The organism is Reichenbachiella sp., from assembly GCF_033344935.1.
Lineage (GTDB): Bacteria > Bacteroidota > Bacteroidia > Cytophagales > Cyclobacteriaceae > Reichenbachiella.
Genome location: NZ_JAWPMM010000001.1, coordinates 4,093,528 through 4,324,213, shown reverse-complemented (window position 1 = coordinate 4,324,213; position 230,686 = coordinate 4,093,528). Strand labels below are relative to the sequence as shown.

208 protein-coding genes and 1 pseudogene (2 of these 209 running past the window's edge) are annotated in these 230,686 nt (G+C 39.7%); 114 read left to right on the top strand and 95 right to left on the bottom strand.

What is annotated here, in order from left to right:
* The 4 genes in view from R8N23_RS18635 to R8N23_RS18620 are tightly spaced (at most 50 nt apart) and all read left to right on the top strand, a layout consistent with a single transcriptional unit that may run on beyond the window.
* Positions 1-316: the 3' portion of a hypothetical protein gene (locus tag R8N23_RS18635; protein ID WP_318173117.1), read on the top strand. 194 nt of this gene lie to the left of the window's left edge; only the last 316 of its 510 coding nucleotides appear in the window; its start codon lies beyond the left edge, outside the window; it ends in the stop codon at positions 314-316.
* Between the two features lie 11 nt (positions 317-327).
* Positions 328-861, top strand: coding sequence for a GNAT family protein (locus R8N23_RS18630; protein ID WP_318173116.1), 534 nt, complete (start codon positions 328-330; stop codon positions 859-861).
* Positions 862-911: 50 nt separating this feature from the next.
* Positions 912-1,481 carry a hypothetical protein gene (locus R8N23_RS18625; protein WP_318173115.1) on the top strand — a complete coding sequence of 190 codons (570 nt, stop codon included), beginning with the start codon at positions 912-914 and terminating at the stop codon, positions 1,479-1,481.
* Between the two features lies 1 nt (position 1,482).
* Complete coding sequence (locus tag R8N23_RS18620) at positions 1,483-2,046, top strand: HutD family protein (RefSeq protein WP_318173114.1); 564 nt, start codon at positions 1,483-1,485, stop codon at positions 2,044-2,046.
* Here the strand turns inward: R8N23_RS18620 and R8N23_RS18615 are convergent.
* Positions 2,043-2,603, bottom strand: a complete 561-nt coding sequence (locus R8N23_RS18615) for a hypothetical protein (protein WP_318173113.1) — start codon at positions 2,601-2,603, stop codon at positions 2,043-2,045. The genes R8N23_RS18620 and R8N23_RS18615 overlap by 4 nt on opposite strands.
* A 221-nt stretch (positions 2,604-2,824) precedes the next feature.
* On the bottom strand, positions 2,825-3,379 hold the full coding sequence (locus R8N23_RS18610; RefSeq protein WP_318173112.1) for a hypothetical protein: 555 nt from the start codon (positions 3,377-3,379) through the stop codon (positions 2,825-2,827).
* A 74-nt stretch (positions 3,380-3,453) separates the two neighbouring features.
* Here R8N23_RS18610 and R8N23_RS18605 point away from each other — a divergent pair, with 74 nt between their 5' ends.
* Positions 3,454-4,164, top strand: coding sequence for a tRNA1(Val) (adenine(37)-N6)-methyltransferase (locus tag R8N23_RS18605; protein WP_318173111.1), 711 nt, complete (start codon positions 3,454-3,456; stop codon positions 4,162-4,164).
* Here R8N23_RS18605 and R8N23_RS18600 read toward each other — a convergent pair.
* Positions 4,161-4,943: a DUF3667 domain-containing protein gene (locus R8N23_RS18600; RefSeq protein WP_318173110.1), complete on the bottom strand. Its 783-nt coding sequence runs from the start codon at positions 4,941-4,943 to the stop codon at positions 4,161-4,163. The two genes, R8N23_RS18605 and R8N23_RS18600, sit on opposite strands and share 4 nt — an antisense overlap.
* A 130-nt stretch (positions 4,944-5,073) precedes the next feature.
* Between R8N23_RS18600 and R8N23_RS18595 the strand changes: the two genes are divergently transcribed.
* The 3 genes from R8N23_RS18595 (at position 5,074) to R8N23_RS18585 (ending at position 9,431) form a co-directional block, all read left to right on the top strand.
* Entirely contained in the window at positions 5,074-5,463 is a 390-nt protein-coding gene (locus R8N23_RS18595) for a hypothetical protein (protein WP_318173109.1), read from the top strand.
* A 125-nt stretch (positions 5,464-5,588) separates the two neighbouring features.
* Complete coding sequence (locus R8N23_RS18590; RefSeq protein WP_318173108.1) at positions 5,589-7,892, top strand: TonB-dependent receptor; 2,304 nt, start codon at positions 5,589-5,591, stop codon at positions 7,890-7,892.
* Between the two features lie 144 nt (positions 7,893-8,036).
* The gene (locus tag R8N23_RS18585; protein ID WP_318173107.1) at positions 8,037-9,431 is read left to right on the top strand and encodes a PepSY domain-containing protein; all 1,395 of its coding nucleotides are present in this window, start codon (positions 8,037-8,039) and stop codon (positions 9,429-9,431) included.
* 62 nt (positions 9,432-9,493) lie between these two features.
* Here the strand turns inward: R8N23_RS18585 and R8N23_RS18580 are convergent, their stop codons facing one another.
* Positions 9,494-11,947 (bottom strand): sodium-translocating pyrophosphatase, encoded by a 2,454-nt coding sequence (locus tag R8N23_RS18580; RefSeq protein WP_318173106.1) that lies wholly within the window; start codon positions 11,945-11,947, stop codon positions 9,494-9,496.
* A 276-nt stretch (positions 11,948-12,223) separates the two neighbouring features.
* Here R8N23_RS18580 and R8N23_RS18575 point away from each other — a divergent pair, with 276 nt between their 5' ends.
* Positions 12,224-12,844: a hypothetical protein gene (locus R8N23_RS18575; protein WP_318173105.1), complete on the top strand. Its 621-nt coding sequence runs from the start codon at positions 12,224-12,226 to the stop codon at positions 12,842-12,844.
* 57 nt (positions 12,845-12,901) lie between these two features.
* The gene (locus tag R8N23_RS18570; RefSeq protein WP_318173104.1) at positions 12,902-13,669 is read left to right on the top strand and encodes a class I SAM-dependent methyltransferase; all 768 of its coding nucleotides are present in this window, start codon (positions 12,902-12,904) and stop codon (positions 13,667-13,669) included.
* Here R8N23_RS18570 and R8N23_RS18565 read toward each other — a convergent pair.
* From R8N23_RS18565 to R8N23_RS18545, 5 genes are read right to left on the bottom strand one after another with little or no spacing between them, the layout of a single operon-like run.
* Positions 13,666-14,637: a glycosyltransferase family 2 protein gene (locus R8N23_RS18565; protein WP_318173103.1), complete on the bottom strand. Its 972-nt coding sequence runs from the start codon at positions 14,635-14,637 to the stop codon at positions 13,666-13,668. The genes R8N23_RS18570 and R8N23_RS18565 overlap by 4 nt on opposite strands.
* Positions 14,637-15,176, bottom strand: a complete 540-nt coding sequence (locus tag R8N23_RS18560) for a DUF4199 domain-containing protein (RefSeq protein WP_318173102.1) — start codon at positions 15,174-15,176, stop codon at positions 14,637-14,639. Before R8N23_RS18560 ends, R8N23_RS18565 begins: the two co-directional genes overlap by 1 nt.
* Positions 15,177-15,217: 41 nt before the next feature.
* Positions 15,218-15,751 (bottom strand): DUF4199 domain-containing protein, encoded by a 534-nt coding sequence (locus R8N23_RS18555; RefSeq protein WP_318173101.1) that lies wholly within the window; start codon positions 15,749-15,751, stop codon positions 15,218-15,220.
* 5 nt (positions 15,752-15,756) lie between these two features.
* Positions 15,757-17,019, bottom strand: a complete 1,263-nt coding sequence (locus R8N23_RS18550; RefSeq protein WP_318173100.1) for a dihydroorotase — start codon at positions 17,017-17,019, stop codon at positions 15,757-15,759.
* Positions 17,019-18,998, bottom strand: a complete 1,980-nt coding sequence (locus R8N23_RS18545) for a BatA domain-containing protein (protein WP_318173099.1) — start codon at positions 18,996-18,998, stop codon at positions 17,019-17,021. The genes R8N23_RS18550 and R8N23_RS18545 overlap by 1 nt, the downstream gene beginning before the upstream one ends.
* Before the next feature lie 538 nt (positions 18,999-19,536).
* Between R8N23_RS18545 and R8N23_RS18540 the strand changes: the two genes are divergently transcribed.
* The 5 genes from R8N23_RS18540 to bshC all read left to right on the top strand — a co-directional run bounded on the left by R8N23_RS18540 (position 19,537) and on the right by bshC (position 26,174).
* On the top strand, positions 19,537-20,787 hold the full coding sequence (locus R8N23_RS18540; protein WP_318173098.1) for an efflux RND transporter periplasmic adaptor subunit: 1,251 nt from the start codon (positions 19,537-19,539) through the stop codon (positions 20,785-20,787).
* A gap of 39 nt (positions 20,788-20,826) precedes the next feature.
* The gene (locus R8N23_RS18535) at positions 20,827-21,540 is read left to right on the top strand and encodes an ABC transporter ATP-binding protein (RefSeq protein WP_318173097.1); all 714 of its coding nucleotides are present in this window, start codon (positions 20,827-20,829) and stop codon (positions 21,538-21,540) included.
* Positions 21,541-21,686: 146 nt separating this feature from the next.
* Positions 21,687-23,066: a TolC family protein gene (locus R8N23_RS18530; protein ID WP_318173096.1), complete on the top strand. Its 1,380-nt coding sequence runs from the start codon at positions 21,687-21,689 to the stop codon at positions 23,064-23,066.
* Positions 23,067-23,191: 125 nt separating this feature from the next.
* Complete coding sequence (gene rimO / locus R8N23_RS18525) at positions 23,192-24,508, top strand: 30S ribosomal protein S12 methylthiotransferase RimO (RefSeq protein ID WP_318173095.1); 1,317 nt, start codon at positions 23,192-23,194, stop codon at positions 24,506-24,508.
* Positions 24,509-24,599: 91 nt separating this feature from the next.
* Complete coding sequence (bshC, locus tag R8N23_RS18520; protein WP_318173094.1) at positions 24,600-26,174, top strand: bacillithiol biosynthesis cysteine-adding enzyme BshC; 1,575 nt, start codon at positions 24,600-24,602, stop codon at positions 26,172-26,174.
* A 34-nt stretch (positions 26,175-26,208) separates the two neighbouring features.
* On the opposite strand, the gene R8N23_RS18515 is transcribed toward bshC, so the two are convergent.
* From R8N23_RS18515 to R8N23_RS18495, 5 genes are all read right to left on the bottom strand, one after another.
* Complete coding sequence (locus tag R8N23_RS18515; RefSeq protein ID WP_318173093.1) at positions 26,209-27,000, bottom strand: substrate-binding periplasmic protein; 792 nt, start codon at positions 26,998-27,000, stop codon at positions 26,209-26,211.
* Between the two features lie 9 nt (positions 27,001-27,009).
* The gene (locus tag R8N23_RS18510) at positions 27,010-27,684 is read right to left on the bottom strand and encodes a hypothetical protein (protein ID WP_318173092.1); all 675 of its coding nucleotides are present in this window, start codon (positions 27,682-27,684) and stop codon (positions 27,010-27,012) included.
* A 140-nt stretch (positions 27,685-27,824) separates the two neighbouring features.
* Positions 27,825-29,603 carry a translational GTPase TypA gene (gene typA / locus R8N23_RS18505; RefSeq protein ID WP_318173091.1) on the bottom strand — a complete coding sequence of 593 codons (1,779 nt, stop codon included), beginning with the start codon at positions 29,601-29,603 and terminating at the stop codon, positions 27,825-27,827.
* An 85-nt stretch (positions 29,604-29,688) separates the two neighbouring features.
* On the bottom strand, positions 29,689-30,480 hold the full coding sequence (locus tag R8N23_RS18500) for a hypothetical protein (RefSeq protein WP_318173090.1): 792 nt from the start codon (positions 30,478-30,480) through the stop codon (positions 29,689-29,691).
* 59 nt (positions 30,481-30,539) lie between these two features.
* A complete protein-coding gene (locus R8N23_RS18495; RefSeq protein WP_318173089.1) occupies positions 30,540-31,412 on the bottom strand; it encodes a diacylglycerol/lipid kinase family protein in 873 nt (290 codons plus the stop codon).
* A 136-nt stretch (positions 31,413-31,548) separates the two neighbouring features.
* Between R8N23_RS18495 and R8N23_RS18490 the strand changes: the two genes are divergently transcribed.
* Positions 31,549-32,301, top strand: coding sequence for a pirin family protein (locus R8N23_RS18490; protein WP_318173088.1), 753 nt, complete (start codon positions 31,549-31,551; stop codon positions 32,299-32,301).
* 56 nt (positions 32,302-32,357) lie between these two features.
* Here R8N23_RS18490 and R8N23_RS18485 read toward each other — a convergent pair whose 3' ends face one another.
* Positions 32,358-33,272, bottom strand: coding sequence for a DUF3078 domain-containing protein (locus R8N23_RS18485; RefSeq protein ID WP_318173087.1), 915 nt, complete (start codon positions 33,270-33,272; stop codon positions 32,358-32,360).
* A 75-nt stretch (positions 33,273-33,347) separates the two neighbouring features.
* A complete protein-coding gene (locus R8N23_RS18480) occupies positions 33,348-35,033 on the bottom strand; it encodes an AMP-binding protein (protein ID WP_318173086.1) in 1,686 nt (561 codons plus the stop codon).
* Positions 35,034-35,905: 872 nt separating this feature from the next.
* Between R8N23_RS18480 and R8N23_RS18475 the strand changes: the two genes are divergently transcribed.
* From R8N23_RS18475 to frr, 4 genes are all read left to right on the top strand, one after another.
* A complete protein-coding gene (locus R8N23_RS18475; protein WP_318173085.1) occupies positions 35,906-36,370 on the top strand; it encodes an Lrp/AsnC ligand binding domain-containing protein in 465 nt (154 codons plus the stop codon).
* Between the two features lie 62 nt (positions 36,371-36,432).
* Positions 36,433-36,927 carry a biotin/lipoyl-containing protein gene (locus R8N23_RS18470; RefSeq protein WP_318173084.1) on the top strand — a complete coding sequence of 165 codons (495 nt, stop codon included), beginning with the start codon at positions 36,433-36,435 and terminating at the stop codon, positions 36,925-36,927.
* A 68-nt stretch (positions 36,928-36,995) separates the two neighbouring features.
* Positions 36,996-37,700 carry a UMP kinase gene (pyrH, locus tag R8N23_RS18465; protein ID WP_318173083.1) on the top strand — a complete coding sequence of 235 codons (705 nt, stop codon included), beginning with the start codon at positions 36,996-36,998 and terminating at the stop codon, positions 37,698-37,700.
* A gap of 58 nt (positions 37,701-37,758) precedes the next feature.
* The gene (gene frr / locus R8N23_RS18460; RefSeq protein ID WP_318173082.1) at positions 37,759-38,319 is read left to right on the top strand and encodes a ribosome recycling factor; all 561 of its coding nucleotides are present in this window, start codon (positions 37,759-37,761) and stop codon (positions 38,317-38,319) included.
* On the opposite strand, the gene nadD is transcribed toward frr, so the two are convergent.
* From nadD to R8N23_RS18440, 4 genes are read right to left on the bottom strand one after another with little or no spacing between them, the layout of a single operon-like run.
* Positions 38,320-38,892, bottom strand: a complete 573-nt coding sequence (gene nadD / locus R8N23_RS18455) for a nicotinate (nicotinamide) nucleotide adenylyltransferase (RefSeq protein ID WP_318173081.1) — start codon at positions 38,890-38,892, stop codon at positions 38,320-38,322.
* Between the two features lie 10 nt (positions 38,893-38,902).
* Positions 38,903-39,472, bottom strand: coding sequence for a guanylate kinase (gene gmk / locus R8N23_RS18450; protein ID WP_318173080.1), 570 nt, complete (start codon positions 39,470-39,472; stop codon positions 38,903-38,905).
* Between the two features lie 3 nt (positions 39,473-39,475).
* Complete coding sequence (locus R8N23_RS18445) at positions 39,476-39,724, bottom strand: zf-HC2 domain-containing protein (RefSeq protein WP_318173079.1); 249 nt, start codon at positions 39,722-39,724, stop codon at positions 39,476-39,478.
* A 47-nt stretch (positions 39,725-39,771) separates the two neighbouring features.
* The gene (locus R8N23_RS18440) at positions 39,772-40,350 is read right to left on the bottom strand and encodes a sigma-70 family RNA polymerase sigma factor (RefSeq protein ID WP_318173078.1); all 579 of its coding nucleotides are present in this window, start codon (positions 40,348-40,350) and stop codon (positions 39,772-39,774) included.
* Positions 40,351-40,675: 325 nt separating this feature from the next.
* Between R8N23_RS18440 and R8N23_RS18435 the strand changes: the two genes are divergently transcribed.
* The 7 genes from R8N23_RS18435 to R8N23_RS18405 all read left to right on the top strand — a co-directional run bounded on the left by R8N23_RS18435 (position 40,676) and on the right by R8N23_RS18405 (position 54,825).
* Complete coding sequence (locus R8N23_RS18435) at positions 40,676-42,328, top strand: DUF6377 domain-containing protein (protein WP_318173077.1); 1,653 nt, start codon at positions 40,676-40,678, stop codon at positions 42,326-42,328.
* A gap of 270 nt (positions 42,329-42,598) precedes the next feature.
* On the top strand, positions 42,599-45,556 hold the full coding sequence (locus R8N23_RS18430) for a TonB-dependent receptor (RefSeq protein ID WP_318173076.1): 2,958 nt from the start codon (positions 42,599-42,601) through the stop codon (positions 45,554-45,556).
* A gap of 20 nt (positions 45,557-45,576) precedes the next feature.
* Entirely contained in the window at positions 45,577-47,040 is a 1,464-nt protein-coding gene (locus R8N23_RS18425; protein WP_318173075.1) for a RagB/SusD family nutrient uptake outer membrane protein, read from the top strand.
* Between the two features lie 62 nt (positions 47,041-47,102).
* Positions 47,103-48,059, top strand: coding sequence for a PKD domain-containing protein (locus tag R8N23_RS18420; protein WP_318173074.1), 957 nt, complete (start codon positions 47,103-47,105; stop codon positions 48,057-48,059).
* Positions 48,060-48,127: 68 nt separating this feature from the next.
* Positions 48,128-49,573, top strand: coding sequence for a glycoside hydrolase family 30 protein (locus tag R8N23_RS18415; RefSeq protein ID WP_318173073.1), 1,446 nt, complete (start codon positions 48,128-48,130; stop codon positions 49,571-49,573).
* Between the two features lie 7 nt (positions 49,574-49,580).
* Positions 49,581-51,041, top strand: a complete 1,461-nt coding sequence (locus tag R8N23_RS18410; protein WP_318173072.1) for a glycoside hydrolase family 30 protein — start codon at positions 49,581-49,583, stop codon at positions 51,039-51,041.
* A 199-nt stretch (positions 51,042-51,240) separates the two neighbouring features.
* A complete protein-coding gene (locus R8N23_RS18405; protein WP_318173071.1) occupies positions 51,241-54,825 on the top strand; it encodes a carbohydrate-binding protein in 3,585 nt (1,194 codons plus the stop codon).
* A 545-nt stretch (positions 54,826-55,370) separates the two neighbouring features.
* On the opposite strand, the gene ahcY is transcribed toward R8N23_RS18405, so the two are convergent.
* Positions 55,371-56,672, bottom strand: coding sequence for an adenosylhomocysteinase (gene ahcY, locus R8N23_RS18400; protein WP_318173070.1), 1,302 nt, complete (start codon positions 56,670-56,672; stop codon positions 55,371-55,373).
* Positions 56,673-56,744: 72 nt separating this feature from the next.
* Positions 56,745-57,500 carry a biotin--[acetyl-CoA-carboxylase] ligase gene (locus R8N23_RS18395; protein WP_318173069.1) on the bottom strand — a complete coding sequence of 252 codons (756 nt, stop codon included), beginning with the start codon at positions 57,498-57,500 and terminating at the stop codon, positions 56,745-56,747.
* Between the two features lie 40 nt (positions 57,501-57,540).
* Between R8N23_RS18395 and rsfS the strand changes: the two genes are divergently transcribed.
* Genes rsfS through R8N23_RS18360 form a run of 7 tightly spaced genes read left to right on the top strand, consistent with a single transcriptional unit; the run spans position 57,541 to position 63,872 of the window.
* Entirely contained in the window at positions 57,541-57,912 is a 372-nt protein-coding gene (gene rsfS / locus R8N23_RS18390; RefSeq protein WP_318173068.1) for a ribosome silencing factor, read from the top strand.
* Between the two features lie 49 nt (positions 57,913-57,961).
* Positions 57,962-60,058: an ATP-dependent zinc metalloprotease FtsH gene (gene ftsH, locus R8N23_RS18385; protein WP_318173067.1), complete on the top strand. Its 2,097-nt coding sequence runs from the start codon at positions 57,962-57,964 to the stop codon at positions 60,056-60,058.
* 45 nt (positions 60,059-60,103) lie between these two features.
* The gene (locus tag R8N23_RS18380) at positions 60,104-60,877 is read left to right on the top strand and encodes a UDP-2,3-diacylglucosamine diphosphatase (protein WP_318173066.1); all 774 of its coding nucleotides are present in this window, start codon (positions 60,104-60,106) and stop codon (positions 60,875-60,877) included.
* Positions 60,870-61,676: a hypothetical protein gene (locus tag R8N23_RS18375; RefSeq protein WP_318173065.1), complete on the top strand. Its 807-nt coding sequence runs from the start codon at positions 60,870-60,872 to the stop codon at positions 61,674-61,676. Before R8N23_RS18380 ends, R8N23_RS18375 begins: the two co-directional genes overlap by 8 nt.
* A 21-nt stretch (positions 61,677-61,697) precedes the next feature.
* On the top strand, positions 61,698-62,156 hold the full coding sequence (locus R8N23_RS18370; RefSeq protein WP_318173064.1) for a DUF6452 family protein: 459 nt from the start codon (positions 61,698-61,700) through the stop codon (positions 62,154-62,156).
* Entirely contained in the window at positions 62,131-62,844 is a 714-nt protein-coding gene (locus R8N23_RS18365) for a DUF6048 family protein (RefSeq protein ID WP_318173063.1), read from the top strand. The genes R8N23_RS18370 and R8N23_RS18365 overlap by 26 nt, the downstream gene beginning before the upstream one ends.
* 5 nt (positions 62,845-62,849) lie before the next feature.
* Entirely contained in the window at positions 62,850-63,872 is a 1,023-nt protein-coding gene (locus tag R8N23_RS18360; protein ID WP_318173062.1) for a potassium channel family protein, read from the top strand.
* Between the two features lie 59 nt (positions 63,873-63,931).
* Here the strand turns inward: R8N23_RS18360 and R8N23_RS18355 are convergent, their stop codons facing one another.
* From R8N23_RS18355 to R8N23_RS18340, 4 genes are all read right to left on the bottom strand, one after another.
* On the bottom strand, positions 63,932-65,251 hold the full coding sequence (locus tag R8N23_RS18355; protein WP_318173061.1) for an inositol-3-phosphate synthase: 1,320 nt from the start codon (positions 65,249-65,251) through the stop codon (positions 63,932-63,934).
* An 18-nt stretch (positions 65,252-65,269) separates the two neighbouring features.
* A complete protein-coding gene (locus tag R8N23_RS18350) occupies positions 65,270-66,268 on the bottom strand; it encodes an NAD(P)-dependent oxidoreductase (RefSeq protein ID WP_318173060.1) in 999 nt (332 codons plus the stop codon).
* 73 nt (positions 66,269-66,341) lie between these two features.
* Positions 66,342-67,574, bottom strand: coding sequence for a serine palmitoyltransferase (gene spt / locus R8N23_RS18345; RefSeq protein ID WP_318173059.1), 1,233 nt, complete (start codon positions 67,572-67,574; stop codon positions 66,342-66,344).
* Positions 67,575-67,710: 136 nt separating this feature from the next.
* Entirely contained in the window at positions 67,711-68,832 is a 1,122-nt protein-coding gene (locus R8N23_RS18340; RefSeq protein ID WP_318173058.1) for a hypothetical protein, read from the bottom strand.
* A 365-nt stretch (positions 68,833-69,197) separates the two neighbouring features.
* On the opposite strand from R8N23_RS18340, the gene R8N23_RS18335 reads away from it, so the two are divergent.
* A complete protein-coding gene (locus R8N23_RS18335) occupies positions 69,198-69,812 on the top strand; it encodes a DUF2306 domain-containing protein (protein WP_318173057.1) in 615 nt (204 codons plus the stop codon).
* 73 nt (positions 69,813-69,885) lie between these two features.
* On the opposite strand, the gene R8N23_RS18330 is transcribed toward R8N23_RS18335, so the two are convergent.
* A complete protein-coding gene (locus tag R8N23_RS18330; RefSeq protein ID WP_318173056.1) occupies positions 69,886-70,623 on the bottom strand; it encodes a LytR/AlgR family response regulator transcription factor in 738 nt (245 codons plus the stop codon).
* 212 nt (positions 70,624-70,835) lie between these two features.
* On the opposite strand from R8N23_RS18330, the gene R8N23_RS18325 reads away from it, so the two are divergent.
* Entirely contained in the window at positions 70,836-74,057 is a 3,222-nt protein-coding gene (locus R8N23_RS18325; RefSeq protein ID WP_318173055.1) for a caspase family protein, read from the top strand.
* On the opposite strand, the gene R8N23_RS18320 is transcribed toward R8N23_RS18325, so the two are convergent.
* From R8N23_RS18320 to lysA, 3 genes are all read right to left on the bottom strand, one after another.
* The gene (locus R8N23_RS18320; protein ID WP_318173054.1) at positions 74,058-74,990 is read right to left on the bottom strand and encodes an ABC transporter ATP-binding protein; all 933 of its coding nucleotides are present in this window, start codon (positions 74,988-74,990) and stop codon (positions 74,058-74,060) included.
* 108 nt (positions 74,991-75,098) lie between these two features.
* A complete protein-coding gene (locus R8N23_RS18315) occupies positions 75,099-76,604 on the bottom strand; it encodes a HAMP domain-containing sensor histidine kinase (protein WP_318173053.1) in 1,506 nt (501 codons plus the stop codon).
* A gap of 225 nt (positions 76,605-76,829) precedes the next feature.
* On the bottom strand, positions 76,830-78,005 hold the full coding sequence (lysA, locus tag R8N23_RS18310; RefSeq protein WP_318173052.1) for a diaminopimelate decarboxylase: 1,176 nt from the start codon (positions 78,003-78,005) through the stop codon (positions 76,830-76,832).
* Positions 78,006-78,116: 111 nt separating this feature from the next.
* Here lysA and R8N23_RS18305 point away from each other — a divergent pair, with 111 nt between their 5' ends.
* Positions 78,117-78,788, top strand: coding sequence for a hypothetical protein (locus tag R8N23_RS18305; RefSeq protein WP_318173051.1), 672 nt, complete (start codon positions 78,117-78,119; stop codon positions 78,786-78,788).
* 2 nt (positions 78,789-78,790) lie between these two features.
* Here the strand turns inward: R8N23_RS18305 and R8N23_RS18300 are convergent, their stop codons facing one another.
* The 4 genes from R8N23_RS18300 to R8N23_RS18285 all read right to left on the bottom strand — a co-directional run bounded on the left by R8N23_RS18300 (position 78,791) and on the right by R8N23_RS18285 (position 82,026).
* Complete coding sequence (locus R8N23_RS18300) at positions 78,791-80,278, bottom strand: hypothetical protein (protein ID WP_318173050.1); 1,488 nt, start codon at positions 80,276-80,278, stop codon at positions 78,791-78,793.
* 1 nt (position 80,279) lies between these two features.
* The gene (locus R8N23_RS18295; RefSeq protein WP_318173049.1) at positions 80,280-80,753 is read right to left on the bottom strand and encodes a T9SS type A sorting domain-containing protein; all 474 of its coding nucleotides are present in this window, start codon (positions 80,751-80,753) and stop codon (positions 80,280-80,282) included.
* Between the two features lie 164 nt (positions 80,754-80,917).
* On the bottom strand, positions 80,918-81,682 hold the full coding sequence (locus R8N23_RS18290) for a M23 family metallopeptidase (protein WP_318173048.1): 765 nt from the start codon (positions 81,680-81,682) through the stop codon (positions 80,918-80,920).
* Positions 81,683-81,690: 8 nt separating this feature from the next.
* Positions 81,691-82,026: a PadR family transcriptional regulator gene (locus tag R8N23_RS18285; RefSeq protein WP_318173047.1), complete on the bottom strand. Its 336-nt coding sequence runs from the start codon at positions 82,024-82,026 to the stop codon at positions 81,691-81,693.
* Positions 82,027-82,345: 319 nt separating this feature from the next.
* On the opposite strand from R8N23_RS18285, the gene R8N23_RS18280 reads away from it, so the two are divergent.
* The 19 genes from R8N23_RS18280 (at position 82,346) to R8N23_RS18190 (ending at position 106,208) form a co-directional block, all read left to right on the top strand.
* Complete coding sequence (locus tag R8N23_RS18280) at positions 82,346-83,608, top strand: c-type cytochrome (RefSeq protein ID WP_318173046.1); 1,263 nt, start codon at positions 82,346-82,348, stop codon at positions 83,606-83,608.
* Between the two features lie 72 nt (positions 83,609-83,680).
* Entirely contained in the window at positions 83,681-86,746 is a 3,066-nt protein-coding gene (locus R8N23_RS18275; RefSeq protein ID WP_318173045.1) for a TAT-variant-translocated molybdopterin oxidoreductase, read from the top strand.
* A 19-nt stretch (positions 86,747-86,765) separates the two neighbouring features.
* Positions 86,766-88,127, top strand: coding sequence for an NrfD/PsrC family molybdoenzyme membrane anchor subunit (gene nrfD / locus R8N23_RS18270; protein ID WP_084371824.1), 1,362 nt, complete (start codon positions 86,766-86,768; stop codon positions 88,125-88,127).
* A 1-nt stretch (position 88,128) separates the two neighbouring features.
* On the top strand, positions 88,129-88,659 hold the full coding sequence (locus R8N23_RS18265) for a DUF3341 domain-containing protein (RefSeq protein ID WP_318173044.1): 531 nt from the start codon (positions 88,129-88,131) through the stop codon (positions 88,657-88,659).
* 34 nt (positions 88,660-88,693) lie between these two features.
* A complete protein-coding gene (locus R8N23_RS18260; RefSeq protein ID WP_318173043.1) occupies positions 88,694-89,314 on the top strand; it encodes a cytochrome c in 621 nt (206 codons plus the stop codon).
* A 19-nt stretch (positions 89,315-89,333) separates the two neighbouring features.
* Positions 89,334-90,590, top strand: a complete 1,257-nt coding sequence (locus R8N23_RS18255; RefSeq protein ID WP_318173042.1) for a quinol:cytochrome C oxidoreductase — start codon at positions 89,334-89,336, stop codon at positions 90,588-90,590.
* A 31-nt stretch (positions 90,591-90,621) separates the two neighbouring features.
* Positions 90,622-91,677 carry a cytochrome c oxidase subunit II gene (locus R8N23_RS18250; RefSeq protein ID WP_318173041.1) on the top strand — a complete coding sequence of 352 codons (1,056 nt, stop codon included), beginning with the start codon at positions 90,622-90,624 and terminating at the stop codon, positions 91,675-91,677.
* A gap of 12 nt (positions 91,678-91,689) precedes the next feature.
* The gene (locus R8N23_RS18245) at positions 91,690-93,534 is read left to right on the top strand and encodes a cbb3-type cytochrome c oxidase subunit I (protein WP_318173040.1); all 1,845 of its coding nucleotides are present in this window, start codon (positions 91,690-91,692) and stop codon (positions 93,532-93,534) included.
* 10 nt (positions 93,535-93,544) lie between these two features.
* Entirely contained in the window at positions 93,545-94,618 is a 1,074-nt protein-coding gene (locus R8N23_RS18240; protein ID WP_318173039.1) for a COX15/CtaA family protein, read from the top strand.
* The gene (gene cyoE / locus R8N23_RS18235) at positions 94,611-95,507 is read left to right on the top strand and encodes a heme o synthase (protein ID WP_318173038.1); all 897 of its coding nucleotides are present in this window, start codon (positions 94,611-94,613) and stop codon (positions 95,505-95,507) included. The genes R8N23_RS18240 and cyoE overlap by 8 nt, the downstream gene beginning before the upstream one ends.
* A 1-nt stretch (position 95,508) precedes the next feature.
* Positions 95,509-96,090 (top strand): heme-copper oxidase subunit III, encoded by a 582-nt coding sequence (locus R8N23_RS18230; RefSeq protein WP_318173037.1) that lies wholly within the window; start codon positions 95,509-95,511, stop codon positions 96,088-96,090.
* A 17-nt stretch (positions 96,091-96,107) separates the two neighbouring features.
* Positions 96,108-96,857, top strand: coding sequence for a cytochrome c oxidase subunit 3 (locus R8N23_RS18225; RefSeq protein ID WP_318173036.1), 750 nt, complete (start codon positions 96,108-96,110; stop codon positions 96,855-96,857).
* A gap of 21 nt (positions 96,858-96,878) precedes the next feature.
* Positions 96,879-97,208, top strand: coding sequence for a cytochrome C oxidase subunit IV family protein (locus R8N23_RS18220; RefSeq protein WP_318173035.1), 330 nt, complete (start codon positions 96,879-96,881; stop codon positions 97,206-97,208).
* Positions 97,209-97,264: 56 nt separating this feature from the next.
* The gene (locus R8N23_RS18215; RefSeq protein WP_318173034.1) at positions 97,265-97,882 is read left to right on the top strand and encodes a hypothetical protein; all 618 of its coding nucleotides are present in this window, start codon (positions 97,265-97,267) and stop codon (positions 97,880-97,882) included.
* The gene (locus R8N23_RS18210) at positions 97,872-98,444 is read left to right on the top strand and encodes a DUF420 domain-containing protein (RefSeq protein ID WP_318173033.1); all 573 of its coding nucleotides are present in this window, start codon (positions 97,872-97,874) and stop codon (positions 98,442-98,444) included. The genes R8N23_RS18215 and R8N23_RS18210 overlap by 11 nt, the downstream gene beginning before the upstream one ends.
* A gap of 35 nt (positions 98,445-98,479) precedes the next feature.
* Positions 98,480-98,719 (top strand): hypothetical protein, encoded by a 240-nt coding sequence (locus tag R8N23_RS18205; RefSeq protein ID WP_318173032.1) that lies wholly within the window; start codon positions 98,480-98,482, stop codon positions 98,717-98,719.
* Positions 98,697-99,080, top strand: a complete 384-nt coding sequence (locus tag R8N23_RS18200; RefSeq protein WP_318173031.1) for a DUF983 domain-containing protein — start codon at positions 98,697-98,699, stop codon at positions 99,078-99,080. The genes R8N23_RS18205 and R8N23_RS18200 overlap by 23 nt, the downstream gene beginning before the upstream one ends.
* A 103-nt stretch (positions 99,081-99,183) precedes the next feature.
* Positions 99,184-102,732, top strand: a complete 3,549-nt coding sequence (locus tag R8N23_RS18195) for a HAMP domain-containing sensor histidine kinase (protein ID WP_318173030.1) — start codon at positions 99,184-99,186, stop codon at positions 102,730-102,732.
* 2 nt (positions 102,733-102,734) lie between these two features.
* Positions 102,735-106,208 carry a hypothetical protein gene (locus R8N23_RS18190; protein ID WP_318173029.1) on the top strand — a complete coding sequence of 1,158 codons (3,474 nt, stop codon included), beginning with the start codon at positions 102,735-102,737 and terminating at the stop codon, positions 106,206-106,208.
* Between the two features lie 249 nt (positions 106,209-106,457).
* On the opposite strand, the gene R8N23_RS18185 is transcribed toward R8N23_RS18190, so the two are convergent.
* The gene (locus R8N23_RS18185; RefSeq protein ID WP_318173028.1) at positions 106,458-107,213 is read right to left on the bottom strand and encodes an ABC transporter ATP-binding protein; all 756 of its coding nucleotides are present in this window, start codon (positions 107,211-107,213) and stop codon (positions 106,458-106,460) included.
* A 2-nt stretch (positions 107,214-107,215) separates the two neighbouring features.
* The gene (locus R8N23_RS18180) at positions 107,216-107,944 is read right to left on the bottom strand and encodes an ABC transporter permease (protein ID WP_318173027.1); all 729 of its coding nucleotides are present in this window, start codon (positions 107,942-107,944) and stop codon (positions 107,216-107,218) included.
* 121 nt (positions 107,945-108,065) lie between these two features.
* Here R8N23_RS18180 and R8N23_RS18175 point away from each other — a divergent pair, with 121 nt between their 5' ends.
* The 6 genes from R8N23_RS18175 (at position 108,066) to R8N23_RS18150 (ending at position 113,510) form a co-directional block, all read left to right on the top strand.
* Positions 108,066-108,761, top strand: coding sequence for an SDR family oxidoreductase (locus R8N23_RS18175; protein WP_318173026.1), 696 nt, complete (start codon positions 108,066-108,068; stop codon positions 108,759-108,761).
* A 264-nt stretch (positions 108,762-109,025) separates the two neighbouring features.
* On the top strand, positions 109,026-110,966 hold the full coding sequence (ispG, locus tag R8N23_RS18170; protein WP_318173025.1) for a (E)-4-hydroxy-3-methylbut-2-enyl-diphosphate synthase: 1,941 nt from the start codon (positions 109,026-109,028) through the stop codon (positions 110,964-110,966).
* Positions 110,966-111,166, top strand: a complete 201-nt coding sequence (locus R8N23_RS18165; protein ID WP_318173024.1) for a DUF6728 family protein — start codon at positions 110,966-110,968, stop codon at positions 111,164-111,166. Before ispG ends, R8N23_RS18165 begins: the two co-directional genes overlap by 1 nt.
* Positions 111,167-111,168: 2 nt before the next feature.
* Positions 111,169-111,537 carry an MmcQ/YjbR family DNA-binding protein gene (locus R8N23_RS18160; protein WP_412071669.1) on the top strand — a complete coding sequence of 123 codons (369 nt, stop codon included), beginning with the start codon at positions 111,169-111,171 and terminating at the stop codon, positions 111,535-111,537.
* A 149-nt stretch (positions 111,538-111,686) separates the two neighbouring features.
* The gene (locus R8N23_RS18155) at positions 111,687-113,006 is read left to right on the top strand and encodes a hypothetical protein (RefSeq protein ID WP_318173022.1); all 1,320 of its coding nucleotides are present in this window, start codon (positions 111,687-111,689) and stop codon (positions 113,004-113,006) included.
* A 135-nt stretch (positions 113,007-113,141) separates the two neighbouring features.
* Positions 113,142-113,510: a response regulator gene (locus R8N23_RS18150; RefSeq protein ID WP_318173021.1), complete on the top strand. Its 369-nt coding sequence runs from the start codon at positions 113,142-113,144 to the stop codon at positions 113,508-113,510.
* A gap of 13 nt (positions 113,511-113,523) precedes the next feature.
* Here R8N23_RS18150 and R8N23_RS18145 read toward each other — a convergent pair whose 3' ends face one another.
* Both R8N23_RS18145 and R8N23_RS18140 read right to left on the bottom strand, forming a co-directional pair.
* On the bottom strand, positions 113,524-114,543 hold the full coding sequence (locus R8N23_RS18145) for a hypothetical protein (RefSeq protein WP_318173020.1): 1,020 nt from the start codon (positions 114,541-114,543) through the stop codon (positions 113,524-113,526).
* 38 nt (positions 114,544-114,581) lie between these two features.
* Positions 114,582-114,911, bottom strand: a complete 330-nt coding sequence (locus R8N23_RS18140) for an SRPBCC family protein (RefSeq protein ID WP_318173019.1) — start codon at positions 114,909-114,911, stop codon at positions 114,582-114,584.
* 203 nt (positions 114,912-115,114) lie between these two features.
* Here R8N23_RS18140 and R8N23_RS18135 point away from each other — a divergent pair, with 203 nt between their 5' ends.
* From R8N23_RS18135 to R8N23_RS18125, 3 genes are all read left to right on the top strand, one after another.
* Positions 115,115-115,720, top strand: a complete 606-nt coding sequence (locus R8N23_RS18135) for an SGNH/GDSL hydrolase family protein (RefSeq protein WP_318173018.1) — start codon at positions 115,115-115,117, stop codon at positions 115,718-115,720.
* A 153-nt stretch (positions 115,721-115,873) separates the two neighbouring features.
* Positions 115,874-116,602, top strand: coding sequence for a hypothetical protein (locus R8N23_RS18130; protein WP_318173017.1), 729 nt, complete (start codon positions 115,874-115,876; stop codon positions 116,600-116,602).
* 58 nt (positions 116,603-116,660) lie between these two features.
* Positions 116,661-117,917: a replication-associated recombination protein A gene (locus R8N23_RS18125; RefSeq protein ID WP_318173016.1), complete on the top strand. Its 1,257-nt coding sequence runs from the start codon at positions 116,661-116,663 to the stop codon at positions 117,915-117,917.
* On the opposite strand, the gene R8N23_RS18120 is transcribed toward R8N23_RS18125, so the two are convergent.
* From R8N23_RS18120 to R8N23_RS18105, 4 genes are all read right to left on the bottom strand, one after another.
* Positions 117,914-118,402: a GNAT family N-acetyltransferase gene (locus R8N23_RS18120; RefSeq protein WP_318173015.1), complete on the bottom strand. Its 489-nt coding sequence runs from the start codon at positions 118,400-118,402 to the stop codon at positions 117,914-117,916. The two genes, R8N23_RS18125 and R8N23_RS18120, sit on opposite strands and share 4 nt — an antisense overlap.
* On the bottom strand, positions 118,399-118,815 hold the full coding sequence (locus tag R8N23_RS18115) for an arsenate reductase ArsC (protein WP_318173014.1): 417 nt from the start codon (positions 118,813-118,815) through the stop codon (positions 118,399-118,401). Before R8N23_RS18115 ends, R8N23_RS18120 begins: the two co-directional genes overlap by 4 nt.
* A 78-nt stretch (positions 118,816-118,893) precedes the next feature.
* A complete protein-coding gene (locus R8N23_RS18110; protein ID WP_318173013.1) occupies positions 118,894-119,334 on the bottom strand; it encodes a DUF6428 family protein in 441 nt (146 codons plus the stop codon).
* Between the two features lie 133 nt (positions 119,335-119,467).
* Entirely contained in the window at positions 119,468-119,980 is a 513-nt protein-coding gene (locus R8N23_RS18105; protein WP_318173012.1) for a DUF2911 domain-containing protein, read from the bottom strand.
* Positions 119,981-120,139: 159 nt separating this feature from the next.
* On the opposite strand from R8N23_RS18105, the gene R8N23_RS18100 reads away from it, so the two are divergent.
* Positions 120,140-120,547 carry a response regulator gene (locus R8N23_RS18100; protein WP_318173011.1) on the top strand — a complete coding sequence of 136 codons (408 nt, stop codon included), beginning with the start codon at positions 120,140-120,142 and terminating at the stop codon, positions 120,545-120,547.
* Here R8N23_RS18100 and hutF read toward each other — a convergent pair.
* Together hutF and R8N23_RS18090 are read right to left on the bottom strand one after the other, a co-directional pair.
* Positions 120,544-121,923: a formimidoylglutamate deiminase gene (gene hutF / locus R8N23_RS18095; protein WP_318173010.1), complete on the bottom strand. Its 1,380-nt coding sequence runs from the start codon at positions 121,921-121,923 to the stop codon at positions 120,544-120,546. The genes R8N23_RS18100 and hutF overlap by 4 nt on opposite strands.
* A complete protein-coding gene (locus R8N23_RS18090) occupies positions 121,920-122,723 on the bottom strand; it encodes an N-formylglutamate amidohydrolase (protein WP_318173009.1) in 804 nt (267 codons plus the stop codon). Before R8N23_RS18090 ends, hutF begins: the two co-directional genes overlap by 4 nt.
* Positions 122,724-122,828: 105 nt before the next feature.
* Here R8N23_RS18090 and R8N23_RS18085 point away from each other — a divergent pair, with 105 nt between their 5' ends.
* Entirely contained in the window at positions 122,829-123,389 is a 561-nt protein-coding gene (locus R8N23_RS18085; protein ID WP_318173008.1) for a DUF3109 family protein, read from the top strand.
* A 184-nt stretch (positions 123,390-123,573) separates the two neighbouring features.
* Here the strand turns inward: R8N23_RS18085 and R8N23_RS18080 are convergent, their stop codons facing one another.
* From R8N23_RS18080 to R8N23_RS18045, 8 genes are all read right to left on the bottom strand, one after another.
* Positions 123,574-124,479, bottom strand: a complete 906-nt coding sequence (locus R8N23_RS18080) for a hypothetical protein (protein WP_318173007.1) — start codon at positions 124,477-124,479, stop codon at positions 123,574-123,576.
* Positions 124,480-124,775: 296 nt separating this feature from the next.
* Positions 124,776-125,342: a hypothetical protein gene (locus R8N23_RS18075; RefSeq protein WP_318173006.1), complete on the bottom strand. Its 567-nt coding sequence runs from the start codon at positions 125,340-125,342 to the stop codon at positions 124,776-124,778.
* Positions 125,343-125,440: 98 nt separating this feature from the next.
* Positions 125,441-126,646, bottom strand: a complete 1,206-nt coding sequence (locus R8N23_RS18070) for an alpha/beta hydrolase family protein (protein ID WP_318173005.1) — start codon at positions 126,644-126,646, stop codon at positions 125,441-125,443.
* 28 nt (positions 126,647-126,674) lie between these two features.
* Positions 126,675-127,541, bottom strand: coding sequence for a LytTR family DNA-binding domain-containing protein (locus R8N23_RS18065; RefSeq protein ID WP_318173004.1), 867 nt, complete (start codon positions 127,539-127,541; stop codon positions 126,675-126,677).
* A 24-nt stretch (positions 127,542-127,565) separates the two neighbouring features.
* Positions 127,566-130,181 carry an ABC transporter permease gene (locus R8N23_RS18060; protein ID WP_318173003.1) on the bottom strand — a complete coding sequence of 872 codons (2,616 nt, stop codon included), beginning with the start codon at positions 130,179-130,181 and terminating at the stop codon, positions 127,566-127,568.
* Between the two features lies 1 nt (position 130,182).
* Positions 130,183-130,521 (bottom strand): PadR family transcriptional regulator, encoded by a 339-nt coding sequence (locus R8N23_RS18055; protein ID WP_318173002.1) that lies wholly within the window; start codon positions 130,519-130,521, stop codon positions 130,183-130,185.
* An 82-nt stretch (positions 130,522-130,603) separates the two neighbouring features.
* Positions 130,604-133,015 carry an ABC transporter permease gene (locus tag R8N23_RS18050; RefSeq protein ID WP_318173001.1) on the bottom strand — a complete coding sequence of 804 codons (2,412 nt, stop codon included), beginning with the start codon at positions 133,013-133,015 and terminating at the stop codon, positions 130,604-130,606.
* A 205-nt stretch (positions 133,016-133,220) separates the two neighbouring features.
* On the bottom strand, positions 133,221-133,970 hold the full coding sequence (locus tag R8N23_RS18045) for a TerC family protein (RefSeq protein WP_318173000.1): 750 nt from the start codon (positions 133,968-133,970) through the stop codon (positions 133,221-133,223).
* Between the two features lie 130 nt (positions 133,971-134,100).
* Between R8N23_RS18045 and R8N23_RS18040 the strand changes: the two genes are divergently transcribed.
* The 6 genes from R8N23_RS18040 to R8N23_RS18015 all read left to right on the top strand — a co-directional run bounded on the left by R8N23_RS18040 (position 134,101) and on the right by R8N23_RS18015 (position 139,642).
* Entirely contained in the window at positions 134,101-134,550 is a 450-nt protein-coding gene (locus R8N23_RS18040; protein ID WP_318172999.1) for a MarR family winged helix-turn-helix transcriptional regulator, read from the top strand.
* Between the two features lie 49 nt (positions 134,551-134,599).
* Entirely contained in the window at positions 134,600-135,133 is a 534-nt protein-coding gene (locus R8N23_RS18035; RefSeq protein WP_318172998.1) for an NAD(P)H-dependent oxidoreductase, read from the top strand.
* Positions 135,134-135,157: 24 nt separating this feature from the next.
* On the top strand, positions 135,158-135,589 hold the full coding sequence (locus R8N23_RS18030) for a DoxX family protein (protein WP_318172997.1): 432 nt from the start codon (positions 135,158-135,160) through the stop codon (positions 135,587-135,589).
* 451 nt (positions 135,590-136,040) lie between these two features.
* Positions 136,041-136,472: a DUF1987 domain-containing protein gene (locus tag R8N23_RS18025; protein WP_318172996.1), complete on the top strand. Its 432-nt coding sequence runs from the start codon at positions 136,041-136,043 to the stop codon at positions 136,470-136,472.
* Positions 136,473-136,965: 493 nt separating this feature from the next.
* Positions 136,966-139,272 carry a PAS domain S-box protein gene (locus R8N23_RS18020; RefSeq protein WP_318172995.1) on the top strand — a complete coding sequence of 769 codons (2,307 nt, stop codon included), beginning with the start codon at positions 136,966-136,968 and terminating at the stop codon, positions 139,270-139,272.
* On the top strand, positions 139,259-139,642 hold the full coding sequence (locus R8N23_RS18015; RefSeq protein WP_318172994.1) for a response regulator: 384 nt from the start codon (positions 139,259-139,261) through the stop codon (positions 139,640-139,642). The genes R8N23_RS18020 and R8N23_RS18015 overlap by 14 nt, the downstream gene beginning before the upstream one ends.
* A 60-nt stretch (positions 139,643-139,702) precedes the next feature.
* Here R8N23_RS18015 and R8N23_RS18010 read toward each other — a convergent pair whose 3' ends face one another.
* Positions 139,703-140,314: a DinB family protein gene (locus R8N23_RS18010; protein ID WP_318172993.1), complete on the bottom strand. Its 612-nt coding sequence runs from the start codon at positions 140,312-140,314 to the stop codon at positions 139,703-139,705.
* 176 nt (positions 140,315-140,490) lie between these two features.
* Between R8N23_RS18010 and R8N23_RS18005 the strand changes: the two genes are divergently transcribed.
* The 4 genes from R8N23_RS18005 to R8N23_RS17990 all read left to right on the top strand — a co-directional run bounded on the left by R8N23_RS18005 (position 140,491) and on the right by R8N23_RS17990 (position 148,050).
* The gene (locus R8N23_RS18005) at positions 140,491-141,711 is read left to right on the top strand and encodes a TCR/Tet family MFS transporter (protein WP_318172992.1); all 1,221 of its coding nucleotides are present in this window, start codon (positions 140,491-140,493) and stop codon (positions 141,709-141,711) included.
* Between the two features lie 79 nt (positions 141,712-141,790).
* Positions 141,791-144,412, top strand: a complete 2,622-nt coding sequence (locus tag R8N23_RS18000; RefSeq protein WP_318172991.1) for a DUF5686 and carboxypeptidase regulatory-like domain-containing protein — start codon at positions 141,791-141,793, stop codon at positions 144,410-144,412.
* Between the two features lie 77 nt (positions 144,413-144,489).
* Positions 144,490-147,594, top strand: coding sequence for an Ig-like domain-containing protein (locus R8N23_RS17995; RefSeq protein ID WP_318172990.1), 3,105 nt, complete (start codon positions 144,490-144,492; stop codon positions 147,592-147,594).
* 9 nt (positions 147,595-147,603) lie between these two features.
* Positions 147,604-148,050 (top strand): hypothetical protein, encoded by a 447-nt coding sequence (locus R8N23_RS17990; protein WP_318172989.1) that lies wholly within the window; start codon positions 147,604-147,606, stop codon positions 148,048-148,050.
* A gap of 29 nt (positions 148,051-148,079) precedes the next feature.
* On the opposite strand, the gene R8N23_RS17985 is transcribed toward R8N23_RS17990, so the two are convergent.
* A complete protein-coding gene (locus R8N23_RS17985) occupies positions 148,080-148,538 on the bottom strand; it encodes an Lrp/AsnC family transcriptional regulator (protein ID WP_318172988.1) in 459 nt (152 codons plus the stop codon).
* Positions 148,539-148,690: 152 nt separating this feature from the next.
* Between R8N23_RS17985 and R8N23_RS17980 the strand changes: the two genes are divergently transcribed.
* The 11 genes from R8N23_RS17980 to R8N23_RS17930 all read left to right on the top strand — a co-directional run bounded on the left by R8N23_RS17980 (position 148,691) and on the right by R8N23_RS17930 (position 157,333).
* On the top strand, positions 148,691-149,491 hold the full coding sequence (locus R8N23_RS17980; RefSeq protein ID WP_318172987.1) for a DUF1338 domain-containing protein: 801 nt from the start codon (positions 148,691-148,693) through the stop codon (positions 149,489-149,491).
* A 375-nt stretch (positions 149,492-149,866) separates the two neighbouring features.
* Positions 149,867-150,328: a DoxX family protein gene (locus R8N23_RS17975; protein ID WP_318172986.1), complete on the top strand. Its 462-nt coding sequence runs from the start codon at positions 149,867-149,869 to the stop codon at positions 150,326-150,328.
* A 209-nt stretch (positions 150,329-150,537) separates the two neighbouring features.
* A complete protein-coding gene (locus tag R8N23_RS17970; RefSeq protein ID WP_318172985.1) occupies positions 150,538-152,085 on the top strand; it encodes a glycine--tRNA ligase in 1,548 nt (515 codons plus the stop codon).
* A 448-nt stretch (positions 152,086-152,533) separates the two neighbouring features.
* Positions 152,534-153,202 carry a hypothetical protein gene (locus R8N23_RS17965; RefSeq protein WP_318172984.1) on the top strand — a complete coding sequence of 223 codons (669 nt, stop codon included), beginning with the start codon at positions 152,534-152,536 and terminating at the stop codon, positions 153,200-153,202.
* Positions 153,199-153,846, top strand: coding sequence for an alpha/beta hydrolase (locus tag R8N23_RS17960; RefSeq protein WP_318172983.1), 648 nt, complete (start codon positions 153,199-153,201; stop codon positions 153,844-153,846). The genes R8N23_RS17965 and R8N23_RS17960 overlap by 4 nt, the downstream gene beginning before the upstream one ends.
* Before the next feature lie 12 nt (positions 153,847-153,858).
* Positions 153,859-154,695, top strand: a complete 837-nt coding sequence (locus tag R8N23_RS17955) for a zinc-dependent peptidase (RefSeq protein ID WP_318172982.1) — start codon at positions 153,859-153,861, stop codon at positions 154,693-154,695.
* A 3-nt stretch (positions 154,696-154,698) separates the two neighbouring features.
* Positions 154,699-155,019, top strand: coding sequence for a DUF721 domain-containing protein (locus tag R8N23_RS17950; protein WP_318172981.1), 321 nt, complete (start codon positions 154,699-154,701; stop codon positions 155,017-155,019).
* 50 nt (positions 155,020-155,069) lie between these two features.
* Entirely contained in the window at positions 155,070-155,696 is a 627-nt protein-coding gene (locus tag R8N23_RS17945) for a 7-cyano-7-deazaguanine synthase (RefSeq protein ID WP_318172980.1), read from the top strand.
* Positions 155,693-156,277 carry a Crp/Fnr family transcriptional regulator gene (locus R8N23_RS17940; protein ID WP_318172979.1) on the top strand — a complete coding sequence of 195 codons (585 nt, stop codon included), beginning with the start codon at positions 155,693-155,695 and terminating at the stop codon, positions 156,275-156,277. Before R8N23_RS17945 ends, R8N23_RS17940 begins: the two co-directional genes overlap by 4 nt.
* 78 nt (positions 156,278-156,355) lie before the next feature.
* Complete coding sequence (locus R8N23_RS17935) at positions 156,356-156,814, top strand: carboxymuconolactone decarboxylase family protein (RefSeq protein WP_318172978.1); 459 nt, start codon at positions 156,356-156,358, stop codon at positions 156,812-156,814.
* A gap of 102 nt (positions 156,815-156,916) precedes the next feature.
* Complete coding sequence (locus tag R8N23_RS17930) at positions 156,917-157,333, top strand: CBS domain-containing protein (RefSeq protein WP_318172977.1); 417 nt, start codon at positions 156,917-156,919, stop codon at positions 157,331-157,333.
* Positions 157,334-157,389: 56 nt separating this feature from the next.
* On the opposite strand, the gene rocD is transcribed toward R8N23_RS17930, so the two are convergent.
* Positions 157,390-158,625, bottom strand: a complete 1,236-nt coding sequence (gene rocD, locus R8N23_RS17925) for an ornithine--oxo-acid transaminase (protein ID WP_318172976.1) — start codon at positions 158,623-158,625, stop codon at positions 157,390-157,392.
* A gap of 136 nt (positions 158,626-158,761) precedes the next feature.
* Between rocD and R8N23_RS17920 the strand changes: the two genes are divergently transcribed.
* The 6 genes from R8N23_RS17920 (at position 158,762) to R8N23_RS17895 (ending at position 168,534) form a co-directional block, all read left to right on the top strand.
* Positions 158,762-158,905, top strand: coding sequence for a DUF5522 domain-containing protein (locus R8N23_RS17920; RefSeq protein WP_412071668.1), 144 nt, complete (start codon positions 158,762-158,764; stop codon positions 158,903-158,905).
* A 109-nt stretch (positions 158,906-159,014) separates the two neighbouring features.
* Positions 159,015-160,802, top strand: a complete 1,788-nt coding sequence (locus tag R8N23_RS17915) for a tetratricopeptide repeat protein (protein ID WP_318172974.1) — start codon at positions 159,015-159,017, stop codon at positions 160,800-160,802.
* Positions 160,803-160,976: 174 nt separating this feature from the next.
* Positions 160,977-161,333, top strand: coding sequence for a T9SS type A sorting domain-containing protein (locus R8N23_RS17910; RefSeq protein WP_318172973.1), 357 nt, complete (start codon positions 160,977-160,979; stop codon positions 161,331-161,333).
* A 44-nt stretch (positions 161,334-161,377) separates the two neighbouring features.
* Positions 161,378-164,311, top strand: a complete 2,934-nt coding sequence (locus R8N23_RS17905; protein ID WP_318172972.1) for a G8 domain-containing protein — start codon at positions 161,378-161,380, stop codon at positions 164,309-164,311.
* Position 164,312: 1 nt separating this feature from the next.
* Complete coding sequence (locus R8N23_RS17900; RefSeq protein WP_318172971.1) at positions 164,313-166,904, top strand: T9SS type A sorting domain-containing protein; 2,592 nt, start codon at positions 164,313-164,315, stop codon at positions 166,902-166,904.
* Positions 166,905-167,073: 169 nt separating this feature from the next.
* Positions 167,074-168,534 (top strand): aminoacyl-histidine dipeptidase, encoded by a 1,461-nt coding sequence (locus R8N23_RS17895; protein WP_318172970.1) that lies wholly within the window; start codon positions 167,074-167,076, stop codon positions 168,532-168,534.
* 50 nt (positions 168,535-168,584) lie between these two features.
* Here R8N23_RS17895 and R8N23_RS17890 read toward each other — a convergent pair whose 3' ends face one another.
* Together R8N23_RS17890 and R8N23_RS17885 are read right to left on the bottom strand one after the other, a co-directional pair.
* Positions 168,585-169,892 carry an ABC1 kinase family protein gene (locus tag R8N23_RS17890; RefSeq protein ID WP_318172969.1) on the bottom strand — a complete coding sequence of 436 codons (1,308 nt, stop codon included), beginning with the start codon at positions 169,890-169,892 and terminating at the stop codon, positions 168,585-168,587.
* Positions 169,889-170,557 carry a TetR family transcriptional regulator C-terminal domain-containing protein gene (locus tag R8N23_RS17885; RefSeq protein WP_318172968.1) on the bottom strand — a complete coding sequence of 223 codons (669 nt, stop codon included), beginning with the start codon at positions 170,555-170,557 and terminating at the stop codon, positions 169,889-169,891. Before R8N23_RS17885 ends, R8N23_RS17890 begins: the two co-directional genes overlap by 4 nt.
* Positions 170,558-170,714: 157 nt before the next feature.
* Here R8N23_RS17885 and R8N23_RS17880 point away from each other — a divergent pair, with 157 nt between their 5' ends.
* Positions 170,715-171,284 carry a hypothetical protein gene (locus R8N23_RS17880; protein WP_318172967.1) on the top strand — a complete coding sequence of 190 codons (570 nt, stop codon included), beginning with the start codon at positions 170,715-170,717 and terminating at the stop codon, positions 171,282-171,284.
* Here the strand turns inward: R8N23_RS17880 and R8N23_RS17875 are convergent.
* Positions 171,281-173,545 (bottom strand): ATP-dependent helicase, encoded by a 2,265-nt coding sequence (locus tag R8N23_RS17875; RefSeq protein ID WP_318172966.1) that lies wholly within the window; start codon positions 173,543-173,545, stop codon positions 171,281-171,283. The genes R8N23_RS17880 and R8N23_RS17875 overlap by 4 nt on opposite strands.
* 137 nt (positions 173,546-173,682) lie before the next feature.
* Here R8N23_RS17875 and R8N23_RS17870 point away from each other — a divergent pair, with 137 nt between their 5' ends.
* The gene (locus R8N23_RS17870) at positions 173,683-174,996 is read left to right on the top strand and encodes a Na+/H+ antiporter NhaC family protein (protein ID WP_318172965.1); all 1,314 of its coding nucleotides are present in this window, start codon (positions 173,683-173,685) and stop codon (positions 174,994-174,996) included.
* An 11-nt stretch (positions 174,997-175,007) separates the two neighbouring features.
* The gene (locus tag R8N23_RS17865) at positions 175,008-175,457 is read left to right on the top strand and encodes a GNAT family N-acetyltransferase (protein WP_318172964.1); all 450 of its coding nucleotides are present in this window, start codon (positions 175,008-175,010) and stop codon (positions 175,455-175,457) included.
* Positions 175,458-175,482: 25 nt separating this feature from the next.
* On the opposite strand, the gene R8N23_RS17860 is transcribed toward R8N23_RS17865, so the two are convergent.
* The 3 genes from R8N23_RS17860 to R8N23_RS17850 are packed head-to-tail and all read right to left on the bottom strand — an operon-like array spanning position 175,483 to position 179,703.
* The gene (locus R8N23_RS17860; protein WP_318172963.1) at positions 175,483-176,661 is read right to left on the bottom strand and encodes a hypothetical protein; all 1,179 of its coding nucleotides are present in this window, start codon (positions 176,659-176,661) and stop codon (positions 175,483-175,485) included.
* Positions 176,662-176,691: 30 nt separating this feature from the next.
* A complete protein-coding gene (locus R8N23_RS17855; protein ID WP_318172962.1) occupies positions 176,692-177,036 on the bottom strand; it encodes a PadR family transcriptional regulator in 345 nt (114 codons plus the stop codon).
* 60 nt (positions 177,037-177,096) lie between these two features.
* Positions 177,097-179,703: an ABC transporter permease gene (locus tag R8N23_RS17850; RefSeq protein ID WP_318172961.1), complete on the bottom strand. Its 2,607-nt coding sequence runs from the start codon at positions 179,701-179,703 to the stop codon at positions 177,097-177,099.
* Positions 179,704-179,908: 205 nt separating this feature from the next.
* Between R8N23_RS17850 and R8N23_RS17845 the strand changes: the two genes are divergently transcribed.
* Positions 179,909-180,385, top strand: a complete 477-nt coding sequence (locus R8N23_RS17845; RefSeq protein ID WP_318172960.1) for a lipocalin family protein — start codon at positions 179,909-179,911, stop codon at positions 180,383-180,385.
* 7 nt (positions 180,386-180,392) lie between these two features.
* The gene (locus tag R8N23_RS17840; RefSeq protein WP_318172959.1) at positions 180,393-181,226 is read left to right on the top strand and encodes a hypothetical protein; all 834 of its coding nucleotides are present in this window, start codon (positions 180,393-180,395) and stop codon (positions 181,224-181,226) included.
* On the opposite strand, the gene R8N23_RS17835 is transcribed toward R8N23_RS17840, so the two are convergent.
* A complete protein-coding gene (locus tag R8N23_RS17835) occupies positions 181,210-181,989 on the bottom strand; it encodes a Rossmann-like and DUF2520 domain-containing protein (protein ID WP_318172958.1) in 780 nt (259 codons plus the stop codon). The two genes, R8N23_RS17840 and R8N23_RS17835, sit on opposite strands and share 17 nt — an antisense overlap.
* A 33-nt stretch (positions 181,990-182,022) precedes the next feature.
* Here R8N23_RS17835 and R8N23_RS17830 point away from each other — a divergent pair, with 33 nt between their 5' ends.
* The gene (locus tag R8N23_RS17830) at positions 182,023-182,889 is read left to right on the top strand and encodes an alpha/beta hydrolase (RefSeq protein WP_318172957.1); all 867 of its coding nucleotides are present in this window, start codon (positions 182,023-182,025) and stop codon (positions 182,887-182,889) included.
* A gap of 56 nt (positions 182,890-182,945) precedes the next feature.
* On the opposite strand, the gene secDF is transcribed toward R8N23_RS17830, so the two are convergent.
* Both secDF and R8N23_RS17820 read right to left on the bottom strand, forming a co-directional pair.
* The gene (gene secDF, locus R8N23_RS17825; protein ID WP_318172956.1) at positions 182,946-185,930 is read right to left on the bottom strand and encodes a protein translocase subunit SecDF; all 2,985 of its coding nucleotides are present in this window, start codon (positions 185,928-185,930) and stop codon (positions 182,946-182,948) included.
* 102 nt (positions 185,931-186,032) lie between these two features.
* Entirely contained in the window at positions 186,033-186,407 is a 375-nt protein-coding gene (locus tag R8N23_RS17820) for a hypothetical protein (RefSeq protein ID WP_318172955.1), read from the bottom strand.
* 40 nt (positions 186,408-186,447) lie between these two features.
* Between R8N23_RS17820 and R8N23_RS17815 the strand changes: the two genes are divergently transcribed.
* On the top strand, positions 186,448-187,416 hold the full coding sequence (locus tag R8N23_RS17815; RefSeq protein ID WP_318172954.1) for a glycosyltransferase: 969 nt from the start codon (positions 186,448-186,450) through the stop codon (positions 187,414-187,416).
* Here the strand turns inward: R8N23_RS17815 and R8N23_RS17810 are convergent.
* From R8N23_RS17810 to R8N23_RS17800, 3 genes are all read right to left on the bottom strand, one after another.
* Positions 187,413-188,219 (bottom strand): hypothetical protein, encoded by an 807-nt coding sequence (locus R8N23_RS17810; RefSeq protein ID WP_318172953.1) that lies wholly within the window; start codon positions 188,217-188,219, stop codon positions 187,413-187,415. The genes R8N23_RS17815 and R8N23_RS17810 overlap by 4 nt on opposite strands.
* Positions 188,219-189,142: a ribosome small subunit-dependent GTPase A gene (gene rsgA, locus R8N23_RS17805; protein WP_318172952.1), complete on the bottom strand. Its 924-nt coding sequence runs from the start codon at positions 189,140-189,142 to the stop codon at positions 188,219-188,221. Before rsgA ends, R8N23_RS17810 begins: the two co-directional genes overlap by 1 nt.
* Before the next feature lie 77 nt (positions 189,143-189,219).
* Positions 189,220-189,849 (bottom strand): peroxiredoxin, encoded by a 630-nt coding sequence (locus tag R8N23_RS17800; protein WP_318172951.1) that lies wholly within the window; start codon positions 189,847-189,849, stop codon positions 189,220-189,222.
* A 211-nt stretch (positions 189,850-190,060) separates the two neighbouring features.
* Between R8N23_RS17800 and R8N23_RS17795 the strand changes: the two genes are divergently transcribed.
* On the top strand, positions 190,061-191,164 hold the full coding sequence (locus R8N23_RS17795; RefSeq protein WP_318172950.1) for a DUF6588 family protein: 1,104 nt from the start codon (positions 190,061-190,063) through the stop codon (positions 191,162-191,164).
* A gap of 284 nt (positions 191,165-191,448) precedes the next feature.
* Here the strand turns inward: R8N23_RS17795 and R8N23_RS17790 are convergent, their stop codons facing one another.
* Complete coding sequence (locus R8N23_RS17790) at positions 191,449-191,619, bottom strand: hypothetical protein (RefSeq protein ID WP_318172949.1); 171 nt, start codon at positions 191,617-191,619, stop codon at positions 191,449-191,451.
* A gap of 140 nt (positions 191,620-191,759) precedes the next feature.
* Here R8N23_RS17790 and R8N23_RS17785 point away from each other — a divergent pair, with 140 nt between their 5' ends.
* Both R8N23_RS17785 and R8N23_RS17780 read left to right on the top strand, forming a co-directional pair.
* Positions 191,760-192,215, top strand: a complete 456-nt coding sequence (locus R8N23_RS17785; protein ID WP_318172948.1) for a low molecular weight protein-tyrosine-phosphatase — start codon at positions 191,760-191,762, stop codon at positions 192,213-192,215.
* On the top strand, positions 192,212-193,069 hold the full coding sequence (locus R8N23_RS17780; RefSeq protein ID WP_318172947.1) for a fructosamine kinase family protein: 858 nt from the start codon (positions 192,212-192,214) through the stop codon (positions 193,067-193,069). The genes R8N23_RS17785 and R8N23_RS17780 overlap by 4 nt, the downstream gene beginning before the upstream one ends.
* On the opposite strand, the gene R8N23_RS17775 is transcribed toward R8N23_RS17780, so the two are convergent.
* The gene (locus tag R8N23_RS17775; RefSeq protein ID WP_318172946.1) at positions 193,052-194,338 is read right to left on the bottom strand and encodes an aspartate kinase; all 1,287 of its coding nucleotides are present in this window, start codon (positions 194,336-194,338) and stop codon (positions 193,052-193,054) included. The genes R8N23_RS17780 and R8N23_RS17775 overlap by 18 nt on opposite strands.
* A 141-nt stretch (positions 194,339-194,479) precedes the next feature.
* Here R8N23_RS17775 and fbp point away from each other — a divergent pair, with 141 nt between their 5' ends.
* Positions 194,480-195,493 carry a class 1 fructose-bisphosphatase gene (gene fbp, locus R8N23_RS17770; RefSeq protein ID WP_318172945.1) on the top strand — a complete coding sequence of 338 codons (1,014 nt, stop codon included), beginning with the start codon at positions 194,480-194,482 and terminating at the stop codon, positions 195,491-195,493.
* Here the strand turns inward: fbp and R8N23_RS17765 are convergent.
* From R8N23_RS17765 to yihA, 3 genes are read right to left on the bottom strand one after another with little or no spacing between them, the layout of a single operon-like run.
* Complete coding sequence (locus R8N23_RS17765; RefSeq protein ID WP_318172944.1) at positions 195,490-195,801, bottom strand: hypothetical protein; 312 nt, start codon at positions 195,799-195,801, stop codon at positions 195,490-195,492. The genes fbp and R8N23_RS17765 overlap by 4 nt on opposite strands.
* Before the next feature lie 7 nt (positions 195,802-195,808).
* Positions 195,809-196,243, bottom strand: coding sequence for a DUF5606 domain-containing protein (locus tag R8N23_RS17760; protein WP_318172943.1), 435 nt, complete (start codon positions 196,241-196,243; stop codon positions 195,809-195,811).
* A 36-nt stretch (positions 196,244-196,279) separates the two neighbouring features.
* On the bottom strand, positions 196,280-196,876 hold the full coding sequence (yihA, locus tag R8N23_RS17755; protein WP_318172942.1) for a ribosome biogenesis GTP-binding protein YihA/YsxC: 597 nt from the start codon (positions 196,874-196,876) through the stop codon (positions 196,280-196,282).
* 146 nt (positions 196,877-197,022) lie between these two features.
* On the opposite strand from yihA, the gene ubiE reads away from it, so the two are divergent.
* Positions 197,023-197,745 carry a bifunctional demethylmenaquinone methyltransferase/2-methoxy-6-polyprenyl-1,4-benzoquinol methylase UbiE gene (gene ubiE / locus R8N23_RS17750; RefSeq protein WP_318172941.1) on the top strand — a complete coding sequence of 241 codons (723 nt, stop codon included), beginning with the start codon at positions 197,023-197,025 and terminating at the stop codon, positions 197,743-197,745.
* Positions 197,694-198,470, top strand: a complete 777-nt coding sequence (locus R8N23_RS17745; RefSeq protein ID WP_318172940.1) for a porin family protein — start codon at positions 197,694-197,696, stop codon at positions 198,468-198,470. The genes ubiE and R8N23_RS17745 overlap by 52 nt, the downstream gene beginning before the upstream one ends.
* On the opposite strand, the gene R8N23_RS17740 is transcribed toward R8N23_RS17745, so the two are convergent.
* Together R8N23_RS17740 and R8N23_RS17735 are read right to left on the bottom strand one after the other, a co-directional pair.
* Positions 198,467-198,763, bottom strand: a complete 297-nt coding sequence (locus R8N23_RS17740) for a hypothetical protein (RefSeq protein ID WP_318172939.1) — start codon at positions 198,761-198,763, stop codon at positions 198,467-198,469. The two genes, R8N23_RS17745 and R8N23_RS17740, sit on opposite strands and share 4 nt — an antisense overlap.
* A 105-nt stretch (positions 198,764-198,868) precedes the next feature.
* Positions 198,869-199,348, bottom strand: a complete 480-nt coding sequence (locus R8N23_RS17735) for a GNAT family N-acetyltransferase (RefSeq protein WP_318172938.1) — start codon at positions 199,346-199,348, stop codon at positions 198,869-198,871.
* A gap of 425 nt (positions 199,349-199,773) precedes the next feature.
* Between R8N23_RS17735 and R8N23_RS17730 the strand changes: the two genes are divergently transcribed.
* Positions 199,774-200,910: a tetratricopeptide repeat protein gene (locus R8N23_RS17730; RefSeq protein ID WP_318172937.1), complete on the top strand. Its 1,137-nt coding sequence runs from the start codon at positions 199,774-199,776 to the stop codon at positions 200,908-200,910.
* A 2-nt stretch (positions 200,911-200,912) separates the two neighbouring features.
* A complete protein-coding gene (locus R8N23_RS17725) occupies positions 200,913-201,512 on the top strand; it encodes a YigZ family protein (RefSeq protein WP_318172936.1) in 600 nt (199 codons plus the stop codon).
* Here R8N23_RS17725 and rlmN read toward each other — a convergent pair.
* Together rlmN and R8N23_RS17715 are read right to left on the bottom strand one after the other, a co-directional pair.
* Positions 201,509-202,555: a 23S rRNA (adenine(2503)-C(2))-methyltransferase RlmN gene (gene rlmN / locus R8N23_RS17720; RefSeq protein ID WP_318172935.1), complete on the bottom strand. Its 1,047-nt coding sequence runs from the start codon at positions 202,553-202,555 to the stop codon at positions 201,509-201,511. The two genes, R8N23_RS17725 and rlmN, sit on opposite strands and share 4 nt — an antisense overlap.
* 22 nt (positions 202,556-202,577) lie before the next feature.
* Complete coding sequence (locus tag R8N23_RS17715; protein ID WP_318172934.1) at positions 202,578-202,982, bottom strand: (4Fe-4S)-binding protein; 405 nt, start codon at positions 202,980-202,982, stop codon at positions 202,578-202,580.
* A 112-nt stretch (positions 202,983-203,094) separates the two neighbouring features.
* On the opposite strand from R8N23_RS17715, the gene R8N23_RS17710 reads away from it, so the two are divergent.
* Both R8N23_RS17710 and R8N23_RS17705 read left to right on the top strand, forming a co-directional pair.
* The gene (locus R8N23_RS17710) at positions 203,095-203,709 is read left to right on the top strand and encodes a DUF6134 family protein (protein ID WP_318172933.1); all 615 of its coding nucleotides are present in this window, start codon (positions 203,095-203,097) and stop codon (positions 203,707-203,709) included.
* A gap of 94 nt (positions 203,710-203,803) precedes the next feature.
* Positions 203,804-206,611, top strand: coding sequence for a M16 family metallopeptidase (locus R8N23_RS17705; RefSeq protein ID WP_318172932.1), 2,808 nt, complete (start codon positions 203,804-203,806; stop codon positions 206,609-206,611).
* A gap of 255 nt (positions 206,612-206,866) precedes the next feature.
* Here R8N23_RS17705 and R8N23_RS17700 read toward each other — a convergent pair whose 3' ends face one another.
* The 19 genes from R8N23_RS17700 to R8N23_RS17610 form a co-directional block, all read right to left on the bottom strand.
* Positions 206,867-207,376, bottom strand: coding sequence for a phosphoribosyltransferase family protein (locus tag R8N23_RS17700; protein WP_318172931.1), 510 nt, complete (start codon positions 207,374-207,376; stop codon positions 206,867-206,869).
* 100 nt (positions 207,377-207,476) lie between these two features.
* Positions 207,477-207,959 (bottom strand): Lrp/AsnC family transcriptional regulator, encoded by a 483-nt coding sequence (locus tag R8N23_RS17695; protein WP_318172930.1) that lies wholly within the window; start codon positions 207,957-207,959, stop codon positions 207,477-207,479.
* 269 nt (positions 207,960-208,228) lie between these two features.
* The gene (locus R8N23_RS17690; protein ID WP_318172929.1) at positions 208,229-211,789 is read right to left on the bottom strand and encodes a PKD domain-containing protein; all 3,561 of its coding nucleotides are present in this window, start codon (positions 211,787-211,789) and stop codon (positions 208,229-208,231) included.
* Complete coding sequence (locus tag R8N23_RS17685; protein WP_318172928.1) at positions 211,786-212,904, bottom strand: hypothetical protein; 1,119 nt, start codon at positions 212,902-212,904, stop codon at positions 211,786-211,788. Before R8N23_RS17685 ends, R8N23_RS17690 begins: the two co-directional genes overlap by 4 nt.
* Positions 212,891-213,616: a class I SAM-dependent methyltransferase gene (locus R8N23_RS17680; protein ID WP_318172927.1), complete on the bottom strand. Its 726-nt coding sequence runs from the start codon at positions 213,614-213,616 to the stop codon at positions 212,891-212,893. Before R8N23_RS17680 ends, R8N23_RS17685 begins: the two co-directional genes overlap by 14 nt.
* Positions 213,606-214,994 (bottom strand): oligosaccharide flippase family protein, encoded by a 1,389-nt coding sequence (locus tag R8N23_RS17675; protein WP_318172926.1) that lies wholly within the window; start codon positions 214,992-214,994, stop codon positions 213,606-213,608. Before R8N23_RS17675 ends, R8N23_RS17680 begins: the two co-directional genes overlap by 11 nt.
* A 10-nt stretch (positions 214,995-215,004) precedes the next feature.
* Positions 215,005-216,222, bottom strand: coding sequence for a hypothetical protein (locus R8N23_RS17670; protein WP_318172925.1), 1,218 nt, complete (start codon positions 216,220-216,222; stop codon positions 215,005-215,007).
* Positions 216,219-217,046, bottom strand: coding sequence for a glycosyltransferase (locus tag R8N23_RS17665; protein ID WP_318172924.1), 828 nt, complete (start codon positions 217,044-217,046; stop codon positions 216,219-216,221). Before R8N23_RS17665 ends, R8N23_RS17670 begins: the two co-directional genes overlap by 4 nt.
* Positions 217,033-218,142: a hypothetical protein gene (locus R8N23_RS17660; RefSeq protein ID WP_318172923.1), complete on the bottom strand. Its 1,110-nt coding sequence runs from the start codon at positions 218,140-218,142 to the stop codon at positions 217,033-217,035. Before R8N23_RS17660 ends, R8N23_RS17665 begins: the two co-directional genes overlap by 14 nt.
* Positions 218,139-218,900, bottom strand: a complete 762-nt coding sequence (locus tag R8N23_RS17655; RefSeq protein ID WP_318172922.1) for an FkbM family methyltransferase — start codon at positions 218,898-218,900, stop codon at positions 218,139-218,141. Before R8N23_RS17655 ends, R8N23_RS17660 begins: the two co-directional genes overlap by 4 nt.
* A gap of 46 nt (positions 218,901-218,946) precedes the next feature.
* Positions 218,947-220,128, bottom strand: a complete 1,182-nt coding sequence (locus R8N23_RS17650) for a glycosyltransferase family 61 protein (RefSeq protein WP_318172921.1) — start codon at positions 220,126-220,128, stop codon at positions 218,947-218,949.
* Complete coding sequence (locus R8N23_RS17645; RefSeq protein ID WP_318172920.1) at positions 220,121-221,359, bottom strand: glycosyltransferase; 1,239 nt, start codon at positions 221,357-221,359, stop codon at positions 220,121-220,123. The genes R8N23_RS17650 and R8N23_RS17645 overlap by 8 nt, the downstream gene beginning before the upstream one ends.
* Entirely contained in the window at positions 221,356-222,270 is a 915-nt protein-coding gene (locus R8N23_RS17640) for a glycosyltransferase family 2 protein (RefSeq protein WP_318172919.1), read from the bottom strand. Before R8N23_RS17640 ends, R8N23_RS17645 begins: the two co-directional genes overlap by 4 nt.
* Entirely contained in the window at positions 222,267-223,439 is a 1,173-nt protein-coding gene (locus R8N23_RS17635; RefSeq protein ID WP_318172918.1) for a glycosyltransferase, read from the bottom strand. Before R8N23_RS17635 ends, R8N23_RS17640 begins: the two co-directional genes overlap by 4 nt.
* Positions 223,440-223,444: 5 nt before the next feature.
* Positions 223,445-224,323 (bottom strand): hypothetical protein, encoded by an 879-nt coding sequence (locus tag R8N23_RS17630; RefSeq protein WP_318172917.1) that lies wholly within the window; start codon positions 224,321-224,323, stop codon positions 223,445-223,447.
* Positions 224,320-225,792, bottom strand: coding sequence for a hypothetical protein (locus tag R8N23_RS17625; RefSeq protein WP_318172916.1), 1,473 nt, complete (start codon positions 225,790-225,792; stop codon positions 224,320-224,322). Before R8N23_RS17625 ends, R8N23_RS17630 begins: the two co-directional genes overlap by 4 nt.
* On the bottom strand, positions 225,785-227,080 hold the full coding sequence (locus tag R8N23_RS17620) for a hypothetical protein (protein ID WP_318172915.1): 1,296 nt from the start codon (positions 227,078-227,080) through the stop codon (positions 225,785-225,787). The genes R8N23_RS17625 and R8N23_RS17620 overlap by 8 nt, the downstream gene beginning before the upstream one ends.
* Positions 227,077-228,384, bottom strand: coding sequence for a hypothetical protein (locus R8N23_RS17615; protein ID WP_318172914.1), 1,308 nt, complete (start codon positions 228,382-228,384; stop codon positions 227,077-227,079). The genes R8N23_RS17620 and R8N23_RS17615 overlap by 4 nt, the downstream gene beginning before the upstream one ends.
* Positions 228,384-229,298 (bottom strand): polysaccharide biosynthesis protein, encoded by a 915-nt coding sequence (locus R8N23_RS17610; protein ID WP_318172913.1) that lies wholly within the window; start codon positions 229,296-229,298, stop codon positions 228,384-228,386. The genes R8N23_RS17615 and R8N23_RS17610 overlap by 1 nt, the downstream gene beginning before the upstream one ends.
* Before the next feature lie 166 nt (positions 229,299-229,464).
* Between R8N23_RS17610 and R8N23_RS17605 the strand changes: the two are divergent.
* The 3 genes and pseudogenes from R8N23_RS17605 to R8N23_RS17595 form a co-directional block, all read left to right on the top strand.
* Positions 229,465-229,812 (top strand): annotated as a pseudogene (locus R8N23_RS17605) (Gfo/Idh/MocA family protein); the annotation flags it as partial.
* Positions 229,813-229,821: 9 nt separating this feature from the next.
* Positions 229,822-230,472 carry a Gfo/Idh/MocA family oxidoreductase gene (locus tag R8N23_RS17600; RefSeq protein ID WP_318173585.1) on the top strand — a complete coding sequence of 217 codons (651 nt, stop codon included), beginning with the start codon at positions 229,822-229,824 and terminating at the stop codon, positions 230,470-230,472.
* A protein-coding gene (locus R8N23_RS17595; RefSeq protein ID WP_318172912.1) for an acyltransferase crosses the window boundary here: on the top strand, positions 230,469-230,686 show its start. Its footprint extends 244 nt past the window's final position; the window shows 218 of its 462 coding nt (coding positions 1-218); its start codon is at positions 230,469-230,471; its stop codon lies off the right edge, out of view. The genes R8N23_RS17600 and R8N23_RS17595 overlap by 4 nt, the downstream gene beginning before the upstream one ends.

The window sequence follows — 230,686 nt, the reverse complement described above, 5'->3', positions numbered from 1 at the left end:
ACTTTATTGGGCTTTGAATGGCATGGGAAATTCTGTAGATCTATCAGAACTTAATGGTCGTGGTGTAAGAGGAACTGGAGCACTATTACTTGGATTAGGGTTTGTTTTTTTAGCCGGAGAAAGGGCTTTTTCGTTGATTTTGGTTAAACGGTTTATTTTGAAAGTTGAATTTTATGATCGTAATTTCGAATTACGAAGTTTGAAATCTCTTGAAAAGAATAATTCCTTACTCCGATTCATAGATTTTTTAATGAAAAAATACCCACCTCAAAAGCTTAGGATAGAAGCTAATATTTTGGAAGAACTTAAAAAGTAACTCGATCTAACATGAAATGTACCACCAGAGATATGATCCCAACAGATGCTGAGCGAGTAGTAGATTACTTCTCGAAGGCTGATGCGGCCTATCTCAAAGGCATGGGTGCAGACAAGAGTAAGTTGCCGGCTCGGGAGGAGTGGATAGGAGCTATTCAAGCGGAGCTGCACAAACCCTTTGAAGATAAACAGTTGTACTATGTGATTTGGGAAGTGAATGGAAAGGCCATTGGCCACTCTAATATCAACCACATCACTTTTGGCCGTGAGGCCTTTATGCATTTACACATTTGGGATAAGGCGAATCGAAAGTTCGGTCATGGGCTGGAGTTGGTCAAACAATCCATCCCAAAGTATTTCGAGCTTTTTCAATTACAAAAACTAAGATGTGAGCCATTCGCTGGTAATCCTGCGCCAGTTCGTTTGCTAGAGCAGGTGGGGTTTGAGTTTGTGAAATCATATGAGACAGTTCCAAGTATCGTATGCTTTTCTCAATTGGTCAATAGTTATGAAATAAAAAAGGATAGATTTGATGAACTATACTAGATTTAAAAAAAAGAATCATAGTGAGATTACATAGGGCAATTACTTAAAACATGAATTTATCACATACTTTAATCGTCGCTTTGATGTTTGTGACCATTATTAGTTTCGGTCTGGTCAACATATTGTCTTCATTTTCTAGTGTGCTAAATATTAATTCAAAAGTGAAAGCATCACTGATCCATTTGCATTGGATTGGTATATTACTCATTGTTCATTTTAATTTGGCCTGGTCTGCTGTTTTAATCACTTCGAAAGACACTTGGGGATATTTTGAGTTTTTATTTCTCGTGTCTGGTCCTATTGTTGCTTTTTTCGCTTCAAGTGTAATTACACCTGGAGTAATCGATCAGGATGATCCAGGTGCGCCTCAAAAACAATACTTTTCGATTGTAAGACAATTTTTTTCCTTGTTTATTCTGATTCAGCTTTGGGCAATTGGAACAGATTTTCTTCTACAAGATGATCTTACAGGCTCTTCTTTATTTAATGTGGTTTTGATTGTTCTATGTGTAATTCTAATCAAGATTCAAAAGCAATCACTTCACAGGTATGGATTGATATTGGCTTGGGGTATTAGCCTGGCGGCCATAATACTGAGAGGTTTCGATTTTATAAATTGAAATGACAATCCAGCACCTAAAACCAGACCCATCAAAAGTAATCTCTTGGGCCAAAGGCACCAGCCAGGAATTGTTTATCTATCCGCCAGCATCCGACTTTCAAAAAAGAGACTTTTTATTCCGAATCAGTTTGGCCACGGTAGAAGCTGAAGCCAGCGATTTCACTCCATTGCCTGGTATTCAAAGAACGCTGATGTTGCTGAAAGGTGAGCATACTTTGAGGCATAGAGGCCATCATACCAAACGACTGTTTCCTTTTGATCAGGATACCTTTCAAGGCGAATGGCAAACCTCCAGCCAAGGCCAAGCCACCAATTTCAATTTGATGTGTCGTTCTGGCGCTTCAGGAACTCTAAAGTATTTGAAAGGAAATGCCGGAGAACAGATTGCTTGCGAAATACAAGATGCAATCGTATTGATTTATGTCTATTCGGGAAGAGTATCTTGTGAAGCCGCGTCCTTACAAGTAGGGGAATGTCTTGTCATTGAAAATGGGAATAAACTTAAATTGACATATTTGGAATCGAGTGATTTGATTCTGGCGTCTGTAAGTATCATGGTCTAGAAATAGAATCCAAACCCGCCGTTTGTGATCATAGTTATTCTACCATCTAGATTTTCGCCTTGTTGATACCCTAATCCAACACTGATATTTAAATGAAATCCATTCAAATAGTTTCTTTGGAATCCCCAAACAGGCCCAACAAAAAATGAATTTTCATAGCTCTCATCGTAATACTCTTTTCCTGAGTCGTTGATGATTCTGTTCATATAGTAGCCTGCCGCCAAAGCGAAATAGTTGCCAGAGTTCGGCGCAAGTTCCTTTTTAACTTGCTTACGCTCATAATAATTCCGAATCTCTCCACTTACAAATGGAGCTATATAAAACTTATACTGTGTATCCTCTGGCTCTAAAGTATGTTCTGATACTCCTGGCTGAATTCCAGCAATCAGATTGAATGAATGCTTGTCACTAAGTTTTTGTTCTATGGAAATACCAGGGCAAAGGAAGAGCGCCCTAACTTGGGTAGGTTTGAGTTCGGTAGTGATAGAACCTTGACCGAAAGTGATTTGTACGGAAGCTAATACTATAGCTATCCAAATGGATGTTGATTTAAGCATGAGTTTAAAATTTTCAGTTTCAAAAACAGGACACCCAACCTTAATTTCCCCCCCACAGACGTGGTTAATTTTTAGGTGCTAACAAACCAACTTATGTTCATAGCCACTCACATTGAGGAATGCGAGTGGCGATTAGAGGTCAGGTCAATGATGAAAGTTGAAGGGATTAATTAGAGAACCATCAGGTAGAAAACATGATGGTTCTTTAACTGTTAGAAAATTTACCTTAGGAAAAACCCGATACCTCCGGTGCTGATCATCTTAACTGCACCATCTACATATTCTCCATCGACATATCCAAGACCAATACTTAGGTTGAGATGAAAACCTGTTTTATAATTTCTCTGAAATCCCCATACTGGTCCCACGAAGAAAGAATTTTCAAAGCTGTTTTCAAATATTACATTTTCAGCCTCTCCGAGTCTATTTCCGCTATATCCAAAAGCCAAGGCCACATAGTTGCCTGAGTTTTGCTCTAGGTCCTTTTTTACAAATTTTCGATTGTAGTAGTTACGGATTTCCCCAGTGAAGAATGGTGCGGCATAGAATTCAGTTCCACTTCCATTGCTGCTACTATAAGCATAAGCACCCAGTTGCAATCCACCTGCTAGGTTTAACGATTGCTTTTTACCCAGCTTTTGCTCTAATGATGCTCCTAGGGGAAGGATGGTAATTTTCAACTGTGTTTGTTTTAGGTCTGGTGCAATTGTGCCCTGTGCAAATCCAAAGCTTATGCTCCCAAAAGCAATAAGAATGGTTAGAATTGTTTTCAACATATTTGTTTTGATTTTCAATAAAAATTTCGGCAATATAGCTTCTTTTTTGTCGAGCAGGTTGAGATTTAAAATTAATGGCTAACACCTATTTCCAATTCAAACAATTCACCATCCATCAGGATCAGTGTGCCATGAAGGTGAGTACTGAAGCGTGTATTTTGGGTGCATGGGTATCAGCATCTAAACCCAGTCGAATATTGGATATTGGAACGGGGACAGGTCTATTGGCACTGATGCTTGCTCAGCGAATTGACGCACCAATCGATGCCATAGAGTTGGATGAGTGTGCTGCAAAGCAAGCTGGTCAGAATGTAAAGGAGTCTGATTGGGCGAATCGTATTACAGTCATCAATAAAGATGTTTTCGAATGGCTAAATACCACAGAGCGGCCATATGATTTGATTGTTTCCAATCCACCTTTTTTTACGAATAGCTTAAAGTCGGATACCAGCAGGAAAAACTTGGCTAAACATGATACTTCTAAATTCAACAAGGAAAACCTGGCATTCGCATTGAAATCTTTGCTTTCGGAAACAGGTAAGGCTTATATCCTCTATCCAGAATTGGAGAGTCAGCAGTTCAAAGAACAAGTGGAAAGAATGGGTTTGTTTTATGCTGAGGCATTGGTTATTAGAAATCAAACGAATGGGTCTGTTTTTAGAGTACTTTCTCAGGTTTCTAAATTTAAATTTTCTTGTCCAATAGAAGAATTAAACATTAGGGAAGGAAGTTCTCATTCGGAGAAGTTCAATGAACTACTTAAAGATTATTATTTAAAACTCTAGGCTATAAGGAATCGCACTATGACTATGATTGTGATTGAAATTATTGTAAACAATATGAAGGATAGATAAGACAAAATGAAAGCGGCTAAACTTCTCATTATTGACTTGAAGCTTATCTTGCTGGTATAAAACAGGCTGATGGCAGTTGTACAGTAGATCATTTCAATGAAGTTCACAACGATAAGGTTTTTGAATCCTGTAGCTGCAAACACAAAAAAACCAATCATATTAAAAATGATTGCTTGTCCAAGTACAAAAAATGCAAAAACGCTACTTTCAAGTAAATTAAACTTAGATTTTCTAAACCAAACATTGCCCCATAAACCTAAAAATGGAGCCAGAAGAAAGGATATATATTGTATATTATTATAGACCTTTTCTTTAATTTCTCTGCCTAATGCCTTGGCTGCTTCAGACTGCTTATTGCCTGTTTCTTCAATGATAGAATCTGAAATCTCTTCTGTTTTGGGAAAGTAATCTGCAACTTCAAAGCCCAAAACATTGATAATAATCAAGAGAACAGTGAACATTAAAAAATAATAGCCGACTGGGCCTACATACTTCCCGCGAACGCCTTTTATATATTCAAGTGCTACTGTTTCGGGTTTTTTGAATAGTCCAATCACTGTCCTGGGAAAAGCCCCGTCAAGTCCATAAACGCGACTAAAAAAATCACTAAAGAAAGACTTAAGGGTAAGTCTGGCTATATCCTGTTTTTGTCCACAGTTGGAGCAGAACTTCTCTTTGGTTGATGTCCCGCATTGGATACATGTTTTCATAATGTATAGTTCGGATGGTTCTTCAAGTATAAACAATGTATGGTAGCTAGGAAATAGCAGTGAATCTTTGAATAAAAAACTTCCTTTCTGCTAGGAAGAAGCAAGGTTTATCTATTTACCTTCGCAGCTCATGCATCGTTTAGTTGCCATATCGCTTTTGCTGCTCTATACATTCGTATGGATGCGTCCTTACTTTCCCTATTTGGAATATGCCTTAAATAAAGACTATGCTATTCTTAATGAGAATTCAGATAAGCTGGATGCTGGCTTTACGCGATGTGAGGACATTTGCTATTTAGAAGATCAGTTGGCGCAATACGCTGAAGAGGAGTCTTCTGATGAAGTGCCTACTCAGCGCGCCAAATTTGGCCATGAAGTGCTGACGCATACCCTGCAAGAGGCCACTCCCTCACTAGACCCACTCCAGAGCTTGTGGTTGCAAAAAGCATGGTCGACTTATACTCAATGCTACAATTCTCGAATGGGCGAAGTGGCATCTCCACCACCCAAGCACACTTAATTTTTCATTTCAAATCTGGGATGACCAGAGGTTTTCCCATTTACAGGTCGCGCTTAAAATGAGCAGGACTCAAATCTATTATTCAAATTTCTGCAGCATGGGCTGTGGAAGAAAATTTTAAATCAATGAAAAATTATTTCAGCGCAATGGCTGTGCTCTTACTTATGATGATGAGTTGGGCTGCTAGTGCCCAACAAACCGTATCTGGAACTATTGTAGACCAACAAACTAAGGAAGCGATTCCAGGAGTAAACGTAATCATAAAAGGAAGTGCCACAGGTACTGTCACAGATGTGATGGGCAAATTTCAGCTACAGGCAGCTGCAGAAGATCAGTTGATGATCTCCTATTTGGGCTATGAATCTGTAGCGTTAAAAGCTACGCCAAACATTGGGGCCGTAGAACTTAAACAGTCATCCATTGAACTCAATCAAGTGGTGGTTTCGGCCAGTAGAGAAGTACAAAAAAGATCCGAAACACCGGTGGCTATTTCGAGCTTGTCGGCCAAGCAAATAGAAGAAGCACATGCGACTAGTACGGATCAGTTGCTCAACAAAACACCTGGTGTCTACATGGTAGATCTAGGCAATGAGCAGCATAGCATGTCTATTCGACAACCTTTGAGCTATAAGAGTTTATTTCTTTATTTAGAAGATGGCGTGCCTGTGAGAACCACTGGCGTGTTCAATCACAATGCCTTGATCGAGATGAATATGGGCGCTTTCAAAAACATAGAAGTAATCAGAGGCCCGGCCTCTTCGCTTTATGGGAGCGAGGCCATCGGTGGAGCTGTCAATTTTATCACCTTGAATCCCACGGCGTCTTTGCTGGCGAAAGCCTCTCTGCAAGCTAATAATCTGGGGTACAAAAGAGGAGACCTTATTTTTTCAGACACTTATGGAAAAGTGGGTGTTTTGGCATCGGTAAACTATGCCGACCGCAAAGACGGTTATCGTGCGCATAGTGACTATGAAAAATTGGCTATGACGCTAAAGGCCACCATGCCACTGAGCGAAAAAGCCTTTTGGTCCAATAGCTTGACTTATGTCAATTATCGGTCAGACATGACGGGTAGTTTGGATAGTGCCAGTTTCTATAATCAGGAATATTCGTCCTTTCAGACCTTTACCGATCGTGCGGTAGATGCGCTACGGTTCAAAAGTGCTTTGGATTATTATTGGGATAGAGGAGCTAAGTCTTCGGCTACACTTTTCTACAGAAACAATTCTGTGAAACAGAACCCGTCTTATAGAATCAAGGACGATTATTCGCCTTGGGGCAACCCTGGTGGAGATCCAAATCTGGCCCACTCCGAGGTAAATGATAATGCTTTTAATAGCTATGGATTAATTCTTCAGCACAAGGAGTTGTTGAACTTTATGAATGCGGCCATAACCGGAGGAGCAAGTTTGGACTATAGTCCGAGTTCGTACGAGGCTAATTACATCAGTATTTACAAAAGTGATGAAGGTGTATATGAGCGTTTTACGCCAACTGATTCTGTGCTGACTAACTACGAAACAAAGTTGATTAATTACGCCGGCTATATGCAATTCGATATAAATCCATTAGATAGATTAAGGTTGACGGCAGCCGTGCGATACGACCGCTTTACTTATGTATATAACAACCACTTGCCGTCTACGGCATTTTCCGGTGCACCTGATGAAACCAATCATTTCAATGCATTCACGCCCAAGTTAGGACTGACATATGATTTCGGTGCTGGATCAGGTATATATGCCAACTACAGTCAGGGTTTTGTACCTCCACAAGTAAGTGAACTGTACAGAGGTGTGCAGGTTCCTACTCTGGAGCCTGCAGTATTCTCCAACTATGAAATTGGCGGTTGGTTTGCCTTGTTTACCAAGGCGTCTCTAGATCTGGCAGTATATCAGCTCAATGGACAAGACGAGATTATCAATGTGCGTCAACCAAGCGGAGACTATGCCAACGAAAATGCTGGCGAGACATCGCACCGTGGGGTGGAATATGGTTTGAACTACCAACCCATCCCATCCTTGCATATTCGAGTCAGTGGTACCAATGCCCAGCATACATTCAAGGATTATGTGGAATCTGGTGTTGACTTTTCTGACAACGAAATGGCTACAGCTCCCTCCTGGATTACGAATGGAGAAATCACTTATCGACCTGGCTTTATCAAAGGTTTCAGAATTGGTGTAGAGTGGCAGCATGTGGACGAGTACTATATGGATGCAGCCAATACAGCGACTTATGAAGGGTTTGATATTTTTCACCTGAGAATGGGCTATGAAATCAAAGGGGTTGAAGCTTGGTTGAACATCATGAATGTTACCGACAAGCTCTACGCTACCAATTCCTCCAAATCTGCTTGGGGTACTAATTATAACCCGGGAGATCCAAGGACATTTAACGTGGGGCTGGCTTATAAATTTCAGAAATAAGGTATCAATGAAAATTGTTTGAAATTTTGTGTCATCTCGACAGTAAGGAGAGATCTTATTACGGTTGTGTATCCATTAAGATTCCTCCTATAGTCGGAATGGCAGTTGTTTGAATTTCAGACAGTTTTCCTCATTCATAACTATATGAAAAAGAAACAACTATATATCTGGCACCGGTGGCTCAGCGTGTTGTGTCTACTGCCAGTGATGATGTGGTGCTTCAGTGGCTTGATGCACCCCATGATGGCTCATTTTTTTAAAGTGAGCCCGGCGCAAATGTTTTTGAAGCAACAGCCATTTGAAGCTGACTTAGCTATGGTATCGATCAAGGATTTGCCGTTGCCGAAAGGCAACATTCAAGATATTCGCTTTGCCAGAATTGCAAATAAGCCCTATTACCAAATTCAGGTGAATGACGAATGGAAATACTATGATTGGCATAATGGGGAAGAGTTGGAACATGGTGATGAAGTTTATGCGCGTCATTTGGCTCAATACTTTTTGGGAGACAGCACGTCCGCTATTTCCTCGATTGAAATAGTAGAAAAGTACACCGCACAATACAAAATTATCAACCGATTGTTGCCCGTTTATAAAGTGGCTTTCGATCGAGAAGACGGCATAGAGGTGTATGTTCATACGGGATCTGCACGCCTCGGCACACTCAACGATGATATGAGAAAAGGCTTCTTGTGGGTCTTTTCAATGTTTCATAATTGGGACTTTCTGGGAGATGATTCTAACTTGAAGCGTGTAGTGGTGTTGCTATTCTCTACTTTGGTATTTATCACTGGGGTGATGGGTTTGGTGATTTTTTTTACGACTAAAAGGCTGTCTGAATCCAATGCGCGTATGAAACCCAGAAGACGCCACCGCAAACTGGCGGTAGCCGTATCGATCGTGTTGCTGATGTTTTCATTTAGTGGTGCTTATCATGCCTTGCAAAAAATTGAGCCTTACAACCTGAATGGACATGGGCCTTCACCTTTAAAGGTGAATCTGGACGATCTGGTCAACGAGCCTTTGGACGCCATGCTAAAAGTTGTAGCACCATTCAAACAGATTTCACTCAAAGAATTGCAAGATGAATTGTACTATAGATTTGAACCAGCTCAATTCGGAAGTGAGGCTATATATACAAGCGTTGAGGGATTGGAATTATTGGATAATGGAGATTTTGCCTATGCCAGAGAAAGGGCTGAGGCTATTGCAGGGCAAAGTTTTGAATTAATTGAAGAACCAGTGGCAATTTCTAAATTCACCAGGGCTTATGGTTTTATCAATAAACGATTGCCAGTAGTGCAGATTGCTTTTGATACACCAGATCACTTAACCTGTTTTATAGAGCCTAGTTCAGGGATTCCTGGAGCCATCGTTCGGGACAAGAACAGAGCGGAGATAGTAAGCTTTTTATTTTTACACAAGTATCATTTTCTGGACTTTCTTGGCAAAGGTCTTCGAGATACGATCATGTCTCTGGCTGCTTTGTCGTTGGTAGTCATCGCCTTGTCTGGGCTATGGATCTTGATTAAGAAGTAATCGGGCAAAAAAATAGCGCAGGGTTTAAACCCTGCGCTATTTTTTTTAAGATTTCTAGTTCGTTACTTCAATTCTTCCAGTTGAGCTTCTACTTCAGCTTTAGTACCTGTCAAAGTATCTACTTTTACAATTTCCTTGCCGTCAACTACTGATTTAGTTTCAACTATTGCCGTAGTGCTGGCTTCTTCACCAGATAGCATTACTTTCACTTCTTTCTTAGCTTCTTTTGCTGCACAACAAGCTTTAGTGCAACCAGGCTTGCATTCCTTCTTATCCATTTTGGAATGACATTTAGCCGTACAAGCACCTTCGTGCTTACAACCCATCATTTGCTCGGTCTGTGGGGCGCTAGCATGTCCGCCAGTACCGTATACTTCACCTAAGATTGGAGCGATTACAAGTCCTACTAAACAAGTCAATTTGATCAAGATGTTCATAGAAGGTCCTGAAGTATCTTTGAATGGATCACCTACTGTATCACCAGTTACTGCCGCTTTATGTGCTTCTGATCCTTTGTAAGTCATTTCACCATTAATTTCAACGCCTGCTTCGAATGACTTCTTAGCGTTGTCCCATGCACCACCGGCGTTGTTTTGGAAAATGGCCCACATTACACCAGATACAGCTACACCGGCCATGTATGCACCCAAAGCTTCAGGTCCCATTGCAAATCCGATGATGATCGGAGTGATGATAGTCAAAGCACCAGGCAACATCATTTCTTTCAATGCAGCTTGCGTTGAGATCTCTACACATCTGGCATAGTCAGGTTTGCCTGTTCCTTCTAGGATGCCAGGTATTTCTTTGAACTGACGTCTAACTTCCATTACCATTTCCATGGCAGCTTTACCTACAGATTTCATAGCCAAAGCAGAGAATACAACTGGAATCATACCTCCAATAAACAAGGCCGCCAATACGTCAGCTTTGAAAATGTTGATACCATCGATACCTGTGAAAGTTACGTAAGCAGCGAAAAGTGCTAATGCAGTCAAGGCCGCAGAAGCAATCGCAAATCCTTTACCTACTGCAGCAGTAGTGTTTCCTACTGAATCTAAAATATCAGTTCTTTCTCTTACTTCTTCTGGAAGTTCACTCATTTCAGCTACACCGCCTGCGTTATCCGCGATAGGGCCGAAGGCGTCGATGGCCAGCTGCATCGCAGTAGTAGCCATCATCGCAGAAGCTGCGATTGCTACTCCGTAGAATCCAGCCAATTCATAAGATCCCCAAATCGCGATAGCGAAAAGAATCACTGAAGAGAAGGTAGAAATCATACCTGTAGCCAAACCAGCAATGATGTTGGTTGCAGCTCCGGTAGATGAATTCTGAACGATGTCCATGACCGGCTTTTTGCCAAGCGCTGTATAGTATTCAGTGAACATTGAGATTAAATAGCCAACACCTAATCCTACCAATGTAGCATAGAATACGTGACGGCTAGGAATGTCCATAGTGCCTTCACCGAAGAACTTCATTCCAATAATGGTATCAGGAAGCATGTAGTCAATTAAGAACCAACCTGCAACTGCAGTCAATAAAATAGAAACAATGTTTCCTGTGTTTAATGCTTTTTGTACTTCTGCTTCTTTAGCAGAATTGTCTTTGATGCTGATCAAGAATGTACCTATAATAGAAGCTATGATACCCACACCTGCGATCATGATTGGCAATAGGATTGGTCCCATACCTCCAAAAGTGTCAAGCACCACACCTGCGTCAGCCATATCTTTGATGATATAGTTACCCAATACCATAGAGGCAAGGACAGTCGCTACGTATGAACCGAAAAGGTCGGCTCCCATTCCCGCTACATCACCTACGTTATCACCTACGTTGTCAGCAATAGTCGCAGGGTTTCTTGGATCATCTTCTGGGATACCTGCTTCTACTTTACCTACTAAATCAGCGCCTACATCGGCTGCTTTCGTGTAGATACCACCACCTACTCTAGCGAATAGTGCAATAGATTCAGCACCTAATGAGAAACCAGCTAAGGCTTCCAAAACCATGGTCATGTCGTTGTAGAAAGAGCCTGCGCCCATAAACATCTTGGTGAATACCAAGAAGAATAAACTAAGTCCTAAAACTGCTAAGCCTGCAACACCAAGTCCCATTACTGTACCGCCACCGAAAGATACTTTCAATGCATTTGGTAAACTAGTTCTAGCAGCTTCAGTGGTTCTGGCGTTGGCTTCGGTAGCAATTCGCATTCCAATGTTTCCTGCGGCTGCGGAAAATATCGCTCCAACAACGAATGCAGGAACAATCATCCAACTCGTAGTTTCAACCATAGTTGAAATACCAAATAGCGCAGCAGAAGCAGCTACTACAAAGATGGCTAACAGTCTATACTCAGCACTCAAGAAGGCAAGTGCACCTTCTTTAATGTTTTTTGAGATTTCTTGCATCTTCTCATTTCCGGCACTTTGTTTCTTTACCCATGCCATTTTAATAAGCATGAAAACAAGTCCCAGACAGGCCAATACGATTGGCACGTAAATCAAATTACTCATATCTTTTCCTAGAATTTTTTAAACTCAAATTTAAAAATCAAAAAAGGGCATAAAGCCCTCTCATTTAAACCAGCGCAAATATAAGAGATCAGTCAAGAATAAAAAATATAGTCGCCGAGGGAATCGGTAGCGACTCTGGTTGGCTCTATTTTACATTTTAATGGACTATTTCAATAGATAAGAATCAAACACTTTGAAATTGGAATGGAACGAAAGCATTTTGGGGATAATTGCGTACTTTGCTTTCCAGTTCGATTTATTAAGAAATTTCAAAACATGTCTTCCGAAAAGAAAACAACAGCCGTATCCAGTATTTTACTTATTGTGGCATCCATTAGTATACTGCATTTAGTGAATTTGGCGCATAATGAACTCACCATTGATCTAGCGATGGCGCCAGTAAAGAATCTTTCTGATGCGCGGCATCTGATCGTAAATGGAAATTATAATCGTGCGATTCAAGAGTTGGATGATGCCATGATGAAAATGCGAGTGATAGAACAGTATACAGACAGTTCATCAATTGCTCATTTAGAAAGAGCGGTGGAAGATTTAGAGCTTGTGGAAAAAGAGATGCGTATCGATGATCTAAAGGAAGATGATCTAAACAAAGCCTTTTTTAATGCTTTGAACTCAATTGCTTATGCATGTATGACCATATCTCAAAACAACTTAGATAAAGGGGAGAAGTTTAAGGCCATGCAGTTTATGAATGCGACTTTCGCTGAAATGATTGCTTCGTTAAAATTCGTACAAGATGAGCAGTTGAGACATAAGGAAGAGAAAGTAATCGCTCATGTGAGAGAGATTCTAGATAAAATGGAAGCTACGAAATATACCTTCAGGTTTGACTATGATATGGTTAATCACGAATTAGAGGAGTTGATAGAAAATTAAACGATTCCTTCCCATCTTCAAGGCTAGCGTTATATTTGCGGCTTAATCCGGAATGCTTTGAAGAAAATCATCAGTTTTGTTGTTCGCCATATCCCGCGAAAATATTTGCAGCTTTTTAGTCATGTAGCACTTAAGGTGGTGGCTCTTTTTTATAGAGGCAACAAAGTAGAGTGCCCAGTATGTGATAGTCAATTTTCTAAGTTTGTGCCTTATGGCAGAGTGGCTAGAGCGAATGCACTTTGCCCCAATTGCCTGGCATTGGAGCGTCACAGGCTGATGTGGCTGTACCTCAAACAAAAGACTACCTTTTTTCAACCCAATCAAGAAGTCCTACACATTGCACCGGAAATCTGTTTTATCAAGCGATTCGAAGAGATCCATGGTGATCAATATATCACAGCAGACTTGGAGTCTCCTTTAGCCAAAGTCAAAATGGATATCCACGAGATGCCATTCGAAGACAATCGATTCGATGTGGCCTTTTGTAACCACGTGATGGAGCATGTCGCAGATGACATCCAATCCATGAAGGAAATCCACAGAGTATTAAAACCTGGTGGCTGGGCTATCATCCAGATTCCAATTTTTCATCCAGTTCCAGAGGTTACTTTTGAAGATGATACTGTTACCGATCCAAAGGAAAGAGAGAAGCTATTCGGACAAGATGATCACGTGAGACTTTACGGCAAGGACTATCCAGACCGATTACGAAAAGCAGGATTTACAGTAGTTGAAGATAATTTTGTTAATTCTTTATCAGCCGAGGAGCAAGCTCGATATGCGTTACCAAAAGATGAAGTGATTCATTTATGTAAAAAAGATTAGTCCTTTAACCCAATCTTTTGACTCACCAGATAATCATTCTTTCGTGTAGAAGATTGAGTCATCATTTCGCCGATAAAGCCGGCCAAGAAGAGCTGGACACCAATAATTACTGCCACAAGCGCTAAGAAGAATAGCGGCTGATCGACTACATCCCGCGCTGGTAATCCCATTTGTATTTCGAATATTTTTCGACCAATAATCCAGAAAGTGATTAAGGTTCCAAAGAAAAAGGAGAGCGTCCCGAACGATCCGAAAAAGTGCATCGGTCGTTTTTTGAATTTCGATACAAAAGAGATGGAAAGCAGATCTAAAAATCCAAAAATAAATCGCTCCAAGCCAAACTTAGTTTCTCCGTATTTTCGAGCTTGATGTTGTACTACGCGCTCACCTATTTTCGCAAAGCCTTGCCCTTTAGCCAAGAAGGGAATATATCGGTGCATTTCACCATAAACGTCAATTGACTTGACTACCTCTTTTTTGTAGGCTTTTAATCCACAGTTGAAGTCATGTAGTTTGATTCCTGAAAACTTCCTGGCCACGAAGTTGAAAAACTTCGAAGGGATAGTTTTCATAATCGGATCATAGCGCTTCTTTTTCCAACCTGAGACCAAATCGTATCCGTCCTTGGTGATTTGGTCATAGAGGCTGGGTATTTCATCCGGACTATCTTGTAGGTCAGCATCCATCGTGATTACAACTTGGCCACTTACATTTTTAAATCCAGTATTGAGTGCTGCTGACTTTCCGTAGTTTCTGTTGAATTTTATGCCTTTGACGTGCGCATCTTTTTCTGCGAGTTCGCTGATAATTTCCCAGGACCTGTCCGTACTTCCATCATCCACAAAAAGGATTTCATACTGAAATCCTTTTTCTTCCATCACTCGGCCAATCCAAGCATGGAGTTCAGGCAAAGATTCTTCTTCGTTGAGTAGTGGAATAACTACGGATATGTCCAGAGATTCAGTCATTATTCAAATTCGGGTCTTTTCTTTTTAATGATTGCACCGCAAATTAATCCAATAATTGCAGCTCCCAATGCCCAGGCCCAACTACCTTTCAGTATGCCGCCTACAGAAAATTGACCTGCCATATCTTTCTCTACTTTTTCAAGCGCCTCATCCATATCTTCTGAAGGTACTCCAAAACTTTCTAATCGAGACTCGGTGTCTTGTATTACTTGTTCTGTCAGTATTTCTGGTAATTCTGGATCAATAAAATTGAATAGTGCAATTGAAAAAACACCATTTAAGATTGCGCCTATCAAGCCTGCAATGAAAATGAATTTAAATGCATCTCCAAAGGATATAAATCCTTCCAGATGTTCATTTCTATATTTTTTTCCTAAATATGAATATAAAAAAATCGAGAGAGCAAAGGAGAGAAATGCAAAAGTTAAGCTTACCATAATAGCTACATCCACAACATAAATAATCATCGATATTATGATGCTGATAAGCCCTACAATAAGTCCGCCTTTGATGGCTTCGGTGCTAGCGTTAGATTCCATTTGGTAATAGTTTAAGGTTAAATAAAATAAAGCCGAGCTAATTATCGGCCAAGTCTAATTTTTTTTGGTTGCTTTTTTAAAACAGTCGAAAGCACGCTGGTTAGCAAAAATCCAATACCTGCTTTTTTGACTAAACTGTCAGTGGCTAAGTCAAGTGCTGTAGTTTTACTTACTTCATCGTACGACGACTGATAGCTTTCTGCTCCCATTTCTTCGGTTAGTAGATCTTTGTTTTCTTTTATTACATTCAAGCTTTCAGTAATGTAAGATTGTAACATATCAGGGTCTGCAAATTGTAAGGCTATCCACAAAAAGATCGAGTATAAAACAGCTATACTTCCATAAATAAAAAATCCCACTGTCATCCCCTGCCAGAATTCCATCAACCCTTGATTGAAGGTGTCTCTGTATTCTTTGATGCCAAAAAAGATGAATACTGGTATGATGAAAAAGTCGAATACTCTCATCTCCATGAGCGGATTAGATCCAGTCCAATGTTGTACAAAAAACATGGCAATATTAATGACCGCGCCAATAAGTCCGAATTTCAGCGGAACTTTAAATAATGGTTTCATGTGGATTATTCGAAAGTTTGAAATTGATTGCCGTTGATTACTGCCATTACTTTTCCTGTCAGTTCTTGATTGTAGAATGGGGTGTTTCTTGATTTTGATTTGTTGGTCTCATCATTGAGTATCCATTTGACTTTTGGGTCAATAAGCGTGAGGTTGGCTTCCTGCTTTTCATCAATAGTCGCTGGATCCAACTTGAGAATGGTTCTGGGGTTTGCAGTCACTTTTTCTATCCAGACTGTTGGGTCCAATTCTTTACCTAAGGCTAACAAGGATGGAAGCATGGTTTGCAATCCAGAGATGCCAAACCCCGCCAGATCAAATTCTAATTTCTTATTTTCCTCATCCTGTGGAGTGTGTGCAGAAACGATGGCGTCTATCACACCTTCCTGAAGCCCTTTGATCAATGCTTTTCTATCTTTTTCGGTTCGAAGAGGTGGGTTGATTTTAAAGTTGGAATCATAGCTCATCAGATCTTCATCGGTATGTACCAGGTGATGAATACTCACATCGCAGGTGATCTGATATCCTTTCTTTTTTGCTTTTTTGATCAGCTTGATACTCTCTTTTGAAGAGATGTTAGAGAAATGGATTTTTCCTCCTGCATATTCTAGCAGATCAAGATCCCTTTTGATCATTAGGTGCTCTGCCAAGGTCGGCATGCCTTTTAGGCCCAGTACAGTACTGACCGTTCCTTCATTCATAGAGCCGAATCTCGTCAGCAACTGATCTTCTGGTTGGCTAATAAGTAAACCATCGATTTTTTTCAGGTAGATCAATGACTTCAGCATCATATCTGTGTGCCAGATTGGTTTTTCACCATCTGTAAAGGCAATGGCTCCGGCTGCATGGAGGTCCAACATTTCTGTTAGGTCTTCTCCTTTAGTTTCTAGCGTAACTGCGGCGGTGGGGTAAATGTCAGTTAAATAGGCCTTAGACTTTGATAAGACATATTCTACATGCCCTTTTGTTTGTACCACAGGGTCAGTATTTGGCAGGGTAGCAACTCCGGTGAACCCACCTTGAGCAGCGGCTGCGGCTCCGCTGGCCAAATCTTCTTTGTGTTCATTGCCCGGGTCATTGAAATTGACTTTCATGTCGAACCACCCAGGTGTCAGTAGCTTGCCTTTGGCTTCTATGACTGTATCCGCACGATGCTCTTTATTGTCAATGGAAACAATCTTTCCATCCTTGATATGAATATTGACTACTTTATTGTGATGAGGAGAGTGGGGGTCGAGGATTTTGGCTTCTCTGAGGAGTATATTCATTATAAAAATCTTAGTAGCACACTTTCAGCAAAAAGAAATATCAAGGACAAAATTAAGGTATATTTCCATAATTCACGTTGGTGATATTTTTCTTTCAAGATTTTGGAAAATGAGGCTGCGTCTTGAGGTTGATAGAGGTTTAAATGCTTAATTCCAGAAAGCCTCGCTTCGATTTCTTCTATAGGAAGCGTGGAGAGATTCGATTCTTTTTTAGAATGGTTAAACGCAATAGTCGTAAACAGCTGATCGCCTAAAGTCAGATCATAAAACCCTGGTGTCAATAAATATTTAGGCATATCCAAAACCAATTCATTGGCACTCACTCGCTGAGAAGGTATGAGCTCAGCGCCTTCTTTTTGAAGTTTGTACAGTTGGCCATTTGGAATACTATCAACGGGTAGAGTAAGGTTAATGCGATCTACATTGAACGCCAGCGCCTGATGGTTTGTACTGCTTTGTTCTGCTATTCTGTGCATGACAGGTACAAACAGGGCATGTTGATGGAAGTTGGTATAAGGAGCGGCTAGTGGACCAGCAAATACATAAAGATTTCCTTTTTGGAACAGATGACTTAGGAAGGGTTGCCCCGTTTTAGTTTTTAGTAATTGGACATTGTTTGCACTCCATTTGAATGATGCTGATACGTTAGGCATTTGGGTGTCATTACTTATGGATTCAAAAATATTTTCAAAGAAGGGATTTTTTATGTCCGGAATCGAAAGAGGTGACTTAGAAACTGAGGAGTCTCTTTCTAAAGCGAATGAAGCAAATTGGTAAGACGCAGCGTTTTCATTTGGAATAAAAATAACCGTGCTGCCTTTGGTGAGATGTTTTTCAATCTGAGCTTTTAGGCCATTTTCTAATTTGCTAAGTCCATTGATTACTATCAGATCTGCACGCTCTAGCGCCGGATAAGAAATGCTTTCGGATTGATAGGATTCAACACTGAATAAATCATTGTTTTTGTAAACCTTACTTACTGGGCTATCGGCCTGGTTGGACACCTCGACGATATTAATTTGAGCGGCTTGATTGAGAGAGAAATAGTAGTCATTATCAAACGTAATGGGAAAGTCTTCAAAGCTAATTCGGCACCTATTGGTTTTGTTCAATTGACCTGACAATTCAAAAATGACAGTATGACTGGAATTTGCTTCTATGTCAATACTGGTCGTGGCACTTTGTTGATCGTTGATGAAAAACTTTACCTGTAAGTCATTGACCAAAGGTCCTTGGTTTTTGAGTCTTACCTGTACACTGTTTTTTTGATTAGGTACTAAAAATGGATTGGTCAAAAAAACAGTATCGACAGAGATGTTTCGTTGTTCAGGAGTAGCAACAGCGACGATATGGTATTGATTTATTGAATCCACGATAGCGTCAAAGGTGCCTGTGGTAGGTTGCTGGAAGTCCGAAAGGATAAATACATCCTTGCTTTCATTAGGGTCACTTGATTGCAGTTTGGTGAAAATTTCTTTTCCACTTCTCGTCAAATTTGAATATTCAACTTCTGTTAGCCTTTCCAGTGTTTTTGTTTTGGACTGGCTAATACTACTCCCAGGTAAAAAATCATTGGTAAATAAGTTGAACTGAGTTTCCTGAGGGTATAAATTAACCACTTCCTGTGCTACGCCAATAAGCTCATTGAATCCACTGATATCATTTTTTGTGAGGTTCGACAAACTATTAGAATTGTCGAGATAAAGTTGTACAGATCGGTTTTGAAGTCCATTTTCAGAGCCATGGATAAAGGGCTGTGTAAACGTGAGAACAAGAAAGAAGACAAATAGCAGCCGGCAGAATAATATGAGTAAATGTCTCAATCGTAGATTGGAAGAACTTTGCTTCTTGATACTTTCTAGAAACCGAACATTTGAAAAACTTACCTTTTTGGCTTTTCTAAAATTGAATAGGTGAACGATAATCGGAATGGCGAGTGCGGAAAGTCCCCACAAAAAGATCGGGTAAGTAAAGTTCATTGGAGACAAATCTATATTAAAAATTGTTGGTCTTTCGAATTAATAAGAGCCAAATTTTAAATCTGTGGGATACACGTTTTTCACTTGAGAAGGTTAGTATAATCTGAACAGATCTTAACTAAAAATGATTGATTTGGTAGATTGAAGACTATTTATTGGTGTATAACGGTAAAATAGGGAATTACTTAACTGAGTATTTTTATTTGAACAATAGAGTATTTATATTCGTGTTGTTGTTGTGGATTAAGATTTGATTAGTCCTTTTTATTTTGAGTTTTTGACCTTGGGGTTCAGGAGGAGTCTTGAACCCTTTTTTTATGTCCTTTTTTGTAGAAGACATCTCCCACCCATCTTGTCTACGGAGAATTCCAATCTAATTCAAAAAGTGGTCAAAAACGAACACCTATTGTTTCATACCTGAACAAGTTTGGTCAATTGCACGACAGTGTTAAATCCGTAACTCACTGATAGGCAGAGAGATAATATTATGGCACTCTTCTTGGCATACCCTGATCGAACTTGAAATTATAATGAACTAATGGATAAGAAGATTAAAAAGAAAAAATGGACAGTAGGGAAGATATCATCCATTTCCTTCGGAGCACTATTTGTCTCTTTTGTATTATACAACTTCATCTTTGCGGATAAAGGATCTAAACTCAATGTATCAGCGGAGAAAATCAATGTTTCGGATGTGGTAAAGGGTCAATTCAGAGAATTTATACCTGTAGATGGGAATGTGATGCCTATCAAAACCATTAGACTGGATGCTATTGAAGGTGGAAATGTGGAGAGAAAATATCTCGAAGGTGGAGAAATGGTAACTAAAGGAGATACAATTCTTAAGTTAGCTAATAACAATCTGGTTCAGAATTTTGTGAGAGAAGAAACTCAGACCTATAGACTAGTAAATGAGTTGGCCAATACGAAATTGAATCTTCAGCGAAACAAATTTGAGCTCAAAAGAAGATTAACTGCACTCGATTATGATATTGATGCTGCTAAAGATGCTTATGAAAGAGGAGCTAAACTTCGTGATGAAAAAGTGATTTCAGAGCAAGAGTTCTTAAACCTCAAAAGAGCGTACGACCGATTAGTAACGAATAGAAAGATTGAAATTGAGTCACAGGCATTTGATCAAAAAGCTACTGAAGCTCAAATTAGACAGACCACTCAAACTTTAGAGCGGACTAGAAGAAACTTGGAGATGATCAAAGGCAATTTGGATAATCTATATATCAAGGCACCAATCTCTGGGAGTTTATCTTCTGTAAACGTGGAGATCGGAGAATCTATCATGCCAGGTCAAAATATTGGTCAGATTGATGACTTGGATGCTTTTAAAGTAAGAGCCACAATTGACGAACATTACATCGCCAGAATATACGAAGGGTTACAAGGAACTTTCGACTTCGCTGGACAAACCCATCAACTCAAAATTTATAAAATATACCCTGAGGTCATTAACGGTTTGTTTTCTGTGGATTTGAAATTTGAAAACGCATTGCCTGAGGATATTAGAAGAGGACAAACGCTTCAAATTAAACTCCAGCTGAGTGAGAACATCGAGGCGGTACAAATCCCAAGAGGAAGCTTCTATCAAACTACTGGAGGTAACTGGATTTTCGTAGTGGACGAGTCAGGTTCGTTTGCAACCAGAAGAAACATCAGATTGGGTCGTCAAAACCCGAGATTCTACGAAGTGATAGAAGGTTTGCAACCTGGAGAAAAAGTGGTTGTCTCTTCTTACGACGGATATGAAGATAAAGACCGACTGGTATTTAAATAATCAATTAAAAAGAACTAAAACATACTAAACAATATTCAAATGGAAAACGCGAATACGCTACTCAGAACCGACGGATTAAAGAAATTCTATTACACTGACGAAATTGAAACAACTGCATTGGCAGGAGTGAACCTCAATGTAAATGAAGGAGAATTTGTTGCCATCATGGGCCCATCAGGTTGTGGTAAATCTACCTTACTCAATATTGTCGGCTTGCTCGACAATCCTTCTGAAGGAGAATTTTATTTCAGAGACGAAGAGATTTCTGACTACAGCGAAAGACAAAGAGCTGATCTAAGAAAGGCGAATATCGGATTTGTATTCCAGAGCTTTAACTTGATTGATGAATTGACAGTATTCGAAAACATCGAATTGCCATTGATCTACTTGAAATACTCTGCTTCTGAGCGTAAGAAAAGAGTAGAAGAAGTGATGGAGCATATGAAAATCATGCACAGAAGAAATCATTTCCCACAGCAGTTATCTGGTGGTCAGCAGCAAAGAGTGGCAATCTCAAGAGCCGTAGTAGCCAAGCCAAAATTGATCCTTGCCGATGAGCCTACAGGTAACTTGGATTCGGCAAACGGCCAAGAAGTAATGACACTTCTGAGCGACCTAAACGAACAAGGTACTACTGTAGTGATGGTAACTCACTCACCGGTAGATGCTGAATATGCGGATAGAGTAATTCACTTGTTTGATGGACAGATCGTATCAGAGAATGTGAATGCTAAGGACAAGGCATTAGTTTAAAATAATTACCAATTCAACTGCTCTATAAGGTAGTCGGTGTTCTGTAAAATGGAACATCGGCTGGCTTATTGCGGCCGAACCCCAGGGACAAGACTCAAACTCAACTCACCCCAAGGTTTACTCAAAGACTTGAAAACTTGAATGAAATGAAGATAGCAATAGTGAAAAGGATGGTTCTATTGATGGTAGTGGTGGCGACTGGTTTGGAGTCTATTGGACAAAATCAGGATTCTACTACGGTTAATAAACCAGCAGAGAAAAAGATATTGACATTGGACGATTGTATTGCCATAGCGATGAAAAATAATATTCAGCTTAAGCAAACGAGAAACAATGCACATATAGCCAAGGCAAATAATTTTCAGTCCATTATGAATTTTTTACCGAATGTTAATGGTTTTGGTAATTTCAGCTTAAATAATGGAACAAGCTTTAATAGTAATATTGGTCAATTTGCTACGGGCTCTAATGAAAGTAGTTTCCTAAGTGTTTCAGCCAACATGGTTCTCTTTAATGGAATGAATAATTTTTATAACAAGAAAGCCACTTCTCTAGCTTTGGAATCAAATGTAAACTTGATTAAGGCACAAGAGCAAACGGTACAAGCTTCGGTTTTGGGCTCTTACCTCGCTGTGGTTTTGGATAAAGAGAATATCAAAATATCAGAGGCGCGAATTGATTTGCTTTCACAGCAATTGGAAAGGGAAAAGAAAAGACATTCTGTCGGTGTAGGGAACCTCGAGCAAGTTTATAATTTTCAATCGCAGTTGGCCAATGAAAATTTAAGGTTGGTGAATTTGCAAAATCAATTATTAACAGATCAATTGACTTTGTTGCAGATATTGCAAATCGAAGTTTCAAGGGATTATGAAGTCGCTCCATATCCATTTGATGAAGAAGTAGAAAGTGTCCTGGAGAAAGAAAAGTATGCGGAAGTTTTAGAAGAGAGTCGTGCTTATTCTCCATCATTAAAAAGTGCGATGGCTAATGCGAATGCTGCACATTATAACTTCAAAAGAACGCAAACTTCAATGGTTCCAACTGTCAGTTTGATTGGTGACTATTCAACGCAGTATTCTTCACTTCTAAGAGATAATGCAGACCAGGTTATTCCAATAGGTGAGCAGTATGAAAACCTGACAAATAAGGGACTTGAATTGAGACTAACTGTTCCAATTTTCAATAATTATAGAAACAAAACAAATACGCAGGTATCAAAACTGAATAAAGAGAACGCTGAGTTACAGCTGGACCAAGCGGAATTGGATGTGACCAATACTGTCCAAAGAGTTTATTTAGATTTGATCAACGCCCAAGAAACTTATAAAGCCGCTGAAGACAACATGGTGGCTTTGAATCAGTCATTTGAATTTGTGAAGACTAGGTATGAACATGGAAACACTGATTTCTATACTTATCTCGAAAGCTTAAATAATAAAAATAGGGCAGAAATAGAACTCGTGAATGCCAAATACAGCATCATATTCAGAAAGAAAATCCTCGATGTTTATAGAGGTTTATTATAAAGGTTAAAACTCAAAACTCCAACTCGAAACCGTCTCTGCAAAGGGGCGGTTTTTTTGTTGTCTATTCCTAATAGGGTTTCTAATGCACATAGAGTAATTTTGCACTTCAATAAAATCCAAAGGCATTGAAGACTAAAGGCAGAAAAAAGGAGAAAGTGAATGTGGTAACATTAGGGTGTGCTAAAAATCTGGTAGACTCTGAAGTAATCCTCACGCAGCTGAAGGGGAATAATATCGATGCCGTGCATGAGTCGCAAAAAAATGATGTGACTACCGTCATCGTGAATACCTGCGGATTTATCGAAAATGCCAAGCAAGAATCGATTGATACCATTCTCAAGTTTGTAGATGCCAAGCAAGAAGGCCATATAGAAAAACTGTATGTCACGGGATGTTTGTCTCATAGATACAAGGATGATTTGGCTAAAGAAATACCAGATGTAGATGAGTACTTTGGTACTACTGACTTAAAGTCGATTCTGGCCAAGTTCAAAGCTGACTACAAGCACGAATTGATTGGTGAACGCCAAATCACCACAGACAATCATTACGCTTATTTGAAAATAGCAGAAGGCTGTGACAGGCCTTGTTCGTTTTGTGCTATCCCATTGATGCGCGGCAAGCATGTTTCGCGTCCGATTGAAGAATTGGTGACAGAGGCAAAGAACCTGGTGAAAAATGGAGTCAAAGAGATTTTACTGATTGCGCAGGATTCTACCTACTATGGGTTGGATTTATATAAGAAAAGGAATCTGGCAGAACTTCTTGAAAAACTGTCTGAAGTGGAAGGTTTGGACTGGATCAGGTTGCATTACGCTTTTCCGACAGGATTCCCTGAGGATATACTACAAGTGATGGCTGAGAAAGAGAATATCTGTAGCTATTTGGATATTCCATTGCAGCATGGTTCGTCAAAAGTATTGAAGTTAATGAGAAGGGGAACTGACAGAGAAAAGACAACCAAACTGCTTAAGAAGGTCCGAGAACAAATTCCAGGCATTGCCATTCGAACTACTATGATCGTGGGGCATCCAGGAGAAACAGAAGAAGACTTCCAAGAACTTATGGATTTTGTGGAAGAGAGTCGATTCGATCGTTTGGGAGTGTTTGCCTATTCGCACGAAGAAGATACGCATGCAGGCACCATGAATGATGATGTGCCAGAAGAGGTGAAAAACGAGCGAGTGGATGCTTTGATGGAATTGCAGGAGGGCATCTCTTTAGAGATCAACGAAGGAAAAGTTGGCAACACATACAAAACTTTGATTGACCGAAAAGACGGCGATTACTTCGTAGGTCGGACAGAGTTCGATTCACCCGAGGTGGACAATGAAGTATTGATCAGTGCCAAGGATCATTACCTTAGAGTGGGTGACTTTGCCAATATCAAAATTACTGCAGCAGAACCGTTCGACCTATATGGCGAGCCGGTTGTTGAATAATTGAATGGTTTTAAACCATTTCAGCATCTTATTTACAGTCTGTGCGTAAACCCATGCATCTTTTTTATATTTAGAAAAACCTTGACAAAGCATGCAGGTAGAAAAAATTGATCTACGCGATACCCAATCCTTCTCAAACTTCTTTTTAGACTATTTGGATGACAAATCAGTACTGAAAAAATTTTACGGCCTTCGACCAAAAGTGGAGTGTTTTGAGGAGCAAATCAGTAGAAAACAGTTTGCTGATGAAAATAGACAAGTGCTTTGTCAGGTGCTGGAAGAGCAATACGCCAAGATAAGCCAATCAGCTAGCGTAAGTTCAAACCTCGACAGCTTAAAAGAATCAAAAACCTACACCATCACCACCGGCCATCAGCTCAATATTTTTACCGGCCCACTCTATTTCATATACAAGATTGCTACAGTAGTCAATGCTTGTAAAACGCTCAAAGAAAAGTACCCTGCTTACAATTTTGTTCCGGTCTATTGGATGGCTTCTGAGGACCATGATTTTGATGAAATATCGCATTTCAACTTGTTTGGGAAGAAATATCAATGGCAAACTGAGCAAAAAGGGGCTGTGGGTAGGTTCAAGAATGATGGATTAAAAGAAGTTTTAGAATCACTCCCAGAGAAAACGGAGCTGTTCGAGAAGGCATATTTGGAAAATGATAACCTCGCTGATGCTGTTCGATTTTACATAAATGAGCTGTTCGCTGATGAGGGCGTGGTGGTAGTAGATGCCGACCACCCCAAACTCAAAAGACTTTTTGCGCCGGTCATTAAGGATGAATTGCTTCGCAGTCGCTCCAATGATTTGGTAGAAGCCACTAATCGTGAAATAGAGGAAGCTGGTTACTCACCTCAGATTTATTCTCGCGAAATCAATTTTTTCTATTTGCAGGAGGGAAGCAGAGAACGAATTCTTAAAGAGGACAATGCCTACCAAGTAAATAATACATCACTAAAGTTCACTGAAGCTGAAATCCTTTCAGAATTGGATAATCACCCAGAACGATTCAGCCCAAATGTAGTGATGCGGCCATTGTATCAAGAGCTTATTCTGCCCAATCTAGCCTATGTCGGAGGTCCAGCGGAAATGATTTATTGGCTGCAATTGCCAAAAGTGTTTGAGCATTATGAAACGGCCTTTCCTATACTGCTACCTAGAAACTTTGCGCTGTACATAAACGCTGCCTCCATTAAAAAAATGGAAAAGTTTGAACTGTCTACTACTGATATTTTTAGAGATGTTGAGGATCTGAGGGCAGCTTACCTTGCTAAACATGGTGAAAATGAAATGAATCTAAACGGCGAAGTGGACGATTTGAAAGAAGTGTATGATATGCTCATTGCAAAAGCAGAAACGGTTGATGCTTCTTTGAAAGGGTTTATAGCAGCTGAGCATGCCAAAGCAGCAAAGGGACTAGATAACATTGCCAAAAGACTTAAAAAATCTGAGGAGCAAAAGCATGAAACTGCCTTGAATCAGATCGGCGCATTGAAGGAGAAATTATTCCCTGGAGGAGGGTTGCAAGAGCGACACGACAACGTCCTCAATTTCTACCTAAACAACCCCAATTTCATAAAAGAGATTTTACAATCACTCGATGCATTTGATTTGAGCATGCATGTGCTGAAACAGCAATATAAAGCAACTCGTTAGGGAGTTGCTTTATATTTTAGCTTGACGAACTGACTTATTTTAATTCAAGTAGCCAATAAGGATTTTCAAACCACTTTTCTTCCATCAGAACCAAGACACCAGTAGCTTCCAAAGATTCTATGAAGTTGTCCATCATATTGACAAACAGGGCATCGTCGTAAGGCAGCGCAATACCAATAGGCTCGATCGTTAAAGGTCTGTCTAGCATAACCATGCCTTTGTCTGGATATCTCAGCATGGCATAGGCGCAGGTTGGATAATCGGCAACCATGACATCAGATTCGTCTTTAATGATTTTTTGAATGGCATTTTCATAGTTTTGAACCAATTCCACCTTTACATGCTGCATATAGTTTTCAACAAATTTCTCACTGGTAGATCCATCCAATGTCACAACACGTAAGTCAGCATCAATGTCTTGTGGGTTGGTAGCATTAGCCAATGTTTTTTCATTGGTTAATATGGACTTACCAGAGATCATATATGGACCTACAAAGGCTACCTCTACATTTCTTCTTGGAGTAATTGTCATGCCTGATATTACCAAGTCAATTTTTCCCTCTTTTAGATTTGGGAGCAATTCGGCAAAAGACATCTCAACAAATTTCAATTCAAGCTCCATAGAAGTGGCGATGAGGTTGGCCAGGTCCACGTCAAACCCGATCAACTGATCATTTTTGTCTTTCATGGAAAAAGGGGGCTGGTTGCCCGTTAGTCCAACGCGTAGGGTACCACTTTCTATAATTTTAGTGAGTCTTTTTTGAGCAACTAGATCGCTCGAGAGGAGGACTACGATTGCTATAAGTAAGATTTTGATGGTCTTCATAGGTGTGTTCTAGTTAATTATATTTCTTTTTTTAAAGTCTATTATAAGTTGTTTGGCATAGATCCGAGCTGCTTTGCGCATATCGGTAGTTTCTGTGATTTTTGATTGGCCAACCCAAATATTGGCTTCTTCTGGTTTGGTTTTGCCTGAAATATCAAATGCTTTGGTTTCTACTAAATCTACCACGCTGGTAGAATAATACCCGGGATCTGACCAGCCATATCCATAGCCACCGTAGTACATGTTATAACCATAGCCATAGTTGTAATAGTTGTACATTCCATATCCTCTATATCCGCCATAGTAGGTGCTGCCTTGATGATATTGAGTTTCTTTAGACCTGTCAGCTACACTTGCCATAAGTACCAGGTCAAAATCTTCCTGTTTCAGAATTCTTTCAAGATCTTCACTAGAAGAAGGTTGATAGCTAGGAGGAAGGACTGACATGCCATGTACAGCGACATAACCCTCTGCTTCAAAGGCCTTGACGATTTCCTCTTCAAAGCTGGTTCGCGTATTCAGTCGCTTAAACATGCCAATAACCACGATCTTTTTGAATTCGTGTTCTTTAAAGTTAGGGCTCTGCCAGGATGTAAAGCTGGGAGCACAGCCTTGGACAGAAATAATGAAAGGTATGACGATGAGTAATACTCTTTTTGAAAGTGAGCTTAGTTTAGATGGCATGTAGTGACTTTATATCTAATGTATTATTCAACTAAAATAACCATTTGATTGACAATTAGCTACTAAACAATGTGAAGCATTTGTAAACAAAAACGGCAACTCTTAGGAGTTGCCGTTTTCAATGTTTTAGTATTTTAAACTTAAGGCTTGAAATCTATCTTTCTCATTCTTAATGATACAGGAGTGATTTCAGCATATTCATCTTTTCCTATGTACTCCAACGCTTCCTCCAGCGAGAATTTTTTAGCAGGAATAATTTTGGCATTGTTGTCCGTTCCAGAAGTTCTCATGTTGGTCAACTTTTTACCTTTTTGGATATTGATAGCCAAATCATTTGCTCTTGAATGCTCTCCGATTACTTGACCAATGTAAAGGTCTTCTCCCGGATCTACGAAGAATATTCCTCGGTCTTGAAGTTTATCAATTGAATAAGCTGTACCCGGTCCAGTTTCCATGGAAACTAAAGAACCATTCAACCTGCCTGGAATATCTCCTTTGTAAGGCTCATATCCGTTGAAACGGTGAGTCATTACAGCTTCACCAGCAGTAGCCGTCAATACTTGGTTTCTCAAGCCAATCAAACCTCTTGCTGGGATGTTGAATTCTAAGTGCTGCACATCACCTTTAGGCTCCATGATGGTTAGTTCGCCTTTTCTTTTGGTCACTAACTCGATCGCCTTTCCAGAGGTTTCCTCTGGTACGTCGATAACTAAATGCTCTACAGGTTCACATTTTACACCATCAATTTCTTTATAGATTACCTGAGGCTGGCCTACTTGCAATTCGTAGCCTTCTCTTCTCATCGTTTCGATCAAAACTGACAAGTGAAGTACTCCACGTCCATAGACTAAGAATTTATCCTCAGTATCAGTTTCTTCTACACGGAGTGCCAGGTTTTTCTCTGTTTCTTTCATCAAACGATCTCTCAGGTGACGAGAAGTAACAAATTTTCCTTCTTTACCGAAGAAAGGAGAGTTGTTGATCGTAAAAAGCATGTTCATAGTAGGTTCATCTACACCTACTCTTTCTAATGGCTCTGGATTTTCAAAGTCAGTAATCGTGTCACCAATTTCGAAATCATCAATTCCGGTTACGGCACAAATATCTCCGCATTCCACTTTTTCAACACTTCTTTTGCCAAGCCCTTCGAAAACGTGAAGTTCTTTTATTCTTACACGCTTGACGGTGCCATCTTTCTTAGTTAGACCAAGGCTTTCACCTACAGAAATAGATCCTTGGTGGATTCTACCAATAGCGATTCTACCTGTAAATGAAGAGAAGTCCAATGAAGTAATTTTCATTCTTAGTACACCTTCTTTTTTCTCAGGAGCAGGAATAGCTTCTAGAATAGTGTCCAATAGTGGATCAATAGTACCAGTCTCGTTTTTCCAGTCATGACTCATCCAGCCATTTTTAGAAGAACCATAGAGCGTTTGAAAATCCAATTGCTCTTCTGTGGCCTCAAGGTTGAACATCAAGTCGAAAACCTCTTCATGTACTTCGTCAGGACGACAGTTTTCTTTATCCACCTTGTTGACCACTACGATAGGAGTCAGGCCAAGGGATAGGGCTTTGCCCAATACAAATCTTGTTTGAGGCATAGCGCCTTCAAATGCATCGACTAAAAGAATTACACCATCAGCCATACTTAATACTCGCTCAACCTCACCGCCGAAATCGGCGTGACCAGGAGTATCGATAATGTTGATTTTTGTGCCTTTGTAGTTTACAGATACATTTTTTGAAAGAATCGTGATCCCACGTTCTCTTTCAAGATCATTTGAATCCAAGATCAATTCGTTATTGTCTTGTGCTCTTTTTGCATCATTGGCTTGCGCAGCGTAAATGATCTTGTCGACCAAGGTAGTTTTGCCGTGGTCAACGTGTGCTATGATAGCAACGTTTCTGATTTCTGTCATCCTTCTAAAAATTAAAGCGCAAAATTACGTCTAATTAATGAGAAGAACAGGGCTTAGAAGATTAATTCACGATTAATTAAGTAGGTTAAAGTTCCTCCAGCTCGCTATCTATGGAATCCGCAGTAATAGGAGCAGTTACCTTGTTTTTGGGAAATGGAGTATCGAGCGTTTCCGAAGGTGCTTCTGTGGGACTTAAATTTGAGGGTTCAATGGTTTTTTCTATTTGCTCTTCTGTTGCTGTTTTTGCTATAAAATTTTGTGGGTTCCCAACGCTGACATTCCAAAATGGATCTCGTAGGTCATAGTATTTGTTGTTGTACTGAGTCAGCATGATCTTGACTGCATAGTTGAGTCTGTTTAGTGCGTCAATTTGATAATCCTTCCGATTCATCGGGTGAAAGATGAAGAATTTAATGACAGGAAAAGCTTTCTTGCGAAGATCTCCTAAAATGGAGGATATTCGAATCTCACCTGCATCATTTTCAGTTTGCATGCGGTCTAGAGCCTCTTTGCAGAATTGTGCCAGACCATTTAAAAGATCAAAGTATGGCCAAATATCTCCATTTTGCTCCTTTTTCATTTCAGCTACATAGTCTTCACAGAATACCTTGAGGATATTTAACTGAGGAATACATAAGGCAGGTTGGGTATAAACATTGGGTTGCCAGAGTATTTCACGAAAAGTGAAAATAGAAGGAAGCAATTCCGTGTCGTAGTTTTCTTCTTTTTTCAGGTTGAGGATATCTTTTGACTTGAGCTTTGAAATTGTGATGTTGCCTGCGACGAGTTCATAGATCCATTGTTCACCGGCTTTGGCAGTTTTTGGCTCTGGCGCCAATTCCATAAATTCCCAAATCTCGTTCAGATCAATTTTCATACACTTACTTTCAATGATAAAGCGCTCAAACAAATATATCCCAAAGGAGTTTAAATAACCTAATATACGATTTTGATGGAATTTGGTAGAATTGAAATTTTCGTAGAACCAGCTAACTGGACCGGTTCGCCGTCAATATGCGCGATATCGGTAGTAGAATGTATGTGAAGTTTCTTAATGCTGTGAGCCTCACAATATTTTGACCTATGTATACTTCGGTTAAATAATCTTAATAAGATTTCCGGAGTGGCCCAAAGAGGAAATGGTTTTATGATGATCAGATCTATTAGGCCGTCATTGGTTTGGGCATTGGGGGCAATGTAGGCGTTGTTGCCGAATTGTGAAGCGTTCGCAAAACTTATTAAAAAGGCTTCAGTGTTTATTTCCTTTTCATTCGTGATCAATTTGTATCTCTTGGGTTGGTAATTGAAAAATTCTTTGAACGAAAGCCAAGCATAGGAGATGAGGCCGCGTTTACCATACTCATCGAATACTTTGGCAATATGCGCATCAAAACCGATACCGGCCACACACAGAAAAAGCTTACTATTGAGATAGCATGTATCCATTGAATAAATGGATGAATGATTAAGGTTCTTTATCGCATCAATAGTGTTCATGGGGATGGAAAGATGGCGAGCCAGACCATTGCCTGAGCCGCGAGGGATAATGGCCAAGGCGGTGTTGGAGTTGACTATTCCTTGAGCCACTTCATTGATCGTACCATCCCCGCCAACGGCACATACGATTTCAATATTATTCTCTACAGCATATTTTGAATATTTGGTGGCATCATCCTGCTTTTGCGTGTATTCGATTTGATAATTAAATTTTGAACCATCCAGGTATGTATGAATTAAGGAGCCCCAGTCCAACGGTTTCCCGCCACCTGCAATTGGATTGATGATAAAAAGAATATGCTGTTTGTTCATTGTATGAGAAAACCTTCTCAGCGTTGAGATTAATGCAATTATAGATATGGGTGCTAAAACAACCTGATATTAACAAAAAAATAATTTGTAATTACAATATATGTAACAACATATAAATTATTACGTTTATAGAATCATGAGTGTAGAGATAATAAGCAAACATCATCAAGCTCAAGGAGCATTTGATTTTGGTAGGATTAGAGAGAACAAGCCCATAGGATTTCCTCATGAGCCAGGTGGAGCCAATTCTATGTCCAATTTGTTTTATTGGGCTCATGCATGGTCGGATGCTGGAGGATTAATTGATACTCATCCGCACCAGGGCTTTGAAATAATGTCATATGTAATCAGTGGGAAAATCTCACACTATGACACCAAATATGACAGATGGCTAGATTTGAACGCAGGTGATGCGCAGGTGATCAGAGCGGGAAATGGAATTTCTCATGCAGAAAAAGTGCTTCCAGGTGGAGAGTTCTTTCAAATTTGGTTTGATCCTGATCTAACGAAGTCACTTAAAAAAGAGGCTTCTTACTCAGATATTACGGCTTCAGATTTTCCAGTGACTGAAACTGGTAACGGAAGTATTAAAACCATAATAGGAGAGGGTTCTCCTATGAAAATTGATACTGAAGGAGTAGAGATTAGGGAAGTTTCTAATATATCCGGAAGCTGGAAAATGGATTTGGATAGCGACTCTATTTATACGGTATATGTGCTAGAAGGTGAAGGACAAACTGGTTATGGCTCTGTTGTTCCTAATGACTTTTTGGTACTTAGAGAAGAGTCACAACTGACTATAGATTTTTCGACGTCTGCTAAGTTGTTTGTCATACAATCGCCTGCTAAAGTTTCTTATCGGACGTATGCTGAAGGACAGACATTTTAATAAAAAAAGGGATTTGACTATTAGTCAAATCCCTTTTTTTGATGAGAGCTAATTAACTAGCCCCTCTTTCCACCAAATTGAACTGCAAGGCCTAGACTAATGATATTTTTGAATTGCCATTTATCTGTTGCGGTCGATAGGATGTCATTTCCATTGGAATCAACCTCATAAAACTTAATATCATAATCATAGATGATTTGATTATATATATTAGCCGATAGCCAGCTATTGACTTTTAAGTTGAGTATGTTTTCCCAGTTCACATCTATTTTGCCTGGATTGTCCATGTAGTCTGAAAACAGAAGAAGATTGGAAGTAAATTGAACATTTTCAAAAATCTCTTTATTGTAACTGGCCTTCAAACTGGCACCAAACTCAGCACGAAATTTTTCCCCTGGATCTACACCAAAAGCCCCCGCAGCAGAGAGTGAATCGTCTTGTACAAATGTAAATTTTCCAGTGACTGGGCTTAGCGTTAGATTGAAGTTGTCATTTGGTCTCCAATCGATACCAATAGAGGTCATGAGATAACCTGGGGCCATAAATTTGGAAATTGGTTTATTTTGGTTCGGATCCTTTTCTGGGTCATATCCTTCAAGGAATTGAGTTCTAAAATCTACAGTAGCATTATAAAACCATTTCTTATTGTTTGGGATTAACCTTTTGCCAAAACTTGATGTAAGTACTAATCTATCGTCAGCTTTTTGCTGCTCAGATCTGGCTTCTTTAATCCACCCTAAACCCATGTCAATAGTATTCTGCCAGAGTATACTACCTTTTTGATAATCGACTATATAGTTGAAATACACAGATCCCGCTACAGTATTTCCACCGCCAGCTGCCCAGTTGGTGAGTGTAGCTTGAGAAAAATTGATTCCGAACTTACCACCTTTGTTCCAGTAGGTGGTGTCTGTTTGTGCCAATAAAGTTATGGGCAAGGATAGTAGGATAATAAAAATATATGGCTTCATAAAGTTGAGATTAATTATTTTAGATATATCAAAAGGCAAAACTAAAAGAAAGTGTTAATTCTGCTGTATCTGGGGTTAATCATAATTGTTAATCTTTGCATCTTGTTCTTTCAGTATTCTTCGCAATATTTTACCCACGTTGGATTTAGGTAACTCCGATGTGAACTCGACGTGTTTAGGACATTTGTAGCCAGTCAATATTTCATGAGCATGGGCTTTGACCTCCTCCACGGTTAGTGATGAGTCCTTTTTGACAATAAATACTTTAACTGCTTCGGTAGATTTTTTATCAGGAACACCAATGGCACCCACTTCCAATACCTTTTCATGTCTGGCAATTGCATCCTCAATTTCATTTGGATAAACATTAAATCCTGACACCAAAATCATTTCCTTTTTTCTGTCCACTATTCGGATAAAACCATCACCGTCTATGGTTGCGATGTCTCCCGTTTTGAACCATTCGCCATGCATCACTTGGGCAGTATCTTCAGGTCTTTGCCAATATCCCTTCATCACTTGTGGACCTTTGGCACAAAGCTCTCCTGGCTCTCCTTGTTTTACTTCATTGCCATCGTCATCAAGCATGATGATTTCAGTGCTTGGGATGGGGAGACCAATAGTGCCCACACGATCTGTTCCATCTAGTGGATTTGTAGTCAATACTGGAGAAGTTTCTGTTAGCCCGTAACCTTCAGCTAATGGTGCTCCTGTAGTATTCAACCATTTCTCAGCAACTACTTTTTGAACAGCCATTCCTCCACCAAATGCTACTTTCAGTTTTGAAAAATCCAATGCTGAGAACTTTGGTTGGTTAAGTAACCCATTAAACAATGTATTTACTCCTGTAATAACAGAGAACTGATGTTTACCTAGTTCCTTCACAAAGCCAGGCATATCTCTAGGGTTAGTGATTAACACATTTTTAGCACCTAATTTGAACATGACCAGACAGTTGCAGGTCAAGGCAAAAACATGATATAGAGGTAGGGCTGTGATGACCGTTTCTTTTCCTTCTTCAAGCATAATACTCATCCATGCGCAGACCTGTTCGAGATTGGCTACTAAATTTCTGTGGGACAACATGGCGCCTTTAGAAACACCAGTGGTACCTCCGGTGTACTGAAGAAATGCGAGGTCATCACCCGTAACTTCAACACGTTGAAACGAACTAGATTGACCAAGTTTCAATGCATCGTTGAATTTGACTGCATTGGGCAATGAAAATGGAGGAACCATTTTTTTGATTCTTTTTACTACAAAATTGGTGATGGTCTTTTTAAGCCCTCCAAGTAAATCTCCGATTTCGGTAGTAATGACTGTTTCTATTGAAGTATCAGATAGAATCTCTTCAAGATTGCATGCAAAATTCTCAAGGATTACAATGGCTTTGGCTCCAGAGTCATTGAACTGATGCTTCATTTCATCAGGTGTATAAAGAGGATTTGTATTGACCACAACCAGACCGCATTTTAGTGCAGCGAACATGGCAATGGGATATTGCAAGAGGTTTGGCATTTGCAAGGCAATTCGATCTCCTTTTTCTAGGTTCGTGTGGTTCTGTAAAAAAGCAGCAAATTGATCTACCTTTTCATTTAGTTCACTATAGGCAAAACATTTGCCCATGTTTTCCATGGCTGGTAAGTCCTGATATTTACTAAAACCTGTTTCGAATAGATCCGGGAGAGATTTGTATTCATCAGGGTTGATAGTATGAGGTACTCCCTTAGGGTAATGTTGAAACCAATTATGCGTAGCCATTTTGTTTTGTTAATGCGTGAAGATAGTTTTCATCTCTAATCTGGATGAAAACATAAAAATCTTCTAAAGATGCTTAATGACAGTGGAATTATCAAAAAAGTGAATGGTACTTTTAATTACAAATAGGTAGAAATGAAAAAAGTCTGGTAAACCAGACTCTTTCATTAAACAACATTAACCCAAAAATGATAGCTGTAGGAGAAGGATTCGAACCTTCACGGAGAGGTTAGTCTCAAGTTGAGATTTGTCCCAGATCCCCACCCCCGAGAGAGGAGGGCATGGCTGCCTGTTTCATCACCCTACAGTATTAAACAAAAGAACGTCTTTTCGTTTGTTTTGATAATTCAAAGGTAGTAAAACCACTTGAATGTTGAAAATATTTCATAAAAATGAGCGAATAAATAGATATCATTTATTTTGTTGCTACATTTATTGATAATATCGTAATTGAGTGTTGGTTTAGGGTGTTCAAATTGCGAATTATACATCGTTAACGATAAGGAGCGTTGTAATGAGGGTTTTTAGGACCAAAAGGTCATAAATGAAAAAAGTCTGGAAAAACCAGACTCTTTCATTAAACAACATTAACCCAAAAATGATAGCTGTAGGAGAAGGATTCGAACCTCCACGGAGCAGTTAGTCGCAAGGAGCGATTTATCCCGAATCTCCACCCCCGAGATAGGAGGGCATGGCTGCCTGTTTCATCACCCTACAGTATTAAACAAAAGAACGTCTTTTCGTTTGTTTTGATAATGTAAAATTAAGAAAAGCCCTGATATATTAAAAATATCATATAAAAATGGCAAAATATTTACATATCATTTAATATATTATTAATATTGTTGAATAATTAATAAAATCAGTATTGAATCATGCCGAAAAATTATGAAATTGATGATGTGGATTTGAAGATTCTTTCCCACCTCATGTTGGATGCAAAGACACCTTATACTGAAATTGCAAAGAAGGTTTACGTATCTGGCGGTACAGTCCATGTACGCATGAAAAAAATGGAAGAGCTCGGTGTAGTAAAAGGAACAACCTTACAGTTGGATTACTCTAAACTAGGCTTTGATGTAACTTGCTTCTTAGGGATTTATTTGCAGAAGAGTTCACTCTATGATACAGTGGTAGATAAATTAAGGGAGATACCTGAAATAGTGAAGATTCATTATACCACAGGTAATTATAACATTTTCATCAAAATTCATTGTAGAGACACTAATCATTTGAGAGAAGTGTTGCATGACAAGATTCAGAAGGTGGATGGCATCGATCGAACTGAGACATTTATTTCTTTGGATGAGAGTATGAGTCGCCCGATTCAACTTGGATAAATTTCTCCTGAGTTATTGTGGTTTGAGTCAAGGCAGTTATTTTTGGCTCAAACAGCACAATAATGAAAAAAGCCCAAATAGGAGAACACACATTTGAAATTGATCAGCAGAAAGAGGAATATTTACTCAATGGCCAGTCATTCAAGTTTGATGTAGCCGAGTCAGGAAACGGAGACCTTCATTTTCTGGTGAACAATAAATCTTATCAAACAAAGGTCATATCAATTGATAAGGAAGAAAAAACCGTACAGGTTAAAGTAAACAATACGCCCTATACAGTAAGTGTTAAGGACAACCTGGATTTGTTATTGGCAAAACTAGGTATGGAATCAGTTGGTCAGGCTGGAGCTAAAGATGTAAAAGCGCCTATGCCAGGACTGATAATTGACGTATTAGTTTCTGAAGGCCAAGAAGTGAAAAAGGGAGATCACCTTTTGATCTTGGAAGCAATGAAAATGGAAAACGTGATTAAATGCCCTGCAGATGGTGTGGTTTCTGGATTGCATGCAACAAAAGGTGATAGTGTAGAAAAAGGTAAAATTTTACTTTCCTTATAAATACCAAGTGTCGAATTCCCTCCTATCTTTGTGAAATTTTTGTTTAACACGATAATCACAAATCACCGATGAAGTATAAAAGAATATTGTTGAAGTTAAGTGGCGAAGCCCTAATGGGGGATAAGCAATATGGTATAGATGCTACTAGACTAGAACAATATGTGAACGAAATTAAGGAGGTCAAGGACCTGGGAGTGGAGATCGCAATTGTCATTGGTGGAGGCAATATTTTTAGAGGTGTGCAAGCCGAAGAATCTGGAATTGATAGAGTTCAGGGAGACTACATGGGTATGTTGGCAACCGTGATCAACGCCATGGCCTTACAATCGGCTTTGGAAAAAACTGGGCTTTACACCCGATTGATGTCTGGGATTAAAATCGAAGAAGTATGTGAGCCATTTATCAAAAGGCGTGCTGTTCGTCACCTGGAGAAAGGTAGAATAGTAATTTTTGGTGCCGGTATTGGCAATCCATATTTTACAACGGACTCAACAGCCAGTTTAAGAGCCATTGAAATGGAAGCTGATGTAGTGTTGAAGGGAACCAGAGTCGATGGTGTTTATACTGCCGATCCAGAGAAAGACGCTTCAGCAACTAAATTTCCAAGTATCAGCTTTCAGGATGTTTATGAAAAGGGATTGAATGTGATGGATATGACTGCATTTACACTTTGTCAAGAAAACAACTTGCCAATTATCGTGTTTGACATGAATAAAAAAGGAAATTTGAAAGCTATCATAGCTGGTGAAGAAGTTGGAACTTTGATCTCATAAAACAAAGTTGCTGAAATTATTATCTTTGGAGCAATCACTGAAATAATCGAATATAGTCATGGAAGAAATAGAAATGTTTTTGGCTGAAGCCAAAGAATTAATGGATAAATCTGTTAGTCACTGTAATCATGAACTTGGAAAAATAAGAGCTGGAAAAGCCATGCCCAATATGTTGGATGGTTTGATGGTTGAGTACTATGGTGCCATGACTCCAATCAACCAGGTGGCAGTAGTGAGTACGCCAGATGCAAGGACATTGTCAGTTAAGCCATTCGAGAAAAGCATTATTGCTGACGTAGAAAAGGCAATTATCAACAGTGACCTTGGTCTTAATCCTCAAAATGATGGTGAACAGATCAGAATAAATATCCCTCCTCTGACGGAAGAAAGAAGGTTGAATTTGATGAAACAAGTGAGGGCTGAGGCCGAAAATGGGAAAATCAGTATTCGAAATGTGAGAAAAGATACTAACGATTCATTGAAGGCTTTGGTAAAGGAAGGTGTATCAGAAGATGCCGTGAAAGGAGCCGAAGGTGACGTTCAGAAATTGACGGACAGTCATGTAGCTAAAATTGATGAGCTCGTAGTAGCTAAGGAAAAAGATATTATGACGATTTAATTATTGATAGAACTTTTTTCTAGCAATAAAGTCTTCAACTTCAGTGGGTACTAGATATTTGATCGAGTGCCCATTTTTTATGTTCGAACGAATGAAGGTAGCTGATATATCCAATAAGGGTGCTTCCACAAAATGGATACGATCAGTGATCTCAATTTGAGGCTTCTGATCTGCTGGCCTAGGGTATACCAATAATTCATGATGCTCTAAAATGGTTTGATAGTTCTTCCATTTGTGAAAGGAAGCTAGATTGTCTCCTCCGATGATTAGTGAAAATTCTTTGTCTGGATTCTTTTCAGAGAGGACTGCTAGAGTGTGTGCAGTATAGCTAGGCTTGGGTAGGTTAAATTCTATATCAGAGGTTCGAAATTTAGAGTTTTCGGATATGGCAGCATCCACCATGTCCAACCTATCGAATTCATGAAGAAGGTTTTTGTTCTTTTTGAATGGGTTTTGGGGGCTAATCACGAACCAAAGTTCATCAATATGCCCACTGTCCAGCATGGTTTGAGCAATGATCATATGTCCCATGTGAATGGGGTTGAATGAACCAAAAAACAATCCGACTCTCATAAGTCCAAATTTACTTCAAAAAGTCGCTGATCATTTTTTCAGCGTTCTCAAATGAGTCTTCCAGTTTGTCATTCACTAGAGTTACGTCGAACTTATTCTCAAATGACATCTCAAATTTAGCTTTGTAAAGTCTTCTGGATAAGCTGGCTTCGTCTTCTGTACCTCTATCTTTAAGACGTTCGGCTAGTACGGATTCATCCAAGACTTTTACGAAAATGGAAAGGGCGTCATCACCAAAGTATTCTTTCAGGCTAATTCCTCCTTTTACATCTACATCAAAAATGACATGATGACCCTTTTTCCAAATTCTATCAATTTCAGATTTAAGTGTCCCGTAAAAATTGCCTTCATAGACTTCTTCCCATTCTACAAATTCATTATTGTCTATTTTATTCTTGAATTCGTCTGGGGTTAAAAAATGATAGTCTTTACCATTGGTTTCTGTTCGTCCTCTTCTGTCTCTTGTCGATGCAGAAATTGAAAATTCAATGTTGGGAAATTGAGAAAGGATGTGTTTTACTATGGTCGTTTTCCCTGACCCCGATGGAGCAGAAAAAATTATGGCTTTGCCTTTATGCATGTATTAAGCAGATTTTGCGATTTTGGTTCTAATGGTATCAGCTAGTCCTTCAGGTACTTCTTTGCTAGCTAACTTCAACTGTACAAGCTTCCTTATTTCTTGATCAAGTTTGTAATGCTCTAGACACTTCAAACACATTTTAAGATGCCTTTTGAGATATACTTCCTGAGAACGACTGGCTTCACCATCTAAAACCAATTGAACTAAGTCAACATACTCAGTGCATTTGGCCATTCCTGTTCGGAATTTCATCTCATGTATTAATCTTTTTAAGCTCACAATTGCGGCAAATCTAATTATTAATATCCCATGCTCTGCGCATAAGACTGCAATTTTTCTTTCAACAAATTCCTTGCCCTATGAAGTCTGGACCGTACAGTGCCAATTGGAATGTCCAATATTTTAGCCATTTCTTCATAGGTAAAACCTTCCAAGTCACAAAGAATAATAACAGTTCTAAAGTCTACATCCAAGGCAGCAAGAGCGTTGGTTATCTCATCCCCTATGAGGTTTTTTACTGTATCTACTCTCAAATCCGTTGTAACTGATTTTTGAGTGCCTTCAGAATTGTAATAACCTTCCACCTCCTGATAATCAACCTTCGTAGGTTGTTTGCTTTTCTTTCGAAAGTCGTTGATGAAACTGTTTTTCATGATTCTGAACAGCCATGCTTTTGCATTAGTTCCCTGATGAAAGGAATTAATAAACCGGTATGATTTCATGAAGGTGTCTTGTACGAGGTCTTTGGCATCGTCTTCATCATAGGTAAGGCGGTGGGCAAAGTTGTACATAGCACGGATGTTAGGCATAAATTCTTCATTGAAGATTTTATCCTTGGCTTGAGTGGAATAGTTGTTTTTGGTCGGTGACTCTTCCATTAGTTTTGATTGACGTTCAAATATATGTATGAACACACAATCCTACGTTCTTAAATTTAAACGGTTTTGCTGAGTTAATAAATTCTATCAATGGTTTAACTCATTTTGACTATTAAAAAAGGCCACATTGTCTCAGTAGATACGGAGACAAGTGGCCTTTTGGATTTGAATTAAGTGATGAATATTTATTTTCAAGCTGGATTTATATTTTCAATCTCATGCTCTTGATCAGACTTTCAATCATTTGATGAGAAAAATGAATTTAGATTTTTCAGATTAAAATGACACATTTGTACTTCTTGGATCACATTTAAGCAGCCATTCATTGAGAAAAGTAGTAACTGTCATTTTATGCTTTGTTTGCTTTACGCAAATATATGGATCGGATAATTTGGATTCGTTGTATCAGCTACTCGAGTCTAAAATGGCCAATCGAGCAGAATACGAAGCTGCGAAGCTATCCAGAATTAATAATCTCAAAACCATTTTGGCCTCCGAAGAAATCAGCATTTCCGAAAGGCATCACGTCATCAATCGGCTGATCTCCGAATATTCTATATTTAGTTTTGACTCTACTTTGCACTACATCGATGTGAACTTGAGCGACCAGAGTATATTAGATAACCCCGAGGCCTTCAACGAAACTATATTGATCCAGGCCACCCTCTTCGTGAAGTCTGGGGCGTACAAGGAGAGTATAGACATCATCAGCCAGGTGAACGAAAGGGCGCTGGACAAAACCGGCAAAATTCGCTACTACAATGTGTATCGTAAAATCTACGAGGATTTGTCATTTTATACTTCGCTGGAGAAGAACCGAACGACATACGATGCGCTTTATAGAGCCTATTCGGATTCGTTGACAGATATTCTAAGCAAAGACTCTCCGGAGTTTTTGGCGATTCAAGAGAAGGAGTTTCGCGACTCTCGTCAATTGGGTTTGTGTGAGGACATCAATCGTAGAAGGTTTGAAAATCTTGAAATGGGCACCTCACAATATGCTATGGTGGCGTTCGAGCGGTCGTTGATTTATGAGCTGAAAGGCCAGGTGGAAAATCAGATCAAATATCTCATTCTTTCGGCGTGTTCAGACATACAGGCCTCGATCAAAGATCACGCCTCGCTCACGAAGCTCTCTTTGCTCCTATATGAAAACGGTCAAATTGAAAAAGCCTATAAGTACATTCAATTTTCTTCACAAGATGCCGAGTATTTCAATTCGCGCCTGCGATTTGTTGAGATCTCTAATATTTTACCTCTGATCACCAATGCCTATCAAAATATCATCAATGAGCAAAACCATGATTTGAAGCGCTATTTGCTTGTGATCAGTATTTTATTCATTGTACTTGCTTTCTTATTGTACAGTACTTTTCGTCAGGTGAAGAAGGTTCGCTCTACGCGAAATGCCTTGCATATGGCCAATGATTCTTTGAAAGTGCTGAATGAGGAGTTGAGCAACTCTAATCAAAACCTAACAAGCCTTAATGCTAAATTGGTAGAATCGGATAAGGTCAAAGAACAGTACATTGCCAATTTCCTTAATATCTGCTCTGAGTTTATTGATAAACTGGAAAATTACCAGCGCATGGTGAAAAGGTTGGTGTCTACCAGAAAGTTTGATAAACTGATGGCTCGGGCCAGTTCTCAAGAATTTATTGACGCGGAGGTTGAGGAATTTTACAAGACCTTCGATACTACTTTTCTCCATATCTATCCAGATTTCGTCGACCGGGTGAACGATCTGTTAGAAGAAGATCAAAAAATCATATTGAAAAAAGGAGAAGAGCTCAATACCGAATTGAGAATATTCGCCTTGATCCGTCTGGGCATTGATGACAGTTCTCAAATTTCGAAGCTACTTCGCTACTCAGTAAATACCATCTATAATTATAGAGCCAAAGTCAAAAATAAAGCTGTCAGCCCGAGAGAAGAATTCGAAAATCGAATTATGAAAATCGACGCCTTCACAGGCTGATATACTTAACAGTCGGTACCTTCAGTTTAGCTGATATTATTCCCTTTTTAGATTTATCTCACATATTTCCTGATTATTTAGTCCACTTTTTCCGAAAAGCATATTTCATGTATGTTATTGAAAATCAGTTGGTAAGGATTTTTTTAGATCCACTATCATCCACTTTTTAGCCACCGACGCTGGTATTCAGCTTTTTACTCAGCCTTATTTGTGAAGGTCAATGGATCGCCGTTGATCAATTGGCCAGAACTGAGATACAAAACTAAAAGCATGGATAAAAGACGATTACTAAAGACGATTATTGGAGCCACGATGATCGTGGTTTTGCAAGTGTCTGCTGCATGGGCGCAGACTCTCATCAAAGGAGAAATTCTAGACCCTACTGGAGAAGGAATCCCAGGGGTGACAATTCAAATTCTAGGTGGTACTTCAGGTACTATTACTCAATTCGATGGCACCTTCGAACTCAATTACGAATTCGAAGAAACGGATCAAATCGTGATAAGTGCTATAGGCTACGTGAGCCAAACGCTGACTGTTGGTACGCAGAGTTACTTCAAAGTTAGTTTGGAAGAAGACGTAATAGCGCTAGACGAAATCATTGTGGTGGGCTATGGCTCGCAGGAGCAAAAGGATGTGACTGGATCTATTGCCGTAGTTGGTGACGAGGATTTGACCCTCAGACCCAATACACAAATTGGTTCACTCATACAGGGAAAGGCAGCAGGTGTGCAAGTGATGTCTAGTAGTGGAAAGCCATCACAAGGATTGAATTTGAGGATTAGAGGTACCAATTCTATCAATGCCAGTAGTGAGCCGCTCTATGTAGTTGACGGTGTGCCTACTACGGATACAAGATCAATAAATCCGGCAGATGTAGCCTCTATTTCAATATTGAAAGACGCCTCATCGGCAGCCATCTATGGAGCGCAAGGCGCCAATGGGGTAGTGCTTATTACCACCAAAAGTGGTACATCGGAGCAAACCCAAATCGCTTTCAATGCCTATGGAGGGTTTTCTGAAGTATGGAAAAAACAAGATGTACTAGGCAGTAGAGACTATATCGAGCTGATGCAGGAGATGGGGCAGAATACTGATTGGGCCAACTACACTGCCAATACTGACTGGCAAGATGAAATATTCCAAAGAGGGGTGTCTCAAAATTATCAACTGTCTATTTCTGGCAAAGACGATAAAACCAATTACTACATATCAGGAGGCTGGACAGATCAAAAAGGTGCGGTAAGAAGTTCAGAAATGAACAGGGCTAATTTTAAAGTAAACCTAGATCATCAAGTCAATGACTGGCTAAAAGTGGGAACACGTACTGCCTATACGAGCTATTCAGATGTAGACGTTACGGACAACCTTAGTGTAAACCAAGGAGGAGTGCTGCTTGGAGCATTGTCTACCCCCTCAATTATTGATATTTATAATTCAGATGGGTCATTTACTAGCAACCCTTTTCAAAATTGGGAGAACCCACTGGCAAGTACCGACGGATCGGACAGGCAGTATAAAAATAATAGACTTTTAGCCAATGCCTACGCAGAAATTTCATTTCTGGAGAGCTTCACTTTTAAATCAAATATAGGAATTGACCATGGGGATGGGATTTACGATTACTTCCTGGATCCTTATCTGACTAGTTATGGAAAAGCGCTCAACGGGCGTGCAGAAAATAATACAAACAAGTCCAGATACTATATCATAGATAATACGCTGAGCTATAAAAAATCTCTAGGGAAGAGTAATTTGGAAGTCTTGGTTGGAGCTGTGCAGCAAAAGTTTCTTTGGGAAGACAATAGAGTTGTTACGCAAAATTTCTCGAGTAATGGTATACATACACCGAACGCTGGGTCTGAATTAATTGAAGCCACGGCTAGTAAATCCGAAAAAGCAAATCAGTCTTATATCAGTAGACTGACTTATGATTTCGATGACAAATATTTACTGACAGCCAACTTTAGAGCAGATGGATCTAGTGTTTTTGGCCCGGAGAATAGATGGGGTTTTTTTCCTTCGGTATCTGCCGGATGGAGACTGTCTGAAGAGACTTTCTTGAAAAGTTCTAGTTTGATTAGCGATTTGAAGTTAAGAGCTGGATGGGGGATCGTGGGAAATGACCAACTAGACGATGCCAATCGATACTCCTATCTCGGACTCGTAGGCAGTGGCGCTAATTACCCTATTGGGGGTAGTCCGCAGCCCGGTACTTTCCCTGCTTCTATTAGTAATTCTACCTTGAAGTGGGAAGAGTCTAACCAAATCAATTTTGGAGTTGACGTAGCCGTATGGAACAATAGAGTGGGGCTGACCATCGATGCCTATCGCAAGCGGACAAGTGACTTGTTGCTCAATGCTCCACTACCACGTACTACAGGTTTCGATAATGCGATTCAAAATATTGGGTCACTAGAAAACAGAGGTTTAGAGTTTGTCTTGAGCGCTGTCAACGTGGATACTGAGTTTAGGTGGAATACTGATATCAACTTGTCTTTCAACAGAAATGAAGTATTGGATATCGTTGGACAAGAGATCTTTGATGGCAATGTCGCAGGCAGAGGTGAGGCTAGTTTAGTCAGAGAAGGCGAGCCGTTGGGAACTTTGTATGGGTACGTTTATGGTGGAGTAGATCCGGCGACTGGAGATGCTTTTTACATCGGACAAGACGAAGGCAGCACATTCGCGCCTACTGCCGACGATCGACGGATCATTGGCAATGCCAACCCTGACTTTATTTATGGTATGACCAATACTTTTTCCTACAAAGGCATTTCATTATTGGTTTTCCTACAAGGCTCATATGGCAATGACATTTTGAATGCTTCGAGAATGGATATCGAGGGCATGACCGATCCTAAAAATCAGTCGGCCGCAGTGTTAGATAGATGGAAGCAGCCCGGTGATATTACTGACATTCCAAGATCGAGCTGGGGCAATACAGACAACTCCAGAATATCCACAAGATTTATCGAGGATGCATCCTATTTGCGGATCAAGACGGTGACTATAGGTTATGACTTACCACGCACCTTATTATCCAAAATCAAACTCACCGGACTCAAAGTGTATTTGACTGGCGAAAACCTGTTCACCTTCACTAAATACAGTGGCTTCGATCCTGAAGTAAATGCCTTTGGTTATAGCAATACCGCTCAGGGAATTGACTTCGGTACCTATCCTCAGACGAGAAATATTATCGCCGGTCTAAGTCTTACTTTTTAATAATACAAATCGAAAAAGTGATGAAAAAATATATAAACACAATCATAGTCTGTGGACTAATGACAATGACAAGTTGTAACGATTTCTTGGATCTTGAACCCATTTCGGAAGAGACCACGGAAGTAGGTTATGACAATGCTGGACAAATTGAAGCAGCACTCACTGGTGCCTATGAATCGTTTCAATCTTCTCAGTATTATGCTTGGGACAAGGTAATGTTTCAAGATATCAGATCGGACAATCACTATGCAGGTGGTGATAATCCTGAAATATTTCAATTTGATTGGTTGACTGTTACGCCTACCAATTCTCGATTGTTTGAAGATTGGTCTAATATATACAACGCCATTGCCAAAGCGAATATGGTATTGGAGCGGGCGCCATTGGTATCAGACCCTGTTTTGAGTGAGACTCGTAGAGATCAAATCATGGGAGAGGCTTATTTCCTGCGTGCTTACCACCACTATACCTTGGTGACCAGCTGGGGCGACGTGCCGATTATGGACAAGTTCACCTCTTCGACAGACCCGAGTGAAATTAGACCCGTAAAGAACACACAAGAAGAAGTTTATGACCAAATCATTACTGACTTGGATCTGGCCATTTCGCTCTTACCTGACACGTATGGCAGTGATGCCAGCGTCAACAAAGCGAGAGCTACAGCGGGTGCAGCACATGCCTTGGCTGCCAAGGCTTATCTACAGCGTCCGGTCAAGGACTATGCGAGTGCTTTGAGCCATGCAGAAGCAGTGGAGGCCAGTGCAGCGGGCTATCGATTGATCAACTATGAGCACTTGTTCGATGGCAATCATTACAACAATGACGAGTCGATCATGGAAGTACAATTCCTCGGAGGTGCAGAAGGCACCTGGGGTCCACAGATGCATTTGCCACCCTCTATTTCAGGAGATACTTGGAGAAAATTTACGACCCCATCGCACAACTTGATCGACGCATATAATGCAGAAGGCGACGCCACGCGACTCAATGCGGCTGTCATCTTCGAAACAGTTTCATGGGTGGACGAATTCTGGGGAAATGCCACAGGCAGCTCTATTCCATTCGCCTACAAATGGAAAAATGCTGATGGCTGGGCCAGTGCAGATAGATTCTACTTATTTAGACTCGGTGATATTATTTTACTCAAAGCGGAAGCCTTAGCTGGGTTGGACAGGCTGAGCGAAGCAGCACAAGAAGTAAACAAAATAAGAAATCGAGTGGGATTGGCAAACCTAACTGCGGCCGACCAGGCTAGTCAAAGTGTCATGATGAGTGCTATTCTCAAAGAAAGAAGATTGGAATTGGCACAGGAAGGTCAGCGCTGGGATGATCTCGTTCGGTTTGGTGAAGTAGTGAATACAATGTCTTCACTAGTAGAAATCGATTTGAGGACTGGCCAACCTTTCGATTATGCTATGGATGACAGCAAAATCTACTTACCCATCCCTCAAGAAGAACTTGATAGAAACCCTAACCTGAAATAAGAAACGATCACCAGTCTTGGTGATTCTTACAATACGAAAACTAAATATTAAAACTTATGATTATGAAAAATTTACTAAAAAACAGCGTGTACTTAATGGCATTTTTGATGTGCTCATTATTGATCTCTTGTGGCGACGATGAGGGCGAGAATACACCAATAGTAGACGAGCCAATTGCAGGATTTTCTATGGAAAAAAATGAGGATAACAACCTCATTGTTACGTTTACCAGCACTTCTGTAGGCGGAGAAACATTCAGCTGGGATTTTGGTGATGATTCAGAATTGGTAACTACAGAAAATGCCACACACACCTATACTGCTAGTGGTACTTATACCGTCACGCTTACCGTTTCTAATGAAGGAGGATCAGATGCTTTGGAACAAAACATTACAGTGTCTGGTTTTGGTCCCAATTTGGTTACAGCAGGAGATATGAGTGACGCCTCAGCTTGGACGTTGGCCAGCCTTTGGGGTGGTGATGACAATGTGATGAACCATGCATTCAACGATACATCGATGGTGTTTTTGAGCAGTTCTACGCCGCCCGAGATAGAAGGAGAAGACCCTACGCCAAATGAGTACTCTAATTATATGCTTTACCAGGAAGTAGCTCTTGAAGGAGGTAAAACTTACAAATTCAGTGCAGATGTCAGCAGTACTTCTGGTACTACAGCCACTTGGTTTGAAGTATACATGCTCAAAGCAGAACCAGTTGTAGAAGATGATATCAAATATACTCAGGTAGCACTTAAGGGATATGGAGAAGGAGAGGATTGTATTGCAAGTCCTTTTGCAGGCGACATCATGGAAATAGCAGGAGGATGCACTTCCGCCAATGCCTATGATCAAATGCTAGATGCTGAGGGTATGTTTACTCCTCCTACAGACTCATTGTCTACAAATAATTCGATATTCTTGGTATTTAAGGTAGGATCAGGATGGGCACCAGAAGGCGAAACTGCAGGATTTGGTGATGGGTTATTTCTTGACAATGTTGAGATCAAAGAAGCACTTTAATATAACCTCAAATAGTAAAATTGTTTGAATACTGGCGGGCATCTTGTCCGCCAGTTTAATAGAAAAATATGAAAATTAGATTGCTTGTTTTCTTGCTGCTTATTGGGTTTTCCAATCAGAAATGTAAAGATAAAGTTGAAGAGGAATTTGAACCGCCTGTGGTTGAGCCACCAGTCGGCGAAATCCCAGAGGTACAGATGTATCTCACCACTTCCAACGCAACACAAAAATTTGCACTGCAGGAAGCGGGCATAGATTTTCCTTTAGAGACTGCCAATTATACAATCACCATTGATCACTCTGAAGTGTATCAAGAAATTGACGGATTTGGTTTTGCCGTTACTGGAGGAAGTGCCTTGCATCTCAACAGTATGTCAGATGCCGCTCGGGCGCAGCTACTCAACAGGCTCTTTGCCACTACAGGCGAATCTATTGGTATTTCATATATCCGAATCAGCATCGGAGCTTCTGACCTAGACGAATCAGTATTTTCATACAATGATTTACCTGATGGCGAGACGGACGAAATGCAAGAACAATTTTCCATAGAACCAGATCGAACCCACTTGATACCCATATTGAAAGAAATTTTAGCGATCAATCCTGACCTCAAAATCATGGCGACGCCTTGGTCACCACCCACTTGGATGAAGACCAATGGATCTAGCAAGGGTGGCCAATTACTGGAGAAATATTATGATTCTTACGCGCTCTACCTGGCCAAGTACATAGAAGCGATGGCAACTGAAAATATCACTATTGAAAGTATGTCTGTGCAAAATGAGCCGTTGCATCCTGGCAACAACCCTAGCATGAGCATGTCAGCTGAAGAACAGTTGGCTTTTATAAAAACAGCCTTGGGGCCCACTTTTGAAGAAAGAAATATCGACACCAAAATCATCCTATATGATCACAATGCAGATAGACCGGATTACCCAATGACGATCTTGGCCGATGAGGAGGCCTATCAATACGTGGATGGATCTGGATTTCACTTATATGGTGGTGATATCAGTGCGCTAACTCAAGTGAGAAACGCCTATCCGGAAAAGAATATCTATTTCACAGAGCAGTGGTTCGGTGCGCCGGGCAATTTTTCGGGCGATTTGAAGTGGCACGTTCGAGAATTGATCATCGGAGCTACCAGAAACTGGAGTAAAAATGTGATCGAATGGAACCTCTCATCAGACCCCAACCTCGAACCTTACACCGATGGAGGATGTGATCAGTGCCTGGGGGGCATCACGATAGATGGCGACAATGTCACTTACAATGCAGGATACTATGTGGTGGCGCATGCGTCTAGATACGTGCGGCCTGGCAGTATTCGAATTCTCTCGAATAGCGACGGAGATATCTCCAATGTGGCTTTCAAAACCGAAGATAGTCAAGTGGTTCTCATCGTGCTAAACAATGGTGAGTCCACCAAAACAATCAACGTAGACCAGGGTGATGTCCAATTCTCAACCGTCTTGGATGCCGGATCTGTTGCTACTTATGTATGGAATGAATAATAAAAACATGAAAAATACAATTTACTTTCTACTTGCCTTTATTTTCTTTAATGCTTGCGCATCCAAGTCCATAGATTCCAGAAAAGAAAATCAATATCTGTCAATAACTTTAAAAGAAGCTAAGGTTTTTCTCACTGCTAAGGATACAGATTTACGATTGGCCGATATGGGAAATCAAATATTTGAGCCAGGAAAACAACCACTCGAAACAGAGCTTTCTATTTTTATAAATCCTAACAAACGTTTTCAAAAGTTTGTAGGCATAGGAGGCGCAATCACAGATGCTTCCGCAGAAACCTTTGCCAAACTGCCAAAGGACAAACAAGATGAGCTGATCAAGGCCTATTACTCCGTAGACGGCATTAATTATTCATTATTGAGGACGCATATTCACAGCTGCGATTTTAGTCCGAATTCTTATACCTATGTAGCAGACGGAGACAAGGAGTTGCAGACTTTCAATATTTCCCACGACTTAGAGTATCGAATACCGATGATGAAGCGTGCGATCGCAGAAGCCGGTGGGGAGTTGATGACCTATGTTTCGCCCTGGTCGCCACCTGCCTTTATGAAGTCCAATGGAGACATGCTCAAAGGCGGTAGTTTGCTGCCAGACTATTATGATTCTTGGGCGCTGTATTACGCCAAATTTATTCAAGAATATGAAGCCTTGGACATCCCGATTTGGGGGCTGACGATACAAAATGAACCCATGGCTACTCAGCGCTGGGAGTCATGCATTTACACGGCCAGTCAGGAAAGAGATTTTGTTAAAAATCATTTGGGTCCTACCCTTCAAAAAGAGGGGCTTGGTGATAAAAATATCATCGTATGGGATCACAATCGGGACCTGATTACCAATAGGGCCAATACGATATTGGAAGACCCTGAAGCAGCCAAGTATGTCTGGGGAACGGGCTTTCATTGGTACGAAACCTGGACTGGATCAGACCCCAAGTTTGAAAATGTGGGCAAAGTGAAAGAATCTTTTCCTGACAAGCAGTTGATGTTTACTGAAGGATGCAATGAAAACTTTGACGCTGCCAAATACCAATATTGGCCAAATGCCGAGAGATATGGTAAGTCCATGATCAATGATTTTAACAATGGTACGGCTGGCTGGACCGATTGGAATATTCTATTGGATCAGACAGGCGGGCCTAATCATGTGGAGAATTTTTGTTTTGCGCCTATACATGGTGATACGCGCACAGGGGAGTTGATATACACACCGTCCTACTACTACATAGGGCATTTTTCGAAGTTTATCAGACCAGGAGCACAGCGCGTGAGTACTGTGGCCAGCAGAAGTACGCTGATGGCGACTACCTGGTGCAACGAGGACCAGTCTATGGCGACCATCGTGATGAATGAAAGTGACGAAGAGATTACATATAAACTTTATGTAGGCGACCAAGTGACCAATCTGAAGATACCGGCCAGGGCTATTCAGACGGTTCTCTATTAGAAAGTTAGCCTTCGCGGTAGTTATATAAGGCAGCACAAAGTTCGATACTCCCCCCTTTTATTTTTTTGACTTGAAAAGTCAAATGCTCCATTGGGGGCGATACAAATTGTAACTAAACTACTATTATATGACGAACATGTATCATTTATTATCGCGAAAAGGTGGAGTGCTGCTACTGCTGCTCTTATCTTTTCTTTGCATGCGTAGTCCCGTATCCGCACAATTCGTGCACACGGACGGAACGCAAATTTTAGACGAAAATGGCAATGACATTTACTTCAGCGGCATGAATCTGGGGAATTGGTTGCTATGGGAAGGTTACCTGATGATGGGTGACTTCAACTACAGAACGCATTCGCAGTTTCTGCAAAGCGTGAGTGAAGCTTTTGGTAACGACATGGCCAAGGCCAAAGAGTTTGAGCATCAGTGGAGAATGAATTACCTGACTCAGCAAGGGATTTCAGATTTGAAGGCATTGGGCTACAATTCGGTTAGAGTGCCTTTTCATTTCAATATGTTTTGGGAGAACGATGCGCTGAAAAATGATGGTTTTCAGTACTTCGATCGAGTGATTGAGTTTTGTCGCAATGAAGGTATGTATGTGCTATTGGACATGCACGCCGCTCCAGGTTATCAAAATCCGGGCGATCATAGCGACAATGTAAATTCGCAAGCGGCACCTAATCAAGTGCGTAGTTCTGTCAAATTTTGGGACGGAAACAATGTGCAAATCGCAAGTACGGTCTGGAAGCATATTGCCAACTACTACAAAAACGAACCCGTAGTCTGGGGCTATGATCTGATCAATGAGCCTGTGCCGCAGCCTAACCGCGAGTATGAACTGTTGGGTTCGCTCATAGAGATGAGAAATGCCATCAGAGAAGTGGACAACAATCACATCATCGTAGCAGAAGGCTCTTGGTGGTCTTCCGACCTGACCAAAATAGATTGGATGGATCCAGTGACACAGGACTCTACCGGTATCAACAGTCGCTGGGACAACAATCTGGTCTATCAGCTGCACCACTATTCAGGAAACTATGCCGGCGACGGCCCAGTCCTGGACGAAAGAGCAGCCATTGCGACGAAGCTCGATGTGCCTTTGATCATGGGAGAATACGGAGAAGCGGACGAATACAATATCAGAGCGATGACCGATTGGTGTATTGCCAACAATGTCGATTATTTCCCATGGTCATTCAAGAAGATGTCCCACGACAGAACGCTGTGGACTATTCCGCCCAATTCGGCCTATGAAAGTCTAAAGTCATTTATAAATAGCGGCGGCACCGCACCAGCCTCTCTCTATGAGGATATGATCGATTTTGCACAAAACAATATTGCCAATGGATCTGCAGATATCATCTGGCACGAAGGGTATTATGACGCCACCAAGCCCCCTTGTGATCTTGGAGCACCAGCTAATTTGGATGGAGGTACACCCACACCAAACCAAATCACCCTGACCTGGGGAGATACTGCCAATGGTGAAGATCACTATACCGTAGCTAGAAACGGCGCTACCATCGCCACCTTACCGGCAAATAGCACGTCTTACGTTGACAGCGGACTCTCTGACGAAACGTGCTATTCTTACATCGTTACAGCTGTAGGTTCTTGCCCTCGTGGGGTCAACCTCCAGGTATGTACACCTTGTGGTGGCACACAAAGTCCTTATTTGGGCACAGCGGCCAATTTGCCTGGAACGGTCGAAGCCGAAAATTTTGACGCAGGATGTTCCGGTCAAGCTTATTTTGATACTGGAGATGGCAACAATGGCGGTGATTACCGAGAGGGTAATGTAGATATTTCTGCAACTGTAGATGGAGACTCGGATTACAATGTGGGATGGGTGGATGAAGGCGAGTGGCTGGAATACACCGTGGATGTGTCCAGTTCAGGAACTTACTATCTGTCCTATCGAGTAGCTACCCCAGAAAACACAGGTCAAATCCAACTTAAGGTAGCTGGCACTACCTTGGCGACTACCGATATTCCTGCTACAGGCGATTGGAATGCGTGGGAAACCGTGGAGGCGGAAGCCGTTGAATTAAGTGCGGGCGAGCAGGTTATGCAGATTTACTTTAGTGGAGGTAGTGTCAATTTAAATTCGTTCACCTTGACTTCGGGTGCACCTAATGCCGCTCCAGTAGCTGATGCGGGAGTTGATCAGTCCTTGTCCAGCAGTGCTACATCGACCACGCTCGATGGAAGCGGCAGCTACGACTCGGACAACGGGCCTTCAGCTTTGACTTATGCATGGACACAGACTTCAGGTAATACGGTGAGCCTTTCTGATGCTACGGCTGAGTCGCCAATCGTATCTGGCCTAAGTGCTGGCAATTCTTATGAATTTCAGTTGGTCGTGAATGATGGTTCCAAAAGCAGTGCGCCATCCTCGGTGTCGGTATCAGTAGATCAGGCACCTGTTTCATTCCCGTTGAGATTGGAGGCGGAGAATTATTCTTCGCAAAATGGCATCCAAACCGAAGACTGCCAAGAAGGCGGACAAAATGTAGGTTGGATCGATGGGGGAGATTGGATTCAGTTTGATAATATCAATATTCCTGTGTCAGGCACCTACACGATCACCTATCGTGTGGCTAGCCAAAACAATCAAGGTACATTCGATCTCACCACCAACAATGGGAGCACGAATCATGGCAGCGTAGATGTGAGCGAGTCAGGTTCTAATGGTTGGCAGGATTGGAAGCCCATCACTCAGACGGTCACTTTGCCTGCAGGCAGCAACGACTATCGAATTTCGATCACTGGCGGAGGGTTCAATATCAACTGGTTGGAGATAGCCTCAGGTGGTGTCGTAATTCCAAACCAAGCACCCGTGGCAGATGCAGGTAGTAACCAAACGTTGGCTAGCGGAACGTCTTCTACAAGTTTAGATGGAAGTGGAAGTAGTGACCCGGACGCTGGTCCTTCATCGCTGAACTATAGCTGGACACAAGTGGCTGGAGACAATGTTTCGATCTCTAACTCATCCGCTGTTTCACCAACGGTCAGTGGATTGTCGGACGGCAATTCTTATACTTTCCAGTTGATAGTGAATGATGGAGAAGATGATAGTAGTGCCTCTGCTGTGACCATCTCAGTGAATAATGGTTCGTCTGGTACCGCACTTAGAATTGAAGCAGAAGACTATTTCGAAATGTATGGATTGCAAACAGAGAATACCTCAGATACTGGCGGTGGTCAAAACATCGGCTGGATCGACGGTGGCGACTGGGCTGGCTATGAAGTAGACATTCCTGCTACAGGTGCTTATACAGTCAGTTATCGTGTGGCCAGTCAAAATGGCGGTGGTCAGATTCAGCTGGAGCAATTTGGTGGAGGAACAGTTTTCGGATCAGTAAATGTCTCATCCACTGGCGGTTGGCAGAATTGGACTACGATTTCACATACTGTGAACTTACAAGCTGGCGTGCAAGATTTGGCACTTGCTTTCCCATCTGGTGGATTGAATCTCAACTGGATAGAAATCAACAACACTTCTGGCGCGAGAATTCGAACGACCCAGCAAGACTTTGATAAAGTGAAACTCAGTTTGTTTCCAAATCCCGCGAACACGGAGGTTACTCTTACAGGCTTAGGGAGTCAATACGACCAGCTAATGATTTACGGTCTGATGGGCGAAATGAAGGCCTCCATTCAAGTGAAGGGTCTTTTAGAAACTACAATAGATGTTTCGGCCTTTAGTCCAGGATTGTACTTTGCTGTATTGTCCCAAAATGGAAATGCCAAAAGTAGAATAAAATTCAAAGTGCAGTAATAAACACGCGAAAGGGCCACTGGGGGGTGGCCTTGTGCTAAATAGGCAAAGCAAATAGTGCGACTTTATGTGGTGCTATTGCTTTGTCGTTTGGTGTATAATATGTTTCAAATAATCAATCTGTGGAGTAGTGGTATTTTTATGATTCCGGCATCCATTCATTTTAGCATTTTTTAGTTCAAAATCAGATAAGAAATAAAAGCTGTTTGAGTCCTTGATAGGAATGTGTTTGGTTATTGTAAATCAAGACGGACGAGTTTCTTTTATTTCCTGATTTTGAGCTGAAAAAAGCGTTAAGAAATGAATGCACGCCTAGATTTTTGACGGTTCGCCGCTGCGAAAACTTTTCATCAATGGAAAAGTTTGGCCCGCCGGCGAGGCGAAAGAATCGGAGAGCAGAAAATGATGATCGTATCTTGAAATTCCCAATCCTCCAATTTTTCGCTTGATCCTATAGTAAGCAAACCCTGTTTTGGAATTCAGTTATAAAAAAAGGTCATGATACAATGTATCATGACCTTTTACTTTTCGTAATTCAAACTTTCTTAGTATCTGTAGTATTCAGGCTTATATGGCCCTTCTGGTGTTACTCCGATATATTCTGCTTGTTCTTGGCTCAATACATCTAGATCCACACCTATTTTCGCCAAATGTAGTCTAGCTACTTTCTCGTCTAAGTGCTTAGGAAGCATATAAACTTTATTTTCGTAGGCGTCAGTATTTGTCCATAATTCGATTTGTGCCAATGTTTGGTTCGTAAATGAATTCGACATTACGAAAGATGGGTGGCCAGTAGCACATCCCAAGTTTACTAATCTACCTTCAGCTAATAGAATGATCTCTTTCCCATTCAGATCATAAAGGTCTACCTGAGGTTTGATTTCATTTTTCTTGGCGTTAGCATTCAACCAAGCTACATCTATTTCATTATCGAAATGGCCAATGTTACAAACGATAGCCTTGTCTTTCATTTTTTCGAAATGACGACCAACGATAATGTCTTTGTTTCCAGTTGTGGTTACGATAATGTCTCCTTCACCTACTACATCATCCATTTTCTTTACAGCAAAACCGTCCATGGCAGCTTGTAGCGCACATATTGGATCAATTTCAGTTACAATTACTCTCGCACCTGCACCTCTTAGTGAAGCTGCAGATCCTTTTCCAACGTCGCCATATCCAGCAACTACGGCTACTTTGCCAGCCATCATCACGTCAGTTGCTCGTCTGATTGCATCTACTAATGATTCTTTACATCCGTATTTGTTGTCAAACTTTGACTTAGTTACAGAGTCATTTACATTAATAGCTGGCATAACTAGGGTGCCATTAGCTTCTCTTTCTTGCAATCTGTGTACACCAGTAGTCGTCTCTTCAGACAATCCTTTGATGTCTTTTACCAATTCTGGGAATTTGTCGAAAACCATGTTGGTCAAGTCACCTCCATCATCCAAAATCATGTTCAAAGGCTTATCTCCTTCGAAAGCTGTCAATGTTTGCTCGATACACCAATCGAATTCTTCGTCGGTCAAACCTTTCCAAGCATAAACTGGAATACCAGCTGCTGCGATAGCCGCTGCTGCATGATCTTGTGTAGAGAAAATATTACATGAAGACCAGGTTACTTCTGCGCCAAGTTCAACCAAAGTTTCGATCAAAACTGCAGTCTGGATAGTCATGTGAAGACATCCTGCGATTCTTGCGCCTGCCAGCGGCTTGCTTTTTCCGTACTCTTCTCGTAGTGACATCAAGCCGGGCATTTCCGCCTCCGCCAGTTTGATTTCTTTTCGGCCCCAATCAGCCAGGCTAATGTCCTTTACCTTGAATTTTGATGCTGTATCTATCATTTCTTTATATTTTTCAATTTTGCGACTGCAAAGTTAAGTGTTTATTTGATGACGCAAAAACTTACTTTTAGTTCACTTGTAAACGACTTCTTTAAAAGCAAACTCATGTACCATCTCATTTTCTTGAATTTGCAATAATCCATGAGTGTTGACGCCGATTATTTTGCCGTTGAATATTCTTCCGGCTGCCTCGAACCTTTTCTCTTCATTGAAAAGATATAATCGCCTTAGGTATTGGGCTTGCAGTATCTTGAGTTTTCCGCTTTTGAGTTCGAGGTATTTTTTTTCCAATTCAATTAGAATCTGTTCAATAATGTCATTTATTTCATATTCATTTTCGGTAATATCTAATAAAGAGGTGGCTCGTAAATCACGGAAAAGTGACTGGTTGATATTTATGCCAATACCCACAATTGAAGATTCAATCTGAGAACCTTTTAAGGTGTTCTCTATAAGAATACCTCCGAGTTTCCTGTCTCTATAGTATATGTCATTGGGCCATTTGATTTTTAGTTCCTTGCCGAGAATTGGGAAAAGAGTTTGGTGTATGGCTAATGTTGTAATCAAATGAAGTTGAAATTGGCTTTGTGTTAGGATAGTGGTCGGTTTTAGGATCACAGTAAAGGTTGCATTCTTGCCGGGTTCACTTTCCCAAGTGTTGCCTCTTTGACCACGACCCTGAGTTTGATTTTGGGTGATGATGGTTGTGCCCTCTATTTGTGGTTTCTCTTTCAATAGCTCGGCGGCCTTGTCATTAGTCGAGTGACATTGTGACAGAAAAAGAACCTTTTTTCCAAGGAATTGAGTTTTGGCAAAGAATTTATGCAATATATATTGGTTAATTTTGTGGTAAAGTTAGAGACAAAGCATGACAGAAATAAAGGAAGCTCAAAATTCTAAAATCTTGAGTAATGCAGTGATACAAGGAATGAAGGAATTGAAAGCTTCTGATATTGTGTTGATAGATTTGAGAGATATTGGTAACGCTGTCGCTGATTTTTTTGTAATTTGCTCGGGTAATTCGGATACACAAATCGATGCCATTTCTGACTCTGTAGAAAAAGAAGTCTACAAAACCATTTCGGATAATCCTTGGAGAAAGGAAGGGAAGGAAAATAGAGAATGGATTTTGATGGATTATGCCAATGTAGTGGTGCATATCTTTAGAAAAGACCGAAGAGAATTTTACTCCCTGGAGAAACTTTGGGGGGATGCAATCATCACTTCTATCGAAGATTAAAACTAAATCAGCAGTAAGGCGTTAAGAACAATTTTATAAATAATTAATAATGGCGGATAAACCGAGAAAGAATAGTACCAATCAGCCCAACAAACCCAACTATCAAATTTGGGTCATTTTAGGTCTTATGGCCTTCATATTTGGCATCTCGTACTTTTCAAATAATAATTCTGCAGTTGAAATTTCCTTCAAGAGGTTTGAGCAAATGGTGCTTAGCAATGATGTGGAAAAAGTAACATTGATAGGAAATCAAAAAATTGTAGAAGTTACGCTGAAGCCTGAGGCTTTGCAGAATAGCAAATACAAAATTCAGTTAGAACAACAAAACAGATTTGGTGTTCAAAACACCGGGCCTCAATACTTTTTCAAAATAGAAAGCATTGACATTTTCGCGAGTAAGAAAAAAGAGTTGGATGCACAGTTGAAGTCAGGCAACGACTATGAGTATTTAGTTGATGATCGTTCGGATTACACTCATATATTTTTAAACTCAGGATTCTTTATTATCATCATTTTAGGCTTTTGGCTGCTGATGAGAAGAATGACCGGAGGCGGAGGTCCTGGTGGGCAGATATTTAATATTGGTAAATCTAGAGCGGCGTTGTTTGATGCGGAAAACAAAGTCAAAATCACATTTGATAATGTGGCTGGTCTGGACGAAGCTAAAGAGGAGGTAAAAGAAATTGTTGATTTCTTGAAGAATCCTTCAAAATTCACCAAGCTAGGTGGTAAGATTCCTAAAGGAGCATTATTGGTAGGCCCTCCAGGTACAGGTAAAACCTTATTAGCGAAAGCTGTAGCCGGTGAGGCTGCGGTGCCATTTTTTACTTTATCAGGTTCTGATTTTGTGGAGATGTTTGTAGGTGTAGGAGCTGCGAGAGTAAGAGACTTATTTAAACAAGCAAAAGAAAAGGCTCCTTGTATTGTGTTTATTGATGAGATAGATGCTATCGGGCGATCTAGAGGTAAAGGCCAGATGCCGGGTTCTAATGACGAAAGAGAAAATACTTTGAACTCTCTGCTTGTAGAGATGGATGGATTCTCTACTGATTCAGGTGTAATCATATTAGCTGCTACCAACCGTCCTGATGTGCTAGATTCGGCGCTTTTGAGACCTGGACGATTTGATAGACAAATTAGCATCGACAAGCCAGATATAGTAGGACGAGATGCTATTTTCAAAGTGCATTTGGGACCTATCAAATCGGATAAAGATGTGGATTCAAGGAAATTGGCAGCTCAGACACCAGGCTTTGCCGGCGCAGAAATTGCCAATGTTTGTAATGAGGCTGCACTGATTGCTGCAAGAAAAGATAAAAAAGCAGTGGATCTTAAAGATTTCCAAGACGCTATAGACAGAGTGATTGGGGGACTGGAGAAAAAGAGTAAAATCATATCTCCTGAAGAAAAGAAAATTGTTGCCTACCATGAGGCTGGTCATGCAGTCGCTGGTTGGTTTTTAGAACATGCAGATCCATTGGTGAAAGTGAGTATTGTACCAAGAGGCTATGCCGCGCTTGGATATGCTCAATACCTGCCAAGAGAACAGCACCTACACCAGACTGAACAATTGATGGACGAAATGTGCATGGCGCTAGGTGGTAGAGCTGCAGAGGAGATTGTTTTTGGTAAAATATCTACTGGCGCTTTGAGTGATTTGGAAAGGATTACCAAAATGGCTTACAGCATTGTGACTGTCTATGGTATGAACGAAGCTATTGGGAATATTTCATTCTATGATAGCAAACAATCTGAGTACAACTTCAATAAGCCTTATTCTGATGCAACCGCAGAGTTGATAGATAAGGAAGTGAAGAAAATCGTAGATGAGGCGTATGCTAGAACCAAGAAGCTATTGAGCGATAAGCGTGAGCAGCTTGAGAAAATTGCTTCTGAACTTCTAGAGAAAGAAATAATATTTCAGGCAGATTTGGAAGAGTTAATTGGGAAACGACCTTTTGAAAAAGACACCAATTATGCCGCCTTTACTAATGGTGCTTTAGGTCCAAAAGGTGAAGAAGAGGCGAAGAATGAAAAGGCGATCGAAGAACTCAAATCTGAGATAAAATCAGAAGTGGAGAGCGAAGAGGAAGATCCTTCATCCGCTCCTGAGAATCTCGAAGAAACAACGGAAGATTCTAAATAATACAATAAATTGGGGCTATGATTCATAGCCCCAATTTTTTTTCAGATGAACATATCTCTATCTGAATTAGGAAAAAACAAGAAGGTCTATTTTGCTAGTGACTTTCATCTTGGTATTCCCAATCATCGGGAGTCTCTGAAAAGAGAAAAACTAATTGTGCGATGGTTGGATGAAATCTCCAAAGATGCTCAAGCCATCTTTCTCGTAGGAGATGTCTTTGACTTTTGGTTTGAATATAAACAAGTCATTCCAAAGGGATTTGTAAGACTTCTGGGTAAGCTTGCCGAAATCGCAGATCAGGGTATAGAAATAATAGTTTTTTCAGGTAATCATGATTTATGGTTGAAAAATTACCTTGTTGATGAAATTGGTGTCCAGATCTATCATGAATCTCAATCCTATCAAATTGGTTCACATTCCTTCTACATCGCACATGGTGATGGCCTAGGCCCAGGCGACAGAAAGTTCAAGTTTTTCAAGAAAATTTTCAAGAACCCAGTATGCCAATGGTTGTTTCGATGGCTGCACCCGGATATCGGCGTGGCTATGGCTAAGCGCTGGTCAAATGGCAGTCGCTTGGCTCAACTAGATGAACCATTAACCTTTCATGGAGAAAGCGAATGGTTAGTGGTTCATAGTAAACAAGTCGAATCATCCTCTCACCACGATTACTATGTATATGGTCATAGACATATAGCCGGTGTTCATGATATGGAAGGTCATGCGGTTTATGTCAATTTGGGAGAATGGGTAACAGGAAGCACTTATGGCGTTTATGATGGAAGCGAATTCCTATTAAAGACATTCATGAATGACTAGAAGGTTAACCATATGGTTATTGATCCTTTTGCCATACAACTCCTTTGGTCAGCATTGGCAGTTGGTCAAGCAAGTAGAGTCTGGTGAGGTGGATAAGTTCGCCTTAGATCAGGTAGGAAATATTTATGTTACCAATTTACAAGGCGAGGTGGCTAAATATTCTTCAGAGGGAAAGCTTATGGTCGAATACGCACCAACTCAGGTTGCTGGTATCCACGAGATCACGGCATCGACTCAATTCAAAGTGTCACTATTTTATAAGGACTTGCAGGAGATTGTGGTTCTCAATAGATATTTATCCAGCCCCATAAGATATCGGTTACCTGACTTTAGATTGGGGTATGTAGAAGAGGTAGCGCCAAACTTTCAACAAGCCCTTTGGGCCTTAGATATTTCTGATTTTGCATTGAAATTGGTGGATTTTCGAGAGAACCGATTGCTAGAACAAAAGTCATTGGCTCAAGTGCTTGACCGAAATCTTGCGGATATTGTATCCTTTCATTCGCATCAAAACAGGATGTATGTTATTGATAAATCTTCCGGCATCCATGTATTTGATAATATTGGCAATTATATGTTCAAATTGATGGAGAATGCACCATCAAGTACAGGCTTCAATAAAGACTATTTATACTATCGGAAAGATGGATATTTGAATCTTATTCATCTCTATGAAGGTGAAGATCTTAAGCTAAGTATTCAAGAATTGGACTTTACCAGATTGGCCTATGGAAATGATCGTTTGGTAGCTATTACTTCAAAAGGATTCAATATATATAAGTATCTTAGCGGCCAGTAATTCAGCAATAATTTAATTCAGTTGCGAGTAATATATATGCGAGAGATTGTTATTCTTAGTCTGGTAATTTTGATGTTATGGGCTTGTGGTAAGGAGCCAGATTGTGATTTAGGCACACCTCAAAGTAGTATTACAGTGAATTTTTATAATAGTGAAGACTCTACAGCGCTTTTTAAGAAGTTTGTAAGAGTTACTGAAAGAAATTCGGATAGTGTGTTTTATAATTCCTCAGATTCATTGTCAAGTTTTAGACTGAATCTTGATCCTACAGCTGATCGTCTTACTTATGTATTTGTATCTAGTACTTCTGTTGATACCTTGAGTTTGAGTTATACGACTGAGCTGGAGTGGCTATCCGAGGAATGTGGGCCATCATTTTTTTATGATCAATTGGATGTGGTTGGTTCATCATATACTTACGATTTGGTTTCAACTTTTATTGATAATGCTATAGATGAAAATATTAAAATATATAACTAGCCTTATCATTCTACTTAGCGGTGAATATTTAATAGCTCAGGAGGCCAAAAAGGACTTTGTTCCTTCTGAAGTAATTTTTGCCACTGATGTGGTTGGATTGGGTAAAACTCTTTTTACAGACGAGATAAAACTTGAGTTTCATTCGAAAGTGGATTTCGGTCAATATTATCTAGCAGGTGAATTTGGAGTTGACAAAATCAATCCAACGGGAGAAGGATTCGATTATAGCTCAGAAGGCACTTTTTTTCGGGTGGGTCCTCACATCAATATGATGCCTTACAATAAGCACAGAAGTAGTATTTTCTTCGGGCTGATGTATGCTAGAAGTAATTTTAAAGATAAGATAAGTTACGATCAGGTGGATCAGGGATGGGGAGCAAGTACCTTGAATTATGCTAATGATAATCTAACTGCTCGCTGGTTTGAGGCCAATCTGGGTATTAATGTCAAAATCGCTGGTCCAATTTACTTGGGATATACCTTGAGGTTTAAGTTTTCAAAATCTCTTTCTGGAAACGAAGAACTTTTTCCTTTCGAAATACCTGGCTATGGTAAGGCGGATAAAGGGGGACAATTCGGTTTCAATTATTATGTAATCTATAAGCTGAGATTTAGGGATAAGCCGATACCAAAACGGCCTATTAAGATTCCCGAGAAAAAAGTAGAAGAGCCAAAACCTGGGCGTTAATAAAAATGGAACTTTTCGATCGCTATAGGGATTTCAAAAAACTAATTATTAGTGCATTTCTGTTAATAGGCTCGCTGTGCACAGGTATGTTTGGTTTTGTCCTGATTGAAGGGTTTAGTTGGGTTGAGTCCTTTTATATGGCTGTTATTACCTTTTCTACAGTTGGCTTCAATGAAGTTTATCCGCTTTCTGAGAAAGGGAGATTGTTTACGAGCATTTACATCATTTTCAACTTGATGATTTTTGCCTATGTAGTGTCAGTTTTTTCTACTTACCTTTTTGAAGGGGAATTAAATAGACTGTACAGAAAGTATGTTTTTGGAAAAGAAGTTAAAAAAATGAAGGATCATATCATTGTTTGCGGATTTGGCAGGAATGGCAACCGAGCCTGCGAAGAACTAAGAAGTCAGAAGGTAGATTTTGTAGTAGTAGACCGAGATGAGCAGCTAATTGATTTAATCCAAAATCAGAAGAAGTATAAATTTATTCTGGGTGACCCCACGCACGAAGAAGTGTTGGAAGAAGCTGGTATTAAAAAAGCAAAAGCATTGATTACAACTCTGCCTAGCGATGCAGAAAATGTGTTTTTAACATTGACAGTGAAGGATTTGAACCCTGAAGTGAAAATCATTTCACGTGCTTCTGAAGAAAATTCAATTAAGAAATTAAAGCAAGCTGGTGCCCAACATGTAATCATGCCGGATGCTATCGGTGGTCTGCATATGGCACAGCACATCACCAAACCATTTGTTATAGAATATTTGGATCAATTATCCGGACATCAAGAAGATGGATTGACACTAGAAGAAATTCGATATGAAGATTTGAAATCAGGTTTTCAGGGTCAGACCATCGAAGCGATGGATATTAGAAATAGAACGGATGTGACTGTTGTAGGTCTCAACGACAAGTATGGGAAGTTTGTATTCAACCCCTCATCTAAAGTGCTGATGGAGCCAGATGTTGTATTGGTAATTGTGGGTACATACCCAAAAGTTAAGGACTTCAAGTCGGAGTACTTGAAATAAAAAATCCCTACTATATTTTTACAGTAGGGATTGTATCTATACTTAAGATTGATGCTTTATCAATCGTAATAATCTAATCCTAGGTTAGTAATCAAATCCTCACCTGCCAAGTATCTCAAAGTGTTTTTCAACTTCATCAACTGTACAAAGATGTCATGCTGAGGCTTCAAACCTTTAGCCGCTTGTGGTGACTTCAAGTAGAATGACAACCACTCCTGGATACCGCCTTTCATGCCTGCTCTAGACGCTAGGTCAAGGAACAAGGCCAAGTCAAGTACTAATGGTGCAGCCAAGATCGAATCTTTACATAAGAAATCCACTTTGATCTGCATTTTGTAACCCAACCATCCTTTGATGTCGATGTTGTCCCATCCTTCTTTGTCATCACCTCTTGGAGGGTAGTAGTTGATTCTTACTTTGTGGTAAAGATTACCATAAAGTTTTGGGTGTAATTCTGGCTCTAATACTTGCTCTAATACACCTAGTTTAGAAACCTCTTTAGTTTTGAAGTTGTCCGGGTCGTCTAGTACTTCTCCATCTCTGTTTCCTAAGATGTTGGTAGAGAACCAGCCATCGATACCCAAAGATCTTGCCTTCAAACCTGGCGCTAAGATGGTTTTCATCAAAGTCTGGCCAGTTTTGAAATCTTTACCAGCGATAGGAGCGCCAGTTTGCTTAGCCAATTCAACGATAGCATCCACGTCGCAAGAAAGGTTCGGAGCACCGTTTGCGTAAGGCACGCCCATTTTTGCTGCAGCATAAGCATAGATCATACTTGGTGCAATGTCCGGGTGGTTGTTTCTCATCCCTTCTTCCAACTTCTCAATAGTAGAGTGAACTTCGCCCTCTTCGATGTAAATTTCAGTAGAACCACACCATACCATTACCAATCTATCACAGCCGTTTTCTTCTTTGAACTTCTTCATGTCGTCCATCAAAGCTTCAGCCAATTCCATTTTGTTGGCATATCCGGTTTTGATATAGGTACCTTCAAGTCGCTTAACGTAGTTCTTGTCAAACACAGCTTTCATTGGCTTGATTTGCTCCAGCTCGTCTTTCAACTCATTGAGCAAGTCTTTGTCCAGCACCTTAGCGTGCATGGCTGCTTCGTATGCATTGTCTTCAAAAACATCCCATCCGCCTAATACTACATTTTCTAATGGAGCCAACGGAATGAAATCTTTGATTAAAGGATTTCTATTCTCTGTTCTTTTACCCAATCTGATCGTCCCCATCTGAGTCAATGAACCGATTGGGTCAGATAATCCTTTTCTGATACTCAATACACCAGCCATGAATGTAGTAGATACTGCACCCATACCTGGAGTTAGAATGCCTAGCTTTCCTTTAGGCTCCTGAATTGTAATTTTGTCTGACATCTATATTCTATTTTAACGCTATTTTAACCAATGCTCGCTTCTGTACCAGTCGATAGTTTCCTGGATTCCCTCATACAAAGTATACTTTGGCTCTATGGCCAAATCCTTATAGAAATCCCTGGAATCGCACATCCAGTTCGAACATTTGAGTTCCTTTATTTTTTCAATATTCAATTGTGACAAATTTCCTGTGATCCGAGTATAGATCTCAGAGAAAAAGGCCACGACGTATACCACAGCAAGTGGTAGTTTTATTTTTAAAGTCTTTTTTGCTAAATATTTTTTGATCAGCAAATTGAACTTTTCATTGTCATATTCCCCATTATCGGACAGAAAATACTTCTTGTTTTTTATATCCGAAGTAGTTGCAACTATTATTCCTCGTGCCAAATCCTTCACATATATAAAGGACAACAATTGTAGTTTTCCCCCCACATATAATTCCAAATTTTTATTCACCAAATCGAATACCGGAAACATATCTTTATCCCCAGGCCCGAATACTGGAGGTGGGCGCAAAATTACATAAGGTAAAGAACAATTCTGCTCTATATACTCTTCTGCTTTTTTCTTGCTCCATCCATACGCAGAAACAGGATCACCTTCTTGATCAATTCTAATCATTTGATCATCCATTCCTGGAGAGGAGGCTGCCAAGCTGCTAATTAGTGTAAATTTCTTAATTGACTGCCCTGTACCTTCTAGTGCCTTGATTAAGTTGATGGTATAAGTATAGTTGACTAATTCGTATTCTGAATTATCTGTTGTCTTTGTAATCCCTGCATTGTGAATCACATAGTCTATAGAGCCATGGGACTCTATAAATTTATTTAGCGATGATAGTAAGTTTTCTTCAGAGGTTAAGTCGAGTTCAATAAAGCCTACTTTTTTGTTGGCCAAACTGGAGCGGTTACTTGATTTTCTTACAGCCGCAAAGACATTCAAATTTTCCGCTAGGGCATAGTCTACCAGGAACTTACCAATAAATCCAGTCGCGCCTGTGATTAGTATATTCATTTGGAGAAAAGTGGGGGAGTCTAGCGTACAGTTTGAGGTAAAAATAAAGCCTGAATTCTCAGGCTTTTATATTTTAGGCTTCTTTGGAGATTAACGATGGCTCTGCCAGCATTTCTTCCGGCTCACCAAAACCTATCATCTTTCTTGCTTTAATAAACTTATCTATAGCCACATCAATCTGCTCGTGAGAATGTGTTGCCATTAGCGAAAATCTTAACAACGATGAATTACTAGGCACTGCAGGAGAGATTACTGGATTAACAAAAACACCTTCGTTGAAAAGCATTTGCGTAACCTGGAAAGTCTTTGTATTGTCCCTTACGTATATAGGGACTATTGGAGATTCTGCATCACCTATGTCAAATTCGTTTTCTTTCAAACATTTGATGGTGTAGTTGGTGTTGTCCCAAAGTTTTTCAATTCTTTCTGGTTCGTCTTTGATGATTTCAAGTGCTGCTAATGCACTTGCTGCAGATGCCGGAGGAATACTTGCGCTAAACATCAACGCTCTTGCATGATGCTTCATATAGTCTATCGACGTGTGGTCAGCTGCAACAAATCCTCCCAAAGAGGCAAGTGACTTACTGAAAGTACCAACAATGAAGTCAACTTCATTTTCCAATCCGAAATGCGAAGCAGTTCCGGAACCTTGCTTTCCGATTACACCGACAGAGTGCGCATCATCAACAATGATAGTCCCTCCATATTTTTTAGACAGCTCAACAATCTGGGGTAATTTTACAATGTCACCTTCCATACTGAATATACCATCAACCACAATCATTTTGACGGCGTCATCTGGCAGCCTGCTTAATTGCTTCTCCAAAGACTCCATGTCATTGTGCTTGAATTTAAGCACTTTAGAAAAGGAGAGTCTTGTACCGTCAATGATAGAAGCATGGTCTAGTTCATCGATCAGAATATAATCATTTCGCCCGGTTAGGCAAGAAATGGTTCCAAGATTTGATTGAAAACCAGTACTGAAAACTAGCGCAGCATCCTTTTTGAAGTATTCTGCCAAATTGTTCTCGAGTTGTACATGAAGATCTAAAGTTCCATTAAGGAATCTTGATCCAGCACATCCAGTACCATATTTGTCTACGGCTAGTTTGGCAGCCTCTTTCACCTTTGGGTGATTGGTAAGTCCCAGATAGCTGTTCGAGCCAAACATCATAACCCTTTTGCCATTGATAATGACTTCCGTGTCCTGATTTGAGCCTATTTCCCTGAAATAAGGATATAAGCCTGCGTCTCTCGCATCTTTAGCTACTGTGTACCTCGCCAAACGTTGTTGTAAAATACTCATCAATTATCGGTTTTGTAAAGAATACTTTGGTGCTTTATACCGTCCCTTTAGCTGATGTTTGAGGAATAATATTCCTCAAACTAGCAAATTACCAATTTATATTCTTTAGAATTCAATTAGTCCCTTTTTTATTTCGTCAGATTGCTTTTTTAAACAATCTGTGCTTTTTATAAACTTTACCATTAATATTTTCAATGGCTTTGTTCATCATGTCATTATTTTCTAATATCCATGAAGCCTCTCCAAAAGACATTCCTTTTTTCTTGGCTTCTTCGAATGCCTTCATATAGAAGTAGGCATCTATCCCCATCTTTCTATAACCTTCGACTAATCCTAAGGTTACAATACGTACTCTATCAATATTTTTTTTATGATAAAGCAATTTGAATATCCCGAAAGGAAGCAATCTCCCTCTTTTTAATTTCTTAAGTGGAATATTCATATCTGGAATACTCAAGGTAAAACCAATTGGTTTTCCTTCATGTTCTGCAATCAATACAAAATCCGGATCTACGATTTGTTTCATGTCTTTGGCGGCATGCTTAAATTCCGCATCTGTCATGGGTACAAATCCCCAGTTTTTCTCCCAGGCCGAATTGTATATTTCTATAATCTTATCTATCTCTTCAGTAAACTTTTTGAGATTGATCTTTCTAATAGTGATTCCTTTACTATTCAGACGTTCTAAAATTTTGTCAGACATGCGTATTAACTTGTCTGGAACATCTTCAGTTTTAATCTTGTAGGACAACAAATCCATGTCCTTTTCAAACCCATACCTTTCTAGAAATTCTTTGTAGTAAGGCTTGTTGTATGGCATCATCACTGTAGGAGGTGTGTCAAACCCTTCAATCAGTGTGCCGCAAGTTTCGTTGGTAGAATAGTTTTCGGGACCAGATAGTTTTGAGAGGCCTCTTTCTTTTTGCCAGGCCGCCACCTTATTCAATAGTGCCTCAGCTACCTCGTAATCTTCGATGGTATCGAAAAATCCAAATTTGCCCGACTGATCGCCGGTGAATTCTAGGTAATTATTGTTTTTTATGGCTGCGATACGTCCGACAATGGTATTGTCTTTGTAGGCTAAGAAAAAATCAGCCTCTGAATGTTGGAAGAAAGGATGATTTTTTTTGTCCAGCAGATCTTTTTGAGCAAGGTAAAGTTCAGGCACGTAGTTTCCGTCATGAGCATATAGCTCATGCGGGAAATCAATAAACTTTTTAAGATCCTTTTTTTCCTGAACTTGTATTACTTCGATCATTCAATCAATTATGGTTGCTGCACACCATTAAAAAATAATGCGCAAAGATATATTTATTGGCTATGTATTCATATTTAATTTCAAATATTGTAGCCGATTTTGGAGGCGAAAAGCATAAAATACTTACTTCTAAAGAGAGCAATATTTTTAAGCTTCTGTTGGTTTAATTGTACTCTTTTTATTTTTAATTGAAATATTAAGAGAGTAGATTCAATAACAGCCACCTACATTTATATTACGACAAGCAAAAGTGATAGGTCACCCAAGCACCGTACGATTTTTTTTGCATTTTTTTATAAATAAATTTTCTAGTGTACTGATATCATATACAACGTAACCTCAGTTCAAAAAAACATAAAACTAAAATGAAGAAAATTGGTTGGGTAATATTTGGTGTTTTTTCCGTGCTCATAGGTGTTTATCCTGTGTTGTATGGATTGGTGGATATGAGTCAGGGCTTTTTAGGAGGAAAAACCGATGAGTTATTGAATAGTTCAGTTTGGAACTGGCTTTTCTATCAGCACATCAGTATGGGAGCCATTAGTATGCTTACAGGATGGACCCAATTCAGTAAAAAACTGAGAGCGAAAAATATTAACCTTCATAGGACTTTGGGTAAAATCTATGTTTTCTCTGTTTTACTCAGTGGATCAGCAGGTCTTTATTTATCATTTTTCGCAACAGGAGGAATTATTGCTGGTTTTGGGTTCGGGACTATGGCCGTTTTATGGTTGGGCACTACCGTAATGGCTTTTTTGACCATCAAGCAAGGTCAGGTGAGTGCGCATCAAAACTGGATGATTCGAAGCTATGCGCTTTGCTGGGCTGCAGTTACTTTGAGGTTATGGCTACCTGGTTTGCAGGCTTTTGGAGGGATGGAATTTATTTCTGCCTATTTATTAGTTTCTTGGTTGTGTTGGGTGCCAAATTTGGCTGTGGCTGAGATGTTTTTTATTCGTAGTTCGGTAAATAAGTCATAGATTAATACATAGGATTTGTTCTTCCAACCGTTTCAAGTAGACTAAAAAGACCCGGAGACGCCGGGTCTTTTTTTTAGTTATAAATACTTAAAAAATCTCTGAGGTCGTCTTCAGGTTCGATATGTAGTTTTATTTTGATGTCGGCAATGTTTGATTCAACAGCCTCTAAAGATTGATCCATGTTGATCGACATATTCTTTAGCTTGATGCCAATTTTGGCATAGGCACAGATACGAAGTTGAGTAGGGGTCAGATTATCGAAATCCCCCTTAAGGTTTTCGAAAAAGCTAGGGAACTTATTATCGAACTTTACAATAAAGTCTGCCCATGATTCTGTTTGTTCAAAATGCTCTTCCGTTGCTTTTTCTCTGTAAAGCTCTGGCAGCACCTCTTGATTAGAATCCAGTTTTATAGTCTTTTTTGTACTTCTATTGTTTGAGGCATTAAAAGCGAGTGCTTTTTCCACTGCAGCATCTATTTGGTCAGGTCCCTTCAGCGGTTTGGATAGAAAACAAGAAGCACCAGCAGCGATTAAGTCACCCTCGGATTCCCAATGTGAGGATACAATAATAATAATAGGATTGTGCTCTAAGGCTGCTATGGTAGCAAAAGCATCCGCTTCCTTCATCTGCACATCCAAAAATAGAATTTCTGGTTTTAGCTCATCAATGGCCTGTATACCTTCTATTGGATTCAGGTAACATCCTATCAGGTCTACATACTTGGTGTGCTGTGCATAGGCCGTCATCACAGTAAGCAATATTTTATCGTCATCGATATATATTGCTTTATACTTCTTCTCTTCACTCATTTCGCCGCAAAATACAAATTAGATTTTTTTTTAGACAAATTTTTCGATGAGTGAGCTCGAAAAAAAATGACTTTTTAATTTATCGCTTTTTTTGTCTATTTCAATTTGCATTTAGCCAATTTCTAATGGGATAGAACTAATTTTGACCAATTTTAAACTATTATCAATTGCGAATTCCTTCGCATGCAATTTTGACCTTAACAAAAGTTTCCTTGAAAAATTTTCTTATCGTTTTAGCTTTTCTTGTTTCTGTTAACTCTGGCTTTGCTCAGGAATACCCGCTCGAGACGGTGATCCAACGAGGGCATCGAGCAGCGGTCCGCACGGTAGTTTACAGTCCTGATGGCAAGTTCATTGCCACTGGTAGTCGAGACAATAGCATCAAACTATGGGAGGTTTCTACTGGTCGAGAAATTAGAACGTTTTTGGGTCATATCAATCCGGTTAATATTGTGGCATTCGATCCAAGTGGCCGGTGGTTGGCGAGTGGCTCTTCCGACAATAGCATCATCATTTGGGAGGTAGCTACAGGCAAAATCAAACAAAAAATAGAAGGACATGACAGGCGTGTTTCGTCTTTGAACTTTAATTCCGACGGCAGTCAATTGGCTTCCGGAGGTTGGGATCGATTGGCTTACGTTTGGCGTGTAAGTACTGGCGAAAAACTAGGAGAGTATAAGGGTAATCCTGCCACTGGTATCGGCGTAGGAGTGCAGGTGTTATTCTCAAAAGATGATAAAAAACTCATCACCGGAAATGACGATGGAAAAATTATTATCTACAATCTGGATTCAGGCATTCCTCAGGACACTTTAAGAAATATCAGTCCGAGCTCATGTGGGGGGTGTCCAAGTTTTATCCAATTGGATGAAAAAGGCTCCAAGCTTTTATCAGCGAGCCGACGTGGCCCCGTTACATGGTGGGATTGGAAGTCAGGCAAAATCATTAAGGAATTTAGCGGAGACGGCGAGGAATATAATGCTGTCGGAATGAAAGGTAGTACGGTATTCGTGTCGGATGAAGATACTTTGAAGCTTTGGAACACCTCTGGCCAATTGATTAGAAAGATTCTTGTTGATAGCACAGAGATCAATTCGGCAACACTAAGTCCGGATGGTAGATATATCGCAGCTGCCACTAATGATCGGGTGACAAGAATTTGGAATGTACAAAGTGGGAAGCTTGTGAAGCAGTTGAAAGGTTTTCTAAATGACGCGGCGGATAATGGATTGGGATTGGACCCTGAGTCTTATTGGCAATACAATATCAGCAGATATGTCAATTTCAAAGAAGGAATAAGAGTTTCACCAGATGAACAATTTGTAGTGAAAGCGGTTGGTAAATCCGCGCAGCTCTGGGATTTGAGTAAGGGCAGGGTGGTTCGCTCTTTTGATGGACATGAAAATGGAGTGATATGCTTTGAGTTTTCTCAGGATGGTGAATATCTATTCACAGGAAGTGGAGATAAAACAATCAAAATGTGGGAAGTAGCTACTGGCCAATTGGTAAGAACTTTTAAAGGACATCGTGAGTTGATTTTCGAATTGGCTTTGAGCCAGAATGGAAAATATTTGGTAAGTGGAAGTTGGGATGGCACGGCCCGACTTTGGGATATAGCCTCTGGTGATGAAATTCAGACCTATCGAATGGAGCAAAACTCCCCGTATGCCTTGTCATTTGCCCTCAACGATCTTTACCTGGCCGTTGGCAGTTTAGGGAAAGAATTAAGGCTGATCGAGATAGACAGTGGCGAGCCGGCCAGGACCTTTATTGGCCATACAGAGATAGTATCTGACATTCAGGTTAAAAACAGTCAGATGCTCACCACCAGCTGGGACGGTAAAGCCAAACTTTGGGATATCGCCTCTGGACTTAGTATACAAAAGTTTGTAGGTCATGAGGGACAAATTTTTTCCGTTGCATTTCATGAAAATGGTCAGCAAATCATAACCGCTGGCTCTGATCGTATCGCCAGACTTTGGGATGTGAAGACCGGTGAAATGGTTCGAACATTTCAGGGACATACTGACGCCATTACTTCAGTATATTTTATTCATGCGAATAAGCATTTAATCACTCATAGTTTGGATGGTACCACTAGAATCTGGGACGTTAAAACTGGGGAGGAAATGATTTCACATATTCTGTTGAACAATGGTGATTGGTTAGTTACCAATCGAAATGGATATTTTGATGCCACGGAAAAGGCCAAAGAAAATATCTTTTTTGTGCGTGGATTGAAAAGTTACTCGTTAGATCAATTCTTCGAAGATTTTTATCAACCGGGTATCCTTGGTGAGTCTTTAAAGGCAGGAGGGTTGCTTAATGAAAAGATCAACATTAAATCTAAACTTAAGAATTCCCCACCTCCGACGGTTGAAATCATTTCTCCTAGTTCGGGTGAACATTTAACAAAAAATGAAATTGATGTGATGGTCAAAATCACCGATGAAGGAGGAGGGATGGATGAAGTAAAACTTCTGCACAATGGAAAACGATTGCCTGGTCATGATCGAATGGCGAGGGTGAAGCCGAAGCCTGGGAAGTCCGTTTTTCATCATTATCCTGTTCAGTTGGTACCTGGAAAAAACATCATTGCAATTTCGGCCTTTAGCGATGAGCGAATTGAATCGGAATTGACGCAGCGCGAAATTTATGCGGATGGCATTCATGAAGACATTACCTGTCATGTGATGGCCATTGGCATCAACAAATACAAGAACCCACAATTAGATTTGAATTATGCTTTGGAGGATGCTGAGGCCTTTTTGAAACTAGTGAAAACGAAGGGCAAGAAGCTGTTCAATAAAACTCAAGTGTACTCGCTATTCAATGAAGAAGCAACCAAAGCGAACATGCTTGCTATGCTGGATGAGATAGCGGTCAATGCAAGACCTCAGGATGTTTTCTTTTTCTATTATGCTGGACACGGCAGTATGGTCGAAGGCAATTTCTATTTTATTCCTACAGAAAATATCAGATTGTACGACTTTGATTTGTTGACTAATGAGGCTGTGAATGCGGCTACATTACAGCAGAAGTTTGCCAATATCAGCGCCCTAAAGCAGCTCGTTGTTTTGGATGCTTGTCAGTCTGGTGGGTCTACGGAGTTGCTAGCTGTTCGTGGTGCCAGTGAAGAAAAAGCGATGGCACAGTTGTCACGTAGTTCTGGCGTGCATGTATTGGCTGCATCAGGTAGCGAACAGTTTGCTACAGAGTTTGCTGAGCTAGGGCACGGACTTTTTACCTATGTACTGCTAGAGGCCTTAAGTGGTAAAGCCGATGGTGCACCCAAGGATGGGAAAGTCACCATTTATGAACTCAAAGCCTATATAGACTCGCAAGTTCCAGAGTACTCTACACAATATAAAGGCAAACCTCAATATCCAGTGACCTATTCCAGAGGTCAGGATTTTCCTGTGGTGATCGAGTAATTAGTTGAGGATATCATATTTAATTATTGTATCTGACTTAAGGGGTTCATTAAAGTAGCTGAGAATTGGTGATGTATGTTGGTCAATGACCAGATAAACATGATAGTGCATACCCATAAAAATACAGTCCTGAACCAGAGCAGAATATTCACCCTCTGAGTGAATAATTATGGATTCGGGCCTGACTAACTGTTTACTCTTTCCGATTTGTATTTCATTAATAGGCCCCAAAAATTTGGCGGCGTATTGTGACTTTGGATTTTGATAGACTTCTACGGGATGTCCTACCTGTTCTATATTGCCTTGATTAAGTATGATAATGTGATCTGCTACAGCCAGCGCTTCGGCAGGGTCATGGCTCACTAATAGGACAGTAATGTCCAACTTGCGAAGCATATCAATGATTTCTTTTCTTACCTCAGTTTTCATCGGCAAATCCAAATTGCTGAAAGGTTCGTCGAGCAGCACTATTTCTGGTTCGTCGGCTACTGCTGCAGCCATTGCTATGCGCTGTTGTTGTCCTCCTGAGAGCTCTCTTGGAAATCGATCAGCGTAAGATTCAAGCTTACATACTTCTAATAATTCTTCAATGCGTGCTTCTTTTTCTTCCGCCGGGTAGTGTGATATTTTTTTGCCTATGTTATCTCTAACCGTCCAAAACTGTTGAAGTTTGAAGTCTTGGGGAACGTAAGCCAAATGATCGTAGCCCGGCACCAAATTTTGCGAAGGACCTGTGATTTCTTCCTCATCAACTAAAATTTGCCCACTATCTAAATCTTCTAATCCTGCTATAATTTTAAGTAGGGTGCTTTTTCCAGATCCGCTTTCTCCTAGTATATAGGTAACCTTCCCAGTTTCTATTATTGTAGAAATATTGGTAAGTGCATCGACTTGATTATCGTAGGATTTGTAAACTTGATTAAGCTTGATCACAGATGTGATAGAGTTTTATGAATCGCAAAAAGAATATAAATACATGACATGCCAGCTAGAAAATGAGGAAATGACCGTGATTTTCTCAATCAGACAGAAAAGGTGAGTTTAGTTTAGATAAATCGTAAAAATCGTGCCTTTTTCGGGTTTGCTTTTTACTTCTATATGACCATGATGATGGTCTATGATGGTTTTGATTAGATAAAGGCCTAAACCACTTCCTTCTTTGGAGGTGTCTAGTTGTTTGAATGGCTCCAATATCTCAGTCCCACTTACGTTAGAATCGAACCCCATACCATTGTCTCGTACTTCTAATACGATATGATCATTGTCTTTGTAGGATTCAATTTCGATTTCTAAGAGTCGGTTGGGGCTGCTGTATTTTATAGCATTGGTGATCAAATTCAAGAAGATGCTTTTCAATTGGCTTGCTGGATACCTGACGGTGGGACACTTCGCAAACCACCTGGTTACTATTACTTTAGAAGTCTCCAATTGAACCGAAATACTTTTTTCAACTTCGGATAAAATGTCTTCAAAGTTTAGCAGTTCAGACTTAGAGTCTAGATTTTCCCTCAGCTTATGCACCTCGTTAAGTGCGTTGACTACAGTCTGAATTTGTTTGGCAGAAGTCTGTGCGTGCTCAAGTATTTTGTCATGATCATCTGCGGATTTATCCAGCCGTTCGAGCAGCCCTATTAGGTTGATAATTGGAGCTTTTAGGTCATGGGCGGTGCTATAAGAAAAATGAATGTGTCGTTCTATTTCTTCTTGTGCATCGTGTAGTTTGACTACCATTTCATTAAATGTTGTGGTCAACTCGGCGGTAAGTCCGGTTGGTGGGGCAGCTACTTGAACTGACGTTTCTCCTTTTCCTAAGCGCTTCACTCCCTCAGTGAGCTGATCAATTGGAATGGTGGTTTTATTACTGGAAATGAAAGAAATAATAATGGCGATCATGACGAAAAAACAGGTGAAAAGCACAATGAGTCTAAGTGTATTCCTTTCATCCGATTCAATACCATTTACCACTGTCGCGGTATAACCCTCAATCTGCAATAGGATCACGGCTACCTGCTTGTTAAACTTTTCTTCCTCGGCTTCTACATCAGCTACCCGATCTATGGCTTCAGCCACATTGCCGGCTTTGAACAGTTCAATAACTGCCAAGGCATCTCTTTCATAGCTCAAATGTTCTTTTTCCATGCGCTTAAGTGAATTGAGGAGATCCTTCATAATGATACGCTGATTGTCAGATATGGCTTCCGCTATACCTACTTTCACTTGTTCCTCAGCTTCTTTCAGCTCCTCATCAACCAACACTGCCAGATATCTAAATATGCTGTCGGCTCTGTTAAAATTTTCCTGAGCGTTTTCGTATTTACCGATTTCTTCTGCGAAGCGAACGGCACGTTCAAAATTGATGGATTGTTCTAGCTGATGAGTTTCGATGTTGGTCATAGCCTCGATGAGAGGTACATCTATCCGCGCCACTTCATCAATGGAGTTGTGGCTATTGTATATCCGCATCATGCTGAATATACCGATGGCAATTAACAAAACGATAAGAAATAGACTAGCTCCTGATATATGCTTAGCTAATGTTTTTCTCACTTGTCAATCAACTTTAGTTTATTATAATTTTTAAAAAGAACGACCGAATCAGTCGCACAGTTTAGTATCGTCAGGTGTGAATTTTAAATGTACAATTTTTTAATGACTTAAAGATGTGAAAATCACTAAATTATAAATTGCTTTCTGAGAAAATGACAAAGAAAAAGGTGGGTAAATACCCACCTTAAACCTTATTATTAACTAATTATTATTTTAAAGAACAAGTTAAACGACCTGTAGCTCTTCTATTTTTTCGTTATTAGAAATGTATTCTTCAAGTAAGATCTCATCTGAGTAAACGGCAGCTGCTCGATCTCTTAAGTTGTAATTCGAGCTTAAAACCTGCCCGTAGGCGCCTGCAGACCGGATCTTTAGAAAATCTCCGCGATGAGTTTTAGGTAATTCTGTTTTGCCAAAAGTGTCAGAGCTTTCACAGATCGGCCCTACTACATGATAAGGCTCCAATTCACCTTCTTTAGAAATATTCTCTACTTTGTGAAAAGCATTGTATAAAGCTGGTCTCATCAAATCGGTCATGCCTGCATCCAGAATTGCAAAGTTTGAACTCACTCCTTTTTTCACATACAATACTTTGGATATCAGAGAACCACACTGGCCTACGATTGATCTGCCTAATTCAAAATGAACGGTTTGACCTTCTTCGAGATTCAAGAATTTTTCAAATACTCTAAAGTATTCAATAAAATTTGGAATCAGTTGAGATTCTGGATCGGTATAGTTAATACCTAATCCTCCACCAACGTTGATATGTTCTAGAACAATACCTCGCGCCTTGAGGCTAGCAATCACGTTATTGGCCTGCTGACATAGGTTGGCAAAGGGGTTTAGATTCAAAATCTGTGAGCCAATATGAAAATGTATGCCCTTTAACGCGAGGTTTTTGTGTTTCAATATTTCATCTACCGCCGCGTCCAACTCCGTAATAGGAATGCCGAATTTGTTTTCATTCAGTCCCGTAGTAATTTTATGATGGGTCTGTGCATCAACATTAGGGTTGATTCTAAATGCAATACTTGCCACCGCTCCATGTCTTTCTGCTATTTCATTGATCACTTCGAGTTCTTCTATCGATTCACAGTTGATACTATGAATACCTTGTGAAATGGCTAAATCTAGCTCTTCGTCGGATTTACCGATTCCTGCTAAGACAATATCATTTGGTTCGAAACCAATTTCGATCGCTTTTTTAATTTCATTGCCACTGACACAATCCGCTCCAAGTCCATGTTTTTTAATGGTTTGAAGGATACGATCTTCGGCATTAGCTTTAATCGCATAGTGTACTTTAAAATTGGGATTGTTGATTGCTGCTTGCATAGCAGCTAACGTGTTTTCCAGCAGCGTCAAATCGTAGTAATAAAATGGTGTTCTTACCGACATCTTTGGTTTCAATTTTAAATTCAGAATTCAAAAGTATTTTTTAAGTGAGGTCATGTGAAATAAATGTTAGAATTATTCATAATATTTGCACTTTGTTAAATATTTAACGACATGAAGAAGATATCGGATATTGTAGAAGAGGGAATCAGAAAGATGCCATTTATTGAGGAGGCCATGATGGCCAATTTGATTAATTATTCGTCGCTTGCGAGGCTGCTGCAGCCCTATGTGTCTAAGGTATTGATGAAAGATGCTACGGAAGCTTCGATTCTAATGGCACTCAAACGTCGCTCTACTATGGGAGCCAATGCACTCAATTTAAATCCAAAGAACTTCCGTGAGCATATTGGGGATATTTTCGTGAGATCTGGTCTGTCTACATTTACCTATGCGAATTCGCCAACGTTGACAGAAAACCAGACCCGTCTACTTCATGAAGTTCAAAACCTACCGGATACTTATTGCTCCTTTACTCAGGGGATGTACGAACGAACGTTAATCGTGAGTGAGAATATTGTAGATCGGGTGAAAAGGATATTTGAAAAGGAGACTTATGTCACCGGTAATAGCCAGCTCAGTTCAGCTACAGTGATGCTCAAGGCTTCAAATATTAGAGCATACGGTCTTTATTACTACATATTTAAAATGATTGCCTGGTACGGTATTACGGTAATAGAGGTGATTTCTACCTCCAACGAGTTTTCCATAGTAGTGGAGCAAAAGAACATTAATGACGCCTTTTCTGTATTGATGAAAATTAAGATGGATGAGGGGGGACTGTGATTTTATTGCTCCCACCCGCCGGTAGCCGTTTCAAGGTCATCAACAAACTCTAATCCAGCAGGTAGATCTAATGTGTCGTTTATAAAACCTAACCTTGTGTTTCGTATTCCCGGCGTTCCAGCAGGTTGACTTGAGCTGGAAACAATGATGAAAGTACTTGTTCTTCCACCTGGAATGCTTAAACCTGATATTATTCTACTTCCAGAAGTTGTTTCATCCATCACTGACTCTCCATTGAGTGCGGCACTTGCTTTTTCTCCCCAGGGCCCATAGCAAGAGTAATATACATGTGGAGACCAAATAATAGGTTCTGATGTATTGTTCTTAATCCTAAATATTGCAGCTGTGATACGACCATTGGTGGAGGAATAGCTAGCAAATTCATCATTTACGATCATAGCATTTTTGGTTGCATGACCTTTTCTTTGAAATAATGTTCTTAAGACTTCTTTATCAGAAGACATCATTGCTGCCGTACCATTCGCATCAGACCAAATGCTAGGTTGTACGCCTCCAAAAAAGCTGGCATTGTTGTCAAATGCCCATTGAGAAAGCGCATTTGAATAGGTGTTAAAGCTTGCCCATCGATAGGTTGCATTTGAACTTCCTGAGCCATCTGCCCCTTGTGGGCCTGCAGGGCCCTGAGCTCCAATTAAGGAAGTCCCGGCTCCCCATGAGTCATCAGCTTTAGGGCCAAATATTGAATTTGTTGTCGTGTTGATATAAAAATCTCCATTTGAACCTTCTGACGTTGGATCGACAGACCCGTGGTGTATAGTTTTACCGTCTATTCCAGCTATTCCTGCTTCTCCTGAATCACCTTTTTCTCCTTGCTCTCCCTGAATGCCTTGTTCTCCTTGTGGTCCGACTTCTCCTTGAATTCCCTGCTCTCCCTGTGGGCCTATCTCACCTTGAATACCCTGTTCTCCCTGTGGGCCAATAATTCCTGGAATACCTTGTTCGCCTGCAGGTCCTGCTGGTCCTTGTGCTCCATCTTCACCATCAGATCCAGCGAAACCTTGGGGTCCGATCGGGCCAGCCTCGCCTTTTGGCCCTGCGGGACCAACTGGACCTGGTATTGAGCTGCCTGAATTTTCTGCGTAGAGTGCGTATGGGGTACTAAGCAATTGCGATGTGCCTAAAGAAATAAAATTTACTCCGCCATCTAAATCAATTCCTATTTCTACAAAATGATTGAAATCACCCCAGGATATTTCATCGAAGGAACCAGATAGAATTTTTCCATTTCCTATTTCGAACTGAACCAAGCCATTTCCGCTTGTCGTAACTAGATGGGTTTCGCTGTAAGAAATATTTCCCGAAACACTTGATTCTCGAATGCTAATTTTGAAATTGACAGTTCGATTGTTTAAAGCATTACCTGCATTATCTCTTGCAACTGCTTGGTATTTGAATGCTTGGGGAGATTGCGCCAACAATTTTGGACTTACAAGTAGTCCCAGCAGTATTAGATGAAGGAATAATTTCATTTTACTCAGATTTTATAATTTTTGAAATTTTAGCAGGAGAGGAAGGATCATATTTCAGAAAAAGGGTGTAAATGCCTGAACTTAAATGTGTGACATTTATTTGAGTTTTTATAAAATTGAAATGACTTGATTGAAGTACTAATTTCCCATCTACATTGTACATCTCTACTATTAATTCTTCAATTCTTATCTGACTTTGAATTTGAAGCGATCTCTGGGTTGGGTTTGGGTAAATGCTGAAAGATTGAAGTGCATCAACCGATGTAGTAAGAGCTTCTTGGGCAGATTGATGAAAACCTTGACTTAATATTAAATTACTTTCGCTATATGTTTCATTGAGAGGCTCGCCAATTGTCCAAGCCAAATGAATTTGATTATTTTGAAAGATTTCTCCGCCGTTTGATATAACTGATTGGGCGAAACTTGAATAAGAAAAGTAAAGAAGAAGAGCTAAAAGGTTAATCAAATGTCTCATATACGTTGAATACGATAGGAATTGTATTTCAATGTTAGACGAGAATGAAATTATATCAAATACCTAAAAATGAGTATTTTTTGAGGGTTTAGTTCGAAGAAAGCTTAGAATCTGCGGACTGTCTTACCTTTACAAGGATATAGTCATTGATTGGTAAACAGGACTTAGTTCTTGTTGTCCTTAGATAAAACTTTGTCACCGATTTGTTGATTCTGTATGGTGAAATAATCTAATGGATCAACATATTCTCCTTCTTTAAGTACTTCGTAATGCAGGTGTGGTGCGGTGGAAGCGCCTGTATTTCCAGATAGTCCAATGACCTGTCCAAGCGTGACTAATTCTCCTTCTTTTACTTTGATTTCCGAGAGATGGGCATATTTGGTAATAAATCCTTCATTGTGTTCGATTTCTATTTTTTTACCATACCCACCGTGGTTGGAGCTCACTGAAATCACAGTGCCCGCAGCGGTCGACTGTACAGGTGTTCCGACCTCGGCTGCAAAATCGATTCCCTTGTGAAAATCCTTTTGCTTCTTCAATGGATTGTAGCGCTCACCAAAATTGGAAGTGATTCGTTTGTAATGATCCAAAGGAGAAATAGTTGGAGGCTCTTGCGCATCCACGGCGAATACCATCATAAAAACGGAAGCAGCTATTCCAGATGCTAATAGCTGGCTGATGGTATTTCGTCTTTGTTTCTTTATAACTGGTGAAGTTTGTTTGAGTTCCTCAAACCCTTCTTGACCGAATGTATTGAGCACTTCTTTATAGGCCGCAGAAAAATCTTTGCCATCAGTGAGTTGTATTTCTACCATACAGCAAACATGATCCAGAAGTTCTGTTCTAAAACCTTTGGATAAACCTTTAGCCTTTAGGTCATTCTTGATATACAAGTATTGTGTTTTTGTAAGTGTCTTCATGGTTTTCATATCAAAACTTATTTATTCAACTGTGGATTTAAAAGCAACAACATGGTCTGTACAAACTCTGTAAATTCATTCGAACGTTCAGTGGCTTCTTCGCTACCTGCTGTGGTGATATTGTAGTATTTCCTTTTTCGTCCGTTGATGTTTTCTACTGTTGTGGTCACTAATCCATCTGCTTCCAATTTGTGCAGTGTAGGGTATAACGCACCTTCGGTCAGTTGAATCTTTTCATGGGTTAGTACTTTCACTTTTTGGGTGATTTCATAGCCATACATGCGACCATTAGCTGAAAGTAACTTCAGCACAATGGTTTTTAGGGTACCTTTCAATAATTCCTTTGAATACATAAGGCAAATATACATAAGAATATTATGTATACAATTTTGGCCTTAGAAAAATGAACGGCATGATAAGAATCATAAAAATGATACTAAATAAATAAATGTAAGGCTCAGAATTTAGCTATGATTTTAGTTATTTAAATTAATTCTAAATAGCGAATATTTTGGTTAGAAATAATCTTGTAAAGTTCTGATTATCAATTGGATGTTGCTGTGATGTTGGGGGTGTATGGTCTTCACTACGTAGATGCTATTATTATGTTTTTGAAATACAGCAACCCGATGTTACATTTGCACCACTTTACAAAAAGGAAAGCTAAAACTGATGTCAAAAAAATATAGTTTACACTCCAGAGCGGGATTTTTAAGCACTAAAACCGTTCTATTCCTCTCCTTGATTTTTTCAGTTTTGTTCACGCAAAATGCCGCTGTAGCGCAGGATGATGGCATCCCTACAGACGAGGCGACCATATCAGCTGGAGAAAAATTATTTAAGGCTAATTGTACGGTTTGTCATGCAGTGAATGATAAGGTAATCGGACCTGCACTGAGAGATATACATAAAAGAAGAAACCTTGATTGGATTAAAGCATTTGTTAAAAACTCTCAGAAAGTAATTCAGAGTGGCGACGAATATGCGGTAAACCTTTACAACGAATACAACAAAACAGAAATGACCGCCTTCGATTTCGAAGATGCGGAAATTGCTTCTATTGTAGGTTACCTGAAAGCTGAGTCTGCTAAAGAAATAGTAGTAGCTGCCGAAGAGACCACTACAACGGGTGGAGGCGAAGCTGCTTCAGAAGAGCCTTCTCAATTTGTAAATACAGTAATGATCGTTTTACTCGTAGTGCTGGTATTGATACTGGCAGTATTGGGAATGATCATCACCATGTTGAAGAAGTACTTGTCTCAGAAAGATGACCTATCTGAAGAAGACAGAGAAATTGCTGACCAAACATTTGATGTAGGTGCTTTAGTAAAGAGCAATGCTTTCTTAGGTTTGATGGCATTCATCTTTACGGCTATTCTAATGAAGTCTGCCATTGATGGTATATTCACCATTGGCGTTCAACAGGGCTATCAGCCAGATCAGCCAATTGCTTTCTCGCACAAGATTCACGCGGGAGATTACAAAATTGACTGTAACTACTGTCACACAGGTGTTAGAAAGAGTAAGAATGCGAACATTCCTTCTCCAAACATTTGTATGAACTGTCACTCATCGATCAAAACAGAGTCTCCTGAGATCCAGAAGATTTATGCAGCGATTGAAAACAACGAGCCAATCGAATGGGTGAGAATACACAACTTGCCTGATTTGGCATATTTCAATCACTCGCAACACGTGCAAGTGGGTGGAGTTGAATGCCAAACTTGTCACGGTCCTATTGAAGAGATGGAAAAAGTATCGCAGTATGCACCACTGACTATGGGTTGGTGTATCAACTGTCACAGAGAGACAGATGTGAATACGAAAGGAAATGACTATTATAATAAGTTGGTGGCCAAGCATGCAGAGCATAGCAAGGAATCAATGAAAGTAGAAGACATTGGAGGACTTGAGTGTTCTAAATGTCACTACTAATTATATAAAAATATTAAGACACTTTTATTGAGGTGGAAATCACTTCAAACGACTAAGAAAGTCAATTAACACATGAAAGAGACCAAAAAGCAATATTGGAAAGGGTTAGAGGAATTGACCAAAAACCCAGAATTCGAAAAGCATGCTGACAAAGAGTTTCCAGAGTACTTGCCAATCAGTGGTGAGTCAGAAGGAACCGGCGCCAGCAGAAGGGACTTCTTGAAATTGATGGGATTTGGTGTAGCAGCAGCTTCATTGGCTGCTTGTGAAACGCCTGTCAGAAAAGCAATTCCTTATTTGAACAAACCAGTGGATGTAGATCCAGGTGTTCCAAATTATTATGCTTCGTCTTATGTGAATGGTAACGAATACTGTTCTGTAGTAGTAAAGACAAGGGAAGGCCGTCCGATCAAAATTGATGGCAATAAGCTTTCTACCGTTTCTGGTGGTGGTACTTCTTCTCAAGCTCAGGCTTCTGTTCTTTCTCTATATGATAAAGAAAGATTGCAAGGACCTGAATTAGGAGGTCAATCTGTTTCATGGGATGACTTAGACAAGGAAGTAGCGAAGCAATTGGCTGGAGCCAATAGAATTGCTTTGGTTAGTGCTTCTGTTTTTAGTCCTTCAACATTAGCTACAATAGATGCATTGAAAGCTAAGTATGCAGGTCTTGAGCACATCCAATACGATCAGGTATCTTTCAGCGGTGCATTGGCTGCCAATGAAAAGTCTTTTGGAAAAAGAGCTATTCCTTCATACGACTTCAGCAAAGCGGACACTATCGTGTCTTTCGATGCTGACTTTTTAGGCAACTGGTTGAACCATACGCTTCATAGCAAGCAGTTCGCGCAGACTAGAAGATTGAATGATAAAAAGAAAACCATGTCGAGGTTATACTCTTTCGAGTCTAATCTTTCATTGACAGGTTCTAACGCAGATTATAGAAACGCAATTAAACCTTCTCAGCAAGGTGCTTACGTGGCTAACTTATATAACATGCTAGCTGCTAAAGCTGGCGCTCCTTCTGTATCGGCTCCTAAAGTGGGAGATACAGCGGTATTGACAAAAGCAGCTAACGACCTTTGGTCGAGCAAGTCCAAGTCAGTAGTGGTTTCAGGATCGAATGACGAAAATGTTCAAGTACTTGTCAATGCGATCAACAACTTATTAGGTTGTTACGGAACTACAATCGATTTGGCATCTGCAGTCAACACCAGAAAAGGAGACGATAAAGCAATGGTAAACTTCATCAAAGACCTGAATGCAGGTAACATTGATGGAGTTTTGTTTTTTAATAGCAACCCTGTTTATGATCACGCCCTAGGCGCCCAGATCGCAGCAGGTTTGAAAAAAGCTAAATTCTCTCTTTCTACTTCAGATAGAAAAGATGAGACGGCTAGTTTGACTAGCGCCATCGCTCCAGATAATCACTTCTTGGAGTCTTGGAATGATTTTGAGCCAGTAACTGGTAAATTCAGTTTATCTCAGCCTACTATTTCTAACTTGTTCAATACGCGTCAAGCGGGACAGTCATTCTTGGTGTGGTCTGGAAGCAGTGAGTCGTACTTCGATTTCGTAAAAGCAAGATGGACAGCCAATGCTACTGGTGACAAGCAAACGTATTGGGATACTACAGTTCAATCAGGTGTTTTAGAAACTGCTGTAGAAGCTGAGGCAGTAACATTTGCTGGTGATGTAGCTGCTGCTGCATCTGGGTTAAAATCTACTGCATCAGGTGTAGAACTAGTAATGTATGAGAAATCAGCCATTGGAAACGGTTCTCAGGCGAACAACCCATGGTTGCAAGAAATGCCAGACCCGATCACTAAAGCAGTTTGGGATAACTACTTGACGATTTCACCAAAAATGGCTGAAGAGCTAGGGCTGAAATTGGGAGATATGACTACGCAGTTAGTTTCATTGAAAGTTGGCAACAATGAGCCAATTAAAGTTCCTGCCATGGTTCAACCTGGACAAGCGAACGGAACAGTAGGATTGGCTGTAGGATACGGAAGAACTAGTGCTGGTAAAGTAGCCAACGGAGTGGGCGTAAATGCTTACCCATTGATGGATTACAAAACAGGCGCTCAGAGCAAAGCAGTGACTTCAGGAGTTTCTGTTTCTCTAAGTGGTGAAGAATACAAAGTAGCTCAGACACAAACTCACCATACTTATATGGGTAGAGAAAATGTGATCCAAGAGTCTATTCTTTCAAAATATCAAAAAGATCCAAGTGCAGGTAGAGATTTCCCAATGATCACTACTTACAGCGGAAAAACTAAACCAGGTAACGTATCTCTTTGGTCTGGACATGAATATCCAAACCACCACTGGGGTATGACGATCGACTTGAATTCTTGTACAGGATGTGGTGCATGTACCGTTTCTTGTCAGGCAGAAAACAACGTACCTGTAGTAGGAAAAGAAGAAGTACTCAACCGAAGAGAAATGACTTGGTTGAGAATCGATAGATATTATAGCAGTGACGCACCAGAAGGTGACTTGAGAGAGATGGAAATTCCTTCAGCGGAAAATCCAGAAGTTACTTTCCAACCAATGATGTGTCAGCAGTGTAACAATGCGCCATGTGAGACAGTTTGTCCTGTGGCTGCTACCAACCACTCTACGGAAGGGTTGAACCAAATGGCTTACAACAGATGTATTGGTACAAGATATTGTGCAAACAACTGTCCATATAAAGTAAGAAGATTCAACTGGTTCAAGTATCACGACAACGATCAGTTCCCTGAAAATACTTCTATGAACAACGACTTGGGTAAAATGGTATTGAACCCAGACGTAACCGTTCGTTCTAGAGGGGTAATGGAAAAATGTTCATTCTGTGTTCAGAGAATCCAGTATGGCAAACTAGAAGCTAAGAAGGAAGGAAGAAGACCTGTAGATGGTGAGATTACTTCGGCTTGTGCTTCGGCTTGTCCATCAGAGGCCATCGTATTCGGTGACTTGAAAGATCCTAAGTCTAGAATTTCACAAATGTTGAAATTGGAGAACGGAGAAAATGGACCAGAAGTCAAAGAAGAAAGGGCTTACCATGTGTTGGAAGAGCTTTCTGTGAAACCAAATGTTTGGTATTTCACGAAGATTAGAAATAAAGAAGAAAAAGAAGCTAACGCTTAATTTATAAATTAAAATCAATATGCACGCAGAAGCAGTAGTTCGTAAACCTCTCGTCACAGGGGGCAAAACGGTACACGACGTCACTGAGGACATTTGTATAAGAGTAGAGCAGGCACCTGCCAAGTCTTGGTATGCCGCTATGGCGGTATCATTGGCGCTCTTAGGCTATGGCGCTTTTTGTGTCTTCACTTTAGTTTGGGAAGGCATTGGAAGCTGGGGTCTAAACAAAACCGTAGGTTGGGCTTGGGATATCACCAACTTCGTATGGTGGGTAGGTATCGGTCACGCTGGTACTTTGATTTCGGCGATCTTGTTGTTGTTTAGACAGCGGTGGAGAATGTCGATTAACCGTGCAGCAGAAGCGATGACCATTTTTGCCGTTATCTGTGCTTTGCAGTTCCCACTCCTTCACATGGGTCGTCCATGGATTGGAGCGATTTGGGCGCTACCTCTACCGAACACTTACGGTTCGCTTTGGGTAAACTTCAACTCGCCGCTTCTTTGGGACGTATTTGCGATTTCTACATACTTCTCAGTTTCTCTTGTTTTCTGGTACATCGGACTAGTTCCTGACTTCGCTACCATTAGAGATAGAGCTACTGGCATCAGCAAAAAAATATACGGTGCACTTTCTCTAGGATGGGATGGTGCAGCAAAAACCTGGTCTCGCTATGAGACAGTAGCCTTAGTGTTGGCTGGATTGGCTACTCCACTGGTACTTTCAGTACACACCATTGTATCTTTTGACTTTGCTACTTCAGTAATCCCTGGATGGCATACGACGATCTTCCCTCCATACTTCGTGGCAGGTGCGATCTTCTCAGGATTTGCCATGGTATTGACATTGATGATTGTAACCAGACACGTTTACAAACTGCAAGATTACATTACTATCGAGCACATCTCATTGATGAACATCATTATCATGGTGACCGGATCAATCGTAGGTGTAGCTTATATCACTGAGCTTTTCATCGCTTGGTACTCAGGTGTTGAAGGTGAGCAATATGCTTTCTTCAACAGAGCACTTGGACCATACTGGTGGGCATACGCTTCGATGATGACCTGTAACGTGATCTCTCCCCAGTTATTCTGGTTTAAGAAAATTAGAACTAGTATCGCTGCCACTTTCGTGATTTCAATTATTGTAAACATCGGAATGTGGTTCGAGCGATTTGTAATTATTGTAACTTCCCTACACAGAGACTTCTTGCCTTCTTCATGGGCGATGTTTTATCCAACATGGGTTGACATAGGGGTTTACATCTTTACATTCGGATTGTTCTTCACTTGTTTCTTCGCTTTCGCGAAATTCTTCCCAGTGATCAACATGGCCGAGGTGAAAAGTATTATTAAAGCAACCGGAGAAAAAAAGAAATAAGATGAGCGACGGTAATAAAAACTTTGTATTAGGCGTATTCGACGATGAGGATGTATTGCTTAAAGCAATCGCTCAAGTTCGTCAGGGCGGAGTAAAGATTCACGAAGTGTTCTCTCCATTTCCAGTACACGGCATTGACGATGTATTAGGATATAAAGGCTCTCGATTGTCAATCGCTGCTTTCTTGTTCGGTTTGTTAGGAACAACCTTAGCATTGACCATGCAGATTGGTATGATGACAGTAGATTGGCCGATGATTGTAGGTGGTAAGGACTTTTTGCCTTTCCCAACTTTCATTCCGGTAACTTTCGAATTGACAGTGCTCTTGGGTGCATTTGGTATGGTAGGAACTTTCTTTGTGGTAAGTGATCTCAAGCCATGGGCTAAACCAAGAATATTCGACTTAAGAATTACAGACGACAAGCACGTAGTGGCTGTTGACTTAGATAAAAACAAAATGAGCGAAGCGGACATCAAAAAAGCTTTGAGTGATGCTGGTGCTCAGGAAGTGAATAACAAGCAGTTCGACTAAAATCTTAGGATTCTAATTAGGAAAAAATATTAAAATGAATTTTAATAAATACATCAACGGGATCGTCATAGTTGCAACAGGATTTGTTGTAGCATCTTGCGCTTCCAGAGGCAATGATACCGGAGTGGAGTACGCTCCTCAAATGTATCACTCAGTACCTTACGAAGGACTTTCTCAAATTAAAGATAAAGAAGCTGGTCGTTGGTTGACTTCACAGGAAGGCGGCGATGCAGAATTCTACACTTCGAATCCTAACAACCCGAATGAAATGAACATGAGGGAGGCTGTGCCAAACACAGTGAGAAGAGGAGAGGCTTTGCCATACAGAATACCTAAAGATTCTTTGGAACTAGCAGCTAGAACTTTGAAAAACCCATTGGATTCTTCGGCTGCGGTAGTAGCTGAAGGAAAGGTGCTTTTCGGAAGATATTGTTTGCACTGCCACGGTGATTCAGGTTTAGGTGATGGCTTAGTAGGGCAAGTATTTAAAGGAGTAACTCCTTACAATTCTAGAGCAGTAAAAGACAAGCCAGAAGGCCACATCTTCCATGTGATTACCGCAGGTAAAGGAAGAATGGGATCGCACGCTTCACAAGTAAGTGTGGATGATCGTTGGAAAATAGTTCGATTTGTTCAAACCCTTCAAAACCAATAATTCTTAAGGAGATCTTATTATGAGCGACGAAAAATATATATTCTCAGCAGGAGCCAAAAGAAACATCTTGATCACTTTGGTGGCAGGTCTTGTATTGGCTGCTATTGGCGTAGTGATGATGAATATGGGTGGACATGACGCACATGGTGCTGAAGCTGCTGCAGATGCTGGTCATCACGGTTTCCATTGGACAAAGCGTCTATATGCCAACCTTTGGATCAATAACTTATTCTTTACTGGACTTTCGGCGATAGGTATTTTCTTTATTGCGATTCAGTATGTAGCGCAGGCTGGTTGGTCTGTTGGATTGAAAAGAATCCCTATGGCCATGGCGAGTTGGTTGCCAATTGGTGCTGCATTAATGATTATCGTTTTCTTGGTAGCCAATCATGATTTATTCCACTGGACTCACGAATACCTTTATGACAAAGCCGATGAGAGATACGATTCGATTTTAGATGGAAAGAAAGGTTATTTAAACTTCACCTTCTACATGATTAGAATGGTGGTATTCTTCGGTGTTTGGTATCTACTGTTTACTCAGATCAGAAAGCAAATGCTAAAAGAGGATATCGAAGGTGGTGTAACTAGCTGGAAAAAGAATGTAACTTTATCTGCGATCTTCTTAGTATTCTTCGGATACTCTTCAAGTATTGCAGCATGGGACTGGGTGATGTCTATCGATCCACACTGGTTCTCAACTATGTTTGGTTGGTATGTGTTTGCCAGCTGGTGGGTATCAGGTTTGGCGTTGATCGCATTCATTGCTGTATTGTTGAAAGACAAAGGCTACTTGAAAATTGTAAATGCTAATCACCTACACGATATTGGTAAATTCATCTGGGGCTTCAGTATTTTCTGGACGTACATCTGGTTTTCTCAGTTCCTTTTGATCTATTACGCGAACATTCCTGAGGAAACAATTTACTTCGTAGAAAGGTGGAAGAGTGATCAGTATTCAGTTTACTTCTTCTTGAATTTGATTTTGAACTTCTTCTTGCCATTCCTATTGTTGTTGCCAAGGGAGGCGAAAAGACACACAAGATTCTTGAAGGTTGTTCCTCCAATCATTTTATTCGGACACTGGATAGATTTCTATTTGATGGTAACTCCAGGAACACTGAAAGAAAACGGTGGGTTTGGATTGTTAGAAATAGGATTGATCATGGTATATGCATCGGCTTTCGTTTACACGGTATTACATTCTTTGGCTAAGCATCCGCTAGTGGCTAAGAATCACCCAATGATGGAAGAAACATTGCATCATCATATTTAAGAAATTAATTACAAAATAGACATTTAAAGACATGATGAATATTGTAATCTTGTTAGCCGCGGTATTGATAGTAGCCATTTTGGTTACCATCTTTAGAGCACATACCTTGGTGCAAGTCGTAAGAGGAAAAGAAGGTGACCCAATGGGAACCAGTAATAAAGTGAATGGTGCTTTATTTATGGTATTTCTTATTCTGGGTACTGTAGCATTCTTCGTGTATTCTTATACTGAATTTGACAGATATACCGTACCAGTAGCTTCTGAACACGGAGAAGTGACATTCAAATTGTTCTGGATCACTACAGCAATTACTACAGCTGTATTCATTATTACCAATGCAGTATTGTTCTACTTCGCTTGGAGATATAGATACAAAGAAGGACAGAAGGCACATTTCTATTCTCACAACAATACATTAGAAATGATCTGGACATTTATTCCTGCAGTCGTATTGACTGGGTTGGTATTGTCTGGTTTGTTTGCCTGGCAGGATATCACAAGCAAAGCACCTGCAAATGCTGAAGTAATAGAAATATTCGGATATCAGTATGCCTGGGCATCGAGATACCCAGGACCTGACGGAAAATTAGGACCATCAGATTACAAGCTAATCGATTCAGACAACAGATTGGGTGTTGATTTTAGCAATCCTAATGCTAAGGATGATTTTATTCCAAGAGAAATTCATATCCCTAAAGGAGAGCCTGTATTGTTGAAAATTAGAGCTAGAGATGTGATACACTCTGTGTATATGCCACATTTCAGACTTCAAATGAACGCAGTACCTGGTTTGCCAACTCAATTCTGGTTCATACCTACTAAATCAACTGCTGATATGGCAGCTGAAACAGGAAACCCTGATTTCCAATATGAATTGGTATGTAACAAGATTTGTGGAAAGGCTCACTTCTCTATGAGAGCGATCGTTGTGGTAGATGAAAAAGAAGACTACGAAAAGTGGAAAGCAGAGCAGAAATCATGGTTGTCTAAAAACCCTGATTATCTAGCGAACATTGAAGCAACCAGCCCGGTACAAGTGGCTGTAGAAGAAAAAGTAAGTGGTGAGGAAGTAAATACTTCATTATAATTATAAGAAATCATGGCAGTTACTGAAGTACAAATAGACGAACAACATGCAGGTCACGATGATCACGATCACGAACATCATGGCAATTTTGTAACAAATTATATTTTCTCACAAGACCACAAAGTGATTGGAAAGCAATTCCTTATCACAGGTATCTTTTGGGCAATCATTGGTGGTGGACTTTCGATCATCTTTAGATTACAATTGGGTTTTCCAGGCATCGAACTAGAGTGGTTGAGACCATTGCTAGGCAACTGGATTACTGAAACTGGACAATTAGACACAGAATTTTATCTGGCGCTGGTGACCATGCACGGTACGATCATGGTATTCTTTGTATTGACAGCTGGATTGAGTGGGACGTTTAGTAATTTCTTGATTCCGCTGCAGATTGGAGCTAGGGATATGGCATCAGGTTTTATGAACATGTTGTCTTACTGGTTCTTCTTCTTGTCAAGTGTGATCATGTTCATCTCTTTGTTTATAGAAACAGGACCTGCCGGTGGTGGGTGGACGATCTATCCTCCATTGAGTGCATTACCACAAGCGATCGCAGGGTCAGGATTAGGAATGACACTTTGGTTGGTATCAATGGTATTCTTTATCGCTTCTACTTTGTTAGGCGGTATCAACTATATCACTACGATCATTAACTTGAGAACTGAAGGAATGTCTTTTACAAGATTGCCTTTGACGATTTGGGCGTTCTTCTTGACTGCTATCTTGGGATTATTGTCTTTCCCAGTTTTGGTAGCAGCAGCTTTATTATTAGTATTTGATAGATCATTCGGTACAAGTTTCTACTTGTCTGATATTTATATTGGAGGTGAGGCATTGCCTAACACAGGCGGTAGCCCAGTATTGTTCCAGCACTTGTTCTGGTTCTTAGGTCACCCAGAGGTATATATTATTATTCTACCTGCTTTAGGTATCACTTCAGAAATTATTTCAACCAACTCTCGTAAGCCAATTTTTGGTTACAAAGCGATGATTGGTTCTATGATGGGAATTGGCGTATTGTCTTTCGTAGTATGGGCACACCACATGTTCGTAACAGGTATGAGCCCGTTCTTAGGATCTATCTTTATGATCTTGACTTTGGTTATTGCCGTACCATCAGCAATTAAAGCATTTAACTACATCACCACATTGTGGAAAGGTAACATCCGGTTCACTACAGCGATGATGTTCTCAATTGGATTGGTATCCTTATTTATTTCGGGTGGTGTGACAGGAATATTCCTAGGAAACTCGGCACTAGATATATTCTTACATGATACTTACTTCGTAGTTGCTCACTTCCACTTGGTAATGGGTAGTTCGGCATTCTTCGGAATGGTGGCAGGTATCTACCACTGGTATCCAAAGATGTTTGGTAGAATGTTGGACGAGAAATTGGGATATGTTCATTTCTGGCTGACGTTTGTTGGGGTTTACATGGTATTCTTCCCAATGCACTATATCGGTATCGCAGGATTTCCAAGAAGATATTATTCATTTACCAACTTTGATGCATTCAGCTCATTTGGTGACTTGAACATGTTTGTGACCGTTGCGGCGATCATTACTTTTGGAGCGCAGTTCATCTTTGTTTTCAACTTCTTCTACTCTATGTGGAGAGGTAAGAAAGCGCCTTTGAACCCATGGGAATCAAACACTCTGGAATGGACTACACCTAGAGAGCCTGGACATGGCAACTGGCCTGGTAAAATTCCATCAGTGTACAGATGGCCTTACGATTACAGTAAGCCTGGAGCTGAAGGAGATTTTATTCCACAAACTGTTCCATTGTCACAAACACCTGAATCTAACCTGCCTCATGAAGCTGAAGAAGCGAAAGAGGAGAAAGTAGATTGAGGAGAAGGAAATGACAAAAGAGCCTAAATCAGGTTTATTTATAAAATTTAATGCCCTAACGATCATTGCCGTTTACTTTTTAATATTAGTAGGCGGCATTGTTCGTAGTACGGGGTCAGGTATGGGATGTCCAGACTGGCCTAAATGCTTTGGTTCATACATTCCACCTACTACGGAAAGTGAATTGCCAGAGGATTACAAAGAGCGTTACGCTGAAAAGCGAATGCAAAAGAATGAAAGACTGGCAGGATTGGTAAAAAGCTTAGGTTTTCCCGGATTAGCCAGAGATATTCAGAAAGGCAAAAATGTAGAAGAAACGCATGGTTTCAATTTTGCTAGAACCTGGATAGAATACGTGAACCGCTTGGTGGGCGTAGCAGTAGGGATTTTAATTATAATTTGTACAGTATTGTCATACAGCTATTTACATACTAAAAAGAGAGTTTTCTTCCTTTCGGTAGCTGCATTGCTGTTGGTGATATTTCAAGGATGGATTGGGTCTTTGGTCGTTTCCACTAATCTATTGCCTGGCATGATCACGTTTCACATGATACTGGCTATTGGATTAATCGCCTTATTGCTCAAAGTACGTGTGATCACTACTAAAGAAAGTTTAGAAGGGCTGATGTCTTATAAACCATATAAAGTGAGAAGGTTGTTAGTAGTCTGCATGTTGTTGTTTTTTGCGCAAATTTTAATGGGCACACAAGTTCGAGAAGCCATTGATTCATTGGCTATGAGTTTGGGCGAAGATCAACGTTTCAATTGGATTGAAAATTTAGGAATTATATTCTATATGCATCGGTCTTATTCTTTGATCCTATTGGTATTACATGCGTATTTGATCTATCGATTGACTAAGAGTATCAAGGATTTTAAAACTTCCAAATATTTGGTATGGGGGCTATTAGTGCTTGTTGTTGCGGAAATTTTTACTGGAGCCATTTTAGCTAATTTTGCATTGCCATATGTATTACAGCCAATTCACTTGCTATTGGCTTTAATGATATTTGGAATACAATACTTCTTGTATTTGATTATAAAGGAAAAGGAAACTTCAACCAATGAGTTGGTAAATGGGTAAGGTAGAAAATCATATCACAAGCACTTTGACAGTAGGAGCGAAAATAGGCGCTTATGTAGAGCTGTTGAAACCGAGGCTTTCATTTTTAGTAGCCTTTTCGTCTGGTTTTGGGTACATTCTAGCATCCAACGGACAATTGAATTGGGGCAACCTGATGTTGCTTTCTTTAGGTGGAATGCTGGTGTCAGGTGCGTCTGTCACGATCAATCAGATCATAGAAGTAGAATACGATGCGCTGATGAAGCGTACAAAGAATAGACCTTTACCAACAGGTAAGATCTCGAAACAAGAAGCTGGAATTTTTAGCATTCTGGTAGCGATAATAGGTTTGTACATTTTGTATCTATCTACCAATTTACTAACGGTATTATTGTCATTCGTTTCTTTGCTGCTATACAGTTTTGTATACACACCAATGAAGAGAGTAGGCCCAATTGCTGTATTTATAGGAGCGATTCCTGGTGCATTGCCTCCATTGTTGGGATGGGTGGCAGCAACTGGAGTAATTTCATTTGAAGCATTAATTATTTTCGGCATACAGTTTATCTGGCAGTTCCCCCATTTCTGGGCGATTGCTTGGGTAGGAGACGAAGACTATAAAAAGGCAGGTTTTAAATTGTTGCCAAATAATGGACGAAAGGATTTGAACACCGCGATCAATATTATGATCTACACGCTGTTTTTACTTCCACTTGGATTATTACCTACTTATTTTGGTGTAACAGGATTGAATTCCGCAGTTATAGTCACAATCTGTGGTTGTGGGTTCTTGGCGCAGACTTTTAGCTTGATGAGAGATAATTCGGATAAGGCCGCCTTGAAAATAATGTTTGGTTCTTTTCTGTATCTCCCAATCGTACAGATCGCATATATGTTAGACAAAATTTGATATGAACGCAGCAATGTCACTCAAAAAAGATAAAGGTACTCAGTTCAAAATGCACCCAAAGAAGTTTGCACTTTGGCTATTTATGGTATCTGTGGTAATGCTTTTCGCAGCATTGACCAGTGCGTATGTAGTGAAGCAATCGGATGGCGTGTGGCTGGATTTCGAATTGCCCTTTGTATTCGACATGACCAGTATCATTATTGTAATCAGTAGTGTGGTGATGCAACTGGCCTATTACTTTGCAAAAAAAGACGAAATAGTAAAAATGAGAATCATGCTATTGCTGACAGCAGCAACAGGTATTGGATTCTTGGTAGGACAATATATGGGCTGGCAAGCCTTGGTGGAGCAGGGAGTTTATTTTGTAGGAAACCCTGCAGGATCTTTCTTGTATGTACTCACGGGAGTACATGGATTTCACCTCATTAGTGCGTTGATATTTATTGCAGTAGTGGCTGTGGCCGCTTTCAAGTATAAAGTACATTCTAAAAGTTTAGATCAGCTCGAAATGTGTGCCACATATTGGCATTTTTTGGGTGGACTTTGGTTGTATTTATACTTATTTTTGACACTTAATCATTAAAATTAAAATTTCAGATCATGGCTGGTTCAGCAGTTGTAGTAGAAGAAAATAACGAGAAATTGTGGCAGGGCGGAACAGAGCCCATGAAAGCCAGTTACGGAAAACTCATGATGTGGTTTTTCCTCCTTTCAGATGCATTTACGTTCTCCTCTCTTTTGGTGGCGTATGGATTGATTAGATATAGTCACCCAGCATTCGAAGGAGACTTGGCGAACTTCACTTTCTCACAAGAATATTGGCCGGTGCCAGACATGGTGTTTAATGGTTTTCCATTGATGCATGGTGTACATTGGCCTTTGGTGTTTGTTGGATTGATGACGTTTATTCTCATCATGAGTTCAGTGACTATGGTTTTGGCTGTAGAAGCGGGACAGAGAAACGACAGACAAGCGGTTGAAAAATGGATGCTGTGGACGATCGTAGGTGGATTAACTTTCTTGGGCTGTCAGGCTTGGGAATGGACTCACTTTATAGTAGGTACAGATGAAGGAGGTAAATTGTTAGACGGGTCTATATTTTATGGTGCCAACCTTTCAATGAACCAATATGGACCGCCGAACTTTGCGGCATTGTTCTTCTTTATCACTGGGTTTCATGGATTCCATGTATTCAGTGGTGTAGTGATCAACTTTATCATCTTCTACCAAACAGTAGTAGGTAAATTGGAAAAAAGAGGACACTACGAAATGGTAGAAAAAGTTGGACTGTACTGGCACTTTGTAGATTTAGTTTGGGTATTCGTATTTACCTTCTTCTACTTGATTTAAGAATTAAAAACATTTCATACAATGGAAATAGAAAATAAAGAGCAGGTGGTAATACCTGTAGATAAAGCGAAGATCAAGCACATATGGATGGTGACTTTGTATCTCTTTTTGATAACAGCCGGAGAATTTGCAATAGCTTTTACTCTAGATGCAAGTCCTATCAAAACAGTGATATTTATCTTTATGACAATCGTGAAGGCTTACTATATCATGTCCGAGTTTATGCACTTAGGTCATGAAACTAAAGGCTTGAAGTGGAGTATTATTGCGCCATTAGCCTTCGTAGTTTGGCTGATTGGAGCGTTGTTGATCCAAGGAGACGCCATATTTACCGCTATCTACGGCGGATAATTCGAAAAGAACTAGATGAAAATGCCGTTGTGAGACGGCATTTTTTTTTGCTAAAAATGAATAAGACAAAATCTATTTTACTTTTCCTGACGCTGATTTTTCCGGTGTTGATTTATTTGTTTTTACAAGGATTTGGAAAGAATGAGTTTGACATACCTGTTTACTATGAAGGAGGTATTACCGCGCCTCTAGGCGATTGTCCTCAGCTAACATCAAATCAACCATATCAACTGAATGGAGCAGATTTACAAGAAATTTTAAAAGGAAGTGAAAGTGCATCTCAAGTGGCTGTGTATGAATTGGGGAATAAGGATAATGAGCAATTGAGAAACAATCTTTATACTTTTCTGGAGAAGTATAAAGATAGAAGTGACATCAATTTGATATCTGTAAAACAACTGGATGATACCATTTTTTCATCCTCACGTTACCCATCCTGGAAAAGATTTAATCTCCCAGATAGCGATTTGATGCGCTTAGGAAAGTGTATATTACAACTGAATTTGAATGCTCAAATGAAAGCGGATAGTGGGCTGGTTCTGGTAGATGAAAATCGACGCATTAGGGGTTATTACGACCCATACGAACTAAAGGAAATCGACCGACTAAACACAGAATTATATATTCTTTTGAGCAAGCAAAACTCAAAACAACTTAATAAAGATGAAAGATAGTAAACTAGCATTGTTGGTAATTGTCCTGCTCTCGATTGCAGTGCCAGGATTAATTGGTGTATTTCTTTTTTCACCGTACAAAATTTCAGCAGATTATGTCTGGCTGAAGGATATTCCTGCGTTTAATGCCTTTGTCAATTCCATGACTGCGATCTTCCTATTAATGGGGAAAAGATATGCGAGACAAGGCGAAATCCTTTGGCACAAATTCTTCATGTCTTTTGCCTTAACATTGGGTATTATTTTCGTACTCGCTTATTCTATATATCATTCGACGAGTCCATCGGCGATTTTTGGTGATGCCAATTTGAATGGCATTCTTGAGCATGGAGAAGAAGTGAGAATCGGTAATTTGAGATACTTCTATTTGACAGTTTTGTTTTCTCATATTGGCATGTCATTCATTGTGATTCCATTTGTTCTATTTGCTTTTTATTATGCCATCGCTGGTGAAATCGAAAAGCATAAAAAGACAGTGAAATACACCTGGCCGATTTGGATGTTTGTATCAGTCACGGGAGTTTTAGTTTATTTTCTCGCAAGTCCATACTATCCTCTTTAATATTCGTAAAACCATTTGAATAGTAACCCAATCAAATGAAAAAGGCGGTCATTATCATCGGAATATTGTTTAGCACCGTAGCTGAATCTTTGGCACAATGCGCCATGTGTAAGACAACCATTGTGAACAATGTGAGTCATGGAGAGTTGAGTCTGGCAGAAGGATTGAATTTTGGAATCATGTACTTATTTGTCACCCCTTATTTAGCTATCATGGTCATTGGGTTTTTGTGGTATAGAAAAAGTAGAAGTCATGCAAAAAATAAGCTCAAGTGAAGCACTCCTGTCTTGTAAATGCCCTCGATGCAGAGAAGGCAATATGTTTAAGCACTCCTTGACGGAGAAATGGTTTAGTCTGGAAATGCATGATAAGTGCCCCAAATGTCAACAGACCTATGAGCCCGAACCAGGTTTTTATTTTGGAGCGATGTTCGTCAATTATGCATTCTCAGCGGCGATTACCTTGTCGACTGCTTTTGTTCTTTATCACTTCTTTAACAATCCAGATACTTGGGTGTATATGACCGTGGTGATGGGCTTTGTGGCTTTGCTTTGGCCTGTCATGTTTAAGTATTCCAGGTCAATATTTTTGCATCTTTTTGGCGGTATTAGATTCAATCCTAAATACGCTGATTAGGATTATTTTGTGTATTTTGATTGGCTGATTTAAAGTCAAAGATATTAATACAAAAAAGTACATATTTTCCGGAATTGTCTTATCTGCAGTTGCTTTTGCAGTCTTGGCTTATCTGATTGCCTTTTCTCGAATAAATGTAGAAGATGAGGCTGATAACATTGAACAGGCCATTGAAGGTATCTATTCGAAGTTTGATCAAGCTTATGCTGTGGCAGAAAATCAGATACCTTTTTTCAAGCCTATTCTTGGGGTAGACTTTTTGGTTTATAATCAGAAAGGAAAATTGGTGAGTTGGACGAATAATTTACTTATTCCGCCACTGGAAGAGTTTATTTTGGCTCGTTCGGAGCCATTGCTTTCTACCAGTCAAGGAGAATACTTGTTTAAGACTTTCGATCGTATCACAAATGAAGGAGCTTATAAGATAGTAGCTTTTGTGCCTATTAGAAGAGTTTTTGACTCGACGCTGAGGTCATTTCCTGATGAGTACAATCGAGAGGTAATCCCGAACAATATTGAAATTGGATATGGTCCAAATGCTATCCCGATTACCTATGGAGGCAAAGAGCTTTTTAGTGTACAATGGACGGGCAGATCTAATTACTCACCTCAGGCCAACTATCTGATTTTACTTACGATTCTTTTATTTTTCGCTGGTCTATTTGTATCGGCCTATTATCTGGCATTAAGGATTAAAGAAAGAAGAGGATTCGTATCTGGAGCGATTTTCTTGATGACCGCATTTATCGTCATCAGAGGTACAATGATCCTTACAGAGTTTCCGAGCGCCTATTTTAGATTAGGTGTTTTTGGCAGATCTACTTTTAGGTTTGAGTGGTTTTATTCTAGTCTCGGTGATGCGCTTCTTAATGTTGTGGCACTCAATCTTATTTTGGTTTATGTGCTTGCTCAAAAGGATAACTTTCGATCCTGGATCAGTGAAAAGTGGTCATACTCCATTTCTTATTTTACCATACTTCTAGGTTACTTCGCCTTTTATCTTTTCGCTGATACGGTTCAAATTGTCCTTGCTCATTCTCAAATTTCACTGGACATCACCGAGTCGCTACAGTTCTCAGTAGAAAGAGTCTTTGCCTATCTGCTGATTTCGCTATTCGCTATTCTGTATTTTTTGATCACTTATTTTGGCTTTGAGACCTTTCGGCATATAGACGGCAATCGTCGTCAGTTTTTGCTCCTTCATTTGGTGTGTCTAGTGGTTTCAGGTATTATACTTTTCAAATACGACAATATCGCCTTGGTGTTAATAGGCAATTTGGTCTATCAGGTAGTGGTTTTTCAATTTAAACTACCGGCCAACCTGAAGCGACTACGGTTTGATAGTTTGAATTATTTGATGCTTTCAGCGATTCTTTTGGCATTAGCTGGATCCATTCTGATTTATAGATCATTCGAAAAGAAAGAAACAGATAAGATCCGAAAATTTGCCACTTACTTACAGTTGGACCGGGATATTGATGGAGAATATCTACTCTCTAACTTAATGACTCAAATAAAGAATGATCTGGTCATCAACAGTAAAATGATTAATCCTCAAGCGCAAAGAGAGAGCATTGTCCAGCGAATTCGCCGAACCTATTTCAATACCTATTTTAATAATTATGAAATCGGCATTTCGTTGTTTGATGAAAAAGGCAATGCCATTTCAAGCAGACATGAAGGCAAAACCATTACGGATCTGAAGCGCAGGTATCAATCGCCGGCTTTTGCTACTAGCTATGAAGGCATCTACTATGATGGACGAATGGATTTACAAAAAAGAAAGAAGTTTGTCTGTTTTGTGGATTTGGAAAGATATGGTAATGTAACTGGCTATTTAGAAATCGAACTTCGATTGAAAAAATTCTCAGGCAAAAGAGTCCTTCCCCAATTGCTGGTAGATAGATCTCAGCGATCCTCAAGTGAATACGATTATGCTATTTATCAAGAAGGAAAAATGATTTACAAGTCTGGGGAGTTGGATTATGAATCAATTGTAGACAATGAAATACTGGAAGAACCACAGCTTTATCTTTCTGGTTTAGAGCAGGAAGGTTACTATCACTTAGGTTCAAAATCTGGTGCGAAGACCATTTTGATATCAAGTCCGGTTTATTCTAGTGTCAATATTGTTTCGAACTTCTCTTTTCTGTTTGCCCTGTTTCTTGGCGTGGCCAGTTTGATATTTCTTTTGAACTATTTGATCCTGCCTGGAAAAGTGGTTCAATTGAGTTTTTCTACAAAAATATTACTCTATTCCGGAGCTTCCTTTATCATTCCTTTGGTATTGGTAGGCGTGGCCGTGATGACCAGTACAGATGTTTCAAATAGAAAAGAAATAGACAAGTCCAATCTGAAGAAGGCTTTAGTGATGACCGAAGATGTGAATGATCACTTAAGTGCGTTCTATAAAAGACAGATTAACAAAGAACAGTTGGAAAACAATCTATCTGAGCTTGCCCATCATTCTGGCATGGATCTCAATTTGTATAGTCAAGATGGTCGCTTGCTTACCTCTAGTACACCGATGATTTTTGAATCCAATATAGTTTCAAAATATTTGGTGGCGGATGCTATGGATCGACTGATCTTAAGGGGAAAGGAAAGTTTGATTTTGGATGAATCGATTGGGAACTTTTTATACAAGACTTCTTATGCCTCTGTAATATCTCCAGAAACAGGAGAGCTGTTGGGTGTGCTCGCCGCTCCATATTTCGCTTCAAAAAATCACTTGACAAGGCAGCAATTGCAAGTCTTTGGTAATATCATAAATATATTCACCTTCGTTTTTATCCTGTCTATTTTAATCGCCTACTTTATTATATCAAAGCTTACCAAACCTATTGTCGCTATTGCGGATCGTTTGCATGATACTGGTTTCGTACAGGTGAACCAACCGATTGAATGGGAGACAGATGATGAGATTGGCACTTTGGTAAATGAATACAATAACATGCTGAGTAAATTGGAGAGCACCAAAGTAGAATTGGCAAGAAATGAAAAAGAAGCAGCCTGGCGGGAAATGGCTAAGCAAGTCGCTCATGAGATCAAAAACCCACTGACTCCAATGAAACTGACTATTCAGCATCTACATCGGATAATGGGGGGAAAGAAAGGAGACAAAAAATCCTTGGAGATTTTATTAAGTCAAATTGATACACTGGACGAAATTGTAACTTCCTTTAGCCATTTTGCCAAAATGCCGACTCCCGAAAGTGAGCCGTTTGACATTCGCCAAATACTAGAAAAATCAATTGACCTGCACGTCGATAAATCTATTGATAAGGAATTGGGCGAAGGAACGTTCATTATCATGGGGGACAAAAAACTATTCGGTCGAATATTTAACAATTTGATTCTGAATGCATTTCAATCCATGAAGAATGTAGATAAGCCTACTTTATCCGTTGCTTTGCATCAACAAAATGGCAAGGTAAAACTTGAGTTTAAAGATCGAGGAGAGGGTATTCCTTTGGACATTCAAGACAAGGTTTTTATTCCAAACTTTAGTACCAAAGAATCGGGTTCTGGTATTGGTTTGGCTGTGGCCAAAAGAGGAATAGAGCACGCTGGAGGAGATATTTGGTTCGAAACTGAAGAAGGCGTAGGCACCACCTTTTTTATTGAACTTCCACTATATCAAGCCTCATAGCCATGAATTTGGCATTATTTCATCATGCCATAGTTGGTACACGAAACATCGTTTTTTTGTTCGGGCTTTTATTATATACTCAAGTTGTGAGTGCTCAGTCCTCCCTGAGATGTACAACGATACCCGCAGGACAATCCTCCATTTCTCTTGTCGATAGTTTGGTGATTGATCCCTCATCTATTTCATTGAATCCTAATATTCCTTTTACCTATGATAGTGAGAACCATCAATTCACTACGGCTAGAGCTGTAGAATCTTTAGAAGTATGCTATCGTGTATTCCCGCTAAACAGAAAGAAGATATATGCGCATAAGTCGAAAGACCTCTACGATTCTACCGCTTCGTTTAAGGAACGGCCAACAATTAATAATTATGCTTATCGTAAGGAAGAGTTATTTGAAACGCCCGAAATTTATAAGACTGGTAGCCTGTCGCGCGGTGTTACATTTGGCAATTCACAAAGCTTAAATGTTAATTCTGTTTTTAATTTCCAGATGGACGGAAAACTATCTGATAATCTGAACATCCGTGCAGATATCACAGATCAGAACGTTCCTTTTCAGCCAGAAGGTAATACTCAGCAATTACGAGAATTCGACAATATCACTTTTGAAATATACAATGAGGACCTTTCTCTCAAGGCAGGTGATGTGGTCATTACCAATGGGAGTTCCAACTTCATGAGGCATTATAAAAATGTGCAAGGAGGGCAGTTTGATATAGCCTATGACTTAAATGAAAAGGTTAGTGCAAAGTCTAGTTTGACAGTCGCTGCTGCGAAGGGTCAATTTGCAGATGTTACTGTTCAGGCGATTGAAGGGCTTCAGGGACCTTATCAATTACCTGGCCCGGATGGGCAGCGGTTTGTGGTAGTACTGGCCAATTCTGAACAAGTGTATCTGGATGGTAAGCTGCTGACCAGAGGGTACAATCATGACTACATAATTGATTACAATTTGGGCGAAGTTACATTCAACCCGACCGTTCAAATTACGCAGTTTTCGCGAATACGGGTTACTTATGAATATTCGGATCAGAACTATAGCCGGTCAATTATCAATGCAAGACAAGAGATAAATACCGAGAAAAGTAACTTTCATGTGGAGTACTATAGAGAAAAGGATAATAAGAATAAGCCATTAGCCTTTTTGTTGTCTGATAGCGATAAAATGCAAATGAGCCAAGCGGGAGATAATCAATTGCCTGTTCCGATAGAAGGAGGGGATGAGGCTGAATTCAACCCAAATTTGGTTTTGTACGAAAGGCGAGATACGCTAGACCTTGATGGAAATGTCACGTCGGTATATGTGTATTCCAGAGATTCAACACAGCAGCTATATCGAGTGTCTTTTTCAAGTGTTGGGATAGGTAATGGAAATTACCAGCTATTAATCAATGACGTCAATGGAAGAGTATATGAATGGGTGTCTCCAATCTCAGGAGTAAGGCAAGGAGATTATGAAGCGGTTCGATTCGTGCCGGCGCCTAATTCCAGACAGCTCATTGTGATGGGTGCGGAGACTAAACTCACTAAGCATTTAACAACCTTTGGAGAGCTAGCATTTTCGGATCAAGACCTGAATCTTTATTCTTCTATAGGAAATGAGAACAACAAAGATGTGGCCTATAAACTTGGCTTAAGAGCCGTAGATGTGCCGCTATCTTCAATGCCAAAATCAACATTGTCAGCTGCTGTAGATTTTGAACATGATGGGGCTGATTTTCGACCGATTGATCGTTATCGGCCCATTGAATATGATAGGGATTGGAGCTATTCGCCACAATCGGATACTTTCAGAACAGCTGACAATATTTTAAATAGTTCGGTCATTTTGCATAGAGATTTTCAAAACCTTATTTCCGCTAGGTTTTCCATGCGCCAAAAGGAGTTTGCCATTGACGGATTTCAACATGAAATAGAAGCCAAGAAAAGCCTGAGTTCTTTAAAATGGTCAGCTGGCCACTTTTATCTGAAAAATGAAAACTTGCGAGAAAAATCTACTTGGCGAAGGTGGTACAGCGAGATTTTTATGGATAAGTTTTTCGTGGTTCCTGGGTATAAGATCGAACAAGATGAAAATGAAGTACGACTGGCTTCCAACGATTCCTTGTATCGAACAGCCATGAATTTTACCGCTCATCATTTCTACTTGCGAAGCAATGACTCATTAAAGATTAAATATCGACTGGATTATACGCTCAGAGAAGATCGAAGCGTTCAGAATGGGTTTTTATTACCATTTACTCGTTCAAAGACAGCTTCCGCGAATGCAGCCGCCAATGTGAATTCTTCCAATCATTTGGACTTAACCTTTACTTATCGTCAGGTAAACTACCAGGAAGCATTTAGTTGCCTCGAAGACGAAAATTCAATACTTGGACGACTCAATTGGCAAGGAGGGCTCTTGGATGGACATGTCCGAACTGACTTGTCCTATGCCACCTCGAGCAGCCGTGAAATTCTACGAGAATACATTTATGTAGAAGTAGCCGCAGGCGAGGGTACCCATACCTGGCGCGATCTGAACGGAGATGGCGTACAGGACTTGACAGAATTCTTTGAGGCGATCAATTTTGACGAACGAACTTATATCCGAGTATTTGTTCCTACTACTGATTTTGTGAATGCCTTCAATACGGTTTTCATTTTTTCTGTTAATACACAACTGCCGAGAAACTGGAAGAATAATGGTGGATTGGCAGAGGTACTAAGTAAGGTTTCCAATCGGTCAAGTGTGAACATCAATAAGAAAAACACCAATGACGACTTTGGGTCAAGATTTAACCCTTTCGATCTGGATATAGCCAATGCAGATCTCATATATGTACGTGATGCTTTACGAACCGTGTTTTTTTACAATCGTTCTGGACGAGGTTTTGGAGGAGATATTGGCTATCAGGTCAATCATTCAAAACAATTGATTTCTCGGGGCATTGAATCCAGGGCTAACAGAGAGTATACCCTAAACTTGAGATTCCATCTGAGTCAGGAAATGACGCTCACAGGAGGATACAAACAAGCGGAGAAGGAAAATGCCTCACAATTTCAGTCCAATCGAAATTACTTAATCAAAACAGAAGAATATTTACCAGGACTGATTTGGCAGCCTGCCAATAATCTTCGCTTTAGCACCTCCTATAGATTAGCTGTAAAAAACAATGTGCAGGTAGCAGATAACAAAGAGAATTCAACAATTCATGAAATTTTGTTTGAATCGAGATGGTCGAATGGAATTAAGAATGCCTTGAATGCCAGTTTTAGATTGTCTGATATTTCTTTCGAAGGAGATTTGAACAATGCCGCTTCATACGAATTGCTTGAAGCACTTCAGCCGGGTACGAACTATTCTTGGCAATTCAACTACAGTCAAAAGTTGATTTCAGGCTTGCAGATGAACTTGGGCTATGAAGGTAGAAAATCAGAAGATAGACCCACCATACACATGGGTAGAATGCAGGTAACTGCCCTGTTTTAAGCTAGAATTCAATTACGGTTAAACGCCAAATCAGCTATGTCTATCGAATTTATTCAGCACTTGGTATAATTAATTTTTATCTACTGAGTTAATTATAGTACTTCGAATAGTAAATAATTCAAACCTGTTATGATGTTACTTAGTTATCTCGTTAAAAAAGGGGACCAATTTTACTGGAAAGCGTTTAAGCTTATTGCAGCGTTGATAAGTTATTCTTCATTCTTGATGTTGCTTTGGTTCAACACCTGATCAACCCCGCTGTCTTTTTATATTTCGCATAAGGTTATTGGCAAAGATGAAATCCTGGAGTTCTTTAACTTCACAGTCGAATATAGATTCATTGTTGCCCTCCCATAGTTTCTGGCCTTGGTAGATAAAACTTACTTTGTCACCAATCTCCATGACTGAATTCATATCATGGGTGACAACAACTGTCGTGATGTTGAGTTCCTCAGTGATTTCTTTAATTAGATTATCAATCGTAATCGAGGTCTGTGGATCTAAGCCAGAGTTGGGCTCATCACAAAACAAGTATTTGGAGTGGTTGACGATGGCTCTTGCAATACCTACTCGCTTCTTCATACCACCACTTATTTCAGATGGCATTTTAGTATTTACGTTGACCAGTTCCACTCTTTCCAGACAGTGATTCACTCGGTCTAGTTTTTCTTCTTTCCCCAGGTCAGTCAATACATTGAGTGGAAACATTACGTTTTCTTCAACGGTCATGGAGTCGAAAAGTGCGCCGCCTTGAAAAAGCATCCCAATCTCTCTTCTAATTTCTGTCTTTAGATTTTTACCTGCATTCGTAAAATCTCGTCCATCAAAAAGCACTTGCCCTTGATCTGGTTGAATCAACCCAACAATATTCTTTAGTAGGACACTTTTTCCAGTACCACTCGCACCAATAATGAGATTAGTTTTTCCTTGATCAAATTTGATGCTGATATCTTTGATGACCTCTTTGCCATTGAATGACTTGCTAATGTTTTGTGCTTCTATCATCCTTATAGCAAAAGTTTAGTAAGCAAAAAGTCAGCGGTAAGAATTCCAATACAGCTGTTGGTTACGGCGGCTGTACTGGCTTGTCCGACTTCCAAAGCGCCACCACTGGTGAAGTATCCTTTGTAGGCTGAAATAGCAGCCACCACTAGGGCAAAAGTGAATGATTTGGTCAAGGCAAAAGTTACATTGTAGGGTACAAACTCATAACGAATACCATAGATGTATTCATAGCCGGTGAGTGTGCCTGTTAAGGTACCAGCCAAATAGCCTCCCAGAATACAAAGGAAAGCAGAGAGAATCACTAGCATGGGATACATCAAAAAAGACGCAATGATTTTTGGTAGTACCAGGTAGGAAGCAGAATTGATTCCCATGACCTCTAAAGCATCGATCTGCTCTGATATTCTCATGGTGCCAAGTTCTCCGGCAATGTTGGACCCCACTTTGCCCGCATAGACAATCGCCATTACTGTTGGAGCAAGCTCTAGTATGGTCATGTCTCTTACGACAAGGGAAATCACATAACTAGGTATAAAAGGACTCACGAGGTTATAAGCTGTTTGCAGCGTTGTAACAGCTCCAATGAAAATTGAAACGATGGAAACAATGAAAATAGAATTGATCCCAATTTTCATACATTCATCTATGGTCAACCGTACGTAAGTGAGAAAACTCTCCCGTCTTACAAACATGGATCCGATAAATAATATAAAGCGTCCTAGGCTAGCCATTCAGTTTTTCAATTTCGCCACCAAAATAACAATTTTCGACTACCTCTCAGAATTTAAAATCACTTTACCGACAATTATTTTTGTAAACCTTTAATTTGCCCCTGACATAAAAAGAAATGCTATGAACAAGACGATTGTCGTATCTGGAGGAACCAAAGGAATAGGACGTGCTATAATAGAAAAATTCGGATCTGAAGGTTTTGATGTAGTGACCTGTGCTCGAAACCAAGAAGATCTGAATGAGTTAGTCGAGGCCATGAGTCACGTAAAGGTTTTTGCCATGAAAGCAGACCTTTCCAATGCGGATGATGTTAAGAGGTTTGTTGCTTTTGTTAAGGAGTCAGTAAAGAAGGTAGATGTATTAGTCAATAACACGGGCACTTTTATTCCCGGTGAGATTCACAACGAAGCAGAGGGTTCGCTCGAACTGATGATCAATACCAACTTGTATAGTGCTTATCATTTGTCACGTGGAATAATTCCTCAGATGATGGAGAATAAAAGCGGAGATATTTTCAACATCTGTTCTGTCGCTGGATTAAAAGCCTATCCAAATGGTGGTTCATATAGCATTTCAAAATTTGCTATGCACGGCATGTCTTTAGGGTTAAGAGAAGAATTAAAACCACGTGGCATACGTGTAACAGCGGTGCACCCTGGAGCTACGCTGACCGCTAGTTGGGAGGGAGTGGACTTGCCTGAAGATCGATTTATCAAGTCTTCTGATGTGGCAGATGCTATATGGTCCGCTCATCAGCTGTCTAAGAATTCTGTAGTGGAAGAATTAGTCATTCGCCCACAGCTGGGAGACATTTAATAATTTTGGGCCTAAAATCAATTTCGGAACAAAAATTCAGTTTTTGAAAATTTCGATGAAATCCGTTGTCTGATCCCGATGGATATCGGGTGAGTTTGGATTTCAATACCAGGGCTACTGAATTTTAGAAATTAATTTTAAGTCTTGATTTTTTTGATTCGTTTTTTCATCAAGGAAAAAATGAATGAAATTGAACCAGAATATGAAAGATTGATAATTAGTTATTTATAACCATTTCATCCATCTCCTCACTATTTTTGCACTATGTCTGATTCACATAAATACTGTCCTTCGCTAACTCAATATGAGCGAAGAAAAACCATAGAAGTTAATATTGGAGGTGTGCCATTAGGTGCAGAAAATCCGATCCGTGTACAATCTATGACCACAGTGGATACGATGGATACAGAAGGATCTATCGAGCAGTCCATTCGCATGGTAGAGTCTGGATGTGAATATGTAAGAATCACAGCCCCTAGTATCAAAGAAGCGCAAAACCTCGAAGAAATTAGAAAAGGCCTAAGAGCGAAAGGCTATGAAGTACCTTTAGTGGCAGATATTCATTTCACCCCTAATGCTGCAGAGTTGGCAGCCAAAATTGTCGAAAAAGTCCGAGTGAATCCGGGCAACTATGCAGACAAAAAGAAATTTGAAGAACTGGCCTATACCGACGAAACCTATGGGCTAGAACTGAAGAGAATAAGAGAGAAGTTCGAACCTCTAGTCAAACTTTGCAAGGAGCATGGTACAGCTATACGGATAGGTACCAATCATGGCTCGCTATCGGATCGAATTATGGGTCGGTTTGGGGATACGCCATTAGGTATGGTAGAGTCAGCTTTGGAGTTTCTTCGCATCTGCGAAGACCTGGAGTATTACGATATTGTCATTTCTATGAAGGCGAGTAATACGCGTGTCATGGTTCAAGCCTATCGCTTATTAGTACACAAGTTGGAGGAAGAAGGTTTAAGGCCTTATCCGCTGCATTTAGGTGTGACTGAAGCCGGAGACGGAGAAGATGGTAGGATAAAGTCTGCAGTAGGTATTGGTGCCTTGTTGGAAGACGGACTGGGAGATACCGTTCGGGTGTCACTGACGGAAGAACCAGAGTTTGAAGCTCCAGTGGCTCAGAAGCTGGTAAGCCGATATGCCAACAGACCTGGGCATTCAGCGATTGCTTCTTTGGATGAAAGTCCCGTAAATCCTTTTGTTTATGAAAGGCGAGTGACCCAAGAAGTATTAAACATTGGTGATCACAACGTGCCGCGTGTGATAGCTGATTTTAGTAAAAAAGGAAGCATTGAAGTCAAAGACCTGAAAGAAATAGGGCACTTCTACCTGCCAGAGCCAGACAAATGGAGAATGAACGATACAGGTGCAGATTATCTGTATTCGGGCAGTCATCCGGTCGATTTTATGCTGCCGAACGGGTTGCAGGAAATTATCGATTTTTCTGTATGGAAGAACTTAGAAGATCAGGATAAGAAGTATCCATTAGTTCAGCTCAAAGAACTCAGTGAAGTCGAGAAAAGTCAATTAACATTTGTAGCAGTGGAGTCCGATGAGCTGGAAAGTATTGATCAACTCAAGGGTATTGATAATGCCATCATTCTATTGCACACCAACAATACCCATGCGATGGCTTCGCTTCGTCGATTCATATTTGAATTAATTACTAAAGAAATAAACTTGCCCGTAATCATCAATTGGCATCAGGAGATTTCCGACAAGGAAGATTTTCAGTTGGCTTCGGCCACCGATATAGGTGGGTTGTTGATCGATGGGCTGGGAGATGGGGTGATACTGGCTGGCAATGGCAACAAAAAAGTGGAGAATGATACAGCTTTTGGAATCCTACAGGCAGCCAGAACTCGTATGACTAAGACGGAGTATATTTCTTGTCCGTCGTGTGGTAGAACGCTATTCGACTTGCAGGAAACCACAGCTATGATCAGAAAAAGAACAGATCACCTCAAAGGTGTGAAAATTGGAATTATGGGCTGTATTGTGAATGGCCCAGGTGAAATGGCTGATGCCGATTATGGATATGTTGGGTCGGGCAAAGACAAGATCACTTTGTACCGTGGACAAGAAGTAGTAAAGCGAGCTGTGCATTCTGACTATGCCGTAGATGAGTTGATTCAAATTATTAAAGACGATGGCAACTGGGTAGAACCTGAGGCTATGGAAGCAATCCTAAACTGATGGAAGAAAAGAAAGAAAAAGGCGGTTTGAAGGAATTTTTCTCCTTGGGAGAAGTGTTTGGTTACTTCTTCAGAAAAGAAGACCCTAATCAGAAAAAAGACCTCAACCTCCGTATGATGCATGGCATCAACAAATTTGCCATTATTGCGTTTCTCTTGGGTATGATTTATTTCATCATCAAGAAAACCTTATTGCAATAATGATCAATGTAGAATCCTACAGAGAATACTGTCTATCCAAACCTGGCGTAACGGAAAGTTGCCCTTTTGGTCCGGATACTTTGGTTTTCAAAGTGATGGACAAAATGTTTGCGCTCACTTCACTGGTTACCTTCGAATTTATCAATCTCAAATGTGATCCTGAGCGAGCACAAGAACTTCGTGATCAGTATGAGGCCATTCGTCCGGGTTATCACATGAATAAGCAACACTGGAATTCAGTTTATGTAGATGGTACTTTGTCAGATCAGCTCATCTACGAATTGATTGATCATTCTTACGAACTTATCGTGGATAGCTTGCCTAAGAAGTTGAAGATAGAGCTGGAGGAGATACGTAACGCTCAAGAGTAGCTATTTTTTGTTGAGGCACTTTTTCTTCCCTAACTCACTGCACTACTTCACTTTCAGATACCCACCTCTCCCTAAATCCGGCTTTTATAAATTTATGGAAGTGTCGTATTTGGCTTTATCAATATCGATAAAATCAAATACTCACACTTATGAAAACCAAGATAAAAACATTGACCTTAGGATTGGCTGGGTGCCTGCTCTTGTCTCTTACTCCAGGATTTAGATCCTCTAATAAAAACCCGATGGATCACAATCACATCAAAGTATGTGGTGCCAAAGGGTGTACATTCAAGACCATATTTGGAGAGGAGTCTTCCGAGGGGCATAGCCATTTCAAAGACGTGGCGAAAGTCAAACATTCCGTCAATACTGGATTGAACTATTTGGCCTCAGCCCAACAGAGAAATGGTGGGTGGGGTGCCGGGAGCCACAGCTATCAGCACGTTCGGGATGCTCATGCAGTCAGCACGGATCCGGCAACTACCGCTATGGTAGGTATGGCTATGCTAAGAACAAACAGTACACTGCAGAAAGGAGAATACGCTGTTGCATTGGCGAAAGCCACGGAATATCTACTAAATGCAGTAGAGCATACACCTAAAGATAGATTGAAGATTACTGAATTGACCGGTACGCAGATTCAGGTAAAACTAGGAGAGAACATTGATGCAGTGTTGGCTGCTCAGTTCTTTAATAACTTATTGGAGTTAGAAGATCTGCCTGCTAAAACCGAAGATCGAGTAAGAGCTGCATTGGCAAATTGTGTGTCTCGAATACAAACGAATCAAAACGAAGATGGAAGTCTGAAAGGAGACGGTTGGGCCGGTGTGTTGCAATCCTCTTATGCCAATCAGGCTGTAGAGGCTGCTCAGGCCAATGATATTAAAATCGACGAGATGGCACTCGAAAGATCCAGAGAATTTCAAAAAGGAAACTATGACGCTGGTTCTGGTAAAGTCAATACGGAAAAAGGAGCGGGTATCATGCTCTATGCTGTATCAGGCTCTTTGCGAGCCAGTGCTAAAGAAGCCAAGAAAGCCAAAGACATGATCGAAGAGGCTAAGCGTAAAGGAGAAATCGATGAGGATGCGGAGTTGTCGGAAGAGCTATTGGAGCAGATTGGGCTGAGCGAAGAAGAGTCTTCAAGACTGACTACGAGTTTCAATGTTTACAATTCAGCCAAAGACAAGGCGCAAGAGGATGAGGTATTGAATGGATTTGGGAATAATGGTGGGGAGGAGTTTTTGAGCTTCTTGCAAACTGGGGAATCTATGGTGATCGCTGGAGGCGATGAATGGACGCAATGGTTTGATAATACCGCCGGACGCATTGTCCGCATTCAAAATGCGGATGGAAGCTGGAGTGGGCACCATTGTATCACCAGTCCGGTATTTTGCACAGCGACTTGCTTGTTGATATTGTCGATAGACCAAGACATCGCTAGACTTCAGAAACTGGGAGATTCGTAAAGAAAACATTGAGGTGGTGGTGCTAAAACTTCAGAATGGCCTTGGCTCATTCTGGAGTTTCAGTATTTTTAAAGTTCGGTAATTCGTAAAAAATTATTGATTAACTTAGACTCAAACCAGTAGAATGATATGAAGATGACAGTACTTTACGTAGATGATGAATCTATTCCTAGAATCATATTCGATAAAATATTTGGCTCGAAATACACCACATTAATGGCCGAATCCGGGCCGGATGCCCTGGAGAAATTAGCAGCACTTGAGGATGACCTGACGGTAGTGATTACAGACATGAGGATGCCTGGTATGGATGGTGTGGATTTCTTGACTGAAGCACATAAAAAATACAATAACCTAGCTTGCTTCATTCTGACCTCTATGAGCGAAGACGATAAGGTTAATCAAGGGGTTGCTGACAACTTGATAGAAAAGGTTTTCCAAAAGCCGCTCAACGCTTCTGAAGTGGAGGCCGCTATTGAAGAGGTGGTGAGTAGAGTTGTTTAAGAATTTCACAATTCTAATTGAGTATTTTCAGTAATGCATCTAATATGGCAGGAATTAAAGTGACAAATAATGCGAATATTGCTGTTTGATAAGATTTAGCACTTGCTATTGGCGGGAAAACCTTTATTCGGTGAACATCCTTATAGGTTTTACTTAATTCCTTGAGCGCATCTCCTACATCGTCAAATTTTTCATTCCTACTTATTTTTAGTAGCAATTCCTCATATTTCTCTTCTATCATTTTACTCAATCTCTGCAAATTCTTTGTTTTAATTTCTCTGACCTTCCGCGAAATTCCTGTTAATGGGATAACAAAGACGCTTATTACAACTAGAGCAATCCAGCCTATAAAGGAGTAAAGGACGGAGTTAACTTGGTATACGCTGTTGGTAAGACTTAGAAGAGCTATAGTACAAGTAAGAGATGCTGCTAGCGTTAAGAACTTATTTAAGCGAATTAAAAACAAGGCTAGAGGGCAGGAGCGATCATACAACCCGATAGTGACGTTAGCACTAAGTTTAAAACTAAGTTTCAAATAGATTACATAGCAGTATATCGCGATACCTGTCATTAAATTAGATGCGAACAAAAAAGTGCAATGTGAAAATTTGATTGCGCTATGCTCCATCCAAATATCAGCCCATAGATATGTGCAGAAAAAAAATATTAAGGCTATTCCAATTCCCGTCAGAATTGATGGGAACAAATGGAAAATATCCTTTCTTGAATTTTTCAAAAGAGTTTTATGATCTTTTAAATTTCCATTTTCAATTTCAACATCAAAAAACTTGATTGTATAATTTAGAAATTGGCCAATTATCAGAGTATTAGCCATTATCATTCCAACGAAAAAAGGGTCCTTGATTGAACCTAGTTGTAGCCATTGATGAATACTATATACCGTTCCCGTCAATACCGACATTATGGTGCAAACATGCCCTAAAATTCTGAATTGGTTAGAAGCCATTGATTTAGAGATAATCACACCTAAATTTAGGTCTTTAGACAGTAGAGTCCAAAAGAGCTGTTTCAAAGCAGTTGTTAATATTTATGGATTCCAAGTATGGGGAATCACTGCCCTTCCACAAACTTCTTAAAATTTTCTAACCACCGCTTGACAGGCTTTTTGTAGACGCCAGGTAAAAGTATGGCCATAAGCCGAGGCATCACCCAATTGATGCGCGTATATTCAATGAAACTCGTGTACTGTGTTTGATTATCGCCGAGCGGAGTAAATGTGCACTTCATGGTATTGTCCATATGCTCATGGTGATAGTGAGCTTCAAAAATGTCAGGAAGATTGTTCGCTGTGATCGTCTCGATCAACTCCATCTTTTGCCCATTATGCTCATAAAGCATGTTGGAGATAGCCCCATTTTCGCCGGTTACTCCACTTACCAATTCTTTACTTACAAATCCTTCTTGATACCCTTAAAGGTAAGCAGGATCTGCAAAATATTTGACAACCGTATCCAATGGTTTGTCTATCACGACAGTGGTTTCAATCTTCATCATCAATAGGAATTGTTTGATTAAATTTAGCATTTATTGCAGCGGTTACTTCGAGTAACCTCTATAATTTTAGACTAAACAACAGCCCTAAAATGACATACAAATATTTAGCGCTTGGTGACTCTTATACCATAGGAGAAGCAGTAGCACCAGACGAAAGGTGGCCACATATCTTGCAAGGAAGATTGGTAGGAGAGGGTTTCAAAGTCGAATTACCAAAAATCATTGCGACCACAGGTTGGACTACGGATGAATTGCAAGCCGCTATCGATAAAGAAAAGCCTTCCTCAGATTATGACTTGGTTTCGTTATTGATCGGTGTAAACAATCAGTACAGAGGCTATCCGATCGATCAGTATAAAAAGGAATTTGAATCTTTACTCCAGCAAGCCATTGTCTTTGCAAAGGGAAAATCTGAAAGAGCCTTCGTACTGTCTATTCCTGACTATGGAGTTACACCGTTTGCGGCCTCTAAAGATCCAGCCAAAATTGCCAAAGAGCTGAATGAATATAATGCCATCGCCAAGCGTATTTGCGAGCAATATCAAGTAGCCTTTGTGGACATTACACCGGGTAGTAGAAGAGCGGCTAAAGAGCCAGCTTTAGTGGCAGAAGACGGGCTCCATCCTTCAGGTAAAATGTACAAAGAATGGGTAGATGCAGCATACCCTATAGTGAAAACGATGCTGGCCGACTAGGTTAGTATTATTCCAAGATTATATATTGATATTTGACTTGGGAGGGGAGTTGCCTTTTAAGATTTGAAGAGATTAATTATATAAATCAGGAAATATTATCCATTTTTGAGGGTTAGTGATTGTATCCACCTAATCCCTAATTGAATAAAATTTGTGAGGAGAACTAGTTTTCCTATATTGTTTGTGTTGTGCCTTGTTTTTTACGCTTGTAAAGACAATGTGGTATGCCCTGCCTTTCAGAGTACCTATATTCTGGATGATTCTATGCGTATGGCTAAATATTCCTATTTTGCCAATGACAGTACCCCAAAATTCGCCTCCGCTTCTCGAAGAACTAAATATGGCGTAAACAAGCAAACGAGCTTATTTCGAAAGAATTATGAGCTGATGACGGCTCCAAAGAAGAATGTTTTGGCCCCAGTTCCTGAGGATACTTCAGAGTTGATCATCGATCAGGGAGAATTCTTAGCGGAGGATTTCGTTGATACTGATACACTCGGAACAGATTCTGTGTCTACTGCTCCACTTTTGGCACAAGTTGAAAAGGACACCATACCGAAAGGGCCTAGATATAAGTATCGATACGAAGAAACCGCTGCACACAATCAAGAGCAGGTGTACTACAACAAATATTACGGAGAGTTATTCATAGACAATCGCCCACCACCATCAGAGGAGAAATTGGCAGAAGAAGCCTTGCAGGAGTCTGACACTACTCAGATGAAAAAGAAAGGCCTGGGCGGTTTGTTTAAAAAGAAAGACAAGAATCAGGCTGAACCAGAAAGTGTAGAGGAGGAAGCCGTTGTAGAAGAACCGGCTCCAGAGGAGGCACAAGAAGTGCAAGAAGAAACACCTGAGGAGTCCGAAGAGGGTGGACAGTAATCCGTCTGATTTTCATTAATTTTCCATTCTTTTATTACTTTTTTTCGTAGCGTAACTTATGCTAGACAATCCGATGCCCTTAGCGGAAAAATTGAGACCCCAGACGCTGGACGAACTGGTGGGTCAAGATCATTTAAAGAACATCCTAAAACGTGCTATAAACTCTGGGGCTGTGCCTTCCATGATCCTTTGGGGACCTCCAGGTGTGGGCAAAACTACTATAGCGAATATTATTGCTAATTCAGCCAAGATGCCGTTTTTTACCTTGAGTGCGATCAGTGCAGGAGTAAAGGATATACGAGAAGTAATTCAAAAGTCGAGACTAGGATCGAAGGCCATTCTATTTATAGATGAGATTCACCGATTCAATAAAGGACAACAGGATGCACTCCTTGGAGCCGTAGAGAAAGGTCAGGTATCTTTGATCGGTGCTACCACTGAGAATCCAAGCTTTGAAGTTAATGCGGCTTTGTTGTCCAGATGTCAGGTGTATACTCTCAATGCATTGGCCAAAGAGAATTTGACGGAACTCATTGAAAAGGCCATCAACCACCCGAATGTTTTCAAAGACAAAAAAGTACAGATCAAAGAGGATCAGGCCTTGATGAGATTGTCAGGTGGTGATGGTAGAAAGCTGCTCAACTTACTAGAATTGGTAGTTGATTCTTTAGGAAAGAAAGCAGTGGTGACCAATGAGGTCGTGACTGAAATCGCTCAAAAGAAAGCCGCTATATATGACAAAAGCGGAGAGATGCACTACGACATCATTTCGGCTTTTATCAAGTCGATTCGAGGGAGTGATCCTAATGCTGCGGTCTATTATCTGGCACGAATGATCGAAGGGGGAGAAGATGTGAAGTTTATTGCCAGACGATTATTGATATTGGCGTCAGAAGATATTGGCAATGCCAATCCTACCGCTTTGGTGATCGCTAACAATGCCTTTCAGGCCGTGAATGTGATCGGTTACCCAGAGTCTAGAATCATACTCAGTCAGTGTGTGACGTATCTGGCTTGCTCAGCCAAGAGCAATGCGTCCTATATGGCGATCAACAAAGCCCAACAGTTGGTCAGAGAAACTGGCGATTTGTCCATTCCATTAGGAATTCGCAATGCACCGACAAAATTGATGAAAGAGATCGGCTATGGCGAAGGCTACAAATATGCCCATGATCATGCAGGTAATTTTGTTGATTTTGAATTTATGCCGGAGGAGCTGAAAGGACGAACTTTGTTCGAGCCAGGTCGAAACCCCCGAGAAGAAGAAATGCGCAAAAAACTCAAAGCGCAGTGGAAGAGTAAGTACGGGTATTAAGGAAGGTTGTTGGACCGCCTCTCCAGCAAAACCGTATCTCGCCAAACGCCGTGCTGCTGAGCGATTTTTTCTCTTCGGCCGACAAGTCTGAAACCTAGCTTTTCATGCAGCCTAACGCTTGCTGTGTTTTCTGGAAAGGTAACTGCTTGAAGCATCCAAATTCCAGAAGCTTCAGCTAGCTGGATCAGTTCGGCGAGTAGTTTCTTACCAATGCCTTTACCCATTTGGTTCACGTCTATATATATACTGACCTCGGCTACACCTCGATATACTTGTCTTTTTGATACTGGCGACAGAGCTGCCCAACCTAGAATTGAGCCGGTAGTGCTTTTGGCTACCAGTCTGGTTGAGGCCAAATGTCCGGCATCCCATGCTTCCCAATTTGGCGTTTGGGTTTCAAACGTGGCCTGAAGAGTGTCGATGCCATCTTGATAGATTTTTTCGACTTCAGGCCAGTCATTCGGCAGCATGGGCGCGATGATCATAGTCCTCGGTCCGTCACAAATCTTTGTGCAAAATCTTTGATCAATTGCTGAGTAGATCTGAAACTATCTAGAATTTCATCTTCTGTTCCAGTGGCTTTGGCAGGATCTGGAAAGTTGTAATGCACACGTTCGCCAGTTCCAGGTATATAGGGACAGTTTTCCTGCGCATGATCGCATACCGTGATGATATAATCGAAGTCCACTTCCAAATACTCAGTGATATTATTGGACGTATTGTTAGAGATATCGATGCCATCTTCTGCCATTACTTTTATGGCCCGTGGGTTTACGCCATGGGTTTCTATACCAGCACTGTATACTTTGAGATTGTCTCCTGCAAAATGTTTGAAATAGCCATCTGCGATTTGACTTCTACAGCTATTTCCGGTACAAAGAATGATAAGGTTTTTCATTTGATTATTTGATTGAATGATAGGGTTGTTGTCAAATGAGAATTGTGGCTCAATCGTTTGAACCACAATTTTAGACAATTAGCAGCATTGTTTTGCTCCTGGAGTCAAACTTGGTTTGCAAACAGTTGGTTTGGCAAACAATTCTAATCTGATATTTCCATTGGCAAAAAGAACATCCTCTACACTAAAATTCGATGTTCTAATTTCCTGATCTCCATATTCGAAGAATATTTCTGTATCTCCGTTGATGGGCTTGAGCTTTTCTACCTTGCTGAAAATGTCTAATGCCTTTTTTGCAGTCCAGGGCCTTCTCATTTCTTCGAGTGGGTTTACCATCAGTTGGACGATAGTTTGTTTGTAGCTGTCAGGGTTTCCACCACAATCGACAGATTCAATGGTCACATTTTTCACTTCTGTAATATGAAAGGTAGGCTTAATGAATTGGCCGCTTTCGATTTCGAACTCTAATCCTAACTCGGGATTTTCTTCAAGGATGTTTAAAAATTCTGATGTTTTCATATTGATTGTAAAATTACGATTAAAATTAATTCTATTATCGTAAAATTACGATTAAAGTTGCGTTTGATTGAAAATAAAATAAAAAAGGGCTCTGATAATCAAATCACAGCCCTTTTTGAGAAAGTTAAATTTGTTATTTAATCATGAAATCCACTTGCGTTTGATCCCAAGTGATAGAAACAGTTCCATCATCGGACAAATTAATGGCAAACCCTTCAACGACATCATCTAGATCTGTAGTAGAGGCTTTGAATCGCCCAATGTCTTTCGATTTATCGTAGTCGTATGCGCCCCATTGTTTGGCGTTGGAATTGATAATGATAGTCCATTCAGATTTCCCAGGAATGGTGAATAAGGCATATTTACCAGCTTTCACATCTACGCCTCCAATTTTTGCATCTTTTGAAAGTTCGATGGTGGTGGCTTCGTTGGCTCCTGTTCTCCACACTTTGTCAAAAGGCACTAGACCACCATAAATCTCCCGACCTTTTTTGGATGGGCTGCTATAGTTGATCGTGATTTCATTGCCATTTACAGTCGCTTTAGATACTTTGGGTGGGCTGGCTTTTTGCTGGGCATACAAATTCATGCTGCTCAGAAGACAGGCAACTATAAAACTTGTAGCAATTGTTAAATTCTTTTTCATAAGTTCAAGATTTTTGTTTGGTTTGAAAACGGATTTAAGAAGACTTAAGTTCGTATTATTTTTTTAATCAGAATCGGTCCATTGCTTGATTAATTTCCAAATTCTCAGAATTTTAAATTAAATTGACGGTCTGATTATCCACCACCTCTAATAAGTAGAATGACGAAACAAATTAAGGTTCTAATAATTGATGATGACGAGATCAACAATCTGATTTGTACGAAAGTGATCAAAGATTATAACCCTGAAATGCTGGTAGAATCTTTGACAAGCTCGACTAAGGGGCTGACTCATTTGGAGGATTTGGTGAAAAACAATCCAGAAAATTTACCGGATGTCATTCTGCTGGATATCAACATGCCGACCATTAGTGGCTGGGACTTTATTCGTGAGTATCGAAAGATGATGACTGCTGTGGAAAGCGAAAAAATCAAACTCTTTGTGCTCACCTCATCGCAATACTACCAAGATGCTGAATTGGCAGATCAATACAGAGAGGTACAGAAACTCTTTACCAAGCCGTTGACTTCAGATATCCTTAAGGAAATAGATACCTACTTGAATTAGCGAATTTTTAGTTCCTCGAGAGATTTTTTGAAGTTGGAAACGATCTTCTCGTGCTGAATATGTCGACCTTCCTGGACTTTCCATTCTCCATTGACAAGAGTTCCTTTGAAATGTGAGCGATCGCCGCTGTAAACTAACGTGGACAAAATATGTTCAGGACGACTTGTGGCGATAAGCGGAGCGTCTGCATCTATCACAACCGCATCCAGAGGTTGACCTACTTCAAAATACTTGTCGCAAGTATTGCTCATGGCTTTCCTACCCGATTTCAATGCCATGTCAACTCCGAATAAACCCGTATCTCCGTTGGTCTTCGAAATAAACTGATTTCTGCGATGTGTCGTCAACCTTTGTCCGTAGTCTAGTATCCGCAGTTCTTCCAAAGGGTTGAGGCCGATATGACTATCCGTGCCAATAGACCATTTTCCACCTTGCTGTTGAAAGTTTTGCAATGGAAAAATGCCATCCCCCAAATTGCCTTCCGTACTTGGACAAAGTACTACATGAGCTCCAGATCGAGCAATTCCTGAAACTTCTGAATCGTTTAAATGAGTGGCGTGTACCAAATGAAAATTTTCATTTACCTCAAAGGTGTTCAACAGCCATTCAACGGGTCTTTGATTATAATAGTCCAGACAATCAGATACTTCCTTGAGCTGTTCTGCAATGTGAATGTGCACGGGTAGGTCCTTAGCTTCGGCGAAGGCGGCCTTGATAGAATTTTCGTCGACTGCACGTAGTGAATGGATACCTAGTCCTACATTCGCTTTAGCGTATGACTGAGTAGCTTTTTCAGAGGAAGCCAAAAGATCAAGATAGTCTTGCGTAGAGTCGGAGATAAAACGTCTTTGTTTTTCTACCGGATCTTTACCAAATCCTCCTTTTTGATAGAAGATGGGTACAAGGGTAATCCCAATGCCTGCGGTTTTAGCCGCACTGACCAATCGTTCACCCATTTCAGCCAAATTGCTGTAGGGTTTTCCATTTTTGTCATGATGAACATAGTGAAATTCAGCCACATGGGTATAGCCATGTGATAGCATTTCGGCATATAGTATGGTGGCGATATGCTCAAACTGGTCAGGGTCCATCGACAAGGCAATGTTGTACATGGTTTCTCTCCAACTCCAAAAGTCATCTTGAGAAGTAGGGTCTGGGTGAATTTCCGCCAAACCCGACATGGCATACTGAAAAGAGTGGGAGTGAGCATTCTGAAACCCAGAAATGGCGTATCCATTGACTGATTCTATAGAGCCTTCACTTGGTTTGCTTTCTGATACGCTAACTATGTTTCCGTGAGTGTCTATCTCGACATAAGCTGGACACAGCCAACCATCGTTGGTTAATAGGCCTTCGAATTTCAGAACCTTTTTCATTGATTCATTTGGTTTAATGTGGCTAGGAGAGACTCAAATAGTTGGTTTAAATCTTTTCGAACCAAATTGGCGCGAGCTTCATCATATTTCGTTTCACTATTGTCCATGTAGACCGTTTTGGCCATTTCTAATTGCAGGGCATGGATGTTTTTTTCGGGTTGCCCAAAAGTGCGAGTCAGGTTACCTCCTTTAAATGGATGGTTGTGTTGAAATGAGTAGTTAGTGCTGGACAACACCTGGGTGGCTGTTTCGATTATATTTTTGTTGGCGGACGCTTGGTCAACATCTCCCAAAATAAGGTCTGGAAATTTTTCCGCTCTGATACCAGGTACCTGTTGTCTGATCGAGTGCGCGTCAAAAAACAATACATGTTTGAATTGTTTTTGAAGTTTGGTGAGTTCTAAACGAATCTGATCATAGTACGGATAGTAATAACTGCTGATTCGTTGATTGATTTCTTCTTGAGTCGGCCCTTCGTTTAGATAGATATTTTTATCGTTAAAATTTGTAGTAGGGCATAGGGCTGTAATTACTCTGCCATCGTTGTAAAGTGGTTTACTCTCAGCATTTCTATTCAAATCAATCACCCAGCGACTGTATTTGGCTTTGATCATTTTAATTCCGAGATCACCTACAAAGTCATAGAGCTGATCTACAAACCAGTCCGTATCGTCTATGGAAGCAATCATTTCTGGGTCGTATTGATGGCGAAGCGCATCGGGTATCTCAGTACCGCAATGGGGTACACTTACCAAAATGGGTACTTGATTTTTATTGGGGTCAATGATTTCAAAAGCCATATGCGAATTTAATTTTTTTGAGGCGGTTATTATAGCTCTCAATTCCAGTTTACTTATCGCTTAATACTTTTTGATCTTATAACTTTGTGGCACAATAAGAATGCTATGATCATATTAGATAACGCTGTACTCTCAGATGATATTAAAGAAAGGCACTTCGTGTGCGATTTGAATAAATGTCATGGCGCTTGCTGTGTGGAGGGTGATTTGGGTGCTCCATTGGAAGAAGACGAATTGCCAAAACTAGAGAAGGTGCTCGAGGAGGTAAAGCCTTATATGTCTAAGGAAGGGCTGGCTGTTTTGGAAAAGGAGGGCAGTTATATTCTGGACGAGGAAGGGGACTTTTCTACCACCACCATTGGAGGGAAAGAGTGTGCTTTTGCTATATATGATGAAAAGAATATCCTAAAGTGCGCGATCGAGCAAGCTTATCTGGATGGCAAAACCAAATGGAAGAAACCAATTTCTTGTCATTTGTATCCAATCAGAATTACCAAATATGATCATTACGACGCGTTGAATTACGACCAATGGGATATCTGTGATCCGGCGTGCAAACTAGGAGATGAATTGAAAGTGCCTATTTACAAATTTCTAAAAGAACCGCTGATCCGAAAATATGGTGAGAAGTGGTATGACCAATTGGTCAAAGAAATTGAAGGTTAGAGTGCTGAAGCTATTTTCGTTTTTAATTCATTACTGGCTAAAATGATTGTTCACTCTCTGTTAAGCAAGTCCCCTCTGATCAATGCAAAAAACATTAACTATGAATCTGAATTGATGTTGAAAATACTCCCCAAATTTTTGCTTATTCATTTAGTAATAATATAGAAATTGGAGGAATTCCTCGTTACTTGACCTTTTTGCCTTTAATCAACTCGGATTCGAGTATCTGGCTCATTTCGATGATGATGGCATCAAGTTCTTCTGAGGAAAGTTTGAGTTTTTCTATCAACTCCATTTTACTTTGGATATCCTGTTCTTGAATAATGATGGACATCAATCCTTGCATTCTACTCAATGGAGCTCTGACTTCATGAGAGTTTAAGTAAGCATATTTCAACATTTGCTCATACTGATCTTGTACCTTTTGAGTTCGTTCTTTTACCAGACTATCAAGATTCTCATTCATGCTTTTCAACTCGTCATTGGCATCGGCCAGTGCTTTGGTTTTTTTATTCACCATGATGACCAGATTCTTTTTATGGTCCTCCAAAGATCGCCTCATTTCAAGCTGAATTAAGAAAATGCTACTAACCAGAGCGGTACTGGTGAGTTCAAATAGCATGGTTGAGGTAATTGATTTATAACTGTTAATTATACCAATTTCCTGATTCCTGCCGAGTAATTCATTGACCACAACGAACATTGGTATCAGGAATAGATAATAATATACAATGGTAAAAACCACCCAAACGGTACCAAGTACAAAATGATTGAAGTGGTAGGTCTTAATTTTTTTGTATGCGTAGAATCCTATAAGCAAGGCAACCAGATGCATGACAAAAGTATTAATCATGGCATTTGGAGGAGTAACCAGAGATGTAATGAGCGAAATTAGAACGATGTAAATGGGGTGTTGAAGATAGAAGAGACTCACCAGCAGTGGAATTTCCCGAAAATCGCTCCCTGCTCCTTCAATACCTGGCAACAACATTCGCACAGATCCAAAAAGAGCGGAAAGGACACCAAAAAGAAGGGTGTATCCTAGCTGTTTAGCTATTGGGTTTTTGATTTCAATGAAAGAGAGCTGCATATCTTGTATGTAGACTTTACACAGTAAACAATATACAAAAAAAGAGACTCTTTTACCAACGGCAATTGTCAGAATCAATCAGACCTTTAAGCGTTATTTGCAATCAATCATTCATTTAGCTATTTTCGGAGATATTCAGATTGGGAAAATTAATTATGATGAAGCGAACCAAAATGTGCAATGCCCATCTGAAAAGCACAGGATCTTGGTTCAACCTGCTTATTTCACCTGTAGAATGATGGGCTGAGGAGTAATTGACCCTAGGGATCAATCACTCTTTCAGCTTATTTTTTTAATTATCGCTTGCATTCGATTTTCCAGAAAGGAAAAACAATGGTGTTCCCTTCATCTATCCATTCACCTTTCCATTTATACCCTTTGTCACTAAAATCATAGAAGGTAAGCCGTGAATACCCGTCATATCCTTGAGGTGATTGTTGAGGACGGTAAAGTATAATTTTATCGCCTTCAAGATTGCCAGTCCAATGTGAAAGAGGCGCTACACCTGGGGCAGGAGAGCTGTAGTAATGTACATTCCATCTGGCGCTGTCCGCATCGTATTGACGAATGCTTCCAGAATGGGCTCCATCTTCCTTGAGTGTATAGTCTTGAACTCCCATTCCATTCAAAATGTATTGAAAGGTCCAAGTCATATCAACAGGTTCGGCCCATTCGCCATCTGAACCTTTTCTATACGATTTGCAATTGCATGTACCTATCATGGGTTCATAATCCGTGATCTGTTCTGGAGCTTCTGGATTGGGTCTTCCAAAAGGGTATTTCTTGCTTGGTGCATATTCATATTGACCAAAGCATGAAAAGGAAATAAGTGCGAAGAGCACAAAAGTCATTTGAGTTTTCATAATAATTTGTTTTTTAGATCAATATCTACAGAACCTATGAATACCCCTAGACTTGTGCAGGGAGCTCTAATAGAATTGCAGTAAGCATACCTTAGAATCTACTTGAGTTCTGAGAAGACAGAGAGAAAGTCGACGACAAAAGGAGCTACCCCGCTGCTATGTGTCGCACCATCCATAGTGGTGAATGTAATTTTATCAGCACCAGCATCGATTAGAAGATCATAGGTGTCCACTGAATTTTGATAGGGGACGGTAATATCAGCGGAGCCATGATACATATAGACAGGGTGTGTTGGTTGCCAGGCTATCGGGCTGTTGGAAGCAAGTTCTTTATTTAGTAAGTCGTATTTTGAATCATTTGAGTTTGTTCTAAAGTCTTCGGTAAGAAATTGTTCAATATCAGTGGTCAGGGCTGCATTGATCTGACTTCCACTTTTACTTCCGTCGAAAAGGCTTGGAATGGAAGAAGCATACAGCTCGTTGAATAGATTGGATAGTAAGGTTGGCCATTCATATACTTTGGAGTAAGAAAGAGATAAATAGGCCAAATAAAAAGGCTGATTGTAGAACTTCAGGCCTACAAAGTAATTTTTCATTCCTATTAGATCGTACCCTCCAGAAGCTGGAGCCGAGGCAATCAAATTAAATTCGTCCTCATACTTTTCTTCGATTCTTTGATGGGTAACCATCGTGGCATATCCGCCTTCAGAATAACCAGCCAGAAACAGCTTGCCGTTGCTGTCAAGGTTTTTTTCAATGATAAACTCCTCAGACGCTCTAATCATATCTATAATGCATTCTGCTGTTGATTCTGCATGATAGTATGGATGCAGGAAATCTGATGAACTACCAAACCCGATAAAATCAGGAATCAAAGAAATGTAACCCAGTGAAGCGAAGGAAGCATAAAAAATGCCTTCATCACTTTCTGTTGGTGCGTCTGCATGTGCAGCGATTGTTCCATGTTGAAAGCTCAAAGTTGGAACTTCTTCGTCTGTGTTAGGTACTCCGATTAATCCGGAAGCTGTAATGTTAGCACCCAAATAGGTAGTGAGGTATTCAATTTTATATATCGTGATATCGTACTGAAGTTGCTCGCTGATAGCAGCAAACCCTTGTTGATTGGCACCGAATTGCAATAATTGCACAGGGTAACTGGCCACCTCAGTGGCGGAGATTAGGGTTTTATTTTCAACTGGATCTGGCTCGTTGTCTGAGCCGCACGAGTACAAAAAGAAAACAACAATTAAGAAAGTTGCTTGTTGCAATACGAAAGAGAAAAGAAGTGATGGTTTGAATTTCATATTGCTATATAGTTCTATCTTGTAAGGGTTAACCATAGAAGGTTTTAACATCTCGCACTCTGCTTTGTGAAACATCAATTTTAGTGTGATTCTCGAGTGTGAGAAATGAAGAAGAGTTGAAACTCACTTCAGAAACCTTCTTCATATTAACAATTGCCTTGCGATGAACCCTAAGAAACTGTTGGTCCTGGAGCTTTTTCTCCAAAGCCTTGAGCGAATTGCGCATGGCATAGGTGTGTTGACTAACGGTGTGAATTTTCACACAGTAGTCATAGGCTTCTATCCAAAGAATGTCTGAAAGGGGAATGATTTTATTCTTATTTCCAATTTTGATTGATAAGGCTTGCGTATCCTCTTTCTTTATTTTGTTTTTGAGATCCAATATTTCAATCGCCAAATTTTGATTGACATTCACCAAATGAAATAATCCCAGGATGGCGACATGTGCTAAGGTGTAAATAGGTGTTTTCTGATAGAAGAAAAATACACAATTGTCCCAGATGTTTTCAAGAGTTAGTGCTCTGTTATTCAGTACTAATTGAATTAATGAAATAGCAAGCACATTGATTACGATGAGTATGATCAAGTGCGAAACAGCAGGCCAGGCTTTAGTCAAATTAAAAACTTTATTGGACTTCCCAGTATAAATAATGGCTCCGCAATAGATCAACGTGATTGAAAGCCAAATCATCCATCGGTAAGCATGTGCTATGGCTAGGTCGAAGACAGAAAATTCATCTGTTGGAGCTAGATCAAATTGAAGTATGAAGTAGTACTGCTGCGCAGACTCAAAAAGCACCAGGAAAAGTACCATGGCAAAAGCATACAACACAAACCCCTGATACTTCAGGTGCATAAATTGTATGAAATTGATCAATTGGCTTTGCCCTTTCATATGATCAATTTAATGGATTAATTTTTATTCATCCTTAATAACATCTACAGGATTTCGACGGGCAGTGGCAACTATCTGCCACCCGATGGTAGAAATGGCAATGACAGCTATGCATAAAGTTGGAAGAATGAATGAACCTAGAGAGAGCGTCATTCTATGAGCGAAGCTCATAAGCCAATTGCTCATACCAAACCACGAAATAGGAATGGCAATAACTGCCGCAATTAAAACCAATACCAGAAATTCCTGACTTATCAATTTCATGATGCTTGGGATCGTAGCGCCAAGCACTTTTCTTATTCCAATTTCTTTCGCTCGTTGCTCGGTAGCATAAACGGTAAGGCCAAAAAGACCCAGACAGGCAATGATTATGGCAATCAACGCAAAGGCACTAAAAAGTCGGCCGAAGCGGATATCTGATTGATAATGCTGGTTGAAAGATTGATCCAGAAAGACAAAATTGAACGGTCTTTCTGGAATCAGGTTATTCCAAATGCTTTCGAGCTCAGCTATAGTTTCTTGCATTCGCATCGATCTAACCTTGATGGCAACCCTTCTGAGTTCTCTGTTTTGTCCGAATCTCAATGTAAGCGGTTCGATTTTGGCATGAAGCGACTTGTAATTGAAATCCTTTACGACTCCTATGATTTTGCCTTTTCTACCCCACTGTGAAAATTTCTTACCTATTATTTCTTCGGCACTACTATAACCATATAGGGATAAGGAAGCCTCGTTGATCATCAGAGCTTCTATTGAGTCATTAACAAACTCTTTGGAAAATGATCTGCCGGCGGCCATCTCAATTTCAAAATTAGGTACGAAGTCTTCATCTATTTCGTAAATCCCGGGCGCATGATATTGAATTTCTCCAAAAGGGTTTTCAATGCCTGTTCCAGCATTAGGAAAAAAATCCCCAGGCACTGCTCGTGAGGCTGAAATGGAAATGACATCGGGGTGGGCAGAATATTTGTCCTTGAGTAAGCGAATTCTACTTTGCACGGCATTATCCCAACCAAAATCGACTACAATCATTTGGTCCTGGGTAAATCCTTTGTCTTTATTCTGCATATACTGTAGCTGATTGTAAACCACTGTTGTAGCAATTACGAGCATTATTGCAAGGCAAAATTGGAATACGACCAAGCCGCGTCTGAGCTGTGATCCATTGCGACTGGACTTAAACTTTCCTTTTAGTACTTGTGTAGGTTTGAATTTTGATAGTACCCAGGCAGGGTACAAGCCTGCCAAAAGGCCGATGAATATGCTTAATCCAGCATATAAAAGAAAATATTTAGTGGTAAGCAAACCTTCAAATGCTACAGGTTTGCCCACTAAGTAGTGAAAATAGGGTATCACAAGTGACACTACACCAATGGCTAGTATGGATGAAAATAGGGCAATTAGAATAGACTCGGCAAGAAATTGGAAGGTCAGGTCGATTTTTAAGGCACCCAGGGTTTTTCTTACACCAACCTCCTTAGCCCGTTCAACAGATCGTGCGGTGGCTAGGTTGATGAAATTCACACATGCAATCAGTAGAATAAAAACTCCAATGCAGCTTAACATGTAGACATTCGTCAAACTTCCAACAGGACCGGGTTGTCTGGCAGCTACGGAGTTGAGATAAGCTCCTTTCATAGGTTCGTAATCAAGAGAATGCCTATCAGACTCATCCATTTCGTCATAGATCACCTTAGTTTTCTCTCGTAAGTTTTCCAGAGAAGCATGTTCATCGAGTAGCAAATAGGTGTAAAAATCGACGTAACCCCAGCTGATAAAAATTTTCGGACGCATATTGTAAAATGAAGTCATGGAGATGAGTGCATCAAACGAAAATTGCGATTGGGAAGGAACGTCCTCCATCACTCCTGTTACTTTCAATTGCTCGGTATGATCCGCAACAAGTGTTTTCCCTAAGGCATTCTCAGTTCCAAAATATTTAATGGCCATAGATTCGGTTAGTACAATGCTGTTAGGGGCGGTCAGCATGGTTTGAGGGTCGCCAGCTAATATGCGCCAGCTAAACATTTCAAAAGTCGAAGAGTCCGCAAACATAATATTGTCTTCTTGGAATTTCTTAGTGTCATTTTCCAATAGAAAAATGGAGGGACTCGTGAAGCGGCAAAAATTCTCTACTTCTGGAAATTTGTTAGTGATGGTGGGTCCTGCGGGAGCAGACCCCCATACCTGGTATTCTTCTGCTGTGGGAGATTCTGATTCGCCATAGGCATGGAGAACTCGATACATTCTGTCGAGTTTCGAATGGTACTTATCGTAAGACACTTCATTATATACATAGCAAAGAATCAATAGGCAGGCAGAAATACCGATGGTCAGCCCAATAATATTGATTCCTGAAAATTGCTTTTGATTCATGACGTTTCGCCATCCTATCTTTATATAATTTTTGATCATGCCCATTTGATTTAGTCTTTGATTTCCTGTAAATGATTTGATAATGCCAGGTCTGAATAGTTTGATTACTTCCCAAAGGAATTGCCACTTAGCTCTTTTTACTCCTTTCGATGTCGTTTGCTCTTCGAATAACTCGAGTAGGTCACCTTCTATAGAGGGGTGTAGTTTTGGGTCGCAAAACCAACGGAGCAAGCGCTGCGAAAACCTGAACGGAGAGGATTTCATTTTAAGCGAATTTTACGTCCAGCGCAATGTTGGGAATCGCATTGTACAGTTGATTCCTCATTTCTTTAGTGTCTTCAATGGCTCTTTTACCTTGAGCTGTAATTTTGAAAAACCGTTTTGGCCTCCCTCCACGTTCACTTGTCGATCCACCTTCTTCAGATTGAAGATAACCTTTAGTCTCTAGTCTGTTCAAGGCAGACTGTAAGGCCCCCACACTTACGTTTCTTTGCAGTCTGGATTCTATTTCTTTTTTTATCGATACACCATAGGCTTCTCCATAGAGTACGCCTACAGTTAGCATGACGATTTCTTCAAATTCGCCTAATTGAAATTTACCCATAGTTATTTCCTAATTGTAGTATTGCAAGATTAAGCAATGCATGAGTAAATTCCTAATTGTAGTATTGAATCTAATTGATTTTCTATTCGTCTTTAATTGCGTCTACAGGATTTGAGAACCCAGCTTTTACGGAGTGAAAACCTGATATGGCAAGGGTTAAAATTAGAATGGCTAATCCAGATACAAGGAACACGAAGGGTGAAATATCTATTCTGTATTCGAAATCTTCCAACCATTGCTGCATCATAAACCAAGTGAGAGGTACACTGAGTACAATAGACGCTAAGATTAATTTTGCATGTTGCTTAGATAGTAGTACTGCTATTTGCCAAACGTTTGCTCCAACAATCTTCCGGATACCTATTTCTTTGGTTCGTTGTTCGATCGCATAAATAATAATACCTAATAGCCCTAAACTGGCAATAAGAATGGCCAGTGAAGAGAAAATGGAAAGCACCTCCAGAAAGTTTTGCTCAGCCTGAAAGTTGGCAGCAAATGCTTCATCGACAAATAAATATTCAAAGGGTCGGTCACTGACGAACTCCTGCCATTTCAACTCGATAGTATTTAATATTTGTGTGAGCTGCGTACTAGAGGCAGCATCTATAGAAAAGACTCCATTGAACCTACCACTATCATGCATACCAGAATCATGAGTGAACAGAGCGAAAGCATCTACGGTTCCTCTAAGCCCTCTGTAGTTAAAATCAGAAATAACCCCAATCACTTTGAATACTTGGTTGCCATGATCATAAGAAAGCTTCTTTCCAAGAACCGACTCGTCAAGGTCCCAGCCAATATCGCGAACTGCCTCCTCACTAATGATCACATTGTTTTTGTCATCACTGAAATCATCGGAGAAATTTCTTCCGTAAAGAAGTTTAATACCTAATGTTCCAAGGTACTGATCATCGATCAAGGTATAATCAATTGGAGTAGTTTGTATGGTCGCATCAATTGGTTCGAATTGATCACCAGACCAATGGTCGGGTGGTACAGAGGTGCAAATGGAAGCTGAATTGATTCCAGGAATCTGAGTCAGTTCATTGATAAAGCTTTCACGTTTGGTTTCATCCATCCACTCGAGATTTTTTAACGCTCCTAAATTATCCTTGGTGAAGCCAACATCTTTAGTATAGGAATAGCTCAACTGATCAAAGGCAATTAGCGTGGAGGAAATCAAAATGACTGAAACTGTAAATTGAACAATGACCAGGCCATTTCTGAGTGGAGCACTTCCTTTGCCAGTTTTCACCTTTCCTTTCATGGCATCTATTGGTTTGAATGCACTTAGGAACAACGCAGGATACCCACCGGCAATAATGCTCATGAACGCAATGAGGCCAAATAGTAATCCAACAACTTTGATATTCATCAGATGTCCAAAAGTCAACTCAGATTCAGTCAACTGACTGAAATAGGGTATGGAGTACCAAAGCAAGACCATGCCAACTAAAGCCGACCCTAAACAATAGATGAACGACTCAGTCATATAACCTAAACTGAGTTGCCATCTTGATGAACCTAAGAGCTTTTTGATACCAGCAAATTTGGCTCTTTTGATATGTTGTGTAGTGGTGAGATTGGTAAAATTGATACAGGATAAGAGTATGATAAATCCTGCCGCTAAGCCATAGGCATATATTGAATTCATATTAACAGGAGTCGATATCCGATTCAATACATTGGTATTCAAATGAATGTCCGACAATGGCTGAAGAAAAATATCCCACTTTTTGCCTTCATCTAGATAATCCTGGTAAGACATGTTCATCAAACTTTGTAGCGTTTGTTCTGCATGTCTTCTTGGTATATCCTTGAGTTTTTCTCGTACCTCCGAAATATTAGCATTTGGATTCAGCTCCACAAAAGTCACGAATCCGGTCCACAGCCAAGACCAGTTTTGTCTTTTTACATGTGGAATGCTATTCATTGGAGTCAACATATCGAAGACTATAGAGGAATTTGAAGGAACATCCTTTAGGACACCAGCTACTCGGTGTGAATAGTTCTTGCCAGCATATTCAAATTGAAGTACTTGTCCCAGAGGATCATGATCGCCAAAGTATTTTTTACTAATAGACTCAGTAATGATAATATTGGATGGGTTAGAAAGTAGGCCTTTTGGATTTCCATGTAACAATTCAAAAGAAAAAATGTCCAGGAAGTTGGAATCGGCAGCCAGAACGCCAGATTCCATATGAGAGATTTTTTGCCCTAGTTTATTTTCATAGGTAACTAAATTGGCATTGAGCTTAAGCAATCTGGTGCCTCTGGTCACTTCCGGAAGATCCTCTGCCACTGAGAATACGACCCCTGGTCCGGTTGAACCAAACTGTTCATCTACCTGATCACTCCATATAAAGGTTTGATTGACTCGATAGATATTTTCTCGATTTTCATGGAAATCATCAAAACTGGTTTGATAATCCACATAAAGATAGATGAGCATTGAAGTGCATATACCTGCAGATAAACCAAGTATATTGATCAATGAGAATAATTTGTTGCGCTTTAGATTTCTAAAGAATTGGGCAAAGCAGTGTTTTAGCATAATTTCAAGTATAAGTCGAAAGGAGATTGACTAAATCTGTGCCACTTGTTTAAATGCTTAAAAATCAGTGTGTTGCGAAATTAATGAAGATTGATGAATGTACAAATACGGACATCATTGATCAATTTCGCAACAAGGAGCTGTTTTAGTTCACTTCAGCCTTCACTCTTTTGTTCAACTTAATCTTCTGTCTCCCCTTTCGAATTCTAATGTTTAGTACCTCAACGATCAGAGAAAAGAAAACGGCGAAATAGATATAGCCTTTAGGTACATGGTGGCCCATGGCTTCCACAGTAAGCATAAATCCAATGAGTATCAGGAAGGATAGGGCAAGCACTTCCAAGGAAGGATGTTTCGATATAAATGCACTAATTCGTCCTGCAAAAGCCATCATGATAAACATCGCAATAATCACGGCTATGATCATAATGGTGAGTTGGCTGGTCAATCCTACTGCAGTCAAGATAGAGTCAAACGAAAAGATAATATCGAGCATAATGATCTGAGCGATTGTTCCAGCCAACGTAGCAGTAGTTTTGGAAACTACCTCATGATCTTCCATGACCTCCATTTTATGGCCAATCTCCAAGGTACTTTTTCCTATTAAAAACAATCCACCCCCTGCAAGAATCAAATCCCTACCACTAAAAGCATGATCAAATAAGGAAAATAGTGGTTCAGAAAAACTGATAATCCAGGTGATGCCGAATAAAAGCCCAATTCTGAAAACCAGCGCACACATTAATCCTATGTTCCTTGCCTTTGCCTGCTGCTCTTTAGGGAGTTTGTTTGAAACTATTGAAATGAAAATGATATTGTCTACACCAAGTACAATCTCAAGAAAGGTAAGAGTCAATAGTGCAATGAGCGATTCGGGAGTCAGAAGGGATTCCATAGTGATAAGTGGTTGAATAGAATTCAATAATAATCATCTCATCCAAATAATTTCTAATTGAAAGAAAAATAATCAAAAAGTATTTAATATTTGTAACAACAAATAATGTAACTCCGTTAATAGTCGCAATATGAGATTCGAAGAAGAAATAAAGCAGTCATCATTTAAGAATTCAAGAGAAAAGGCCATAATCAACGTGGTGTTTACCGGTAACTGGTTGAGAGACAGAACGGACGTGGTCTTGAAACCTTACAAGATAAACGAACAGCATTATAACCTTCTTAGGATATTGAGAGGTAGGCATCCACTCACCATATGTCCCAGTGAGATAAAGGAGGTTTTGATTAATAAGCGTGGAGACCTGACCAGGTTATTGGATAAACTGGTCGCTATGGGGCTAGTGGAGAGAGATGTCAATCCGGACAATAGGAGAATGATAAACTTGAAAATCAGCGAAAAAGGAATTGACTTTCTAGCGCAGCTTGATCCTGAGATGGAAAAATTGAGTCGAACAAATAATGCTTTAACTGTCGAAGAGTCAGAGCAATTGAGCAACCTTCTCGACAAAATGCGAGGATAATTTTTTTGCTCCAAAACATGTAATTACAACAAACGTAAAAACGAATAAAATGAAAAAGATCATAGCATTTGCAGGAAGTAATAGTTCAACCTCTATCAATAAACAGTTGGTTCAGTATGCCGGATCATTGATAGAAGATAACGAAGTAGAGTATCTGGATCTTAGGGAATATGATGCACCTATATATAGTGCGGATATAGAGAAGGTGGGTGTTCCGCAGTCGATTAAGAATCTGGTCGCTAAACTAGCAGAAGCTGATGCTTATATCATAGGTACACCAGAGCATAACGGCAGTTTGACTGCATTTCTGAAAAATACTATTGACTGGGCTTCGAGAGTGGAGGCCAAGTTTCTGGGAGGAAAACCAGTTTTGCTTTTAAGTACATCGAATGGCAAACGAGGAGCTGTCGGCAGTTTGGAAGATCTAAATAATAAAATGAAATACTTTGCGGGTGAAGTTGCAGCAACGTTTAGCTTGGGATCTTTCTCTGAAAATTTTGATATAGACCAGGGAATCATTTCCAATGCCGATGAAAAGAGTAAGCTGCAAGAAGCAGTTGGCCAATTTGAAAAAGAATTATAATTATCAAATCTTATTAAACAATAAATGAAAAAAGCAGCACAAATTTTTAACGGTCCCAATTCTGAAGATTTGGGCAAATTTCTTATCCGATTCATATTGGCATTTGGAATGATCTTTCATGGCTGGGGTAAACTCATGGGCGGAGCCAATCATATCGCTGGTATGCTAGGTGATATGGGGATACCTTCTTTTATAGGTTATGGAGTGATCATAGGGGAGTTTGTAGCGCCGTTACTCCTTATTGTAGGATTCAAGTCTAGATTGGCTGGATTAGTGATGTCTTTTACCATGCTGGTGGCATTACTCATGGTGCACACTGGAGATATTTTTAGTGTGAGTGATCACGGTACCTGGGCAATCGAATTGCTGGCCATTTACCTAGTCGGTGGTTTGGCGATAGCATTCTTGGGATCAGGAAAATACAGCCTCTCCAAAGGCCAAGGAGATTGGGATTGATTTAAAATATTTAGTTCAAGTAGTTGAGGTTGGTTTTAATCCTGACAGGCAACTTCGGTTGGCTTGTCAGGATTTTTGCCTTTATGGGTTTTAGGTTTTTTCAATTTTATCTCTAATAATGAACTGATTTATTAGCCTATCCGGTAAACTATAAAGCAAAAAGAAAGGCCTAAAAACCCTTCTATTTAACTCGTTTTGAAAGATTTGCTTACAAGATAGGTAATTTGCCTATGAAATTTTGATCTTTTAAAATTGAAAAAGTCCGTTTAAAGCCAGTGTTGGCACATTCGCTTATTTTCCTTTTCAGTGCATTGATTTTGTTTCCTGTTTGCGTAAAAAACTATTTACGGATATCCTGTATTTTATTATAGCAGATAGCTTCTCATCTTTGAACCATAGAAATTTATTATTCACAACGAATAAGTTGAATTTGGATTAAAAATTTAGAGCTATGCAAGGGTATTTTATCAGATCATCAAGAGTAACACCATCAGTTTACTTCAATCCAAAAAAGGAATTGTTAGATCTAAGAGGGAAGTCGAGTCCTGAAAACCCATTGAATTTTTACGGTTCATTGTTGTTAAACATGGACAAGTACGTAGAAAATCATAATGGAAATATTACTGTAAACCTTGCGTTTGAATATTTCAACACGAGCTCTTCTAAGTGCATATTCAACTTGCTAAGAAAATTGGATAATATTAGCCAGCTAGGAAAAAGAGTAATTGTAAACTGGTATTATGAGAATGACGATGACGATATGTTGGAAGCGGGAGAAGATTTTAGCTCATTCTTTGGATATGAATTCAACTTCGTATCAGTACCAGTGATCAATTCTCTTGGCGAAGAAACAGAAGAAGAACCGCAACTAACTGCGGCATAAAATATTAATTGGACAGAAAACAAGAAAGTTATGAAACCGAAATTCAAGTCAGCAGAAAAAACAGTGAAGCAAGTAGTAGTTGGAACAATATTGACCTTCGGGTTCGTGCTAGCATGCACGATGCTTAGCGTAATAATATAATTACTAAGGAGCCAGCAGTAGAAGAGAAGAAAAGCAGCCTTTATCAATTACCTGAAAACAGGCTGTGGAGATCGGGTTCGTTGTATTACCAGCTATGGGAATAAAAGGTATTAAGCGAAGGCTCTGAAGTAATTTATTAAGGTGGTTAAGGTTACGCGAAAGCGTAACCTTTTTTTGTTCATTCTTTTCCCTCATTAGGCCTGAATAGGACAGATTCATGCCTCTGTCAACCAGCGCTATCCATTCCTCCATTTTTTTTGTTAAATTTAATAGAGAGAGAAGGTTGTCTTATTAGTTCATTTTTAAGGGTAAACTGCGCTTCCTCGAATGAAAAATAAGTAAATCCACCGGCATGTCCAATACGCAAATTCGGGAAGAAAGGTACCTGGATATTATTAATCAATTTGCTGTAGGTCTACTCAATCAGAGTACGATCAAGGAAACCTTGTGGAGTGTAATTGATAATGTGGTATCAAAACTGGATTTTTATGACTGTGCCATTTACTTACTGGATGAAAACAAAGAACATCTTATTCAAGTAGCTTCTCAGGCTTATAAGAACAAAGAACCGCGAAACACCAATGCCACCTTAATCAAAATGGGAACTGGCATCGTGGGTAAAACAGCCATTGAGAAAAAAGCTAGAATCACCAATGATACCAGCCAGAGTGAGGACTACATTAGCGATGATGAATGGAGGTTTTCGGAAATTACCGTTCCCATCATCCATGAGAATGAACTCATCGGTATTATTGATTCCGAACATCCGGATAAGGATTTTTTTCAGCCCATTCATCTTAACATTCTGACGACCATTGCCTCAATGGTGGCTATTAAAGTGGTGCAAGCACGGCATTTGGAAAACCTGGAAGCTAGGGAAAAAAGCTTTAACCTGATTTACAGTAGCACCAACGACCTTATCTTTTTAATGGAGGTAGAACCTGATCATATATACAGATGTGTTTCGGTGAATCGGGCCTATTTGGAGTTAACGGGTAAGAAGAGGAGTCAAGTAATAGGAAAGACTGTTGATGACATATGGGATCCCAAACGGGCCAAAATTATTTTGGCTCGTTACCTGGAAGCAATAGAAACCAAAAAACCAGTTACTTATCAAATCGAATTTGGTACTGGTGAGGAATCGATTATAGTTGAAACCAAAATCACACCGGTTTTTGACTATAAAGGTCGTTGCACCAATCTCTCTGGAATTTCGAGAGACATTACTGCGGCTAAACAGGCGAGAGATGAGTTGAGGCAGGAAAGAGAAAAGTACCAAACACTTTTTTCTAAGGCCAATGATGCTATTTTCATTTTGAAAGATGATGTGATCATAGAATGTAATGATATTACCACTCAGGTATTTGGTAGAGAGAGAAAAGACCTTGTCGGACGCAAGCCTCATGAACTTTCACCTGAATTTCAACCTGATGGCCAGAGGTCTGACCGTGAGGTGCCAGTAGGCAATTTTGAGTGGTTGCATACCAAAGGGGATGGGTCTTTATTTACTGTTGACGTAGCGTTAACAGAGCTGAGCTTTGGTAATGGCCAATATGTTCAGGCTATTATGAGAGATATCACAGAGAGGATTGAGGCAGAAGAAATTCTGCGTGCAAGTGAGAAAAGATGCCGTACCATTTTTGAAAATTCGCTCGATGGTATTTATAAAAGTACACCTGAAGGCAAATTTGTCGAAGTTAGTCCTGCTTTGGTCGCTATGTTGGGCTATGATTCCGAAGAAGAATTGTTGGCGATCAATATTAAAGACGATTTGTATTTCAAACATGAAGACCGGTACAAGCATTCCAATCAGTATAGGCTGAAGAAAAAAGATGGATCTGAGATTTGGGTAGAAGACCACGGCTTTTATCATTACGACGATTCTGGTAAGGTGCTCTATCATCATGGTATATTAAGAGACGTCACAGCTAAGAACCAGAAACAAAAAGAGATGCAAAAGCTCTTGGATGTCACAAGTGATCAGAACAAACGCTTACAAAATTTTGCCAATATCGTCTCACACAATATTCGTTCACATAGTGCCAACCTTACCTCACTGGTATCCTTTATGGAAATAACCACGGACCCAGATGAGAAAGAAAAAATGTTTCAAATGTTGAAGAGCAGCACGAGTCAACTGGAAGAAACCATTATGAATCTCAATGAGATCATTACAGTGAATCAGAATTTGAATAAGCCGATTGAGCAAAGAAACTTATTGGAAGAAGTGGAGAAGACACTTCAAGTATTGAATCTGGAAATTCTTGAAGGCGGTGTGACAATTAAAGCCAACATTGAGCCGGAATTGACCATTCAAATTATACCCGCCTATTTGGATAGCATTTTATTGAATCTAATTGGTAATGCGGTTAAGTATAGAAAACGAAGTGGTAAAGCAGTCATAAAGATCACGGCTAAAGCACTGAAGCGAGGAGAAGTCAGAGTGAGAATTGCTGACAATGGTCTGGGAATAGACATGGCCGCTTATGGAGATAAAGTGTTTGGCATGTATAAGACTTTTCATGACAATGAAGATGCTCGTGGGTTTGGTTTGTATATAACCAAAAATCAAATCGAAGCTATGAAGGGACGGATTGAAGTGGATAGTGAAGTAGGAAAGGGAACAACATTTACATTACATTTTAATGAAAAATATTGAGCTGGTACTAGTCGTGGAAGACGATCCCATATCTTCCTATGTGATCAATTTGGCCCTTCGTCAACATGAGGCCTTTTTGGAATGCTTAGAACTCTCGAATGGACAAGTAGCTATAGATCATCTGGTCGGAAATGGTCAGCGTTTGCCGGATTTAATCCTTCTGGATATCAACATGCCAGTAATGGATGGATGGGAGTTTTTAGAGAAATTTTCAGAAATGTCCGTAAGCCAGGATATCCCCGTTGTTATGCTTACTTCATCTATTAATCCTGATGATATAGAAAAAGCTAGAGCACATCAATTAGTCAAGGGCTTTTTGTCAAAGCCCCTCAACAAAGCTAAACTAGATGAGGTGTTGACTTTTATTTAAGTAATAAGCTGCTCTAGCGTTAATCCTTGAATCAAATAACTAAAGCAGCTTGTCATATTTTTAAGAACTTGGGAAGCCGTCGCTTTTGATTACTTCAATAATTTGCTTCATATGGCGCTGTGTATGGCCACTCATAAAAAGAATCACTTGATACGCATCAACCTTTCCAAAAGGAAAATCGAAGTATCTGTTTCTCAAATCCTCCTTAGTCTTTTTCATGAAAACTATATTGGATTTACGTTGTGCATTAAAAGCATCCAATGAACCCTGAAAGGACCCGAAACTATTGGTAGGTTCAAACTCAGGACGAGTTTTTACCTTTTGGTCACGGCTGGTAATCATCGCCAATAGTTGCTCATCCGACATCATCACTTCACTTCTTTTAGAAGGGTCAGGGTCTGTTTTTAGAGTCATTTCTACAATTCCAAAAATATTCTTCTCAGATATAGCGATATGTTCCATCGTCTCCGCAATCGACCAAACGCCTTCATCTGGTATGTAATTAAGCTGGTCTTCTGATAAGTCTTTGACAGCAATCAGCAATTCACTTTGAGATTGTTTAAGGTGATTGATCGCCGTGCTTTTTTCAGCCTTAGTTAAGGATTGAGCAAACGTGGTGAATCCAGTAAGTAGCAAAATCTGGATGAGTAATATTGATTTAAAATTTTTCATAGTTTTTTATTGTTTGGTTTAATGACGATTGGTTTTAAACATTTAGGACAATACGTTAAAAAATCTTTATTAAGATAATCAGAACTTGGTGATTAGATTCAATTTTCTGCTCAGTCTTTTGTTGGGTGCCTAACAATGCTTGCAATATCTCGTATCTTCGATCAAAACTTTCCAATATGAGCCAATCGAAAGCCTCGCTTACTTTTATTTTCATTACACTTTTAGTAGACGTAATTGGATTGGGAATTATTATTCCAGTCATACCAGATTTAATCAAGGAATTGATAAATGGCTCATTGGCGGATGCAGCCGTGTATGGAGGCTGGTTAATGTTCTCCTATGCTTTTATGCAATTCATTTTCTCACCCATTATGGGTGGATTAGGAGATCAGTTTGGGCGTAGACCTGTGCTGCTGGCTTCACTTTTCGGTTTTGGAGTGGATTATTTATTACTGGCATGGGCTCCAACAATTGGATGGCTATTTGTAGGAAGAATATTAGCGGGGGTAACAGGTGCAAGTATGACTACAGCTTCCGCCTACATTGCTGATATCAGTAAACCGGAAGATCGAGCTAAAAACTTCGGAATGATCGGGGCGGCCTTTGGTCTCGGGTTCATTATAGGACCTGTTATTGGTGGATTGCTTGGCGCTTATGGATCCAGGGTGCCATTCATTGCAGCAGCTGTTTTAACCTTGCTCAATTGGCTGTATGGATATTTTATTTTGCCAGAATCCTTAGCAAAAGAGAAAAGGAGAAAGTTTAGTTGGAAGCGTGCCAATCCTATAGGCTCGCTCATTCAGTTGAAAAAGTTTCCCGTCACAGTGAGTTTAATGGTCGCTATGTTTTTTGTGTATTTGGCCTCTCACGCTACACAAAGTACCTGGGCTTATTATACCATGGAAAAATTCGGATGGGATGTGAAAATGGTAGGCTATTCCCTGGGTTTTGTTGGTTTAATGGTGGCCATTGTGCAAGGTGGATTGATTCGTGTAGTGATTCCTAAAATAGGCGACCGAAATGGAGTTTACTTAGGGCTCATATTATATTTTATTGGTTTCGTGCTTTTTGCTTTTGCTTCAGAAGGTTGGATGATGTTTGTTTTTATGATTCCTTACGCCTTGAGTGGTTTTGCCGGTCCTTCGCTTCAAAGTATTATGACTGGGCAGATTCCCGAAGATCAGCAGGGAGAGTTGCAAGGAGCCATTACCAGTATGATTAGTCTCACGGCTATCGTGGGGCCACCTTTGATGACGGATTTATTTGCTCGGTTTACAAATGATTCCCTTGGTATTTATTTTCCCGGTGCACCGTACTTGATGGGAGCCATTTTTACCTTTATGAGTATAGGTTTTGCCTTCCGAACACTTCGAAAGTATGCCAGCGTCTTTGGATAATTTTTGAGACGAAGCAACCGAAACTGTAACTTTTGCATCCTATAGGAGACTAATACAAAAACTCATACGAAACCTACTCATGCTTAGCTTATCCAGCACAAACAAAAGTGCACTGCTTTTATTAATACTTACACTTGTTTTTTTTAAGATCAACGCTCAGGGAATCCAAGGCACTATCAAGTCTTCCGATGGCGAACCTTTGCCATATGCCACTATTTATGTGAGAAATATTGAAACCGGAACGACTTCCAATGCAGAAGGCTATTTTGAATATCCTTTGCCTTCAGGTAAATACGATCTGGTTTTTCAATATATGGGTTACAAATCTGTGGTGAAGTTTATCGAGGTCGGTAATGGTTTTTCTGAGGTTCATGTGAAACTAGCGCCTCAAACTATAGTACTCAGGGATGTGGAAATACGCGCTGGCAAAGAGGATCCTGCTTATACGATCATGCGAAAGGCGATCGCCAAAGCAAAGTTTCATCAGCAGCAGTTAGATAGTTATGAAGCCGAAGTGTATATCAAAGGGTCTGGCAGGTTGATTGACTCTCCATTTTTCCTGCGAAAGCAAATAGCTAAAGAGGGGGTAGATTCGACCACGGCCTTTGTGACGGAGTCTATTTCAAAAGTTAAATATACTCGTCCGAATATCTATGAAGAGGAAGTATTGTCAATCCGGAGCAGTGGAGAGGACAATAACACCAGTCCGATGGAGTATCTGAAAGGTAGTTTTTATGAACCTAAATTAGGCGAAGCAGTTTCGCCACTTTCGCCGAAAGCATTTGCCTACTACCGATTTGAGTATTTAGGAACTTACAAGGATCAGGAATATGAATTTAGTAAGATACGGGTCATCCCGCGTTCCAAAGGCGACGATGTATTTGAAGGGGAGATCTCAATAGTTGAGGACTATTGGAGCATCCACAGTCTCAATTTGAAAACGAGTTATCTGGGTATAGAATTTCTGATCAACCAAATTTATAATCCAATCGACAACAAAGCCTGGTTGCCCATTAGTCATCAGTTTGATGTAGAGGGTACTTTTTTCGGTTTTGAGTTTGAATACAATTATTTGGCAACAGTAAAAAACTATCAGATTGAAATAAACAAGGACTTGGATGTTGAGCTGGTAGTGATCGATGAAAAAGTGGATAAAGAATTGGCTGCGAAGTTAGAATCTCAGAACAAAAATGTGAATACTGAGGTCCTGGAAAAAATGCAGTCTGGCAAAGAAATGACTCGCAAGGAAATGCGCAAGTTGATGCGAGATTATGAGAAAATGGAGTCTGAACGTGATACAGCACGTGATATCCAGTATGTCACAAATGTCAAGATTGATTCACTAGCGTTTAAAAAGGACTCGAGTTTCTGGCAGTCCGTACGACCGATTCCGCTTTCCGAATATGAGATCAAAGGCTATCACAAAATGGATAGCATGGCACTGGTGAATAAGCAGGAAGCTGAGGGGGATACCATAAAGACTAAAAAGGGAAAAGAAGGGTTTAAAATCTACGATTTGCTGCTTGGTAATACTTATAAAATTGGTGATAAAACACATTTAGAATTAGAGTCGCCTTTGCTTTCACTTAACTTCAACTCCGTAGAAGGTTACAATTTCTCTTACCAATTGGCCTATACTAAAACTTTTGAAAACAAAACCTGGTTGGAGGTAACTCCAGAGGTCCGGTATGGATTCTCTATCAATCAACTACAGAGCAAGCTCAAAACCACTTATAAATTTGGTGAGCAAAATGTGATTGTAGAAGGAGGTAGATATGTGTATCAAATCAATCCAGAAGAACCAATTATTCCCATTATCAATTCCTTGACTACACTCATGTTAGAAAGTAATTACATGAAACTTTATCAAAAGGAGTTCGCTGCATTAAAGGTTCAGAAAAAGATCACGGACAAATATCGAGTGAATGTTTCTGCCGAATATGCCAATCGTTTGCCTTTAGAAAATCAGACTAATCATACCTGGTTCAATAAAAAGGACAGAGTATACACGCCTAATACCCCTGCCAATGTTGAGCTAGGCAATACCACCTTTTTGGAACATCAGATATTTATGACAGGTTTGAGCTTGACGATGAAGCCCTGGTTGAAATATTATATCAAGAACAACCAAAGAGAGACCATCAATCGATCTTCTCCAGAGTTGACGTTGGCCTATGACAATGCGATACCAGTGAGTGCGGCCGAAATTTCCTATCACAAATGGTCTGCTGATCTAACTCACTCGCTGGATGTAGGTATCAGAGGGAGGCTTAGTTTTAGAGTTGGCGGCGGAGGGTTTCTGGCCAAGGATAGTATTACCTTCCTTGATTACAACCATTTTATGGGTAATAGAACGCCTATCCAGGATATTGATGTAGTGAAAAGCTATCGACTCTTGCCATACTATAATTACAGTACAGAAGGGCCATATTTCAACTTGTTGACACACTATCAGTTTAGGAAATTCTTTTTCTCACGATTTAAATTCGCTCGGAAACGAGGAGTAAAGGAGAGTGTATTTGTGAATTACTTAGGCACCGAATCTTCGCTCAACTATACAGAAGCGGGCTATAGTATCGATAATATTTTTCGATTGTTCCGATTGGAAGCGGTCGCGGCTTTTCAAGATGGAGAGTATGTAGATTGGGGTATTCGATTTGGAGTTGCGGCATTCCTCGAAGAAATGTTTAATTTTGAATAGACTCCAGCGCATTTTTACATTGATTTAGCAATACAGCTAAATTAAAACTTATTTTTCCTCAACTACTGAACATTGACATGAGAACAAGCTGTAAACTATTCCTCATAGTGATGATTTTCACTATGGTGAATACCTCCATTGCTCAAGAAATACCTAGAATCAAAGAGAACCGACAGGCCAGGTTAGAGTACGAGTATGAAATGTACAAGAACCCATCTACCAACCAAGTGCCACAGGGCATACGCCAAAGGGAATTGCAGTTTGTAAAGTCGCCATCCGCAGGCCTGGATGCACGATTCCGACCTGAAAAATCGGGTCGAATAACTTCAGATCAATCTTGGGATCAACGAGGGCCATTCAACCAAGCAGGAAGGACCAAGGCGATTGGTATCGATCCGAGGAATGAAGATATCATTTTAGCTGGAGGCACCTCTGGCGGCATGTACAGAACTACAGATGGTGGTGCTTCATGGACTTTAGTTTCTAACCCCCAGTCTAACCCATCCATCACTGGCGTAGCACAAGACCCAACCGCTCAGGACACTTGGTATTATATTACTGGAGAGGGAAAAGAATCTGTAAATACTAATCAAGCCTCTCAGCAGTATACCGGAGATGGGGTTTATAAATCCACAGACAATGGAGTGACTTGGTCACAGCTGACTAATACCAAGCCTGAATCGACACTTTTTGGTGAAGGGCTACGATCCAATTGGCAGTTATGCAGCGACATTGCTATTGATCCAATTGATGGGGCTGTACTGATTGCAAACATTGGAGGTATTTATAGATCAGTTGATGGCGGTACTAGTTGGACGCTGGTTTTGGATGCAGAGGGTCAAGCCAATTTTGGAGACGTAGTACACATTGATGTGTCCAAAGTAGATGCAAGTAGTAGAGTGTACTACGCTGGAACTCACAGTTCTGGTACGAACAAAGGATTTTTTAGGTCAACAGATGGCCAGGCTTGGTCAGATATCGGAAAACCGGTCACCGGATTTGGAGGTTCTTGGGAAAGAATTCGAGTATCTATTGCTCCTAGCAATACTGATGTGGTCTGGTTTGTCGTGCGAGGTGATGCTTTGGTTGCAGATGGTGATTTTGCAAGGGACATGCTTGTGAAATACGAGTATGACGAGAGTACTCCTACGTGGACAGATTTTTCTGACAAGCTGCCAGCTATCGGAGGAGATGTAGGAGACTACAATACACAAGGCTCATACAATATGGTCATTCGCGTGCATCCGGATGATGAAAATAAAGTTTTTCTAGGAGACATCAACCTTTGGCGATCGACTGATGGGTTCGCAACAGCATTAGATGGAGCCGACTGGATTGGCGGGTATTCCCCCAATAATAATGTAAGTCAATATCCGAATCATCACCCCGATGTGCATGAGTTAGTATTTTTTCCAAGTGATCCTGACAAAGCGTTGTGTGGACATGATGGAGGACTAAGTTTAACTACAAACATTTTGGCAACAAATAGTACTCATCCAGTGACTTGGAGTGATTTGAACAATGGTATGTACACTACCCAGGCTTATGCGATTTCTATCGACCCTACAACCGAAAACAGCGCGGTAATTGTAGCAGGGTTTCAGGACAATGGAAACTATGCAACAGATGAATTGTCTGGTACCACGGATTGGATTGAGCAGCCGCATGGAGGGGATGGTGCTTGGAATGCGGTGTCTTCAGGTACTGAGAATTGGTATATTTCGCAGCAATTTGGTAACGTTCAAAGAATGCCTGCAGGAAGTCAAGGAGGACATGGTGTTAATCCTCATACGCGGGGCTCTAGTAGTTTCAATAGCTTTATCTCACCATTTATTTTGGATCGAAATGATGATGACATTATGTACTATACTGCAGATAAAGAACTTTGGAGAAATAATTCTATCTCGACGATAAATGAAAACGGTCATCCTTTTAATGGTACGAGCGAAGGTTGGACCAATTTGAATTTGAGTGGAGCGACGCTTTCTGGAAATATCACAGCATTGGAGACTTCTGTTTCACCGGCGAATATGGTGTACATCGGTACCTCAGCTGGGGAATTATACAGAATTGATAACGCCAATACAGGGTCGACCGTCACACTAAATGATATATACACCGGTAAGGGACTTCCAAATGGCTTTGTAAGCTCCATAGATGTCGATCCAGACAATGCCGATCACGTGTATATCACATTTTCAAATTATGAGATATTTTCGATTTTCAAAAGCACTGATGCTGGAGTTACCTGGACCAACATTAGTGGAAATCTGGAAGAAGAAGTGTCTGAAGGCGTGCCAAGTGTAGATGGTTCTGGTTCTGGGCCAGCCATTCGATGGATTCACGTGTTTAAGAAGACAGATAATACCAATGTCTATTTAGTTGGTGCTACCACAGGTTTGTACTCTACAGAAACTTTGAGTGGTATGACTACGGTATGGACACAAGAGGGCACTTCCAGTATTGGCAATGTGCCTGTCTCTATGATTCGATCTAGAAAAGTAGATGGTTATGTGGCCGTAGGCACCCATGGCAAGGGCATGTTCAGTACTAATATTTTGACCATAGATGACGACATCTTGCCTACGATTACCGCTAAGTCCCCAGCAGATGATGAAACAGGAGTAGAATGGGATAGTGATCTGACCATTACTTTCAGCGAAAACATAAAAGATGCAGGAGGTATGGTTATTCTTAAGTATGCAGAAGATGATACTGATGTTGAAACAATCGCAGTATCTTCTGATCAAGTCACTATAGAAGACGCTGTAGTTACTATCAACCCAACACAAGATTTGGAAGATGGAATAGGTTATTACGTAATTATTGAAAACGATGCATTTAAAGATATCGCAGGAAATAAATTTGCTGGGATAGAGGATAAAACCACCTGGAATTTCACTGCAAAGGCAATTACCAACGTTGAGAAACCTCTACTAGAAAATAAACTCAATGTCGCCGTTATAGATCATGGAATTAATCTGCATTTTTTAGGTCAAACAATTAAACAGGCAGAAATCAACGTGTATACGATTACTGGTAAACAGGCCACCTTTACAGCAAGAAGTTCGTTTAAAAACAACAACGTCAATGTTAAGGCTGAGCTAGCGCCAGGGGTATATGTGGTGAAGGCATCAACAGCGAAAGGCTTATATACCAAGAAATTTTTAGTCTCAGAATAATCTCAAATTATGAATACTGTATTAACAACCCTTGTGATAACTGCTGTATGCTTTGGAACAAAGCTGAAAATAGAAGAATCGACATTTAAGGAAATAGCACCCGGAGTGGCCAGCGGATATGTAGTCACCAAATATGATATTCAGATTAAAAGCACTGGTAACAAAAAAGCAACAATAGAAGAAGTGTGGCTTAAAAATCGAAAAGCCAGTTGGAGGTTATTTGACAGCGAAGGAAAAGTGGTTGAAACCATGAGTGGCAAGGGCCTATATCAGTTGGTAGGGGAAATAAGAAATAGGTCGGCAGGAGCTAAATTTAAGAGCAAGTTGGGAGCTGAGGAAATTACGGGATCCTACGAGGAGGATTTCATAGTGAAATATAAAGTGGAAGGATCGGATGAGGACAAATGCTTGGCCATTGAAAAAATAGGGAAAATCGAGCAAGTAAGGATGCAATAGTTTTAGGGTCGACCGAACTGGGTTGATCACTAATCAATCGCGATGTTCTTCTGAAAAGCAGTCTCAAAAGAAATCGTAGTATCGGTGCCTTCCACGCCTGTCAAAGGGTGAATACGTCCGTAAAGCACATCTCTCAAGTGACTGTTGTCCTTGGCGAAAATCTTGATAATCAAGGCATACTTGCCTGTAATATTCGAACACTCTACAATCTCAGGGATCTCTTTCAATGAAGCAATCAGACTATTCACATATTTGGCATTGGTCACTTGTATGCGCGTCATAGCCTCAGTAGTGTAGCCCAATACCTTAGGTTCGAAGACATAGGTGGCATTTTTGATCACCCCAGATTGGCGAAGTTTATTCACTCGCTGATGCACCATCGTGTTAGAAATACCAAGTTCTGTGGCTAACGTTGAATACGGGACACGGGCATTTTCGCCCAATCGTCTTAGGATTTTTTTGTCTGTTTCGTCAAATTGACCAATCATGAGATGAAAGAATAATGAATGGTGTCAAAATTAACTATAATATTAATTTATAAGTTAATTTGACTTAAAAAGTATTAATAATTGATTAACTGGTTTAATAATTAATTGATATAGTAAAATATGACTTTGTTTTGTATTCAAATATTTATGCTATGCAATACGAAGAAATCATTAACATCTTTTGGAAGGAATATGTGAAAACAACACCTTCTGCCGGTAAAATTCATGAGCTATTAGAAGCTAAAGGGGAGAAGATCAGCAATGATCACATCGCGTTTCGTACCTTCAATCACCCAAGTATCAATGTAGAGCAATTAGCCAAACCATTTTTAGCTTGTGGCTATGTAGAAAAAGACGATTATGTCTTTGAAGAGAAAAAATTGAGAGCAAAGCATTATGAGCACCCTGATGCCAAAGCACCAAAGATTTTCATTAGTGAGTTGTTGTTAGAAGAGTTTTCTGAAGAGCTGCAGTACATTGTTTTGAAGAAAATCAATGAAATCCCGATGGGATTGATCGAAACCAATTCAACGATTTTTTCGGGTAGACCTTGGGGCACGATATCTCACGAGACTTATTTGAAATTGAGAGAAGAGTCAGAATATGCGGCTTGGATGTACGTGTATGGTTTCTGCGCCAATCACTTCACTATCAATGTGAACCAGTTGACAGCTATTGAGTCCTTGGAAGAAATGAACAATTTCTTAAAAAACAACGGCTTCCCTATGAATGTATCTGGAGGTGAAATCAAAGGCTCGCCAGAAGCTTTGCTAGAGCAGTCCAGTATTTTGGCGGACAAGAAAGCGGTTGATTTTGCAGAAGGCTCGTTTGAAGTACCATCTTGCTACTACGAGTTCGCCAGAAGATACGAAGATGCCAGTGGAAATCTATTCAATGGATTTATTGCCAAGTCGGCAGACAAAATATTCGAAAGTACGAATGCGGCTTCATAAGCCGAGACTCCTAAATCAACCCGAATTAAGTATTAGAACTTCGTAATGAGAGTCTAAATCTAATGCATAAATCGGGTTAAAAATTTAACCCAAAATGATAAGTCAGCTCAAGCGTTTCGGCGAGGGCTGACTTTTTTGTTTGTATCCGTCAAAAAAAGAAAACCAAAGGACAACAATCCACCTTAAAATGCCAATTAAAACAGTCAGGCTGAGGTACTCGAAGCCTCGCTGCTCGACGTAGGTAGACATTTTGAGAGCCTCAATGTGACATTTATTGAAATGGAGATTATTTAGTTAGACTGTTTCAATTTCGTTTTTTTATTGCCTTTCTCCTTGATTTTGAGTAACTTATATACTCCCAAAAATCGTACTGTTATGAATCTCATCACAAAAATTGACCAATGGATGGATGCACGATTCGCTCCCGCCTGGTTAGACCTTCTTAGAGTTGTTCTAGGAGTTTTTTTATTTATCAAAGGCCTCATTTTTACAGCCAATTTTCAAGTACTCGCAGATAATGTTCAATCCATGGGCATGGTTTACATGGCCGTAATAGCTGCTCATTATATTTATTTGGTGCATGCAGCTGGAGGTTTGATGATTGCGCTAGGTGCTTACACCCGTGTCATGTGTGCTTTGAACATCCCTATTCTAATGGGTGCAGTGATCTTCAACGCCACTCATTTCCTTACCATGGATAGCCTCATGGAGCTCGAAATGTCTGCTTTGGTTCTAGTTGGTCTGATTGTCTACTTTCTTTTCGGAGGAGGTCGCTTTTCTGTGGACGAACTTCGCCGCCGAGATGCCAAACGCAAAGCAGAGTTGGCTGGGTTTTAAGGAGCTATACTCCATGACTGCTGTCATTTCGTAAGGAAATCGATGAGAGTCGATTGACTAGAGAAATCTCCTTATTCAATTGCAGTCTGCTTGAAGCTAAGAAGATCCCTTCGCAAGCTACGGGATGACTTAAATGTTTATAAGCCTATGAAGAAACTTTGCACCCCCCATAACTTCCCCAAATCGCTGATTCGTATATCTTTGCGGCTATGGCAAAAAATGACGATCAGAATCTATTGAAAAAGATCATAGCACACTCCAAAGAGTACGGCTATGTATTCCCTTCTAGTGAAATATACGATGGCCTCAGCGCCACTTACGATTATGGCCAATACGGGGCGGAATTGAAGAAAAATATCCGTGACTACTGGTGGAAGGCTATGGTGCAGATGAATGAAAACATTGTAGGCATCGACGCCTCAATTTTCATGCACCCGACTACCTGGAAAGCTTCTGGTCATGTAGATGCATTCAATGATCCTATGATCGACAATAAGGATTCAAAGAAGCGATACAGAGCAGATGTGCTGATCGAGGAGCATGTAGCCAAGATCGAAGCCAAAATCGATAAAGAAGTAGCCAAGGCTGAAAAGCGATTTGGTGATGCTTTTAACAAGGAAGAATTTTTGTCTACTAATGGCCGTGTATTGGATAATCAAAAGAAGATTGACGATATCAATGCACGATTCAAAAAGGACATCGAAGAAGAGAACTTCGAAGACTTAAAATTATTGATTGAGGAGTTGGGTATTGCTGACCCGGTGAGTGGATCTAAGAATTGGACGGACGTAAAGCAGTTCAATCTCATGTTCTCCACAGAACTCGGTGCAGTGACGGATGGTGCCAGCAAAATCTACCTCCGACCAGAAACAGCACAAGGTATTTTTGTGAACTACCTCAATGTCCAAAAAACTGGTCGTATGAAGCTGCCATTTGGTATTGCGCAGACAGGTAAGGCCTTTAGAAATGAAATTATCGCTCGTCAGTTCATCTTCAGAATGCGCGAATTTGAGCAGATGGAAATGCAGTTTTTCATCAAGCCAGGTACAGAGATGGAGTGGTACGAAAGCTGGAAAGAAAAAAGAATTAAGTGGCACAAGTCTCTTGGGCTTGGAGAAGAAAATTACAGATTCCATGATCACTTGAATCTCGCACACTACGCAAATGCCGCTTGTGATATCGAGTTCAATTTCCCAATGGGCTTCAAAGAATTGGAAGGTATTCACTCACGAACTGACTTTGATCTGAAAGCTCATGAAGAATATAGTGGAAAGAAACTTCAGTTCTTTGATTCTGAAGAAGAGAAATCGTATGTACCTTACGTAGTAGAAACGTCTATCGGGTTGGATAGAATGTTCTTGGCAATCTTGTCAAGTTCATACACAGAAGAAACATTGGAAGATGGAAGTAGTCGAACTGTACTTCGTATTCCTCCAGTATTGGCACCTGTGAAGGCTGCGGTACTGCCATTGGTCAACAAAGACGGATTGCCAGAAAAAGCCCGTGAGATCATGGATGAGTTGAAGTATTCAGTAAATGTCCAAATGGATGTGAAAGACGCTATTGGCAGAAGATATAGAAGACAAGATGCTATTGGCACACCGTACTGTATCACGGTAGATCATCAGACTTTAGAAGACGGCATGGTTACCATTCGAGAGCGCGACAGCATGGAGCAGAGAAGAGTCTCAGTAGACGAAGTAGTTGCTGAAATCGAAAAAGCGGTTGACTTGAAGAAGTTATTGAAGCAGCTCTAAGGATTGCTAATTAGAATATTGAAAGGCTTGCATTTGCGAGCCTTTTTTGTTTGAAGCCGGTTCAATCTCCCCAGCCCTCTTCTCCAAGAGGGAGTAATTGCCCTTTAGAAAAATGTGGTTAGGGGGATTTGAGCAGTTCTAAAATTATATTGGTCTGCTTCGTCTCAGGAGCAAGTGCTCACCAGCTCAGAGTCACCTGTAAGGGACTCTGAGATTTGTTATACTCCCTCAGAGTTCTCGTTGAGTAACTCTGAGGGAAGTGAAGGCTGTCTCAAAAGTTTAAAACCTCTAAGAATTGTCACATTGAGGCTCTCGAAATGTCTGCCTACGTCGAGCAGCGAGGCTTCGAGTACTCAGCCTGACAGATCACAGGGCTTTTGAGATAGCCTTTTTTTGTTTACGCGAACGTTTCCTTTGCCACCACACGATTCTTACTTATCTTTTCTTTATGGATATTTTGTACTTGGTTATGGCTGCGGCAGCGTTGTTTGGGTTAGCACTTTTATTGGCTAATCTATGGTCGATAAGTGTGGCTTGGCGCAAAGCGAAGAGTAGGGGATTGTCCGTTTCATTTGGAGAAGCTAGAGCTTTGACAAAGTTCTTCGACCTAGAGGATGAGTTTCTGGATAGATGTGGGGAATTCAAAAAGATTGACTCTGATATTTCTGTCAAAGATATTGTCCATCATCATATGGCAGATGGAAATACAGCTGCACTATTGACTCACTGGAAACAACTCAGGGAGGCTGAAGTCAATATCACCTTCAAGTCGCTAGTATTATATGACCTGGCTGGAAAAGACATGGATCAGTTGATTGCTAATTTGAATCGAGAATATGAATTGATCATTCCTGAAATAGAAGAGAGTGGATTATTGGCCTATTACTATTGCAAGTTTAAGGTTGCTGGTGACAGTTCTGGATGGATCACACCTGATTTGAATGCATTCAAAAAAAACATTGAAGAGAAAATAAATTTGGCCCTCTTATCCGGTGACCTTTCGGATTTTGAAGCTTTAGCCAACTTCATCAAGGAAGAATATCTAAACGAGAAATTCTGGAAGAGTCTGTGCCATGGTCAGGTCATCGATCAACAAATTAGGATTACCAAAGGATGACTGTTTATTGTTTGACCGGATTAGGAGCAGATTCTAGCGTATTTGAATTGCTTCAAATCAATTACCCTAAAGTTTGCATAGAATGGATTCCATCATACAAATGGGAGAATATGGCTTCTTATGCATGGAGACTCTGTGCCCAAATTGATACATCAAAACCGTTTGTATTGCTCGGTGTCTCATTTGGTGGGATGCTTGCTGTAGAAATGAACAAGTATATTCAGCCTAAACAAACTATTCTAGTTACCTCATTAGCCAGACGAAGTGAACTGTCATTATGGATTCGATTGATTGCTAAAACTAAATTGAATCGAATACTTCCAAGCTTTTTATTCGGTTCCAACCCTAAGTGGTTGATCTTGTTTTTTGGCATCAAATCAGAAAGAGGAAAGAAACTGGTCACAAAAATCGCCAAGAAGTCTGATCGAGTTTTAACTCAATTATCTATAGATAAAGTGCTCACTTGGGACAATGAATGGTTGCCGGAGAATTTGGTGAGGATAGTGGCTGCAAATGATAGACTACTACCTAATCCTCAAAAAATAGAAGCTTATAAAATCAAGAATGCAGGACATTTTGCTATTGTTGAAAATTCGGAAGAAATTTCTGCTCAGGTAGATAAGATTTTGTCTGAAGTGAATTGATATATTTACCCAATGACTATAACTAGCTTGGCAGTCCTACTACAGACTTCAACCCATACTCAAGATACTTCAGATGTTGTTTTTTTAGCGATTCTTAGTGTTTTGGTGATTTTATTGACAGGTGTATCTGGTAGAATCAATATGGGTTTTCAGGTGCCAGGCTTTCCCAGGCCACTTTCATCAAAAAGAAAAGAAATTCTGAAAAAGCATTTCCCCTATTACAGCCAATTAAGTCCTAACCGAAGAAAACGTTTTGAACAAAAAATTCAATACTTCATCCATGTCAAAGAGTTTATACCCAGACAAATTCCTGTGGTCACAGACGAGATGAAAGTGCTAATTTCAGCCTGTGCCGTACAACTGACTTTTGGGTATCCGAAAGTTTTTTTGAGTCATTTCAAACGAATATTAGTATATCCAGACAATTACTATTCTACAATCAACAAAACCTATCACAAAGGGGAGGTAAACCCCAGACTCAGAGCCATTGTGTTGTCGTGGAAAGCCTTTGTCGAAGGCTATTTCAATCCGAAGGATGGGAGGAATTTAGGATTGCATGAGATGGCGCATGCGCTTAGGTTAGAAAATTTAATATTGAATGCTGAGTATAAATTTTTTGATGGTGCAGTATTACAGCAATGGCAACAGCAGGCTGACATGGAAATGAAAAACATTGCTGCAGGTAAAAGCCGAATGTTTAGAGACTATGCAGGCACAGACCCCGATGAGTTTTTTTCCGTCGCTGTAGAGAATTTTTTCGAACGCCCGAAAAAATTTAAAAGCCTAATGCCGAATCTCTATGCGATCTTAGTGCTACTTTTGAAGCAAGATCCTTTAAACCCGATTTAGAGTATGGCCAAAAGAAAGCCACATGCTGCAAGTATCAGAAATCAAGACACCGCAACGGTCAAAGATGTAATTGATGCCATGCTCAAATCTTACAACCTGAGTAAAAAGTTTGATCAGACTACCTTGGTGGCGACCTGGAATAAGATCATGGGCAAAGCCATAGCTAATCGAACCTCCAAGTTAGAAGTCAGAAACAATATCCTTATCGTCACACTCAATTCCGCACCACTCAAACATGAGCTCAATCAATCTAGATACAAGGTTTTGGAGCTTTTAGAAAAAGAGTTTGGAAAAACAGTAGTTAAGGATGTGCTGTTTGTTTGATCAATTTTAAATTTGATTAAATTGAATTTGAAAATTGAATTCAGTAATTCGTGACGAAACCTAAGATTCTTTGCATGTTTTCTGGAGGAGTAGATTCCTCCGGCGTATTACATGAGCTAGTGACAAACGAAAAATACAAGTCACATTCACTGATCATTCATCATATCCATATTTGGAACCGAGAAAACAGAGCCATGGCCGAATTGGGTGCTGTGAAGAGTATTCTCAATTATTATAAAAAAGAAGCGTCTTTTATCTTTTCTCAAAGCACTTTTGATACCAGGGGGTTTGCTGTATTGAAATCGAATCGATTTCCAATGGATATGGATGTATGTGCTTTTACAGCTTCGCAAATTTGCGCGGCCAGACCAGATGTGCAGTATGTGGCAATGGGTCGGACAAAAACGGACGTAGCAAGCGGGGGTGAAAATTTCAATAGAAGAATGCAAAGAGCGCAAGCCATTTTTAAGTCTTCGCTGAGTTTAGAACAGCACAAGCCCGCAGAGTATATCTTTCCAGTTGTCAACTTCACAAAAAGGGAGATTTGGGATTTTTTACCCGAAGATGTTAGAGTGGCCACATGGTGGTGTAGAAGACCGATTTATGAGGAGGAGTTGGCCAAACCCTGTGGAAAATGCAGCACTTGTCAAGAGATGCAAGAATTTAAAAAGATATGATTAATCGTTTGTTTGATCATATCCATAAATTTAGTCAGGCGGTTGATTCGGATCTACGGTTGATTGAGGCTGCTTTGTCAAAAAAGGAATTCAAAAAGAAGGATCATTTATTGACTGCTGGACATACTTGTCATTATAAATATTTTATCCTCTCAGGTTGTATGCGCTCTTATTTTGTAAACAACAAAGGTGCCGAGCAGATTGTAAATTTTGCCCTTGAGGATTGGTGGATGACGGACTATGACAGTTTTATTAATCAAAATATTTCGCAGCTCAATATTCAGGCCATTGAGGATTGTACAGTTCTAAGATTGAGCAAATCCGATTTTGACCGAATAACTACTCAATCTCCAGCTTTAAGTACCTATTTCAGAACTATTCTTGAAAAAAGACATATCGCAGATCAACGACGTATTCAGTACATGTTCAACCTTTCTGGTGAAGAAATGTACGATACTTTCTTTGAGCATAACCCAAGTTTTACTCAGCGCGTCCCTCAATACATGTTGGCCTCATACTTAGGCTTTACACCAGAATTTCTGAGTAAAATCAGAAAGAAAAAGGCTAAAAGTCGTTCTTAAACTACATTAAGAAATTGGACCAATTCTATTCGGAGATTTGAATAAATAAATCAATTATTACTTTTAAATCGAATAGAAATGGAAAGAATAAGTTTTCAAAACACCCCCGATGGATTGTACAATGGTCTATACCAAATGGGTGGATATCTAGATACCGCAGGCTTGGAAAAGGATCTACTTATGTTAGTTGATTATCGTGTTTCACAAATCAATGGTTGTGCTTTTTGTTTGGATATGCACTTCAAAGAAGCAGTAGCAGCCGGCGAATCTACCGTAAGGTTGAGCATGATATCAGCCTGGAATGAAACAGAGCTGTTTTCGAAAAAAGAAAAAGCTGTGTTGGCCTATGCCGAAGCTGTTACGCTACTTTCAGAACATGACATCGAAGAGAGCGTCTATGAACCACTAGAAAAGTTTTTCAGCCAGGATCAAATTGCTGCCTTGACATTAGCCATTGTAAGAATCAACTGTTGGAATCGATTCATGAAGGCTTTTAAAACTAGAGCTGGTGAATATGTGGTTGGACAGTTTGCTTAATGGGGCGAAATTGTTGACATAAATCACTTTCAGAACTGACCTAGGCCGTCAAAAGGTGAGGGTACTTTCTCTAATTTCATAATGAAATAAAAAGTCAAGATCATGAAAAAGAGAGAGCACATTTCAACAATAATGACCAAGGACGTTTCTACCATTGATATCAACAGCACCTTGCACGAGGTGAATGAAATATTTGCTAAGAATCATTTTCGTCATTTGCCGGTATTATCCAACAATGAGCTGGTTGGGATTATTAGCCAAACAGACATATTAAGAATAAGTTTTGGAAATACTTTTGGAGAAGAACAAGGAGATGCAGATCAAGCCATATTTGATATGTTATCGATCAATCAGGTGATGAAACATGATCCTGTGATCATCGGTCATGACCAGACCATTCGCGAAGCTGCTCAGATATTTACTGAGCATGAGTTTCATGCTTTGCCGGTTTTGGCAGAAGGTAAAACGGTGGGGATAGTCACGACCACAGACATTATCAAATACTTTTTGAATGCCTAACAAAAAAAGGCTGTGTATAATCCATACAAAGCCTTTTTCATGCATTCAGCTAGAGATTACTTTTTAAACTCCCTAATAGTTTTTTCGATGATATCACAACAATCATGTAATTGCTCTTCTGTCATCACTAAAGGAGGAGCGAAACGGATGATATTGCCATGCGTCGGCTTGGCCAACAAGCCATTTTCTTTCAGGGCCACACAAATATCCCAAGCCGTAGAGCTATCAGGGGTATCATTGATGATGATGGCATTCAACAGGCCTTTTCCTCTTACCAATTTTACCAAGTCAGTAGTTTCGATGAATTTGTTCATTCGCTCTCTAAAAAGTTCTCCAAGTTTCTGAGAATTTTCCGCCAATTTTTCTTCTTTCACTACTTCAAGGGCAGCCATTGCGACTTTCGCAGCAATTGGGTTTCCACCAAAGGTAGAGCCGTGCTGGCCTGGCTTGATGACATCCATGATGCGGTTGTCTGCCATTACAGCGGATACAGGATAAACACCACCTGAAAGCGCTTTACCCAATATGAGCATGTCAGGCTTCAAGTTTTCGTGATCAACAGCTAGTAGTTTCCCCGTTCTGGCAATACCAGTTTGTACTTCATCTGCAATAAACAAAGCGTTAGCGGCAGTACATGCTTCTTGAGCGGCTGTTAAATAACCTTCATCCGGCACGAATACACCTGCCTCACCTTGAATAGGCTCTACCAAGAAGCCAGCGACATTGGGATCCTTCAAGGCTTCTTTCAAGGCATCAATGTCGTTGTGAGGGACTTTGATAAATCCACCTGTATAGGGTCCAAAATTCTTTTGTGCTACTTCATCATTTGAGAATGAAATGATGGTAGTCGTACGACCGTGGAAGTTATCTTCAGCTACGATGATTTTGGCCTCATTTTCTGGTGTGCCTTTTACCTCATAAGCCCATTTTCTACAAAGCTTAATGGCAGTTTCTACTGCCTCAGCACCTGTATTCATAGGTAATATCTTATCGAATCCGAAGAAGTCAGACATGAACTTTTCGTATTCTCCCAAGGCATCATTGTAAAACGCTCTTGAGGTCAAGGTCAAAGTTTTGGCTTGCTCGGTTAAGGCACCTACTATTTTTGGATGACAGTGTCCTTGGTTGACAGCTGAATAGGCGGAAAGAAAATCATAGTATTTCTTGCCTTCCAAATCCCACACATGTACGCCTTCTCCACGAGACAATACCACTGGTAGTGGATGATAGTTGTGTGCGCCGTACTTATCTTCTAAGGCGATAGCCTGTTCGCTAGTTAATTCTCTGACCATGATTGTATATTTTGGGTTGTTCAAACAAAAATGAGTTCTTTGTTTAGAACTCATTAATTTCGCTCAAAATTACGAAAAGCATTTCGAATAACACAACAGAAACTCTTTTGCTTTGAGCGATAAAAACAACGGTCAGCTGTCAGAATCGAACGATTCACCAGATTATTACTTCAATGAGCAAGGCCTGATGGTCTTTACCGCTGCCTATCATCTTAAAAGGGGATATTGTTGTAAAAATGGATGCAAACATTGTCCCTACGGATTTAAAAAGAAAGTATAGAGATTAGTAGCTAGTAGACCAACCTGCAGGCACGAAGAAATAATTTCACTAACTTCGAACCGCGCATTCTTTAATTAAGTAATCCACACACTACTTTTCGCCTGTAATTATGAATAAGAATGCTTATTTACTACTTTTTTTATTATCTATCCCATTATATCCCATTGCTCAATCATTGCAATTTGAAGAAGCACTCACAAAAGCACACTTAGGAAGACTCAACAGAGATAGTGCCTTGTGGTGGTCAAACCGAGCTTACTCCATCGCAAAACAGAAAAACTCACCAGTATCTATAAATAGATCATTGGTATATGTTGGTGCTGCCTACTGCAATTTGGGTGAAAGAGATACAGCAAAACAAATTCTAAATAAGGCTGTTTCTGAATTGGATGACCGTTCTTTTGAAAAAGGTTTTGGAACTTGGTATTTGGGCAAAGTACATCTTAGAGAGGCAGAATATATTAAAGCCAAATCTTATTATTTATTAGCTATTCCAATTTTAAAGTCATGTGATTCTGTTAAATACGAAAGTAACTGCCTGACTGAAATTGGGCTGAGTTTTGGTATGCAAGGGGATTATTCCACAGCCTTGAAATGGTATACCAAGGCGTATGAAAATAAACTGCAAAATGGTCTGGGCCATAAAGTAGATATTGAGCTCCATAATATAGCCAATGTGTATATGCGGCAAGGTAGCTACGATAAGGCTATTAGTTTCTATCGTAAAGCTATGGAACATAAAGATGGAAGAAATGATCACAGTCCTTATATTGGCGTAGGAGGCGTATATAATTTACAGCTCATGGTTGATAGTGCCTTGTATTATTACAAAAAGGCATACGAGATTGCAGTAAATGAAAATTCAGAAAAAGGACAGGCTACTTCTGCAATTAACTTGAGTAATATTTATTATCAAAAGAAGGAGCATCGGCTGGCCATTGAATATTTACAAAAAGCTCGTGCTACCAAGGGGTTACGAAATCGCTCTATACCTCCAGTCTATACCGAACTAGGAAAAAATTATTTTGGACTGAATATGCTCGATAGCGCTAGGTACTTTAGTGAAATTGGGCTAAGAGAGGCAAAGAGGGTTAAGTATCGACAGTATATAGCTGAGTCTAGCGAATTTTTGAGTTTGGTGCTAGCAAAGCAACGAAACTTCGAAAAAGCCTATGAATATGCCTCTATGTCTATGACATATACCGATTCGATCACGCGAGAAAGAAGAGACGATGCCATAACTGATCAGAGGATCAAATTTGAGACCCTTAAAAAGCAGCATGAAATAGACGCACTGAATGCAGAAAATCAAGTACATCAGTATAAGTTAATATCACTCATGGTGGGTATTGTTTCGTTGGCATTGATAGCGTTTCTGGCCTTTGTGAATTTTAGATCCAGAGCGCATCTCAAACAAGCCAAATTGGAGGAAGAAAAATCAGCACTTCAATTAGAACTTGAAAAAAAACATGCGCAGTTGTCTGCTCATACGCTCCAAATGATTCATCATAAAAATGGAATAGAGGAAATAGAGCAACAACTCAAAGAACTGGATGGTGCTGGCAAGCAAAAAATTAAGAACATCATTTCTATCAACAAGGCTCAGGAAAAAGACTGGGACAACTTCAATAACTATTTTAGCGATGTCCATGCTCAATTTTTTGATGTTTTAAAATCTTATCACAATGATTTGACACAAAGTGAAATTAGACTTTGCGCATTGTTGAGAATGAAGTTGGCCAACAGTGAAATTGCCACTCTGTTGAATATTGAGTCAAAAAGTGTGAAGATGGCGAGATATCGATTGAAGAAAAAGCTGCAACTAGAAGAAGAGCAGGATTTGAATTCTTATATCTCAAAGCTGGAAATGAATGATTCTAGTATGTCAAAAAGTTAAATTAGCTCGAACCATCTTTATCCTGTGATTTTTATGTCCATCAGATCACAGCATTCATGGACTTGATAAGCCTATTTATCGAAGCAATTACAGTTGTAGACCCTTTGTATACCACATAAATTAGCAATTCAGTTGGCTTTCGTCTCATATTTGATTCGTTAAAATAACGCGAATATGAAGACGCATATTACTACTTTATTCATGCTTATCAGTAGCTATTGCTTTAGCCAAACAGTTCATTCGGTTACCGTATCTGTAGGTCAAGCTGCTGGTTGCCCGGTCGTAGCTAGCATAGAGCACTCTCCCTACTTCCAAGTATTCCCTAATCCAACTTCAGCCACATTCACCATTCAAACCGACCTGGAAAGGGCACATTTCAGATTGATCGACATGCATGGACGCACGCTTCGAAATGATCAACTACTGGGCAGGAAGCAAGAAGTAGATATTGAAGGGTTACCTAAGGGGATGTACATCCTCCATTTGAACAATGAAAAAACCTCTGACATGGTTAAGATCAGGATCAAGTGAGTGCATTGGACAAACAAACTTCCAGCTTTCTAAAAGACATAGCCATGAAAAATATAGTAATAATTTTGTGGGCGTTTTGTGCGACAATGATCACTACCTCCTTATGGGGCCAACAGGCCATCCTGGTTGAATCCGGCGATCAGGTAGATCTACAGGCTGATACTTATAGAGGAACCATCCAATGGCAACAATCAACAGAGCTGAACACATGGTCTGATATTACTGGAGCCATCGGTGGTAGCTACAAAGCCACAATTAATGAGTTGCCGGTTTATTTCAGAGCAGAAATAATTGAGGCCGGTTGTGAAAGCCCCCACTATAGCGAAACTATTCAGGTACTAGGGATAGATGATGTCATGTTGTGGTCGGATGCTGCCACCTGGGAAGGTACCAAACCTCAGGCCGGCGATGAAGTTGTGATACCAGCTGGCCATTATGTATTGCTGGATGAAGACACACCCAACCTAGGCGGACTGACAATAAAAGGAGCGCTACAATTTGATACCCAAGATCTTGAATTGACCAGCGAATGGATTGTCGTAGAAGGAACTTTTAAAATCGGTTCGCCAAACCAACCTTTCCAGCAAAAAGCTACCATCACACTTAATGATACTGATACAGAGGCCAGTCGAATGGGGATGGGAACACGAGGCATCATGGTAATGGGCGGATATCTTGAGCTTCATGGAGTTGCTCCTGATGTCATCTGGACAAAAATTAATGCGCACGCTGCATCAGGATCTACTTCACTATCATTGATAGAGAGTGTGGACTGGACAACAGGAGATGAAATTGTGGTTGCCCCGACGGATTATTACGAAGCAGGATTTGGAGCTTCGGTCACTCAGCGAATCAGCCTCACCAGCGTGAGTGGGGGGCAATTGGGTCTGGCCGACCCATTGAATGCCCAAAGGTGGGGACTATTGCAATATCCTGTAGCAGATGGACTCAGCCTTTCTCCTTCAGGTACGGTTTCTCCACCAGTGGCCGATACTGAATCCACGACTACACCTTTGATCCTTGACGAGCGTGCGGAGGTAGGAAATTTGACTCGAAATATTGTTATCCAGGCACCGGATGATAACTTATGGAAGAACGAAGGGTTTGGTGTGCACACGATGATTATGCCAAGTGGCAAGGCATTCATCGAAGGGGTTGAATTTAAACGAGCCGGACAGGCAGGTAGATTCAGAAGATATCCCTTTCATTGGCACATGCTGAGTTATGAAGGTACTGCTACGCTTTCAGATGCCACTGGACAATACTTTAATAAAAATACTATCAACTCTTCGGCCAATCGAGGCATTGTGATACATGGCACCAACGGCGTCGAGGTCAGAGATAATATTGTCTATGATACTCGAGGTCATGGAGTTTTTACCGAAGACGCAGTAGAACGAAGAAACACGATCGATGGCAATCTGGTGCTGCATGTCAGAAATCCTGAATATGGTTCTCAGCTGATGGAGCATGAAGTGGGTAGCTTCGGTTCGTCAGGCTTTTGGATAGCCAATCCAGACAATACAGTAACAAACAATGCTGCAGCAGATTGTCAAACCTTTGGGTATTGGCTGGCTTTTCCTGACCGACCTTTTGGTCCTAGTGCTGAGGTGCTGGCTAGTGATGGCCAATTGATTAGGCCCAATAGAATACTATTCGGCACCTTTGATGGCAATACCGCCCATTCCAATAAAAACGATGGTCTCCATTTGGATGATCCTCAAAACGACGAAGATGGTAACACTTTTCCTCTTCAATATTGGTCTAGTACGGATGGCCGGGCAGACAATGGAAATACCGAAAGCCTGAGACGATTTACCTTGGCTAGATTCCATACCTGGAAGAATATGGATAATGGCTCCTGGGATCGAGGTGTTTGGACGGATATGATTGAATTTGTGTCTGCTGACAACTGCGGACGTTTTTTTGCCGGCTCGGGAGCCGAAGGTGTGATTGAAAGAGGTTTGATTGTAGGTACCAGTCTCAACTATATGATGAATGGCACTGGCCGGCCTGACATTGCTGATTTTCAGTTCAATGCTTCTTCAGCACCTACGGCTTTTGCTACTTATCATAGTGCGTTCAGCATGAAAAATAATATTTTAGTCAATTTCGAAGTTACAGAACATGACCGAGCGGGGGTATTTGCCTCCGACGACTACTATCTCCGCGCAGTAGACATGGGCATGATGCGAAACACCAATAACACTTTTATCAATTCTCACCCCGGAGTGAAACTTCAATCCACAGATAGTTATTTCACGTTGGCGAGTGCTTTGTATGACCCTTATGGTTTTTGGGGGCCAGAGGGCAATTATTTTGTGTATGATGATCCTTTTCTTACGCATGGCAAAACGGTTCATACTGTAGAACTGGGTACAGAAATAGCAGGAGGTGTGAGTGTAGCAGGCCCATTTTATGGCTTTGCTGCTTTTGTGCTCCATGGAGTTGGATATACTCCACCGCTTACGTCTCCGGATCAGGACATCATGGCGATCCATGTGGATAGGTATGAACCAGATGATTTGGATCTGAATTCGGTGGTGGCTACCTGGGATGTCGATGCTGCACAACCCAATTGGACACTTCAGCATATGAGGGATTTTGCCACTACACCAGATGGTTTGTACGTGCTCACCTTCCCGGGCGAAACCAACCCAACGGACTTTCTAATGGAAGTAGAGCAGATGAAAGAAACATCGGATACCCAAGTCATTGGTGTTCAGTTCGATGGAAGCATAGATCCGGTCGTTCGTTGGCAACAAGAAAGGAATGCTAATAACTATACCTACTATTCCGAACTAAATTCTTTGACTGATGTAGTTAATTCTTCAGGAGAATCCTGGTGGCAAGACAAAGCCAACCATCGGGTATGGATAAAACTTAGAGGAGGTAAATGGGAAGAAAATCAATACGACACCGGCTGGGAGCGTACAACTAATGAAACCATGCAATTGTTAATTAGACCTGAAAATTAAAATGAAGCATTTATCTAAAATTCTATTAACAGCGCTTTTATTATCATCGTCTGTCGTTTGGGCGGATAAGGTTTTGATGTTTGTTTCACACGAACAGACCTATTATTCGGAGTATATTGTGATGAAGGCTGCACTAGAAGCTGCCGGTCATGAGGTAGATGTACGTAGTGCTTCAACGATGGATTTCTCCATTTACATGACTGAACACTATGCAGATATTCCGGCCGCCGCCAATGCGCATGAAACGAGTAATTATTCTGATTTTCAATCCCAATTCAACGGTATGTTCGGGCAGGCTTGGAATGAAACATACAATACCGTTCCGGCTTCGGACAATACCACAGGGAGTCTATTAGACGTAGAATCCATCGACGGGTATATCGGAATCGTAGTGGTTGGTGGAACCGGGTCGCTCGACTATAGAGTGGATGGAGCCTATGCATCACAAGGAACAGACGCACGCGAACTCTCTGCAACGGTTATAGAAAACACAGCAACACATTTGAATGATTTGGCCATCGAAGCTTTGCTCCAAGGCAAGCCGGTGATGGCTCAATGTCACGGGGCCAGCATCCCTGCATTTTGGAGAATTCCGGACACTAGTGGTTCCGGGCATGAAGTTTTAGGTTTTAGCCTGCTGAAAGGACAAATTTCAGCAGGCTTCCCTGAAGGCCCAGGAGAGCCAACAGGCGAAACCCTCGAAAATTTGGGTGTAACCTACAATCCGGATGACCGAGTGACAATAGCTAGTCCTCATAGTTCACTTAATGACGATGGGACAGGAGATTATCGCATCATTACGACCAGAGACTGGTTTCCACAGACCGTAGCGCATGCGGCCCGTACTTTTTTGAACATCATTGATACTTATCCAAGTCAAACCAGAAAAGAAACGGCAGTAAAAACCTTGATTCTACATGGAGGAGCCATTGATGCTGGCAATTGTGGCCCGGGTAACAAAGAGAATGACGTGCCTTGCAATCATGGAGGAGGAGACAATCTGCCAGCAGACTATACACACCTATTGGCACTACTCAATGCCAACGGAACTGAGGATGACTTGAATATTACTACTGACCACCTGGATGTGACTGGGACTTTAGTATTCAATGCAAGCAATGAAGCGGAAGTACTCGCTTATTTAAAAGACTATGATGTGGTGGTATTCTTTAAGCATTGGTCGAACTATATCACGGATGAAATGCTTCAAGCTATTGTGACCTTTGCAGACGACGGAGGTGGCGTGGTCGGTTTGCATCATGCGCTATATAATGATCAAGATAATGGTCAGAACAAAGATGTGCTCGTTTCCAACCTATTTGGTGCAGAGTCCTCTAATTCTGGCTGGGCAGCTAATCTGGCTACTTTTGATATGTATGCCACAGATCATGGGCATTTTGTATCTACTTATGGGGTGACTTTTGATGATGTTGCCTTGTACCCTGATATGACCTCATGGAATGATGATCCTTTGCCTGCCGCAGCGAATGGTTCATTTTCTACCCTTCCTCACTTCGAAGTGTACGACGAGCTGTACATTAATTTTGATTATAGCGGAGACATTCCTATTGGAAGAGGAGTTAATCATTTGACACCATTATTTTCCAATAATGCGCCTCCCCCGATTGGAAGTGCCTCACAAACTCGACAGGCTGGGTTTACCCAATATTTTGATGGTGATGAAGATGGTATGGTAGGCAAAGTCGCTTATATCGCATTGGGTGAAAGGAGAGAGAATATGGAGGCTACCAGCACTTATGGACAAATTGTTAGAAATCTGGTGGTTTGGGCTGCTCCCAGTCTGGCAGACAAACTTTCACAATATATTTCCATGGAGTCATTTGAGGATAAAATGATCGGAGATCCTTCCTTCAATTTGAGTGCTTCGGTGAGTAGTGGACTTCCATTGACTTACTCGGTAACTTCTGGGCCGGCGAGCGTAGATCAAACCGGACAAGTGACACTTACTGGAGTTTCTGGAATTGTCTTTATAAAAATATCCCAGGCTGGTAACGACGTGTATGAAGCTGCCGAAAAGACAGTTTCTTTTAAAGTGCTTGACCCAGCTAAACAATCGCAGGAAATTACCTTCAACGAACTTTCTGACCGTGAGGTAGGGGATGAGCCATTCGATTTGGAGGCTACTTCATCTTCAAGTTTATTGGTGAGTTTTTCCATTATTGATGGGCCGGCTACCCTTTCCGGAATGACGGTAACTCTTACAGGAACGGGTACCGTAACCATCGAAGCGAGTCAGCCAGGAAATGACACTTATAATCCGGCTACATCGATTCAGCGCTCCTTCGTGGTGAGCGAACCGGATACGCCTGTAAATACCTTATTATCAGTAGATGATTCGGTAGATGGGATCCGGGTTTTCCCCAATCCCACAAAACATTGGGTGCATGTTCAAAATGGAAATCCCTCTCAAGCGAGACTTAGCATCTATTCGATCAATGGAATAAAAATGTTGGATTATAATTTGGATAGACAGGCAAGTATAGATGTAAGTACCTGGAAGCCAGGTGTCTATTTGATGAAGGTCATTGAGCAAGAAAATATCACAACAACCAAAATCCTTATCGAGAGGTAATCGCACAATTGATTGAACAAAGTGCAATGGGAGCTATGAGAGTAGCTCCTTTTTTGTTTTCACGACACCGTGCGATTGAACCAGATTCATGTGCCAATTGATAGATGAATGTTTTGACTAATGTCTAATTTAGCGGTCGAATTTCATTGAACCATTAATCAATAGCTACATGAGCAACGACGTTAGAAACCTCGAACCCAAAGAAATGTGGAACTGCTTTGCCGATTTGAATGCGGTACCCAGACCCTCGAAAAAAGAAGAAAGAGTAATCGCCTTTGTCAAGAATTTCGGCGAAAGTCTCAATCTCGATACTTATGTAGATGAAGTAGGCAATATCATTATCAAAAAGCCAGCGACGCCTGGCATGGAGAATCGTAAAACGGTATGTATCCAGAGCCACATAGATATGGTTCATCAGAAGAATGCCGATACGGTATTTGATTTCGATACACAGGGCATAGATATGTTTGTAGAAGGAGATTGGGTAAAGGCAAAAGGAACAACGCTAGGTGCTGACAATGGCATTGGCGCTGCTTCTATCATGGCTTTGCTGGCTTCAAAAGACATTGCACATCCTGCGATTGAAGGATTGTTTACTATTGACGAAGAAACTGGAATGACTGGTGCGATGGGCTTGAAGGGTGGTTTGCTAGATGCCGAAATCATGCTCAACCTCGATACCGAAGACGATCACGAATTAACTATTGGCTGTGCTGGTGGTGTGGATGTGACTGGAGAAGGGACTTACAAAGAAGAGCCAGTTTCAGGAGAAAGAGTTGGACTTGAAATCAAAATGAGAGGACTATCAGGCGGCCATTCTGGTATGCAAATCCATGAAGGTTTGGGTAATGCCAACAAACTGATGAATCGTCTGTTGTATGCCTTGGATTCTGAATTTGATATGAGCATCGCCAGCATAGATGGGGGAGGATTGAGAAATGCGATCCCAAGAGAATCTGTGGCTATAATCTCAGTTTTGAAAGCTGAAAAAGAAGAACTGGAAAATGAGATCATTGGACTAGCCGAAATGATGATCGAAGAACATGATACTACTGATCCTGAAATGGAAGTGGATATCAGTGAAGTGGCAACACCAGCTAAGGCGTTGACCAAAGACTTTCAGCAGAAGTTACTCAGAGCAGTTTATGCGTTGCCCAATGGCATTTATCGCATGAGCCCCGATATGGAAGGTTTGGTGCAAACGTCAAATAATGTTGCACGCGTAGCTGTTGGAGATGGTAAATACAGCATTCAATGTTTGACGAGAAGTTCCGTAGATACGGAAAAAATAGATTTAGCATTGAACATTCAAGCGATATTCGAATTGCTTGGAGCGGAAACAACAATGGATGGAGACTATCCAGGCTGGACACCAAAACCAGAAGCAGACATCGTGAAGCTAATGGATGATTTGTATCAAAAGACATTCGGTCACAAGGCGGATGTAAGTGCTTGTCATGCCGGGTTGGAATGTGGGATTCTCGGTACTAACTACCCAGAAATGGAAATGATCAGTTTTGGACCTAACATTCGAGGGGCACACTCACCGGATGAAAGAGTGCAAATCAGTTCGGTGCAGAAATATTGGCCGTTCCTATTGGAGACTGTGAAAAATATTCCTTTAAAATAAAAAACGCCCTCCGAACTTCAATTTTGAGCTCGGAGGGCTATAGAACTAAATCAAACGTATTTCTTGAATTGATTGATTTCTACTTTTGCCTTTAGGCTGTATAGTAGATTGTACAAACCAAAAAATGTCCTATTCATATAGAGAAAATGCTTCGAACCTCTGTTTTGATTCATTTTTTTAAACTCCGAATTCTTTGAAAGTTGCTGACCTTTCTCTGCTATGGCATTAAAGAATTCATCGTTGTTAAAGTCAAAGTTCTTGAGATTGAAAGGCAGCGTAAACAGACTCAAAAGCTCCTTGAAAAATGTCTTGAAAAATACTCTTTCCGCTTCACTATCGTCGTCTCTCAATATTTCCAATTCATATAATTTTTGTTCGAAAATGGTCGAGTTTTCCATGATGGCCTGATTCGACAATTCGAAGTAGGGTACATAAAAATCTTCGGGAATCTCCTTGATGCATCCAAAATCGATGGCTATTAGTTGATTCGATTCATCGATTAGAAAATTACCAGGGTGAGGGTCTGCATGCACTTCTCTTAGACCATGTATTTGGAACATATAAAAGTCCCAAAGTGTTTGACCAATTTGATTCGCCGCTTTCTGATCGTTGTTGTTCTTTGTGAATTCTGACATGTGAACCCCTGTCATCCAATCCATTGTAATCACACGCTCATTGGAAAACTCCTTGTAGTATTTCGGGAATCTGATATTAGGTATTTTACTGCAAGCTTCAGTTATCGATAGACTACGATTTACTTCCAGTTTATAGTCAGTTTCTTCTAACAACTTTCCTTCAACTTCTTTGAAATATTTTTCAAGCTCTTTGCCTTTCAAGTTGAGCAGCTGCATCGCAAATGGCTTAACGATGGCTAAGTCTGATGAAATACTCTGTGCAACTCCAGGGTACTGAATCTTCACAGCTAGTTGTTTACCATCTTTTTCTGCTTTATGTACCTGTCCAATGCTAGCAGCATGTGTAGATTTTGATTCGAATTTGTCAAAGAGTTCTTCTGCACTTTTGCCGAAATACCTTTTAAAAGTTTTCTGCACTAAAGGTCCGGATAAAGGAGGAACAGAAAATTGAGAAAGTGAAAACTTGTCGACATACGCTTCAGGCAAAATGTTTTTATCCATGCTAAGCATTTGAGCAACTTTTAGCGAACTGCCTTTGAGCTGACTTAGCCCATTGTAGATATCCTCTGCATTGTTTTCATCCAGATTTTTTCGAGCGTTTTTCGGATTTGTTATCTTCTCTCCGTAATATTTCAGCTGGTTCGAACCGACTTTGATTCCGGTGGTGAGCAACTTTCCAGCGCGACTGATTTTTCCTACAGGAATGCTATCTATGGTTTTCATTTGTTTACAGTTTCCTTGAAAAGAAATTTGGCATAGTCAATCACACTATTGATAGGTGTCGTGTCCACCACATCGAAAGTTGTATTAATAGTCTTTTCAATCATCACATCAGTTTTTTCGAATCTTGCAGAATCATCCTTGATCCAAAATCTTAGAATCACTAAAAATTGAGCCCATGCAAGTTCTTCCACAGCTTTAGAAGAGTAGTGTTTGATTGGTTCTTCTTCCTCCGTTTTCAATTCACTGAGCGCAGAAATATATTCTTGAAATGAATTTCTAAGTAATGCAAGCTGAGGGATATCCAATGGACTTTTTAAGGTGAGGAGTATATAACTACGATTCAAGGTTAATATTTCAAAGAAGGTAAAATAGAAGGTTAATAGCTTCTCTCTTTTGTTAAAAGATTGATACTCCTTGGATTTAGAAATAACTGTAAGGGCCTGATGAATGAATTCGTCCCATATGCCTTTTTGAAGATTTTCGAAACTACCGAAATGTTCGTAAAACTGACTTTCTGGTATTTTGAGGTCTTTACAAAACTTATAAATTGATTCCGGAGTCTTTTCAGATTCTAGTATCAATTGCATGTACGCATTGATCAAATCTCCTTTAGAAAAGGATGCATAAGAAGATGCCTTGCGTTTGGTTTTTTCTTTTATAGCCATAACATATATCGTTTGCATCAATAACGATTGTCTAATAAATTAGTTTAAAAATTAGACAAAAAAATGATGCAAGTGTTTTATGGAACAAATAGAGAACTATTTAATAAGTGTGTCTGTTACAGACTTTTACTATTTTAGAGAGAACAAAAACTAAACTATGGAACCATTTGAATACGTAGTTGTATTAATATCATTGATTTTGGGTTTAGGCGTTGCGCAGTTGCTGAATGGGGTAGCGGATATGGTTGCTCAGTTCAAGAAGACCAAATTCAGTGCAGCACATTGTATTTTTATTGTGGTCATCTTTCTGGTTTTCTTCCAAGACTGGTGGTATACTTTTCAATATTCGAATCAAATAACAGAGTGGACCCAATACATTATCCTGGCCTTGCTCAGTTTTCCTATTGCTTTATTTCTATTGGCGCGTTTTATGTTTCCCACGGGCTCGAGAAGTCAGGAAACTGATATGCATGCTTATTTTTATGAAAACTGGCGCTGGTTGTATGGACTTTTTGCTTCTACGATTGGTATCAGTATAGTTCAGAATATTTTCATTTCAGGATATACGTTGACTGAGCAAATTCCTCTAATAATATACTTCACATGGTATGTGGTAGTTATCTCACTCAACATCAAAAGCAGTAAATTCCACAATGTATTTCAGGTGGTTCAACTGTTAATCTGGTTGTCAGTCTTTGGTCTGGTTGACAACGGAATGCTCAATTAATCCATTATCCTCAACTTCGCAAAACTGAGTAACAAAGTCTTATCACCTGCTTTTTCAAAGCTGATGTGAGCCTTTTTGTTAGCACCTTGTTCGTCTATCGCTGTGACTTGCCCGAAACCAAATTTGGGATGTTCTACTTTGTTGCCTACAGCTAACTTGGAAGTGTCGCTAGGTCTAAAGTCCGCCGATGGTTTGTGAAACAATTGATTTGGCGGAGGCTTTGGAGTTGATCTTTGCACATTACTAATAAAAGTCTTGGCATACTGATCTCCTGGAGAAGGTGTGCTGCTCATTTTGGCATTGAACTTCAAGAAGTCTTTGTCTATCTCTTCTAGAAAACGACTCGGTTCACATGTTTTTAATCTTCCAAATCGGTATCTGGTCAAGGCATAACTCAAATACAGTTTGGTTTCAGCTCTCGTGATAGCTACATAGAATAAACGCCGTTCTTCCTCCAAATCCTGACGCGAACTGATCATCATCTGAGAAGGGAAGAGGTCTTCCTCCATCCCTACGATAAACACATTCTTGAACTCCAGTCCTTTGGCCATGTGTATTGTCATCATCGTGACTACATCCTTGTCCTCGTCTTTGTCCTTATTATCGGCATCTGTCAGCAGCGCAATTTCCTGTAAAAAGGCCGACATAGATTTGTCTTCGTTTTCAGGGTTGTCTACAAACTCTTTGATCCCGTTAAGGAGTTCCTGAACATTTTCGTAGCGATTACGACCTTCGATGGTTTTGTCATCGTAGAGCTCTTTCATCAAGCCAGAGTTCTTGGCAATCTGTGAAGCAGCTTCGAAAGCATCTTTCTTTTCCACCGCCAGCTTGAAGCTCTTGATGGTAGTTACAAATCCATCTATTGCAGTGGCCGTACGCCCGCCTATAATATTTTTAGCGTCTTCTAATACGGTCCACAGATCTAGGTTTTGTTCCGCCGCCGCTACAAAAAGTTTATCTACCGACGTACCACCAATACCTCGTTTGGGCAAGTTGATTATTCTACGTAATGCCTGTTCGTCGTTCTGATTGACAGAGTATCGAATATAGCCAAGCAGATCTTTGATCTCTTTTCTTTGATAGAAAGACAAACCGCCTACAATCTGATATTTGATGTTGTTTCTTCGCAACGCTTCTTCCATCGCTCGTGACTGGCTGTTGGTACGATAGAGGATCGCGAAGTCCGCGTTTTTGTATTGGTTATTGTTTTTAGATTCAAAGATGGCAGATGCTACTAGTTTGCCTTCTTCGTTATCCGTGGTGGCTTTGATCAATTCGATCAGGTCGCCTTCGTTATTGTCCGTCCAGACGCTTTTGCGTAATTGGTTTTTATTCTTAGTTATGACGGAGTTGGCTGCATTTACAATCGTTTTGGACGATCGGTAATTTTGCTCCAGTTTAATTACTTTCAGTTCCGGATAATCCTTTTCAAAGTTCAGAATATTCTGAATGTCAGCTCCACGAAAGGCGTAAATACTCTGTGCATCATCACCTACAATACAGATGTTTCGTCGTACAGCCGCTAGTTTTTTGGTAATCACATACTGTGAAATGTTCGTATCTTGAAACTCGTCCACCATCACATAGTGAAAGCGCTGTTGGTATTTGTTGAGAACGTCGATGTGGTCTCTGAAGAGTACGTTGGTGTTGAACAGCAAGTCGTCGAAATCCATGGCATCTGCTTTGAAGCATCGCTGGGCGTATTCGCGATAGATTTTACCCATTTCGGGTTTGCCATTTTCAGTGTCGTCGGCTAAGTAGACAGGGTTGTTGTTGTATTCCTGCCAGGATACGAGGCGATTTTTGGCACTGGATATTCGGTTGAAAACCACATTGGGTTTATACACTTTGTCATCCAAACCAAATGATTTGACGATCTGCTTAATCAGAGACTTAGAATCATCCGCATCATAGATGGTGAAATGACTCGGATAGCCTAATCGATCCGCTTCTGCTCTCAATATCCTGGAAAAAACGGAGTGAAAGGTTCCCATCCAAAGGTTTCGGGCATCGTTGCCCACCACGCCTTCGATACGCTGTCTCATTTCTTTGGCGGCCTTGTTGGTAAAGGTCAAAGACAGAATGTTGAAAGGGTCGACTTTATGTTTTTTGATCAAATGGGCGATACGATAAGTAAGCACACGAGTCTTTCCAGATCCCGCACCTGCGATGATCATCGATGGCCCATCCACATTTTCGACTGCCTCTCGCTGTGGAGGGTTCAGTCCGTTTAAATAGTCTAAATCCGCATTTTCCAACATGGCTGCAATTTAGGTACTGGAAAATTATTTTGAGACATCAAAGGATAGAAATGGTAGCCAGAATCTATCCAAACTTGATTTCCTTTTTCATTTGAATCTCAATAGCTTAGCGACTGCCGAATCAAAACAATCAATTCATGGAAAAACAAGGAAGTTTTAAATCTCTGATACCGTTGATGGTATTCATTTTCTCCTTTTTGGGTATAGGCATATTGTTGGACGACTTTTATGCATTGCCAGCACCAATCGCCGTTATTCTTGGAATCATGGTGGCCTTCGTACTATTTAGTGATAGCCTGGAAGAAAAGACCAAACAATTGGTGGAGGGATGTGGAGATTCCAAGGTGATGACCATGGGAATTATTTATTTGCTGGCTGGGGCTTTTGCCACCGTATCGAAGCAAATGGGTGCCGTGGATTCAGTTGTCAATTTTGGATTGGATTTCATTTCTGTACAATACCTACCTGTTGGTGTATTCTTGATTGCTAGCTTTTTATCGATAGCTACAGGGACTTCTGTGGGGTCGATTGTAGCGCTCGGGCCCATCGTCGTCGGCTTGGCTGATCGGTCTGGTACTTCTCTGGCATTGATGTCGGCTACGCTGCTGGGTGGTGCCATGTTTGGCGACAATCTTTCTATTATTTCAGATACGACGATTGCTGCTACGCAGTCACTGGGAGTGAAAATGAAGGATAAGTTTAGAGCAAATATCTACATCGCCTTACCTGCGGCTTTAGTAACGGTTGTGTTATTGTTGGTTTTTGGTTTGACCAAAGACTTATCAGGAATCGATGCCTTGACCGATACTGGTGACTATGAATTGATGAAAATCATTCCTTATGTTTTGGTGATTGTATTGGCTGTGATGGGTGTACCAGTGTTTCATGTGTTGATCATTGGAATTATCGTGAGTGGGTTAATGGGTATTTCTTTTGATAGTTTTACTATGATGGGGTTTGCCAAGACCACATACAAAGGATTCGAAGGCATGACGGAAGTCTTTTTGCTCGCCATTTTTAGTGGGGGGTTAGCAGCATTAACGGCGCATGATGGTGGCATCAACTACACGCTGAGGAAAGTAAAAGAATGGGTGAAAGGGAAGAAATCAGCCCAGTTTGGATTGGGCGCATTGATTGGCATTACCAATTTGGCGATAGCGAATAACACGGTGACGCTGTTGATCACAGGAGACATTTCGAAAGAAATTAGCGAAAGCTATGGAGTGGACAAAAGAAAAGCGGCGGCACTGATTGATACGTTTTCATGTATTGTTCAGGGCTTACTTCCCTACGGTGCTCAAGTGTTGATACTCTTGAAGTTTACAGATGGAAGATTGAACTTCTTCGATCTAGCTGGAAATGTTTGGTATTTGTATATGTTATTGATTTTTGTGGTATTGGCGATAATGATTAAGCCTTGGGATAAAAAAATATCGGCTATGGCCGAGTAATGATTTAGGATATGAATGTAAGAAGAGCAAAGGCCGAAGAGGCAAAAGATATTATAGATTTTCAAATCGACATGGCTCGGGAGACGGAGAATGTGGCTTTGGATAGAAATATTATTACACCAGGTGTTCAGGCTGTTTTTGACGATGAATCTAAAGGTTGGTATTTTGTGGCAGAAGTAGACGGAAAGATCGCTGGTAGTTTGCTGATCACCTTCGAATGGAGCGATTGGAGAAATGGAATGATCCTTTGGATTCAATCTGTATTTGTTGACAAAGACTTTCGTGGAAAAGGAGTGTATCGAGCACTTTATGAACACATACAAACCATGGTAAAAGACTCAGGTGAATATTGTGGGATTCGTCTATATGTAGATAAGACTAACACTAATGCACTCCAGGTTTACGAAAAACTCGGAATGGACAGCCAGCACTACGGAATGTGTGAGTGGATTAAATCCTGAATCATTCCTGTTGTTCCTTTTTTTGCTATTTTTTTCTTAATCCCGAATTAAACAGGGACCACTTTGGTAGTGAGTGAGTGGCCAGATAGCTACCTGCTAGTAGTGTTATCAATGGATAGATAGGCATTAAGAACCTACCATCCCAAGAGGCAGTGTACAACCCTATAAATAAACAATGTGCAATCAAATAGGTGAAAACCCATATCTTCCATAGCGGGTGGCGGATGTTCTTTTTGTAGGCCATACAAGAAAAATAGTATAGCGGGTATAGAGTACATATTACAAATGCATTATGCCAAAGGGACCAGTATGGCCTTAAATGAAGTACGAAATAAATTAATTTACCAAAGAAAAGCTTAAGGCTAAAAAGTGGATTACTTACCGAAAAGATCAATATCTCAAAGAAAGGAGAATATGATTTTTCAGGGATAAATAGGTTATTTGGAATAGTAACCATCATCCAGTCAAAGCCTGGCAAATGAGGATATGAAGCCACTGAATAAACGAGTTCTCCTGTTAAGAAATTTTGAACCATTGTAAAAGATGTAACCATTTGATTCCCAAGTGCGAGAAAGCTCAAGAAGAAAAAAACAAGTAATACCCATCTTAGGGAGCCAAGTTTTTGGAGTTTAACAAAGCAGATAACGAATAGTGCTAAAATAAGTGCTATCCCGGTTGGCTTAATTAGTGATGTGTAACCGATGATCAGAATTGAAAGAATAACCCCAAAATGAGATTGGTTGGGCTTAACTAAACGAAAAATGGAGAAAATAGTAAAACTGGAATAAATGGCTTCTGGAAGAATATAATTGTTCCACATCAAAATTTCGCCGTAAAAAATATAGATCAAAGAACTTATCAATGCACCCTTTTGGGAATTGAAAACCAAAATAGAGGTCTGAAAAAGACAGATGACTGAAACAAAAGAAATCAAATGTTGAACGAGTACAAGTGCTGCCGAAGAATCGGAAATCCAGCTGGTAACGTAAATCACAGCTACATAGCCTATGTACCAAAAGTTGCGCGAATCAAAATAAAAACCATTCTTTAAATCAGCTGCGTAGGAAAAATATCTACCGGAGTCACGAACTATCTTAATTCCGAACTTGTAATGTAAAATACTGGCAACAAAAGTAAATGTTATAAAAATGAGAAGGCGAGGGTAGTTAGAAATCAAGGAACCCACGTTGATGTTTTTAAGCATAGCTTTGACTGTGAATCAATAGTTGATGTTTTAAAATTGCAAAAAATACTCTTTGAATACCACATCGGGAATTGTATTCCAAAGTTGGTCTCTTTGCTCTTTTGCTTTTATTAATGCAGCTTTTCCGGCCTTTGAAACTTCAAAAAAACGTTTGCGTCGACCGCCGCGGGCTTTAGTAGCTTCTCCTAGTCTTGAGTTGATAAGGTCCTTTTCTTCCAGGCGATTGAGAACGGAATGAACTACTCCTAGTTTTACTTTCCTACCAGTTACTCGTTCAATTTCATCGCAGATCATTACACTATATGCTTGATCTATTTGCGATGCAATGGTGAGAAGTACCAACTCTTCAAATTCTCCTATATTAGTTCCCTTCATAATCTTAAGTATAAAGTTAAAAAAATTGGCCAGCGACCTAGAATCGCTGGTATTATAATCCTACTCATTTCTCAATGTTTCTGCCGGATTGGTTTGCGCCGCTCTGTAAGTTTGAAAACCGATCATGACCAGTCCAATCATAAATACTAGAATCAAGCCACTAAGTACATCCCCAACTGTCATAGGAGCCAAATAGGCAAATTCTGAAATTATCATTTCATTGATGATAAAATAAGTTAAGGGTGCAGAAATTATGGTGGCTACCACAAGCAGCCATATATAACCCTTGGATAGTAAATAGACCAATTTGATTACCGAGGCACCCATTACTTTTCTAATGCTTATTTCTTTTATTCTGGTCTCTACTGCATACACACTCATTCCTAACAATCCCATGGCCGCAATCGATATAGCCAGTATAGCCAGGAAGCCAACCACTTTGATAAGCATGCTAAACATCATATAAGCCCTGTCTATTTCATCATCATAGAAAGTGGCCGAGAAAGGATGCAACTCGTCAAAATTTCTCCAAACTGCTTCAAGCCGATCTATAGTGGCTATGTAATCGTCAGCATTGATGGCCAAATTCAAGTACCTATATTTGGTTGGGTCATATCTGAATGCAAATGGCTCTATTGGCGCATCAAGGGTTGAGTGATTGAAGTCTTTGACTACTCCTAAAATGGCCAGTTTTTTGTCTTCCAATTCTATTTTTTCTCCTAGCGCATTTAAAGGATCAATGTCGAAACGTTCTAGAAGTTTTTCATTGACTATGACGTGCTGTTCTTCTGCACTGTCGGGGCGATACCTGAAATTCTCACCTGCGATCAGACTAAATTGGTGATTAGATAAATAGAATTCATCTATGAAATTGATATGCACTTGTGCCGAGTCAAGCGGATCCTTGTATTTCCCATCTTTAAGATGTGTCATACTAGAATGAAGAATATGTTCGCTTCGAGAAATAGACTTTACATCTGGTACAGTAGCAAATGCATCTCTCATTAAATTGTGGTTATTTCCTTGTAACTCTATATTTAATATTTGATCAGTAGAAAAACCTAAATCGTAACTGGTTGCATGTATATATTGTTTGTTGAGTATAAGGGTACCTAATATGAGAATGGTAGAAATAGAAAATTGAGTGATCAAGAGAATTTTTCTAAGTGTAAGACCTGCAAACAGCTTCACATTTGATACCCCTCGCAGTACCGCTACTGCCTGAAATTTAGATAAAGTGGTTGCAGGTATTATGCTAGCCAGAATTCCCGCAAAGATCGCGAATAGGACAAATGACCCAATTACAGACCAGGTAATAGGTAAGCTCAGACCATCTCCATCCAATAATATGAGAAACTGTTCTCTCAATGGAATATAAATAATACCAGATACGAGCAACGCTAGCAAAGCAATGATTATGGATTCTATTACAAATTGAGCGAAAATATTCCAACGAGATGCACCAATTACCTTTCGAACACCTACTTCTGTAGTGCGACGCAATGACCTGGCAATTGAAAGATTCGTGTAGTTGAAACAAGCAGTAAGTAAAATGATAAATGGGAGTATGGCAAAAACAAGTGCGGCAGAAGAGGGCAGCGTAGGGCCAAGCTGATTACCTAGTGCTGCGCCATTGAATATCTCGTCGAGCGGTTGCAACTTGGAAGTAATATGGAGAGGAGCAATGATTTCATTTTCTGTATCACATATTTGGCGCAACGCATGATTGATCTGATTTACATCTTCTTTATGTGGTATTGTCATGTAGATGTAGGTGATCCACATGCTAGTGGAGGCCGACCAGTCTGGGTCTGATTGATTTTCATTCACTTTGGTGACATATGAACCTAATGCCTCAAAGGTAAAGTGAGAGTTTTTAGGAGGGTTTTGTGCTACACCGCGTATCAAAAACTCCCGCTCTCCTACGGTTATCAATTTACCCATTGGATCTTCTGCTCCGAACAATTTGTACGAGGTGTCTTCTGTTATTACCAGACTGTTAGGTTCGGCAAGTGCAGTGGCGGGATCTCCCTTTATCAAAGGGAAGGAGAATACCTTAAAAAAATCTTTAGATGCCCATAAGCCTGTAATGATTAATTTCTTATTTCCAGTATCCGCATCTCCTCCAAAACCACCATATAGAGTTGTTTTGTACTCATACCCTGCCACATCTTCTAGTTTTTGGCTTAGAAAATATGACGTTGTAGCCATTTTGAATTCATCACCGCGAGCATCGGTTCGAGTATTTATCACCCGATAAATATGATCTCCCTTCTCATGGAAGGTATCAAACCCTCTACTTTCCACAATCATAGTGATGACCAGTAGCCCTACAGACATAGCAACGGCTAGCCCAATAATATTGATAAATGAAAACAATTTGTTTCTTGCGAGACTTCTTACCGATGTCTTAAAGTAATTTTTGAATAGCATGTAACTGTTCATCTTGTATTTGTTTTTGAGTTTTCTGAAAGTGTATGACCTAAAAAATTTGAATACATCTATAATGAAAATAAGATTGGCTATTCTTCTTCCTTTTTTGAGATTGCGATCATAATACTCATGCAAATCACCTTGAAGATCCTCTAGAAGATCTTCTCGACAATACCATTCGAGTAATCTGTTGGCCCATTTGGGAGGCTGATTATGATCTTGATTTGATGCCAAAATTTATTTATTCATTAAATGTATGAAAAATTAGACGCAAGAATAAAACATGCAGTTACATTTATTCATTATTTGTATGTAAAATTAAGTAATGCAAGATATCTAGATGCAGTGTGGAACATAATAAGGTAAATTGATGTTCAATTTATACTCTTGTGATAGTTCTGTGATTTTTGATTGCTACTATTGAAAAAAAATAATGAAAATGAATCATCTGATTAGACTCTTTCTTTTGGCCTTCGCCATTTCCGCTTGTAGTGTGGTAGAGGTGGAGGATATTGATAATGAAAATACTGAAATCAACTTTGATAGCACATTTCCTAATAGTGCCATAGATGTCGATGCTTATTTGCTGGGCGGAGAAAGCCGGACTTGGAGAACCTTAGAATTTACTATAGACGGCGTAAACGGTTTTCAAAACTGTAGGTTGGATGATCAAATTCAGCTCAACAGTGATAAAACCTATAACTATGACGGAGGTGACATGCTCTGTGGGGCAGAGGATGATCAAAAACTGAAGTCAGGCACATGGGAAGTGGATATAGACAATAGAACATTGACTTTTGATGCAGGTACAGATCAGGAGTCTATTTTCCATATAGAGAGTTTAGATGCTGAGGAAATTGTGGTTCGATCGCAATATTACAGCTGGGAGGTACTGGGTAAATTCACTCACGAATAAACGTTTCATGAAGAAGATATTTTTAGTATGCCTGCTTACGCTGGTGGTTGAGTCTCTTTTTGCTCAAAGCAGTCTACAGCAATACACCCCATCTGTTCTGCTCAGTCAGGGACAAATGGAATTTAAACTGTTCAACAACCTGTATACTCAAACTAAGGTTAGAGACGCAAACGGTACTGATGTTGAGTTAGGACAGCGACAATCATTCCTGAATCACCAATTCAGATTTCTTTATGGTGTATCGAATAATCAGCGACTGAATGTTGGGTTTGAAACCAATTTGACTACCGCTTGGTACGGAGGTGAATCCAGCGATTTGATGTTTACCTCCATTGGTCCAACATTAAAGTTTGTACCCATAGAGAGTAAAGGTAATTTTAGTATTCAAAGCACCTTCTTATTTCCATTAAATAGTGATGATTTAGAAAACCCTTTATTTGTCAATCACAACAGATACACTTGGTGGACACAATTTTTTTATGATTACTCCATCAACTCAAAGTTCAATTTATTTTTTGAAGCGGACCTGATCTATCGGTTTGCGGTTGAGGATTTTCAAAATGATTTTTTCAGAGTGCCACTGAACCTAATAGCCAGTTATTTTCCTACTTCCAAATTGACATTGTATTCCAATGTGCAATATGCACCAGCTTATGGCAAACTCCCAGGAGTAGAAGATATTGAGTTTGGCCGAATGAGATGGTTCACTCAGTTGGGACTTGGAGCAAAGTACCTCATACTCAATAACCTTGAATTAGAACTGTCTTATTCCAATTTTATCCTTTCGAAGCGCGATGGCGCAGGAAGTGTATACAATTTTGGTATTAGATTTTTGAGGTAATCATTTTAGTGATCATTTCATAGAGAGTTTGGAGTTCTTGATTTTCTTGGAGTGATTCCAGATGTTTTTTGATGGTTTTGGCATCACCCCGCTTGGCGGGGCCTGTCAATGCTTGGTCTGGAGTTGAGTCAAACGCATTTTGAATGGATTCGAGAACCAACGGCTTTAAGGTTTTTAAATCAACAGACGTACCTTTTAGAATATCCTCCGCAGCTGCCAGCATGCGATTGGTAAAATTACTGGCAAAGACAGCTGCTACATGAAGTTTTTGTCGTTCTGATTCGGTAGTGACCTGTACGTCATTGCTTAGCAGCTTGCCTAGTTTCAATAATTCGTTTGTCATCAAATCATCTTTCCCATCGATCAAAATAGGGACATGCCTAAAGTCTACTTTTTTGTTCTCAGTAAAGGTTTGGAGAGGGTAAAAAATACCAGAGCGAGCATGTCGTAAAATGCCTAATGATACAGTACCTGAGGTGTGAGCCATTATTATGTCCTCTGGGAAAGTGATGTTTTCTGAAACTTGACCTATGGCATCATCACTAATAGCGATGATCAGTATTTGAGATTTGCTACTAGAAAAATCGAGAGAATCTGTAGCTATTGTTCCTGAAATCGAATCTGCAAGTTTTTTAGCTTGAGCTAAAGATCGGCTATAAATCTCATTGACCTTGACTCCATTGGCCGAAAGAGCGTGTGCTAAGCTCGTAGCTACACGGCCAGCTCCGATGAGGCTTACACTTTGGTCAAAATTATCACTCATGCTAATTTGCGTATATTTAGTCAAAGCGAATCTATGGAAAATTGTTCACTCGATCAGTGGTATGGTACGGCCAGCTCATTTATATGGCATGGAAATCAGATTGTGTATAAAGAACAGCTTTCGGATAACGAGACACTCTTGATGATCCATGGATTTCCTACAGCCTCTTACGACTGGTGGAAAATTTGGAGTCCATTAGCAGAAAGGTATTCATTGATTGTTCCCGATATGATTGGGTTTGGTTATTCAGATAAACCCAAAGATTTTCCTTATTCCATCATGAGGCAAGCAGATTTAATCTTGGATCTGTTGAGAGAGAAGGGAGCAACTGAATTTCATATTTTGGCGCATGACTATGGGGATACGGTGGCGCAAGAGATTTTGGCCCGAGCCAATGAAAGTCAAGCGTTTACCGTCAAGACCGTTTGTCTGCTTAATGGTGGCATTTTTCCCGAAGCGCATCATCCAATTTTAATTCAAAAACTACTCATGAGCCCCATTGGGTTTATTTTCAGTAGGATGCTTAATCAGCAAAAGTTTGAAAAGTCCTTCTCCAAGGTATTTGGTGCTGATACCAAGTTGGATGAACAAGAATTGGAATTGTATTGGCAATTAGTATCTAAAGCGGATGGTCACCGAATCGCCCACAAAATCATTCGATATATGAGAGAGCGAGTAGAGAATCGAGAACGGTGGCTGAGTGCATTACAGAATTATCCTAACAAACTTGGGCTCATCAATGGGCCGGAAGATCCAATTTCTGGAAAGGTGATGGTGGAACGATTCAAAGAGGTAATTTCAGAAGAAAACATCTGGTTGCTTGAAGGTATAGGCCATTACCATCAAGTAGAAGCTCCTGTAGGTGTACTGGAAGCATATTTTGAGTTTATTAACCAATAAAAAACCCTTCCAAAGTTCAAGACCTTGGAAGGGTTTATCAATACGTTAAAGAAAATTTAGTTCTTCTCTTTATTGAAGTCGATTACTACAGGAGTAGCGATAAACAATGAAGAGTAAGTACCGATCAAAATACCTACGATCAAGGCGAAAGAGAACCCTTTCAATACTGCTCCACCAAACAAGAACAATACCACTACCACGATCAAAGTCGTAACTGAAGTAATCATCGTCCTGTTGATCGTGCTGTTCAATGACTCATTGAAGATGGCTTTCATATCGCCGCCAGCTTTGATGTCTAGGTTTTCTCTTACTCTATCGAATACTACCACGGTATCGTTGATAGAGTAACCAATAATAGTCAACATCGCAGCGATGAATACTTGATCCACCTCGAAAGAGATACCTAACATATTCGCAATAGCGAATGCAGATAATACGAATAATGTATCATGGAAAAGCGCGATGATTGCACCCAATCCAAACTGCCATTTTCTAAATCTTACCAAGATGTAAAGGAAGATCACTACTAGAGCGAAAATCACTGATTGCGTAGAAGCATTCTTGATGTCGTCGGCGATAGTAGCACCTACTTTAGAAGAGCTAGCAATGGTGAAATTACCTTCACCTGCTTTAGAATCATCTTGTACATAGGTCAGACTAGTGAAGTCAGATACTCCACTTACCAAGGCCGCTTTCACGTTGGCATCTGCTTCGTCAGACTCATCATTGATCAAGTAACTGGTTGTTACTTTCAATACGTTATTAGCACCGTAAGTTTTGACTTCTACCCCTTGATTATCAAAAGAAGAACCTAAGGCTACTTTCAAAGCAGAAGACTCTACAGGTTTGTCAAAAGATACCACATAAGATCTACCACCAGTAAAATCAACACCGAATGTCAACCCTTTGATCATCATAGCGACCATACCGATGGTGATAAATACAGTTGAAAATAAATAAGCAAACTTTCTCTTTGAGATAAAGTCGAAGTTCAATCCAGAAAGTGCATTTTTAGAAAGCCCCGTAGTGAACGAAATTTTGCTTTGATCTCCTTTTTTGCTGAACCATTCTACAAATACTCTGGTAATAAATACTGCAGAGAAGAAAGAACAAGCAATACCTACCATTAGAGTGATAGCAAATCCTTTTACAGGACCTTGTCCCAAAGAATAAAGAATAATACCTACCAAGAAAGTAGTCACGTTAGCATCTACAATTGAAGAGTATGCTTTTCTGTAACCTGAAGTAATAGCTTGCTTCAATCCAGCGCCATTCTTCAATTCTTCTTTGATTCTTTCAAAGATCAGTACGTTCGCATCGATTGACATACCGATAGTCAATACAATACCTGCAATACCAGGAAGTGTCAATGCCGCGCTCAACTGAGCCAAGATTCCTAAAATGAAGAATACATTGAAGAATAAGGCCAAGTTGGCAATCATACCACCACCTGAGTAGTAAGCGATCATAAATACGATCACGATGGCCAAACCAGCGAATATCGAAAGCATACCTTGATCCTGAGCTACTTTACCCAAAGTTGGTCCAATCACTACGTCTTCTACGATAGTAGTAGGAGCAGGTAGCGAACCAGCTTTCAAGATGTTAGCCAAATCTTTGGCCTCTTCTAGTGTGAAGTTACCAGTGATTTGAGAGCTTCCGTTAGGAATCTCGCCTTGCACGTTTGGTGCAGAGTATACATAGTTATCTAGTACGATGGCGATACGTCTGTTCACGTTGTCGCCAGTCAATTTTTTCCATTTCTTAGCACCTGTTGCATTCATGTTCATGCTAATCGCTGGAGCAGTTCTTTGATCCAAGTCCTGACGAGCGTCTACAATCACTTCACCACTTAATGGCGCTTTGCCACCTCTGCTTGATTTGATCGCATACAATTCCAAGAATTCATCCTGGCTCAATTCATCTTGATTTTTGATTGGCTTCACCAACCACATGAATTTGATCGTAGCAGGAATGACTTGTTGAACCTTAGGGTTCTTCAACATTCTATTTACTTGAGCAGTGTCTTTCAAATCGTACACTAAGCCGTATTGAGCTTTCAATAAGCTGAACAATGGCGACACTTGAGAGTTGAAAGTAGAATCGACTGCTGTACTATCGCTAGCCAATTGTGCTTCTAGGTCATCTGCATCTAGAGAATCAGCTTCAGAATCATCAGAAAGCAAGTCACCCAGGTCTTCAGATTCAGTAGTTTCAGCTCCTTCTTCCGCAGAAATTTCTGGCAATTCAGCCTGCATTTCTTTTACCATCACATCGTTCATAGCCTGAAGTGTTGGGAAAATTTCTTGCATTTCGTGCACTTCCCAAAATTCCAATTTAGCTACACCTTGCAAAAGTTTTCTAACTCTTTCAGGGTTGTCTACACCTGGCAATTCGATTTGGATTCTGCCAGTACCCTGCAAACGCTGGATGTTTGGTTGAGAAGTACCAAATCTGTCAATTCTTGTTCTCAAGATGTTGAATGACCTTTCGATTGCACCATCTACTTCCGTGTTGATCAAGTCCATCACTTCTTCATCCGTTGTGCTTAGACTGATTCTACCTCTGTTAGCCGCTGTAGCGAATACACTAGCTAAAGATTGATCTGGAGCGATTTCTTTGTATGAGTTGTAGAATTCAGTTACGAAATCTAGCTGAGTCCCTTTTACATTTTTCTTGGCCATATCAAGGGCCTTCAAAAAGTTAGGGTCAGTGCTGTTTCCACTGATTCCTTTTACGATTTCTACGGGAGAAACTTCCAAAGTCACGTGCATACCACCCTGAAGGTCAAGCCCAAGGTTCAATTCAGTTTCTTTGATTTCTTTATAAGTGAAATCCACACCGAAAAGATTGTATACAGGCTCATTCCATACAGAATCGAGGTATTGTTGTTTCTTTTGGTAATCTGTAGTGTTGTCTACAGTTGCTGCATCAATTGCTTGCTGGTTTACTCGCTGTGCCACGAAAGTGAACGACAGGTAATAAACACAAAGTAAGGAGACTACAATCGTGAGTAGTACTACTCCGCCTTTATTTTTCATTTGTATAAATGTTTAAAAAAGTAATTACGAATTAAAAATCTTTATTGAGTGTATGGTCGTGAGTGACCAGGTGTTTTGTTGCCGAAAGGCAAAAGAAATTGCTTAGGGAGCGTTAGGGGCTATGATAATATTGAAAAGCACCTTGAGGAGCTTTTCGGGCAGACGAACCGCCAGTTTCTCCACTATTTCTGATTTTGAATCTGCTACTGTTGGCAGCTCAGACAAAACAAAATCTAGCGGAGCGAATTGAATCTGAGCAGTAGGAGCTACTGCTTCCAAGGTAGAAATCTGAGCTTCGGCAGGATTTTCCTTTTCAGCGTCCTGCTTTTCGTCAGCCACATCTTTTTCTACTTCGCAAATGAATTCACAATCAGCATATGCTTTCATTATAGGTTGCCCAATAATGCCCAACGCAGCGATCATTCCAATAGCCAGAATGAGCGTTTTGTACTTCGATATGTTATTAATGATATTCATTCAGCCCACAAATGTATATAAATAATAAATAGATGGAAGAATGGAACAAATAATTAGTTTTGATCCTGTGAAAAATCCTTTGGTATCGGTCATCTGTCTTTGTTATAATCAAGCAAGGTTTGTTAAAGAAGCTCTTGACTCAGTGGTGAATCAAACCTACGAAGTGATTGAACTTATTGTAGTAGATGATGGTAGCAGCGATGATAGTAAAGGGGTTATCAAGGAGTGGAGGGAGGATCATGAAGAAGTGCCGTTTGTGAATTTAAAGGATAATGTGGGCAATACTACGGCCTTCAATCAGGGACTGAAATTGGCTAGCGGTAAATATGTGATTGATTTGGCTGCGGATGATGTGCTTTTGAAGAATCGAGTCGAAAAGCAAGTAGAGTTTTTTGAAAGCCTGCATTCGGCAGTAGGTGTTATTTACTCGGATGCTTTATACATAGATGAAAACGGAAAAGCGCTGCATCAACATTTTGCTAGCCCAAGGTTCAAGCCTTATGAGGGAAAAATATATGAGAAGTTGATTGATACTTATTTTATACCACCTCCAACGATGATGGTTAAAAAGGAGGTGTTTGATGAGCTGAAAGGATACGATGGGTCTCTCGCTTACGAGGATTTTGACTTTTGGGTAAGGTCTTCTCGGAATTGGCGTTATGGTTATCAAAGGGAGTCGTTGACCCATATTCGCAAATGGAGTAATTCTCATTCCAAAGGTTGGTATAAGAAAAATGACAAACAGCTTCATTCGACTTTTAAGGTTTGTGAAAAGATTCGACGGCTAAATCAAACAAATGGAGAGTGCGAAGCCTTGATTCGACGCATTCGATTTGAACTAAGACAGTCTTTTTTCTCCGGGAATCATGCCGAATTTAAATTATTTTATGAGTTGCTAGAAGATCTATCTAAGGTCCCCACTAAGTATGTGCTCATGAATCAACTCAACCGACTTCATTTAGACCTTTCTTGGATGAGAAACTTGTATCATAAGTTGAGATTTAGTTAGTTTTTTCGCCAAAACCTCATTTCTAGTGAAATTCTGGTTTGATCAGTATTTAGATTGATTGATCCACCATGAATGAGGTAGGGAGAAAAAACTAATATCTGATTGGGATTGGGATTAGGTCTTACAAATTCTAAAGGTAGCTTCGAAGAAATTAGTCCGGGTACATTGAATTGCACGTTATTCATTCGAGCACCTTCTGTGGTTCGTGTGAAAGTGTCTTCTGTATGCAAATGTGATCCTTTTGCCAGTATCAGCGAAGATTTTTCATTGCTTCCGCAAATAGGAATATATAAGTTGATACAACCACAATTTTCTTCCTGCCAGGCATCTTTGTGAAGTGGATTGAAATCAGCTTGATTTGGGCGAATTACTCTAAAATGAAAAACTCGCTCTCCATTCATTGGTTTTTTACTGACAACAGGTATATGGCAGATTTCTGAAACCTGCTTTTCAAGTATTTCAAAATATTTACCCAGTTCAACAGATTCGATGAGTTTTGTTTTTTCTACTACATTGAGGTGATCTTGATAATCCTTTATTAGCGTGTGATACTGATCAATGGATTTTTGTCCGATAGATACGCCACCCACTGTTATTTTTTTCCTAAGTAGAGACTCGATATGTGATAGAAATTCACTGGAAGCGGTTTCATCAAACAAATCTTTAACTATATAACCTGGCTCGTGCCAATCGGCTTGGTTGGAAAGGTCATCATCTTTGTCTATTAATCGATAACAGGAGTCTACAAATTGTCTTCCTTCTACCGAATACTCAAGCCTATCAACTCCAACTTTTATTTTCATCACCTTCTGTTATCATCGCCCAATAACATGCTTAAATAGCTGTCGTATCTACTTTGGGATATTTCTCCTCGCTCATAAGCTGCAGCTATGGCGCATCCAGGTTCATGGGTGTGCGTGCAGTTGTTGAATTTGCATTGCCCGAGTAATTCTCGCAGTTCGGGAAAATAGTGACTCAACTCATCTTTTTCAATTTCAGCCAGACCGAGCTCTTTGATGCCAGGGGTGTCAATAATGTAAGAATTGGCTGCTACTTTGAACCTTTCGGCAAAAGTGGTGGTATGGATGCCCTTTTCGGAGAACTCTGAAATCTCAGAAGTTTTTTGATCAGCTTCTGGTATCAATTGATTGACGATCGTAGACTTTCCTACTCCGGAATGCCCAGAGATGAGAGTGGTTTGATTTGATAATGTTGCCTTGAATGCCTTGATGTCATCAGGGTTGAGTGCAGAGATAAATCCGGTTTTGTAACCTAGCACTTCGTATTCTTTCATTTTCTCCTTTAACCCTGTAAGTTCCTCTTCACTCAGCAAATCTATTTTGTTGCACAAGATCATGGCGGGGATACGAAATGCTTCAGCGGTCACCAAAAATCGATCTATAAAACCCAATGAAGTTTTTGGAGTAGAAACCGTAGCAACGATTACTGCGAGGTCGATATTGCTGGCAATAATATGTCCATGACCTTTTTTCTTGGGGGAAGTACGAATAATGTAATTTTCTCTTGGGAGAATTTTTGAAATAATCCAGGCCTCTGCATTGCCCTCATCTTCAATCAATTCTACTTTATCGCCAACAGCAACAGGGTTGGAAATTTTTTTGTTTTCCAATTTGAATTTGCCCTTGAGTCTGCACTGGTAGTTTGCGTCATCGGTACCTTCTACCAAATACCACAACCCCATTGATTTAGTTACTGTTCCCTGCATGAATAAACTTTGGAGTGGCTAAAATAAAAAAGTCCTCCATGAAGGAGGACTTTTAATCACTATATAATGATTATTTCTTAGTGCTTAGAAAGATAGTCAGCTACACCTTCTCTAGTGGCTTGCATAGCGTCTTTTCCTTCTTCCCAGTTTGCAGGACAAACTTCTCCGTGCTTCTCTACATACTGAAGTGCATCCACCAATCTGATCATTTCGTCGATATTTCTTCCTAATGGAAGGTCGTTGATCGTTTCGTGTCTTACAGTACCTTCTTTGTCAATCAAGAATGTGCCTCTGAATGCGATTGGCAAACCTTTGAATGACAATTGTCCTTCTTCGTCATAATCCCAATCTCCAGCTAGTACGCCATAGTTGTTAGCAATCGTTTTGCTAGTGTCAGCAACTAATGGATAAGTTACTCCTTCGATTCCACCTTTGTTTTTGTCGGTCATCAACCAAGCGAGGTGAGTTTCCTCTGTGTCTGTTGATGCTCCTACTACAGCAACTCCTCTTTTTTCGAATTCAGCCAATTTTTCCTGAAAAGCCAAGATTTCAGTTGGGCATACGAAAGTGAAATCTTTTGGGTAGAAAAAGAATACAACTTCTTTTTCACCTAAGTATTGATCTAATGAGAATGATTCAACTATTTCATCGCCGTTTACTACTGCTGGTGCAGTGAATAAGGGTGCTTTTTTTCCTACTAAAGACATATTTGTATAAATGTTTGTGATGTAATTTTTACACCTCAAAATTAGTACTTGACTTATGGTTGGAAGAAGGATTAAATCAATTTTATTTATCGGTCGATAGAATTCTTTTTTTACTAGATAAAATCAGTTCATTGAACTAAGAAAAGGGCTTTCTTTGTGTAATTGTTGTAATTAACCTTATTTTTAAACTACGAAATAAAAAATAATGATCATGAAATTGAACTTTACTAAACCAATCATCATACTGGGGGCATTCTTTTTCCTTTCACCTATAACTAAATCCGTGGCGCAGGATTTTGTTAATATTTTTAGAGCTTCTGAAGAGGATGTTACACAATACATGGATAGTTATATTGAGCCGGCTATGTTTTCGTTCGCCAATGGTATGGCAGGAGGCTGGTACAACACGGCTAAAACTCACAAACCACTAGGTTTTGATCTTACATTCACGGTCAATGTCGCCAACATTCCTAGTAGTGAGCGGTTATTCTTGTTTAACCCAAACGATTATGGTAACCTTCGATTGGCTGGAGATCTAACTTCCTCCCAGACTGCTGATTTACCTACGTTAGTGGGGGGTGATACTAATGAGCGGTTAGAACTATACGGCCAGTATACGGCTCCTGATGGAAGCACATACGAGTACACATCAGGTGAAACTTTTCAGGCTCCGGATGGAATAGACGTATCAGATCTGCCACTAGCTGGAGTGCCAGCACCTACATTGCAATTAGGGATTGGCCTCATAAAAAACACTGATTTGAAGATTCGATATGGCAGAGCCAAGGATATGGAATTAGATGACAATACTAATAACAAATATGGTGTTGATATTTTTGGAATAGCCTTGATGCATGATTTCAAGCAATGGATTCCGGGTATCAAACATTTGCCTTTGGATATGGCTTTGCTTGTTGGATACTCACGATTTAAGACTACTATAGATTTTGATGAAAATGAGCCGGGAGTCTTTTCTGCAGAAGGCACAGCCTCCTTGACTGCTAATAATACAACTATTCAAGCATTAGTATCCAAGAAGCTTTCTATCTTAACCTTATATGGTGGTATTGGGTACAACATTGTATCAAGTGGTATTAAAGTAGATGGTGAAATTGTCAATTATGATTTGACAGACGTCATCACAGGAGAGCCTTATACAGTTGAAGACCCAGTGGATTTTACCTATGATGGAGGAAGTACTTTTAGAGGTACTGCAGGTATGCGTTTAAAATTGGCATTCATTACCCTTCATGCAGACTATACTTTCCAGAAGTATAATATGCTTTCTGCTGGTCTTGGATTTACATTTAGATAGAAGAGGAATTTGAATGTCGTTTATTGACAGGACAAGCCTTGAAAAATATTTAAGCCTGTGGATTCTATTCGCAGGTTTTTTTAGTGACTAACCCTAACGATGAACTGTATAAAAACGAAAAGCCCCGATTGTGATCTCGGGGCTTTTCATTTTTGATAAAAATGTTAAACAGGTGTATGAATAAAATTTGTGTTATGTACCTCTTTATACTAGATACATAAACAAAGTAACCACCTGTTGATATTTTTTTTAAATTATTTTTTAAAATGCTTATAAAGAGGGTGTCAGTCGCGAATAGATGCTGTTATGACTGAGATGCTGTCTTGTGGGGAAAGTGCTTCTTTAGTTGCTGTGAGGATATCAGATGATCTATTCACCTTACTCGCAACTAAAATGAGAAACAAGAGCGATAGCTTGAGTATAAAGGTTAGTTCTGATTTTGCTTTTCTCGACATGCTTGGTAGTTTAGATTTCTCTACAGTAAAATTATACAATTATAATAGCGGCCTAATTTCATTTCGATGAATTTGCGGAATTAATAGATAAATGAGAGTTAAGAGGAAGCTTTATCTATTTTTATGATAGAAATTAAAATATGAAGAAAGTTCTATTTGTTTGTTTGGGGAACATTTGCAGATCACCGCTCGGTGAGGCGGTTTTCAATTACAAGGCCTCTGCTTTAGATATGGATGCGGATTCTGCAGGTACGGCCGCTTATCATGTAGGAGAAAATCCTGATCACAGAAGTATAGAAGTGGCTCGAAAACACGGTGTGCCTATTAGTCATAAGGCTCGAAAATTTGTAGCGGAAGATTTTGATCGGTTCGATTATGTAATAGCCATGGATGAACAAAACTATGATGACATGAAAGCTTTGGCTAATGGAAGTACTGAGCATTTGTATTTGTTGAGAGAATTCGACCCAGATTCGAATGGCAATCTGAATGTGCCAGATCCTTACTATGGAGGAATAGATGGATTTGAAAAAGTTTTTCAGATGGTCTCACGGTCGGTGGATGGATTAATTGATCATATACAATCTAAAAAGTGAAACTTCTAAAAGAAGTTGTTCTCCAGTTATTCAATAAAGAGGTATCAATTGATACCATTCAATCTATTGGCGGAGGGTGTATTCATCATGCCGGCGTTTTTCAGTTTGAAGAGAATAAATATTTTTTGAAGTGGAATAAGCGCAGTAGTCAAATGTTTGAAACGGAAGCCATTGGATTGGGGCTGCTTGACCAAACTAATTCAGTGAGCATACCTAAAGTCATTGGCTTTGGAACCTTAGGAGAAATAGATTACCTATGTTTGGAATATATATCGTCAGCTGCTCCAAAGGCTTCTTTTTGGGAAGAATTTGGATCTTCCCTGGCACAATTGCATAAGCATTCCGCTTCCACCTTTGGTTTGAACCACCATAATTTCATTGGCAGTTTGCCTCAGTCCAATAATCCGCATAACAGTTGGAGTGAATTTTTTATTAGGGAAAGACTTGAGCCGTTAATTGAAAGGGCTAGTGACAATGGTTTGATTGATACAAGTACAAACTCAAAATTTGAACGACTATTTGCAGAATTACCGAATCTGATTCCTGTTGAAAAACCCGCTTTGCTCCACGGTGATTTGTGGTCTGGAAATTTTTTGGTAGGCAGCGAAGGTCAACCAGTTATTTTCGATCCTGCAGTATATTATGGTCATCGCGAGGCCGAACTGGCATTCACCAGAATGTTTGGCGGATTTGACCCAATATTCTATCATTCATATAATGAGGCTTTTCCTGTTCAAGATGGAATTGAAGAAAGAGTTGATATTTTTAATCTATATCCGCTCTTGGTTCATGTCAACCTTTTCGGAGCTTCTTACTTGTCAGGAATCAATCGAACTTTAAGCCGATTCACTTAATTCTTTGTGCTCTTTCTCTGGCACGTATAGCAAGTGATATACATCTTTTGATTTTTGCTCTAACAGCACTTCTTTTCTATCGTAAATTTTATCTAGCGCTTTTTGGTCATAGCCTTTTACAGTCAGCATCTCTAGATTATCTCTCATCTCTATATTGAAAGTGTCACTTAGGCGTTCTACTAGTTTTTCCACTTTATCGAACTTCTTGTCAATACAAATGGAAAAGCTAACTGCTGAGTTTTGCATCAAATTGATCTTGATGTTTAGCTGATCTAGCGCATTGAAGATTAAACTCAGTTTGCGCTCATCGATAAACGTAAAATCGGTAACCTTGAAATCAATAAATACCTGTTTGGTTTTTAAAATGAATGAAGCTGGATGTTTACCGGCTCCCTCGGCTCCTATAACTGTACCTAATTCTTTTGGAGAATTGAAAGGTCTAACATACAATTTGATGCCATTTTGAGCCAGTGGCTTGATCGTTCTTGGGTGAATAATAGACGCACCATAATAAGTCATTTCTGAAGCATCCGTGTAGCTCAGCTGAGGAATGATCACAGCATCTGGCATTTTACTTGGATCAGCTGTCATTACACCTGGCACGTCTTTCCATACCGTCACCGACTCAGCGTTCAATCCCGTGGCAAAGATGGCCGCACTAAAATCTGAACCCTCTCTTCCTAACGTGGTTGTTTTTCCTTCACCATTAGAACCGATAAAACCTTGTGTGATGACAATGGCATCTTTGGTGAACACCGGAATTTTTTCACTGATGTTGCGTGTAGTCATATCCCATTCTACGCGAGCATCAATGTAGTTGTAATCTGTTCTTACATAATTTCTGGCATCAACCCAGATTGTTTTGTGAATGTTTTGGTTGAGGTAGTTTCTGATGATTCTGGTAGATAAGAGCTCTCCTTGACTCACCATTTCACTATAAACCTCCATATAAGGTTTACCTTCTGCAAAACTTAAATACTTGGCAATGCCTTCAAAGATTGATTCAAGTCTTTCGAACACTTGATGATTCGGCTCGAATAACCCGTTGGAGATTTCAAGATGAAAATTTTTAATTGTTTGTAGTTGCGATTGCCAATCACCCTTTTCAAAAAACAATTTCACTAATTCTTCTAGTGCATTGGTTGTTTTGCCCATGGCAGATACAATAACGACCAATTCGTCATCACAAAATTGCTTGATTACTTCAGCTACGTTTTTTACAGATGGTGCATCCTTTACTGAAGCACCACCAAATTTGAATACTTTCATCTTAAATAAATTAGGGTGGCAAAAATACCGATGGAGGTAGAATAAAAAAATAAAAGACCATCTATTGAGGGTAGAATCTCTCAAGGGTGACTCTACATTAAGCGGATTATTTCTATTTTTGCAGGACCCAAAACACATTTAATGGACAAGCAATCACTCGGATCTACTATTGGAACTACTTTAGATAGATTCATCAATGACAAACAAGGCGAATTTGCATTTGCCACGGGAGAATTGTCTCAACTGCTCAGAGACATAGCCCTTGCAGGAAAAATCATCAATAGAGAAGTAAATAAATCAGGTCTGCTTGATATAGCGGGTGCCTACGGTGCAACTAATGTGCAAGGTGAAGAACAGCAAAAATTAGATGTCATTGCTGATATTCGATTTACTCGTGCTTTGAAAAATGGAGGGGAAGTTTGTGCTATTATCTCTGAAGAGGAGGATGACCTGATTCGGTTGAACTCAAATAGTCGGTATGTAGTAGCTATGGACCCATTAGACGGTTCTTCCAATATCGATGTCAATGTTTCAATTGGAACCATTTTTTCGATTTACAGAAGGGTTTCTCCAATAGGCACTCCAGTTCAAATGGAAGATGTGTTGCAAAAAGGGGATAATCAGGTAGCTGCCGGCTATATATTATATGGGTCATCTACTATGTTGGTGTATACGACTGGTCATGGAGTTAATGGTTTTACTTTCGAACCTACATTGGGTGAGTTTTTACTTTCTCATCAAAATATGAAATGTCCAAAGGATGGAAAGATCTATTCCATCAATGAAGGATCTTACAATAGTTTCGAGCCTGAAGTGAAGGCATACATCGAGCATTGTAAAAAAGAGCAGTATAGTGCGCGTTACATAGGATCGCTTGTCGCGGATTTTCATAGAAACCTTCTTAAAGGTGGGATATACATTTATCCAAGTACAGAAAAGGCTCCTAATGGTAAACTTCGTTTAATGTATGAATGTAATTGTTTGGCATTCATTGCGGAGCAAGCTGGAGGTATGGCTACAGATGGACATCGCCGAGTGATGGAAATAGAACCTACCGAATTGCATCAGAGAGTCCCGTTGTTTATCGGTTCACCAGATATGGTGAAAAAAGCGCACGCCATGAAAGGAGATGAAGTGGTTGCTCAGAAAAGTTAAAAGTCCTTATACTTTTCTCTAGTTTTTATTTTTTGCATTTCGCGTTTCACCACCTCGCGAGCTAGTGTGATAGCTATTTGATCCGGGGCTGCAGTAGTGAGGATATCTTTAAATCTCACTTCATCCAAGTCAATTTTATAGAAGGCATTCATCAACCTTGTCATGTCTTGATTGAGCAAATTGTTGATGATCGAGGCCAGGGCTTCTTCTAGTTCTTGTTGGGAGGACTGGTAAGCAGCCAGCTCCTCTTCTGGGAGCTGGAAATGTTTTGTGATCAGCGCACTACAAGATGAGATGGATGTACTCACCTGGTTCTTATTTTTTCTCTGTCTCTTCTTTGCTTTCTTCTTTTTTCTCTTCGAAAAGCTCTGGATAACCTGCGCTCAATAAGTGGTACCACTTTACCAATTTCTTAATATCAGAAGCATACACACGATCTTCATCGTATTCAGGAAGAATGTGCTTTAGAAATGCTTTTAATTCGTCGTTATCAGCATTGCTCTCTAAACCGGTATCACCTTTGAACTCTTGATGAATTTTTTTCATCACTTGCTCCAATGGACAAGACCCTTCTTTGTCTGTAGTGTATATAGATATTTCACCCAAAACAGAAACTTTAGAATTGACGTTGACCACCAATTTCTTTTTCTGTTCGTCCATTGATTCAAGGATCATTCCTCCACGTGTAGGAGCTACTACGCTGAATAATCCACCTTTCCCTGATACTGTTGCTATTTCGTTAAAATCCATAGTTAGTTATTAATCGGTCGCAAAATTAATATTTTCTTATACACTCTCATTAATTTGACCGATGTATTCCAATATTTCCTTCTGTCCTATTTTGTTGGCAGAAGAAGTAACAAAAGTAGGAGGTATCTCCTCCCAGTATTTCTTCAATTCATTTTTGAATGTAGCTATGTTAGCCTGGATTTTTGAATTATTGGGTTTGTCAGCTTTTGTAAAAATGATCGAGAATGGAATTTGAAATTCACCTAACCAATTCAGAAATTCAATATCAATTTTTTGCGGAGGAATTCTAGAGTCTATCAATACAAATACATTGTAGAGATTTTCCCTTTGACCCAAATAATTCTTGGTCATAACATCCCATTTCTGCTTCATTTCTTTGCTGACCTGCGCCCAACCATAACCAGGTAAATCAACCAAGAACCAGGACTTATTGATAAGAAAGTGATTGATGAGCTGTGTCTTACCAGGCTTTCCAGAGGTTTTGGCCAATTTGTTTTTGTCAGTCAGCATATTGATCAAGGAAGACTTGCCGACATTTGACCTCCCAATGAAGGCATATTCCGGTTTGTCTGGAGCTGGGCATAGTTTGTAGTCAGTATTGCTGATTACGAATTCGGAACTTGTAATTTTCATTGGATATAATTTCTGCAAAAATGCTCAAATCAAAATTGTATCTCTAGCCATATCAAGTTTATTTCTAATCTTGATATGGCCAGTGTGATTGGTAATTAATTCAGGGAATCCATGTAATATTGCACCAAAATAAAAATACGAAGCAATTGGCGGTACTACCTTACAAAAATCAAGAGCAATCTAAAAAGCAACAAGTAGCTGATATGTTCAATAATATCAGTAAACGCTATGATTTTCTTAATCATTTTCTAAGCTTGGGAATAGATATCCTGTGGAGAAAAAAGGCGATTAAACAACTAAAGGCTCATCAGCCTAAGTTGATCCTTGATATTGCTACTGGAACCGGAGATTTGGCTATAGAGGCACTTAAGCTCAATCCTGAAAAAATCATTGGAGTTGATATATCTGAAGGGATGTTGGAAGTAGGTAGAAAGAAAATGATCGAATTGGGTGTGGAGGATCAGGTAGAAATGCGTTTGGGAGATTCGGAGCAGCTTTTGTTTGAAGACAATAAGTTTGATGCTGTAATCGTTGCCTTTGGCGTAAGGAATTTTGAAAATCTGGAAAAGGGACTTGCCGATATGAGACGAGTGCTCAAGGACGGAGGGAAGCTAGTCGTTTTGGAGTTTTCAAAGCCAACCAAATTTCCAATGAAACAACTTTATGGTTTTTATTTTAAGGCTATATTGCCATTAATTGGAAAATTGGTATCTAGCGATAATGCCGCTTATACCTACTTGCCTGAATCAGTGGCAGAATTTCCTTACGGTCAGCAATTTTTAGACGTATTAGAAAAAACAGGATATAAAAACACTCAATGCAAACCCTTAACATTTGGCATAAGTTCTATTTACACGGCCTTAAAGTAGTATTTGGTTTTGTTGTTGGGTTTTGTCTAGTTGCTTCTGAAGCTAGAGCACAACTGCCAGGGAGCATCAATCTACCCAATTTTGATGAGCAAAAAGTTCATTATGGTTTTTTGATCGGAGGACACTCTTCGAGATTTAGACTGAAATATTCCGATGAATTCATTTCGCCGGCGTTAGACTCGGTGCATTCTATTCTTCCTACTCAAAAATTTGGTTTTAAAATTGGTTTTATTGTCAATTTCCACCTGTTTCAATATTTGGATGTTCGACTGGCACCAACGTTCAGCTTTTATCAGTTGGGGTTGGATTATAGATATGATAATGGTACCGTGCTTGAGGAACTTCGTGACCCTACGTATTTTGAATTGCCGTTGTTATTGAAATATAAATCTGTAAGAGTGGATAATAGAGCCATCTATTTATTGGCAGGTATTACGCCCGCTGTAAAGGTATCTGGCAATAAAAAGCAAGAAGATTCTTCAGAGCGGTTGTTGATCGAGAAATTTAACTTATCAATTGATGTGGGAGTAGGGCTCGATTTGTTTCAGCCACTCTTCAAATTTTCACCTGAAGTAAGGTATTCGTTTGGCTTGTTTAATGTACTAGATGATGAAGAAAATGACTTTAGTGCTGGCATTGAAAGTTTGAACATTCATAGCTTCACTATCTATGTAACCTTCGAAGGAGGCCCATCAACATTTAGAAGAAAAGCGAGAAGATATTAGTCGTCAGAGGTTTCAACTTCAGTTTCTTCATCCATATATTTCATTTTATAGACGAAGTAAAAAAGAAAATTGAATTTATTCACAGAGTAGTAGCTAGAATCTGGTTCTGTTCCTGACTCTTCACTTTGTTCGGTTGATTCAGCTTCATTGTTAGCATTCAACTCTTTGGCTTCTGTCGAAGCTTCTGCTTTATACACACCTCCATCACCGATTTTATTGGTATTGTTCTCTGTGTTGGCCAAAGCTGACAAACTGAATAACGTGCAGAATAATATAGAAAAGTATTTCTTCAACAATTTTTGGATTGTGTTAATGAAAGCAACGAATTTATAGAGAATATTGTTACAATAAATGCTCTTAACAAATTTTCTATTGATTTTGAGTGAAAATTAGGTGAATTACTTAAGCTTAATTTCGTATACAAAACGATCAGACTTATTGGCTCCCATTCTGTTTTTATAATTGTAAAGTCCTTCTTGAACTCCGCCATTAATGGAAGAGATGCCTAAATCAAATATTTTGTAGTTCCTGTCTCTTAGAATCTTGTATAGCTGAAACAATAAAAAGGACAAAGGACTTAAGGACTTATAGGATCTGTCAAAACCAGGTAAATAATTGTAAACAATCTGATCATTGACCAGGACCAGAACTGTTGCAGCTAGGATATCTCCTTCATTATTTCTGATTGTATAACACTCATAATTGAGTGGAAGTTTAAGGAATAATTGTTCAAGCGATTGCTTGTTAATGTTAATTTCTAGCCCTTGTTGTTTTCTGCAAGACTCAAGGAATGAATGAACATCCAGAATATTGCTAACGCTTTCCTGATTGAAGCTTAATTGTTCAGATTGACATTTTTTGATTTTCCTCAGCTGCATGGCATGCAGTTTTTGCTCAAGGACGCTTTCAAGAAATACATGTTGATTTATCTCGCCGACATAGCTGAACTGATTTTGAAGAAGCTCTTCGTGAAGTAATTGAAACGCTGGCGTTGGATTGAATTCAGGTCTTTGGCGTATAATCGCCCTTTGAATGTTTCGTTCCGATAGTTCTTCTTTCAGATCATCAATTATTTTGCTAATGGCTGATTGAGAAGGAGTACCAATGATGTTAAACCCGGCATACGGAGCTTTTGGTAAAGAAATTGCTAGATGGTCTTCTACGGAAAAGGTTATATTTATCTTGCATCCGCTTTCCTTCCAATCAAGGGCAAAAGGTTTTTGGATATCGTTGGCATCCAGATAAGGTTTTTGATCAAATAATATGTGTTCTGAAGGATTGATAACTTAGACTAAATTTTAGATTGAACAATATTAAGTCATTTTTTCTAGTCGTGTTCGTTTTGATTTCACTTGTGCTGAATGCTCAAAACACACCTTTATTTTCGAATTCTAATTTGCTAGAGATGGTGGATCGCGGGGGCGATTTTATCTATAACCAAGAATTTAATAAAGCAGAATTAGTCATTGATTCTCTGGAACAAAAACTTCCAGGACATCCAATTGTTCCAATGATGAAAGCCATGAGTTTGGCTTGGCGAGATCAGCCACTTCGAACGTCTAGTCCAGTTTATCCAGGACATGAGAAATATTTGATGGAGACCATTGCCAAATCTGAAAAGATTAGTGCTAAAGACTCTAACAACCTGGAAGCCATGTTTTTCGAAATGTCTGCCCATGGCCTATTGGCGGAATATTATGCGCAAGAAGGGAGTAGCTTCAAGGCGATGTCTCAGGCTAAACAGACTTATAATCTGATCAAAAAGACAATGGAGCACACTGCTGAAAGCCCTGAATTGCTATTTCTGTCAGGGTTGTACAATTATTTTAGAGAAAAGTATCCAGAGCGACATCCTATCTATAAACCGTTTGTTTGGGTTTTCAAATCTGGGGATGTGCAACGTGGATTGGTACAATTGGATAGTGCCGTACACCATAGTAAAATAGTTAAGATTGAGGCGAGTTTGTATGTCGCATATATCTGGCTGCGATATGAAAACAACGCAGACAAAGCAAGGTATTATTTGGAAAGAATTCATAAAATGTATCCCGCTAATGATTACTTCAAGGCTAAATATTTGGAATGTTTGATGAGACAAAAGGATTATAAAAGTGCCTTGCCATTAATTAGCCAACTGCAGGTTCATGAAAAGCCATATTTTAAGATGTGCGGTGAGATTTTCAGGGGTGTTTATGCAGAAAAAGTTGAGCGGTCTTTAGATGCTGCTGAGCGTTTTTACAAAAGAGGTTTAGAAACAGGCGAATTGTCCCCAGATCGTGGAGAGTATTATAGAAGTATTGCCTATTTGGGGCTTGGACGAATTGCTGAAGCAAATAACAATGTAAAACTTGCCGCCGTCTATTACGAGAAAACGATTGATATGGACGAGACAGATTGGTTGACTGAAGAAAGTGAAGCTCGATTGGATCAAATTGATTGATAATGGCAGAATCGTATCGAATCATTGAATCCCCTACGGAAGGCTTTTATAAAGAAAAGGGAAGCAAATTTTTAGGATTTGCTTATCAAGTCAATTCATTGGAGGAAGTGAAAGAGCGATTGGAAATTCTGAAGAAAGAGTATTACGATGCCAGACACTGGTGCTATGCACACATTATTGAAGATGGTCATCATCAGCTCATTCGAGCCAATGATGATGGCGAACCCAATCATTCCGCAGGCGATCCGATATTAGGTCAAATTCGTTCGTTTGAACTGACTAACACATTAGTGGTAGTAGTTCGATACTTTGGTGGAACCAAGCTGGGAGTGAGTGGATTGATTCATGCCTATAAAACAGCAGCTGAGGATGCTTTGCAAAAGGCGAAAATTCAGGTGGTTGAAATTAAACAGGACTTCAAAGTAGAATATGGGTATGAAAAGACCAGCGATGCTATGCGAATTATCAATGACTTTGGAGTCGAAATTAAGAATCAAGAATTTTTAGAATATTGTACGCTATTTGGTCGCATTGAGCCCGAAAAATTCGATGCGTTGAAAGATAAGTTGAGCTTGATTCAAGTGATTGCCTGGAAGCTCTAGTTCTTGTTGGCCAATTGCCCACAGGCGGCATCAATATCTTTGCCTCTACTTCTTCTGACATGCACGTTGACGCCTTTATTGGTTAGGAATTTTGTGAAGTTGTCCAAGGTATCTGCATCAGCATTTTTGTAATTGGCCTCAGCGATAGGGTTGTATTCTATGATGTTAATTCTAGCAGGAACTCTTTTCCAAAATTCATATAACTCTTTAGCATCCTGAAGCGAATCATTGAAATCGTAGAAAAGGATATATTCAAATGTAATTTTGTTCCCTGTTTTTTGATAAAAATAATTGAGCGCCTCTCGTAATGCTTCTAAGGTATTCGACTCATTGATTGGCATTATTTTGTTTCGCTTCACATCGTTGGCTGCATGAAGAGAAAGGGCAAGGTTAAACTTGACCTGATCATCCGCCAATTTCTTAATCATCTTTGCAATGCCTGCGGTAGATACTGTTATTCTCTTTGGAGACATGTTGAGACCGTCAGGTGATGTGATTCGGTCTATGGAATCCAAAACATTTTTGTAATTCAGAAGTGGTTCGCCCATCCCCATATAGACAATATTAGATAAAGGCTTGTCAAAGTTTTCCTGAGCTTGTCGTGAAACGGTTACCACCTGATCATAAATCTCTGCCGCATCCAGATTTCGCGCTCTATCCATATAACCTGTAGCACAGAATTTACAACTCAACGAACAGCCGACCTGTGAAGAAACACAAGCAGTCATTCTCTCATCTTGAGGAATCAATACACTTTCTATCAAATGATTGTCGTGAAGCTTGAGTGCTGATTTGATGGTGCCGTCGTTACTTTTTTGTTCTTTATCAACCTTTGCGGGACGAATGACAAAATGAGACTTCAATTTTTCTCTTGTAGCCAGAGACAAGTTAGTCATTTCATCAATTGATGAGGCAGACTTTTTCCATATCCATTCGTGGATTTGTTTGGCGCGAAATGGTTTTTCTCCTATCCCTACCAAATACTCAGAGATTTCCTCTTTAGAAGATTTTCTTAAATCTATAAGTGCTGCTACCTCATTCATGGCGCAAAGATACGGCTAAAACTCAGCCTGCGAAATCAATTTTCTTATGAGTGCCGTCACAATAAGGTTTATTCTCTGATGCACCGCATCGACAAAATGCCGTCGCCTTGCTACTTTTTGTTTCTTCATTGCCGCCATGTCTTACCTTCATGTTGCCATAGACCATAAGGGGGCCATTGGGCATGGTTTCTACAATGATTTCTTGAGTGGCTGTGCTTGTATCTTCTGAAATAGATAGCGCTCCTGAAGGACATTTGTTGACCTGAGCGATGATTTCCTCCGAAGAGGCACCGTCCATGTTTATCCATGGTCTTTCTTTAGGGTTAAATACTTTAGATAACCCGTGAAAGCACTTCTCTGAATGAATGCAGAGGTCGGATTGCCATTTTACAGTAACATTATCTTTGGTGTAGTGTTTGATCGCCATGATTTTAGTTTTTTGGTTCTTATAAATTTAATGAATTTCGATTCCTGTTTAGCAATTCTGATTTAACTTCCACCTCAATTTGATCAGAAAACAAAGCCTATTATTTTCTCACATGAAGCAACCTAAATCTTCGTGGTTTTACCCACTTTTTTTAAGTGTTATGCTATCCTTACTTGGCTGCACTAAACAGTCAGCTTTTTCTCAGCGACTGGAATATGATGTCATAAAAGGGGACAAGAAAGTGGGTTTTATGATGGCTGAAAAGGTGGTGAAAGGAGATTCTATCTTCTACTTCATAGAAAGCGAAACTTCTATTAAAATGCTCCTTACTTTCAAGGTAAACTATGTGCTAGAGGAACTATATGTGGGAGGGGTTTTAGTAAGTGGTGAAGCAGAGAGTAAGTTAAATGGAAGCTCAAGAACCAAATCCAAAGTCTGGAAAGAGGGGAATGAATACGTGGTAGAAGTGAATGGTTATGAGGAAATGAGGACTTCTGATCCGATTACCTATTCTGTGCCAGAGCTTTATTTTTCAGAACCAGGGAACAAGGAAACTACCTTTTCTCAACAGTTTGCGGAAGACTTAATTATAAAAAAGGATGAGGATCATATGTTTACGCTATATTCTGAAGATGGCCGAAATACTCACACCTATGAAGATGGTCTTTGCACCCACGTGAAACTAAACAGAACGTATGCATCATTTTATTTCCAGTTGAAGCAATAAATGACGGTTGGTGGTACGTTGGAACCTTCAGTCAAACTAAGCTAGTATCTAAGCACATATCCATCTATTTTTATTAAAGATCAAAATTCACTTTATGAATCATTTAATCAAGTATATCCTTTCTGTCTTATTTCTAATCCATGCATCACAAATCATAGGGCAAGAGTTATCTCTGGAAGATAAGATTCCATTTGATGCTTCTATTAGAAAAGGCACATTGAAAAATGGTCTGAAATATTTTATAAAGAAAAATGAGAAGCCAGAAGATCGGGTTGAATTAAGGCTTGTAGTGAATGCAGGCTCCGTTTTAGAAGATGATGATCAAAGAGGACTGGCTCATTTCACCGAACACATGGCTTTCAATGGCTCAGAACACTTCGCTAAAAATGAGCTTGTTGATTATTTGCAGTCTGTAGGCGTGAAATTTGGGGCACATTTGAATGCTTATACCTCGTTTGATGAGACGGTTTACATTTTGCCTATCCCTTCAGACGATGAAGCCATCATTGATAAGGGATTGACTATTCTTCAGGACTGGGGAGGTAATTTGCTTTTTAATTCGGAAGAAATAGAAAAGGAACGAGGAGTGGTGATTGAAGAGTGGAGACTAGGGCAGGGTGCGCAAATGCGAATGGTACAAGAGTATTTGCCAGTTATTTTCAAAGGGTCAAAATATGCGGACCGTTTGCCTATAGGAACCAAAGAGACATTAGAAACCTTTGAGCCAGAAACAATAAAAAGATTCTATAAAGATTGGTATCGTCCAAATTTAATGGCAGTGATCGCTGTTGGAGATATCGATGTGGATCAAATGGAGGTGAAGATAAAGAAGCAATTTTCGGCTTTTAAAAATCCTAAAAATGAGCGCCCAAGAGAAGAAATATCAGTCCCTGATAATTTGGAACCATTAGTAGCAGTAGCATCTGATAAAGAAGCTACTAATATTATTTTCAACTTGATGTATAAATCTGATTCAGAGGAACTAGTAACTGGGAATGATTATCGGAAGGGGCTGATCCAAAGTTTGTTTACTTCAATGATCAATCAGCGTCTAAGAGATCTGCTGCAAGAGGCAAAACCTCCATATCTATACGCTTCGACTTCGATCGGGTCTTTTATTACCAGAAGTAAAAGCGCATTTTCTTGCTTTGCAGTGCCTAAACCAGATGACGTAGAAGGCGGGGTGCGAGCCTTGATGAACGAAGTCAAAAGAGTGCAGCTACATGGATTTACAGCTTCTGAATTGAAAACTGAAAAGTTGAATTTGATGGAGGCTTATGAAAGAGCGTATAACGAAAGAGATAAGACCGAATCAGCCGGACTTGTTGACGAACTAGTGAACCATTTCTTAGAGAAAGAGCCAGTGCCTGGTATTGACTATGAATATGCTTTCACAAAAAAATATTTAGAGGGTATCAAGCTGGATGAAGTGAATGCAATAATTGGAGCACAGATTAATGAAGAAAATAGAGTGATTTATTTGACCGCGCCAGAAAAGGAAGACGTAATGCTTCCAACTACAGAAGATTTATTGGCTTGGGTGAAGGCATCGGATGAAAGCGAGCCAGAAGCGCTACAGGACTTAGTTTTGAGTGATCAATTAATTCAGAACGAACCTACTCCAGGAAAGGTAGTCGAAAAATCTATTATTGAAGGATTGGAGGTAACTACTATTAAACTTTCCAATGGGGCTCAAGTTTTTATTAAATCTACTGATTATAAGAATGACGAGATTCAGTTTATGGCACATCGCTCAGGCGGTATTTCTCTGGCGGAAGATAGTGTCTATTGGTCGGCTTCGTTTGCTACCAATATTGTAGGGTTAAGCGGTATTGGAGCTTATTCGTATACCGACCTTCAGAAAGTATTGGCAGGTAAATCTGTTGGGCTGCAGCCATATATCAGTGACCTCGAAGAGGGTTTCAGAGGTAGCTCTTCACCGAAAGACTTGGAGGCCCTGCTGCAATTGACCTATTTGTATTTCACAGAGGTTAGACGTGATGAGACGGCCTATCAGTCTTTAATGCAGCGTAATGAGGCCTTCCTTTCAAATGTTATGTCAGATCCTAATTACTTTTATCAGGATAGAATGGCAAAAATACTGTCTCAGGATAATATGAGGGGAGGAGGTATCCCGACTACTGAAGATTTGCAAAAAGTCGATTTGGATCAGGCCTTGTCCTTTTACAAAGACAGATTTTCCAGCCCAGGGGATTTCTCTTTCTGGTTTGTTGGCAATGTGGAAGAAGAGACTCTAATCCCAATGATTGAAAAATACTTGGGCGGCATCCCGAGTACAAAAGAAGAGGAATGGGTCGATCGTGGTGTGCGTGCTCCAAGCGGAATGGTTGATGAAAAAGTGTATAAAGGATCTGAGCCAAAGAGCATGGTGAACATGGTGTTTACGGGTGAAATGAAATATTCACGAGAAGATTCCTATTACCTGAAATGCTTGTCAGAAATTCTAGATATTCGTTTGGTAGAAATACTTCGTGAAGAGAAAAGTGGGGTCTACGGTGTGGGAGCTTCTGGTTATAGCAGCAAATCCCCTTATGAAAGCTTCGAATTCAATATTAGTTTTCCTTGTGGACCGGAGAATGTCGATGACTTGGTTTCTTCTGCATTGGAGACTATTCAAGAAATTCAAGAAAAGGGAGTTTCTGATGAGAATCTCAATAAGATCAAGGAAGCTCAGCGTAGAGATCAGGAATTGCACTGGAAAACTAATGGCTACTGGATGAATGTGCTAAAAACGTATCATGTAAATGGCTATGATTACCAAGAGGTAAAATGGTTAGATCAGCGAATTGAGGATTTGACAGCCAAGGACATTCAGGAGGTAGCTAAAAAGTATTTGAATACTGAAGCTTACATTCAAGTGGTATTGTATCCGGAGGAGTAGGGTTTAGCGCATAGTGTGCGGACTAATCCCCCTAGCCCCCTTTTCAAAAAGGGGGAAATTACCTGCAGCATCTGTTTCTTTGACAGCTGTTGCTCGATCAGATAGATTCCACAACAAGTGCGAGAAAACTCCCTCTTGGAGAAGAGGGTTGGGGAGATTGATTGTGATACTATGTTGCAGTAAGTAGAGCGATTGCCCTTCTAGAAAGAACAGCAGTTCTGTCGAACGGATCGCGTAATAGAGCCACGTATATGGCTAGAACAAATAGACGCCCTTTTCTTTTCCTTTAAGGATTACCTCTACATGCTCGTTGATGGTAGTGGCTAATTCGTATCCTTTGTATTTTGGGTAAATAGGAAATGATTTGTGGCTGCGATTGACCATCACAACCACTTCTATTTTTTTTATGTTCGTATTTAAGAAGGCTTTTAGAGCAAAGGCGGCTGTTTTTCCTGAGTTGAGTACATCATCGAAGAGTACAATTGATTTTTTGGTCAACTCCTTTTCTTCCATTTTATCTAGATGTACTTCTTCCAAAAAAGGAGCTTCTTTGTTGATGTCGACCCGAACAACTGATGTTTTGAGTGGAGAGATTTTCTCAAGCTCCTTACTCATCAATGAGGCAAATACGAACCCGTTATCCGAGACACCCGCCAAGATGAGATGCTTTTCGTCTAGATTGTTTTCGTAGATTTCGTATGCCATTCTCACGATACGCTGATCGATCTGAATGGCATTCAAAATCAGATTTTTTTCTTTGGTCATAAAGGACTTATCAACTAGAGTTGAAATAATTATGGAAACATTGCTAAATCAATTGTAAATCAGTAGTAAACCCCTGATTTCTATCCATTGAAGGCAGTGTTTAGTTATCCGCTGGTACTGGTACCTCCTTACTGTTTTTAAAGGTAGAAAGTATCACCATAGACTGCAAGCTATCGACAATATCTATGTCGCTCACCTTCTCCAACATCAGCTGTTGGTAGGAGGCGATGTCCTTGGCTACAATCCTCAAGATAAAATCACCTGAACCTGTGATATGATGACATTCGATGATTTCTTCGATGTCAGAAATTTTACTTAGAAAAGTTTCAATATTGGGTTTATTATGACCTTTCAAGGAAACTTGTACAAAAGTATTGACTCCGAGTCCAAGCATGGCAGAGTCTAGTTCTGCATGATAGCTTTTAATAATACCTGAGTTTTCGAGTTTTTTCACCCTTTCAAGTGTAGGTGCCGGAGATAAACCTATCTCTTCGGATAGCTTAGCATTGGTAATTTTACCATTTGCTTGCAAAATCTTTAAGATTTTCCTGTCTGTTTTGTCGATTTTCGTGTTGCCAATCATTAGCATTTGCAAAATATTCTTCGGTTCAAAATTAGTAAGATTAGTAATTATTCTATCTCAATAATGAAATTTTATTATTTCAATAGAATGTTTCATTTTGAGTTAAACGGGTGATTGTTCGATAATCTGAAAACAAGCAGAAAAACAGGCCACCCTATGAAAAATCAACCCTTAATGCATAAATGCCACCTTCGGACATTTTATGTTTTTAGAAGAAATAATTGTTAGAATTGTCGTCGAACGGTCAAACTAATTTTAGATGCAAAGCATCACATCTTGACGAATCGCTGGGTCGATTCGTTTTGGTCATAGACAGTTTTGATGAAATACATGCCTTGTTCAAAAGAATAGATGTCCAGAAAGAAACTATTCAGCCCTGCTTTGGCCTCCATATATGTGTCCTGATACAAAATTGCTCCGGTAGCATCTAAGAGGAATATTTGAACCGGCCCGTCTGCTGGCAAGATCATATTGAATCGAATTTTTGTATCAGTACTTCTAACTGGGTTAGGATAAGAGTTCTCTATGATCAGTTGTTGATTGAAATCAATGCAACTTTCGTTGTTGACAATATTGATGTCTTCAAATTCTTCCACTCGATCTAAAAGGGTGATACATGTATAGCCTATGTTGTTCCCTACACTGGAAAAAGTGAAATTTAAAGGGTAGGTAATACTTTTACCTCGGGTGATCGTACCAGCGTAACTTTCGAAAATGGAAGAATTGTTATCCAGGTCAATACGGATATCAAAGCCGTGTAAGATTACGTTGCCACTATTTCTCACGGTTAATGAAACACTGGTTTTTTCTTCGGATTCTTCAGTACTGATTTGTACCAACTCCAAATCTAAAATCGGATCAGCTACCGTAATGGCTAAAGAGGTAGTATCGCTACATCCTAAGTCATTGGTGCTGATTAATTGTGCAGTATAGTCGCCTTCATCAGTATAAGTAAATTGTGGATTGTTCTGCGAGCTTGTAGATTCATCTTCATCTCCAAACAACCAAAAAGATGATTGGGTGCTGTGAGATTCATCTGTGAAATCAATCATTAAAGGGGCAGGGCCAATATCTGAACTGGCATTAATTATCGCTGTGGGAGAAGGGTGAATAGTTACAGTTTTTTGAATAGATCCTTCACATCCTGTTTCATCTACTATGTTAAGTCCAACGGTATAACTTCCAGCACTTGTAAATTGGTAAGTAGCTGGATTGGATGTGCTCGACCCTTGATTATCGAACTGCCAACTGTATGATTCAATGGCTGCAGATGAAGAGTTAGTAGCATCTTGAAAAACTGTCGACTCATTGTCGCAAGCTTTTTCAACCGTAAAATCTACCACAGGCAATTCGCTTATTGTAAAATTATCATTGTGCACAGATTGGCAGCTATTCGCTGACCTAACCAATAATGATATTGTATGGTCACCAGCATCATTATATACTTCTCCAAAACTGGAGCTATAGGATGCCAAACTGCCGTCTATGGTCCAAATCCATTGGGTGATTGGGTTGCTAAAATCTCCTTCGGATTTATCCAAGAAAATAGTTTCTGTGTTGATACAACCTAAATCCACCTCAAAATTAGCCGCAGGAGCCAATAGTACGTTGACTGTGGAAGTTACGGTATCTCGACAACCAGCTGAGGTTTCAACAATAAGTTCTACATCATAAGAACCTTGGCTATCAAATGTAAAGTTTGGATTTTGATTTGTTGAAGTACCTAATCCTTCAAAATCCCATTCGTGGCTGGTGATATTTGCTAATCCGTCAACACTTGATTCATCCAAGAAAGATATATCAACACCTTCACAGGCCGGGCCATGGTTGAAAGAAGCTACTGGTTTATCATCAATCGTAATGGGTAAGGTCAACTCATTGCTGCAGCCTTGATTGTTGTTCACCGTTAAAGACACATCATAATTACCATGAGCAGCATAGCTATAAGTGGGTGAAGAAGCTGAAGAAGTACCACTACCATCACCGAAATTCCAGGTTTGACCAGTTATACCTGTGCCAGTAGTGGAATTGTGGAATTGTGTTTCGTCTTCCAGACATAAGTCTTCAAAACTAAATCCGACATCTGGTCCGGCAATCACATTGATATCGGTCCCAGCACTTGGAGTAGAGCACCCTGGAATTGTGGCAGTGAGTGTGATGGTTTTAGTCCCTTCTGAATCAAATGCAAATGTTCCATCCCGCTCATTTGTATTTCCTTCACTATTATAGTTCCAATCATAGGTGAGCGTGGCTCCGTTGTAGTTGGATTCATCAAAGAGGTTTTCAAAAGCCAAATCCGCTCCGGTACAATAGGGGGCTCCTGGAGTGGAAAAGGTAGGGATTGTGGGCACTGGATAAATGGAGATGGTATCTTTCACGAAGTTGGAACAAGTCCCGTCACTGACGGTAAGAAACACTATGCTGTCACCTACTTGGCTGAAAGTATGTGTGGTATCAGCTGTACTGCTGAATCCACTTGTGACACCTCCATCAAAGGACCACTCGTAAGATGCCAATCCCATATCGCTGGGGGTGAAAGTATTGGCTTGGCCTAGGCATTCATTATTGTTATCTGTAAAGGAAATGGGAGGGGCGGTGTTTGTAGTAACGGTCACTTCATCATAACTTTCAGAAAAGGTACTATCGTTATAGGCAGTTATAGTAAATGGATAGGTTCCGGCAGCGGCTAATGAAACTCTAGGATTACTCTCATAATAAACATCATTTTCCAATCCACAATCTTTTTTAAAGTTTACAACATTAATTCGATGTGTAGTGAACTCTGTATTTAAAACAAGGAACTCTGAAGAATCGCGTACTGCAAATAGTCCAGAGCAATTGGTACCAAAAAGTCCAAAATTGCCAAGTTGAGCTACATTAGGTGAAGTGTTTGAAAGGCTCGTTCCAAAGCTGTACTTATAAACTTGGCCGTTTCTCGCCTGAAAAACGCCATAGTAGTTTTCATGGTCTTTAATAATACGAATATCAGCAGGAGAACCAAAACTGTATCCCCCGTTGGGTAATTCTGAGATGGTTGGAGTTGTAGATATATTAGCTCCAAAATTGAGATGAAATACCCTTCCATTACTAAAAGAAGAAATTAGACCATACCAATTGCCAGCGTCTTTATATAGATCAATTCCCCAGAGTCGGCTTGCATTGGGCACAACAAATGATGAAATCGTACCTGACGAAGTCGGTTGATCACCAAAGTCAATGATTGCTACGGTAGAGCCATAGGTCACTAAAAGCTTATAGGAATCCAGCTCATCATTGATGATTTTGATCCCATCTGGATTTACTATTTGACCGAAATTTCCTAAATTTTGATAGGTTGGAGTATTTGTTAAAGAATTGCCAAAATCTAGTCGTATAATGCTCTCGTTGTCAAGATTAGTGGTATAGGCATAATAATTCTTCGAGCTATCTAGGAAAGAAATACCACTTGGTCCTGATAAATTGTTGTCGAATGAACCAAGTGAACTTAGAGTAGGAGGGTTTTTAAGACCTTGGCTGAATTCGGCTAAATAAATAGCGTCATTATTCCTTGAAGGTATAAATCCATACCATTGTCCACTCTCCTTGAGCAGTTCAATACTATATGGACCATTTAGAGAAGTGCTTGTTATGAGATGTGTAGCAGACGGAGTACTTTCCATATCTTGAACACAAAAATCCCATTCCATCCTTTGCTGGTTAGTGCTTTGGTTAAGGATACCAAGACCTTCTTCTTTGCAAACATTGTCTTTGAAGGTAAAAGATATCGAAGGTGCCTGGCCAAAGGTTAATGTAGCAATGAACAGATTCATAAGTATAATGAATTGTTTCACAGATCGTATTTTAATTGTAAATGTTGATAATAATCATCACACCATTTTTTTTGGTATAGTAACCATGAATCCGGCCAATTATTGTCGATTTTTTCGTAATTCGCAACATTTGATTTGGCAATTATATACTCAAATTTAGGGGTTCCGATAAAGTTACTAAGTTCATTTACATTTTTATTTAATGTATACAGGTCAAATACTCGATACCGGTTTTGGGGAAGAACCTTCACATGAGTTTCGATTGTTTTATTCCAGAAGTACCAGTACCAGCAATTTTTTTCGAATGGGTGCATTTTCATCCAAACTTTTTCGGTAAACTCATTACACTTAGATCCGTCTATGCGGAAACTACTGTAAATGGAACTAGAGTAAGTTTCTGGGGTGTTGGGGTTTTCTGAAAAACCAAATTCTTTGTCAGAAAACCAACCTCTAGAATAGCTTGATTTAATAAAGTCTCTTGGACATCTGATGATCCATAAAAACTTAATGTTGACAAATAACTCATTGAGGATTGGTATAAGGTTGGCAAATTTTTGATCAGAAATGATTACATTTTTATTTTGGTGGTCAAAATTTTTAAACACATGGTACAAAATGTTTTTAGCCTGATCCCTACTAATTTTTTTATGTAACAGACAAGTTGACAAAGCAATTAGTTCGTCAAAGGGTTCGTGATATCCTAAATTGTCATCACTTTGGTTTAGGGTTTTAATAATACTTTCTGTACCTGACCGGCCAGTTCCTAGAACAATTATTATTGGATAGTTTAGTTGTTCAAAACGCTTTTTAGTCTTTGTATTAGGAATAATTAGAGGTAATGACTGTTTGTATGAACTGGTTAGTTTCGAATTTGCAGGAATGGTGGCTTCATCTTCCAAAATAAGAAGTCTGTTGTTTTCGATTGTAGTGTTTTTGTTAATAGTTGTTTTATCTCCCCAAATAATGTTCTTAAAATTTATCCCTTTTGGTAAAGCACTTATGTTAACAGTATTTTTTATAAAAAAGACATTCCCTTTCCTTTTGCACAAAAATTCTAGAAAATAATGCTTTAACCTTTTTGGTAAAAAGGGGAATAATATTCTTATTGCTTTTTCTAGGGTTTTATTTACTTGCACTAATAAAAATTTTAGACTTGAGTTTTTGTCCGTAAACGGGCTTTAATAATTGTGCCAACAGACCTTTTGGATAACCGCCAAAATAGCAAGATTGAAATTGTCCAAAGCCATTATGTGTCAGCATCAGCTCAATTTCATTTTTTTCATACAGACGAATGTGTCCCATGTGACCGATTTTTTCGAGCTTAGAAAACTCTTCTACCGGATTCCCCTGATAGCCCAATCCTCTTATAAAATTGATTTTATTTAGTATTGATATATTGGGTGTCGATAAAATTATCTTTCCATTTGGTTTAAGAACTCTATAAATTTCTTTTAGACAGAATAAGGGGTTAATGCGCAAGTGCTCAAGTACTTCTGCAAACAGAATCAAATCAAAAGAGTTGTCCTGGAAAGGCAATTGTTCTTGCTCAATATCAACTTTCTTAACATCTAATCCATTTTTTTCAATAAATTCAGATAACCTCTCGGGTGCTAGGTCCACAGCCTTAACTTGATGTCCAAGTTGTTTTAGCATGTATAACAAATGACAAGGAATACTCCCAATCTCTAAGATTGCACTTTGAGAATCAGAAATAAAGTTTTGAATTGTGAATTCATACCTTGCTTTATGATTTGTTAAATAGTTCTTCCACCATGACCTTAGACGTTCTGGAATAAGAAATTCTTGTGACTCTAAGTCCTTAAACATGAAATTGTTATTATCTGACATTTTCAAAAATAATTTGGTAGCTATTTAGGCCAATAATTATAAAACTCAAGAGGATCAATAGAATGGTTATAGTCCAAATTTTGCTGGCTCGCCTCCTAGGTAAGACAGAATACATAAGATCTGTAAGGTTTATAAGTGGAGCAATAGATGATACTATGGAGTAAATGTAAAGGAATCTGAAGAAACCTATATCTAAAAAAAGCAAAAGCAATGGGCCATTTCTGAAAATAAACGAGGCTGTAGTAAGTGCAAAAAGCCTTTTTTCCCTTTTCATAATTCTCCAAAAGCTTGTATAGGGAGCAAGCACTGTAGTAATAATATACTTTGTGGAGAGTAAACTAGCAACATAGCCAGCGTCCTTCCATTCTGTTCCAAAGGCAAATTCAAAGACACTAGGTGCAATCAGTGATATTACCGTCAAAGGAACTAAACTGATAAATACCGTGTGCTTAAATGACTTAACGAAAAAATCCTCAAACGCTGTCCTGGAAGTAAGGTATAATTCATTTGCTTTTTGAAAAACTACTGGGGAAATGGAATTTTCAAACAATTGAATAGGCATATTAATAAATGTCAGAGCAAAGGTGTAATGCCCTAACTGTTGGACGCCCATTAGTGCACCAATCGCAATAATGGGCAGGTCTGAGGAGAATTTGGTGATTAATCTTGCGGGAAAAATGTACTTTATCACATTTACATTTTCTTTTAAGGTGGCGATCAACTCCTTCCAATTACTACTAGTGTAGTATCTGAATAAAACAATGAGTTGTTGTCTTTTGAGTGTGAGGAAAAGGGCCAAAAATCCTGAAATGAAATTACCTGATAATAGTCCAAATCCGTTTGGGGCTAAATACTTCCCAATTCCTGCAGTTCCTGACTTGCCAATAAAACTACAAGCAGCTCTCATTTTTGTGTTCTTAAGAAATCTTTTTTTCCTTATGTTCCAATGCGATTGAGTGGTATTGATAATAGTTATCAGTAATACTCCAAAGATCCCTACAATTTCTTTTATAGAAACTTCGAAATCAAATAACGGTTTGAATAAGAAATAGGTGAAAAAACTTAATATGGAAATTGCAATAGCGTTTAAAAAAACAACTTTTGATAAAGCAAGAAATTTGTATTCCTCTTTTGGGAGAACATAAACTGAAGGAAGTGATAAAGCAGAGAAAAAAGTAATGTTGCTTATAATAAGGTTGTATAATGCATATTCACCATATGCTTGAGGGCTAAAAATACGGCTTAATATTGGTGCAAAAGTTAGTTGTAATAGAATGGAAAACACGTTTCCAGAAAATACAATGCTAATATTTTGTACTAGAGAATTTTTCCTTTTGAGGCCTTTAAAAATATTTGATATGGATTCAATCAGATTCAACCTTGCTTAATTATTTTGTGAATATCTCAAAAAGCAAATCATCAATTTTTTTTTTTGATCTGTATTCTAAACCAACTGAACGGTGCTTTGCAACTAATTTCTCTTTTTCAGTTGATGCAATTGCCAATAATTCGGACTTTTTAAAACGAATTTCAGTTCTGGAAAATTTTTCTACTACGATACCAACACCTTCTTGTTCAGCCACTTCGTCATCTTCTGATACGCCTTTGCAAGTGATATAGGGAAGCCCACATAGCAAATATTCAGCTACCTTGGTAGGTGACCTGTATTTTTGAGATAATGAAGGTGGAACGGCACTAATGCCTATATCTGCCGCAGATATATATTCTTTTACCTCTTCATTCGCAATATCCTGATTAAGGCTATATGATTCAGGCGGGATTTTTCTTGAAGAAAGCCAAGTTTTTACCTTATCATGATTAAATCTTGTCACTATCATCAAGTGTGACTTAGGAATGATATCAAGTATGCCTTGAAACAAATGGATGACTTCTTGTTCATAGTACAGATCACCAAATTTGCCAATGTATAGAACCACAAACTTTTGATCTAAATTAAACTTTTGTCTGAGCGTTTTTCGGGCTGTAGCTCTGAAATAAAATTCATTCGGGTCTACAGCCGTTGGTGCTCGGAATATGGTAGCTTTTGATCGAAAAGACTTGAGCAGCTCTACACCATGTTTGGTTCCTGTCATAACATGTGACGCGTCTATGCCAGCACGTTTTTCTAAGTAACTAAGTAATCTGTATTTCAAACTTGACCGTTTCCAATGTCCCAGCTCTGCCAAAAATTCACTGTGTGGCTCATAACTATAAATAACTAGTTTCATCTTCAGTATTCTGCTGGCCATCCAAGACAACGCAGCGGCCACATTGGCAAAAGCAAAAATATGCGTCGAGCGGTATTTCAGTTTGATCTTGGTTAATACCCATAGTGTTGTGAGTAGATCTATAAACTTTTGAAATAATAAAAAACGACCCGTATGAAAAACCTGTGGGTGCCAATGAATATTCCATTTCTTGAGCTTCTTACTTTCAATGATCATTTCACTTTTGCTCATTGCATATGCCGTCTGCTCGAATGTGATCAGGTCAAATCGGAAATCTTTTTTTTCACTAAGCGACTTGATATAGTTTAAAAGCAAGTTCTGAAATAGTGGATCTTTATAGCTATTATATATTAAAACAAGTATGCTGTTTTTTTTCAAGCCTTTAGTATTCTGATTGGAGATTTGATTGCTGCTACAAAATTACGATCATGAAACAAGAAGGACAAGCACATTATTTTGGCGATTTTCAATTTGAGTAAAAACAAGGTTTTAAAGGGGGTATTAAGTCGAATTTTTATTTTTTTGATGAGTTTGATGTATCCATTTTCTAGCCCTCGAATATCACTCATGGCCGAACCCTCCCTCTGCCTATAGAGCAGCACGGTGTCCGAGGTAAAGCTATATTGTTTGCCTCGACTAATACTGAGATAGAAAAATAAATCTTCTGCATGGGTCATATCCGTTTGGAAGGTGTAATTTTCAGTAGGATCTTTTTTGATCATCCAGGTATTGCCAAAGAGACAACTCGAATCCAATTTCAACAAACGATCGAAGGGCATGCCAATAAAAGATGGAGTATATTTCTTATTAATAGGGACTAGTACTTCATCTACATATTGAACTCGACCATCTACAAAGTCGAGATTTGGATTTGATTCGAAAATTTGTAATCTAGACGAAAGTGCAGTCGGAGGCATCACATCGTCTGCATCGAGAAAACAAAAAAAACTTCCTTTCATTATTTTGAGTCCTGCGTTTCTGGCATGTCCCACTCCTTGCTTGTATTCAGAGATTCCAATAATCCTTTTGTCTGCAAATGATTTGACAATTTGGAGCGTATTATCATTACTGTTATTGTCTACTACAATCAGTTCCCAGTTGGTGTATTCTTGGCGAAGTACTGATTCAATGGTTTCAGATACATACTTACTTGCGTTGAATGCTGCAGTAATAATGGAGACCATTTGATTATTTTTTGACATGTGAGGCTATTAAATGGTCGATTAACTCTATTTTTTTCTCGTAAGAGTTTTCTTGAGCTAGTTTTTTTCTTTTTGCCATTCGTCCATCAGAGTTGAATTGATCGAGGCTTGTTAGTACCTTATTAAACAATGACACATATTCGTGATTGTGTTCAGACATTACCATCAATTCGTCGTTTCCGTCAAAGTCTTCTGTATATGTTGCCACTGTAACTCGACCAGATTGCATGTACTCTAATATTTTGTGAGAATTGGTTTGTTCTTTATGAAACGATGTTTTAAAGGCAATAAGCTGAATGTTACTTAATAGAAGGGTCTGAGGAATTTGATTAGCAACAATTCTACCCGGAAAATGAGTATTGGTGAGTTGATAACATTCCCATAGGTAATGAAAGTCCTTGTTTTCGTTTAATTTTTTAATTTCACGTTCATCAGAACCAAAGTAAATGAAATCTACCTCTTGGTATTTTTTTGCAGTTTGATAAAGTACCTCCCAATCAACGGCATCCCTAATCAAATTCCCAATATAAATTGCTTTGACCTTATTTACTCCAGGTAGTTTTTTTGGGTCGGGTGAGGATGAAGTCGATATATGTTGAGCACAGGCGTGGCCTATGTTATGCACAATAAGTTTGTTCGTAGATAGTTTTTTGCTGATAGAATTCGTAACGGTGAGTCCCAGGTCGGCAGTTTTCAGTAGTATGTTTCTTTCATAAGTTTGGTTAAGGTCAACTAGATGAGCGATTCTTAGCTTTTGTTTTAGCCGTTTGAGGTTGAACAATCTTGAAGGATCAAATGACCAAATGATGTGAAATTTTGTGCTTAGTTTTTTTTCCAACTGACTAATCTCCCAAGCAGTAATATATTGAGATAGAAAAGGAGGCAAATAGTGCACGCCGCGAAGAGAACTATTATCTATCACATACAAGCCTTTTTCCTCAGAAGATGTGATTTTAAAACGGTCAGAAGGAGGATTTAAAAAGTAAACGGTGTTGTGTGAGGTCAGATGTTTCGCATAGTGGTGTTTAGAGACATGCAGCTGGCTCCAGGCTTCAGGGGAGATTATCAAGATTGTTTTGTTCCTTAAGTATTTCATGGACGAAGCGAAATTTTTTTAATGTTCAGTTGTTTTTGAATCGCCATTGTGTCCAACCCAAGCCGATACATTTTGTAATTGTTTTTCTTCAGTTTTTTAAGGCTCTCCCTGTAATTTGAATTACTCATATTAACATGTTCAAATATGATAACCTCGGGAGTAAGACAATTAAAATCGATCATTTTCAATATTTCATGATCAAACCCCTCAGTGTCGATAAGAAGAAGATTCAAAAATGAAATGTTGTACTTTTTTTTTAAGGAGGCAAACGAAATACAATCTACGGTTTGCTCTAAGATCATATCAGGTTCATTAATTTTTTTTGCAATGGCTTCCAAAATCTCACGATTAAGTGTACCCATCCTTTCAAAGTTAGGAATACGATCTTTCATTTTTGGGTTTATACTGTAAAAGGAAATGGTTCCATCTGCATGCGATACAGCCGCGTTTTCAAATTGAAGGTTGTTGTGATTTGAATAATTATTTTTGAGTTGCTTGAAAATATAGGGTACTGGTTCCACTAAAATACCTTGCCAATTACCACGTCTGATCCATTGGTTCAAGCGATCATTTGTGATTCCATCATTGGCGCCAATTTGGATAAATTGTATTGTTTCTTTGTTTTCGAGATACCTTTCCAACATTTGGTCAATTTGGGCATATGTAGGTTTCCAATAAGACCGAATATGATATACCCGGGACAGGCTTTTGTAAGCGTAGGTTTCTTGACGAAAGATTTTTTTTATAATAGACTTCATCGTTTCAATAATTGAATCTTATAGTTCGAATTTTTTGTAATTACATCTATCTAACATGCTTTTTTATGATGTCTTTCATGTCCTCAATAGCTATTTTCATATCGAGCTGTTTGTTGACCGGATCGAGCAGGATGAACTTGTACCTGTGATCAAGGTGATTGGATAGCTGAAAAATATTGCTTCGGTTTAATGTCCATTTAGCAGGAAAAAATTCTATAATGTTGGCATTGGACGAAAATATTAAATTGATAAGTCCAGCTCCATGTGTGGCTATTACATTATTGGCAGAGGCAAAAAGCCTCACTTGCTCAGAAAATGAGAGGTCTTCTAAAAAGACCCTTTCAAAATCTGCGCTTTTTAGATAAGGAAGTAGTTTGTCCTCATTGATCAACTGACGACCGTAGGACTGGGCACGTGAAATGTAGATGTTTTTTAGTGGCTCCTTCTTGTTTACTATAAAAGCACTTCTCAGCCAATGAATCATCCTAGGAGATAATAATTGGATTAGCTGATATTGGTCGTAGGGTATGTGAGCATTCAACACCGAAGGTACGATAAGGTGTTCGACATGTGCATGAGTCTTATCCCATTGAAATAAGTTTTTTTCTAAACCAAGGTGGTGCAAGGTCTCGATTTGAAAACGTTTAGGTTTTTTTGCTACAATGATTTTAAAATTGGTGTCTTTTAAGAGTTCAGGTAAATGAGGTTCAAGTTGTGGGAGGAAATTAGTTAACCAAAAAAAGTAACTGGAATCTAATATGTTGACGAGCGAAATGGCCTTTTTGAAGTGATGGTCATTCTTTTTTGCCAAACGAAGGTTCATCAAATATTTAGCATCTCCAGTTTTACGTAGGTAGAAAAGTGTATTGTAAGTGGATTCCAATAAAATTTTACCATCTTGAACTACTACTGCGTAATGCCCAACGAGATGGCTATTGGATAAGCGGACATAGAATGGTTTGGGAATGGTTAATGCATTTTCGGTAAGAATTCGACTGAAAAATTCGCATTGAGTAGATTCAGAACGATTAATAAATTGGAAACTTTCTTTATTGAATTCGATGACTTCATCTTTGCCAAAGTAATGGATATTGTTTTTATGTAATTCTAATAACCCAGGTCTGTCCAGAATATCCTTTTTCTGAGCTAATCTATTATTCCACCGATGGTATTTGATGGAAAGTAATAGTGAACGAATTGCTTTAGACCATTTAGTTATACTATTCATTTTTAGCGATTGTATGTTTCAAAAGGTCATTTGCGAAAGCAGTATAATTTCTGTCTGCGTTAAAATTATCTAAATAATGTTGACGTGCTTCATCCTTGTTGAAGGGAATTTTTCTAGAGAGAATGTCATCCAAAATTTTTGCTACTTCTTCTGTTGTTGCACGATCACCGATTAAGATGCCAGTCTTATGGTTTACTATTTCAGGTATGCCATTTACGTGAGGAGCGACTATAGGTATGCCATAAGATTGGGCTTCCATCATAGATACAGGCAACCCTTCACTTCTGCTCATGGATATAAATATGTCGATGGAGTTTTTTTTATAATAACCTAATAGGTGCGAATTGGGAACATGACCCTTAAGGTCAACAGAAATATGTGGTGGAAATTCTGCAACTAATTTAGCCACCTTTTTCATGTTGATTCCATCTCCAAAATGTATCCATTGACAACCAGTTTTCATTTTGGAGATACTTTTTGCAATGAGGTCTACAGATTTGTTGTCGGTCATACTCGAACAGGACACTATTTGAGGAAGTTTGTTTTGATTTGTTCCAAGTATTTCATTTGGGTCAGGAACTCCTAAATAGCTTTTAAGTACTTTGTTTTTCGCGTGCTTTGGGGTGATTACCGATTTGAGATAATTTTGACCGTGCTCCGAAATGCAGTATATTTTTTGAAAGTATTTTACTTTGTACTCCCTAAAAGGAATGACTCCCTCTACATGTACATCGTCATATAAGTCAAACCCATGCGCTCTGCACACTAGATTTCGAATTTTATTTTGTCGTTTTAAGATCGCTAGTGAAATTCCATCATTTAGCATCCAGTAGTCGTAGAACAGGGCATCTTTGAGGTGCTTCTTCTCCACTAGGTTTTCCAATGTTTCCAGCTTAGATATATCATTATATAGGTGGTGAAGTAAGCTGCCGATATATTTTATATATTTTACCCGATGGGCAGAAAAAAGAAGTGTATAGATATATACAACTAAGGCTTGATTCCAAAATTTCAAAAACTTTTTAAAGGAAAAAGTTTCATTTGGTAGTTTACTCAAATCGTTCAGTAATTGACAATTTTTTGGCAATTGTCGGGTAGGGTTGTTGTTGTTTCTAGAGGGAATGACGAAGACGGCGTCAAATTTTTCACTCAAGTATTTGATCTCGGTTTCAAGAAAATTTTCTCCCTTTCCATATGGAAATTCGATTGTCAAAAGAACTAGTTGGTTCATTTGGAATTAGGTTTGAGTAGTGCACTGATCAGGTACTTTATATTGATCAGATAATAAGGTCTAATCCTAAAAGCATTCCATGCAGACAGGCGCTGCTTGTTAATGTTTCTGTTGTATGCATGAAGATCACAATTCCGTCGATGCATCAGTGATGGGTCCTGCCTGAAAGGCAGAAGCAGCTGTTCTTTTTTCTTTTCGATTAATTTTTTCGAGCTTACGCCTTCGAAGAGCATGTATTGAGCCAATTCAAAGCTGATGAAATTTTCGGCTGCCGTAATGTTTTTTGTAATTGAATTTTCCGAATATTGATAGTAATAGACGGCGTCAGGAAGGTTTATTGCTTTATTTTCTAAAATTATTCGTCCTGCCCATTCATAGTCTTCATAACCTATGCGATCAAATGCCTCATGGTAGCCCCCATACTTTTCATACATTTCACGTTTGATCATTATAGTAGCTCCACAGAACGGAAAGCTGTGAGGTAATTCTTTTTTCAATTCCGTGTCCTTCATAGGATATCTCCTTTCGGATCTAGATTTGTTATCAAACAAATAAATCTGTGTACCGCATAGCGCAAGGTCATTATCTTTAGAAAATTCAGCCAGTTGTAAGGCAATCCTTTTTGGATCAGAATAATCATCAGCGTCTTGAAACGTAATATAGTCACCTGTACATTTTTCAAAAAGTAGATTGCAACTTTTTAAATAACCTAGATTTTTTGGATTCGAATAGAACTTTACTCTTGAGTCATTTACAGATTGAATAAGACGCATCGTCTGATCTGTGGAGCAATCGTCTAACACGAGTAGTTCCCAATTTTGATGGGTCTGTAAAAGTATGCTATCAATTGCCCTTATGATCGAGGCTTCCGCATTATAGGCTGGCATCAATATGGAAATCCTCGAGGTCATGAGGTTGAGGTTAGTTTTTTTAATGAATTCAAATTCTGTTGATAATAGCTCTGATTGAAATTTGCAATTCCTGCCCTCAATCTATCTCTTGTCGAGACAGATGAAAGTAGTTCAATAATTGCCTGACTCATCTCTTTGCTATTTGAGGCTAGGCTGACAGCTTGCTCTACCTGCTCAACACCCAAAAAGGCATGTCGGTGAGCCACAACCAATTTATTGTATTTGAGTGCCTCAATAGATTTTATTTTCAAGCCTGTGCCAAACGATGTTGGATTGATTATCAAATCTGCACGATCATATAGCTCTTGGATGTTTTCTACATAAGGAATGTATTCTATTTCCTCTTTTGGTATAATATGTTTTGTGATACTTCCAGCTACGATAGTATGAAACTCTATATTTTGCTCTTTCAGCTTTGGAAGTATTTCTGTTAAGATTGTATTATAGGCACTGATATTCCACGAGGTAGCTGTTGCGAAAAATAGAAGTGTGTTATTGAATTGCAATTCATTTAAATTGACTTGTCTATGCTCATATAGATAACCAACCGTAGCTACTGGTACTTTACCTTGAGTAAGTTTCTTAAAATAGTCTTTGTCATTATTTTGAATTGCAATTACTGCATTAGCTCTGAGCAAAGCTTTGCGTTCGTCCGTTGATGAACAGCTTTCAAGAGGCAGTGCTATATTTTGCTGACTGAATATTTTGAACCGATTTGAGAAAACGTCATGAGTGTCTATGAGCTTATGGCTTTCTGGAAAACATTTGAGATATCCAGACATAAATATGTATTCACTAATGATAATATCGAATGAATAAGTGGCTTGGATTTTTTCAATGGCAGGTACAAGACGTTGATCATACAATGTATCGACATCTATGTTTTGATAATATTTTCTCAAAATCCATTTTTTTAGCCGTGCCACTATTTTGTCAAATAGACTATGTTTTTTCCAGCTAATTTTTTTTGGAGTGAATAAGGAGAATAATCGGTCTCCCCAATAATTTTTTGTTTCATCAGACATCTTCTCTTTATCGGAGATTACAAGAAGATGGCATTCAATATTGCAATGATCATTTAGATGATCAACAAGGTTGGTTAGGCGTGTAGTTCTGCCGGAATTGACCGGATGCGATTCGAAATTGCTAATTAATAGAGCTTTAACCATATTCTTCAATTTGAATAATGTTGTCTAAGCCAATCAACTTCTTTTTTAAGTTGTGTGACTTTTTGATTGAAAATATGCTTAATGCTCAATTGATAAGAGGTTGTTTTTGAAGAAGAACGTTGAATAGCCCTTATCAACAATTTGGTATTGATATATCGCTGAATAAACAATGGAAAATATCTGACAGTAAAAGATAAGTGATGCGGAATTTGGATTGAGAATGTCTTATTTTTCAAAGTCATAGATAATAGCCAATCCGACCATTTGAATTCAGAGGTGGCCTCTTGTTCAAAGTGATGTGCTTTAAGTTTTAACCTAAGCCAAGGGACACGAAGGATGTCTGCAATTATTGCACCATGCATGGCTTCTGCAATTACAAGTTTGGATTGGCTGACTTCGGTAATAAATGTAGTGCAGTCTAGCGTACTCGGTATGATGTGGACACCGGTTTGGCGGGTAAACATTTTCCAGTCAAAATATTTCATGCTCCTAAAATAGGGAACAAGTGATATTTCATATTTTTTTTGTTGTGTCACTAGTGCGCTGTACTGTGGCAGCAGAGCAATGGCATAAGCACTGTCTGTAATAAAGTTGTTGTTTTGTTTGGTAATAGTTGCAGATGATAGAGGACCTCTTAAAAATCTAATCTCCCAGTCCAAACCAAATTTAAAATCTAATTTTTCACTTCTTGCTCCAGACCCAAAGACAATTTTTTTAACCCGACTATCATCTAGTTCAGGTTTTGTCTTTAAAAAAGAATATGATAATATAGAACCAATGCCAACTAAATGGAAATCCTCTAATTCTTCAAATAACTGTGGCCATAACCATGCATTGAGTGCATCACCTACATTGTAACTATCGGAATAATAACAGAGTCTCATACGAGTATTTCTTTTATTTCATCTATAGATAGCTGATTAAGGTTCGCATTGAAGAAATTTTGATTGGCTTTGATTTTTTTTGGTGACCAGTTCCACCACTTCAATTCCAACATTAAAGTGATGATTTCTTCTGAATATCGACCTTTGATATGCATGGCAGGATTGCCTCCTACAATACTATAATTAGCTATGTTTTTTGTCACTATACTGCCAGTGCCGATGATCGACCCATGACCAATACTCACGCCTGAAAGTATTGTTACATTGTCTCCTATCCATACATCATGACCAACCATGATTGGGCCTTTGGTTCTGGCACTAGAATAGGGAGGTAGTTCTCCAGGATGCTTTTGGTTAAAATTTATTTTGTAGAATGTGCCTTGCAAGGAGGGGAAGTTATAGTCGTGATTTGACGTGATGAATTTAACGTTGTTGCCGAACGAGCAATAATTACCTATTTCGATATACTGATCTCCCAAAATTTTCATATCACCCCGATGATACGACAAATAGCCCGCGCTTAGGATTCTATTGCTTTCAATCAGATTGGACCCATTGTTTATTTTAGAGTGACTGATACTCTCAATTCCTTTTAGTAATTGAAATGCATAGTAGTTTGATGACCAAATAGGACTGGTTAGTAACTCAGTAAGTTTGCTATTTTTTTGTAATAATTTCACGTTTGTTCCACTTGATCTTGCTTCAAGCACTGCTCGTTCACCACCACCTCTAATTCCTGCAGATATGCAAAGAGTATGTGACTTATTAAGGAGTCTATTAAGGTCAGCCTGACTAGAAAAGTCAAAGACGTCAACTTTATTTTTCTTTAGCGTATTTATAATTTCTTTTGAATTTTCAAATGACATATCACCTATTGCTGCTTTCTTTCCTCTTAGTTGCATAAAAAGGTCATGTCTTTTGTGCGGAACAAATCCGCCGACTGTTACAAAGTCGTAGTCCTTTGTTTGGGATTGGTTAGTAAATGTTTCTGTGTCAATTCCGAAACCATGAAAGGTATTTGGATGCATACTTATTTGATTCTTGTACCAAAATGTTTCGTACCAAAGAATTTGATAGAAACATTGCTTGCGGATGGTCGGTGCAGGGTTTACACCTGAAATTAAAAGTCCTCGAGGCGTGCGACTTCCGCGAAGTGTTTTTCGGCAGTACATATCCGGGATCCAATTCCAATTGCTTTTGACTAACACCAGATCAAATGACTCTAACTCTTTCTTTGTCGGTTTTTCTTGAGCTAGATTGATCCAGTTAAAATCATAAAAGTCACCCTTTAAAAAGTCAATAGCACTAGTAAACCCGTCAGACCAAAGTTGATTTTTTTTGGATTCGAGAGCAACGAAGTAGAGAATTACGACCTTATTGATTTTAGTTACAGGTCTATTTTTTCTCCAAAAAATCTCATTGACTAAATTGGCGATCCATTTTTTTAGTATCGACTTGATTCTACTCATAACTAGCTTGGAAAAAATTCTTTTTGAGATGAAAGGCTAAGACCGAAGCTTGTTTTTCACGGCTATAAGTTATGATTTTTTCCTGCTTCCCATAGTATAGCGGTTTTTTTAGTTTCCATAAGTCGAATGCTTGCTGTAGTTGTTCTAAAATATCATCTGCCGTGTTAGCACTGATGCCTGCTCCTGTTTCATGGATGAGCTCATCAACGACACCATCATCATTGGGAGCTGCAAGAATGAATTTTTTTAACCCAAGAAATTCAAATATCTTCCCAGAATACGTGCCCGGGGCCAAAGGAAATGTAGGAAATAACAAAACATCTGATTTTTTTAATCTGTTAAGGAGATCTATGCGGCTGATTCTATCAATGAATTCAAAATTTTCTGCGGGTAGTTCTTTTGTTAGATAGTTTTTGATTCGGAATCGCTTGCCAATCACAGAGGTGTCTTTTTCATGCCCAACATTACCACCAATAAATTCAACTTTGACATCCTCTGAGTTTTTGGATAAGAACATTTTCAATCCATCAACAATTAGTTCTAATTTTTGATTATTATAAAGTGAACCAGCATGACTGATGGTGAACTTTTGATTGGATTTTTCAGGTAAAGAGTCAAAAAGTTCTTTTTCGTATCCATTTTGTATTACAATAGACTTTTGTATGTCAAATTTTAAAAATTTGTCTGTTAGGTCTTTCCAAGGTGCACTGGTGTGAATGGTTAAGTTTGATTTTGAAACCCATTTCCTAAGGTAAAAACGTGTAATGAAATTGTAGATTTTATCTTTAATGGTAGGGGCAAAATTTAAGTTGCAGTATCTATTGTCCCAAAGATCCTTGAAATCAACGGCGTATGGGATTCCACTTTTATCATAGATGTCATGAGCTAATCGGATCAAGCAAAATGGGGAAAATATGGATAAGGTCAAATCAATTTTTTGTCTTTTCAATAGACCTTCGAGGTAATGTGAAAATGTATCATATGTGGCAATATTTTCGGGTGAGCGATCGATATAGCCGAACAGCGATTGGATAAATGCATGTCTATTGTAAATCCATCTATCTCGGTTTGTTGTTCCTGAGTTTTGTTTAGTTGGAAGCCTATGAACTTCGTACAATTCATGTTTTTCAATAATGTATTCGGCCTCCCGCCGCTCTATTATGTTTCTTGTAACCACAATTGGGTACAAACCATGTTTTTTGAAGTTAAGGGCATATCCTTTTGCTCTAAAGCTGGCAATAACATCCGAAGGGATAAAGTGGTTGGTAAGAATCAGAACATTTTTCATTTTTTATTACCTAATAGAAAAATTAGTGAAGTGAGAAAAAATGGCATGACAGGAATTTTATATCGCATCAATGTTCCAAAATTAGAAGTACTTACCCCCACCGCAAAAGCAAAAATCAAAGTGAAGGTAAGGCAAAAAATGCCAATTGGTGTTTGAATGAAATCAAATATTTTTCGAATCTTGATTGTGAAAATTACATTGAGAGTGAGTAGAGTAACCATCAAACTTTCTAATGCAGCCAAAAGCATTAAAGGGTTTTGTGCTTCCCAAAGAAATGGTCTAAACAAGGTGACAACTATGCCTTTCGGTGCAAGGGAGATAAAACTAGTGAGGCTTCCATCTAAAGTTCCTAGATTGTAACTTGAAGTATCACCTAGGCGAGCTCCCCAGCCTGCACGGATGTCATAAGCAGTTACAGCAGCTGTTTGAGCAATGTTGTTCAATGCGTATCTTGAGTCTTCTTGGCTTACTTTCTGCAAAGCAAAAAAACCCGCACCTCCAAAAACAACTCCTATCAGTGGCATTGCCATTATTTTAATCACTGGTTTTTTTATGAAACTAGTGTATTGAAAAATCATAAAGGCCGACGCCGCTATCAGGAAACATAACAATATGTATATTTTGATAGACAGGATTATCCAGGAAAAGAAAACAAGGCTGACTATGTGGATGAAAGTTGACTTTTTATGAATGGTTAATTCAAAAAGCAAATAAGTAATTAGACCTAAGGCCCCAAATGTAATTGTGTCTTTTAAAATACCAGACCCCCAAAAAATAACTGAAGGTATGAAGAGTACAGCTAATGCAATATGTTTTTTTAGGTTTGGCCTTAATTTGTAAAATGCGAGATACAACGCCCAACTACCTAAAAAAGAAAATGACGAAAAAAAAAGAGCAGTTGCTCCATAGGTCCCAAAGGTGATAAGGTCAAAGAAAGCTGTTAGTTTTATAACAAACCAAGAGGAAGAGTCTCTAAATTGCCAAATTCGAGAAATGTATTTGTACGATTGACCATTATAGTCACCCGCTTCTGTAAAGAATAGTTTTAATCCAATACCTGGGTTATCCATAAAAGCTTGCCATATCCATCGACTTCCATGTGTATGAAAGGTAAAGGTATCGCCACCTCCATAGTAAAATTGATAAATTAGGCCAAGAGCAATAGCCCCAATAAATTTCACGAACAGCCCGGGAATAAAATAAGGCTTAGTATCCTGATTAGTTACATAGGGGCGGATCATATATGCTGCGATAAGCAGAATAAAGAAGTAAAAGGGAGTAATAATAAGATCCTGAACTCCCATTAGTTCAATTTATAATTTAGGAACGAACTGCTATCTAATGACTGAAAGTCTTGTGCCGTTGAGTTTGTTGGTAAAAATTTAGATATTACCCAATATTCATCAAACTTATGAAGATGATCCAACTCAATATCTGATACCAACTTCTCCCCAACTTTCTCAAACCCCCTCAGTCCAATAATTCGATGTTCACAATCGGGTGCTATTTCATGGGCAATATCCACAATTTTCCGAGCCTCCATTTTTGGGATGATAATTTTACCTCCTTGCATATTTTGTATTGTGTAAAATATACTTTCAGCAGATTGCTCTTCAGTACAAAAAAACCTGGTCATGTCTGGGTGTGTAATCGGAATTATTCCAGTTTTGGCCAATTCTTTAAATAGAGGCACCACTGAGCCCCTAGAACCCCAAATGTTACCTAGTCTAATAATGGCAAATTTACTGACCTCATTACTTGCATTCAGAAATAGTTTCTCCGCTGCTTGTTTAGAATTGCCGTAGATTGAAATAGGGTCTACGGCTTTGTCCGTTGAAGAAAGTATTGTTTTCTTGACACCATTTTCTAAAGCCGCCTGAATTACATTTTTTGTGCCTTCCACATTGGTTTTAAGGCATTCTTCAGGATTTTCCTCACAGATTGGTATATGCTTCATGGCGGCCGTGTGAATCACAATATCAGCCCCTCTCATTTTGTCACTGAGTCTTTCCGCATCTCTAATATCACCAATGACCCACTTTATCTTTGGAAAGCATGAACTCGGATAGTCGCGGCGCAATTCGTACTGTTTCATCTCATCGCGAGAATAAATCGTAATCTCTTTGATATCTGGGTATTCAGCAAGAGCTTTTTTGATAAAAGCGCGACCTAGCGTTCCTGTTCCTCCAGTAATGAATATGGACTGATTGTTCAGCATGGTTCGAAGTTAAGGGATTTCAGTAAATGAAGATTCTAATATTTCGATGAATGGTGATATATCTATGATAAATTAAGGTTTGAATAGAATATCTCTGCAAATTCATTAAAATTCGAAACCATTTCTCAATCAACTTCCATGTTGGTATTTTTGGCGAAAATTTGAACGAATGAGCAAAATTAAATTTGGAATCGTAGGTTGTGGGAGAATAGCTCAACGACATGCCAAACATATGATTGATAATGGTGAACTGATAGCTGTTTGTGATACGGATTATGAAAAGGCAAAAAAACTGGCTGAAGAATACAATTGTAAAGCTTATTCTTCGCTAGAAGACCTTTTGTCAAATGAATCTCAGATAGATGTAATGTCCATTTGTTCGCCGAATGGTCTACATGCCAAGCACAGTATAGCTTGTTTGAAAGCAGGCCATCATGTGTTGTGCGAAAAGCCACTCGCTATCAATGCGCATGATTGCGGTGAAATGATCAAATGTGCGGAGAGTAACAATAAAAGGCTTTTTGTGATCAAACAAAATCGCTTTAATCCACCGGTTGAGGCGGTCAAAAAAGCCATTGAAGAGGGGAGATTAGGAAAAATACAATCCGTCCAACTGAGTTGCTTTTGGAACAGAAATGAGGATTATTATGCTAGTTCGTGGAAGGGCACTATGGATTTAGATGGAGGAACCTTGTATACGCAGTTTAGTCATTTTATTGATTTGCTCTATTGGATTGTGGGGGATGTGAAAACAGTGAAAGGATTTAGTAGGAATTTTGCTCATAACGAAATCATTGAATTTGAGGATGCAGGAGTTGTGGCTTTAGAATTTCAATCTGGAGCGATCGGAAGCATTAACTACACAGTGAATTCGCACCAAAAAAATATGGAAGGCTCCCTAACCATTTTTGGAGATAAGGGTACCGTGAAAATTGGCGGTCAATATCTCAATGAATTGGAATATCAGAGCATTGAAAATTTTGAGATCAAAAATCTGAAAGGGGGCAACACGGCCAATAATTATGGAAGTTATAGTGGTTCTATGTCCAATCATGATCAGGTTTATCAAAACCTCGTTGAGGTCCTACAAGGAAACTCCTCTATAAGTGCCTCTGCTTTTGATGGCCTAAAAAGTGTTGAAATCATTGATAAAATTTATCAAGAGATAAGATGACCAAGCCCAAAATTATAGAAGCTTCTATTCGTGATGTAACCTGTGGTAGCAGTGTGACTATAATACAGCCTGTGAATATCTATGAATGCACTTTAGAGGATGGCACTTTTGTGGGTCCGTTTGTAGAAATACAAAAGAGAGTGAAAATTGGCAAGCGCACAAAAATACAATCTCATTCATTTATTTGTGAGTTAGTGACCATAGGTATGGATTG

What these genes read in the sequence shown, in the direction of transcription:
- R8N23_RS18630 (WP_318173116.1), top strand. Translation starts at nt 328, where the DNA reads ATGAAATGTACCACCAGAGATATGATCCCAACAGATGCTGAGCGAGTA.
- R8N23_RS18625 (WP_318173115.1), top strand. Translation starts at nt 912, where the DNA reads ATGAATTTATCACATACTTTAATCGTCGCTTTGATGTTTGTGACCATT.
- R8N23_RS18620 (WP_318173114.1), top strand. Translation starts at nt 1,483, where the DNA reads ATGACAATCCAGCACCTAAAACCAGACCCATCAAAAGTAATCTCTTGG.
- R8N23_RS18615 (WP_318173113.1), bottom strand. Translation starts at nt 2,603, where the DNA reads ATGCTTAAATCAACATCCATTTGGATAGCTATAGTATTAGCTTCCGTA.
- R8N23_RS18610 (WP_318173112.1), bottom strand. Translation starts at nt 3,379, where the DNA reads ATGTTGAAAACAATTCTAACCATTCTTATTGCTTTTGGGAGCATAAGC.
- R8N23_RS18605 (WP_318173111.1), top strand. Translation starts at nt 3,454, where the DNA reads ATGGCTAACACCTATTTCCAATTCAAACAATTCACCATCCATCAGGAT.
- R8N23_RS18600 (WP_318173110.1), bottom strand. Translation starts at nt 4,943, where the DNA reads ATGAAAACATGTATCCAATGCGGGACATCAACCAAAGAGAAGTTCTGC.
- R8N23_RS18595 (WP_318173109.1), top strand. Translation starts at nt 5,074, where the DNA reads ATGCATCGTTTAGTTGCCATATCGCTTTTGCTGCTCTATACATTCGTA.
- R8N23_RS18590 (WP_318173108.1), top strand. Translation starts at nt 5,589, where the DNA reads ATGAAAAATTATTTCAGCGCAATGGCTGTGCTCTTACTTATGATGATG.
- R8N23_RS18585 (WP_318173107.1), top strand. Translation starts at nt 8,037, where the DNA reads ATGAAAAAGAAACAACTATATATCTGGCACCGGTGGCTCAGCGTGTTG.
- R8N23_RS18580 (WP_318173106.1), bottom strand. Translation starts at nt 11,947, where the DNA reads ATGAGTAATTTGATTTACGTGCCAATCGTATTGGCCTGTCTGGGACTT.
- R8N23_RS18575 (WP_318173105.1), top strand. Translation starts at nt 12,224, where the DNA reads ATGTCTTCCGAAAAGAAAACAACAGCCGTATCCAGTATTTTACTTATT.
- R8N23_RS18565 (WP_318173103.1), bottom strand. Translation starts at nt 14,637, where the DNA reads ATGACTGAATCTCTGGACATATCCGTAGTTATTCCACTACTCAACGAA.
- R8N23_RS18560 (WP_318173102.1), bottom strand. Translation starts at nt 15,176, where the DNA reads ATGGAATCTAACGCTAGCACCGAAGCCATCAAAGGCGGACTTATTGTA.
- R8N23_RS18555 (WP_318173101.1), bottom strand. Translation starts at nt 15,751, where the DNA reads ATGAAACCATTATTTAAAGTTCCGCTGAAATTCGGACTTATTGGCGCG.
- R8N23_RS18550 (WP_318173100.1), bottom strand. Translation starts at nt 17,019, where the DNA reads ATGAATATACTCCTCAGAGAAGCCAAAATCCTCGACCCCCACTCTCCT.
- R8N23_RS18545 (WP_318173099.1), bottom strand. Translation starts at nt 18,998, where the DNA reads ATGAACTTTACTTACCCGATCTTTTTGTGGGGACTTTCCGCACTCGCC.
- R8N23_RS18540 (WP_318173098.1), top strand. Translation starts at nt 19,537, where the DNA reads ATGGATAAGAAGATTAAAAAGAAAAAATGGACAGTAGGGAAGATATCA.
- R8N23_RS18535 (WP_318173097.1), top strand. Translation starts at nt 20,827, where the DNA reads ATGGAAAACGCGAATACGCTACTCAGAACCGACGGATTAAAGAAATTC.
- R8N23_RS18530 (WP_318173096.1), top strand. Translation starts at nt 21,687, where the DNA reads ATGAAGATAGCAATAGTGAAAAGGATGGTTCTATTGATGGTAGTGGTG.
- bshC (WP_318173094.1), top strand. Translation starts at nt 24,600, where the DNA reads ATGCAGGTAGAAAAAATTGATCTACGCGATACCCAATCCTTCTCAAAC.
- R8N23_RS18515 (WP_318173093.1), bottom strand. Translation starts at nt 27,000, where the DNA reads ATGAAGACCATCAAAATCTTACTTATAGCAATCGTAGTCCTCCTCTCG.
- R8N23_RS18510 (WP_318173092.1), bottom strand. Translation starts at nt 27,684, where the DNA reads ATGCCATCTAAACTAAGCTCACTTTCAAAAAGAGTATTACTCATCGTC.
- typA (WP_318173091.1), bottom strand. Translation starts at nt 29,603, where the DNA reads ATGACAGAAATCAGAAACGTTGCTATCATAGCACACGTTGACCACGGC.
- R8N23_RS18500 (WP_318173090.1), bottom strand. Translation starts at nt 30,480, where the DNA reads ATGAAAATTGATCTGAACGAGATTTGGGAATTTATGGAATTGGCGCCA.
- R8N23_RS18495 (WP_318173089.1), bottom strand. Translation starts at nt 31,412, where the DNA reads ATGAACAAACAGCATATTCTTTTTATCATCAATCCAATTGCAGGTGGC.
- R8N23_RS18490 (WP_318173088.1), top strand. Translation starts at nt 31,549, where the DNA reads ATGAGTGTAGAGATAATAAGCAAACATCATCAAGCTCAAGGAGCATTT.
- R8N23_RS18485 (WP_318173087.1), bottom strand. Translation starts at nt 33,272, where the DNA reads ATGAAGCCATATATTTTTATTATCCTACTATCCTTGCCCATAACTTTA.
- R8N23_RS18480 (WP_318173086.1), bottom strand. Translation starts at nt 35,033, where the DNA reads ATGGCTACGCATAATTGGTTTCAACATTACCCTAAGGGAGTACCTCAT.
- R8N23_RS18475 (WP_318173085.1), top strand. Translation starts at nt 35,906, where the DNA reads ATGCCGAAAAATTATGAAATTGATGATGTGGATTTGAAGATTCTTTCC.
- R8N23_RS18470 (WP_318173084.1), top strand. Translation starts at nt 36,433, where the DNA reads ATGAAAAAAGCCCAAATAGGAGAACACACATTTGAAATTGATCAGCAG.
- pyrH (WP_318173083.1), top strand. Translation starts at nt 36,996, where the DNA reads ATGAAGTATAAAAGAATATTGTTGAAGTTAAGTGGCGAAGCCCTAATG.
- frr (WP_318173082.1), top strand. Translation starts at nt 37,759, where the DNA reads ATGGAAGAAATAGAAATGTTTTTGGCTGAAGCCAAAGAATTAATGGAT.
- nadD (WP_318173081.1), bottom strand. Translation starts at nt 38,892, where the DNA reads ATGAGAGTCGGATTGTTTTTTGGTTCATTCAACCCCATTCACATGGGA.
- gmk (WP_318173080.1), bottom strand. Translation starts at nt 39,472, where the DNA reads ATGCATAAAGGCAAAGCCATAATTTTTTCTGCTCCATCGGGGTCAGGG.
- R8N23_RS18445 (WP_318173079.1), bottom strand. Translation starts at nt 39,724, where the DNA reads ATGAAATTCCGAACAGGAATGGCCAAATGCACTGAGTATGTTGACTTA.
- R8N23_RS18440 (WP_318173078.1), bottom strand. Translation starts at nt 40,350, where the DNA reads ATGGAAGAGTCACCGACCAAAAACAACTATTCCACTCAAGCCAAGGAT.
- R8N23_RS18430 (WP_318173076.1), top strand. Translation starts at nt 42,599, where the DNA reads ATGGATAAAAGACGATTACTAAAGACGATTATTGGAGCCACGATGATC.
- R8N23_RS18425 (WP_318173075.1), top strand. Translation starts at nt 45,577, where the DNA reads ATGAAAAAATATATAAACACAATCATAGTCTGTGGACTAATGACAATG.
- R8N23_RS18420 (WP_318173074.1), top strand. Translation starts at nt 47,103, where the DNA reads ATGAAAAATTTACTAAAAAACAGCGTGTACTTAATGGCATTTTTGATG.
- R8N23_RS18415 (WP_318173073.1), top strand. Translation starts at nt 48,128, where the DNA reads ATGAAAATTAGATTGCTTGTTTTCTTGCTGCTTATTGGGTTTTCCAAT.
- R8N23_RS18410 (WP_318173072.1), top strand. Translation starts at nt 49,581, where the DNA reads ATGAAAAATACAATTTACTTTCTACTTGCCTTTATTTTCTTTAATGCT.
- R8N23_RS18405 (WP_318173071.1), top strand. Translation starts at nt 51,241, where the DNA reads ATGCGTAGTCCCGTATCCGCACAATTCGTGCACACGGACGGAACGCAA.
- ahcY (WP_318173070.1), bottom strand. Translation starts at nt 56,672, where the DNA reads ATGATAGATACAGCATCAAAATTCAAGGTAAAGGACATTAGCCTGGCT.
- rsfS (WP_318173068.1), top strand. Translation starts at nt 57,541, where the DNA reads ATGACAGAAATAAAGGAAGCTCAAAATTCTAAAATCTTGAGTAATGCA.
- ftsH (WP_318173067.1), top strand. Translation starts at nt 57,962, where the DNA reads ATGGCGGATAAACCGAGAAAGAATAGTACCAATCAGCCCAACAAACCC.
- R8N23_RS18380 (WP_318173066.1), top strand. Translation starts at nt 60,104, where the DNA reads ATGAACATATCTCTATCTGAATTAGGAAAAAACAAGAAGGTCTATTTT.
- R8N23_RS18375 (WP_318173065.1), top strand. Translation starts at nt 60,870, where the DNA reads ATGACTAGAAGGTTAACCATATGGTTATTGATCCTTTTGCCATACAAC.
- R8N23_RS18365 (WP_318173063.1), top strand. Translation starts at nt 62,131, where the DNA reads ATGAAAATATTAAAATATATAACTAGCCTTATCATTCTACTTAGCGGT.
- R8N23_RS18360 (WP_318173062.1), top strand. Translation starts at nt 62,850, where the DNA reads ATGGAACTTTTCGATCGCTATAGGGATTTCAAAAAACTAATTATTAGT.
- R8N23_RS18355 (WP_318173061.1), bottom strand. Translation starts at nt 65,251, where the DNA reads ATGTCAGACAAAATTACAATTCAGGAGCCTAAAGGAAAGCTAGGCATT.
- R8N23_RS18350 (WP_318173060.1), bottom strand. Translation starts at nt 66,268, where the DNA reads ATGAATATACTAATCACAGGCGCGACTGGATTTATTGGTAAGTTCCTG.
- spt (WP_318173059.1), bottom strand. Translation starts at nt 67,574, where the DNA reads ATGAGTATTTTACAACAACGTTTGGCGAGGTACACAGTAGCTAAAGAT.
- R8N23_RS18340 (WP_318173058.1), bottom strand. Translation starts at nt 68,832, where the DNA reads ATGATCGAAGTAATACAAGTTCAGGAAAAAAAGGATCTTAAAAAGTTT.
- R8N23_RS18335 (WP_318173057.1), top strand. Translation starts at nt 69,198, where the DNA reads ATGAAGAAAATTGGTTGGGTAATATTTGGTGTTTTTTCCGTGCTCATA.
- R8N23_RS18330 (WP_318173056.1), bottom strand. Translation starts at nt 70,623, where the DNA reads ATGAGTGAAGAGAAGAAGTATAAAGCAATATATATCGATGACGATAAA.
- lysA (WP_318173052.1), bottom strand. Translation starts at nt 78,005, where the DNA reads ATGTCGGTAAGAACACCATTTTATTACTACGATTTGACGCTGCTGGAA.
- R8N23_RS18305 (WP_318173051.1), top strand. Translation starts at nt 78,117, where the DNA reads ATGAAGAAGATATCGGATATTGTAGAAGAGGGAATCAGAAAGATGCCA.
- R8N23_RS18300 (WP_318173050.1), bottom strand. Translation starts at nt 80,278, where the DNA reads ATGAAATTATTCCTTCATCTAATACTGCTGGGACTACTTGTAAGTCCA.
- R8N23_RS18295 (WP_318173049.1), bottom strand. Translation starts at nt 80,753, where the DNA reads ATGAGACATTTGATTAACCTTTTAGCTCTTCTTCTTTACTTTTCTTAT.
- R8N23_RS18290 (WP_318173048.1), bottom strand. Translation starts at nt 81,682, where the DNA reads ATGAAAACCATGAAGACACTTACAAAAACACAATACTTGTATATCAAG.
- R8N23_RS18285 (WP_318173047.1), bottom strand. Translation starts at nt 82,026, where the DNA reads ATGTATTCAAAGGAATTATTGAAAGGTACCCTAAAAACCATTGTGCTG.
- R8N23_RS18280 (WP_318173046.1), top strand. Translation starts at nt 82,346, where the DNA reads ATGTCAAAAAAATATAGTTTACACTCCAGAGCGGGATTTTTAAGCACT.
- R8N23_RS18275 (WP_318173045.1), top strand. Translation starts at nt 83,681, where the DNA reads ATGAAAGAGACCAAAAAGCAATATTGGAAAGGGTTAGAGGAATTGACC.
- nrfD (WP_084371824.1), top strand. Translation starts at nt 86,766, where the DNA reads ATGCACGCAGAAGCAGTAGTTCGTAAACCTCTCGTCACAGGGGGCAAA.
- R8N23_RS18265 (WP_318173044.1), top strand. Translation starts at nt 88,129, where the DNA reads ATGAGCGACGGTAATAAAAACTTTGTATTAGGCGTATTCGACGATGAG.
- R8N23_RS18260 (WP_318173043.1), top strand. Translation starts at nt 88,694, where the DNA reads ATGAATTTTAATAAATACATCAACGGGATCGTCATAGTTGCAACAGGA.
- R8N23_RS18255 (WP_318173042.1), top strand. Translation starts at nt 89,334, where the DNA reads ATGAGCGACGAAAAATATATATTCTCAGCAGGAGCCAAAAGAAACATC.
- R8N23_RS18250 (WP_318173041.1), top strand. Translation starts at nt 90,622, where the DNA reads ATGATGAATATTGTAATCTTGTTAGCCGCGGTATTGATAGTAGCCATT.
- R8N23_RS18245 (WP_318173040.1), top strand. Translation starts at nt 91,690, where the DNA reads ATGGCAGTTACTGAAGTACAAATAGACGAACAACATGCAGGTCACGAT.
- R8N23_RS18240 (WP_318173039.1), top strand. Translation starts at nt 93,545, where the DNA reads ATGACAAAAGAGCCTAAATCAGGTTTATTTATAAAATTTAATGCCCTA.
- cyoE (WP_318173038.1), top strand. Translation starts at nt 94,611, where the DNA reads ATGGGTAAGGTAGAAAATCATATCACAAGCACTTTGACAGTAGGAGCG.
- R8N23_RS18230 (WP_318173037.1), top strand. Translation starts at nt 95,509, where the DNA reads ATGAACGCAGCAATGTCACTCAAAAAAGATAAAGGTACTCAGTTCAAA.
- R8N23_RS18225 (WP_318173036.1), top strand. Translation starts at nt 96,108, where the DNA reads ATGGCTGGTTCAGCAGTTGTAGTAGAAGAAAATAACGAGAAATTGTGG.
- R8N23_RS18220 (WP_318173035.1), top strand. Translation starts at nt 96,879, where the DNA reads ATGGAAATAGAAAATAAAGAGCAGGTGGTAATACCTGTAGATAAAGCG.
- R8N23_RS18215 (WP_318173034.1), top strand. Translation starts at nt 97,265, where the DNA reads ATGAATAAGACAAAATCTATTTTACTTTTCCTGACGCTGATTTTTCCG.
- R8N23_RS18210 (WP_318173033.1), top strand. Translation starts at nt 97,872, where the DNA reads ATGAAAGATAGTAAACTAGCATTGTTGGTAATTGTCCTGCTCTCGATT.
- R8N23_RS18205 (WP_318173032.1), top strand. Translation starts at nt 98,480, where the DNA reads ATGAAAAAGGCGGTCATTATCATCGGAATATTGTTTAGCACCGTAGCT.
- R8N23_RS18200 (WP_318173031.1), top strand. Translation starts at nt 98,697, where the DNA reads ATGCAAAAAATAAGCTCAAGTGAAGCACTCCTGTCTTGTAAATGCCCT.
- R8N23_RS18190 (WP_318173029.1), top strand. Translation starts at nt 102,735, where the DNA reads ATGAATTTGGCATTATTTCATCATGCCATAGTTGGTACACGAAACATC.
- R8N23_RS18185 (WP_318173028.1), bottom strand. Translation starts at nt 107,213, where the DNA reads ATGATAGAAGCACAAAACATTAGCAAGTCATTCAATGGCAAAGAGGTC.
- R8N23_RS18180 (WP_318173027.1), bottom strand. Translation starts at nt 107,944, where the DNA reads ATGGCTAGCCTAGGACGCTTTATATTATTTATCGGATCCATGTTTGTA.
- R8N23_RS18175 (WP_318173026.1), top strand. Translation starts at nt 108,066, where the DNA reads ATGAACAAGACGATTGTCGTATCTGGAGGAACCAAAGGAATAGGACGT.
- ispG (WP_318173025.1), top strand. Translation starts at nt 109,026, where the DNA reads ATGTCTGATTCACATAAATACTGTCCTTCGCTAACTCAATATGAGCGA.
- R8N23_RS18165 (WP_318173024.1), top strand. Translation starts at nt 110,966, where the DNA reads ATGGAAGAAAAGAAAGAAAAAGGCGGTTTGAAGGAATTTTTCTCCTTG.
- R8N23_RS18155 (WP_318173022.1), top strand. Translation starts at nt 111,687, where the DNA reads ATGAAAACCAAGATAAAAACATTGACCTTAGGATTGGCTGGGTGCCTG.
- R8N23_RS18150 (WP_318173021.1), top strand. Translation starts at nt 113,142, where the DNA reads ATGACAGTACTTTACGTAGATGATGAATCTATTCCTAGAATCATATTC.
- R8N23_RS18135 (WP_318173018.1), top strand. Translation starts at nt 115,115, where the DNA reads ATGACATACAAATATTTAGCGCTTGGTGACTCTTATACCATAGGAGAA.
- R8N23_RS18125 (WP_318173016.1), top strand. Translation starts at nt 116,661, where the DNA reads ATGCTAGACAATCCGATGCCCTTAGCGGAAAAATTGAGACCCCAGACG.
- R8N23_RS18120 (WP_318173015.1), bottom strand. Translation starts at nt 118,402, where the DNA reads ATGATCATCGCGCCCATGCTGCCGAATGACTGGCCTGAAGTCGAAAAA.
- R8N23_RS18115 (WP_318173014.1), bottom strand. Translation starts at nt 118,815, where the DNA reads ATGAAAAACCTTATCATTCTTTGTACCGGAAATAGCTGTAGAAGTCAA.
- R8N23_RS18110 (WP_318173013.1), bottom strand. Translation starts at nt 119,334, where the DNA reads ATGAAAACATCAGAATTTTTAAACATCCTTGAAGAAAATCCCGAGTTA.
- R8N23_RS18105 (WP_318173012.1), bottom strand. Translation starts at nt 119,980, where the DNA reads ATGAAAAAGAATTTAACAATTGCTACAAGTTTTATAGTTGCCTGTCTT.
- R8N23_RS18100 (WP_318173011.1), top strand. Translation starts at nt 120,140, where the DNA reads ATGACGAAACAAATTAAGGTTCTAATAATTGATGATGACGAGATCAAC.
- hutF (WP_318173010.1), bottom strand. Translation starts at nt 121,923, where the DNA reads ATGAAAAAGGTTCTGAAATTCGAAGGCCTATTAACCAACGATGGTTGG.
- R8N23_RS18090 (WP_318173009.1), bottom strand. Translation starts at nt 122,723, where the DNA reads ATGGCTTTTGAAATCATTGACCCCAATAAAAATCAAGTACCCATTTTG.
- R8N23_RS18085 (WP_318173008.1), top strand. Translation starts at nt 122,829, where the DNA reads ATGATCATATTAGATAACGCTGTACTCTCAGATGATATTAAAGAAAGG.
- R8N23_RS18080 (WP_318173007.1), bottom strand. Translation starts at nt 124,479, where the DNA reads ATGCAGCTCTCTTTCATTGAAATCAAAAACCCAATAGCTAAACAGCTA.
- R8N23_RS18075 (WP_318173006.1), bottom strand. Translation starts at nt 125,342, where the DNA reads ATGAAAACTCAAATGACTTTTGTGCTCTTCGCACTTATTTCCTTTTCA.
- R8N23_RS18070 (WP_318173005.1), bottom strand. Translation starts at nt 126,646, where the DNA reads ATGAAATTCAAACCATCACTTCTTTTCTCTTTCGTATTGCAACAAGCA.
- R8N23_RS18065 (WP_318173004.1), bottom strand. Translation starts at nt 127,541, where the DNA reads ATGAAAGGGCAAAGCCAATTGATCAATTTCATACAATTTATGCACCTG.
- R8N23_RS18060 (WP_318173003.1), bottom strand. Translation starts at nt 130,181, where the DNA reads ATGAAATCCTCTCCGTTCAGGTTTTCGCAGCGCTTGCTCCGTTGGTTT.
- R8N23_RS18055 (WP_318173002.1), bottom strand. Translation starts at nt 130,521, where the DNA reads ATGGGTAAATTTCAATTAGGCGAATTTGAAGAAATCGTCATGCTAACT.
- R8N23_RS18045 (WP_318173000.1), bottom strand. Translation starts at nt 133,970, where the DNA reads ATGGAATCCCTTCTGACTCCCGAATCGCTCATTGCACTATTGACTCTT.
- R8N23_RS18040 (WP_318172999.1), top strand. Translation starts at nt 134,101, where the DNA reads ATGAGATTCGAAGAAGAAATAAAGCAGTCATCATTTAAGAATTCAAGA.
- R8N23_RS18035 (WP_318172998.1), top strand. Translation starts at nt 134,600, where the DNA reads ATGAAAAAGATCATAGCATTTGCAGGAAGTAATAGTTCAACCTCTATC.
- R8N23_RS18030 (WP_318172997.1), top strand. Translation starts at nt 135,158, where the DNA reads ATGAAAAAAGCAGCACAAATTTTTAACGGTCCCAATTCTGAAGATTTG.
- R8N23_RS18025 (WP_318172996.1), top strand. Translation starts at nt 136,041, where the DNA reads ATGCAAGGGTATTTTATCAGATCATCAAGAGTAACACCATCAGTTTAC.
- R8N23_RS18020 (WP_318172995.1), top strand. Translation starts at nt 136,966, where the DNA reads ATGTCCAATACGCAAATTCGGGAAGAAAGGTACCTGGATATTATTAAT.
- R8N23_RS18015 (WP_318172994.1), top strand. Translation starts at nt 139,259, where the DNA reads ATGAAAAATATTGAGCTGGTACTAGTCGTGGAAGACGATCCCATATCT.
- R8N23_RS18010 (WP_318172993.1), bottom strand. Translation starts at nt 140,314, where the DNA reads ATGAAAAATTTTAAATCAATATTACTCATCCAGATTTTGCTACTTACT.
- R8N23_RS18005 (WP_318172992.1), top strand. Translation starts at nt 140,491, where the DNA reads ATGAGCCAATCGAAAGCCTCGCTTACTTTTATTTTCATTACACTTTTA.
- R8N23_RS18000 (WP_318172991.1), top strand. Translation starts at nt 141,791, where the DNA reads ATGCTTAGCTTATCCAGCACAAACAAAAGTGCACTGCTTTTATTAATA.
- R8N23_RS17995 (WP_318172990.1), top strand. Translation starts at nt 144,490, where the DNA reads ATGAGAACAAGCTGTAAACTATTCCTCATAGTGATGATTTTCACTATG.
- R8N23_RS17990 (WP_318172989.1), top strand. Translation starts at nt 147,604, where the DNA reads ATGAATACTGTATTAACAACCCTTGTGATAACTGCTGTATGCTTTGGA.
- R8N23_RS17985 (WP_318172988.1), bottom strand. Translation starts at nt 148,538, where the DNA reads ATGATTGGTCAATTTGACGAAACAGACAAAAAAATCCTAAGACGATTG.
- R8N23_RS17980 (WP_318172987.1), top strand. Translation starts at nt 148,691, where the DNA reads ATGCAATACGAAGAAATCATTAACATCTTTTGGAAGGAATATGTGAAA.
- R8N23_RS17975 (WP_318172986.1), top strand. Translation starts at nt 149,867, where the DNA reads ATGAATCTCATCACAAAAATTGACCAATGGATGGATGCACGATTCGCT.
- R8N23_RS17970 (WP_318172985.1), top strand. Translation starts at nt 150,538, where the DNA reads ATGGCAAAAAATGACGATCAGAATCTATTGAAAAAGATCATAGCACAC.
- R8N23_RS17965 (WP_318172984.1), top strand. Translation starts at nt 152,534, where the DNA reads ATGGATATTTTGTACTTGGTTATGGCTGCGGCAGCGTTGTTTGGGTTA.
- R8N23_RS17960 (WP_318172983.1), top strand. Translation starts at nt 153,199, where the DNA reads ATGACTGTTTATTGTTTGACCGGATTAGGAGCAGATTCTAGCGTATTT.
- R8N23_RS17955 (WP_318172982.1), top strand. Translation starts at nt 153,859, where the DNA reads ATGACTATAACTAGCTTGGCAGTCCTACTACAGACTTCAACCCATACT.
- R8N23_RS17950 (WP_318172981.1), top strand. Translation starts at nt 154,699, where the DNA reads ATGGCCAAAAGAAAGCCACATGCTGCAAGTATCAGAAATCAAGACACC.
- R8N23_RS17940 (WP_318172979.1), top strand. Translation starts at nt 155,693, where the DNA reads ATGATTAATCGTTTGTTTGATCATATCCATAAATTTAGTCAGGCGGTT.
- R8N23_RS17935 (WP_318172978.1), top strand. Translation starts at nt 156,356, where the DNA reads ATGGAAAGAATAAGTTTTCAAAACACCCCCGATGGATTGTACAATGGT.
- R8N23_RS17930 (WP_318172977.1), top strand. Translation starts at nt 156,917, where the DNA reads ATGAAAAAGAGAGAGCACATTTCAACAATAATGACCAAGGACGTTTCT.
- rocD (WP_318172976.1), bottom strand. Translation starts at nt 158,625, where the DNA reads ATGGTCAGAGAATTAACTAGCGAACAGGCTATCGCCTTAGAAGATAAG.
- R8N23_RS17915 (WP_318172974.1), top strand. Translation starts at nt 159,015, where the DNA reads ATGAATAAGAATGCTTATTTACTACTTTTTTTATTATCTATCCCATTA.
- R8N23_RS17910 (WP_318172973.1), top strand. Translation starts at nt 160,977, where the DNA reads ATGAAGACGCATATTACTACTTTATTCATGCTTATCAGTAGCTATTGC.
- R8N23_RS17905 (WP_318172972.1), top strand. Translation starts at nt 161,378, where the DNA reads ATGAAAAATATAGTAATAATTTTGTGGGCGTTTTGTGCGACAATGATC.
- R8N23_RS17900 (WP_318172971.1), top strand. Translation starts at nt 164,313, where the DNA reads ATGAAGCATTTATCTAAAATTCTATTAACAGCGCTTTTATTATCATCG.
- R8N23_RS17895 (WP_318172970.1), top strand. Translation starts at nt 167,074, where the DNA reads ATGAGCAACGACGTTAGAAACCTCGAACCCAAAGAAATGTGGAACTGC.
- R8N23_RS17890 (WP_318172969.1), bottom strand. Translation starts at nt 169,892, where the DNA reads ATGAAAACCATAGATAGCATTCCTGTAGGAAAAATCAGTCGCGCTGGA.
- R8N23_RS17885 (WP_318172968.1), bottom strand. Translation starts at nt 170,557, where the DNA reads ATGGCTATAAAAGAAAAAACCAAACGCAAGGCATCTTCTTATGCATCC.
- R8N23_RS17880 (WP_318172967.1), top strand. Translation starts at nt 170,715, where the DNA reads ATGGAACCATTTGAATACGTAGTTGTATTAATATCATTGATTTTGGGT.
- R8N23_RS17875 (WP_318172966.1), bottom strand. Translation starts at nt 173,545, where the DNA reads ATGTTGGAAAATGCGGATTTAGACTATTTAAACGGACTGAACCCTCCA.
- R8N23_RS17870 (WP_318172965.1), top strand. Translation starts at nt 173,683, where the DNA reads ATGGAAAAACAAGGAAGTTTTAAATCTCTGATACCGTTGATGGTATTC.
- R8N23_RS17865 (WP_318172964.1), top strand. Translation starts at nt 175,008, where the DNA reads ATGAATGTAAGAAGAGCAAAGGCCGAAGAGGCAAAAGATATTATAGAT.
- R8N23_RS17860 (WP_318172963.1), bottom strand. Translation starts at nt 176,661, where the DNA reads ATGCTTAAAAACATCAACGTGGGTTCCTTGATTTCTAACTACCCTCGC.
- R8N23_RS17855 (WP_318172962.1), bottom strand. Translation starts at nt 177,036, where the DNA reads ATGAAGGGAACTAATATAGGAGAATTTGAAGAGTTGGTACTTCTCACC.
- R8N23_RS17845 (WP_318172960.1), top strand. Translation starts at nt 179,909, where the DNA reads ATGAATCATCTGATTAGACTCTTTCTTTTGGCCTTCGCCATTTCCGCT.
- R8N23_RS17840 (WP_318172959.1), top strand. Translation starts at nt 180,393, where the DNA reads ATGAAGAAGATATTTTTAGTATGCCTGCTTACGCTGGTGGTTGAGTCT.
- R8N23_RS17835 (WP_318172958.1), bottom strand. Translation starts at nt 181,989, where the DNA reads ATGAGTGATAATTTTGACCAAAGTGTAAGCCTCATCGGAGCTGGCCGT.
- R8N23_RS17830 (WP_318172957.1), top strand. Translation starts at nt 182,023, where the DNA reads ATGGAAAATTGTTCACTCGATCAGTGGTATGGTACGGCCAGCTCATTT.
- secDF (WP_318172956.1), bottom strand. Translation starts at nt 185,930, where the DNA reads ATGAAAAATAAAGGCGGAGTAGTACTACTCACGATTGTAGTCTCCTTA.
- R8N23_RS17820 (WP_318172955.1), bottom strand. Translation starts at nt 186,407, where the DNA reads ATGAATATCATTAATAACATATCGAAGTACAAAACGCTCATTCTGGCT.
- R8N23_RS17815 (WP_318172954.1), top strand. Translation starts at nt 186,448, where the DNA reads ATGGAACAAATAATTAGTTTTGATCCTGTGAAAAATCCTTTGGTATCG.
- R8N23_RS17810 (WP_318172953.1), bottom strand. Translation starts at nt 188,219, where the DNA reads ATGAAAATAAAAGTTGGAGTTGATAGGCTTGAGTATTCGGTAGAAGGA.
- rsgA (WP_318172952.1), bottom strand. Translation starts at nt 189,142, where the DNA reads ATGCAGGGAACAGTAACTAAATCAATGGGGTTGTGGTATTTGGTAGAA.
- R8N23_RS17800 (WP_318172951.1), bottom strand. Translation starts at nt 189,849, where the DNA reads ATGTCTTTAGTAGGAAAAAAAGCACCCTTATTCACTGCACCAGCAGTA.
- R8N23_RS17795 (WP_318172950.1), top strand. Translation starts at nt 190,061, where the DNA reads ATGAAATTGAACTTTACTAAACCAATCATCATACTGGGGGCATTCTTT.
- R8N23_RS17790 (WP_318172949.1), bottom strand. Translation starts at nt 191,619, where the DNA reads ATGTCGAGAAAAGCAAAATCAGAACTAACCTTTATACTCAAGCTATCG.
- R8N23_RS17785 (WP_318172948.1), top strand. Translation starts at nt 191,760, where the DNA reads ATGAAGAAAGTTCTATTTGTTTGTTTGGGGAACATTTGCAGATCACCG.
- R8N23_RS17775 (WP_318172946.1), bottom strand. Translation starts at nt 194,338, where the DNA reads ATGAAAGTATTCAAATTTGGTGGTGCTTCAGTAAAGGATGCACCATCT.
- fbp (WP_318172945.1), top strand. Translation starts at nt 194,480, where the DNA reads ATGGACAAGCAATCACTCGGATCTACTATTGGAACTACTTTAGATAGA.
- R8N23_RS17760 (WP_318172943.1), bottom strand. Translation starts at nt 196,243, where the DNA reads ATGGATTTTAACGAAATAGCAACAGTATCAGGGAAAGGTGGATTATTC.
- yihA (WP_318172942.1), bottom strand. Translation starts at nt 196,876, where the DNA reads ATGAAAATTACAAGTTCCGAATTCGTAATCAGCAATACTGACTACAAA.
- R8N23_RS17745 (WP_318172940.1), top strand. Translation starts at nt 197,694, where the DNA reads ATGCAAACCCTTAACATTTGGCATAAGTTCTATTTACACGGCCTTAAA.
- R8N23_RS17735 (WP_318172938.1), bottom strand. Translation starts at nt 199,348, where the DNA reads ATGCAGCTGAGGAAAATCAAAAAATGTCAATCTGAACAATTAAGCTTC.
- R8N23_RS17725 (WP_318172936.1), top strand. Translation starts at nt 200,913, where the DNA reads ATGGCAGAATCGTATCGAATCATTGAATCCCCTACGGAAGGCTTTTAT.
- rlmN (WP_318172935.1), bottom strand. Translation starts at nt 202,555, where the DNA reads ATGAATGAGGTAGCAGCACTTATAGATTTAAGAAAATCTTCTAAAGAG.
- R8N23_RS17715 (WP_318172934.1), bottom strand. Translation starts at nt 202,982, where the DNA reads ATGGCGATCAAACACTACACCAAAGATAATGTTACTGTAAAATGGCAA.
- R8N23_RS17710 (WP_318172933.1), top strand. Translation starts at nt 203,095, where the DNA reads ATGAAGCAACCTAAATCTTCGTGGTTTTACCCACTTTTTTTAAGTGTT.
- R8N23_RS17705 (WP_318172932.1), top strand. Translation starts at nt 203,804, where the DNA reads ATGAATCATTTAATCAAGTATATCCTTTCTGTCTTATTTCTAATCCAT.
- R8N23_RS17700 (WP_318172931.1), bottom strand. Translation starts at nt 207,376, where the DNA reads ATGACCAAAGAAAAAAATCTGATTTTGAATGCCATTCAGATCGATCAG.
- R8N23_RS17695 (WP_318172930.1), bottom strand. Translation starts at nt 207,959, where the DNA reads ATGATTGGCAACACGAAAATCGACAAAACAGACAGGAAAATCTTAAAG.
- R8N23_RS17680 (WP_318172927.1), bottom strand. Translation starts at nt 213,616, where the DNA reads ATGTCAGATAATAACAATTTCATGTTTAAGGACTTAGAGTCACAAGAA.
- R8N23_RS17665 (WP_318172924.1), bottom strand. Translation starts at nt 217,046, where the DNA reads ATGTCAAAAAATAATCAAATGGTCTCCATTATTACTGCAGCATTCAAC.
- R8N23_RS17660 (WP_318172923.1), bottom strand. Translation starts at nt 218,142, where the DNA reads ATGAAATACTTAAGGAACAAAACAATCTTGATAATCTCCCCTGAAGCC.
- R8N23_RS17655 (WP_318172922.1), bottom strand. Translation starts at nt 218,900, where the DNA reads ATGAAGTCTATTATAAAAAAAATCTTTCGTCAAGAAACCTACGCTTAC.
- R8N23_RS17650 (WP_318172921.1), bottom strand. Translation starts at nt 220,128, where the DNA reads ATGAATAGTATAACTAAATGGTCTAAAGCAATTCGTTCACTATTACTT.
- R8N23_RS17645 (WP_318172920.1), bottom strand. Translation starts at nt 221,359, where the DNA reads ATGAACCAACTAGTTCTTTTGACAATCGAATTTCCATATGGAAAGGGA.
- R8N23_RS17640 (WP_318172919.1), bottom strand. Translation starts at nt 222,270, where the DNA reads ATGACCTCGAGGATTTCCATATTGATGCCAGCCTATAATGCGGAAGCC.
- R8N23_RS17635 (WP_318172918.1), bottom strand. Translation starts at nt 223,439, where the DNA reads ATGGTTAAAGCTCTATTAATTAGCAATTTCGAATCGCATCCGGTCAAT.
- R8N23_RS17630 (WP_318172917.1), bottom strand. Translation starts at nt 224,323, where the DNA reads ATGAGACTCTGTTATTATTCCGATAGTTACAATGTAGGTGATGCACTC.
- R8N23_RS17625 (WP_318172916.1), bottom strand. Translation starts at nt 225,792, where the DNA reads ATGAGTAGAATCAAGTCGATACTAAAAAAATGGATCGCCAATTTAGTC.
- R8N23_RS17620 (WP_318172915.1), bottom strand. Translation starts at nt 227,080, where the DNA reads ATGAAAAATGTTCTGATTCTTACCAACCACTTTATCCCTTCGGATGTT.
- R8N23_RS17615 (WP_318172914.1), bottom strand. Translation starts at nt 228,384, where the DNA reads ATGGGAGTTCAGGATCTTATTATTACTCCCTTTTACTTCTTTATTCTG.
- R8N23_RS17610 (WP_318172913.1), bottom strand. Translation starts at nt 229,298, where the DNA reads ATGCTGAACAATCAGTCCATATTCATTACTGGAGGAACAGGAACGCTA.